This window comes from Pandoraea sp. LA3 (assembly GCF_022696215.1).
Lineage (GTDB): Bacteria > Pseudomonadota > Gammaproteobacteria > Burkholderiales > Burkholderiaceae > Pandoraea > Pandoraea capi.
Genome location: NZ_PTPY01000036.1, coordinates 230,687 through 461,372 on the forward strand (window position 1 = coordinate 230,687; position 230,686 = coordinate 461,372).

General features: G+C 63.9%; 187 protein-coding genes, 2 tRNA genes and 3 pseudogenes (2 of these 192 cut by a window edge). 117 read left to right on the plus strand and 75 right to left on the minus strand.

Annotation, left to right across the window (positions count from 1 at the left end; translation table 11 throughout):
- Nucleotides 1-1,646, minus strand: the 5' portion of a protein-coding gene (gene prpR / locus C5N93_RS19525) for a propionate catabolism operon regulatory protein PrpR (RefSeq protein WP_242560556.1). Its footprint begins 364 nt before the window's first position; 1,646 of the gene's 2,010 nt are visible here — the first part of the coding sequence; its start codon is at nt 1,644-1,646; the stop codon falls past the left edge of the window.
- Nucleotides 1,647-1,903: 257 nt separating this feature from the next.
- Here prpR and C5N93_RS19530 point away from each other — a divergent pair, with 257 nt between their 5' ends.
- The 3 genes from C5N93_RS19530 to C5N93_RS19540 all read left to right on the plus strand — a co-directional run bounded on the left by C5N93_RS19530 (nt 1,904) and on the right by C5N93_RS19540 (nt 5,067).
- Nucleotides 1,904-2,785 carry an oxaloacetate decarboxylase gene (locus C5N93_RS19530; RefSeq protein ID WP_242560557.1) on the plus strand — a complete coding sequence of 294 codons (882 nt, stop codon included), beginning with the start codon at nt 1,904-1,906 and terminating at the stop codon, nt 2,783-2,785.
- A gap of 233 nt (nt 2,786-3,018) precedes the next feature.
- A complete protein-coding gene (locus tag C5N93_RS19535) occupies nt 3,019-4,302 on the plus strand; it encodes an MFS transporter (RefSeq protein WP_242560921.1) in 1,284 nt (427 codons plus the stop codon).
- 210 nt (nt 4,303-4,512) lie between these two features.
- Nucleotides 4,513-5,067 carry a hypothetical protein gene (locus C5N93_RS19540; protein WP_242560558.1) on the plus strand — a complete coding sequence of 185 codons (555 nt, stop codon included), beginning with the start codon at nt 4,513-4,515 and terminating at the stop codon, nt 5,065-5,067.
- A 127-nt stretch (nt 5,068-5,194) separates the two neighbouring features.
- Here C5N93_RS19540 and C5N93_RS19545 read toward each other — a convergent pair.
- From C5N93_RS19545 to C5N93_RS19555, 3 genes are all read right to left on the minus strand, one after another.
- Nucleotides 5,195-5,279: transfer RNA gene (locus C5N93_RS19545), tRNA-Leu, on the minus strand.
- 140 nt (nt 5,280-5,419) lie between these two features.
- Nucleotides 5,420-7,300 carry a methyl-accepting chemotaxis protein gene (locus C5N93_RS19550; protein ID WP_242560559.1) on the minus strand — a complete coding sequence of 627 codons (1,881 nt, stop codon included), beginning with the start codon at nt 7,298-7,300 and terminating at the stop codon, nt 5,420-5,422.
- A gap of 206 nt (nt 7,301-7,506) precedes the next feature.
- Nucleotides 7,507-8,010 carry a low affinity iron permease family protein gene (locus C5N93_RS19555; protein WP_242560560.1) on the minus strand — a complete coding sequence of 168 codons (504 nt, stop codon included), beginning with the start codon at nt 8,008-8,010 and terminating at the stop codon, nt 7,507-7,509.
- Nucleotides 8,011-8,232: 222 nt separating this feature from the next.
- Between C5N93_RS19555 and C5N93_RS19560 the strand changes: the two genes are divergently transcribed.
- The 3 genes from C5N93_RS19560 to C5N93_RS19570 all read left to right on the plus strand — a co-directional run bounded on the left by C5N93_RS19560 (nt 8,233) and on the right by C5N93_RS19570 (nt 10,625).
- Complete coding sequence (locus tag C5N93_RS19560) at nt 8,233-9,144, plus strand: hypothetical protein (protein ID WP_242560561.1); 912 nt, start codon at nt 8,233-8,235, stop codon at nt 9,142-9,144.
- Between the two features lie 26 nt (nt 9,145-9,170).
- Nucleotides 9,171-9,647, plus strand: coding sequence for a hypothetical protein (locus C5N93_RS19565; protein ID WP_242560562.1), 477 nt, complete (start codon nt 9,171-9,173; stop codon nt 9,645-9,647).
- A 276-nt stretch (nt 9,648-9,923) separates the two neighbouring features.
- Complete coding sequence (locus tag C5N93_RS19570) at nt 9,924-10,625, plus strand: hypothetical protein (RefSeq protein WP_242560563.1); 702 nt, start codon at nt 9,924-9,926, stop codon at nt 10,623-10,625.
- A 231-nt stretch (nt 10,626-10,856) separates the two neighbouring features.
- Here C5N93_RS19570 and C5N93_RS19575 read toward each other — a convergent pair whose 3' ends face one another.
- Both C5N93_RS19575 and C5N93_RS19580 read right to left on the minus strand, forming a co-directional pair.
- Nucleotides 10,857-11,522, minus strand: coding sequence for an ATP-binding cassette domain-containing protein (locus C5N93_RS19575; RefSeq protein WP_347403316.1), 666 nt, complete (start codon nt 11,520-11,522; stop codon nt 10,857-10,859).
- On the minus strand, nt 11,519-11,788 hold the full coding sequence (locus C5N93_RS19580) for a metal/formaldehyde-sensitive transcriptional repressor (RefSeq protein ID WP_069344710.1): 270 nt from the start codon (nt 11,786-11,788) through the stop codon (nt 11,519-11,521). Before C5N93_RS19580 ends, C5N93_RS19575 begins: the two co-directional genes overlap by 4 nt.
- Before the next feature lie 109 nt (nt 11,789-11,897).
- Here C5N93_RS19580 and C5N93_RS19585 point away from each other — a divergent pair, with 109 nt between their 5' ends.
- The 3 genes and pseudogenes from C5N93_RS19585 (at nt 11,898) to C5N93_RS19595 (ending at nt 13,701) form a co-directional block, all read left to right on the plus strand.
- A complete protein-coding gene (locus C5N93_RS19585) occupies nt 11,898-12,836 on the plus strand; it encodes a nickel/cobalt efflux protein RcnA (RefSeq protein WP_242560564.1) in 939 nt (312 codons plus the stop codon).
- A 59-nt stretch (nt 12,837-12,895) separates the two neighbouring features.
- A pseudogene (locus tag C5N93_RS19590) lies at nt 12,896-13,000 on the plus strand (cysteine hydrolase); the annotation flags it as partial.
- A 128-nt stretch (nt 13,001-13,128) separates the two neighbouring features.
- Nucleotides 13,129-13,701 (plus strand): DUF1993 domain-containing protein, encoded by a 573-nt coding sequence (locus C5N93_RS19595; RefSeq protein WP_242560565.1) that lies wholly within the window; start codon nt 13,129-13,131, stop codon nt 13,699-13,701.
- 118 nt (nt 13,702-13,819) lie between these two features.
- Here C5N93_RS19595 and C5N93_RS19600 read toward each other — a convergent pair whose 3' ends face one another.
- Nucleotides 13,820-14,698 (minus strand): LysR substrate-binding domain-containing protein, encoded by an 879-nt coding sequence (locus C5N93_RS19600; protein ID WP_242560566.1) that lies wholly within the window; start codon nt 14,696-14,698, stop codon nt 13,820-13,822.
- A gap of 219 nt (nt 14,699-14,917) precedes the next feature.
- Between C5N93_RS19600 and C5N93_RS19605 the strand changes: the two genes are divergently transcribed.
- From C5N93_RS19605 to metC, 7 genes are all read left to right on the plus strand, one after another.
- On the plus strand, nt 14,918-15,742 hold the full coding sequence (locus C5N93_RS19605) for a transporter substrate-binding domain-containing protein (protein WP_150720658.1): 825 nt from the start codon (nt 14,918-14,920) through the stop codon (nt 15,740-15,742).
- Between the two features lie 15 nt (nt 15,743-15,757).
- Nucleotides 15,758-16,450, plus strand: coding sequence for an amino acid ABC transporter permease (locus tag C5N93_RS19610; RefSeq protein ID WP_069340487.1), 693 nt, complete (start codon nt 15,758-15,760; stop codon nt 16,448-16,450).
- Between the two features lie 2 nt (nt 16,451-16,452).
- Nucleotides 16,453-17,145: an amino acid ABC transporter permease gene (locus C5N93_RS19615; RefSeq protein WP_242560567.1), complete on the plus strand. Its 693-nt coding sequence runs from the start codon at nt 16,453-16,455 to the stop codon at nt 17,143-17,145.
- 97 nt (nt 17,146-17,242) lie between these two features.
- Entirely contained in the window at nt 17,243-18,013 is a 771-nt protein-coding gene (locus tag C5N93_RS19620; protein ID WP_069340592.1) for an amino acid ABC transporter ATP-binding protein, read from the plus strand.
- A gap of 117 nt (nt 18,014-18,130) precedes the next feature.
- The gene (locus C5N93_RS19625; protein WP_242560568.1) at nt 18,131-18,727 is read left to right on the plus strand and encodes a cysteine dioxygenase family protein; all 597 of its coding nucleotides are present in this window, start codon (nt 18,131-18,133) and stop codon (nt 18,725-18,727) included.
- Nucleotides 18,728-18,943: 216 nt separating this feature from the next.
- Nucleotides 18,944-20,545 (plus strand): rhodanese-like domain-containing protein, encoded by a 1,602-nt coding sequence (locus tag C5N93_RS19630; RefSeq protein ID WP_242560569.1) that lies wholly within the window; start codon nt 18,944-18,946, stop codon nt 20,543-20,545.
- 109 nt (nt 20,546-20,654) lie between these two features.
- Nucleotides 20,655-21,854 (plus strand): cystathionine beta-lyase, encoded by a 1,200-nt coding sequence (gene metC, locus C5N93_RS19635; protein ID WP_242560570.1) that lies wholly within the window; start codon nt 20,655-20,657, stop codon nt 21,852-21,854.
- 113 nt (nt 21,855-21,967) lie between these two features.
- Here the strand turns inward: metC and blaPNC are convergent, their stop codons facing one another.
- From blaPNC to C5N93_RS19680, 9 genes are all read right to left on the minus strand, one after another.
- Nucleotides 21,968-23,191, minus strand: a complete 1,224-nt coding sequence (blaPNC, locus tag C5N93_RS19640; protein ID WP_242560571.1) for a PNC family class C beta-lactamase — start codon at nt 23,189-23,191, stop codon at nt 21,968-21,970.
- 357 nt (nt 23,192-23,548) lie between these two features.
- A complete protein-coding gene (locus C5N93_RS19645; RefSeq protein WP_242560572.1) occupies nt 23,549-24,403 on the minus strand; it encodes a hypothetical protein in 855 nt (284 codons plus the stop codon).
- A gap of 506 nt (nt 24,404-24,909) precedes the next feature.
- Nucleotides 24,910-25,368, minus strand: coding sequence for a hypothetical protein (locus C5N93_RS19650; protein ID WP_242560573.1), 459 nt, complete (start codon nt 25,366-25,368; stop codon nt 24,910-24,912).
- Nucleotides 25,365-26,348 (minus strand): hypothetical protein, encoded by a 984-nt coding sequence (locus C5N93_RS19655; protein WP_242560574.1) that lies wholly within the window; start codon nt 26,346-26,348, stop codon nt 25,365-25,367. Before C5N93_RS19655 ends, C5N93_RS19650 begins: the two co-directional genes overlap by 4 nt.
- Before the next feature lie 208 nt (nt 26,349-26,556).
- Nucleotides 26,557-26,823 carry a hypothetical protein gene (locus C5N93_RS19660; RefSeq protein ID WP_242560575.1) on the minus strand — a complete coding sequence of 89 codons (267 nt, stop codon included), beginning with the start codon at nt 26,821-26,823 and terminating at the stop codon, nt 26,557-26,559.
- Nucleotides 26,820-36,017 (minus strand): hemagglutinin repeat-containing protein, encoded by a 9,198-nt coding sequence (locus C5N93_RS19665; RefSeq protein ID WP_242560576.1) that lies wholly within the window; start codon nt 36,015-36,017, stop codon nt 26,820-26,822. The genes C5N93_RS19660 and C5N93_RS19665 overlap by 4 nt, the downstream gene beginning before the upstream one ends.
- Nucleotides 36,017-37,819, minus strand: coding sequence for a ShlB/FhaC/HecB family hemolysin secretion/activation protein (locus C5N93_RS19670; RefSeq protein WP_242560577.1), 1,803 nt, complete (start codon nt 37,817-37,819; stop codon nt 36,017-36,019). Before C5N93_RS19670 ends, C5N93_RS19665 begins: the two co-directional genes overlap by 1 nt.
- Before the next feature lie 280 nt (nt 37,820-38,099).
- Nucleotides 38,100-38,432, minus strand: a complete 333-nt coding sequence (locus C5N93_RS19675; protein WP_174980884.1) for a DUF3331 domain-containing protein — start codon at nt 38,430-38,432, stop codon at nt 38,100-38,102.
- A gap of 182 nt (nt 38,433-38,614) precedes the next feature.
- Entirely contained in the window at nt 38,615-39,907 is a 1,293-nt protein-coding gene (locus tag C5N93_RS19680; RefSeq protein WP_242560578.1) for an NAD(P)/FAD-dependent oxidoreductase, read from the minus strand.
- A gap of 169 nt (nt 39,908-40,076) precedes the next feature.
- Between C5N93_RS19680 and C5N93_RS19685 the strand changes: the two genes are divergently transcribed.
- The 3 genes from C5N93_RS19685 to C5N93_RS19695 all read left to right on the plus strand — a co-directional run bounded on the left by C5N93_RS19685 (nt 40,077) and on the right by C5N93_RS19695 (nt 42,620).
- A complete protein-coding gene (locus tag C5N93_RS19685) occupies nt 40,077-40,736 on the plus strand; it encodes a TetR/AcrR family transcriptional regulator (protein WP_069340495.1) in 660 nt (219 codons plus the stop codon).
- A gap of 160 nt (nt 40,737-40,896) precedes the next feature.
- Nucleotides 40,897-41,250 (plus strand): RidA family protein, encoded by a 354-nt coding sequence (locus C5N93_RS19690; RefSeq protein WP_242560579.1) that lies wholly within the window; start codon nt 40,897-40,899, stop codon nt 41,248-41,250.
- 137 nt (nt 41,251-41,387) lie between these two features.
- Nucleotides 41,388-42,620, plus strand: a complete 1,233-nt coding sequence (locus tag C5N93_RS19695; RefSeq protein WP_242560923.1) for an FAD-binding oxidoreductase — start codon at nt 41,388-41,390, stop codon at nt 42,618-42,620.
- Nucleotides 42,621-42,734: 114 nt separating this feature from the next.
- On the opposite strand, the gene C5N93_RS19700 is transcribed toward C5N93_RS19695, so the two are convergent.
- The 4 genes from C5N93_RS19700 to C5N93_RS19715 all read right to left on the minus strand — a co-directional run bounded on the left by C5N93_RS19700 (nt 42,735) and on the right by C5N93_RS19715 (nt 48,955).
- Nucleotides 42,735-44,504: an SH3 domain-containing C40 family peptidase gene (locus tag C5N93_RS19700; RefSeq protein WP_242560580.1), complete on the minus strand. Its 1,770-nt coding sequence runs from the start codon at nt 44,502-44,504 to the stop codon at nt 42,735-42,737.
- Nucleotides 44,505-44,646: 142 nt separating this feature from the next.
- Entirely contained in the window at nt 44,647-47,178 is a 2,532-nt protein-coding gene (locus C5N93_RS19705) for a TonB-dependent siderophore receptor (protein ID WP_242560581.1), read from the minus strand.
- Nucleotides 47,179-47,330: 152 nt separating this feature from the next.
- Nucleotides 47,331-48,422, minus strand: a complete 1,092-nt coding sequence (locus tag C5N93_RS19710; protein ID WP_242560582.1) for a FecR domain-containing protein — start codon at nt 48,420-48,422, stop codon at nt 47,331-47,333.
- Nucleotides 48,419-48,955, minus strand: coding sequence for a sigma-70 family RNA polymerase sigma factor (locus C5N93_RS19715; RefSeq protein ID WP_242560583.1), 537 nt, complete (start codon nt 48,953-48,955; stop codon nt 48,419-48,421). Before C5N93_RS19715 ends, C5N93_RS19710 begins: the two co-directional genes overlap by 4 nt.
- 316 nt (nt 48,956-49,271) lie before the next feature.
- Between C5N93_RS19715 and uvrA the strand changes: the two genes are divergently transcribed.
- Both uvrA and C5N93_RS19725 read left to right on the plus strand, forming a co-directional pair.
- Nucleotides 49,272-55,226: an excinuclease ABC subunit UvrA gene (uvrA, locus tag C5N93_RS19720; protein ID WP_242560584.1), complete on the plus strand. Its 5,955-nt coding sequence runs from the start codon at nt 49,272-49,274 to the stop codon at nt 55,224-55,226.
- Between the two features lie 337 nt (nt 55,227-55,563).
- Nucleotides 55,564-55,869 carry a DUF4148 domain-containing protein gene (locus C5N93_RS19725; protein ID WP_083253565.1) on the plus strand — a complete coding sequence of 102 codons (306 nt, stop codon included), beginning with the start codon at nt 55,564-55,566 and terminating at the stop codon, nt 55,867-55,869.
- A 569-nt stretch (nt 55,870-56,438) separates the two neighbouring features.
- Here the strand turns inward: C5N93_RS19725 and C5N93_RS19730 are convergent.
- Nucleotides 56,439-57,395: a dienelactone hydrolase family protein gene (locus tag C5N93_RS19730; RefSeq protein WP_242560585.1), complete on the minus strand. Its 957-nt coding sequence runs from the start codon at nt 57,393-57,395 to the stop codon at nt 56,439-56,441.
- A gap of 233 nt (nt 57,396-57,628) precedes the next feature.
- On the opposite strand from C5N93_RS19730, the gene C5N93_RS19735 reads away from it, so the two are divergent.
- Both C5N93_RS19735 and C5N93_RS19740 read left to right on the plus strand, forming a co-directional pair.
- Nucleotides 57,629-58,954, plus strand: coding sequence for an aminotransferase class I/II-fold pyridoxal phosphate-dependent enzyme (locus tag C5N93_RS19735; RefSeq protein WP_242560586.1), 1,326 nt, complete (start codon nt 57,629-57,631; stop codon nt 58,952-58,954).
- Nucleotides 58,955-59,280: 326 nt separating this feature from the next.
- Entirely contained in the window at nt 59,281-60,132 is an 852-nt protein-coding gene (locus C5N93_RS19740) for an undecaprenyl-diphosphate phosphatase (protein ID WP_242560587.1), read from the plus strand.
- Nucleotides 60,133-60,238: 106 nt separating this feature from the next.
- Here the strand turns inward: C5N93_RS19740 and C5N93_RS19745 are convergent, their stop codons facing one another.
- Entirely contained in the window at nt 60,239-61,102 is an 864-nt protein-coding gene (locus tag C5N93_RS19745) for a LysR substrate-binding domain-containing protein (RefSeq protein WP_242560588.1), read from the minus strand.
- A 167-nt stretch (nt 61,103-61,269) separates the two neighbouring features.
- Here C5N93_RS19745 and psrA point away from each other — a divergent pair, with 167 nt between their 5' ends.
- Nucleotides 61,270-62,367 carry an iron-containing alcohol dehydrogenase PsrA gene (psrA, locus tag C5N93_RS19750; RefSeq protein ID WP_242560589.1) on the plus strand — a complete coding sequence of 366 codons (1,098 nt, stop codon included), beginning with the start codon at nt 61,270-61,272 and terminating at the stop codon, nt 62,365-62,367.
- Between the two features lie 267 nt (nt 62,368-62,634).
- Nucleotides 62,635-63,942 (plus strand): MFS transporter, encoded by a 1,308-nt coding sequence (locus C5N93_RS19755; RefSeq protein ID WP_242560590.1) that lies wholly within the window; start codon nt 62,635-62,637, stop codon nt 63,940-63,942.
- Nucleotides 63,943-64,125: 183 nt separating this feature from the next.
- Here the strand turns inward: C5N93_RS19755 and C5N93_RS19760 are convergent, their stop codons facing one another.
- Both C5N93_RS19760 and C5N93_RS28370 read right to left on the minus strand, forming a co-directional pair.
- Entirely contained in the window at nt 64,126-64,377 is a 252-nt protein-coding gene (locus C5N93_RS19760; RefSeq protein ID WP_242560591.1) for a hypothetical protein, read from the minus strand.
- Nucleotides 64,378-64,602: 225 nt separating this feature from the next.
- The gene (locus tag C5N93_RS28370; RefSeq protein ID WP_277990378.1) at nt 64,603-64,728 is read right to left on the minus strand and encodes a hypothetical protein; all 126 of its coding nucleotides are present in this window, start codon (nt 64,726-64,728) and stop codon (nt 64,603-64,605) included.
- 437 nt (nt 64,729-65,165) lie between these two features.
- Here C5N93_RS28370 and C5N93_RS19765 point away from each other — a divergent pair, with 437 nt between their 5' ends.
- Nucleotides 65,166-65,486 carry a DUF4148 domain-containing protein gene (locus tag C5N93_RS19765; RefSeq protein WP_242560592.1) on the plus strand — a complete coding sequence of 107 codons (321 nt, stop codon included), beginning with the start codon at nt 65,166-65,168 and terminating at the stop codon, nt 65,484-65,486.
- Between the two features lie 663 nt (nt 65,487-66,149).
- Nucleotides 66,150-67,112 (plus strand): hypothetical protein, encoded by a 963-nt coding sequence (locus C5N93_RS19770; RefSeq protein WP_242560593.1) that lies wholly within the window; start codon nt 66,150-66,152, stop codon nt 67,110-67,112.
- A 60-nt stretch (nt 67,113-67,172) separates the two neighbouring features.
- Here C5N93_RS19770 and C5N93_RS19775 read toward each other — a convergent pair whose 3' ends face one another.
- The 4 genes from C5N93_RS19775 to C5N93_RS19790 all read right to left on the minus strand — a co-directional run bounded on the left by C5N93_RS19775 (nt 67,173) and on the right by C5N93_RS19790 (nt 71,891).
- Nucleotides 67,173-68,588: a hypothetical protein gene (locus C5N93_RS19775; protein WP_242560594.1), complete on the minus strand. Its 1,416-nt coding sequence runs from the start codon at nt 68,586-68,588 to the stop codon at nt 67,173-67,175.
- 3 nt (nt 68,589-68,591) lie between these two features.
- Nucleotides 68,592-69,077, minus strand: a complete 486-nt coding sequence (locus C5N93_RS19780) for a hypothetical protein (RefSeq protein ID WP_242560595.1) — start codon at nt 69,075-69,077, stop codon at nt 68,592-68,594.
- 211 nt (nt 69,078-69,288) lie between these two features.
- Nucleotides 69,289-70,398, minus strand: a complete 1,110-nt coding sequence (locus tag C5N93_RS19785; protein WP_242560596.1) for an adenosine deaminase — start codon at nt 70,396-70,398, stop codon at nt 69,289-69,291.
- A gap of 113 nt (nt 70,399-70,511) precedes the next feature.
- Nucleotides 70,512-71,891, minus strand: coding sequence for an NCS2 family permease (locus C5N93_RS19790; RefSeq protein ID WP_242560597.1), 1,380 nt, complete (start codon nt 71,889-71,891; stop codon nt 70,512-70,514).
- A gap of 237 nt (nt 71,892-72,128) precedes the next feature.
- Here C5N93_RS19790 and C5N93_RS19795 point away from each other — a divergent pair, with 237 nt between their 5' ends.
- Complete coding sequence (locus C5N93_RS19795) at nt 72,129-73,172, plus strand: LysR family transcriptional regulator (protein WP_242560598.1); 1,044 nt, start codon at nt 72,129-72,131, stop codon at nt 73,170-73,172.
- A 148-nt stretch (nt 73,173-73,320) separates the two neighbouring features.
- Here the strand turns inward: C5N93_RS19795 and C5N93_RS19800 are convergent, their stop codons facing one another.
- Both C5N93_RS19800 and C5N93_RS19805 read right to left on the minus strand, forming a co-directional pair.
- Entirely contained in the window at nt 73,321-74,310 is a 990-nt protein-coding gene (locus tag C5N93_RS19800; RefSeq protein ID WP_150721087.1) for a nucleoside hydrolase, read from the minus strand.
- 258 nt (nt 74,311-74,568) lie between these two features.
- On the minus strand, nt 74,569-75,699 hold the full coding sequence (locus tag C5N93_RS19805; RefSeq protein ID WP_242560599.1) for a porin: 1,131 nt from the start codon (nt 75,697-75,699) through the stop codon (nt 74,569-74,571).
- Nucleotides 75,700-76,153: 454 nt separating this feature from the next.
- On the opposite strand from C5N93_RS19805, the gene C5N93_RS19810 reads away from it, so the two are divergent.
- Nucleotides 76,154-76,957, plus strand: a complete 804-nt coding sequence (locus C5N93_RS19810) for a hypothetical protein (protein WP_242560600.1) — start codon at nt 76,154-76,156, stop codon at nt 76,955-76,957.
- A gap of 64 nt (nt 76,958-77,021) precedes the next feature.
- Here the strand turns inward: C5N93_RS19810 and C5N93_RS19815 are convergent, their stop codons facing one another.
- Nucleotides 77,022-78,308, minus strand: coding sequence for a DUF445 family protein (locus C5N93_RS19815; protein ID WP_277990379.1), 1,287 nt, complete (start codon nt 78,306-78,308; stop codon nt 77,022-77,024).
- A 316-nt stretch (nt 78,309-78,624) separates the two neighbouring features.
- On the opposite strand from C5N93_RS19815, the gene C5N93_RS19820 reads away from it, so the two are divergent.
- Nucleotides 78,625-79,302, plus strand: coding sequence for a hypothetical protein (locus tag C5N93_RS19820; RefSeq protein ID WP_242560601.1), 678 nt, complete (start codon nt 78,625-78,627; stop codon nt 79,300-79,302).
- Between the two features lie 85 nt (nt 79,303-79,387).
- Here C5N93_RS19820 and C5N93_RS19825 read toward each other — a convergent pair whose 3' ends face one another.
- On the minus strand, nt 79,388-81,568 hold the full coding sequence (locus C5N93_RS19825) for a malate synthase G (RefSeq protein ID WP_242560602.1): 2,181 nt from the start codon (nt 81,566-81,568) through the stop codon (nt 79,388-79,390).
- Between the two features lie 442 nt (nt 81,569-82,010).
- On the opposite strand from C5N93_RS19825, the gene pepE reads away from it, so the two are divergent.
- The gene (gene pepE, locus C5N93_RS19830; protein WP_242560603.1) at nt 82,011-82,724 is read left to right on the plus strand and encodes a dipeptidase PepE; all 714 of its coding nucleotides are present in this window, start codon (nt 82,011-82,013) and stop codon (nt 82,722-82,724) included.
- 236 nt (nt 82,725-82,960) lie between these two features.
- On the plus strand, nt 82,961-83,878 hold the full coding sequence (locus tag C5N93_RS19835) for a DMT family transporter (protein ID WP_242560604.1): 918 nt from the start codon (nt 82,961-82,963) through the stop codon (nt 83,876-83,878).
- A 115-nt stretch (nt 83,879-83,993) separates the two neighbouring features.
- On the opposite strand, the gene C5N93_RS19840 is transcribed toward C5N93_RS19835, so the two are convergent.
- Nucleotides 83,994-84,416 (minus strand): hypothetical protein, encoded by a 423-nt coding sequence (locus C5N93_RS19840; RefSeq protein WP_069340517.1) that lies wholly within the window; start codon nt 84,414-84,416, stop codon nt 83,994-83,996.
- 182 nt (nt 84,417-84,598) lie between these two features.
- Here C5N93_RS19840 and C5N93_RS19845 point away from each other — a divergent pair, with 182 nt between their 5' ends.
- Nucleotides 84,599-84,925, plus strand: coding sequence for a DUF2288 domain-containing protein (locus C5N93_RS19845; protein ID WP_242560924.1), 327 nt, complete (start codon nt 84,599-84,601; stop codon nt 84,923-84,925).
- Between the two features lie 114 nt (nt 84,926-85,039).
- Here C5N93_RS19845 and C5N93_RS19850 read toward each other — a convergent pair whose 3' ends face one another.
- Both C5N93_RS19850 and C5N93_RS19855 read right to left on the minus strand, forming a co-directional pair.
- Complete coding sequence (locus tag C5N93_RS19850) at nt 85,040-85,423, minus strand: hypothetical protein (protein ID WP_039394469.1); 384 nt, start codon at nt 85,421-85,423, stop codon at nt 85,040-85,042.
- Nucleotides 85,424-85,491: 68 nt separating this feature from the next.
- Complete coding sequence (locus C5N93_RS19855) at nt 85,492-86,397, minus strand: LysR family transcriptional regulator (RefSeq protein WP_242560605.1); 906 nt, start codon at nt 86,395-86,397, stop codon at nt 85,492-85,494.
- A 325-nt stretch (nt 86,398-86,722) separates the two neighbouring features.
- Between C5N93_RS19855 and C5N93_RS19860 the strand changes: the two genes are divergently transcribed.
- Nucleotides 86,723-88,102, plus strand: a complete 1,380-nt coding sequence (locus tag C5N93_RS19860; RefSeq protein ID WP_242560606.1) for an MFS transporter — start codon at nt 86,723-86,725, stop codon at nt 88,100-88,102.
- 42 nt (nt 88,103-88,144) lie between these two features.
- On the opposite strand, the gene C5N93_RS19865 is transcribed toward C5N93_RS19860, so the two are convergent.
- Entirely contained in the window at nt 88,145-89,056 is a 912-nt protein-coding gene (locus C5N93_RS19865) for a LysR family transcriptional regulator (protein WP_242560607.1), read from the minus strand.
- A 213-nt stretch (nt 89,057-89,269) separates the two neighbouring features.
- Here C5N93_RS19865 and C5N93_RS19870 point away from each other — a divergent pair, with 213 nt between their 5' ends.
- The gene (locus C5N93_RS19870) at nt 89,270-90,463 is read left to right on the plus strand and encodes an MFS transporter (protein WP_242560608.1); all 1,194 of its coding nucleotides are present in this window, start codon (nt 89,270-89,272) and stop codon (nt 90,461-90,463) included.
- Nucleotides 90,464-90,514: 51 nt separating this feature from the next.
- Here the strand turns inward: C5N93_RS19870 and C5N93_RS19875 are convergent, their stop codons facing one another.
- Entirely contained in the window at nt 90,515-91,366 is an 852-nt protein-coding gene (locus tag C5N93_RS19875; RefSeq protein WP_242560609.1) for a TOBE domain-containing protein, read from the minus strand.
- Nucleotides 91,367-91,596: 230 nt separating this feature from the next.
- Here C5N93_RS19875 and C5N93_RS19880 point away from each other — a divergent pair, with 230 nt between their 5' ends.
- The gene (locus C5N93_RS19880; protein ID WP_069340523.1) at nt 91,597-91,896 is read left to right on the plus strand and encodes a hypothetical protein; all 300 of its coding nucleotides are present in this window, start codon (nt 91,597-91,599) and stop codon (nt 91,894-91,896) included.
- Between the two features lie 96 nt (nt 91,897-91,992).
- Here the strand turns inward: C5N93_RS19880 and C5N93_RS19885 are convergent, their stop codons facing one another.
- A complete protein-coding gene (locus C5N93_RS19885; protein ID WP_242560610.1) occupies nt 91,993-93,612 on the minus strand; it encodes an EAL domain-containing protein in 1,620 nt (539 codons plus the stop codon).
- A 453-nt stretch (nt 93,613-94,065) separates the two neighbouring features.
- Here C5N93_RS19885 and C5N93_RS19890 point away from each other — a divergent pair, with 453 nt between their 5' ends.
- Nucleotides 94,066-95,301 carry an MFS transporter gene (locus C5N93_RS19890; RefSeq protein WP_242560611.1) on the plus strand — a complete coding sequence of 412 codons (1,236 nt, stop codon included), beginning with the start codon at nt 94,066-94,068 and terminating at the stop codon, nt 95,299-95,301.
- Between the two features lie 131 nt (nt 95,302-95,432).
- Here C5N93_RS19890 and C5N93_RS19895 read toward each other — a convergent pair whose 3' ends face one another.
- Nucleotides 95,433-95,846, minus strand: coding sequence for a hypothetical protein (locus tag C5N93_RS19895; protein ID WP_174980892.1), 414 nt, complete (start codon nt 95,844-95,846; stop codon nt 95,433-95,435).
- Nucleotides 95,847-96,059: 213 nt separating this feature from the next.
- Nucleotides 96,060-97,424: a PLP-dependent aminotransferase family protein gene (locus tag C5N93_RS19900; protein ID WP_242560612.1), complete on the minus strand. Its 1,365-nt coding sequence runs from the start codon at nt 97,422-97,424 to the stop codon at nt 96,060-96,062.
- 239 nt (nt 97,425-97,663) lie between these two features.
- On the opposite strand from C5N93_RS19900, the gene C5N93_RS19905 reads away from it, so the two are divergent.
- Complete coding sequence (locus tag C5N93_RS19905; protein WP_242560613.1) at nt 97,664-98,887, plus strand: MFS transporter; 1,224 nt, start codon at nt 97,664-97,666, stop codon at nt 98,885-98,887.
- Here C5N93_RS19905 and C5N93_RS19910 read toward each other — a convergent pair.
- Nucleotides 98,871-99,803: a MurR/RpiR family transcriptional regulator gene (locus C5N93_RS19910; protein ID WP_242560614.1), complete on the minus strand. Its 933-nt coding sequence runs from the start codon at nt 99,801-99,803 to the stop codon at nt 98,871-98,873. The two genes, C5N93_RS19905 and C5N93_RS19910, sit on opposite strands and share 17 nt — an antisense overlap.
- 299 nt (nt 99,804-100,102) lie before the next feature.
- On the opposite strand from C5N93_RS19910, the gene C5N93_RS19915 reads away from it, so the two are divergent.
- The 10 genes from C5N93_RS19915 (at nt 100,103) to C5N93_RS19960 (ending at nt 112,240) form a co-directional block, all read left to right on the plus strand.
- Nucleotides 100,103-101,446 carry an aspartate aminotransferase family protein gene (locus C5N93_RS19915; RefSeq protein ID WP_242560615.1) on the plus strand — a complete coding sequence of 448 codons (1,344 nt, stop codon included), beginning with the start codon at nt 100,103-100,105 and terminating at the stop codon, nt 101,444-101,446.
- The gene (locus C5N93_RS19920) at nt 101,443-102,285 is read left to right on the plus strand and encodes a 3-keto-5-aminohexanoate cleavage protein (protein ID WP_242560616.1); all 843 of its coding nucleotides are present in this window, start codon (nt 101,443-101,445) and stop codon (nt 102,283-102,285) included. The genes C5N93_RS19915 and C5N93_RS19920 overlap by 4 nt, the downstream gene beginning before the upstream one ends.
- A 238-nt stretch (nt 102,286-102,523) precedes the next feature.
- Nucleotides 102,524-104,173 carry a methyl-accepting chemotaxis protein gene (locus tag C5N93_RS19925; protein ID WP_242560617.1) on the plus strand — a complete coding sequence of 550 codons (1,650 nt, stop codon included), beginning with the start codon at nt 102,524-102,526 and terminating at the stop codon, nt 104,171-104,173.
- Between the two features lie 45 nt (nt 104,174-104,218).
- The gene (locus C5N93_RS19930) at nt 104,219-104,767 is read left to right on the plus strand and encodes a chemotaxis protein CheW (RefSeq protein WP_242560618.1); all 549 of its coding nucleotides are present in this window, start codon (nt 104,219-104,221) and stop codon (nt 104,765-104,767) included.
- Entirely contained in the window at nt 104,764-106,242 is a 1,479-nt protein-coding gene (locus C5N93_RS19935; RefSeq protein ID WP_242560619.1) for a CheR family methyltransferase, read from the plus strand. The genes C5N93_RS19930 and C5N93_RS19935 overlap by 4 nt, the downstream gene beginning before the upstream one ends.
- Entirely contained in the window at nt 106,239-106,907 is a 669-nt protein-coding gene (locus C5N93_RS19940; protein WP_242560620.1) for a chemotaxis protein CheW, read from the plus strand. The genes C5N93_RS19935 and C5N93_RS19940 overlap by 4 nt, the downstream gene beginning before the upstream one ends.
- Complete coding sequence (locus C5N93_RS19945; RefSeq protein WP_242560621.1) at nt 106,904-109,387, plus strand: hybrid sensor histidine kinase/response regulator; 2,484 nt, start codon at nt 106,904-106,906, stop codon at nt 109,385-109,387. The genes C5N93_RS19940 and C5N93_RS19945 overlap by 4 nt, the downstream gene beginning before the upstream one ends.
- On the plus strand, nt 109,384-110,391 hold the full coding sequence (locus tag C5N93_RS19950) for a chemotaxis response regulator protein-glutamate methylesterase (RefSeq protein WP_242560622.1): 1,008 nt from the start codon (nt 109,384-109,386) through the stop codon (nt 110,389-110,391). The genes C5N93_RS19945 and C5N93_RS19950 overlap by 4 nt, the downstream gene beginning before the upstream one ends.
- 118 nt (nt 110,392-110,509) lie before the next feature.
- Entirely contained in the window at nt 110,510-111,475 is a 966-nt protein-coding gene (locus tag C5N93_RS19955) for a diguanylate cyclase (protein WP_242560925.1), read from the plus strand.
- Between the two features lie 15 nt (nt 111,476-111,490).
- Nucleotides 111,491-112,240, plus strand: coding sequence for a glutathione S-transferase (locus tag C5N93_RS19960; protein WP_242560623.1), 750 nt, complete (start codon nt 111,491-111,493; stop codon nt 112,238-112,240).
- A 15-nt stretch (nt 112,241-112,255) separates the two neighbouring features.
- Here C5N93_RS19960 and C5N93_RS19965 read toward each other — a convergent pair whose 3' ends face one another.
- From C5N93_RS19965 to C5N93_RS19975, 3 genes are all read right to left on the minus strand, one after another.
- Nucleotides 112,256-112,888 carry a GNAT family N-acetyltransferase gene (locus C5N93_RS19965; RefSeq protein ID WP_242560624.1) on the minus strand — a complete coding sequence of 211 codons (633 nt, stop codon included), beginning with the start codon at nt 112,886-112,888 and terminating at the stop codon, nt 112,256-112,258.
- Nucleotides 112,889-113,024: 136 nt separating this feature from the next.
- Nucleotides 113,025-114,482, minus strand: coding sequence for a TAXI family TRAP transporter solute-binding subunit (locus C5N93_RS19970; protein ID WP_242560625.1), 1,458 nt, complete (start codon nt 114,480-114,482; stop codon nt 113,025-113,027).
- A 99-nt stretch (nt 114,483-114,581) separates the two neighbouring features.
- A complete protein-coding gene (locus C5N93_RS19975; RefSeq protein WP_242560626.1) occupies nt 114,582-115,514 on the minus strand; it encodes a LysR family transcriptional regulator in 933 nt (310 codons plus the stop codon).
- 213 nt (nt 115,515-115,727) lie between these two features.
- On the opposite strand from C5N93_RS19975, the gene C5N93_RS19980 reads away from it, so the two are divergent.
- Complete coding sequence (locus tag C5N93_RS19980) at nt 115,728-116,918, plus strand: M20 aminoacylase family protein (protein ID WP_242560627.1); 1,191 nt, start codon at nt 115,728-115,730, stop codon at nt 116,916-116,918.
- Nucleotides 116,915-118,246, plus strand: coding sequence for an MFS transporter (locus C5N93_RS19985; protein WP_242560628.1), 1,332 nt, complete (start codon nt 116,915-116,917; stop codon nt 118,244-118,246). Before C5N93_RS19980 ends, C5N93_RS19985 begins: the two co-directional genes overlap by 4 nt.
- A gap of 94 nt (nt 118,247-118,340) precedes the next feature.
- Here C5N93_RS19985 and C5N93_RS19990 read toward each other — a convergent pair whose 3' ends face one another.
- From C5N93_RS19990 to C5N93_RS20025, 8 genes are all read right to left on the minus strand, one after another.
- Nucleotides 118,341-119,525 (minus strand): acetyl-CoA C-acyltransferase, encoded by a 1,185-nt coding sequence (locus tag C5N93_RS19990; protein WP_242560629.1) that lies wholly within the window; start codon nt 119,523-119,525, stop codon nt 118,341-118,343.
- 201 nt (nt 119,526-119,726) lie between these two features.
- A complete protein-coding gene (locus tag C5N93_RS19995; protein ID WP_242560630.1) occupies nt 119,727-121,226 on the minus strand; it encodes a M81 family metallopeptidase in 1,500 nt (499 codons plus the stop codon).
- The gene (locus C5N93_RS20000) at nt 121,223-122,485 is read right to left on the minus strand and encodes a Zn-dependent hydrolase (protein ID WP_242560631.1); all 1,263 of its coding nucleotides are present in this window, start codon (nt 122,483-122,485) and stop codon (nt 121,223-121,225) included. The genes C5N93_RS19995 and C5N93_RS20000 overlap by 4 nt, the downstream gene beginning before the upstream one ends.
- A gap of 34 nt (nt 122,486-122,519) precedes the next feature.
- On the minus strand, nt 122,520-123,221 hold the full coding sequence (locus tag C5N93_RS20005) for an ABC transporter ATP-binding protein (RefSeq protein WP_242560632.1): 702 nt from the start codon (nt 123,219-123,221) through the stop codon (nt 122,520-122,522).
- Complete coding sequence (locus C5N93_RS20010) at nt 123,218-123,985, minus strand: ABC transporter ATP-binding protein (RefSeq protein ID WP_150720721.1); 768 nt, start codon at nt 123,983-123,985, stop codon at nt 123,218-123,220. Before C5N93_RS20010 ends, C5N93_RS20005 begins: the two co-directional genes overlap by 4 nt.
- Complete coding sequence (locus C5N93_RS20015) at nt 123,982-124,980, minus strand: branched-chain amino acid ABC transporter permease (RefSeq protein WP_242560633.1); 999 nt, start codon at nt 124,978-124,980, stop codon at nt 123,982-123,984. The genes C5N93_RS20010 and C5N93_RS20015 overlap by 4 nt, the downstream gene beginning before the upstream one ends.
- The gene (locus tag C5N93_RS20020; RefSeq protein ID WP_150720723.1) at nt 124,980-125,837 is read right to left on the minus strand and encodes a branched-chain amino acid ABC transporter permease; all 858 of its coding nucleotides are present in this window, start codon (nt 125,835-125,837) and stop codon (nt 124,980-124,982) included. Before C5N93_RS20020 ends, C5N93_RS20015 begins: the two co-directional genes overlap by 1 nt.
- 253 nt (nt 125,838-126,090) lie before the next feature.
- Nucleotides 126,091-127,296, minus strand: coding sequence for an ABC transporter substrate-binding protein (locus tag C5N93_RS20025; protein WP_150720724.1), 1,206 nt, complete (start codon nt 127,294-127,296; stop codon nt 126,091-126,093).
- A 218-nt stretch (nt 127,297-127,514) separates the two neighbouring features.
- Here C5N93_RS20025 and C5N93_RS20030 point away from each other — a divergent pair.
- Nucleotides 127,515-128,297, plus strand: a pseudogene (locus tag C5N93_RS20030) (FadR/GntR family transcriptional regulator); the annotation flags it as partial.
- Between the two features lie 417 nt (nt 128,298-128,714).
- Here C5N93_RS20030 and C5N93_RS20035 read toward each other — a convergent pair.
- The 3 genes from C5N93_RS20035 to C5N93_RS20045 form a co-directional block, all read right to left on the minus strand.
- A complete protein-coding gene (locus C5N93_RS20035; protein ID WP_242560634.1) occupies nt 128,715-129,281 on the minus strand; it encodes a molybdopterin-dependent oxidoreductase in 567 nt (188 codons plus the stop codon).
- A gap of 170 nt (nt 129,282-129,451) precedes the next feature.
- Nucleotides 129,452-133,210 carry an AAA family ATPase gene (locus C5N93_RS20040; RefSeq protein ID WP_242560635.1) on the minus strand — a complete coding sequence of 1,253 codons (3,759 nt, stop codon included), beginning with the start codon at nt 133,208-133,210 and terminating at the stop codon, nt 129,452-129,454.
- 294 nt (nt 133,211-133,504) lie between these two features.
- Nucleotides 133,505-134,602 (minus strand): aliphatic sulfonate ABC transporter substrate-binding protein, encoded by a 1,098-nt coding sequence (locus C5N93_RS20045; RefSeq protein WP_242560636.1) that lies wholly within the window; start codon nt 134,600-134,602, stop codon nt 133,505-133,507.
- Between the two features lie 552 nt (nt 134,603-135,154).
- Here C5N93_RS20045 and C5N93_RS20050 point away from each other — a divergent pair.
- On the plus strand, nt 135,155-137,401 hold the full coding sequence (locus C5N93_RS20050) for a TonB-dependent siderophore receptor (RefSeq protein WP_242560637.1): 2,247 nt from the start codon (nt 135,155-135,157) through the stop codon (nt 137,399-137,401).
- 63 nt (nt 137,402-137,464) lie between these two features.
- Nucleotides 137,465-138,151, plus strand: a complete 687-nt coding sequence (locus tag C5N93_RS20055) for a Fe2+-dependent dioxygenase (RefSeq protein ID WP_242560638.1) — start codon at nt 137,465-137,467, stop codon at nt 138,149-138,151.
- A gap of 85 nt (nt 138,152-138,236) precedes the next feature.
- Here the strand turns inward: C5N93_RS20055 and C5N93_RS20060 are convergent, their stop codons facing one another.
- Together C5N93_RS20060 and C5N93_RS20065 are read right to left on the minus strand one after the other, a co-directional pair.
- Complete coding sequence (locus tag C5N93_RS20060) at nt 138,237-138,806, minus strand: periplasmic heavy metal sensor (RefSeq protein ID WP_150720730.1); 570 nt, start codon at nt 138,804-138,806, stop codon at nt 138,237-138,239.
- A gap of 268 nt (nt 138,807-139,074) precedes the next feature.
- Nucleotides 139,075-139,482, minus strand: a complete 408-nt coding sequence (locus C5N93_RS20065; RefSeq protein WP_069340553.1) for a DoxX family protein — start codon at nt 139,480-139,482, stop codon at nt 139,075-139,077.
- A gap of 366 nt (nt 139,483-139,848) precedes the next feature.
- On the opposite strand from C5N93_RS20065, the gene C5N93_RS20070 reads away from it, so the two are divergent.
- The 3 genes from C5N93_RS20070 to C5N93_RS20080 all read left to right on the plus strand — a co-directional run bounded on the left by C5N93_RS20070 (nt 139,849) and on the right by C5N93_RS20080 (nt 141,940).
- Nucleotides 139,849-140,436, plus strand: a complete 588-nt coding sequence (locus C5N93_RS20070) for a hypothetical protein (RefSeq protein ID WP_242560639.1) — start codon at nt 139,849-139,851, stop codon at nt 140,434-140,436.
- A 197-nt stretch (nt 140,437-140,633) separates the two neighbouring features.
- A complete protein-coding gene (locus C5N93_RS20075) occupies nt 140,634-141,035 on the plus strand; it encodes a PaaI family thioesterase (protein WP_069340555.1) in 402 nt (133 codons plus the stop codon).
- Nucleotides 141,036-141,091: 56 nt separating this feature from the next.
- Nucleotides 141,092-141,940 carry a patatin-like phospholipase family protein gene (locus C5N93_RS20080; RefSeq protein WP_150720732.1) on the plus strand — a complete coding sequence of 283 codons (849 nt, stop codon included), beginning with the start codon at nt 141,092-141,094 and terminating at the stop codon, nt 141,938-141,940.
- A gap of 162 nt (nt 141,941-142,102) precedes the next feature.
- Here the strand turns inward: C5N93_RS20080 and C5N93_RS20085 are convergent, their stop codons facing one another.
- The gene (locus C5N93_RS20085; protein WP_242560640.1) at nt 142,103-143,113 is read right to left on the minus strand and encodes a D-2-hydroxyacid dehydrogenase family protein; all 1,011 of its coding nucleotides are present in this window, start codon (nt 143,111-143,113) and stop codon (nt 142,103-142,105) included.
- Nucleotides 143,114-143,738: 625 nt separating this feature from the next.
- Between C5N93_RS20085 and C5N93_RS20090 the strand changes: the two genes are divergently transcribed.
- The 3 genes from C5N93_RS20090 (at nt 143,739) to C5N93_RS20100 (ending at nt 146,511) form a co-directional block, all read left to right on the plus strand.
- Nucleotides 143,739-145,625, plus strand: a complete 1,887-nt coding sequence (locus tag C5N93_RS20090; RefSeq protein WP_242560641.1) for a phosphoenolpyruvate carboxykinase (GTP) — start codon at nt 143,739-143,741, stop codon at nt 145,623-145,625.
- Nucleotides 145,626-145,865: 240 nt separating this feature from the next.
- Complete coding sequence (locus C5N93_RS20095) at nt 145,866-146,072, plus strand: hypothetical protein (protein WP_242560642.1); 207 nt, start codon at nt 145,866-145,868, stop codon at nt 146,070-146,072.
- A 19-nt stretch (nt 146,073-146,091) separates the two neighbouring features.
- Complete coding sequence (locus C5N93_RS20100; RefSeq protein ID WP_242560643.1) at nt 146,092-146,511, plus strand: type II toxin-antitoxin system VapC family toxin; 420 nt, start codon at nt 146,092-146,094, stop codon at nt 146,509-146,511.
- 17 nt (nt 146,512-146,528) lie between these two features.
- On the opposite strand, the gene C5N93_RS20105 is transcribed toward C5N93_RS20100, so the two are convergent.
- On the minus strand, nt 146,529-147,161 hold the full coding sequence (locus tag C5N93_RS20105; protein ID WP_150720735.1) for a response regulator transcription factor: 633 nt from the start codon (nt 147,159-147,161) through the stop codon (nt 146,529-146,531).
- Nucleotides 147,158-148,543, minus strand: coding sequence for a cache domain-containing protein (locus C5N93_RS20110; protein WP_242560644.1), 1,386 nt, complete (start codon nt 148,541-148,543; stop codon nt 147,158-147,160). The genes C5N93_RS20105 and C5N93_RS20110 overlap by 4 nt, the downstream gene beginning before the upstream one ends.
- Before the next feature lie 342 nt (nt 148,544-148,885).
- Here C5N93_RS20110 and C5N93_RS20115 point away from each other — a divergent pair, with 342 nt between their 5' ends.
- Nucleotides 148,886-150,952, plus strand: coding sequence for a carbon starvation CstA family protein (locus tag C5N93_RS20115; RefSeq protein WP_242560645.1), 2,067 nt, complete (start codon nt 148,886-148,888; stop codon nt 150,950-150,952).
- A gap of 27 nt (nt 150,953-150,979) precedes the next feature.
- Nucleotides 150,980-151,177, plus strand: a complete 198-nt coding sequence (locus tag C5N93_RS20120) for a YbdD/YjiX family protein (RefSeq protein ID WP_150720738.1) — start codon at nt 150,980-150,982, stop codon at nt 151,175-151,177.
- A gap of 227 nt (nt 151,178-151,404) precedes the next feature.
- Here C5N93_RS20120 and hemN read toward each other — a convergent pair whose 3' ends face one another.
- Entirely contained in the window at nt 151,405-152,931 is a 1,527-nt protein-coding gene (hemN, locus tag C5N93_RS20125) for an oxygen-independent coproporphyrinogen III oxidase (RefSeq protein WP_242560646.1), read from the minus strand.
- Nucleotides 152,932-153,376: 445 nt separating this feature from the next.
- Between hemN and C5N93_RS20130 the strand changes: the two genes are divergently transcribed.
- Nucleotides 153,377-154,351 (plus strand): LysR family transcriptional regulator, encoded by a 975-nt coding sequence (locus C5N93_RS20130; RefSeq protein WP_069340564.1) that lies wholly within the window; start codon nt 153,377-153,379, stop codon nt 154,349-154,351.
- A 127-nt stretch (nt 154,352-154,478) separates the two neighbouring features.
- Here the strand turns inward: C5N93_RS20130 and C5N93_RS20135 are convergent, their stop codons facing one another.
- The 3 genes from C5N93_RS20135 to dprA all read right to left on the minus strand — a co-directional run bounded on the left by C5N93_RS20135 (nt 154,479) and on the right by dprA (nt 159,226).
- Nucleotides 154,479-157,178 (minus strand): DNA topoisomerase III, encoded by a 2,700-nt coding sequence (locus C5N93_RS20135; RefSeq protein ID WP_242560647.1) that lies wholly within the window; start codon nt 157,176-157,178, stop codon nt 154,479-154,481.
- Between the two features lie 282 nt (nt 157,179-157,460).
- Nucleotides 157,461-157,898 carry a thioredoxin family protein gene (locus C5N93_RS20140; protein ID WP_242560648.1) on the minus strand — a complete coding sequence of 146 codons (438 nt, stop codon included), beginning with the start codon at nt 157,896-157,898 and terminating at the stop codon, nt 157,461-157,463.
- Complete coding sequence (dprA, locus tag C5N93_RS20145) at nt 157,895-159,226, minus strand: DNA-processing protein DprA (protein WP_242560649.1); 1,332 nt, start codon at nt 159,224-159,226, stop codon at nt 157,895-157,897. The genes C5N93_RS20140 and dprA overlap by 4 nt, the downstream gene beginning before the upstream one ends.
- Before the next feature lie 132 nt (nt 159,227-159,358).
- On the opposite strand from dprA, the gene def reads away from it, so the two are divergent.
- From def to C5N93_RS20340, 39 genes and pseudogenes are all read left to right on the plus strand, one after another.
- Nucleotides 159,359-159,862: a peptide deformylase gene (def, locus tag C5N93_RS20150; protein WP_242560650.1), complete on the plus strand. Its 504-nt coding sequence runs from the start codon at nt 159,359-159,361 to the stop codon at nt 159,860-159,862.
- A 175-nt stretch (nt 159,863-160,037) separates the two neighbouring features.
- On the plus strand, nt 160,038-161,765 hold the full coding sequence (locus tag C5N93_RS20155) for a glycosyltransferase family 39 protein (protein ID WP_242560651.1): 1,728 nt from the start codon (nt 160,038-160,040) through the stop codon (nt 161,763-161,765).
- A gap of 65 nt (nt 161,766-161,830) precedes the next feature.
- Entirely contained in the window at nt 161,831-162,808 is a 978-nt protein-coding gene (gene fmt / locus C5N93_RS20160) for a methionyl-tRNA formyltransferase (RefSeq protein ID WP_242560652.1), read from the plus strand.
- A gap of 214 nt (nt 162,809-163,022) precedes the next feature.
- Nucleotides 163,023-163,883: a zinc metalloprotease HtpX gene (gene htpX / locus C5N93_RS20165; RefSeq protein ID WP_242560653.1), complete on the plus strand. Its 861-nt coding sequence runs from the start codon at nt 163,023-163,025 to the stop codon at nt 163,881-163,883.
- A gap of 75 nt (nt 163,884-163,958) precedes the next feature.
- On the plus strand, nt 163,959-165,272 hold the full coding sequence (gene rsmB / locus C5N93_RS20170; protein ID WP_242560654.1) for a 16S rRNA (cytosine(967)-C(5))-methyltransferase RsmB: 1,314 nt from the start codon (nt 163,959-163,961) through the stop codon (nt 165,270-165,272).
- Nucleotides 165,273-165,364: 92 nt separating this feature from the next.
- A pseudogene (locus C5N93_RS20175) lies at nt 165,365-165,865 on the plus strand (DUF4390 domain-containing protein); the annotation flags it as partial.
- 289 nt (nt 165,866-166,154) lie between these two features.
- The gene (locus C5N93_RS20180; protein ID WP_277990398.1) at nt 166,155-168,446 is read left to right on the plus strand and encodes a PAS domain-containing sensor histidine kinase; all 2,292 of its coding nucleotides are present in this window, start codon (nt 166,155-166,157) and stop codon (nt 168,444-168,446) included.
- On the plus strand, nt 168,447-169,187 hold the full coding sequence (locus C5N93_RS20185) for a response regulator (RefSeq protein WP_242560655.1): 741 nt from the start codon (nt 168,447-168,449) through the stop codon (nt 169,185-169,187).
- 121 nt (nt 169,188-169,308) lie between these two features.
- Nucleotides 169,309-169,384: transfer RNA gene (locus C5N93_RS20190), tRNA-Phe, on the plus strand.
- 283 nt (nt 169,385-169,667) lie between these two features.
- Nucleotides 169,668-170,390, plus strand: a complete 723-nt coding sequence (queC, locus tag C5N93_RS20195; protein WP_150720749.1) for a 7-cyano-7-deazaguanine synthase QueC — start codon at nt 169,668-169,670, stop codon at nt 170,388-170,390.
- 51 nt (nt 170,391-170,441) lie between these two features.
- Nucleotides 170,442-171,077, plus strand: coding sequence for a 7-carboxy-7-deazaguanine synthase (queE, locus tag C5N93_RS20200; protein ID WP_069340573.1), 636 nt, complete (start codon nt 170,442-170,444; stop codon nt 171,075-171,077).
- A 9-nt stretch (nt 171,078-171,086) separates the two neighbouring features.
- Entirely contained in the window at nt 171,087-171,530 is a 444-nt protein-coding gene (gene queD / locus C5N93_RS20205; protein WP_039394613.1) for a 6-carboxytetrahydropterin synthase QueD, read from the plus strand.
- 190 nt (nt 171,531-171,720) lie between these two features.
- A complete protein-coding gene (locus C5N93_RS20210; RefSeq protein WP_242560656.1) occupies nt 171,721-172,248 on the plus strand; it encodes a hypothetical protein in 528 nt (175 codons plus the stop codon).
- 194 nt (nt 172,249-172,442) lie between these two features.
- On the plus strand, nt 172,443-172,865 hold the full coding sequence (locus C5N93_RS20215; RefSeq protein WP_069342998.1) for a DsrE family protein: 423 nt from the start codon (nt 172,443-172,445) through the stop codon (nt 172,863-172,865).
- 155 nt (nt 172,866-173,020) lie between these two features.
- On the plus strand, nt 173,021-173,758 hold the full coding sequence (locus C5N93_RS20220) for a tetratricopeptide repeat protein (RefSeq protein ID WP_242560657.1): 738 nt from the start codon (nt 173,021-173,023) through the stop codon (nt 173,756-173,758).
- 176 nt (nt 173,759-173,934) lie between these two features.
- Nucleotides 173,935-175,146: a PrgH/EprH family type III secretion apparatus protein gene (locus C5N93_RS20225; RefSeq protein WP_242560658.1), complete on the plus strand. Its 1,212-nt coding sequence runs from the start codon at nt 173,935-173,937 to the stop codon at nt 175,144-175,146.
- 18 nt (nt 175,147-175,164) lie between these two features.
- Complete coding sequence (gene sctF, locus C5N93_RS20230; protein WP_242560659.1) at nt 175,165-175,425, plus strand: type III secretion system needle filament subunit SctF; 261 nt, start codon at nt 175,165-175,167, stop codon at nt 175,423-175,425.
- Between the two features lie 57 nt (nt 175,426-175,482).
- Nucleotides 175,483-175,788, plus strand: a complete 306-nt coding sequence (gene sctI / locus C5N93_RS20235; protein ID WP_242560660.1) for a type III secretion system inner rod subunit SctI — start codon at nt 175,483-175,485, stop codon at nt 175,786-175,788.
- Nucleotides 175,785-176,552 carry an EscJ/YscJ/HrcJ family type III secretion inner membrane ring protein gene (locus C5N93_RS20240; RefSeq protein WP_301232395.1) on the plus strand — a complete coding sequence of 256 codons (768 nt, stop codon included), beginning with the start codon at nt 175,785-175,787 and terminating at the stop codon, nt 176,550-176,552. The genes sctI and C5N93_RS20240 overlap by 4 nt, the downstream gene beginning before the upstream one ends.
- A gap of 2 nt (nt 176,553-176,554) precedes the next feature.
- A complete protein-coding gene (locus tag C5N93_RS20245) occupies nt 176,555-177,166 on the plus strand; it encodes a type III secretion apparatus protein OrgA/MxiK (RefSeq protein WP_242560661.1) in 612 nt (203 codons plus the stop codon).
- 10 nt (nt 177,167-177,176) lie between these two features.
- Entirely contained in the window at nt 177,177-177,869 is a 693-nt protein-coding gene (locus C5N93_RS20250) for a hypothetical protein (RefSeq protein WP_242560662.1), read from the plus strand.
- Entirely contained in the window at nt 177,853-178,182 is a 330-nt protein-coding gene (locus C5N93_RS20255) for a hypothetical protein (RefSeq protein WP_242560663.1), read from the plus strand. The genes C5N93_RS20250 and C5N93_RS20255 overlap by 17 nt, the downstream gene beginning before the upstream one ends.
- A 100-nt stretch (nt 178,183-178,282) precedes the next feature.
- Nucleotides 178,283-179,083 (plus strand): helix-turn-helix domain-containing protein, encoded by an 801-nt coding sequence (locus C5N93_RS20260; protein ID WP_242560664.1) that lies wholly within the window; start codon nt 178,283-178,285, stop codon nt 179,081-179,083.
- Nucleotides 179,080-181,188, plus strand: a complete 2,109-nt coding sequence (gene sctC / locus C5N93_RS20265; protein WP_242560665.1) for a type III secretion system outer membrane ring subunit SctC — start codon at nt 179,080-179,082, stop codon at nt 181,186-181,188. The genes C5N93_RS20260 and sctC overlap by 4 nt, the downstream gene beginning before the upstream one ends.
- Entirely contained in the window at nt 181,175-182,320 is a 1,146-nt protein-coding gene (gene sctW / locus C5N93_RS20270) for a type III secretion system gatekeeper subunit SctW (RefSeq protein WP_242560666.1), read from the plus strand. Before sctC ends, sctW begins: the two co-directional genes overlap by 14 nt.
- Nucleotides 182,320-184,407, plus strand: a complete 2,088-nt coding sequence (locus C5N93_RS20275; protein ID WP_242560667.1) for an EscV/YscV/HrcV family type III secretion system export apparatus protein — start codon at nt 182,320-182,322, stop codon at nt 184,405-184,407. The genes sctW and C5N93_RS20275 overlap by 1 nt, the downstream gene beginning before the upstream one ends.
- A 33-nt stretch (nt 184,408-184,440) precedes the next feature.
- Entirely contained in the window at nt 184,441-185,769 is a 1,329-nt protein-coding gene (locus tag C5N93_RS20280) for an EscN/YscN/HrcN family type III secretion system ATPase (RefSeq protein WP_242560668.1), read from the plus strand.
- Nucleotides 185,753-186,208 carry a hypothetical protein gene (locus C5N93_RS20285; RefSeq protein ID WP_242560669.1) on the plus strand — a complete coding sequence of 152 codons (456 nt, stop codon included), beginning with the start codon at nt 185,753-185,755 and terminating at the stop codon, nt 186,206-186,208. Before C5N93_RS20280 ends, C5N93_RS20285 begins: the two co-directional genes overlap by 17 nt.
- On the plus strand, nt 186,196-187,311 hold the full coding sequence (locus tag C5N93_RS20290) for a hypothetical protein (protein WP_242560670.1): 1,116 nt from the start codon (nt 186,196-186,198) through the stop codon (nt 187,309-187,311). Before C5N93_RS20285 ends, C5N93_RS20290 begins: the two co-directional genes overlap by 13 nt.
- Nucleotides 187,305-188,321: a YscQ/HrcQ family type III secretion apparatus protein gene (locus C5N93_RS20295; RefSeq protein WP_242560671.1), complete on the plus strand. Its 1,017-nt coding sequence runs from the start codon at nt 187,305-187,307 to the stop codon at nt 188,319-188,321. The genes C5N93_RS20290 and C5N93_RS20295 overlap by 7 nt, the downstream gene beginning before the upstream one ends.
- The gene (locus tag C5N93_RS20300; protein WP_242560672.1) at nt 188,311-188,955 is read left to right on the plus strand and encodes an EscR/YscR/HrcR family type III secretion system export apparatus protein; all 645 of its coding nucleotides are present in this window, start codon (nt 188,311-188,313) and stop codon (nt 188,953-188,955) included. Before C5N93_RS20295 ends, C5N93_RS20300 begins: the two co-directional genes overlap by 11 nt.
- 12 nt (nt 188,956-188,967) lie before the next feature.
- Entirely contained in the window at nt 188,968-189,231 is a 264-nt protein-coding gene (locus C5N93_RS20305; RefSeq protein WP_150720767.1) for an EscS/YscS/HrcS family type III secretion system export apparatus protein, read from the plus strand.
- 1 nt (nt 189,232) lies between these two features.
- Nucleotides 189,233-190,009: a type III secretion system export apparatus subunit SctT gene (gene sctT, locus C5N93_RS20310; RefSeq protein ID WP_242560673.1), complete on the plus strand. Its 777-nt coding sequence runs from the start codon at nt 189,233-189,235 to the stop codon at nt 190,007-190,009.
- Between the two features lie 4 nt (nt 190,010-190,013).
- Entirely contained in the window at nt 190,014-191,216 is a 1,203-nt protein-coding gene (locus C5N93_RS20315) for an EscU/YscU/HrcU family type III secretion system export apparatus switch protein (protein WP_242560674.1), read from the plus strand.
- Between the two features lie 152 nt (nt 191,217-191,368).
- Nucleotides 191,369-192,751: a type III secretion system translocator chaperone SicA gene (gene sicA / locus C5N93_RS28375; protein WP_277990382.1), complete on the plus strand. Its 1,383-nt coding sequence runs from the start codon at nt 191,369-191,371 to the stop codon at nt 192,749-192,751.
- The gene (gene sctE, locus C5N93_RS20325) at nt 192,748-194,481 is read left to right on the plus strand and encodes a type III secretion system translocon subunit SctE (protein WP_242560675.1); all 1,734 of its coding nucleotides are present in this window, start codon (nt 192,748-192,750) and stop codon (nt 194,479-194,481) included. The genes sicA and sctE overlap by 4 nt, the downstream gene beginning before the upstream one ends.
- Nucleotides 194,482-194,497: 16 nt before the next feature.
- Nucleotides 194,498-195,547, plus strand: coding sequence for an IpaC/SipC family type III secretion system effector (locus tag C5N93_RS20330; protein WP_242560676.1), 1,050 nt, complete (start codon nt 194,498-194,500; stop codon nt 195,545-195,547).
- A gap of 28 nt (nt 195,548-195,575) precedes the next feature.
- Complete coding sequence (locus C5N93_RS20335) at nt 195,576-196,736, plus strand: IpaD/SipD/SspD family type III secretion system needle tip protein (protein ID WP_242560677.1); 1,161 nt, start codon at nt 195,576-195,578, stop codon at nt 196,734-196,736.
- Nucleotides 196,736-197,278 (plus strand): hypothetical protein, encoded by a 543-nt coding sequence (locus tag C5N93_RS20340; RefSeq protein WP_242560678.1) that lies wholly within the window; start codon nt 196,736-196,738, stop codon nt 197,276-197,278. The genes C5N93_RS20335 and C5N93_RS20340 overlap by 1 nt, the downstream gene beginning before the upstream one ends.
- Nucleotides 197,279-197,368: 90 nt before the next feature.
- Here the strand turns inward: C5N93_RS20340 and C5N93_RS20345 are convergent, their stop codons facing one another.
- Nucleotides 197,369-199,027 carry a winged helix-turn-helix domain-containing protein gene (locus C5N93_RS20345; RefSeq protein WP_242560679.1) on the minus strand — a complete coding sequence of 553 codons (1,659 nt, stop codon included), beginning with the start codon at nt 199,025-199,027 and terminating at the stop codon, nt 197,369-197,371.
- A 398-nt stretch (nt 199,028-199,425) separates the two neighbouring features.
- On the opposite strand from C5N93_RS20345, the gene C5N93_RS20350 reads away from it, so the two are divergent.
- From C5N93_RS20350 to C5N93_RS20360, 3 genes are all read left to right on the plus strand, one after another.
- Nucleotides 199,426-199,836, plus strand: coding sequence for a hypothetical protein (locus tag C5N93_RS20350; protein ID WP_242560680.1), 411 nt, complete (start codon nt 199,426-199,428; stop codon nt 199,834-199,836).
- A 7-nt stretch (nt 199,837-199,843) separates the two neighbouring features.
- Nucleotides 199,844-200,173, plus strand: coding sequence for a hypothetical protein (locus C5N93_RS20355; protein ID WP_242560681.1), 330 nt, complete (start codon nt 199,844-199,846; stop codon nt 200,171-200,173).
- Nucleotides 200,174-200,242: 69 nt separating this feature from the next.
- Complete coding sequence (locus tag C5N93_RS20360) at nt 200,243-202,627, plus strand: hypothetical protein (RefSeq protein ID WP_242560682.1); 2,385 nt, start codon at nt 200,243-200,245, stop codon at nt 202,625-202,627.
- Between the two features lie 48 nt (nt 202,628-202,675).
- Here C5N93_RS20360 and C5N93_RS20365 read toward each other — a convergent pair whose 3' ends face one another.
- The 10 genes from C5N93_RS20365 to C5N93_RS20410 form a co-directional block, all read right to left on the minus strand.
- The gene (locus C5N93_RS20365) at nt 202,676-203,449 is read right to left on the minus strand and encodes a hypothetical protein (RefSeq protein ID WP_242560683.1); all 774 of its coding nucleotides are present in this window, start codon (nt 203,447-203,449) and stop codon (nt 202,676-202,678) included.
- A 29-nt stretch (nt 203,450-203,478) separates the two neighbouring features.
- A complete protein-coding gene (locus C5N93_RS20370) occupies nt 203,479-203,862 on the minus strand; it encodes a type III secretion system chaperone (protein ID WP_174980907.1) in 384 nt (127 codons plus the stop codon).
- Complete coding sequence (locus tag C5N93_RS20375; protein WP_242560684.1) at nt 203,825-204,775, minus strand: hypothetical protein; 951 nt, start codon at nt 204,773-204,775, stop codon at nt 203,825-203,827. Before C5N93_RS20375 ends, C5N93_RS20370 begins: the two co-directional genes overlap by 38 nt.
- A 139-nt stretch (nt 204,776-204,914) precedes the next feature.
- On the minus strand, nt 204,915-206,171 hold the full coding sequence (locus tag C5N93_RS20380; RefSeq protein WP_242560685.1) for a hypothetical protein: 1,257 nt from the start codon (nt 206,169-206,171) through the stop codon (nt 204,915-204,917).
- A gap of 171 nt (nt 206,172-206,342) precedes the next feature.
- Entirely contained in the window at nt 206,343-207,341 is a 999-nt protein-coding gene (locus C5N93_RS20385) for a hypothetical protein (RefSeq protein ID WP_242560686.1), read from the minus strand.
- A gap of 324 nt (nt 207,342-207,665) precedes the next feature.
- Nucleotides 207,666-208,814, minus strand: a complete 1,149-nt coding sequence (rodA, locus tag C5N93_RS20390; protein ID WP_242560926.1) for a rod shape-determining protein RodA — start codon at nt 208,812-208,814, stop codon at nt 207,666-207,668.
- Nucleotides 208,814-211,099: a penicillin-binding protein 2 gene (gene mrdA, locus C5N93_RS20395; protein ID WP_242560687.1), complete on the minus strand. Its 2,286-nt coding sequence runs from the start codon at nt 211,097-211,099 to the stop codon at nt 208,814-208,816. Before mrdA ends, rodA begins: the two co-directional genes overlap by 1 nt.
- 45 nt (nt 211,100-211,144) lie before the next feature.
- Nucleotides 211,145-211,657 carry a rod shape-determining protein MreD gene (gene mreD, locus C5N93_RS20400; RefSeq protein WP_039394706.1) on the minus strand — a complete coding sequence of 171 codons (513 nt, stop codon included), beginning with the start codon at nt 211,655-211,657 and terminating at the stop codon, nt 211,145-211,147.
- A 9-nt stretch (nt 211,658-211,666) separates the two neighbouring features.
- A complete protein-coding gene (mreC, locus tag C5N93_RS20405) occupies nt 211,667-212,635 on the minus strand; it encodes a rod shape-determining protein MreC (protein WP_150720783.1) in 969 nt (322 codons plus the stop codon).
- Nucleotides 212,636-212,819: 184 nt separating this feature from the next.
- Nucleotides 212,820-213,863 (minus strand): rod shape-determining protein, encoded by a 1,044-nt coding sequence (locus C5N93_RS20410; protein WP_010805637.1) that lies wholly within the window; start codon nt 213,861-213,863, stop codon nt 212,820-212,822.
- Between the two features lie 551 nt (nt 213,864-214,414).
- On the opposite strand from C5N93_RS20410, the gene gatC reads away from it, so the two are divergent.
- The 13 genes from gatC to C5N93_RS20475 form a co-directional block, all read left to right on the plus strand.
- Nucleotides 214,415-214,714 carry an Asp-tRNA(Asn)/Glu-tRNA(Gln) amidotransferase subunit GatC gene (gene gatC / locus C5N93_RS20415; protein WP_069343008.1) on the plus strand — a complete coding sequence of 100 codons (300 nt, stop codon included), beginning with the start codon at nt 214,415-214,417 and terminating at the stop codon, nt 214,712-214,714.
- A 200-nt stretch (nt 214,715-214,914) separates the two neighbouring features.
- Nucleotides 214,915-216,405, plus strand: coding sequence for an Asp-tRNA(Asn)/Glu-tRNA(Gln) amidotransferase subunit GatA (gene gatA, locus C5N93_RS20420; protein WP_242560688.1), 1,491 nt, complete (start codon nt 214,915-214,917; stop codon nt 216,403-216,405).
- 119 nt (nt 216,406-216,524) lie between these two features.
- A complete protein-coding gene (locus C5N93_RS20425; RefSeq protein ID WP_242560927.1) occupies nt 216,525-216,953 on the plus strand; it encodes a hypothetical protein in 429 nt (142 codons plus the stop codon).
- Nucleotides 216,954-217,128: 175 nt separating this feature from the next.
- Entirely contained in the window at nt 217,129-218,601 is a 1,473-nt protein-coding gene (gatB, locus tag C5N93_RS20430) for an Asp-tRNA(Asn)/Glu-tRNA(Gln) amidotransferase subunit GatB (protein WP_242560928.1), read from the plus strand.
- 295 nt (nt 218,602-218,896) lie between these two features.
- The gene (locus tag C5N93_RS20435) at nt 218,897-219,703 is read left to right on the plus strand and encodes a polyphosphate kinase 2 family protein (protein ID WP_242560689.1); all 807 of its coding nucleotides are present in this window, start codon (nt 218,897-218,899) and stop codon (nt 219,701-219,703) included.
- 164 nt (nt 219,704-219,867) lie between these two features.
- Nucleotides 219,868-221,133 (plus strand): efflux RND transporter periplasmic adaptor subunit, encoded by a 1,266-nt coding sequence (locus C5N93_RS20440; RefSeq protein ID WP_242560690.1) that lies wholly within the window; start codon nt 219,868-219,870, stop codon nt 221,131-221,133.
- Nucleotides 221,130-224,297, plus strand: coding sequence for an efflux RND transporter permease subunit (locus C5N93_RS20445; protein WP_242560691.1), 3,168 nt, complete (start codon nt 221,130-221,132; stop codon nt 224,295-224,297). The genes C5N93_RS20440 and C5N93_RS20445 overlap by 4 nt, the downstream gene beginning before the upstream one ends.
- A gap of 476 nt (nt 224,298-224,773) precedes the next feature.
- On the plus strand, nt 224,774-225,394 hold the full coding sequence (locus C5N93_RS20450) for a type 4 pilus major pilin (RefSeq protein ID WP_150720789.1): 621 nt from the start codon (nt 224,774-224,776) through the stop codon (nt 225,392-225,394).
- A gap of 39 nt (nt 225,395-225,433) precedes the next feature.
- Nucleotides 225,434-226,024, plus strand: a complete 591-nt coding sequence (locus tag C5N93_RS20455; protein ID WP_242560692.1) for a toxin co-regulated pilus biosynthesis Q family protein — start codon at nt 225,434-225,436, stop codon at nt 226,022-226,024.
- 48 nt (nt 226,025-226,072) lie between these two features.
- Nucleotides 226,073-227,824: a secretin N-terminal domain-containing protein gene (locus C5N93_RS20460; protein ID WP_242560693.1), complete on the plus strand. Its 1,752-nt coding sequence runs from the start codon at nt 226,073-226,075 to the stop codon at nt 227,822-227,824.
- Between the two features lies 1 nt (nt 227,825).
- Nucleotides 227,826-229,181: a type 4b pilus protein PilO2 gene (gene pilO2, locus C5N93_RS20465; protein WP_242560694.1), complete on the plus strand. Its 1,356-nt coding sequence runs from the start codon at nt 227,826-227,828 to the stop codon at nt 229,179-229,181.
- Nucleotides 229,171-229,644, plus strand: a complete 474-nt coding sequence (locus C5N93_RS20470; protein ID WP_150720793.1) for a hypothetical protein — start codon at nt 229,171-229,173, stop codon at nt 229,642-229,644. The genes pilO2 and C5N93_RS20470 overlap by 11 nt, the downstream gene beginning before the upstream one ends.
- On the plus strand, nt 229,628-230,686 hold the 5' portion of the coding sequence (locus C5N93_RS20475) for an ATPase, T2SS/T4P/T4SS family (protein ID WP_242560695.1). Its footprint extends 666 nt past the window's final position; the window shows 1,059 of its 1,725 coding nt (coding positions 1-1,059); the start codon lies at nt 229,628-229,630; its stop codon lies beyond the right edge, outside the window. Before C5N93_RS20470 ends, C5N93_RS20475 begins: the two co-directional genes overlap by 17 nt.

Consider the following 230,686-nt stretch of genomic DNA (forward strand, 5'->3'; position numbering starts at 1 on the left):
GCATTCAACCCGTATTGCACGGCATTTCTTGCCAGCAGCGTTTGCGCCAGCAGACGAATATCGTCGCGCCGCTCGCGCAGCGCCGGCAACGTCACTTGCAACAGGTTCAGACGAAAATAGAGATCGGCACGGAAGCGTCCCTCTGCGACCAGTGCGTTCAGATCCCGGTGCGTTGCGGCGATCACACGAACGTCGACCGGCACCGGACGCCCCGACCCCAGCCGCATCACCTCACGCTCCTGCAACACGCGCAACAACCGGCTCTGCATCGCCGCCGGCATCTCGCCGATCTCGTCGAGAAAGATCGTCCCCGTGTGGGCGATCTCGAACAGGCCCGCCTTCCCGCCGCGTCGCGCCCCCGTGAACGCCCCCTCGTCATGCCCGAACAACTCGCTCTCGATCAGCCCTTCGGGCAACGCGGCACAGTTGAAGGCGACGAACGGATTGCCGCGGCGTGCACTCGCATTGTGAATGCCCTGCGCGACCAGTTCCTTGCCCGTGCCGCTCTCGCCCGTCAGTAGCACCGTCGCGTCGTGCGACGCGCCCGCTCGCGCAAGACGCCGCACTTTCTCGATCTGCGGCGAATCGCCGACCAGTTCCGCGAGTTCATGCTTCGCGACGAGATGCCGGGGACGCTGCGTCGTGCGCAAAGACCGGTCGATGCGCTGTGCCATCTGCGCGTCCTGCACCGTGACCACGGCACCGGAGCGCATGCCGTGCTCGTAGATCGGCACGCAACTCGTGATGAATGCCCGTCCGTCGATATGCTCCAGACGCTCCTCGATCGCGACACCGCTCTCCGACAGCTCCCGCAACATCGGCCCGAGCTTGCGTGTCAGTTCGAACTGACGTGCGCCGTGCGTGGCGATGCGCTCGCCCTCCACCTCCAGCAGCGTGAACATCGCGGGATTCACCGCTTCCAGTTGTCCGTTCTCGTCGAACGCCGCTACGCCATCGCGCATGTGCGCCACGATGGTATTCAGCCGCATGCGCTTCGACTCCTTCTCGCGACTCACGCGCGCGAGTTCGACGGAGCGCTCGAAGGCCTCCTCCACCGCGCCGAGGGAGTACAGGAAGACGTGTTCGAGCCCCGCCTCCTGCGCGAAGTCGCACGCCATGCCGGGACCGATAATGACCTTGCAGCCCTGCACAGCGAGCGTGTCGACGGCGTCCTGCACTTCGTCCACCGAGCGATACGCGCGCTGACGGATCTGGATCTTGAGCAACTGGCCGAGATCGTCCAGCTCGCGCGATACGGTCTCGTGCAGCACCAGTCCCAGCGGCTGGTCCGGCCAGGTGGTCGTCGCACGCGTGATCGCACTGAGTACGTCGAAGCCGTTGACCTTGACGGTCACGACCGGCACCGACAGGTTCTCGCGCAAGTACGCGCCGTTCGAACCGGCGGCCAGCACCACGTCGACCGCGCCCGACTCCACATACGACTGCAACGCCGCCACTGCCGCGCCGTAGCCCTCGCGCACGGAATAGAAGCGTGCGCGGTCGGTGTAGCGCGGGGCGACCGTCTCGCAAAGCGTCTGCAACCGGCTGATGCTCACGAGGGCGATGCCGGGGCGGCGGGCACGGGGATCGATGGGGGCGGGCGCAACGCGACGCGGCGGCTCCGCGCTGGTGTGGCTGGGGGGCATGACGGGTGTCTCCGAACGGCGCTGACGGCACGGCTTGAACGTTTCACGACACCGTTTCCGATGTGTTTCAACTGTGTTTCATGAAACGTTTCAAATGCCGTTTCGCGAATTCTGCCACATCTGTGGAAAACAGGCCGCCCAGCACAAGCCCATGATTCGGCGGCGATTTTCGCGGCATTCTCAAGTTGAAGGCCGTCTGGCACGCAGATTGCGAACCGTGTCTCCATTTACCGATAACTCACATGGAGACCGTCATCATGACTACCGCGACCGCACAACGCCGCGCCGAATTCCGCCGCAAGGTCGAGGCCCGCCAAGGCCTGCTCGTCCCCGGCGCCTTCAACGCCCTTTCGGCACGCGTCATCGAAGACGCTGGTTTCGAGGCGCTCTACCTCACGGGCGCCGGCGTCACCAACATGTCGCTCGGCCTGCCCGATCTGGCGTTCATCGGCCTGGCGGAGATCGCCGAGCACACCGCGCGCGTGCGCGACGCCGTCTCGCTGCCCATCGTCGTCGACGCCGACACGGGCTTCGGCAACGCGCTGAACGTGCGTCACACGGTGCGCGTACTTGAACGCAGCGGTGCCGACGCCATCCAGTTCGAAGATCAGGTGCTGCCCAAGAAGTGCGGCCACTTTAACGGCAAGGCGGTGATTGGCGCCGACGAAATGGTGGGCAAGATCCGCGCCGCCGTCGATGCGCGGGAAGACGGCAATCTGCAAATCATCGCGCGCACCGACGCGGCCGCCGTGGAAGGCATCGAAGCGGCCATCGAGCGCGGCCACCGCTTCATCGAAGCCGGTGCCGACATCCTCTTCATCGAAGCGACGGAGACGCTGGCCGACATCGAGCGTCTGCCGGCGCTCTTCGATCGTCCGCAACTGATCAACATCGTTATTGGCGGCAAGACGCCGATGCAATCGCAGCCGCGTCTGGCCGAGCTGGGCTACGGCATCGTGCTGTACGCGAACGCCGCGCTGCAAAGCGCCGTGCTCGGTATGCAAAAGGCGCTGGGCACGCTGCGCGATAACGGACGTCTGGACGAAGATCCGTCGCTGGTGGTGCCGTTCGCGGAGCGTCAGCGTCTCGTGAACAAGCCGTTCTACGACGCCCTCGACAAGCAATACGCCGCCGACTGAGCGTTCAGCGTCAACGCAATTTTCAGCAATTCCCTGCAAGCCCTATCCCGCATGACGGCAACGCGCGATGACAAGCGCGTTGCCGGCGTTACCGCCAGCACCGCTTCGCCGCAGTACAGCAACACTGCATTACGGCATCAAACAACAAGTATTGGAGACAGATTGTGACGCCCCCCTCGGATTCCCTAGCTGCACGTCAATCCCCCACCTGGACGGCACCGACCACCCCCAACATTTCGAGCACCGCTACCGCCACGCGCGCGCCCGTCAAGATCGGCTCCATCGTGGGCGGTCTCGCGGGCAACCTGATCGAGTGGTACGACTTTCTCGCGTACAGCATCTTCTCGATCTACTTCGCGAAGGCGTTTTTCCCGGGCGACAACCCGACCGTCCAGTTGATGAACACGGCTGCGATTGCGGCGGTCGGCTATGTGGCGCGTCCGCTGGGCAGCTGGCTGATCGGCCTGTACGCCGACCGTCGTGGCCGCAAGGCGGCGCTCACGGGGTCGGTGCTGGCGATGAGTGTCGGCTCGATGATGATCGCGCTCACGCCCGGCTACGCGACCATCGGTATCTTCGCGCCGATCGTGCTGATCGCGGCGCGTTTGCTGCAAGGCCTGTCGATGGGCGGCGAGTACGGCACGAGCGCGACCTATCTGAGCGAAGTCGCGCCCGAGAACCGCAAGGGCTTCTTCCTCGGCTTCCTGCAAGTGAGCGTGGTGGCGGGGCAACTCGTTGCGCTGGGCCTGATGCTCGTGATGCAGCGCTGGCTGCTCACGGCCGAACAGATCGAGCATTGGGGATGGCGTATCCCGTTCGTGCTCGGCGGCGTGCTGGCGCTGTTCGCGCTGTACATGCGTCGCAACGTGACGGAGAGCGAGGCGTTCGTCGACAGCGCGAAGAAGCGTGAGACGTCGATTGCGCGCGAAGTCTTCGCGCACTGGCGTCAGATCGTGCTGGCCATCGGCATCACCATCGGCGGCACCGTGGCGTTCTACACGTTCACCGTCTACATGCAGAAGTTTCTGGTGAATTCGGTCGGGCTGTCGAAGGAGTCGTCGACGTTCGTCTCCACGCTCGCGTTGTTGCTGTACATGCCGCTGCAACCGCTGTTCGGGCTGCTCTCGGACGTGATCGGCCGCCGCAAGGTGCTGATGATCTTCGGTGTGAGCACCACGCTCTTCTCCGTGCCGCTTTTCACCGCGCTCAGTCACACCAAGGATCCGCTGGTGGCATTCGCGCTGTCGTTCGCCGGTCTCGTGATGCTCTCGGGCTTCACGTCGGTGCACATGCTCGCCAAGACCGAGCTGTTCCCGCCGCGTATTCGCGCGCTGGCCGTGGGTTTCCCCTATGCCCTCACGACGGCGATCCTCGGCGGCACGACGGAATTCGTCGCGCTGCGCTTCAAGGCGAGCGGCCACGAGTCGTATTTCTACTGGTATGTGACGATCTGCGCGGCGATCTCGCTGGCCGTCTATCTGAAGATGCCGGAGACACGCGGGCGCAAGTTCGACTGATTTGTCGGGTTCAACGGGTCCGGCGCGCGCAACGCAACAGGCGCAGGTGGGGACGTTTTGCGTCCTTTCCTGCGCTTTTTTCTATGCCGATTCCCGACGTTCCCCGGAATGACGAAGCCGGCTTGCTGAAACGCAAAGCGCGGCACCCTTTGCGTGGCATCTTGGGCAATTCATTGGTCCTAGGCAGCTCACTGCTGCGGAGATGCGCTCATGTTGCCGTCGTCGATTCCGGATATCAGTCTTGTGCCGCCGTCCGATATGGAGGAGGCGTCGCGCGCGAGTGCGACGCCCGAGGTTGCGCAGGATATCGAGGGGGTCGTCAACATTCCCGAACCGCCGGCACAACTGCCGTTCCCGTGCGTGACACCGGACCCTGACACGGCATTCCGGTTTCAGTCGGAATTCCTGGGCGTCGCGGAGGAAGCGTCCGAGGACATCGTGGCGCATTGGCGTCAGGCGGTCCGGCGCGGCGGCGGCACACTGGAGTGGCGGGTATTCGTCGCGCGATGGCAGGCGAAGCTATCCGGCGCGCATCAGCCTCACCCGCTTCATCCCCGTTATGCGCTGTTCCATCTGCTGATCTTCTACTTCGGCCGTCTGGATGCGAGGCTGCGGCCGCTGGCGCTGGAGTGCCTGCTCACGGATGGGCCCGAGGGCCGCGCCGTCGTCAGGCGCAACTGGAAACGTATCGGGCTGGGCATGTTCGCGCGGGAGCAGTGGCCGGTGGTGCAGCGGCTGCTGCGTGAAGCCGACATGCTGCGATGAGATCGGTGTACGAGCGCGGGTCGGCATGCGCCGGAACGTTATTCGCCGGTACGCCGTTCGCCAAGAACGAGGCGCACCGTAAACGAAAAAGGCAGAAGACCTTTCGATCTTCTGCCTTCTGAAACCTTGGTGCCGACGGCGAGACTCGAACTCGCACAGCTTTCGCCACTACCCCCTCAAGATAGCGTGTCTACCAATTTCACCACGTCGGCTTTGTCCTGCAAGGGAGCGCGATTGTAACGGGAAATTTAGGTTTTGTGAATGCTTCGCTCACGAAACGACCCCGTCTTCATCGTATATATCGCGCGCGCTCGCCTGACGCGAGCCGACGTTTGTGGTGGTGGCGCTCAGCTCAGGCGGCGAGCCGTTGCGAACCGCCGACCAGCGACAGCGACGGCGCATGCATGCCGCCAAAGCCGTGGCTTTCCCCCGATTCCCGCAGACGGAAGCGCGCCACCGTCTCCGCCAGCATGCGGGCCTGTTCGCTGAGCATGGCCGACGCGGCTGCCGACTCCTCCACCAGCGCCGCGTTCTGCTGCGTTGCCTGATCCATCTCCGACACCGTCCGGTCGATCTGGCTGATGCCCGCGCTCTGTTCGGTCATCGCCCCGTGAATCTCGCTCACCAGACGCTGCACGCGCGTGATGCCGTCGACGATCTCGTTCATCGTCGTGCCCGCCGCCTGCACCCGCTCGGTACCGCTCTTCACGTTCTGCACCGACGTCTCGATCAGCGCCTTGATCTCCTGCGCCGCCGCTGCGCTGCGTTGCGCCAGCGTGCGCACCTCGCCGGCCACCACGGCGAAGCCACGACCCTGCTCGCCCGCGCGGGCGGCTTCCACCGCGGCATTGAGCGCCAGAATGTTGGTCTGGAAGGCAATGCCGTCGATCACGCTGATGATCTCGGTGATGCGCTCCGACGATTGCGTGATCGCGCCCATGGTGCCCACGGCGTCGGTCACGACCTGACCGCCGCGCGCGGCAGCCGCGCTCGCCTCGTTCGCCAGACGCGTCGCGTGCTCGGCAGTGTCGGCCGTCTGCTTGACGCTGGAGGTCAGCTCCGTAAGGGCCGACGACGTCTCCTGCAACGACCCGGCCGATGCCTCCGTGCGTTGCGACAGATCGCGATTGCCCATCTCGATCTCGCTGGTGGCCGAGGTCATCGACGAGACCCCGGTGCGCACGTCCAGCATCACGTTGCTGATCTTGTCGACGAAGGCGTTGAACGATTGCGAGATTTGCGCGACTTCGTCGTGACCCGAGACGTCCAGACGCTGCGTCATGTCGCCGTCGCCCGAACCGATAGTGTCCATGGCGTCGCGCACCATCGACAGGCGCTTGAAGGCTCGCGAGGTGAAGATCGACGCAATCAGCAGCGCAGCCAGCGTGAGCACCACCAGCGTGACGACGGTGGCCGTCAGCACATGTGTGAGCCCGGCGGTGGCTTCGGCCCGGTCGAGGGCGACCACCAGATACCAGTCGGTGCCCGGAATACGCTTGGCCCCCAGCAGCTTGGTGGCGCCGGAGAATTCCATCGAGACGGGCTTGGCGCCGTCGGCGGCGATGCTGGCCAGCGAATCGGCCGTGAGCGTGGCGGACACATCCGTGGACGGCTTGAGCGAGTACTTGCTGTCGGGGTGTGCGATCACCTGTCCGTCGCTCGACACCACGAGCGCGAGGCTCGACGGCGTGGGGTGCACGGCCTTGATGATGTCCTGCACGCCCGTGAGCGCCACGGCGCCGCTGATGGCGCCGGTGGTTTGTCCGTCGCGCACGAGCGGTGCGGTAAAGGCCACGTAAGGAATGCCCGTCGACGAATCGCCGTACGGCTTGGTGACGGTCAGCTTGCCGGCGGCCACCGCGCTCTTGTACCAGGGACGGGCGGTCGGATCGTAATCCGGCGGTGTGGGAGCGGTGGAGAAGAACGTCTTGTCCGACCAGCCGATGCTCGTGATCGGGAAGTCGTTGGTCTTTCCCATGAGCTTCACCAGACCGGCCGGATCGCCCTTCTCGACGACTTGCGACGTGGCGACGACGGCCTGCGCCTTGTCGGCGGACCAGCGCTCGATGGTGGCGGCGCTACCGTTGGCCACGGCGGAGAGGGTGTGCTCGATGCTGGACATCATGCTGTCGCGCACGACCACGTAAGTCGTAATGCCTGAGAGGATCAGCGCGCCGATCACCGTCAAAGAGGTGATGAGCAGAATCCGGGTTCGCAACGAAGTGACTTTCATGGGCTTTCATCGGTAGGCCCGCGAGCGGGCCGTTGACAGGGGGCGACTGCCCGGGCCGGACTGCCAGCGCCGTTGCAGCGAAACATGGATGCCATTGCGTCCTTACTCTCTGCGCTTACGGCTCAACGCAGCGGTAACTTTAGTGAGCGCAGATCAATGCGAGTGTGTTGCGCTTCAACGCAGGCCCCTGTCTGCCTCAACCGGACTCAATGGTCGCGAGGATCCGATTTCGGTGCGTGAAACTGGGACGATTGCGTGTCGTCCTTGCCATGGTCATGGCCATCGCCTTCGTCGTTGCCCTCGTCGATGAATGGCGAATCGGTATCGGGATTGCCCTGCCGCAGCGCGAGACGGGCCTGGCCCGCGAGCGCCTCATATCGTTTGCGAAAGCGGACGAGTTCCTTCTCGTCGAGCTCTTCCAGATCGAGCAACGCGTTGTGCGCGCCTTCCATGGCACGAATCAGCTCGTCGAGTTTGATGTGCATGGCCGCCGTGTCGCGGTTCTGCGTGTTCTGGATGAGGAAGACCATCAGGAAGGTGACGATGGTGGTCGAGGTGTTGATGACCAGTTGCCATGTGTCGCTGTAACCGAACAGCGGCCCGGTCAGCGCCCAGATCAGCACCAGTACGACTGCGAGCACGAACGACACCGGTCGTCCGGTCAGCGTGGAAAGGTAGCTCGAGAACTTCGAAAACCATTTGCCGTTCATGACCGTCTCCCGTTTTGAAACGATAGACGGATGATGGCACAGGCGTTGCCGGAGGAGATTCACGACCCATCGAGACCATTCCCCATGCGGCTGCGTTGCGAATGTCCCAAGTGCGATCCCGTTGATGCACGGTACCAAACCGGTGAGTAGAAAAGCGCAAGTGCGCCGCGCTATCGGTGCCAATCTGGAACTCCGATCAACGGAATTTGAAGGAGATGGGTTATGGAATCGGTTTCAAAAAACAACGTGACGACAAGTGCTCCGCCGCCTGCGGTTCAAGTCGAGTCGGAAGCGCGCAGGTTGAGTGCCTCCGAACTGACAACCGACCTGGATACCGTCGCTCAAGCGCATCCCGACTCAGCGCCGTTGGGGGATGGGCGTGCCCGTGCTGTATTGCTTAACAATGTCGCTGCGCACGCGGCAAGTGGTCCGGATTGGGCGGTGACGGTCGAAAAAGTGAAGCAAGAGGTATGGCAGGCCGTTCGCAATGGTGTGGCTGCCCAAGAGGACATGACCACGCCCGCTTCGTTTCTGGCGCTGGATGAAGAAGGGAAGAAGCAAGTTGTCCAGTTGACGGTCAACTGGGTGTTCACGCCTGTCGATGAGGAGGCGGAAAATCGGTTCAACCGTTTTACTGCGAACGCAGATGTAAGGCTATATCTCAAGAGAACAGTTTCAAAGGCGGATCATGACAAGATTCTTGCCGTGTTGGCGAAGATTCCCGGAAAGGCTCGTCATTATGTCGAACTGCGGATGAAGAACTACGGGATGGTCGCGAAAACCTACAGCAACATTGTCGATCAAGCCAAAGACGATATCTGGCAGGCTACGACTGATGGGATGACGTTTAATAGCGCAGCGAAAACGCCAGCTTCATTCTGGAAGCTGTCGGAGAGTCAAAAAAAGTCCGTTGTTCAGGACGCCGTCGGCAAGCTTCCGGGCATCAACAAAATACAAATTGAACCACGCCTCAAGTCCCTCGATGGCAACCCGGATTTTCCGAGCTATATGAAGGGAACGCTAACCACCTGGAACTACAACTACATAATGGATAAGTTGAAGTTTCATGAACACTACGATACCCGGACACGCATCAAGGAAATCGTCGATCGCCTGGACATGATTCACGGGTGACATCGTCCAATATAGGAGCCATCATCATGAACGTTTCTCCGACATCCGGAGCCTCTGCTCCGCTTCACATTAGCTCTCAGGATCCTGCGTCACCGCAGTCGGCGCACCCAATGACAGGTGATCTCGACAAGGCGAAAGTCGCCTCGACGGCGTCTTCGATTTCTACTTATGCGGCTGGTGAGCCATTGCCCGATTCCGCGTACACGGAATGGGCAGCACTTCATAAGAGCGAGGATGGACCAGGCTTCGATAAGCTGGTAGGCACGTATGCAAGCCAGCGAGGGTGTTTTCGAGAAAATATTGCATTTGAACTTTTGACGAATATCAATCGTCTTGAGATGTCAATTCGGTACGGGGCTTACATGGCGTTCCGAAATGCCACCGTGTCGGGCAACAAGGACGAATTCCGAGACATTCCCACCGTTGCGTGGTTGAGAAATTTTCCGGCGGATGTTCGAGGGCGGGTCAAGGAGATGTTTGACACGGTAGACAGCGACTGTTGACTGCGCGCTTACGCTGGTTTTCGCATGCCGCCAATAAACCTGGAAAGCCGAGGGCCATCGCCTGACAGCCCTCGGCGAGTTCGTCGCCGCGCGGCGAGACAAACACGCAGCGAACTTTACCCGTCGAGACCATTCCCCATGCGGTTGCGCTGCGAACGTCCCAAGTGCGATCCCGTTGATGCACGGTACCAAAGCGGCGGGTTGAAAAGCGCAAGTGCGCCGCGCCATCGGTGCCAATCTGGAACTCCGATCAACGGAATTTGAAGGAGATGGATTATGGAGAGCCAGATTTCTTCCAACACGAACGTGGCGAGTGCGGCGCAGACTGCTACCTTGCGAGGTGAGTCCGAAAGCACACGAACGGATTCGACGCAAATGGGCAATGACCTGCACTCGGTTGCGCACGGCGCCGCTGATTCCATGGTGAACCCACCTACGAGTAGCGGGCCTGTTGCTGCGACAACGCTGCGTTTCCAGATGACTTCCGGCAACGTAGACAAGGCCGCCAAAGACTTATGGGCGGCAGTCTGTATCGGATATAAACGAGAGCACGACGCAGAAACGCCAGCGTCTTTTCACACACTGTCGGCGTCTGAGAAACGGCTGATCGTCAAGCGTGCCGTTGACGAAGTATTCAAAATGGACAAGCTGAGGATCGACGGGTACTTTAATCGCCTCACTGCGAATGAAGACGTAAAACCATATCTGAAAGGGTCGATATCGCAGGCAACGCGTGCGGCGACCGAAAAATTGGATAAGGATGATGATCGGTTTTACGACAAACGTGTTTACCTCATAAAGCGAATAGACAAATACGGAATGGTTTTCACAGCAGAAACGTGGGAGATGGAAAACGCGAAGAGTGATTTGTGGGATGAAGTTCGCAACGCCGTTAGCGAAAAACAAAGCATTGCCGTGCCGGAATCGTTCTTGCTGCTGAATCACGAGGACCGGCGAAAGATCGAAAACTCACCGTGAATTGGATATTCAGTCCGGTGAATGACGAAACGGGAGTGTGGTTTGATCGATTTACCGAAAACACCACTGTGCAGCCGTATTTGAGGAAAACGGTGCCCCAAAAAACGTACGACGAGGTCGCGCGATTGAGCGCATTGCATCGCGTCATAGACGGTATCAAGGAACACGGCATGTTGGAGTCGTGAGCAGGCACCTGCTCAACAAGTGAGCGGCGAAGTTCCAACACGCCGGTCAGTCCGCACGAAAGTTCGTCAGATCGGGAAAGCCGAGGGTCGTCGCTTGACAGCCCTCGGCAAGTTCGTCGTCGTGCGTGGAGAAAAGCACGCACCGGTCTTTGCCAAACGTCTTGAATAGATCGATGAGTACGGCGCGTGACGGTCCGTCGAGGCCGCCGCTCGGTTCGTCGGCGAGAATCACGCGAGGCGAGCCAAACAGCGTGGCCGTCAGATAGAACTTGCGGCGCGTACCCGTCGACATCTGGTCGAAGCGCTTCTCCATGTGCGGCATCAGACTGAAGCGTTCCGCCAGGTCCAGCACTTCGGCGCTGACCGTCGTGCGACGCTGTTCCGCGCGCTGCTCAAGGAAACCCCGTCCCGTTTGCGACGGCTCAGTCAGGCAATCGAATGGCACGACCGCGAGGGCGGCCTTCGCCGCCTCGGGTGCACTCTGCATCGAATGGCCGTCGATCCACACCTTGCCGCCACCGGCTTCGACCGTACCCGCAAGCATGCCGAGCAGCGTGGTCTTGCCGCCGCCGCCTTCGTCGCGCAACGCGAAGCAACCGGTGCCGGCGCGCAGGCCGAGACGCTCGAAGAGCACGAAATCGTCGAAGCGCCGGGTGAGCCCTTCAAAGCAAAGCAGCGGTTCCTGATGCATGACGTCGCGCATTTCACTCATTTCAGGTAAGCCTTGATGACGTGAAGCAAGGGCGCCAGTTCGGCATCACGCTGCGCCTGGTCGGGCTCGTTGATGACGTGATCGACCAGATGGCCCTCGATGACCGCGCCCATCAGCCCGTTGATCGCGCCGCGAATGGCAGCGATCTGCTGAAGGATCTCGACGCAGTCGCCCTCCTCACTCAACTGACGCTCCAACGCCTGCGTCTGCCCCTGAATGCGACGCACGCGTGCGAGCAGTTTGTTCTTGTCCCGAATCGTGTGCACGGCCGGTCGCGCTCCTGTCTGTCACGAATTAGATGGAAAAAATGCTAACACGAATATACTGAGGGGGAGTATATTGCGCGAACGACGTTTCTTTATCGAGCGATGTGCCATGACCGAGTTCTCCACCCTTCTCCAGCAAGGCAATGCCTGGCTGTTCATTCCCAGCGCGATCCTGCTCGGTGCGTTGCACGGGCTTGAGCCGGGGCATTCCAAGACGATGATGGCGGCGTTCATCGTCGCCGTGCGGGGCACCATCGGGCAGGCGGTATTGCTCGGGCTGTCGGCCACGGTGTCGCACACGGCCGTGGTGTGGCTCGTCGCCATGGCGGGTTTGTACTTCGGGCGAAACTGGAATGCGGACGCGACGGAGGCGCACTTTCAGGCGGCGTCCGGCGTGATGATTCTCGTGATCGCCGGGTGGATGCTCTGGCGCACGTGGCGCGATAACGTGCGTGCAAAAGCACATGAGGCCGGACACACGGATCATCCTCACGACCACGACCACGACCATAGCCATAGCACCGGCACCGAACACCGTCGCGACGTCCATCGCGCGCAGGGTCAATCGACCGATCACGCTCACGATAGTCACCACGATCACGTTCGTCCGTCGCAAGGGACATCGAACGCTCCCGCGAGCACCATCGCATCGGCCAACGACTATCAGGACGCCCACGAACGGGCCCACGCGCGTGACATCGAGAGGCGCTTTACAGGTCGTCAGGTGAGCACCGGACAAATCGTGATGTTCGGCCTGACCGGTGGGTTGGTGCCCTGTCCCGCATCGATCACGGTGCTGCTGTTGTGTCTGCAACTCAAGCGCTTCGCGTTAGGCGCGGGGCTGGTGCTGTGCTTCAGCATTGGGCTGGCGATGACGATGGTGGCGTCCGGCGCGCTGGCGGCGCTCAGCGTGCGGCATGTGTCGCGTCGCTGGCGCGGTTTCGGCGAGTTCGCTCGCAAAGCGCCTTACGTTTCCGGTGCGCTGATCGTTCTCGTGGGGTTGTACGTTTCGTATCAGGGACTGTCGCACATCGCCTTCAACGCGTGATCGACTGAGGCCTCGCTCCGCCCGATTCGTGCGGCCGCCGCACAAATGATGTGTGCGGCGGCCGCATGCCGATTCCGGAGGGTGCGCAGGCACTCGCCAACACACGAAAGGTCCTCGCGTTCGCCGACCACGCGGGCATGCCCGTCTTCCAGATCCAGCACGTCGCGCCCGACTTCATGGTCGAGCACTATCGTTAGGCAATACTGTCGTGCGAAACGTGCGAGATCACGATAAGCTGCTCCGGCGGCGCGGCTTGCCGCTCATACCAAAAAAGTCCACCGGAGGGACCCCCATGACGCTGACCGAGCTTCTCATCCCCACGTTCCTGCAAATGCTTCGCGGCCATTCGGCGTGGCTCGACAAAGCGGCTGCCTACGAGAAAGCCCAGGGCAAGGACCCGGACGCCCTGATGACGTTGCGTCTCGCGCCCGACATGTATCCGCTCGCCGCGCAGGCGCGCTTTGCGAGTTATCTGTCGATGGAGCCGGTGTACCGGCTGCGCGGCGAAGCGATCCCGGAAGCCGCGCAGGCGATTCAGCGCGAAGGCTGGAACAGTGCACAGCGTCCGGGCACGTTCGACGAGGCGAAGGCGTGTCTCGCCCATGCGATCGCGTTTCTCGAAGCGCTGCCAGGCAACGCGCTCGATGCTGGTGAGTACATCGACATCGCCCTCACGCTGCCCAACGGCGTGATCTTCGACATGACGGGCGAGCAATACGCTCGCGACTGGGCGCTCGCGCAGTTCTACTTCCATACCAACATCGCTTACAGCATCCTGCGTCAGCATGGTGTCGAACTGGGCAAGGCCGAGTATGTCGCGCATGCCGTTGCGTACTTGCGGCCGGGTTCATTGCCGAAAGCGTAACGAAAGCGCGACGAAAGCCTCGGGCGACGACGTCCACCCGAGTCGTCACGTTACCGTCACGATACCGTCGCGTCGACGTTGTGCGCGACGGACGGCACGCGCTTCATGCGCGCGCGCCTCACTCCCCCATGAGGAACGGTGGTCCGAAGCGCGTAGCAATGTGTTCCGTCGACTCGAACAGCTCGCGCAGTACCTGACTCGTGCACGTGGGTTGCACGTAGAGATAGAACGCCACGTCGGGCAGACGCGGCAGGCCGTCCGCTTCGGAGAGCACGCGCATGTTCGCGTCGAGCAGTTCGGTCGTGCGTGCGGTCACGCCGAGACCGGCGCTGATGGCCGCCTTGATGCCGGTGAGCGTCGGCGAGATGAAGCTCGTGCGCCAGGCAATGCCCGCAGCGTTGAGCCGCTCGATGGACAGACGTCGGAACAGGCTCAGCTCGTCAGCCATCACGAGCGGCACGGGGGCTGCCGAGTTGAAAATGAAATCGTCCGCACAGATCCACACCATCGGCGATGTGCGCAGCTTGATGCCGGGAAACCCTTCGTCGTACCGCGTCGAGATCGCCAGATCGAGCTCGTTGTCGCGTAGCGCGTCCATCAAATGGGGACTGCGGCCCACGATGATTTCCAGCTGCAATTCCGCCGAGAGTTTCGAGAGCCGTCGCAGCATGCTCGGCAGGATCGACTCGGCGACGTCGTGCGGCGACCCGATGCGCAACTTCTCCGCCGGCCCGCGCGTCTGCATGACCTGCACGGCCTGATCGTTGAGCGCGAGGATCTTGTTCGCGTAGGCGACCAGACGCACGCCGTCGGCCGTCATGGTCTTCTGCCGCCCCTGCTTTTCAAATAGCGGGCACCCCATTTCCTGTTCGAGCCGCTGCATCTGCTGCGTGATGGCCGACTGCGTGCGACCCACGCGCGTGGCGGCCGCGGCAAAGGTCTCATGCTGCGCAATCGCCACGAAAGTGCGTAGCAGATCGATGTCGAGATTTCGCATGATCGTCCGAATCAATACTTCAGGAACGTTAATGTTTCTGAGATAAAAATTAAATTGTTCTGGACAATTTTGGTGGATAACCTGCCTGACACTCAAGCAATATTTATGTGACTGGGGGTGCAAGCCAGCGTTGACTGGTCCCCGCTAATCGATTTTCGTCATTAGCTTTCCCGTAAATCGATGCGCCCTTCGGTCGAACCCCCAAGGAGACTCAGCATCATGTGGCAACGACACCTTGCAGCCGCGCTGTTCGCGACACTCGCCATGACGGGGATCGCGCACGCCGATCAACTGGCTGACATCAAGGCACGCGGCACGCTCGTTTGCGGCACGCAAAACGCCAGCGAACCCTACGCCTTCCCCGATGCCGCCACGCGCAAGATCGTCGGCTTCGACGTCGATGTGTGCTCGGCGCTCGCCAAAGGGCTCGGCGTGAAGCTTGAGCATCGCGCGCTGTCGACCGACGCCCGCATTCCGGAACTCAAGACCCGTCGCGTGGACGTGCTCGCCGCCGCCGTTGCCTGGATGCCCGCGCGCGCCGCGCAGGTCGACTTCAGCGACCAGTACTTCGTCGCGCCGATCCGCGTGCTGGTGCGCGCCGATTCGCCGGTGCAGACCCTTGAACAACTCTCCGGCAAGAAGATCGCAGCGTCGGAAGGATCGAGTTCGGCGGCGGTGTCCGTCACCCGTCTGCCCGATTCGAACCTGCTCACCTTCCACGACATTTCGTCGGCGTTCCTCGCACTGCAACAAGGCAAGGTGGAAGGACTGGTCGCCGGTCAGCTGATTCTTGCGCGCTTCGCCAACGAAGCGGCAACGAAGGGCGGTCAGCAATACCGTCTGCTCACCAAGCCTGTGTTCGAGGAGCGCTGGGGTGTGGTGATGAACAAGGGCGAACCGGCCCTGCGCGACGCGGTGAACAAGATTCTCGTCGACTACGACAAGTCCAACGGCTTGCAGGACAGCTTCGAGAAGTGGCTCGGCAGCAAGTCGGTCTACAAGTTCACGCGCGACTACAAGGTCGAGCCGATCAAGGTGCAGTGAGCGAGACGTCGCACCATGTTCGATCTCTCGTTTCTGCTCGAAGACGGTTACCTGAAGCTGTTTCGCGACGGGGTACTGACCACGCTCAAGCTGTTCGTGGTCTCGGGGTTGCTGGCCATCGTGGTGGGCGTGGTGCTCACCACCTTGCGCGCCCTGCCGGTGAAGCTTTTCAAGGGCTTCGTGATCGTGGTGGTGGAGTATCACCGCAACGTGCCGGTGCTGGTGCAGATCCTCGTGTGGTACTTCGGCGTGCCGCAACTGCTGCCCGAAGGCATGCGCGACTGGATCAACGCGGGCAACACCGAGTTCTTCTTCGCGACGGTGGCGCTCGCGCTCAACGCCGGGGCGTTCATCTCGGAGGACCTGCGCTCGGGCCTGCGGGCGATTCCGCACACGCAGCAGGAAGCGGCATGGTCCATTGGCCTCACATACTTGCAGTCGTTCCGCTACGTGATCCTGCCGCAAGGCATTCGCGTCGCCCTGCCCGCGCTGCTCAACCAGTCGCTGCTGCTCTTCAAGAATAGTTCGCTGGCGATGGCGATCGGCGTGCATGAGTTGCTGTATCGCACACGTCAGATCGATAACCTGACGTTCCGCACGTTCGATGTGTTTCTCGTGGCCACGATTCTTTATCTGATCGGCACGCTGGCCTTGATGGCGCTCTCCGAGCACTTCGCCAAACGCCGCACGGCGCCCTCGGGAGTCTGACGATGTACGAGATTCTTCACGACTATCTCGCGCTGTTCCTCGTTGGTAGCTGGCCCAACGGCCCGCTCGGTGGCGTGGCCATCACGCTGATCCTGTCGGCGTTGGGGCTGGTAGTGTCATTTCCGATCTCGGTGATGATCGGTCTGGCGCAGGTTTCCCCCTGGCGCTGGATGGGACGCATCGCCGGTATCTGGACACGGCTCGTGCGTGGCATACCGCTGCTGATGATCATCTTCTGGGCGTACTTCGCGGTGCCGCTGCTCGTGGGCGCCGAGGTGTCGGCCTTCACGACCGCGGTGTGCGCGATCATCGTCTACGAAAGCGCGTTTCTGTCGCAGATCGTGCGCGCCGGTCTCGAAGGGCTGCCGCGCGGACAGATGGAAGCCGCCCGCTCGAACGGCCTGTCGTGGCTGCAAAGCATGCGCTACGTGCAGTTGCCGCAGGCGCTCGCGAACATGCTGCCGTCGATCGTCAATCAGTTCGTGTCGATCATCAAGGCGACCTCGCTCGCTTATGTGATCGGTGTGCCCGAACTGACGTATTCGGCGGCGCAGGTCAACACGATTACGCTGACCAAACCGTTACAGACGTTCCTCGTGCTCGCGGCGTTCTACTTCGTGTTGTGTTTTGCGATCTCGCGCTTCGCCGGTTGGCTGGAACGTCGAATCGCCCGGCAGCGCGCGGGGCTGGCATGACGACGATGATGACGCCAGGAATCGCGACAGGAACCACGAAGCCCGCAGTGGCAGCACTCAAGCATCAAGTGTCAGGAGGCAGCGCACGATCATGACCATGCTCGCATTCGAGAAAGTCGATAAGTTTTACGGCGAACACCATGTCCTCAAGGGCATCGACGCCACCATCAATCGCGGTGAAGTCGTTGTCGTGTGCGGACCGTCGGGCTCGGGAAAGTCGACGCTGATTCGCACCGTCACGCGGCTCGAAGCCATCCAGAAGGGACGCATTCTTTTCGAGGGCAAAGACGTCACCGCGCGCGATGTGAAGCTCAACCAGTTGCGCGCCCGCATCGGTTTCGTCTTCCAGAGCTTCAATCTGTTTCAGAACCTGTCGGTGCGTCAGAACCTGATTCTCGGGCCGACGAAAGTGCTCGGCATGTCGCGCGACGAAGCGGTCGCACAAGCCGAAACGCTGCTCGCCAAGGTCGGCCTCGCGCACAAGATCGACGCCATGCCCGCGAACCTCTCGGGCGGCCAGCAGCAGCGCGTGGCGATTGCCCGGGCGCTGGCGATGAAGCCGCCGTTGATGCTGTTCGACGAACCGACAAGCGCACTCGATCCGGAGATGGTGCAGGAAGTGCTGCAAGTGATGCGCTCGCTCGCCGACGACGGCCTGACGATGATGATCGTGACGCATGAGATGGGCTTCGCGCGCGACGTCTCGAGCCGCGTCTGGTTCATGGATCAGGGGCAGTTGCTCGAAGACGCGCCGCCGGCGGAGTTCTTCAGTCAGCCGAAGCACGCGCGTGCTCAACGATTCCTGCAAGACGTGTTGCGTCCGTCGCCGATGATCAGCGTGCCGCGCGGTGAAGCAGTGCCCGTCTGAGTCCGACATCGCACGCCGAACGACCGCAATGACCAGATAACCCAACACACGACAACGCCTGACCCGGGCGCCCCGCACAACAACGTCATACAAAGCACTACGGAGAAGACTTTCATCATGTCCACGTCCCCACTCCCCGAACAACGTCAGGCCGTCGTCGGCGAGGCGATTGCCGCCATGAAGGCCGCGCTGGCACCGGCGGGCGAAACGCGCCCTGCACTGGCCGCCGTGCTCGAACAGGTCAAATCGCTCGCCGCTCGTACGGCGCTGTGGAACGAAGCCGAGTTCCCGCCGCCGAACGACGGCGAACTGCAAGCGCGTTATCTGATTCATGAAGACGCCGACAAGACCTATGCGCTGTATCTGAACGTCATGCGTCCGGGCAAGAAGATCACGCCGCATAACCACACGACGTGGGCATGCATCGCGGCGGTCGACGGCGTGGAATACAACTACGTCTACCGTCGCACCGACGACGGCAAGACGCCCGGCGTCGGCACGCTCGAAGTGAGCGACACCGTCGTGGTCGATCCGGGCAACGGCATTGCGCTGGCGTCTGAAGACATCCATGCGGTCGAGATCAAGGGCGAGGCGCCGATCCGCCATCTGCACATGTACGGCCGCGCGCTCGAGACGCTCACCGAGCGCATCACCTTCGATCTGGCCAACGGCACGTATCAGGTGATGGACATCGGTGTGAAGACGCGCCGCTGACTTCAGATGCCTTCGATGCCTTCGATGAACTAATGCGCTGAAGGCTTCGCCGCCGCCCGACGTACAAGTCGCTGGTCACGCGCAGCCGCAACCGATTCCCGACGGCGCGTAAGCCCACGCGCCACCCGCAACACACCGCCTTCACCGGCGGTGCGGACCTGCTCATCCCTACGCTTTGGCTACGGCCGGGCGGAAACTGACAACCGACGCAACGCTATGACTTCGTTCACTCCTCATTTTGTGCCGCCAGCCCGACTCAAGGAATGGCTGCACGACGGCGCCGAGATCGCTGTGTTCGACGTGCGCGAACACGGCCAGTACGGCGAGGCCCACCTCTTCTACGGCGTGACGCTGCCCTACAGCCGCCTCGAAATCGACATCGTTCGCCTCGCACCGCGCCGTGATGCGCGCGTGGTCGTGTACGACACCGACCAGAGCGTGGCCGTGCTCGCAGCGCAGCGTCTGAGTGTGCTGGGTTACACGGATGTGTCCGTCCTCGAAGGCGGTACCGATGCCTGGCAGCAAGCGGGTTTTACGTTGTTCGCGGGCGTGAACGTGCCGTCGAAGACGTTCGGCGAACTGGTCGAGATGGCGTATCACACGCCGCGTGTGACGGCACGTGAGCTTGCCGCGATGCGTGAGCGTGGCGACAACGTGGTGATTCTCGACGGACGTCCCGTCAACGAATACCTGAAGATGACGATTCCTTCGTCGATCTGCTGCCCGAACGGCGAACTCGGCTATCGCATTCGCGAGCTGGTGCCGGATACGACCACGCCCATCGTCGTGAACTGCGCGGGGCGCACGCGCAGCATCATCGGTGCGCAGACGCTCATCAACCTTGGCATCCCCAATCCGGTGATGGCGCTGGAGAACGGCACGCAGGGCTGGTATCTGGAAGACCTGCCGCTGGAGCATGGCAGTACGCGCCGTTATCCCGATGCAGTGACGCCGTCCAGTCTCGCGCAGATGCGTGAAGCGAGCGGTGCGCTGGCCGAGCGGTTTGCCGTGCCTGAAGTGGAGGCGTCGACGTTCGCGCAGTGGGCGAAGGATACGTCGCGCACGCTGTTCCTTTGCGACGTGCGTACGCCCGAAGAGTTTGCCGCGGGCACGCTGCCGGGTGCGCAGCATACCCCGGGCGGACAGTTGATTCAGGCGACGGATCAGTACGTGGGCGTGCGTCACGCACGTGTGGTGCTGTTCGACAACGACGGCGTGCGTGCGCCGATCGTCGCGAGCTGGCTGCGTCAACTGGGCCACGATGCCTATGTGTTGCGCGACGGTCTTGCCAGCGGGGCGTCGTTGCCTGCACCGGTCGCCGGTGTCGCTACAACGCTTCCGGAAGTCGATGTCGCCGCGCTCGTCACCGCCCTGGCGAACGGCAGCGTGACGGTGGTCGACGTACGTCCGAGCATGAGCTTCCGTCGTGAGCATGTGCCGGGGTCGCTGTGGGCGATTCGTCCGCATCTGCCGACGCTGCCCGCCACGGGCGACGTCGTCATGATCGGCGATGAGCGTGGCGTTGCGGAGTTGTTCGTGGCCGACTGGCGACGCGAGCATGCACAGGATGCGCGCACGTTCTCGTGGCTCGCAGGCGGCTTCAAGGCGTGGACGGCGGCCGGGCAGCCGGTGCAGACCACGCCGGATTCGCCGCCCGATGCCCAGTGCATCGACTATCTCTTCTTCGTGCATGACCGTCACGATGGGAACAAGGCGGCGGCGCGTCAGTATCTGGCGTGGGAGACGGGCCTGCTCGCGCAGTTGGACGAGCAGGAGCGCGGTGCATTCCGTATTGGTGATGCCGCCGCTACGAAGTAAGCTGTGCGTCTGGCGTAGGTGCGTACCGTGCAGGTATGGCGCCCACGCTCAGGCCCACATCCTCACCGCATGACCTGAATCGCTCGAAACGTCTTTTCTACGCCAGACCATGTCCCGACAAATCCCCCCGCTACGTCATCCGCGCCTCGCCACCCGTCTCGTCAAGGGCGGCACCGATACTGCCGTCGTCGGCGGGCGCGCCGTCAATCCGCCGGTTGTGCGCGCGTCCACGGTGTTGTTCGACACGATGGACGACATGAACGACGCTCGCCGCCGTCGCGGCACCGAGCGCATGTTCACCTATGGCGCGCGCGGCAACCCCACGGGCTTTGCGCTGGAGGACGTGGTCGCCGGGCTGGAGGGCGGGTATCGCACGCGTCTGTTCCCGACGGGGCTCGCGGCGATCTCGATGGTGTTCCTGGCGTACGTGCGTCCCGGCGACCACGTGTTGATTGCCGATTGCGTTTATCAGCCGCTGCGTCATTTCGTCGAGACGTTCCTGAAACCGTGGGGCGTGCACGTCACGTTCTTCCGCGCGGACGGCAGCGATGCGGCTGAGCACATGACCGCGCGCACCAAGATGATCTACATCGAAGCGCCGGGATCGCTCGTCTACGAGATGTGCGACATTCCGGCGCTGGCCGATCTTGCGCATCGTCACGGTGCGTTGCTCGTGGCCGACAACACCTGGGGATCGGCTGTGCAATGCCGTCCGCTGATGTTGGGCGCCGACATCTCCGTGATGGCCGCGACGAAGTATCTCAGCGGTCACTCCGACGTGATGATGGGCACCGTCACCACGACGCAGGACGTCTGGCAAACGCTTTCGACGATGGCCGATGCGCAAGGCGTTGCGGTGAGTCCTGACGACGCGTATCTGGTGTTGCGCGGCACGCGTACGCTAAGCGCGCGATTGGAGATGCACGAGCGGCACGCGCTGGAGGTCGTGCATTGGCTGAATGGGTTGCCGCATGTGGCACGCGTGTTCTGCCTCGCGTTGCCGACGGACCCGGGGCACGAGCTGTGGCGACGCGATTGTCTCGGCACGAATGGACTGGTGTCGTTCGAGTTCGCGAACGCGACACCCCACCAAGCGGACCAATTCGTCGACTCACTGACGTTGTTCGGCATCGGGGCGTCGTGGGGCGGCTTCGAGAGTTTGGCGACGGTGTCGAACGTCGTCGGTACGCGCACGTGCGAAGACTGGTCGAACGCCGGTCCGATCGTGCGTCTGCATATCGGACTGGAAGATCCGCAAGACCTGATCGATGACCTTGCGGCGGCGTTCGAGAAAGTGTTCGGCGGCTGATTGCCGGACGATGGTTTGACGAGGCGAGGACGTTGGATACGGTGGGCGTATCCAACGCTGTCGCGACTCTTGTCGGGTGGCGACGTCAGACCGTGCCGGATTGCGGTTTGCCGTTATTTGGCCGGTTCTGCTTTCGGGCGGAGGCCGTCGAGCGTGGAGAGAATCCGGTGTGCGGCACGGATGCGCTCGACCATCGCATAGTTCTTGTTGGCGAGGATCACGATCCCCATCTGCTTCGACGGCACGAACGCCACATACGTCCCGAAGCCGTTCGTCGAACCGGTCTTGTTCACCCAGGCGACCGGTGACGGCGCCATGGGCGGTGCGAGTTCGCGCACCGATGTCGGCTCGTAAGCCATGCGCGACGAGTTGCCGTCGAGTAGCGTGTCGACACTGGCCGGGTACGGATACTGTTCCCAGATGACGTCCTGCGTCATCGGCGCATCGAAGAAATAGCTGGTGCGTGTGGCGTACAACGCGTGACGCAGACGACGGTCATGCACGGCTTCGCCGAGGTTGGCCTGCACGAAGCGCAGCAGATCGCTCGCGGTCGTTTTCACGCCGTACGCCTCTTGTTCGAAGACGCCCGGATTCACGCGCACGGGCTTCCCATCCTTATATCCCCAGGCGTAATTCGCTTGCTGATCCTCCGGCACGCGCAGGAAGGTGTGCGTGAGATTGAGTGGTCGCAGGACATGCTCGGACATGAGCGATGCAAAGTCGCCATGCATCGCACGAGCGGTGATCCATCCGAGCGCGCCGATGCTGACGTTGGAGTAGGTGCGCACGGTGCCCGTCGGCTTGGCGGGTTTCCATGCCTTGAGGTACTGCGTGATGGCTTCGGTATCGGTGACGTTGTCCGGCACTTGCAACGGCATGCCGCCCGTGGTGTGGGTGGCGAGGTTGAGCAGTTTTACGTCACCGAACGGGGTATTGGCGAATTCGGGGGCGAAGCGGCTGACCTTGTCGGTGAGCGACAGTACGCCGGCGGCTTGCGCGTAGGTGGCGAGCGTCGCGGTAAAGGTTTTGCTCACAGAGCCGATTTCGAAGAGCGTGTCGTGAGTGACCGGCTTGTTGGCGGCTTTGTCGGCGACACCGTAATCGAAGACATAGGACTGTCCGTCGACGACGATACCGACGGCCATGCCGGGAATGTCCTGGCGCGCCATGAGCGGCGTGATGGTCTCATCGACGAGCGATTTGATCTGTTCCTGACGAGGATTCGTCTGAACTTGCGCGCCGGACTCGGCGGCATAACTGCGCGCACTGAAGGCCATCCAGCTAATAGCGGCGGTGGCGGCGAGTGCCGCGAAGAGTGTGAGGTAGGGTTTGGTCATCGACGCTCGTCTCCGTATGAGGGCTCACGGGGACGTACATTCTGCATCGCCGTGAGCTATGGACGAAGCGTAAACCCAAAGGGAAGTGGGTTTAGGGTGGTTGCATGTAACTGTTGTAACGGTTGCAACTCAGATGGAATCTGTGTCTAGTTTTCATCCGCGCCCCCCCATTGGCTGAAGAAGTCATGCCGAGTGCGAGCATCGTTGCGAATCGAGCGATCCCATCCTCGGCAAATCTTATTGATGTGGGTGTGAAGGGCGCAAAGCGCATACGGATGTACCTCAAGGAATAGCTGGTGATGCCTTCAGGCACGACTTGAGTTTCAACGACCAGTCGATACGACTTCACGTCGACGTCTACAGCGCAACGGAGTGACTTCGAATGGCCTTAGTTCCCTGTGCCGCAAGATAACCGGTAATGGCTAGCAACGCTGAAAGGGGAAATGCAGCGAACCAGAGCTGCAGCGGCTGCTCATGAATAAGATGCAGCGGGGCTGCAATCAACCAAGCGAGTATTGCGGAAAAGCACACGTGCGCGAGACGATTCTTCGAGATACGGGCTGTGAGTATGCAATATGCCAATGGGGTCAAAAGTGTGTTGCACATGATCAACCCAACAATTAATAACGGACTTTCTCGGAGTAGGGTTCCGATCAGATTGCTGATGGCCGGCACCACTATCGCTACGATGATGAAGGGAAGTACCCATCGCTTAACTTCGAAATTCCAGAAATCGGGTTCAGCATCAAGTGTGCACAATTTTCTTCCCACAACTGCCGAGATGGCAGCCGAAAGCATCCCGACAATTGTGGCCATGATGAGCCCCGGGAAGTTGAGTCCGTTGGGGATATAGAATCTGTGGCTAAAGAATGCTTGAAATATCGAAATTCCGAACGCAAATCCGAATACTATGTAAATGAAAGATTTTTTCACAAAAAAATTTTTTGACATGCTTGGTTCCTGCGTTGTTGAAGATTTATTCCGGAAAAGCCAAGTCAGAGTGCCGGCAAAAATACTAAATTCGACAAAAATCATGGTCAGCCAGCCGAGGCGATTCCACGTGGGTAACTGGTATTGAATGTGTTTGAAATTCCAAACTAATGTTGTTCCGGCGAATAACTCATTAATCGAGGCGAGGAAGGTCGCGGAGGCAAGCCAGGCCAGGATGTTATGCATCCAACGAAACCACTCAGAGCTCGTCTTGGGGTTCATTTCTCGTTTTATTTCTTAACATTCGAAGCTCTTTTGTTAATTGAGTTGTGATATTTGCGAGCGTGATTGTGTACATCGGAATGCCAGCGTGTACGGGTTTTTAGTCCGTTCCTTGTGCGTAAAAAGCAAAAAGGGTGACGACCGGAATTTCCGTGAAAATCAAGTTAAGTGGCCAGTTTGGCCCTTCTCCAGATTTCCTGTCGTCGCGTCCGGGTTGGCATAAACCTTATTTGGTGTAAACATTAAATAGTACGGCAACCAAAATTATGAAAATTACGATTGTTGTGAAAGTCCAGTAGAATATTCTGTCGCCTTTTGAGTACTTCTTATACTCATCCTCCGTGGGGCCTCTAACCAAAGTTTTGTTCAAAATTATTTTGTTCCGTCGTTGAGTTGAAGTGAATAATTATATGGAACTGTGACAAATGCGATTCGATATTTTCTCGTGCAATCGAACCGGCGTTATTGTTATTAATTAAATTGTGAGATTTTTTGTCGATAAATGATTAATTTATTCTGCAGATCTTGATCGTTGATGCGTTGTACGTCATCGATATTAGGATTATCGGAATCTCTCCTTCGCTTCCCGGATTTTCTTGAATATCCATTAGCATTCCATTTTTGCAGAATGAGTTTAGGGAGGGTTTGCGGGGCTTCCAGCCAAGGTTAATAAAATTATCGATACTTGCTTGGCGTACTTGTGGTGTCCAATCTTTTTTGAAAATTCGAACATAAAGTAAAGCGCTGCCGTATTTTGAATTTTCATATTTATAAGAAATTATCCTGTCATCTTCGAGTGCTGTCGATGTATCTGATCTCATGATAGAAATCCGTACGTTGGACTCGTGAAGAGATGGGTTTTTAATTAATGCATAGAAGAAAATAAGAACCCAAAATACAAGCGCCATCGTGACAAGACAGCGTTTGTTCAGAATATGAAAAATCTGTCCGCTAGCCCGAGTCATTCACCGTTCTCCGCGCCATTGACGACGGGGGTCGAAATTCCGGTGCCGGCACTGCCGCCCATATTTATCTTTCTGGTCGGACCACCGGCACCTATTCCAATTTCGATTGCTGTTTCTCCACCAATGGCGTGTCCTCCGCCGACACACATGCCCCAGGCACAAACGGCGGCAGAGTGCGAGCCGCCCCCGAGGAATTGATCGGTCTTTTGCGCTTGTTCGGAGCGAGATAATCCGTAGTTTGTCGGGATCCAACCAAAGGTGATACCTCCACCCGGGGTGACGGGGACGGAAGCACCTGCGCAAGCGAAATTCGTACCGTTATGCAGGTTTAGCCCGACAGAAGCTTCTACACCGAAGGCCCCGATTTTCACGCTGACGTAGTCCGGCAGTTTGATGCCAGGTTGCTGAAGACCTAAAGAATTTTCCCCAGTATTCCATTTGGGGGAGAATGGAGTGAATGAACTGGTCAAGGTTTCTGTCGTATTCTTTCGCGAAACTTCAGGCGACGGCGTAATCCAGCTATATGGGGATTGATCTCCGCCGGAGTTTTGAATGATCAGGTTTCGTACCACGTCTGAAGGGCTAACAAGCATCGAGGGGTCTTGAACTAGGTAGCGATTGCCGGCCCCGTCGTCCGTGACTTTCATCCCTGTGGTGTCGTAAATCTGGTCCGCGGTTGTCTTCTCGTTAAGGGGAACGACCATGCCAGATGTGATCGTCTCGTCGCGTTGACTGTGGTTTGCTGAGCGCATGGCGTTCTCGATCTGCTCCTGAGAGATTGGCGACCCATCTGGGTTCACAGTTCCGTTCGCTTTGGCGATTTCAGCGATTTGTCTCGCGAGTGGCTTCTCCCTATCACCCAACTGCCGATTAAACCGATCCGTATTGAACCCGGTGAACGCACCCGAACTACCACCGGCCACCGCACCGACTGCAGTACCTAAGCCCGTTGCGACGATCTGACCGAGGGCTTCGTCCATGTCGGCGTTTCCTGTGGGGCGCTTCTTGCGGATGTCGTCACTGACGTCGTCGAGGACCCGGTCAAGCTTGGATGTCAGGCCGGCACCCAATGCGCCTCCTAAGGCATTTCCACCCCCGAGTCCCGCAACGAGCGCGCCGCCTGCTGCATGCATCGTCGCGCGATAGTCGCCGCCTTCAGACCATTGTCTTGCCTTTTAAATATTTAATTCATTTGAACCATGGGCCAAATCTACTCGGATCATCACTCAACATACCTGACCGCAAGAGAGTTTTAGGCAATTTTTTAAAATAAACAAAGAATAAAATTACAAATATAGGTAATCCGATAAACAGCATCGCGTCATCTTCGTCAATGCCAAACGCGATCCTACACCCCCCTGCAATCAAAAACCCCCAACACCCAGAAGCACCAAGCGCCATCGAAAAAATGGCACCAAACCTTTGGCAGGTCGCATACAGTCTTCGCCAGTTCATTCCTTTCTCTCCATGGCCTTATTGGCTTCTTTTGCAGCGGCCAAACCCTTTGATACAACCCCAAAAACCAACGCACCTTGCGTCGTTCCATATGGCCAAGGTTTCTTGATAAATGGCCACAAGTTTGGATTGTCTATCCGAGGAACCGTCACGCCAAAAATTGAGGAAGGTCTATTTAATCCGTCGGCAACGCCAATATTTAGAGGAACTTGAACTTTTAACGCGGCGATCGAAAGTGCAAGTCCAATACTATGGTAAGCAGAATCCCCCCAAGTGGGGCTTAATTGATTAAAACCCCGGCGCAATGGATTTTCGCCGACAGAATTCATGCCGTTATAGCGGTTGTATAATCCAACGCCTCCTTCAACCATTTCACTCAAGCCGAAGCTTGCCATCAAAGCCCCAACGGTGCAGCCAAATCCGGTACCACAAAGAGCCACACCAGTTTTTGTAGACACTCCGCCAACTACGATTTTCGCAGTGTCTTTTGCGACGCCTACGGGGTCACTTTTCAACGCGTCTCCAACTTTCTCTAGGGAAGAATAGCCAAAAAGCCCACCCACCTTCAGTTGTTCAACCCAATCCAATTGCGACTTCAACTGCGCTGCTTCGGCATCACTGACGTAGTTCTGATTACGTTCCTCGCTTCCTTCGGCATATTCCGCCCAGCATTTGACTGCATAACATGCAGCACGCGTAAGTCGTTGTTCCTCCTCGTTGTCACCGTTTGCTTTGTCTCGGATAGCCTTCTTCTCATCCGGATGCAACTGCCGATTAAACCGATCCGTATTAAACCCAGTGAACGCCCCGGAACTGCCACCAGCAACCGCACCGACCGCAGTACCTAAGCCCGTTGCGACGATCTGTCCGAGGGCTTCGTCCATGTCGGCGTTTCCTGTGGGGCGTTTCTTGCGGATGTCGTCACTGACGTCGTCGAGGACCCGGCCAAGCTTGGATGTCAGGCCGGCACCCAATGCGCCTCCTAAGGCGTTTCCACCCCCGAGTCCCGCAACGAGCGCGCCGCCTGCCGCATGCATCGTCGCGCGATAGTCGCCGCCTTCAGACCATTGTTTCGCTTCTTCCAAGTACTGCGCTTTCAGTGCGGGATCATCGGTTTTCTCGGCCAGCTTCTTCGCCTCGTCCGCCTTCTTGTTCGCGTACGTGCCGATGTCGCGTGCGACGGCTTCACCCGCCGCCGTCGCCGCTTGCATCAAGCGTGATTGATCGCTAAGAAGATTCTGCAAATCTGGCGTCCGTGTGACCGTTCCGTTCAGGTCTTCAGTATCTCTGTTGAGATTTGCCAAATCCTGCGTCTGGTTCGCTGTGTCGGTGATGACAATCGTCCCTTCGCTCACGCCGGTGCGTGTCGTCGCGCGCTCGCTGCCGCTCTCCATTTGCGGCAACATCGGAGAAATCCCACCCTTGTTCTTGCCCGACGTCTTGCCAGTGGTACGTTCGTTAGCGCCCCCGTTGCCGACGGTGAACCCGCCGCCTAAGCCGAAACTGTTGGCGCTATAGTCAGAGTGGTTTTCGATGTCGCTGAACGTCAGCGTGCCCGTCGTCAGGTGGTTCTTCGAGGCGTCCGCCGTACTCGCGATGTATGCGCCCTTCAGGTCCGTATTCCCGGCGACGGCGATGTCGAAGCCACCCCCGCCGGCCTGCAATCCCGATTGCTCTACCACGCCTGCGTAATTTCCACTCGCATTGCCGCGTGCATAGCTGGCGCTTCCAGAAGCCCCGGCCATGCTGAGGTTCACGCCGCCGCCCATGGTTTGCTGATGCGCGGATCCTTCGGTCGTGTCCTGCACGCTCGCCACATTGAGGTCTCCACCCACGCGCGCCACGACAGTCTTCGCATCGACAACCGCACCGACGATGTTCGTATCCCCACCGCTGACAATCACCGCAGTGTTGCTCGCGTTGATGTGCGTGTTGTTCTGGAATGTCGAGTCCGTATTGGCGTCGCCGTTCGCCTTCGACATGGATGCCGAAACGCCGAACCCGCTGGTCCCGTATGACACGCCGAAGCCGAGATTCTTCGATTGGTTATCGCTACGCATCGACTCGGTGTCGGTGCTGTTGCGCAAGTTGACTTGATGGGTCGCCTGAAGGAGAACGTCCCGGGCGTCGACATCCGAACCTGTGACGTTGACGTCGCCCTTGCCCGAGGCGGCATCGCCCGTGGCGATTAGCGCGACGGCGCCACCCGCTCTGATGTGGCTGGCATCGTTCTGCGTCATATCCATCGACGACGTCGATTTGCTGCTCGATGACCCCCAGCTCAACTCGATCTTGCCTTCAGGAACTCCGCCCTTCTTCAGCGCGTCGACCGCCGCCTTGCCTTCGCCATACGCGCTGTATGCGCCACTCCCCGCTGCGTAACCGCGCAGCGCCGACACCCGTGCGTCGCCACCGTTGTCTACCGCTGCGCGCGTTTGATTCGCGACGTTCTGCACAGCGTCGATGACCGGCGACTTGATCGCCAGCGTGAAGCCGGAGCGCTTCATCTCGTGCGTCTCGTCCTGCTGCTGACGATTGACGGACGATTCCACGGTCACGTTCTGGCCAATCCCCGTGACGTCACCGTTCGCGACGATATCGCTTCCGCGAATCAGCAACTCGTTGCCGGCAATCATGCTGACGTTGCCATCGAGTGCACCCACGAGACTCCTGGTTTGCGTCACGCGGCTCTCGTTCATCCGGTCGCGCTGCTCGCTTGCGCCGTAAGAGATACCCACCCCGCCGGAGGTACCGAATCCCGACCGCTTCTCCTCATAGAAGGAATGGCTCTCGCTCTGGTTCTCCGTCGATTGAATCGTGAGATCGCGCCCCGCCTGAAGCGCGACGCCCTCACCCCCGACAATCGTGCTGCCGCGTACGCTCAGATCGTTACCCGCAACGATGGCGACGGCATCGGCGGAGATCATGCTGCCGTTGGCTTGTACCGTCTTTGAATCCATCGTGCTCGTCGTGCGCTTGCTACTGACGAGGCCACTGCGACTGCCTTCATGACGGCTGCGATATTCATGTGTCTCGGTGACCTCGCCGACGATCACATCCCGCGCGGCCGCGAGCGTTGCCGTCCCGCTTTCCAGTGTGACGCCGCTGCCTCGCAAGTCGATGTCGTTGCCGGATGCGATCGTGAGACTGCTCCCCGCCCGCACGGTGGTACCCATGACGGTGTCATCTGACCGATACGACGACTCCGAGTAATCGCTGTCCGCGCTACTGCTTCGCACCGTGGACGTCGTCACCGCCGCCTGCAACGTGACGTCGCCACGGGCCGCTATCGCGCCCCCTCCCTTGAGGTTGATGTCCGCCCCGGTCGCGCTCAGATTGCCGCCCACGCCGATATTGGAAACACCACCGACAGTCACTGCGCTGCCCCTCGCGGCGTTGACGTTGGTATCGGATACGTCGTTCGCCCGGGAGACGACTTTCTGCTCACCCGTCTGCACGGTGTTCAGTTCCCAGTTGCCACCGATCGCCATGCCGAGATTTCCGCCGACGTGCAACGCTCCGGCGTTTTGCTCGAAGTTGCCACCCGTGGCGATCACCGCGTCGCCTGTCACGTTAAGCGTCGCGACGGGACCGAGCGTGGTCGAGGTGCGCGTCGCGCCCGTGTCGCTGACCTGATCGACACGGTTGACCGTGGTATCGAGTGTCAGATCTCCGCCCGCTTTCAGAGCGAGGCTACCGGCGTTGACCGTCGCTGAACTCAGATCGACGTCACCGACGGTGGACAACGTCATGTGTCCGCCGCTCTGCAATGCGCCGAAGGCGTTGTCGATGGCCTTGCCGTCGACGGCGAGTGTTCGCTCTGCGCTAAGCGTCCCGCTATTGGTGAACCGCTGCGTGTCTTTCAGATCGACGTCGCGCGCCGCAATCAGTGGGCCGTTCAGGGTTTGCCGCTTCGTCGGCGCGAGATAGACGACCGGCACCAGCACCGTCTGTCCGTCGACCACCTGCGTTTGCATCACGATCACATCGCTCGTTAGCGCGGCGACCTGTTCGGCCGACAGGCTCATGCCAAGCGACAAGTTCAGCGACCTGGAGAGCGCAGCGCCGGACGCCATCATCGCCTCGAACATGCGCTCCGTATCGCCGAAGGGACCCAGCACGGGGCGTCCGGTGAGCGCCGTGATCTGGTTTCGTACCAACTGCTGCTCGTACATGCCGTCGCCCAGACGTTTGATGACCGTTTGCGGATCGACGCCGATCTGCTTGAGGTAGTAGTCGCTGGAGATAAACGTCTTCGCGTTGGTGAAGGCCGGATTCGATTCGATGACGTAGGTGGCGCCCGGTGCGGTCGTCGGTCGGAACAGGCCGCCTTGCGGGATCGTCAGGTTCGCGATCACGTCGAGCGCGACGGCGCTGGCGATGACCGGATCGATGAGTAGGCCGTCGTGCTGGAACGAAGCGACGCCGGTGTTTGCGCCGCTTGCATTCCCGTCGAAAGTCCCGACGTTGACACCCGTCGCATTCTGTCCTGGCAGTAACCCAAGCGACGGCGTACCTGCGTTGCCTGCGGTGTTCTCAACGCTGACACCCGAGCCCGACAGCGTGCCATTGGCGACGAAGCTCGATTCATAGGCGGGAAGCGCATAAGTACGAACGTCCGCAGGCGCGACCTGCGAATACCCCCCCGGGCGGCGAGTCGTGAAGGTCGCGTCGCCGAAGGGAAGCTGCCAGTCATGCTTGCTGTTGTCGTAGTTGTTGTAGTGGTAGTGTCCTGAATATCTGACGCTGACCGCGGGGGCGGTCTGATCCCGCCAACTGTTCTGATCCAGCGTCGCGGGCATCGCAATGTCACCTGTCGCGGAAACCGCGCTCCAGTAGTTCTGGAACAGGCCTACCGCCGACGCGTTCAGGTTCGCGCCCGACATGATTTGCGCCTGCGGGCTGATCGACGTCACGGTGTTGGCCGTCGCCACGCCCCAATACGATGTGAAGATGTAATCGCTGTTCCATTCCCCGCCATGGGGTTGCTCGATATAGACGCCGCCAATCGCGTTCGGATTCCGGGTATTCACCTCTCCCGTGCGTCCGCTCAGGCTGATGCCGAGACGCGTAATCAGCTCGGGATCGACCGAGGTGCTGAATCCCGAGGTTTGCATCGAGCGTCGGGTGTTAGTCACCTGATCCGCGTGAAGCGCCATGTCCTTACCGGACTGAATGAGGGCCGAGTGGTTTTGAATCCGGCTCGCGTTCAGGTAGCGACCGCTTGCATCCTTGAGTCCGGCGATCACAACACGGCCCAAGCCGTAGATGGCCGTCGTCGCCTGTGAATCGGTACCGGTCGTGTCGTCGATGTTGTCGATGACCGGTGCGAGCAACGCCAGCGTTCCGTCGGCATTCGTCGCGCCAATCAGGGCGCTCGCCCCGATGTTCGACAACCGCGATGTGGCGGTGAACGAGACATCGCCACCCACGAGCGAGCCGACATTTCGCAACGTGCGCGAACGCGTTGCCAAGGTTCCGCCTGCCGTGATCGAGCCGTAGTTTGTGATGTCGCCTGCGGTCACCGTCAAATGACGGATCGCCGAGAATGCGCTGCCGTTGGTGAACGTGCCCGGCAGCGTGATCGACAGATGGCGGCCCGCGGCGAATTGAAACGTCGGCTGGAGGGTGAAATCTCCGCCGACGTTGATGACGACATCCTGAGTCGCACGATATCCGCCGCCACCAGCGAGCGAGGCAGCACTGACGTTGAGATCGCCAGTAGCACCGATCTCACCGCCGGCGTTGGTGAGGACGCCCGTTGTCGCAAGCGCGATATCCCCGGGCAAGCCAGCGATATTGCCGATGTTGCCGCCGGTGTTGTCGAGTATGTCGGCGCTGGCGCCGACGCTCGCACCGCTTAACTGCGCGCCGTCGGTATTGTCGATGGTGGCGGCTGTCACAGCCACACGACCGCTTCCGGTGACGACGCCGCCACGATTGACGATTCCGCCCAGGCTTCGCATCGCGGTGTCACCCTTCCCCAGATTGCCGACAAGGCCTTCAGCGTTGTCAATCGCCGCTGCGCGAACGGAGAGTGTGTGACTGCCGCCCTCGGTGCCGGACTGAATACGCCCCCCAGCGTTGCGCAAGTCGCCGTCGGCGCCGAGCGAGAGGGACCCCAGCGAGCGAATCAGGCCATGTGAATTGATGAGGTTGCCAAGAATGTTGGCCTGAAAATCACCGCGTGCGGACAGCGCACCTTGCGTGTTATCGAGATGGGCAGCGAGCACCGATAACGCACCGCCTGCCACAATCTCGCCGCCAACGTTCGTTAGCGTCCCCGTCCCCCCTCCCGGCGCGATGGTCAGCTTTCCCGTACCAGCGGACAGAATCTTCCCACCGTCATTGTTGAGCGACGATGGCGTCAACGTGAGGTCGGACGCATTGCTTTGCAGCACGCCGCCCGCAGCGTTGTCCAGCAAACCATCGACGTCGATCCGCATCGGACTTGTGCCGTAATGCGTGATCGTCCCGCCTCGGTTCAGAAGGTCGGTTGTCTTCAACGAGAGTTGGTTCGCCTTGAGCGTGCCGTGGTCGTTGTCAAGTGTGGTGCGGCTCGTCACCTCGAGTTCGGACGAGACGATGGTGCCACCGCGATTGGTCAGCGCGTCGACGTGTATTGTCGCTTTCGCGCCGCCGGTGATGACGCCGTCCGTGTTCGTCAGCGTCTTGCTGACAAGTGAGACATCGCCGTTCGTGAGCCACTTGCCGCCCGCGTTGGTCAATGCGCCCCGGAGCGTTGCGCTGAGTCCGCCTTTGCTACTGATCGAACCCGCCGAGTTGTCGAGATGGTCAGCGCGGATGATCGTGTCGCCATTGCTGCGCACGGTGCCGCCAACGTTGCGAATTTCGCCAGGTCCGCCATGGGCATCGAGCGTGAGCGTGCCGTTGCCTGCATGAGTGATGGTGCCGCCGTTGTTGTTGATTCGGACGGGCGATAACGCAAGGTCAGCGCTATTCGTTTGCAGCGTGCCGCCGGAAGCATTGTCGAACTCGCCGGAGATCTGGAGCGAAATTGACCCCGCGCCCGTCTGGGTGATCGTGCCGCCACGATTGGCGACGTCCACGACATGCAGCGATAGTTGTTCGGCTTGCACTGCGCCGTCGCTGTTGTTGAGGGTCTGTGCATCCAGCGCTACCGATTTTCCAGCAACGATGCGGCCGTCCCGATTGGTTAAATCCTCTGTGACGCGAACCGACGTGCGATTCGACGCGCGCAGCGTTCCTTCGCTATTGTCGAGCGCCCGGGCGGCGATTTCGAGATCCGATTGGCTGCTGAGAACGCCGCGATTTTCAATGTATCCGCCGCGAATGCTGACGGCACCATTGCCACCGATGGCACCGCCCTCCGTATTCGTCAGCGTCTCCGAAGCCTCGATCGTCAGCGCATCGGTGCCGAGCGCGACAATGCGCCCTGCCGTGTTGTCGAGGGACTTCGTCGTCATCGACAGACCCCCTCCGCTTTGCACTTGCCCGTGATCATTGGAGACGGATCCGCTTCGAATTTCCGTCGCGCCGTCCGAGACGAATATCCCGCGCCGATTCGTCAGCCCTTCCGCTATTCGGGCGACCAGCGCTGCCTGTGACGAGACCTTGCCGTTGACGTTGGACAGGCTGGCGGCGTCGAGCGTTACGTTCTGGCGTGCAGCCAATGCGCCCTGATCGTTGATCAGCGCGCCCTTCGCGTTAGCAACAAGCTGTCCTTGCGCGCTCGCGGAGGCGTTTGACAGATTCAGATCGCCACGTGTGGCGAGTAGCGTCAGATCACCTTGGGACGATGTCCTGCCGTCCCCGAGGTCCAGCGTGCCGCCTTCCAATCGGAGGTTGCCGCCGGAAGTACTCAGACCGCTTGCATGCAGGCGCGCGGAAGCGGTGACCGTCAGATCGCCGCCGGTATCGACGGCCCCGTCACGGTTGACGCCCGCACCGAGCGTGCCGGTCGATGTGACGTCTGCCGCCGTGGACGTCAGATGCCGTTGCGCGGCGAGTGCGCCGCTGTTGGCAAGTGCGTCGTCAGCGCGGACGAATGCGTCCCGTTGCGCGTAGATGGTCCCGCGGTTGGCGACACCCTGCGCATCGATCGCGATATCGCCCGAGGCATTGAGCTTGCCCGTCTGCACGAGTTGCCCGGCGCTGGTCAACGTCAGATCGCCCAGTTGCGCGGCAATCGTGCCGCCGTTCGTTACGCCGACGCCTTTTTCGGTGCCGACCAGCGTGATGCGGTTCGCGTACATGCCGCCGAGCGCACTCACGTCGATAGCGACCGTCGGGGCGGGCCCGTCCCCCGTCGTGACTGACGTTCGGAGTGTGTCGTGATCGATTCGATTCGCGCCGGTAATGACATTTAGCGTCTTGCCGTGAATGGCGGCATTGGCCTGCACGGCGCGCGCAAGAAGATCGACCTGATCGACGTTAGTGACGTTGAGTCCGGCGCCCTGAATGGCGATGCTGCCGCGCGTCACGTCGAAACCCTGAATGCCGCCATTCGCATCGAAGATGGGAGTCCCGGTCGTGAGAGTGCCGCGCGTGGTGTTGATGAAACCCCCGCCATCGACCACGATGCCCGCGCCGTTCGCCACGATGACTTCAGCCCGGCTCCCCGCAACTTCGAGGTGGCCTCGCAACTGGCTCGGCGCATTGCTATCCACCTGATTCAGGATGATGCGAGCCGATTGGTCTGGCGCAAGATGCGGATTCCCGTTGATCATGCCCGCCTGCTGCGTCTGCGTCATCGTCGATGCATTGTTCAGAATCACGCCGGCGTGCGGGACGTCGAACTGGGAATACGTATTTTGCGAAACACCGGCGGCGCTTGGCGTATTGATATCGACTTGCTGAAGGCCATTGGCTGTCTGCACCACGGACGGGGGCAGATTGCCCGCGGCGGTGACTTGCGCATGGGCTGACGTTGCGCCGAGGGCCATGACTGCCGCAAACGCTATCGGTCTCAGGGTGAGACGTGCGGTGCGCGGTGCGACGAAACCCGCACGCACACGACGCGTGCCCGCTTTACTGGCGGTGCCGACCGTCTCCGCAACGGCCATCAGCATGCCTCGTGCCGGGTTGTGCACTAATCGAAAGAGGTTCTTGTTCATTGACGTGATGACCAGAGGGTGGATGCCTTGGCGCGAGGCAGGAAAGGCGGGATCGGAAACGTGACGGGCGTACGCGCAGCGCGCGTGCTTCTGCATCAGAGGTGGGCGGTCAACTGAAATCCGACGGTCCACTTCGCTGTGGGAAATCCGGAGGGTTTGTGAAGCGGAGTGCCCGCGAACAGGTCATAGCCGTAGCTCCCGAATCGCGTTACGACACTTCCCTTGACGCCCATGACAGCCCCGGCGAGCCGCGTACCGTCGAGCGTCACGGGTTGTGGTCCCCACACCTGTCCGACATCGACGCCCGCATAAAGGGACTGGGCCGTCTGCCCGATAGGAATCTGAAGTTCGTTGCGCCAATAGAAGCCGCGTGCGGCGGCGAGCATGGTTTCGCCGTCGAAGCCACGTACGGTGTAGCGACTGCCGATCGAGAGGCTGTCGATGTAGTAAAGCTGGTTCGCGGTGTACTGACCGTGAAACGTGGTGACAAACCGGAACCGCTGCTGCGCGAGCGCGAAGGGCACGCTGACGTTGGCGTCGACCACGGCCATGCGAAAGCGATACGTCGGCCCGCCGCGACTGCCGAGACGATCTGCCTGAGCGCCGAATGCGCCGAGACCCTGCCGATAAGCGATGAGCCCGTCGAGCTGCGCGTTGCCCAGGTAGTGCCGTTGCGTCAGACCTAGCTCAAGGAGGGTGTTGTTGCGTCGCTGGTGCGTGATTTCGACGTCTTCGATGAAGCTTTGACCGAAACGCCGCGACAGACGGATTTGCGCGCCGGTGACGTGGCGCTGACTACGGGACAGCACACGATGGAGTTTGACGTCGACGGTTTGCGCGTTCCCGCTCGCGACGAACGTCTGATTCACACCTGCGATCTGTTGGTAGTAGGTGCTGGCGTACGCGGAAAGCGTCGCCGTCGTGTAGCCCCACGGTATCGAATAACTGCCATTCCAACCTCGGGAACCGAAGGTTTGGTCCTTCAGAAGCAGGTCGTGAGTGACGCCTGCGTTGAACATGTCGTTCAGGCCGAGCGGGTTGAAGATGCCGGCGGACAGGCTGCCCTGAAATTTTCCGGTGGCACGTGTGCCTGCATTGTCGATCGACGCGATCAACGTCCACGCTCGGGTGCGGGTGACGTCAAGCACGACGTCGCTTTGTCCGGGCGAGTCGGATTCCGAGGGGACGACTTGCATCGAGACGTCCTGATTCGGCACGCGTTTCATTTGCTCGAGACCTTGCTCCAGGTCTCGCAGGTCGAAGACGTCGCCGCTTCGCGCGGGAAATGCGTTTTTCCAGGTGCCGCGCAGCGTGGGATCGTCGAAGCGGATCTGACCGATGACGCCGGGAATCAGTGTGATGCGCAACGTGCCGCTTGAGAGGTCCTGTTCTGGCAGACGAACACGTGTGGTGATGTAGCCGCGACGCAATATCTCGCGTTGCAACCCTTTGACGATCGTCTCCAGTCCTTGCTGTCCTACGCACTTGCCTGCGTAGTGACTCGTCCACTCCCGGGCGAACGCGAATCTGTCCGACGCGGACGAAACGGCGCCATCTCCCTGTCCCGGCCCGGATAGCCCTTGCGGTGTGTCGAGCGCAAACGTGTCGATGCGCAAGCACGGGGTTTCGTCCGGCAGCGTGGGCCATCCTGACGCGTCTTCGTGCATCGACCGTACGTGTGGTGCGTTGACGTTCGCTTCACGCTCGCGCGCATCTTGCTGTTGCTGACGTTGCTGATCCTGCTCCGCGCGCAGGCGGGCGGCGGCGGCGTTGTCGGCTTGTGAGGGTGGCGCTAATGCGGGGCGGGCGGGTTGGGTGTGTTGAACTTGCTGAGCTTGTGTCCCCGAGACGTACAGCGAACAGGCCAGAAAAAGCGTTCTTGTTTTCGTTGTTGGCATTGCAGAAGTTGAATGAGCGACGACGCGCCAGGCGCAGAAACAGCCGAAAAATCTACGGTGTTTGTGCTAATTCAACTTCTTGATATGGCTCAACGCTTCGGAGTCCAGACGCATTGGATGCCGCGAAGTCTAGAGACAAAAAAAAGCCGCCCTCAAGGGGCGGCAACACGCTGAAACAAAACGGGGGGAGGGGGGGCAGCTTTTCAGCGCGTCGGTATGTCGTCGATGGATGTCGAGGGGTTCGAGACGCGACTTCGCGCGTCGTGATGTTGTTGGGCGATCAGGCCGGTTCGAGTTCGCGATTGTCCGATTCGCGCATCACGCGAATGGCTTCGGCCGAAATCATGGCGTCGGCATTGAGCGGCGGTACATCGCCAAACAGCGGACGGTAGACGAAATCACCCGCGTCGATGGTCTCGTTCGTCAACGCGCAAACACCCGGATGCGGCGCCTTGCGAATGCGCCAGATCTGCGCGCCGTAGTTGCCGCCGGTCGCGTCGTTCCACGACACCGTGATCGTCAGCTCACTCGATATTTCCAGCACGCGCACGATGGGCGCACGCCGGGTGTACGGAATCACCGGCCGGCACACGACGGGTTCGGCGTCGAGCATGGCAACGGTGTGCTGCCACGGGGAATAGGACCCGCCCTGCTCACGTGCCGCGCGCGACGAGCGCGACGCACGGGACGTCTTGGACGGAGAAGCGGACGCCGCAGACGACGCAACGGAGGGCGTTCCAGAGGCGCGGCTGCTGCCGCTTCGGTTCGGGCAATTGGTTCGGTCGCTTCGCATGATCAGGCCAGCCGGATGCGCGGCCCGCGAAGGCCGCCGAGTTTTTCCGCGCTCATCAACACCGTCGCACGAGCAAACCCATGCAACGCGTGCTGATGACGCCGGTACAACATGGCGTGGCTCCACTGCGCAAAGCGTCCGCGCACGATGCCACCTTTGAAAAAGCCGAATCGCCCGAGCGCCCCGAACGCATTGTAGTCAGACAGCGACAACGACGCGCCAGGATCGCGATAAGCGAACGGCGGAATTGCGCGGCCTTCGAGCCACGCGCCGAGATGACGGCCCAGATGCGCCGCCTGTTGTGTCGCCACCTGTGCCGTCGGTGGCAATGCACTTTCCCCCTGCCCCGCTGCCAGCGATGCACAGTCGCCAAGGGCAAAGATGCGTTCGTCCTGCGCCGTCTGCAAAGTGGCGCGAACGACAATCTGATTCGCTTCGTTGGTCGTCAATCCGCCAATGCCGCGCAGACAATCCGGTGCCTTCACACCCGCCGCCCACACCAGCAGATCGCCGGGAATCAACTGACCGTCGTCGCGGTAGAAACCGTCGCGATCCGCGCACACGATGCGCGTATCCGTCAGCACACGAAAGCCCAACTGTTCGAGCTGCGCCTGTGTCGATGCAGACACGTCCGGCGGGAATGCCCCGAGCACACGCGGCCCGCGCTCCACCAGCGTGAGCTTCAGTCGCTCGCAGATCTGCGGGTCGCCATAGCCGGCCGCCAACGCAAACGAACGGCTCAATTCGGCCGCGAGCGCTACGCCCGTCGTGCCGCCACCGGCGATCACGATGCGCAACGCGTCGTCGTTCACTGCGCTGCTTAGCGCTTCGCAATGCAACGCTGCGTTGAACGCTTCGGCCTGCGGTTGGCTATCGATGAAGTGACAGACGTCACGAACGCCCGGTACGCATGCGTCGTCGGCCTGTGAGCCAAGCGCGAGCACCAGCGCGTCGTAAGGCACGCGACGCTCGCTCAACAAGCGCTTGCCGTCATGGCCTTCCATCTCTTCGAGCACAATTTCCCGACGCGCCCGATCGAGCCCGCTCATGCGTCCCGCCTGATACGTGAACCCGTTGCCGCACGCATGCGCGAGGTACGCCACCTGGGTGTGAGCCACGTCGCACGTGCCTGCCGCCACGGTGTGCAGCATCGGCTTCCAGAGATGGGTGGGATGACTGTCGACAAGTGTCACGCGCGCAGCACCGGCACGGCCGAGCGTTCTGCCCAGACGAGTGGCCAGCATCAGGCCGGCGATACCGCCACCGACGATCACGATTCGGTTTGCGCGAGACATTTGGGGGGAAATGTCAAATTCAACAAGTGATGAATAAGCGCATAATAGCGAGCGTGTACCCGACGTGTCAAATAGGAAGTGTCTGGGCAGGCAGGTGCGTTCGGGTCGGGTAGACTTGTGGCACGGCTCGCGCAAACGACTCTCGCAAATTCCACTAACCCATCACTCAATGACTCCGACCAAAGCCATCTCGCAACCCGATTCGCCTCGCAAACGCACACGCGGGCGCCCGACGTGCGACTGCACGCATGGGGCCGACGCGCTGCTGCTCAACGCCCGTCGCATCTTCGCGCAGCGTGGGTTTTATGCGAGCAGCGTGCGGCAGATTGCCGAGGCGTCAGGGGTCGATGCTGCGCTGATTTCGCATCATTTCGGGTCGAAAGAGGCGTTGTGGGTCGCTGTGGTGGATCAAATTGCGGGACTCACGCATTCGATGGTCGAGCAGACGAATGCGCTGCGCGACGCGCCGATGGAGCCGTTCGAGCGCATCGAGCAGGCCGTGCGCCTTTTCGTGGAGGCCGTGTTCGAGAATCCGGACGTCGGCATGTTCTTCTCGACCGCCGCGACCGAGGAAGGCGAGCGGCTCGATATCCTCACTCAACGGCTGGTGCGGCCGTATCGCGACGCCATGGTGCCGCTCGTCGCCGACTGGCTCGAAGCGCAGAAGCGCCCCGTGTCGGACGCGGACGTGATGTTCTTCATGCTGACGTCGGCCATCAGCAAGACCGTGTCGTACCGCCACATGATGGGGCCGTTCCTGCCCCCCGAAGGCATGGCCGACCTCAAGCGCACCGTGCTCGATTGCGCGATGGCGCTGATCCGGCAGTAACGCGTCGAGCGTTCGCCGGGCTTTGTCCCAACGCAATCGCTGACGCTCGTTCCATTCGTCGATCTGGACTGGACGCGGCCCCGAAGACACCGCAAGCGTCGTATAAGATAGCGGCACTCGGGCCGACTCCCGGCCCGTCTCATTTTTTCGGTGCCCCCCTATGTCGAACGAAATCAAGCGTCTGCATACCAACGCTCGCATGAGCCAGATCGTGATCGCCAACGGCGTGGTGTATCTGGCCGGCCAGGTGCCCGACACGGCGAACGTGTCCGTCACGCAGCAAACCACCGAAATCCTCACCCGCATCGATTCGCTGCTCGCCGAGGCCGGCGTGAACAAGTCGCGTCTGCTCACCGCCAACATCTGGTTGTCGGATGCCAAGCACTTCGCCGAATTCAACGCCGTGTGGGACGCCTGGGTGACCGAAGGCCACGCCCCGACGCGTGCCTGCGTGCAGTCGCCGCTCATGCGCGCCGGGCTCGAAGTCGAAATCGCCGTGACCGCGCTGGCGTAACGTCGTCGCACTGGATTTCGCCGTACCCCGGCACATCCGACTACCTTCCGGGCTCACCCCTGCGATCTTCGCGAGTGAGCCCGAAGCTTTTCTCCGCTCCCTCTCAGATCGTCTGACGACGTGTCAGACGCATGCCCATGACGTTCGACGCCCTTGTGCTTGGTGCCGGTATCGTTGGTGTTTCCGTCGCGGTCCATTTGCAGCGACGCGGCATGTCGGTCGCGCTCGTCGACCGCAAGTCACCCGGCAACGAAACCTCGTTCGGCAACGCGGGACTGATTCAACGCGAAGGCGTGTATCCGTACGCGTTTCCGCGCGATCCCGGCACCCTGCTCCGCTTCGCTCGCAATCGCTCCACCGATGTGCGCTACCACCCGTCGGCGATGGGCACGGTCGCGCCGTTTCTCGCGCGCTACTGGTATCACTCCGAACCGTCGCGTCATGCGCAGATTGCACGTCACTACAGCACGTTGATCGCCCATTGCGTGACGGAGCATCGTGAACTGATTGCGGCGTCGGGGGCGGCGCATTTGCTGCGCGAAGGCGGTTGGGTCAAGGTGTTTCGCACCGGTGCCGCGATGGACGCCGCGCAACGCGACGCCGAACGCTGGCACACCGAGTACGGCGTGCCGTTCGAGCGGCTCGATGCGGCGCGTCTGCGTGACGACGAGCCGTCGCTCACGCACGCGCTGGTCGGCGGTCTGCGTTACACGGCATCGGATTCCGTCAGCGATCCGGGGGCGCTCGTCGAGGCCTATTCGCGTTACTTCGAGTCGCTTGGCGGACGCATCTTCGTCGGCGACGCGACGACGTTACAGCCGCACTGGTCGGTGCGCACGGAAGCCGGTCGCATCGAAGGCCGTCGTGCTGTCGTCGCCCTTGGTCCGTGGGCCGATACCGTGACGCGTGTATTGGGCTACCGCTTCCCGCTGGCCGTCAAACGCGGCTATCACATGCACTATCGCGCGCAGCCGGGCGCGCGTCTCAATCAACCGGTGCTCGACGCGGAGCACGGCTTCCTTATCACGCCGATGACGCGCGGCATTCGTCTGACGACGGGTGTCGAACTCGGGCGTCGCGACACGCCACCCACGCCGGTGCAACTGGCCGCCGTGGAACCGCTGGCACGCGACACGTTCCCGCTGGGCGAGCGCGTCGATCCGTCGCCCTGGCTCGGCCGTCGGCCCTGCACCCCCGACATGAAGCCGATCATCGGGCCCGCACCGCGTCATCGGGATCTGTGGTTCGCGTTCGGTCATGCCCATCACGGTCTGACGCTCGGGCCCGTGACCGGCCGTCTCGTGGCCGAGATGATGACCGGCGAGACGACGCTCGTCGACCCGTCGCCGTTCAGCGCCGAGCGTTTCTGAACGTCCGGGCATGGGCATTGCGGCGCTCTCCGCCGAATGTCGCTACATGTCAGTGATGCATGACGATGGCCCAGGACCCGGCGTCCGTGTGTGAAACCGCACGGTGTTCAGAGACTACTGCGGCATCTCTTCTTCGGATTCGACGTCGGGAGCGTGCGCACTGTCACCGCTGTCCGACGCGTCGCCGCCGATCACGCTGATCTCGAACAGCGGCTTGCCCGCGAGCGAGCGAACGTCGGGATCTTCAGGATAGGTCTTGAGCAACGGCAGGATGACCGAACCGCCGATCACGTTGCGGCGGCTGTTATCCGCCGGCGACAGTCCCCACACGTTCTGGTACGTCATCGGCACGCTCGCCGTGTCGTCGCCCCCGGCAGGTGTGGTTTGTGTGGCTCGGGTGGCATTACCGAGATACAACATGATGTGACCGTTGATGTGGATGAGCGTCATGAGCGGACGTCCCCGCTCGGCCAGCACGCGCAATCGCGTATCGATATCGGCATGGCGCAGATCGGTGCGTTTGCCCGCCCGCAGTTGATCGGACGAGTGACGCGGCAGCCATACGCCGAACGGCGCGAAGAGGCTGCGTGTCTCGGCGGAGCAATCGTTGTAGAACAGCGTGTTGCCCCAGCCATACGGATGCCCGATCTGTTGCTTCATCACCTGCGCCATGTGCCGGGGCGTCAGCGTCCATGGCATCGGCACGAGGGCCGATGCGTCGAGCGCGGTCATGCGGATCTGCGCGCGGCGCTGGGCGTCGGCCACGGGGATCATCGCGAACTGACGTCCGTCGCGAGACCGTGTCATGGGCAGCACGGTACCGATCGGGGCGAACGTCCGGTAGATGGCGTTCGTCGTGCCCGATACGGTGTCGGCCAGCGGCACGTCGCCCTGAACGATGGCGCCCAGCTCGCGCTGCGCGGCCGCGCGCCAGGTGGCGACGAAGCGCTCGTCGACAGATGCCACCGTGCGGGCTTCGACCCATCCGATCAGATCCGGGGAATAGACGAGCAGCCACGCGCCGTCGTTGCTGCGCGCCAGCGTGTAGACCGGCGTGCCGGGGCGCAGTGCGGAGTCTTGCAGGGCGTCGAACGGATAACCCTCGCCCGCTTCCCGGAAATCGTAGAACGCGGGGTCACGGGTCGGTAGCAGACGCACCAGCGCGTTATCGACGGTGATGCCGCGTCGTCGCGCGTCGTAAGCCCAGCTTGCGTGATCGGCGTCGAGTTGGGCGAGCGCCATGTTCGTTTCGATGGCACGGGCCCATGCCGAGGTATGCGGCTGGAAGTTCTCGCCGTACGTCTTGCGCACGCCCGGACGGCTATTGTCGAAGCGTCGCGCGCGGCGTGCCTGCGAGTCGGCGATCTGCGATGCACCAGCGGCGTTGAGCAGTGACGTCGACAGCCATGCACCGTTCCACGGTGACGGATCGCGTGGCGCGGTGCCGAAGTATCGCGCGCGGAAGGCCGCGAATCGCTTCGCCTGTTCCTGTGCGGAAAGCAGCGGCTGATCGTAGTTGGGCGCGTCGGGCCGGATCCAGCGATCGACGTCCTGATCGTAGTGCTCGATGGGGAAACGGCTGACGTTGTAGCGCGTGGCCGGCGCGGCCGTCGCCGGTGGATGCAACGTCGATGAAGACGTCGAAGTCGTCGATGACGATTCGGGGCTACTCGCACACGCCGTGAGGATGACGAGCGGCAGGAAGACGGCGAGGCGCGTCCCGCGTCGCGGCGTGGGTGAAGTCCGGCGGGTATGCGCCGAGCCCCGCGCGAGGGGGAGCGAGACGTCTGCCGGACGGGCTGACTGAGCGCAGATCGAAGCATTGACCGAAGCCAGAGCGGCGAGGTACTGCATCGCGTCGCGCACCGCGTGAATTGCGCCCATGTCGTGCAGGTGAGAGCTGGAATCCCGCCATGCTACTCCATCCGTTTGCGTCGACAAGGGCGCGATGCCGGGTCGATTCCCAATATTCCCAATACGACCCGGCGCTTCGCGTTACGGCTTCGTGCTACGGCTTCTGGCGCGCTTACCAGCGTGCCGTGACGCTGCCGATCACGGTGCGTCCCGTGCCGTAGTAGCACTGCACGGTGGTGTTGCAGCCTGCCACGTAGGTACGGTCGAACAGGTTGCTCGCGTTCAGTTGCAGACGCCAGCGCCAGCCGATGTCGGCGTGCAGCGAGGCATCGACGAGCGTCACGCTCGCCACCGAGAAGGAGTTTGCCGAGTCGCCGGCCGTCTGCCCCAGATAGCGGATGCCTGCGCCCGCGCCGAGCTTGGCATCGCCCACGCTGCCGAAGTTGTAGTCGGCCCACAGCGACGCCATGTTGCGCGGCACGCCATACGGACGCTTGCCCAGATCGGCGTTGTTGCTGCGCGTGACTTCCACGTCCTGATAGGTGTAGCTCGCCACCATGTTCAGACGCGACGTCAGGCTCATGCGGGCTTCGAGTTCCACGCCGCGCGAACGCACTTCACCCGTCTGGATGGTGTTACGCGTGTTGGCCGGATCGGCGGTCGAGACGTTTTGCTGCGTCAGGTTGAAGAGCGACGCCGTAAAGAGGGCGGCGGTATTCACGGGCTGATACTTCAGGCCGATCTCGTACTGCTGGCCGGTCGTGGGTTGCAGCGGCGTGCCCGCGAGGTTCGTCGACAGCGTGGGCAGGAACGACGTCGAATAGCTGAAGTACGGCGACAGGCCGATGGCCGATTCGTACAGCAGACCGGCGCGCCACGTGAACTTGTTCGGCGTTTGCTCGACCGACGTCTTGGCAATGTTGTTGTCCGTCGTCGACCAGGTGAAGTCCTCGCGTCCGCCAAGCGTGAGATACCAGCGATCCCAGCGCATCTGATCCTGCAAGTACAGGCCGAGCTGCGTCTGTGTCTGGTCGGTGCTGGTCGTCGGATTGGCGGGCAGTACGCCCTTCACACCGTAGACCGGCGCGTAGAGATCGAGCGACGGTGCGGTGCCCGTCCACACACGGTTGAGGAAGCGCTGCGTCTGGAAGTCCACACCACCGACCACCTTGTGCGCGACGGGGCCGGTCGCCGTGTCGTATTGCACGTTGTTGTCGAGCTGCCAGCCGTTCAGGATCGGCTCGGCCTGATAGGCGGTGCGTTGATACGTGCGTTGGTCGGCCAGCAGCGCGGTGCCGTAGATCGACTTGTAGTCGAGATCCATGTGCGTGAAGCGGGCCGTCGAGCGAATTTGCAGCGCGTCGTTCACGCGGTGTTCGAACCGGTAGCCGGTCGCGACCTGCGTCTTGCGGTAGCGGTCGAACGAAGGGTCGCCGGTCAGCAAATCGCGGTCGATGCGACCCCAGCGCGACGGATTCACCATGCCGAGCGCCGGGCCGTAACTGACTGACGACCCCATGTTGTCCTGCGTGTAGTTGACGAACCACGTGAAGCTGGTGCGCGCGTTCGGGCGCCAGGTAATCGACGGCTGAAGCATGATCCGATCGTCGCTGACGTTGTCCGTCTGCGCATTCGACATGCGGCCAAGACCGGTGATGCGGTACAGCAGCGTGCCGTCTTCGTTGGCCGGACCCGTCATGTCGACGCGAAGCTGCCGACGGTCGAACGTGCCGTAGTCGATGCCGATCTCGCGATACGGCTCGGCGCTCGGCGCCTTGCTCACGAGATTGACGAGGCCGCCCAGGTTGCCCGCGCCGTAGAGGATCGAGCTGGGGCCGCGCAGCACTTCCACGCGCTCCAGGGTGTACGGGTCGACGCGCACGGCGGCGTAGCTGCCGGGGCGGTTGGCAATCTGCGGCAGGCGCAGGCCGTCCCAATAGACGTCGGCGTTAAAGCCGCGAATGTAGAACCAGTCGGCGCGGGTGTCGCTGCCGTAGGGATCGGCGTTGATGCCGGCGGCGTACTTGAGGGCGTCGGTCACCGTCTGCACGGCTTGATCGTTCATCTGATCGCGCGGGATCACGCTGATCGACTGCGAGGTCTGCATGATCGACGTGTCCGACTTCGTTGCCGTGTCGCTGCGTGTCGCGACATAGCCGACGACCGGGCCGCGGGCGACGTCGCGCTCGGCGCGTGCGTTGACGTCCGTTTGCGGCAGCGCGACGGCCGGACCTGCGGCGGCGCCGGTGGCGTTCGGGCCGGGCGCGACGATGTAGCCGCCGTTGGGCTGGCCGGTCGCTTGCAGGCCGGTGCCTTCGATCAGCATCGCCAGGGCGAGCGTGGGTGTGTATGTCCCGGACACGCCTGCCGTGCGTTTGTCGGCGATCTGGGCGGCGTCGTACGAAATCATCAGGCCGGTTTGCTGCGCAAACGCGACCAGCCCTTGTTGCAGTGAGCCCGCAGGGATGTGCAGCGACTGTGCGGCGCGCGCGGTCGTTGCGGGGGATGCCGTCTGCGCGTGGGCATTCGACGCGGTGAGTGCACTGACGGCCGTGGCGGCAGCAATGGCGCTCAGAGCGAACAACGTACCGGTCGCCAGCGTGACGGCGCGCTGGGTGACGTGTCGGGCGAGGGCGGTTTCAGCACGGGCGAACGTGCGGACACGTGCGGCACGCAGGGGCGTGGGGCTGACGTGAGAAGACATGACGGCGGATTCCTTTCGTTGGAGCATCGAAACATCGAAATCGAAACGGGGCTTTTCCTGTCTATGCCCCGCGAGATTCGAAAACCCCTCATCCGACGTCAAAATATTTCTGGACGGTGTGCCGCAGGCGGCGCTGGCGACGCCGTGGTGCTTCAGGTATGCGTGCGGTCGCCGCCGACGGCGCGCAACGTGGGCGGGCTGTCCGACGACTTGCCGGAGCGTGTGCCGGAAGGGTTGCCGGGCTGCACACGCACGAACCAGCGGGTGAAGCGCTGGACCTCGACGGGTAACGCGCGCGAGAGCATGTCGAGCACGCGGTCGGTGTCGTCGACCGGGTAGATGCCCGAGACGCGCAGGTTCGCGATGTCGGGCGCGCAGCCGAGGTGGCCACGCCGGTAGCGGCCGAGTTCCGTGAGGAAGTCGCCGAGCGGCATCGCGTGGACGATGAGCATGCCTTGCGTCCATGCCGCCGCGGCGTTGGCGATGGCGACGTCGTCGAAGCGCGAGCGCACGGCGGTGGCGTCGAAGGTTGCGCCTTGCCCGGCGGTGAGGATCACCGCGCCGCTGGCCGTATTTCCAACGTTGGCGGGAACGACACGCACCGCACCTTCGAGCACCGCGACGGCGGCGCTGCCCTCGTGCTGGCGCACGGTGAAGCGCGTGCCGAGTGCCTGAAGACTGCCTTGCGCGGTGTCGACGAAGAACGGGCGATGGCCGTGGTCGGCATCGGCGCCGGTCGTGACGGCGATTTCCCCGCGCACGAGGCGCAGGCGTCGCACGTCCTGCGAGACATGCACGTCGACGGCGGAATCGGTGTTGAGCGCGAGCACGGTGCCGTCCGCCAGTTGCACGGTGCGGCGCTCGCCGACACCTGTGCTGAAGTCCGCACGCCATGCCCTTACGGCATTCGAGTCGCCGACGGACCAGACGGCTCCGGTCACCCCCGCGACGGCGAGCAGGCCGAGTACGCGCCGACGTCCCTGATTCGCTCGCGCACGCACGAGCGTGTTGTGCGCGACGAGCGGTGGAATGGTCCGCAAATGGGAGCCGAAGTCGACGAGGCGCTGCCAGGCGAGCGCGTGTCGCGCGTCGGCGTCGTGCCACTGTTGCCAGGCGGCTTGCGCGTTGGCGTCGGTCGTCGCTTGCAGGCGGACGAACCATTCCGTGGCTGCCAGCGTGATCGCCTCGGGCAGCGGGGATGCGTTCGGGGCGGCGCCCTGACCGGACGACGGGCGTGGGCTCATGCGTGCGTCCCTCCGAAGCAGCAGGCGTGGAGCGCTTTGACGATGTGACGTTGCACGGTGGCGATGGAGATGCCGAGGGTCTCGGCGATCTCGCGTTGGGCGAGGCCGTCGAGTTGCGACATGAGAAAGACGCGGCGTACGACCGGCGGCAGGCCGTCGAGGCGCCGGTCGATGTCGATGAGTGCCTGGAGCAGGATCGCGCGAGCTTCGGGGTCGGGGGCTACCGCCTCGGGCTGGGCGGCGAGCGCTTCGAGATAGGCCGCTTCGATCTTGCGATGCCGATGCAGATTGGCGACGAGCCCCTGCGCGACGACGGTGAGGAAGGCGCGGGGTTCACGCGGGCAGACGGGGGTGTCCTTGCTGAGCAGACGCACAAAGGTGTCGTGCGCGAGGTCGGCGGCGTCGCCGTGGTTGCCGAGCTTGCGATGCAGCCAGTTGCGCAACCAGCCGTAGTGATCGTGATAGAGCGCAGCCACGCCGGACGCGTCGGCGCGTGCGTGGTTCTGGCGTCCCCCGTTGTCGTCACGCATCATGGTTTTGGCTTGGCTGCATGTGCCTGCAACCGTCGTTGATCTAGCAGCTTTTGAGGTTAATGATAATCATTCGCATCATATCACGACCTGTTGCATGACTTGTCGCGCGGTGACGGATAGAAGGCAAAGCAGTGGTTTGGGGTGTTCTCCGAATTAAGACCACCGTCAACGCGGGAATCGCTTGGTGCTGTACAAATATACAGTACAATCCCAGCGTGCCGGGCGACGCATGGATGCTGCCAGCGACTGTCGTATCGGCCTGATAGAGTAGTTACCCCAAAGCGCGTATGCGCTCTCTCGTCTGCCCAGAGACCAAGTGGATAAGCCCTCCTCGAAACCCGTCCCGTCGGCCAGCCACGCCATCCGTATTCGTGGCGCCCGCCAGCACAACCTCAAGAACCTCGACGTCGATCTCCAGACCGGTGAGATGACCGTCGTGACCGGTCCGTCCGGTTCCGGCAAGTCGAGCCTGGTGTTCGACACGCTGTTCGCCGAAGGCCAGCGGCGCTATGTCGAGACCTTCAGTGCCTATGCCCGGCAGTTCCTGGACCGCATGGATCGTCCGCAGGTCGATCATGTAGAAGGCGTGCCGCCCGCTATCGCCATCGATCAGACCAACCCCGTGCGCAGCTCGCGCTCGACGGTCGGCACGATGACCGAACTCAACGACCACCTCAAGCTGCTCTTCGCCCGTGCGGCGGCGCTGTTCGATCGCGAAACCGCGCAGCCGGTGCGTCACGACACGCCCGAAACGATCTACGCCGATCTCATGGCGCGCACCGCGCAGAATGATCCGCGTCTGGTCGTCACGTTCCCGGTCGAATTGCCCGGCAGTGTCACACCCGACGAGGTCGAGCAATGGCTCTCGGCGTCCGGTTACACGCGCGTGCAGGCCGAGCGCGAAATCACCACCGCCGAGGGAACGCGCAAGGTGCTCGACGTCGTGGCCGATCGCTTCCGCCTGCAGAACACCGAGAAGGCGCGCGCGATGGAAGCCATCGAGTCGTCGCTCAAACGCGGTCGCGCTCGCGTGAACGTCTACGTGCTTGCCGAGGCCGGCGAGCCGGAAATCTGGCGCTACTCGCAAGACCTGCACTGCCCGGACAGCGATCTGCACTACGCCGATCCGCAACCGGCGCTCTTCTCGTTCAACTCGGCCTACGGCGCGTGCGAAGCGTGTCGTGGCTTCGGCCGCGTGATCGGCGTCGATCTCGGGCTGGTAATTCCGGACGAGCGTAAGACGCTGCGCGGTGGCGCCATCAAGACCATCCAGACGCCGGCGTGGAAGGAGATTCAGGAAGACCTGCTGGAGTACTCGGGCAAGGCCGGCATCCCCCGCGATACGCCTTGGTCGAAGCTGTCGCCAGAGCATCGCGAGTGGGTCATCGAAGGCGATCCCGACTGGCAGGGCGAGTGGAACAAGCAGTGGTACGGCATTCGCCGCTTCTTCGGCTATCTGGAGTCGAAAGCGTACAAGATGCACATCCGCGTGCTGCTCTCGAAGTACCGCAGCTACACCACGTGCGAAACCTGCGGCGGTGCGCGTCTGAAGACGGAAGGCCTGCTGTGGCGTCTCGGCTCGAAAGAAAACGCCGACGCCGTGCTGCCGCCCGCCCAGCGCTTCATGCCGCGTGGCGTGTCGTGGTCGCGCGAGCAGCTCGAAGCGCTGCCCGGCCTGACCATGCACGATCTGATGCTCATGCCGATCACGCGGGTGCGTCAGTTCTTCGATTCGCTCACGTTCCCCTCCAGCCTGCTCGACGACGCGCTCAAGCTCCTGCAGGAAGAGGTCGGTACGCGTCTGAAGTATCTGTGCGATGTCGGCATCGGTTACCTCACGCTCGATCGTCAGAGCCGCACGCTCTCGGGCGGTGAGGTGCAACGTATCAACCTGACGACGGCGCTCGGCACGTCGCTCGTCAACACGCTCTTCGTGCTCGATGAGCCGAGTATCGGTCTGCATCCGCGCGATATGGACCGCATCGTCGCGGCCATGCATCGTCTGCGCGACGCCGGTAACACGCTGGTCGTCGTGGAGCACGACCCGGCGGTGATGCTCGCCGCCGACCGCGTCATCGACATGGGGCCGGGACCGGGCGAGCGCGGCGGTCAGATCGTGTTCGACGGCACGCCGGAGGAAGTGCGGCGCGCCGACACGCTGACCGGCAGCTACCTCGGTGGACGCAAGCACGTGGCGAACGCGTCGAACTGGCGGGCGCGTCCGGTGGACGACGCCACGCCGCGCCTGACCCTGACCGGCGCGCGCGAGCACAACCTCAAGCATGTCAGCGTCGACATTCCGCTCGGACGCCTCGTGTGCGTGACCGGCGTATCCGGCTCCGGCAAATCGACGCTGGTGCAGGACATTCTGAGCCCGGCGCTGGCGCGTCACTTCGGTGATCCGACCGAGGCGCCCGGTGCACACGACGAGTTAATCGGCGCGGAACAATTGTCGGGCGTGGTGTTCGTCGATCAGTCACCTATTGGCAAGACGGCGCGTTCGAACCCGGCGAGCTACGTCGGGGCGTTCGACGAGATCCGCAAACTCTTCGCCGCCGAACCGGTGGCGCTGCAACGCGGCTACAACGCGAGCACGTTCAGCTTCAACTCCGGCAACGGCCGCTGCCCGACGTGCGGCGGTTCCGGCTTCGAACACGTGGAGATGCAGTTCCTGAGCGACGTGTATCTGCGTTGCCCGGATTGCGACGGCAAGCGTTACCGCGCCGAAGTGCTCGACGTGAAGATCCAGCGCGCGGTGCCGGGCGAAGCGATGCGCGAGCTGAGCGTGTCGGATGTGCTCGAACTCACCGTCAACGAAGCCGTCAAGCTGTTCTCGTCGGATCGCGACGTGCTGCGCGTGTTGCAGCCGATCGTAGATGTCGGTCTGGAATACGTGAAGCTCGGCCAGCCGGTGCCCACGCTCTCGGGCGGTGAGGCGCAACGTCTGAAGCTTGCGGGCTTCCTCGCGGAAGCGGCCCAGAAGAAGACAGCCAGCGGCCAGAAGGTCGCGCATCGCGGCCGTCTCTTCATCTTCGACGAGCCGACGACCGGCCTGCACTTCGACGATATCGCGAAGCTCATGCGTGCGTTCGGCAAGCTGCTCGACGGCGGCAACTCGCTGCTCGTCATCGAACACAACCTGGACGTGGTACGTGCCGCAGACTGGATCATCGACTTGGGGCCGGAAGGCGGCGAAGGCGGTGGCGAAGTGCTGTGCGCCGGCACGCTGGCGCACGTTGTCGCGTGCGAAGGCTCGCACACCGGCCGCGCCCTCGCCGACTACGAGCGCACGGTCGTCGCGCCGGGGCTGGCCGTGGCGGCTGGCAACACCACTGGCGATGCAGGGATGCCGCTGCAAACGGCGTTGCGTGCCGCGCGCGCGCATCGCAAGCCGGCGGGCGGCGACGACATTCGCATCGTCAACGCTCGCGAACACAACCTCAAGTCGCTCGACGTGGCGATTCCGCGCGGCAAGTTCAGCGTGATCACCGGGGTGTCCGGCTCGGGCAAATCGACGCTCGCGTTCGACATTCTGTTCAACGAGGGACAACGCCGGTATCTCGAATCGCTCAATGCCTACGCGCGTTCCATCGTGCAACCGGCGGGACGCCCCGAGGTCGACGCGGTGTACGGCATTCCGCCGACCGTCGCCATCGAGCAACGTCTGTCGCGCGGCGGGCGCAAGAGTACGGTGGCGACGACCACGGAAGTCTGGCACTTCCTGCGTCTGCTGTATGTAAAGCTCGGCATTCAGCATTGCATCCACGATGGCGCACCGGTCACGGCGCAAAGTCCCGACTCCATCGTCGCGCAATTGATGCGCGACCGTCGCGGTCAGCACGTGGGGCTGCTCGCGCCGCTGGTCGTCGGACGCAAGGGGATCTACACCGATCTGGCGAAGTGGGCCAAGGCGCGCGGGCATTCGCATCTGCGTGTCGACGGCGTGTTCCTGCCGGTCGATCCGTGGCCGAAGCTCGATCGTTTCCGCGAGCACACCATCGAATTGCCAGTCGGCGACGTGGTGATCGCGCCCGAGAACGAAGGTCTGCTGCGTACGCTGCTGGCGGCGGCGCTGGAACTCGGCAAGGGCGTGATGCATCTGCTCGCGCCGCTCGATGGTCTGGGCGACACGATGTCAGATGAGCAACCCGGCGAAGGCGTGGGCGAGATCGAGGTGTTCTCGGTCAAGCGTGCGTGCCCGGTGTGCGGCACGAGCTACCCGGATCTCGATCCGCGCATGTTCTCGTTCAACAGCAAACACGGTTGGTGCACCACGTGCGTGGGCACCGGGCTGGCGCTCACGCGCGAGCAGCGTGAAGCGTTCGACGATACCGTCCTCAATCAGGACAACCGGGGGCGCGAACACTCGTTGCCGTCTCAGGAGCAGGAGCCGGAAGACGTGGGCGATCAGCCGTGTCCGGATTGTCATGGTGCGCGTCTGAACGGCGTGGCACGTGCGGTGACGTTCGACGCGCATGCGATTTCCGACGTCGCGCAATGGACCGTGACGGACGTACGTCAGTGGATTCAGGGGCTGGAACTGACCGGCCGCGACGCGAGCATTGCGCGCGATCTGATCAGCGAAATTCAGGGGCGTCTGGAGTTTCTCGAAGAGGTCGGTCTGGGCTACCTCACGCTCGACCGGGCCGCGCCGACGCTCTCGGGCGGTGAGTCGCAACGGATTCGTCTCGCGGCGCAGCTCGGCAGCAACTTGCAGGGCGTGTGCTACGTGCTGGACGAGCCGACCATCGGGCTGCATCCGCGCGACAACGGCATTCTGCTCGGTGCGTTGCGCAAGCTCGGCGACCAGGGCAACACGCTGGTCGTAGTCGAGCACGACGAGGATACGATTCGTCGCGCCGATCACATCATCGATATCGGCCCGGGCGCCGGGAAGCGCGGCGGCACGCTCGTGGCGCAGGGCAACGTGGCGGATCTCGCGTCGCATCCCGATTCGCTGACGGGCAAATTCCTCGCGCATCCGTTGCAGCATCCGCTTCAGCCGCGCCGGGAGGTCGTTGCGCCGGTGAAGGCTGGCAAAGGGGCGGGCGCGAAGGAAATCGAAGCCGTACCGCCGAACTGGCTGACGGTACACGGCGCCACGCTGCACAACCTGAAGAACGTGACGGCATCGCTGCCGCTCTCGCGACTGACGGCGATCACCGGCGTTTCGGGCTCGGGCAAATCGACGCTCGCGCGCGATGTGCTCATGACGAATCTGCTCGATGCCGTGGGCCGCTCGGTGCTGTCTTCGCCGGCGGAGCGTCGTGCGCGCAAGGGCACGGTGCGTCATGTCGTGAAGGCGGACGGCAAACCGCGTGCGAAGTCGGACGCCCCGGCCGAGCCGAAGCGTCCGGTCGTGCATGCGTGGCATGGATGCGAGTCGGTGACCGGCTGGGAGACGATCGACCGCGTGCTCGAAGTCGACCAGACGCCGATCGGCAAGACCCCGCGTTCGTGCCCGGCGACGTACATCGGCTTCTGGGACACGATTCGACGGTTGTTCGCCGATACGCTCGAAGCGCGCGCACGCGGCTATTCGGCGTCGCGTTTCTCGTTCAATACCGGCGAGGGACGTTGCCCGGCTTGCGAAGGGCAAGGGGTGCGCACGATTGGCATGAGTTTCCTCGCCGACGTGAAGGTGCTGTGCGATGTCTGCCACGGGCAGCGCTTCAATGCCGAGACGCTGGCCGTGACGTGGCGCGGCAAGAGCATTGGCGACGTGCTGACGATGGAAGTGGACGAAGCCGTCGAATTCTTCGCGTCGATGCCGAGCATTGCGCATCCGCTGCAACTGATGCAGGACGTCGGCCTTGGCTATCTCACGCTGGGGCAGCCGTCGCCGACGTTGTCGGGCGGTGAAGCGCAGCGTATCAAGCTGGTGACGGAATTGACCAAGGTGCGAGACGACATCACGCGTCGCGGCCAGAAGTCGCCCCACACGCTATACGTGCTCGACGAGCCGACCGTCGGTCTTCACATGGCGGACGTGGCACGGTTGATCAATGTGCTGCACCGGCTGGTGAATGGCGGGCATACGGTGATCGTCATCGAGCACAACCTCGATGTCATTGCCGAGGCCGACTGGATCGTCGACATGGGGCCGGAGGGTGGTAAGGATGGCGGGACGGTCGTTGCCGCCACGTCGCCCGACGCATTGGGGAAGGTCAAGGCGAGCCACACCGGTATCGCGCTCAAACCCGTGCTGGCGCAGACGGCGGGTTCGGGGGTCGAGACGGCGACCGCGCAGGAGGCGGCCACGGCGAAGTAGGTGCCGTAGCTGGACCATTCGTGACCTACGACGGGACGCCCGAATACGGCGTCCCGTCTTTGTTTCTGCCGGAGACTCTTGGAATCAATAATATATTTTAAATATATGATAAATCTGCGCACTATAAGATCGTATATCAACGGTCATAACGAGAGTGTGCAATTACTTCTAAACGTATTGGCTCGATCATCGATACTGGGAAATGTTTCCAATTATTTCTAAACAAGCAATTAGAAATAGACAATTATCGACTTTATTGCGATTGATGACGGCAATAGACTGCAACTGTCGACGATGAATTGAACATCGCCTCTTTCAAACAGACAGGAGAATCATCATGAAGCGCACGCTTATTACCTCTGCCCTGGTTTCTGCAATGCTGGCTGTCTCAGCCGGTTCGGCTTTCGCGAGCGATGCTTTCGACGGCCCGTCGGAATTCTCGTGGGTGCCCCAGACCAGCGTGCTGACCCGCGCACAAGTTCGTGAAGAACTGGTGCAGGCGCAGAAGGCCGGTTTGCTGCAACAACACGACACGGTGTACCCGAAGGCCGTCTCGACGGTGAGTGGCGGCGCAGTGTCGGCGGTGACCCCGGGTTCGGTCGGCAACGCCCAGCGTGCTGGCAGCACCTACTTCGGTAACTAATCGCAATCGCGAATCGCTGTACTGGCTTCACCCCGTGAGCCTGCGTCAATCGGCGCATCGTGACTCCGGGTAGCAGTCTCCGATACTCAATCGGCCGCCTTCGTCGCGGCCGATTTTGTTTTCTGTGCTCGCGTCGAGGTGACCCTCGCCGTTCCCGCCCGCCTCGGGGCAGTCATGACGAATCCCGCAGTAAAAGCGCCCCTGCACGTTTCCGCCGAACCATCGCCTACGCCACCCTCGACTGTGGATAACACTGTCGATAACCCTGTGAGCAAGCTGTGTCAGGGCTGTGGGTAACGCTGTGGATTGCTGGGGGATAGACGGTGGAAATCGTGAGGAAAAGTGCCGGAAATGACGGGGATAACCAGTGAATATCCCGTGGATAGGTGGTGGATATGTCGTGCATAACCCGGGGATAAGCCGGTGGATTTCCTGTGGAAATCCTCGGCTTTTCAGTGATTAAGCTGTGGATAGCCGGTGCATAAATTTCTCGGCAATCGTCCATAAGCACCGTCCAGCCTGCGTTAACGGCCACACGCTCGTGGCCGCAATACGTTTTCACGGAAAAATCACTGGCCAATCGTCCTGGCCAAAAATGCCGTCACGCGTTCGATGGCATCTTCGCGGGCCTCGGGCTGGGTACCGGTAATCGGCACCACATGGGTCTTCGGATTCGTGAATTCGGGGCGTTCGCGCACCGGCAGATTCGGCGTATCGAAGTCGTGATACGCCCCCGGATAGATGTGGAACGTGATCGGGGCACCCTTGGCGGTGACGTCCTTGACGAAGGCGTCACAGGGGGCGGCCTTCGTCCAGACGTCGTCGGCGCCCGTGAGCAGGAGCAACGGGATCTTCGTGGACCAGTCCGCGCCCTGCGCCTTCGCGTTGCACCAGCCGGGGTAGAACGCGACAGCGGCCGCGAAGTCGGGGGCCGACGTGTCGCTTTGCGCTCGCGCCGGGCTCTTGGGGCCAATGGAGAACAGCGTCGTGCCGCCGCCGTGCGACCAGCCCATCAAGGCGATGCGATCCGGGCGGATGTCCGGCAGCGCTTGCAGGTAACGCAACGCCCCGTAGGCATCGCGCGGGCGCTCGGCCCACGGACGCACCGGCCCGCCCTTCGCGCACTCGCTGCTCTGCCCGCGTGTCGTGAAGCTATCGACCATCAGTACCGCATAGCCCTGTGCGTTGAAGCGGCGCGCCCAGTCGAGTTCTCGTCCGTCGATGGTGCCTCTGCGCGAGAACATGCCGTTGCAACCGTGCATGAAGACGACGGCGGGTGTCGGCGCGTTGGCGTTCACCGCGCGGAACAGATACGCATCGATCATGAGGGGCTTGCCGTCGCTGTCCCTATCCAGCGACGCGACCTTGACCTTCTCCTGCGCGATGGCGTTGCCCGTCCAGCCGAGCGAGAGCGTTGCAACACAGGTCAGGGCAGCGGCAAACCACCGGAGTGAAAGCCGAGGATGGCGACGGCCGTGTGCCGCCAAAGGGAACGAACGAAGTGGGCGGAACGCAGACAAGCGCATGGCGGGTCTCCTTTTCATGCGCTCACGATAGCGCGTGCCGCACCCGCCGTGTCGTTCGCCATATTACGAACGGTTGCGCGCTCTTCGGTTGCCGCCGCGCGTCGGGCACTAAGCATCTGCCAATCGAAGATAAGGCGTCCATGCGCCTGCGTTTAGAATGCCATCGGATAACTAATCAATTCGACAGATCCGTTCCGCCAGCGGAACGCAACGCCTATCCGGAGACATGCGACATGAGCGGCAACAACGATACGAACCAAGCGCAGAACGACACCGCGCAAGCCGCGCAATGGCGGCTGGAAACGCTGGCGGTGCACGGCGGCTACCGTCCCGACCCGACCACGCGCGCGGTGGCCGTGCCGATCTATCAGACGGTGGCGTATGCCTTCGACGACACGCAGCACGGCGCGGATCTGTTCGACCTGAAGGTGCCGGGCAACATTTACACCCGCATCATGAATCCGACGCAGGACGTGCTGGAACAACGCGTCGCGGCGCTCGAAGGCGGTGTGGCGGCGCTGGCGCTCGCCTCCGGTCAGGCGGCTGTCACGTATGCGATCCAGACGATTGCCGAAGCCGGCGACAACATCGTGGCGGCCAGCACGCTCTACGGCGGCACCTACAATCTGCTGGCCCACACGCTGCCGCTCTCGGGCATCACCACACGTTTCGCCGATCCGCGCGAACCGGAGTCGTTCGAGCCGCTGATCGACGAGAAGACCAAAGCGATTTTCGCCGAGTCGATCGGCAACCCGCTGGGCAACGTCACGGATATCGCGAAGCTCGCGGCGATTGCGCATCGCCATGGCATTCCGCTCATCATCGACAACACCGTGCCGTCGCCGTACCTGTTGCGTCCCTTCGAGCACGGCGCCGACATCGTGGTGCATTCGCTGACCAAGTATCTCGGCGGGCACGGCACGAGCCTGGGCGGCGCCATCGTCGACTCGGGCAAGTTCCCGTGGGCCGAGCACAAGGCACGCTTCAAGCGGCTGAACGAACCGGACGTGAGCTATCACGGTGTCGTCTACACGGAAGCCTTTGGGCCGGCCGCCTACATCGGCCGTGCGCGCGTGGTGCCGCTGCGTAACACCGGCGCGGCCATCTCGCCGTTCAACGCGTTCCAGATCCTTCAGGGGATCGAGACGCTTGCCCTGCGCCTCGACCGCATCACGGACAACGCGCTCAAAGTCGCGCAATTCCTGAAGACGCATCCGAAGGTGGAGTGGGTCAACTATGCCGGGTTGCCGGAGCATCCGGATCATGCGCTCGTGCAGAAGTATCTGTCGGGACGCGGGCCGGGCATCCTGACCTTCGGGGTGAAGGGCGGACGCGCGGCAGGCGCAGCGTTTCAGGACGCGCTGCAACTCTTCACGCGACTGGTCAACATCGGCGACGCCAAGTCGCTCGCCACGCACCCGGCGTCGACCACGCACCGCCAGCTCTCTCCGGACGAGTTGCGCAAGGCCGGCGTGAGCGAAGAGACCGTGCGTCTGTCCATCGGTATCGAGCATATCGACGACCTGCTCGCCGATCTGGATCAGGCGCTGCGCAAGTAAGTTGGCCTGCGCCCGGTCCATCGTCTCGCGATGGCGCCAGTCGGTGCGAGTGTCTCGCGTCGTCATGCGGAAATGCGGAAGTCAGGGTGTTTGCCAGCGTCGGATTCGCGATTGTTTTAACTGGCGCAACGACGGCCGGAGCCGGGCATTCCGGCCCCGGCCCCTGATGACCGGACGGATCCTCAACCTCATTTTCTGCCAAGTCTGTCGGAGTATCATGCGCGGCATTCGGTCGAGGGCAGGCGACCGGTGCCGCCGTCATGTGACTGTCACACAATCGTCACGGTGACGGCGTACTGTCCTTGCCCATTTCTCAAGGATTGCGCATGGATTATCTGCAAGTGCTCGTGCTCGCCATCGTTCAAGGCGTGGCAGAGCTGCTCCCGGTGTCGAGTTCGGCACACGTCATCATGGCCGAGAAGCTGATGGGGCTCGACCCGTCCACGCCCGCCATGACGTTGTTGCTCGTCATGCTGCATACCGGCACGATGCTCGCCGTCATCGTCTACTTCTGGAAGTCCTGGCGCGAGCGCTACTTCTCGTCGAAGTACGATTTCATCCATAACGCGAAGCAGGTGATCATTGCGACGGCCTTCACCGGCGTGATCGGTCTGGCGCTGATGTTCTTCATCGAGAAGGTGCTGATGCGCGGCTCCGAGCATGCGGAAATCGAGCATCTGTTCGGCAATCTCTACATCATCTCGGCAGGCCTCGCGATGGCCGGCATTCTGATCCTGATTTCGGGCAGCAAGCGTCCGCCGATGGGGGATCGTCCGATGCGCGGTGCGGATTCCGCCTGGATCGGCGCGGTGCAAGGCATCTGCCTGCCCTTCCGGGGCTTCTCGCGCTCGGGCTCGACCATCTCGACGGGCATGCTGCGCGGGCTCGACAAGGTGCGCGTCGAAGAATTCAGCTTCGCGCTGGCGGTCGTGCTCACGCCGCCGGTCATCGTCAAGGAAGCGTACCGTCTGTACAAGTCGGGCGGCGCACAGACCTTCTCCGGTCACTTCATGTCGGTGCTCACGCCGAGCCTCGTCGGCATGGTGTTCAGTTTCCTCGCCGGGCTCGTGGCGCTGCGCTGGCTGTCGCGCTGGCTCGAACATGGTCGCTGGTATCTGTTCGGCATCTACTGCCTCGTGGCGTCCGCCATCGTGCTCGCCGCCAGCCAGTACCTGTAAGCCGATGTCGTCCGGGGGCGGTCGTCGTGACTGCCCTCGTCTTCCGTTGTGTCCCGAGGTGTCGCTGCACGCATGACGTTGATGACGTCATCATCGCGGCGCTGCGTCACACCAGTCCCGCCACGACATCCATGAACGCCGCGATCGCGCGCGATTCGCGGCGTTCGGCGAGGCAGACGACGACTGTCGTGGTTTCCACCCGCGCGTCGCCGATCGCGACGGTGGCCAGCCGCTCGTCGGGGGTGTGTTCCCGCGCCGACACCGCCGCAATACCCAACCCCAGAATCACCGCTTCGCGGATCGCCTCGCGACTGCCGATCTCCATCGCCACCGTGGGCGACACGCCCGCGTCCTGCATCGCCGCTTCGAGCGCGTGACGTGTGGTCGACCCCGGCTCTCGCATGAGCATCGGTTCGTCGGCCAACTCGGCGAGCTTCACACTGCGACGTCGCGCGAACCGGTGCGTGCGCGGCACCAGCAGCACGACCGGATGCGTGCGATACGGCACGGCGTGCAGACGCGCATCCTCGTGATAACGCGCCAGCACGGCCACGTCGGTGCGATACGCCAGCAGACTCTCGATCATCTCCTCTGAATTGCCCGGCCGCATGGAAATGCGAATGCCCGGATAGCGTGGCTGGAACGCCGCGACGATCTCCATCGCGTGATGCGGCCCGACAGCCCCCAGACGCAATTCCCCCGTGCGCAGGCCGCCATGTTCCTTGAGCAGGCCGAGCGCTTCGGCCTCGTCCGAGAAGATGCGCAGGCTGACCGAGTACAGCGCCTTGCCCGTCGGCGTGAGCGTGAGTCCGCGTCCATGCCGGTAGAACAACTCCACGCCGTAGGTCTCTTCGAGCGCGCGAATCTGTGTCGTCATCGTCGGCTGACTCACATGCAATGCCTGTGCCGCACGCGTGACGCTGCCGTGGTGCGCGACGGCATGAAAGGACCGCAACTGGGTAATGCGCATGCGTGACGCTCCCGTGACGAGGTATAGGTTTTACCAATAGATTGCCGAAAAAATGTGAATTGGAAGTATAGGACGACGCTCACCATAATCCAGCTCAATCTTCCTCAATCGATCGCAGCGTCCTGAAACGTCAGAGACATCAGATACGCCGCGGCACGCTCCTCACCATGACTGCACGTTCACGCTTCCACAATCCGGTCGACGTCCGCTTCGGTGCGGGGGCGCTCGCCGATCTGCCCGATCTCGTCGGCCACCGCCGCGCGGTGCTCGTCACCATGCCCGAAGCGCGTGCGCTCGGTATGACCGGACAGATCGAGGCGCTGCTCGGCCAACGGCTTGCCGGGATCATCGATCAGGTCAGCCCGAATCCGGACGTTCGCGAGCTGGCACCGATGTACAGCGACTTCTGGCGGCGCTACGGGCAGTGCGAGGTGATCGTGGCGCTGGGCGGCGGCAGCGCGCTCGACACGGCCAAGCTGTTGATGGTCGCGGGCGCCGACGACCGGTTCGCCACGCTGGTCGATGCCCTCGATGCCGGCGGCACCTTCGAACCGACGCGGACCAAACGGCTCATCACGATTCCCACGACGGCGGGCACCGGCAGTGAAGTCACGCCGTGGGCCACGCTGTGGGACCGCCATGTGAAGCGCAAGAAATACTCGCTGCACCTGACGCAGACGTGGCCGGAAGCGGCCATCGTCGATCCGTGTCTGACCCGCTCGCTGCCGCGCGCCGTCACCTTGCAAAGTGGTCTCGACGCGCTCTCGCATGCGCTCGAAGCAATCTGGAACGTCAATGCGAATCCCGTCTCCGACACATTCGCCGTGACGGCAGCACGCGAAATGATGCGCGTGCTGCCACAACTGATGGCCTCGCTCGACGACATGACATTGCGCACACAGGCGGCGCTTGCCGCGCTTCAGGCGGGTATGGCGTTCTCGAATACGAAGACGGCGCTTGCGCACTCGATTTCATACGACATGACGATTCGCCACGGCTTGCCGCACGGCATTGCCTGCTCGTTCACGTTGCCAGCGGTGATGCGTCTGGCCATCGGCAGACGCGCCGATCGTGACGCCGTGCTTGCACAGGTCTTCGACGGTGATATCGACGGTGCCCCCGACGCGCTCACGGCGTTCCTGAACGGGCTGGGCGTCGCGACCGAATTTTCCGCCTATGGCGTGAGCGAGCCGGAGTCCGCGCAGATGATCGCCGCCGCACTCGACGGTCCGCGCGGCCGCAATTTCATCGGCGCGGCTGCCTGAAAGGGTCTGATCGACGTTGCGACGTTGCGACGTCGCGTTGGAGGTCGTTGTTGTCGCAGTCGTAGCGGTTGCCGTTGTCATGCCGTCGTGGCGGCATGAGTGTTTTCGCGTCTTACCCGCAGTCCCCGCAGCATCCATCATCAAAACGATAGCCGCGCACCGAACCCTCGGCATGCGCGGCACCAAGACATCCAGGAGACAGACGCCCGGCAAAGACCGGTGCGTCGCAGCGCGCCGCCGGGGCGCGGCGCATCAACAGGAGGCGCAATGGAACAGGTTCTCACCGGCGTTGGCGCGCGCGATGCCGTCAATGCCGAAAAAGCGGTGCGCACGGTCGCGCTGGCCAGCCTGATCGGCACGACCGTCGAGTGGTATGACTTCTTTCTGTACGGGACCATCACCGGACTCGTCTTCAACAAACTCTTCTTTCCGAGCGGCGATGCCTTCGTCGCAACGGCGCTCGCGTACACCGTCTACGCGGTGGGGTTCGCCACACGTCCGCTTGGCGGCATTCTCTTCGGCCATTTCGGCGACCGGCTCGGACGCAAGCCGCTGCTCATCGTCACGCTCACCATCATGGGCGTGTCCACGTTCCTCATCGGCCTCGTGCCGACCTACGACAGCATCGGCATTGCCGCGCCGTTGATCCTGCTGTTCCTGCGGCTGCTGCAAGGCATCGGGCTCGGCGGCGAATGGGGCGGCGCGGTGCTCATGGCGTTCGAGTACGCGCCGCGCGACAAGCGCGGACAGTTCGCGGCGTATCCGCAGATCGGGCTGGCTGTCGGCCTCTGTCTGTCGACGGGGGTCGTCGCCCTGCTCTCGTCCACGCTGACCGACGAGCAATTCATGTCGTGGGGATGGCGTCTGGCCTTCATGCTCAGTCTGGTGCTCGTGGCCGTCGGCATGTTCATCCGGCTGCGGGTGCTGGAGACGCCCGAGTTCGCCCGCATCAAGGACAGTCAGCACGTCGCGCATGTGCCGCTCTCGGAGATCGTGCGCGATTACCGTCGCAATGTTCTGCTCGGCTGGGGTGCGCGCTATATCGATGGCGTGGTGTTCAACGTCTATGCCGTGTTTGCGATCTCCTATCTCGTCGGCACGCTGCACTTTCCGAAAACGCCGATCCTGCTGGCCGTCACGCTCGCGGCACTCGTGCTGGTCGTGACGATCCCGTATGCGTCGAAGCTTTCGGATCGCGTCGGGCGACGCCGCGTGTTTGCGGCAGGGGCGCTGGCTTGCGGGGTGTCGTCGATCCCGGCGCTGGCGGTGATGCATTACTCGTCGAACGTCTGGTGGGTATCGCTCGCGGTGATCGTGCCTCTGGGGGGGGTGTATGCGTTCGTGTACGGCCCGGAGGCGTCGATGTTCTGTGAGCTGTTCGACACGCGGGTGCGCTATACCGGCATCTCGGTCGTCTATCAGGTCTCGGGGATCGTCTCGAGCTCGATCACACCGCTGGTGGCGGCAACACTGCTCGAATACGGTGGCCACAAACCCTGGTGGATCGCGGTGTACGTGCTGGTGGTGGGATGTCTGTCTGCCGCGTGCGCGAGGGCGATGAAGCGGACGTATTGAAGCGCGGGAAGGACGCGCAGGACGTGCCCGAAGCGACGAAAAGCCGCCGAAGGACAAGATCACGTTGGGGGTGAGATCCCGGGAACGGGAACACGGCAGGCCGGCGGATGGCTCCCCGGCTTGCCGTTTTTTTGTGCCGCACGCAGTGTCGCAGTGTCGCAGTTTGACAGGCGGCGTCAGGGCTTACTGGCCGAAGTAGATCGAACCGGCGCGATTCACGCGGCCCGGGACTTCGTACACGGGCGAGACGACCGAACCCTGCTGGGCGGCCACCGGACCCGGTTGTGCCTGAACCTGCACTTGCGTTTGTGCTTGCGTCTGCACTTGCTGTGCCTGGGCAGCCGGTTGCGTATTCTCGGCAGCGTTCGCGCCGGTCATGGCACCTGCACTCAGCAATGCGGCGGCAAAAGTCGAAGCGATCAGCGCGTGTTTCATTTTCATTTCTCCTGTCTGGCGAGACGTCCACGATGGGCGCCGTCATTGCCGCCAATCTACGCTCGCGAAACCAGGAGAAAAACGCGTTCCTTGATAAGGACGCATTGCTGAAAACGAAATAATCCAACGATGTTTTCGTCGATTCGTCGTGCTAGACGAGCGATTCGACCGAAACCGGCGATCCGCCGTGTCGTGACTTGCTGCCTTTGTGGCGTCTGACGACGCTCAGCGAGACTTCACGCGCACGCGAGCTTCCTGCTGACGGCGCGAACGAGCGGTGCGGCTGCGCAGATACGACGCGGTGAGCCACGATGCGCTCGCCAGTAAAAGGAAAGAACCGAGGGCAGCCATGGTAACGCTCCTGTGACTTACTACCGGCATCGTCCGCGGTGCGGCGCACCCTGCGAGCCACGATGTCGGTTGACTTCATCATGTTGTCACTCTACTGCTGACGCACTTCGCGATAAACCCCATTCGGTCAAAGACGCTGTTGCGCATGGCGTCATGCCCCGCCAAAACCGTCCAAAAATGCCCCGAATGCGCGCCGTACATTCGGTTTAACGGCACTAAATACCTGATTTTCAATAGATTTTTCGAATCGGACGATCGGTTGCATTTCGTAGACGTTCAGTTGCGAAAAAACCACGGGTTTTCCCTAAGATTCACTCATGCCAACGCGACGGACACCGCAACGCAGCAAAACGAAGTGCCCCCCGGCCTCGACGCTGATGATGCCCCGAACGCTAGCTCAACCCGAAGTTATCTATCTAATTGACAGGAGTCTCACCATGAACACCCGTATCCTTGCCGCCGTTGTCGCCGCCGCTTCGTTCGTTTCGGCTTCCGCTTTCGCCGATGCCCGTTACAACGACAACACCCCCGACATCCAGGCCGCCACGCAAAGCCAGGTCAGCCGCGCCGAAGTGCGTGCCGAGCTGGTGCAAGCCGCCGCCAGCGGTCAACTGAACCAGACCGAAACCGGCGCACCGCTGGTCACGGCAGCACAAGCCCAGGCGCAAGTCGAAACGCAAGCCGCGCCGCTGACTCGTGCCGACGTGCGCGCCCAACTGAGCGATCGCAACGTGTTCGCACAAGACAGCCGTTCGTAATCGACACGGTTTGCCGCACCCCCCGGTAGTACAGCAGTACCGCAGCACCCACGCATCGACCCCAAGCGATGCGAAGCCGCCAGCCTGAAAGGGTTGGCGGCTTTTTTCATGGATGTCCCCTGTCGTGCGCCCATGACTGGGACGCCGCGCCACAGTCGCACATCGAAATACAGAAGCGTTACCGGAAACGGGCTCATAGAATTCGCAGCCCCTTGAGCGTGCGACGCGCCGACTCGGGCGCAACACCGGCCATACCGCCTCTGCATACCGGCAATAAGCGGACGTCAGGGACGACAGCATTGGCCGCCCGACACCCCCCAATGCCTCGGCCCCCTGTCCCCAATGCCCAATATCCACTCGTGCATGTCGTTGCCACATGACGTTTGTCTTCTCTCCCGTTCCCGTCGCCATAGCGCTCCGGCAAAAAGCGAGCGCACCGCGCACGCCTTTGCGTTTGCACTGACTGGGGTCCGTTCACGTGCGGTGCAGGCGGCGCGAGCGCTTGAGATCGACGTCCCACGACACGTCGCGCGGCCCACCCCTGCGCCGTCCGCGGGGAGGTACTACTGCCTGACGCCCGAGGAAGCGTCCCGAATCCCGCGCCGACCCATCGCGCCTCCGCGCCCCAAGCGCTATCTCGGCTTCGACCGCGTCGCACAGTCGTTGCGACACATCGCCATCGCCGTGAACATGACGATGCGCGAACGCCTGCACGTCGACCCGCTGGAAGTTCAGGTGAGTGTCTTTGGCGGACGGTTGCACATCGCGTCGAATTTCCATGCGGACCGCATTTGCGACGCGCTGCATCTCGCGCTGACGGACGATGCGCTCATGTCAGGCGCGCCGCGCCGAGTTGCCCCGGGCGACGAGCGCAACTGGCTCGCGATGGTGATGTCCCGACGAGTGCGAGATATCGCCAAGCTCCGGCATCGGTATGTGCAGGGACGGGGTTTCGAGCACATGCGTATGGCGGCACGTGCTGAAGTGGAGAAGGGAGTCGGCTTGCCGGCGGATGGTGTGACTGGTACGCACAACGCGCTTCGTCAACTCGACGACGCATTCGAGACGTTGCGCAAAGTGCTGCGGGATGCCGCCAGCGAGTCCCCGCAATTCACCGATGTCGTGGTGCACACGCCCATGCGCGACACACCGAGGCTCGCGGCGTTACCGACCGGCGTGACGGAAACGATGCACGCCGAGCAGTGCATCGAGTCGGCCATTGCGGGGAACGCTGAGCGCTGGCATCGCGCAGCGGTGACGCGTCTGCATCTCTGTCCCGATGCGCTGATCGTGGTGCCGATGGCGGGCCGCTTCGTGCCGTGCGCGGCGTGCGCGGAAGTCGAAGCCGAGAGCCGCACCCATGGCGGTCTGTTCGATCCGGCCAACGCGCGATTCGTGCTTCACCGCAGCAGCCGGCGTATCGGGATGGCGTTTGCCAACGAAGTCCAGCACATTGCGCAGGCGACGCTGGCAGGGACACCCGCCGAAGCCGCACAGCGGGCGCAAACGATTGCCGAGCGTTTTGTGCACGCGCCGCATTTGCTGCGAGCGTATGGGACACCGGTCGTGCTGGATTATTCGCTCGATACCGAGAGCGAGAGTTCGGGCGACGAGTCTCAGGGATGAGCACGTGACCAACGGGCGACGCATGCATATGCATCGACGATGCGTCGCCCGAACCCTGACTCAGGCGGCGCTATTCGTCACGGAAGTCCGCCGCGCATCTTCCTTCAGGCGATCGAGCATCGCCGCGCCGAGCGGCGTGTCGTTCAGGTCTGCATAGGTGGCCCGATCGCGGTAATGCAGCATCTCGCTGCCGTCGGTCACACCAATCGAAGCGGCCATGATCTCGTGATACGAGTGGTGGTCCTTGGGCGGCATCAGGTTCGCCATCATCACCATGCGGGCTTCGGCAAGCGAAGGCCAGTCGGAGACATCGCCCGCGTAAGCCGCCATCTCGCGGCACTGCGCGTAGTGGTTCAGATAACGCAGCGTATGTCCGCTGGGTCCCGAGATGACCGGCTTGTCGTGCACGATGGCCCCGAGCGCGAATTTCGCGATCTGCGGATCGTTGCGATCCGAGGTCCTGACCATGTTCGAGCGATCCCCGGTGCGATGCTGACGCACGTCCGACCCGATCGGACTCAGATCGCGGCCGTTGGCTTCGTCTCCGGTGTATTTCGCCGTACTCCACGTGATGTCGAGCAGGTCATGCAGCAACCGGGAGCGTTCGTCGGGCGTGCACTGGAACATGTACGCGACGGCATCGCCGGTCGCAGCGAACCCGGCCTCACGATAAACACGCGCCACGCCTGCATCCTCGACGAGCGCGGCGAACGTGGACTCGCTGCCCGCTCCGCTGCGGAGGGTGTCCCAGCGCGTCTGCATGATTTGCCGGATGCGGTCCGGCATCTGCTTGGGTGACTTGATCTCGGCGATCGGCACGTCGAACTCGCGAAGATTCCACGGATGCATGGGATTTTCAGGATGCGGCGCCGCGTTGAACATGTTGCGGCGGCGCTTCGGATTGGGCGCGACCGGATCGTCGTAGTGTGGCGCCTCGGCCTTGATCAGCGTGGCCAGCACGTGGGCATCGAGCGTGTTCTCGGATCTCACGCATTCGTCTGCGCCACCGATGCCCACCCGCTCACTGAGAATCTTGGCCTGCGCGGTCTCACCGAAATCGTCGAAACGCATGGGCGTGCCGGTCAGCTCGCGAATGCGTCGCGCGATATCGCGGATCTGTGGTTCGTCGCACAACGTCTGACCCAGCTTGCGCTCGAACTCCACGCGCGCGGCAGCCTTGGGATAGTACGGCTCGCAATCGAACAGATTGCGGCCGGCCTCGGTGTTGCGATACCCCTCGAACGTCTTGCTGTCCGGCAACGATTCCAGCGAATCGGTACGGGCTCGCAGGCCTGCGTGCATGCGCAATGCCGGAATGGGCCGCTCCGGCGCCATCTGCACGTGCTGCTCCAGCGTACGGTTGTCGAATTCGCTCGCCACGCTTGCCCGGCTCAGGAAGCGGGCGCCCATCGCCAGTTCCAGCAGGTTGTCCGCCGAGCGGACGCGTGAAATGTCGGACTGCACTGTCAACAACATGAATCAATGAACCTCGTTTCTCAAAAAACCGATCAATGTGGTGTAGTCGGAGAAGCAGGCATCGAGCCGGCGCGCCGAGGCGTCAGGCATTGCGCCATATTCGATTTCCCTGCATCCGAACAACAGAATGCCCTCCGGCGCCTGAACGGAAAGCAGCGCAAGCGGCTCGTCTCCTGAAAAGCAGTGTCTCGTTATCGATGGAATCAGATCGGCACGACCCGACATCGACGGGGGAATGTCGATGCGGAAATAGAGATCGAACGTGTCGAGCGTGCCGTTGGATCGGAAGTAGGCCATGTCGCCGTTCTCCAGCGTCACGCCGGCACCGGGAACGTCGCGCGATTGCAGACCGGACAGACCGAAGCGCTGACCCAGCACGTCGAGAAAGTCGTTCAGCCGGCGTTGCGACAGTGTCGCCGTTAGTGATGGCGACGCCGACACGCTGGCAGGCGCCGCGTCATCTTGCGTCGTGTGAAAAGTGTGTGGCATGGCGCGCTCGTCGGCTCGTTTCGATAAGAGCGGCGCATGTTATCGGGTGACTGTCACCGCGAATAGACAAGCTCGGGGTTTTGGGGTGAATCATGCGCAAAGCCGCCGATATTTCCCGGCTGTGGAATTCACGCAAATCGTGTCGAAAAAAAAGCCGCCCGAAGGCGGCTGAAGGTCGGGTGAGACCAAGGAAAAGCGGTTGGCGGCGGTGTCAGGCCGCGAGCGAATCGTTGAGCACGTTGCGTGCCGCGTCGAAGTCCGCTGCGAAACGGCCACGCCAGTCCTGACGTGTGCTGTCGTCGATCCACGCGCCGTCGAGCCCGTTGTGCATGAAGCCGCGCAGGTCGTCGAGCGAGAAGCCGAAGTGGCTGTACATCAATTCCCACGCCTGCGCCGGATTGACCTTGTGCAGCGTCGGATCGTCGGTGTTCGGATGCACCTTCAGGCCAAGGCCGGGCATGCGCCGGATCGGGTGATCTTCGGCCCAGCGCTCCGGGGTCAGCGTGCGCAGGTAGTACGAATTCGTCGGCACGATCGTGAAGACGATGCCGCGCTCGGCACACTCGCGCGCGAAATCCGGCGCGTCGACGATGGTGTAGCCATGGTCGATACGATCGCACTTGAGCAGCTCCACGGCCGTCTCGACGTTCGTCCAGGGCGTGCCGAATTCGCCGGCATGCACCGTCGTCTTGAAGCCGGCGAGACGCGCGTTGCGATAGGCCTTCCAGAAGAGTTCCGGCGGCCGGTCGTTCTCGCGATAGTCGATGCCGATACCGATCACTTCGTCGGCGCGATGCGTACGCATCCACTCGACCATTTCGACGGCTTCGCGGGCATCGGCTTCGCGGTCGATGCTCGGGACAAGACGGCCGACGATGCCGTGATCGCGTTCGGCGTCGCGAATCGCCGCGACGATGCCGTCTTGCGCGCTCGCGTAGGGAATGCCGGACGTGCGCACGGTGCCGGTCGGGTTCCAGAAGAACTCGCTGTAGCGCACGTTATGCGCGGCGGCGTCCGCCAGATACTCGTAGGTGATGCGGTGCAGATCGTCCGGCGACGTCAGCAGATACTCGTCGAGCGCGCGCAACACGCGCAGCACGCCGATGGGCTTTTCGCCACGGGTGTAAAAGGCGTCGATCTCGGCGCGTTCGAGCGGCGCGTTCGACTTCTCGGCGAGTGCCACGAACGTGTCGTGACGCACCGCGCCCAGCAAATGGCAATGCAGTTCGACTTTCGGCATCGCATGGAAGAACGTGCGATGCGCCTCCTGAATCTGCACGCCGGTGCGTGCGGCGGGCACGTGGCCCGGTGTCTCTGTCATAACGTCTGATGTTGTTGATGGCATCGGTGAAGCGGGGACGTCGGTGCGGGATCGGGTCTTCGACGCTCGTGCGCGGTCCGTCGTCCCTTGATCCGGCAATGTCCGGCAGTCGGTCAGTGACGCCCCACGACCGTCCAGAAGTAATACGCCAGCGGCAGCGCCAGCACGTACAGGCCCCACGGCAGTTCCTTGAAACGGCCCATGAGCGCCTTGACCAGCACGTAACACAGCAGACCGCCCGCGATACCGGTGCCGAAGCTGTTCGAGAGCAACGTGAGCAGGACCATCGCGAGCACCGGGAAGGCATCGCTGAAGTCGTCGAACGGCACATGGCGGATCGTGCTGAACATCGACAGGCCGATCAGGATCAGCGCGGGGGCCGTGGCTTCCTTCGGAATGGCAAGCGCCACCGGCACGAAGAAGCACACCAGCGCGAACATCACGGCGGCGGCCACCGACGTCAGGCCGGTGCGGCCACCCGCTTCCACGCCCGCTGCCGACTCGACCAGCGCGGTCAGGGCGGGAATGCCCAGCAACGCGCCGCCCGTTGCCGCGATGGAATCGACGAGGAACGGACGGTTGATGTTCTCCATGTTGCCGTGCTCGTCGAGCAGACCGGCCTTGCCGCCGACGGCGAGCGTCGTGCCGAGCGTGGAGAAGAATTCCGCTGCGAAGAACGCGAACAGATACGGCAGCGCCGAGATCGTCAGGGCGCTCTTGAGATCGAGCTGGAACGCCACCGGTGCGATGCTGTGCGGCAGCGAGATGAACGATTCGGGCACCTTCGTGACACCGAGCGGCACGCCGGCGAGTGCGGCGATCAGGATCGACCAGAGGATCGCGCCCGGCACCTTGCGGCCTTGCAGCAGCACGGCGGCGCCCAGGCCGATCAGTGCGACGATCGTGCCCGGCTTGCTGAAGTCGCCCAGCGCGAAGGCATTCGTCTTGGCGTTGGCGATGACCATCCCGGCGTTGCGCACGCCGAGCACCGCGATGAACAGCCCGATGGAGGCGCCGAGGCCGAGCTTGATGGCCGTCGGAATCAGACGCGCCACCACACTGCGCGCACCGATCACGGTCAGCAGCAGGAACAGCACGCCCGAGAGGAACGCGATGGCGATGCCCGTCTGCCAGGCCACGTGTTCGGTCGCGGCGAGTGTGACGCCCACGATGACCGAGCCGCCGATGCCGGGGCCGACGACGAACGGCAGGTTCGCGTAGAAGCCCATGAGCAGGGAGAACAGCACGAACACCAGCATGACAGCCGTGGTGGCCGCGCCACGGTCCATGCCGCCCGTGGCGAGCAGCGACGGGATGACGACCATCAGGTAGGCGGCGGCGAGGAACGTGGTGATGCCGGCGAGCACTTCCGTGCGCACGCTGGAGCCGCGACGGCCGATGGCGAAGCGGCGTTCCAGCCAGCCACCCGAAGGCGCTGCCTGCGTTGCGGGGGCCGCGTGTGCCGTGTTGCGCTCAGGAGAAGAGGTCTGCATAAGCCAAGGATAGAAGGTCTTTGCGTGGCACTTTACGTGCGCCCGACTATAAATAAAAAATGAAATTACTTATGATTCGATAATTCGAATCTATTCTTCACGGCGTGCATGGATTTCCGGGCGATCCGGTCGCTTGCGGTGCCGCGATACTGTTGTCCTGCCGTCACGTTGCGCGCCCTGCACGCGCCGAAACGGCAGACGACGATACAACCCGAGACGCAACTTCAGGAGCGCGCCATGGCCACTTCGTCCCGTCGTACCGAGAACGCTGCGGCCAAGGCCGGTGCGACGTCTGCCGCCAAGGCTGCGGAGGCGCCCGTCGCTTCGGCCGCCGCCCCGGCGCAGCCAGTGCCGCCGCCGATCGCTCCCCTGCCCGCGCTGACGCTGCGTCAGGTCCAGTACTTCGTGGCGCTCGCCCACTCGCGCAGCTTCACGCAGGCGGCGCAGGCGCTCTCGGTCACGCAACCGGCACTCACCGCCGCCATTCGCCAGATCGAGTTCCTGCTGGGCGGACGCCTGTTCGAGCGCTCCGCGCACCGCCTGACGCTGACCGATGCCGGCACGACCATCCTGCCGCTCGCGGAACGTCTGCTCAACGCGGCACGCGGCACGTTCGACGACATGACGAGCACCTTCACGCTGCAAGCGCAGACGGTGCGCATCGGCTTCATTCCGTCCGTCGCCGCCCGGTTGCTGCCGGTGCTCGGCAGCCTGCGCGAGGCGCATCCGAACGTGCGGTTCGCACTCTCCGACTTGCCCAACAGCGAACTGGTCGCGGCGCTCGCCCGAGGCGAAATCGACCTCGGCGTCGGGATTCGCGACGAGGCCGACGAAGCCGGTCATGCCGCCAATACCGAAGGCTTTCGCTGCGACGATCTGTTCGACGACGAAATCGTGCTCGTCGCCCGGCATGACGATCCGCTCGCCTCGGCGGGGGCCGTCAACTGGGCCCAACTGACGGAGCGGGATCTCGCCGTGTTCGTGCGCGGCAACGTCAGCGATTCGCTGCAACGCACGGGCGGCTCGCAAAATCTGCGGCTCGAACCGAAGTACCGCATGGAGTACACCGAGCCGCTTTACGCACTGGTGCGCAGCGGCCTCGCGCTCGCGATCCTGCCCCGGCTCTACACGCTGCATCTGCACGATCCGGCGCTCGTCGCGCTCGACGTCATCGCCCCTCGCGTGACCCGCACCGTGGCGCTGATGTCGCTCGTCGGCAAGGAGCGCGGCCCGCAGGTGAGCGCTTGCCGGGACTGGATCGCGACGCATCTCGCGACGTGATGTCTTCTCCGGCGAGGTCAATCGTTCGCTGCCGCTCGCGGTTGCCCGCAGCGCTAACGTCCCTGCCCGTCATGCAAAACGCGGTGGCCGTTGCCGACCACCGCGTTGTCCGTCCTTGATACGCTGCCCCGCGTGTCGCTGCGCGTGATTACGGCAGACGTGCGATGCGTTCCAGCAGCATGTCGTAGAAGCGGTCGGCGTCGATGTCGGTGAGCCACATCGCGTTCGCTGCGCGCTTCGTGCGGCCGTTCCAGTCCACCACCGTCTCGCCCAGCGTGAGCTGGCCCGTCGTCTCCACGGCCACGTTCACACGGCGGCCGCCGTACATCGTCGGATCGAGCAGATACCCGATGGTGCACGGGTCGTACATCGGCGCTTCTTCCACACCACGGCGACGCTTCTGATACGCCACTTCCGCCGCGAGAATGTCGGCGACGATGGGGCCGCAGCGGTTCTTCAGCGCGCGGAACGGCACGATGCGCTCCGGCGTGATGAGCGCCTTCAGGCTGACGTCGCGCGGCACCACGGTCACGGGCACGCCCGCGCCGAGCACGATGCTCGCGGCTTCAGGGTCCACGAAGATGTTGAACTCGGCGGCCGGCGTGTAGTTGCCACGCTCGAACCAGGCGCCGCCCATCACCACGATCTCGCGAATGGCCTTGGCGCCCTCGGGGGCAGCCGTCAACGCGGTGGCGATGTTGGTGAGCGGACCGATGCCCACGAGCGTGATGCTGCCCGGCGCGGCGGCGCGCAGCGTGTCGATGAGATACGTCACGGCGTGCGGCTTTTCCAGCGGGCCGCGCGGCTCGTGCAGTTCCACGCCGTCCAGTCCCGAGCGTCCCATGACGTTCGCGGCCGTGACCAGATCGCGCATGAGGGGCTTCGGGCAGCCGGCGTAGACCGGCAGCGCACGGGTCTTGTCGGCCCAGTCGCGCACGATACGGGCGTTGCGCTCGGTGAGGGCGAGCGGCACGTTGCCGCCGACGACGGTGAGCGCCTTGAGGTCGATCTGCTCGCGTGCGCCGAGGGCGAAGAGGATGGCGATGGCGTCGTCCTGACCCGGGTCGCAGTCGATGATGACGGTACGGCGCGGCGAGCCTTCTGCGCTGAGCGGCGACGCGCCTTCGGTCGACGTCATCTTCGCCAGCGCCGTGCCGGCGCCGGTCGCGCCGAGTGTGGCGAAGGATGCCGCGAGCGACGTGCGCAGGAAGCTGCGACGGCTGCGATGGCGAGCGTCGTCGTGATCGAGCGTAGCGGCGAGGTCGGGCGTGAGGTTCGGTTCGTTCATTGTCGTCATGGGGTCGAACTGATCGTCTTGCGGGTGGAGACGTCGCAGGGCTTACCCGCGACGTGTCGTTGCGTATCGTTGGCTATCGTTGGTTGTCGTCTGCCGCTATCAGAACGTGTGACGCATGCCGAGCGTCACGGCCATCTGGCGCTTGGTGCTCGATGCGGCGTAGCCGAACAGTTGCGCATATTTTGCGTCACCGGCGGCTTGCTGGGCGTTCAGCGTGAGGGCGACGTCCGTGCGCTTGGACAGCCAGTAGTCGGCTTGCAGGTTGACCTGATGCCATTGCGGACGCGTGTTGATCACGTCGTACTTGCCTGCCGTGAAGCCGTACGCGGCCCCCAGCACGAGCGCCGGCGTGATGTTGTAGTTCAGCGTCAGGTTGTAGTTCTGGAGATGCAGGTGCGAGTTGTCGAGGTACGTGTAGTTCACGTCCGAGAACATGGCGCCGATAAGCGCCGGGCCCCAGCGGTAGAAGCCGCCCGTGGCGAAGATGCGTTGCTGGCTCGCGAAGACGTTGGCACGCGTGGCGCTCTTCGAGAAGATCAGCAGCGGGCTGGCGTAATCGTTGGCGATGGCGCCGTCGTTGTTGGTGCCGCTGAACGGGTTGTTGTATTGCGCGTAGGCGGCGTTCCAGTCGAAGTTGCCGTACTTGTAGCCGAGGCCGAAGCTGTAGGCGTTGTTGTTGCGGAAACCGGTGGCGGAGTTCGAGAAGCCGTACTGCGCCGTGCCGTGGAAGCCGCCGACGGTCGGGCTGACCCACTTCACCGAGTTCTGCATACGGATGTCGTTGTATCCGTTGTCGTTGTCGCCGATGTTCACGCCGTTGCTCGAAATGATGATCGGGCCGACGTAATCGTGAATGGTGTCGTACTGACGACCCAGCGTGAAGGTACCCCACGTCTTGTTCGTCAGGCCGACGAACGACTGGCGACCGAAGGCGCGGCCGTTCTGGGCGCCCGTGCCGTTCATGATGTTGAAGCCGGCTTCGAGCGTGAAGATGGCCTTGTTGCCGTTACCGAGGTCTTCCGAACCACGGAAACCCCAACGCGGATTCTGGTTGGTGCCCGAGAGTGCCTGCCACGTCTTGCTGCCGCCCTGATTACTCACGTAACCCACGCCGCCCGAGATCAGGCCGTAAATCGTGACGTTGCTCTGTGCGTGTGCGGCGCTCGCGCCGAGTCCCATTGCTGCGGCAAAGCCGGCAAGGCCCAGACGGGCCAGAATCGTGGTCTTCATGAGGTGTGGCTTTCTCTAAGGTCTGTCCGCGCGCTTGCGAGAGTTGGCGCGGTTCGGACCGAACTATAGGGAAGGGGCTTGTATAAATATAATTTTGATTTTTTATATATCGATAAATTGAATCGATATAAGCGCGCAGGCCGCATGGAGACTGGGGGGATGCCCCAATGCAGGGTGATGTCTTGAGCGTTGCGTGTGGCCGACAGTGGGCTGAGCCGGCCGGTGTGACATGAGCGAACACGGGGACACCGTCTTGCCCCGCTTGGCACTCACCTTTGCCAGCGAGCGTTGCATGAGCGAATTCTGCAAAGCGCCAGCCGAATCATTTCCTATGTTTGTACCGTCACGCACGATGAAACGCGTCGCCTATCTAGCGGGGGCGGCATGTCGATTCCTCATGTTGAAAGCGCTGGAATATCGCTTCCCTCCTCCCCATCCCGTCAGGAGAACTTCAATGGAAATTGGTCAAGTCAGCTACACCGCGAGCGTGAGGGCCGAGGCCGCTCCTTCGTCGGCGGATCTCGTCCGAACGGATAACGAATTGAATGATCGGTTGCTGAACGTTCTCTTGTTCGGACCTTCCGTGGCGGTCGTGGGTGAATGGCCGCAGGCCCATGGATACACCCGATGGAATCTGATCCATACCATGCGTGACGATTTTTTAAGACTCCGGGACCAGCGCGGGACTTTCACGATCGCGGCGAATCCGACCGGCGACGGCATCGGCCGCGAGGCGCTCAGGGTCGCAAGGGAGCTGGGCATCGGAACGCTAGCGGTCTATGAGAGTGCCGATCCTCGGCCGCAAACACCATGCTGGGATCAGGAGATTGTCATAGCGAGCGCGGAGGCTGGCGCGCCGACGCAAACGCCGGAAGGTAAGCGCGACGTATTTGGCACGATGCAGGCATTGCACCCCAGTTCGGGGGCGCTGCTGTCATACGGGGGTGGAGATGCCATGACTTCCGTTGCCGAGGCGTGGCATGGCGATCATTCCGTGTTCGTCGAGACGAAATTCATGGCGCCGGACAAACGAGACGCGTTGGTGGAGCAATTCTTGCAGTACACGCATATCCAGACGATGGCGCATGCGCATGTCAACGGATATCAGGGCGAGCACACCTCGACAGATCCGAAATGCTTCTACGACACGGCGCCTGACATCACGTCCCACTTTCCTCAGAACGACGCTCGCTGGTTGGGAAAGATCGGCGATTTTCTTGGGGACGGCGCCAGGAACAAATGGCGAAAGATGAGTTAAGGGAACGTGGCTGTACGGCGCCAGTGTGGCCATGGCGTGCAGAAGACAGCGGGCGCCGCTATTGCTAACCGGCGCGCGCAAGCAACACCGGCGCCTGCGCCACCAGATACAGCACGGCGCCGATCAATCCGCCCACGAGCGTGCCGTTGATGCGGATGTATTGCAGGTCCTGTCCCACGCTGAGTCGAATCTGCCGTGACAGATGTTCCGCGTTCCAGCCATGCACCGTTGCGCGGATATGTTCCGTCACGAAGTCGGCGAAACCCGGGGCCATGCGCTCGGCCGCATCTCGGAGTTGCGCGTCGAGCGCCTTTCGTAACGACTCGCTGCGTGCGAGTTCCTGCCCGATCCACGCCGCCGCGCCCGTGATCTTCGCGCCGATCACCGAGTCGTCGCGTGCCAGATCCCGCTTCACCCAACTGCGCCATTCGTTCCACAGGCCGCCCACGTAGGCGTTCAGCGCGGTGTCGCCTTTCAACTGCGTCTTGAAGCCGTCGAGCTTCGCCTGAAATTCGGCATCGTGCTTCAGTCGCTCGATCAGCCCCGCCACCGCGCGATCGAAGGCCTGACGCAACTGGTGCGACTCGTCCGCCTCCATCTGCGCGAGCAGGCGCGTGACTGCCGCCGAGATCATGTCGGAGCCCTTGTTGCCGATCCATTCCGAGGGCAACACCTTTTCCTTCTTCGGATGATCGGCCTTGAGCCATTCGACGATGCGCGCCGAGATGAACTCGCGCGTCTGTGGCTCGTTGAGCAACTCGACGAGATAGTCGAGCGTCTCGTCGAGCAGGGCCTGATGGCGTCCATCGCGCGTGAGCGTGTCAAGAATCGCTGCGGCGGACTGCGACAGATCGAGCCGGTCGATCATTGTGTCGAGTGCGCGGCGAATGAAGGCCTGCACGTTGCGCTCGTCCATCACGTCGAGCACACCGCTCGTGACCTTCACGAGCACGGCGCTCAACTGACGCGTGTTCTCGTACGACCCGAGCCAGCGCGTGAGGGCGTCCGCCGGATTCTGCTGTTCGATGAGACGCACCACCGACGGCGTATCGAGAAACTTCTCGCGCACGAAGCGGGCGAGGCCGTCGCCGAGGGCGTCTTTCTTGCGGATGAGGATGTTCGTGTGCCGCGAGAGGCCGGGGATCGGAATGCGCCGGAACAGCGCTTCGACGGCGAACCAGTCCGCGAGCCCGCCGACCATGGCCGCTTCGGCCGCCGCGCGAATCCATCCGGTGAGGAAGTGCACCGGCATGAAGAGCGTGGCGATGAAGATCGCCAGCGCGACGAGAAGCAACGAGAGTGCGCGCCGTTCGGCGCGTTGCAGGGCGATGGCGGGATCGATGGCATCCATGCGCAGCCGGCTCCTCACAAAAACGAAGACGCCTGACAGGTTACCCGGTCAGGCGAGCGGTGATAAGTCCCGACGAGACGCGTTCGGCTCGCCGACCATCGATCGCTTTCGTCCCCAGGCGTTGGGCGAATACGGGCACGGCGCGGAGCCATTATTGAAAGGCCTTGCAATGCGTACGCGCTCACACTGGGCCCGCGCGATGACCGTGATCGCTCTTGTCCAACGCCTTCGCGCACCGGGCGGTCTCGTCAACTGACACCTGTCGTGTCGGGCTGCCTTCTGGATGACCTTCGTAACTCTTGAAAGGAGTCGCCTTATGGATCCCATCGGTCAACAAACGGTATCGCCGCCTTTGACGTTGTCGTCACCGGCGCCAGCGGGTCGGAAAACCGACGCTGATTACGAACGCGAATTCATTCGCATGCTCTGCGGTACGCATCTCATTGTCGTTCAGGGCTTTCACTGGAACTCGTACGCAGATACTCAAGGATTGAAGCAGTCGATGCGACGGGAGTTGGAAGCGCAGCGCGATAGCCAGCATGGGCAGCAGATCGTCGTTGTCAGCCGGGGGACCACCGAGAATATCGGCGTGGTCTACGACATCGCCAGAGATCTCGGGATGAGCACGGGATGTATCGTTGCGGAAGACGATGAGTTCAACTCACCGTGTCATCACACCTTTGTGGTCGATACGAGGGACGGCGAATGGAGCCGCGACAAATACGCGCGCAAGCTGGTCATGCCGCAGTCGGGCAAAAACCTCTTTCTCTACGCGCTGGAGATCGCCAATCGCCCCGGTGGCTGCGGAGGCAGCCTGTTGTGTTTCGGTGCGGACTCGGGGGTCTCCCTTCTGGCGGGCGACGTCAAGAATGCCGGGTATGAGGTCAAAATCTTCAAAGATCACCCGCCGGCGGACGCCGACGAACGCAGATTCTACGAGCGCACGGTCGATACCATGCGGCAGCAGGGGTTCGAGGTGATTGACGGCCGATAAAAAACGCCCGGCGGTGGAGAGCCGCCGGGCGCCGTGTTCCATGCGCCGATCCTGCCGTGCTGCATGGCGGGATCGGCTTCGTCCATCAACCGCGTTGCTTCGCCTTCAGTTCCAGACGGTACTTATGCAGCAGCGGTTCGGTGTAGCCATTCGGTTGCGTCAGCCCTTCGAACACCAGTGCGCTGGCGGCCTTGAATGCCAGCGAGGTCTCGAAGTTCGGCGCCATCGGCACGTAATGCTTGTCACCGGCGTTCTGCTTGTCGACCACGGCGGCCATGCGCTTCATCGTCTCTTCGACCTGTTCGCGCGTGATCACGCCGTGGCGCAGCCAGTTCGCCAGATGCTGGCTCGAAATACGCAGCGTGGCGCGGTCTTCCATCAGGCCGATGTCGTTGATGTCCGGCACCTTCGAGCAGCCCACGCCCTGATCGATCCAGCGCACGACGTAACCCAGAATGCCCTGCGCGTTGTTTTCGATTTCCTTGCGGATATCGTCGGCGCTCCATTCGGCCTTCGCCACGACCGGCACCGTCAGCAGACCGGCGAGCAGCGCATCGCGCTCCTTCGCGTAATCGATCTTTTCGAGTTCCTGCTGAACGGCCTGCACGTCGACAACGTGATAGTGCAGCGCGTGCAGGGTGGCGGCGGTCGGCGACGGCACCCATGCGGTGTTCGCGCCAGCCTTCGGATGCGCGATCTTTTGTTCCAGCATCGCGTGCATCAGGTCCGGCATGGCCCACATGCCCTTGCCGATCTGCGCGCGGCCACGCAGGCCCGCGGCGAGACCCACGAGCACGTTGCTCTTCTCGTAAGCCGTGATCCAGGCGGAGGACTTCATGTCGCCCTTGCGCATCATCGGACCGGCTTCCATCGCGGTGTGCATTTCGTCGCCCGTGCGGTCGAGGAAGCCCGTGTTGATGAACGCCACGCGCGCGGCGGCCGCTGCGATACAGGCCGAGAGGTTGACGCTGGTGCGGCGTTCCTCGTCCATGATGCCCATCTTGAGCGTGTTACGCGGCAGGGCGTACAGGTCTTCGATACGGCCGAACAGTTCGTCGGCGAAGGCCACTTCGGCCGGGCCGTGCATCTTCGGCTTGACGATGTAGATCGAGCCCGTGCGCGAATTCAGACGATGCTTGCGGTCGTGCAGCGAGGCGAGCACCGTGACCACGCCATCGAGAATGCCTTCCGGAATCTCACGGCCTTCGCGGTCGGTGATCGCCGGGTTGGTCATCAGGTGACCGACGTTGCGAATGAACAGCAGCGAGCGGCCATGCAGCTTCACGGGCTTGCCGTCGGCGCCGGTGTATTCGCGATCGGCGTTCAGACGGCGCGTGAAGGTCTTGCCGCCCTTGGCGACTTCTTCCGTCAGCGTGCCTTGCATCAGGCCCAGCCAGTTGCGGTACAGCTCGACCTTGTCGTCGGCGTCGACGGCCGCGACCGAGTCTTCGCAGTCGATGATGGTCGTGACGGCGGCTTCGACGAGCACGTCCTTGATATGGGCGGCGTCGGTCTTGCCGATCGGATGGCTGGCGTCGAACTGAATTTCGAAATGCAGGCCGTTGTGCTTGAGCAGCACGGCTGTGGGCGCGGCGGCGTCGCCCTGGAAGCCGACGAACAGGGCCGGCGTGGCGAGACCCGTCTTGCCGTTGGTCGTCGTGACGACGAGCTTGCCGTTCTCGACGCTGTAGCCGGTGGCGTCCTTATGCGAGCCTTCTGCCAGCGGTGCGGCCTGATCGAGGAAACCGCGCGCGAAGGCGATCACGAGTTCGCCGCGCTTCGGGTTGTAGCCGGTGCCCTTCTCTGCACCGCCGGTCTCGGGGATCGCGTCGGTGCCGTAGAGGGCGTCGTACAGGCTGCCCCAGCGCGCGTTGGCGGCATTCAGGGCATAGCGGGCGTTCGACAGGGGCACGACCAGCTGCGGGCCGGCCTGCTCGGCGATTTCGTAATCGACGTCTGCCGTGGTGGCCTTCACGCTGGCCGGTGCGGGCAGGAGGTAGCCGACCTTTTCGAGGAAGGCGCGGTAGGCGGCAGCATCGGCAATCGGGCCCGGGTTGGCGCGGTGCCAGTTGTCGAGTTCGCCTTGCAGACGGTCACGCTCGGCGAGCAGGGCGCGGTTCTTCGGGGCGAGGTCGTGGACGATGGCGTCGAAGCCTTTCCAGAACGCGTCGACATCGACGCCGGTGCCCGGCAGGGCTTCCTTTTCGATGAACGCGATCAGATTGTCTGCGACCGTCAGGCCGCCACGCTGGGAAGTGGAAGTCATGATGCTGTACTCGAGTTTGAAAACCAGGTTGACGCGACTCCGTCTGCCTTCTTGCCGGGTGTCCGACGCATTTCGCGACGGACCGATCGTCAGGAGGACAGACGTTAAGGGGCAGTCTTATATAAGAGTCTGAGTGTAATCCTTCTCCGGTCACTCGGAAACCCGGTATTTCGAGTCCCGGCACCACCGCAGGTTATAGGTGGCATAAGGGTTTGCGTATGACATCGACGCGGCGAGGCTTTGCGCCCGGTCGTCATTTTTTCGTGTGCAGTTGCAGCATTCGGTATGACGTTTCACTTTATGAGAAATGCGGGCGGTCGAATGAGGACGTTTGGGGCTGGCGTGGGCGGGGGGATTTTGTCCGTTCCGGCGACGGGTACACTCGATGCTTTCGCCGAGTGCGCACTCCCCCCAAGACCATCCGCCCAAGGAGGCAAGCGTCGTGAAACAGATCTTGATGATGAGCAGTTCCCGCAAGGGTCAATCGGCCTATCTGGAACATGCCGAGGATCAGGTGAATGCGGTGCTCAAGGGCCGCGCGAAGCGCGTGCTGTTCGTGCCCTATGCGGGCGGCATCACCTTTAGCTTCGACGAGTATGAGTCGCGTGTGAAGCCGTCCTTCGAGCGATTCGGCTACGAGCTGGAGTCCATCCATCGCTACCGGGACGCGCGTGCGGCCGTCGAGCAGGCGGAAGCCGTGGTGATTGGCGGCGGCAATACGTTCGTGCTGCTCGATCGCATGTACAACGCGGGCATTGTGGGATTGCTGCGTGAGCGTCTGAACGCGGGCATGCCGTATGTGGGCTGGAGTGCCGGGGCGAACGTCGTGTGTCCGACCATCCGCACGACCAACGACATGCCGATCGTCGAGCCGCCGACGCTCAAGGCCTTGGGCGTGGTGCCGTTTCAGGTGAACCCGCACTTCATCAGCGGCAAGCCTGCGGGTCACAACGGCGAGTCGCGTGAGGAGCGTCTGGCGGAGTATCTGGCGATCAATCCGGACGAAGGTGTCGTCGCGATTCCCGAGGGCGTGGCGTTACACGTGCATGGCGATAGCGCCACGGTACTCGGCGAGTTCGACGCCCTGCACTTCAAGCGAGGCGGCGCCGTCGACAAGATCGCGACAGGTAGCACGTTCGCGTTGGCATCGATTTAAGTTGTCGTGACGTGACGTGACGTGACGTGGCGTTGTGTGTGACGGATGGCTCCGGGGGGCCGGAGCCTCCGTAAATTCTGAAATCTTCTCGTTCGTGAGGCCATTTCGACACGCGCCTCACCGTCTGCTGGCACAATCCCGACTCGATTTTTGAGCATCGCTTTCCCCCCGAGGCGTCATGCGTATCGACGACGTGACGAGCGATCGCGTCGATGACGATGCGCGTCGGAGGGATCATGGAGTCGCTTTACCCGCGCCGTTGGCTTAACGCAAACCGCTACGCATCGGAGGTTTTCGCGTTGACGGCCGCCGTTCTCAACGGGACGATCGGCGTACTCACGCGAACGGCGTTCGAACAGGGGGCGACGACGGCGTCGGTGGCCTTCTGGAAGTGCTTCGGCGCGCTCGTGCTGGTGTCGGCGTATTGCGCCTGCCGACCTGAACATCGCACCCGCACCGTCAGGCTCGCGTCGCGTTGGCCGCAGCTTGCATGCCTCGCGTTTCTCGGGATCTTTTGTCTTTATTTCTTCGAGACGAAAGCGTTCTCCCAAGCATCGATTCCGCTCGTCTCTTTCCTGACCTATGCCGCTGGCGGCGCAACCGTCGTGCTTGCCGGACGTTATCTCGGCGAGCGACTCACCCGTCGAAAGATCGTTGCGTTCGCAGCGATCGTTGCCGGTGTTGGCATCATGAGCTTTTCCGAGAGCGATGTCAGTGGCACGGCGTCCGGCATCGGACTGGCACTGGCCGGTGGCTGCGGCTACGCCCTGTTCATCTTCTTCTCGAAATGGTTTCGTACCGGTGCGGGCCTGCCGCAACTGGTGTGGCTATTCGGCTTTGGAAGCGTGTTCCTGCTTCTGCCGCTGATTCAGGAGGGCTTCACGGTGCCCGACGGCATGCAATGGGCGACACTCGGTGCGCTTGTCCTGCTGCCGACGATCGGCGGCTTCTACTTCACGACGCGTGCAGTCGAGCGCGGGCAAGCCAGCAAAGTGCAGATCATCGAGACAAGCGATCCGCTGTTCGCCACCGTGTTCGGCTTTTTTCTCTTGGGGGACGGACTTACCTACGCGGGCGCGATTGGTGCGGCATGCATCGCCATCGGACTCCTGACCGCTGTCCGGCAACAAACGAAAACCGCCGCCCGGGGGTGAACCTCGGGCGGCGGTTTTGGTTTGTCCGGGCACGCGTTCGTGACGCGAGGCGCGGCCATCATGCCGCCCTGCTTCATACGGACGACAGCGTGTGGACGTCACCGGTGCCGTGCGATCAGGCGTCGTCGTCGAGCCAGGGCACTTCGACGTCGGTCAGGAAGGCGACCATCGCGAGCGGACGCGCTTCGTGGCGGCCCATCTTGCCGTCGGCACGATGCCACACGACCTGGAACGTCTCGGGATGCTTGTCCGCGATCAGTTGCACGGTGCGCAACTCTTCTTCTTCCGCGTCTTCGATGGGGCCGTCGAACGACAGCACGAGCGCCTGCGGCCACACGCCGTCTTCCGGATCGTAGACCTTGTCGCCGTTCGGCACGTCTACCACCGCCTCGACGCCGATCGTCGCCGACGCCGCCACGATCATCTCGCCAAGGGCACGCAGCAGCGCTGTCGCTCGGGCGGAGTTGATCTGGCGCATGGCGAGATCGCCGCGCGTCAGGGCCTGTTCCAGCTTGGGGTCGGTTTTTTGTTTGGACATGCGGTTCCTCGGTAAAACGTTAGCCACCTCGCGGCGGCCGTGCCATGTCACTGCGACATCGGCCCACACGCGGGGTTCCGATGCTACCACCGTCGCGCTCGCCGGGGGCGCATTACAATGCGGGTTTTTGTTTCGTCCCGAAGCCCGCCGTCATGGATTCTTCCAAACCCTCCGATTCCGCCATGCCCGCCAACACCGATCAAACCGCACAGGCCAGCGACGTCTACCTGCGCCTGCTCGGCGAAACCGCCAAGATCGACTGGAAGGATCTGGAATCGTTCTTCGCGCGCGGTGTCTTGCTGTTCGTCTCGCCCGGCGTCGATCTGGTCTCGGTCGCCGAAGCCGTCGCTAATGACGACAAGACGACCGTCACGCAATGGTTGACGTCCGGCATGGTGCAGCGCATGCAAGCCGAACAAGCCGCCGATTTCGCCGCACGTACGCCGGAATTGTGGGCCGTCGTCGTGGCGCCGTGGGTGCTCGTGCAAGAGCGCGGCATCGTCGCCTGACCCTTCCAGACGAGGCAACCGCAGGCGACGCGCGTCGATTTTCAAGACGCGCGTGATGCCTCGGAGTGATGCCTCGGAGTGATGCGTCCGCGCGGCGCCTCCATCCGTGCCGTTTTACTCGGTGATGCCCGCCTCGACGAGGCGTCGCGTGCAATCCTCCAGCAGATCCTGCGCCACGACCGACGCGTAAGCGTAGTCCGCGTCGAGCGATTCCGTCATTTCATGTGCGGTGTACAGGCCGGCTTCACGAGAGAGCGTACCGGCCAGTTCGCGCGCGAAGTCGTCGCTCAGCGACGAAAGCAGACGCCGCTCGTCGAGCGGCAGTTGCAGCTTCGAGCGCGATAGCCACATCTGCGCCAGCGTCGCCCCCTGCTTGTCCGTCATCCATTGCCCATGCTCGTAGAACGCCGACAAGCGCTCGGCCGTCAGCGCGAACAGCAGCGCGCGGCGGGTGTTGAAATTCAGACGAATCGGTTGATTAGGTGTGGCTTCCGGCATGACGGCACCCGCAATTAGCGGACTTAAAAAGGGGGATGAAATGGGGGATGAGATCAGCGGCAAAGGTATCACGCGAAGAGCCGCAGCAGCGCGTTGCGCGCATGTCGGATCAGGTCGGTTTCGTCGGCGCGCCCCGGTAGCAGGTGGAATTCCGCGCGCGGCAACGGCGGCAGGCCGAGCGACGGCGGGCACACGATCAGATCCGGCGTGAGTGCCGATTCGTTCAGGCACGAGATGCCCAGACCCGCGCCGAGCGCCAACTGCATGCCGGCCACCCCCGCCGCCGAGTGCGAAACGCGATACGCCACCTTGTGCCGCTCCAGCACGTTGACGACGAGCGTTTGCAGCGCACAGGGGCGCGGCAGCGTCACCAGCGGAAGCGGCGCGTCGACCGGCTGGGCCAGTGTCGACGACATGGCCCACACGAGACGCTCGCGTCGCACCAACGTGGGCGATGTGCCCGACGTTGCCGCGTCGCCCATGACATCGTCACCCTGACTCACATCCTCATTGAGCAGACGCAACGCCAGCCCCACGTCGAAATGCTCCCCGGTCAGCGCGGTGCGCTCGATCTGCGAGCTTTGCATCGCGCTGACGTGGAGCCGCAAACGTGGGTAGAGATTCGTGAAGCGCTTGAGCACGCGGCCGACGTCGTGCGGACGGTAGTAGTCGGTGATGGCGATGCGCAACTCGCCGTCGAGCAACACGCCCTGAAGGTCTTCGAACGCCGCTTCGGACAGCGCCGCGATCTGACGCGCATAGCCGACCAGCCGCGTGCCCGCAGGGGTCGGACGCATGCCCTTGCGCGAACGTACCAGCAACGGTTGCCCGGCCCGCTCCTCAAGCTTCTTGAGTTGCTCGCTCACGGTCGACTGGGACAGGTAGACCTGCTCTGCCGCTGCTGAAATGCTGCCGGCATCGTGAATGGCGATAAACGTGCGTAACTGTGTCAGATCGAAGGCGCGGGCATTCATGGAGGCTCTCTGGAAATAGGGCATCGACGCTCAGGCGGGACGCCGGGACAACCGGTGCCGGACATGACATCGGGGACGACCGCGCGGGCGGTGTCATCCTCAACGGATCGTGCGCCGGCCGACGGGCGAAGCGCTGCGATCCATGCCATCCCGAGTTAATCCGGAAAACACGATATAAGTCATCGAATTTTCCCGCTTTTCCGATGGATTGTACCTCCGTACGATGCGGAGCATGGTGTCCCGATCCCATGCATAGGTGTGAAGGGGGATGCCGCTGACTTCCTCCTCCTGAGTCGCGACTTCACCGCCGCGCACCGTGTCACACATGAATGAACGTCTATGTACTGCGCCCGCCGCGTCGGCCAACGCAGCGGCGAACCGCCGTCCCGCGGCTGCGGCCCCGGAAGCTACCCCTCACCCTCCGCACGTCAGTCAGGGCCTCGGACGTAACCATCGCTGGAAGGTGCTCGGCGTGGGCGTCGCGGCCAATGGCAGCTTCGCGGCCGCCATGGGAGGCATTCCCGCTACCGCCGTGCAGATGCGAAGCGATTACGCGCTGGCGACCGGCGATCTCGGCCTCGTGCTGGGCATGATCGGCCTCGGGATCGCCGTCTCCGAACTGCCGTGGGGCATGCTGACCGACCGCTGGGGCGATCGGCGGGTATTGCTCGTCGGATTGCTGGTGACGGCGGCGGCGCTGCTGGGACTCGGGCTGTGGGGTGTGCCGACGGCGCATTTCATCCCGTCGATGCCGACGCTCGCGGCCGGCATGCTGGCCATCGGGGTGCTCGGCGGCAGCGTGAACGGGTCGAGCGGGCGCGCCGTCATGCGCTGGTTCCACGACAGCGAGCGCGGACTGGCGATGAGCGTGCGGCAGTGCGCCGTGCCCATGGGGAGCGGCATCGGCGCGTTGATCCTGCCGGGCACCGCGTTGCACTTTGGCTTCGGCGCGGTGTTCGTCGGACTGGCAGTTGCCTGCGTTGCGGCGGCGGGAATGGCATGGCTGTGGTTGCTCGAACCGCCGGAGGAGCCGCATGAGACGGTACGAGCCGTCGGCACGGCAGCGGGCACATCAGGCACACATCGCGCCGCCAACTACTCGCCCCTGCGCGACGCCCGTCTCCTGAGCACCGCGCTGGGCATGGCCGTGCTGTGCATGCCGCAGGTCGCCGTGGTGACGTTCGGGACGGTGTTTCTCCATGACTTTGCCCACGTGAACGTGCTGACCATCTCGCTCACGCTCGGGGCGGTGCAGACGGGGGCCGCGATCACTCGCGTATGGAGCGGACGCTTCACCGACAAGCGTCGCAATCGTCCCGCCTATCTGCGTGCGTGTACGGTGGCCGTGGGCGTCGTGTTCGCGATGCTGGGGTTGCTCGTGGCGCTGCTCTCGATGCGTCCGGACTGGCTGGCGCACGGCACGCCGTTGATGATCGCGCTGCTGATTGCGGGCGGCGTGGTGGCGTCGGCGTGGCATGGCGTGGCCTTCACGGAGCTGGCGACGCTGGCCGGCGCATCCCGTGCCGGGACGGCGCTGGGCATCGGCAACACCGGCGTCTTCATGACGATGTTCCTCACGCCGCTGTCGATTCCGGTGTTGCTCTCGATTGGCGGCTGGGGGCTCGTGTGGGCGGGTGGTCTGATTTGCGCCGCGCTGGCCTGGCCGCTCTTCGTCTGGTCGCATCGCGAGCGTAAGCCCGCCTGACGGACCTGCCGTTGGCTGCCATCGGCCAACGGCGGCGATGTCTCAACAGGGCAGGTGCACGTTGTCCACGAGGAAATCGAGAAACGCGCGAACGCGCGCGGGCAAGTGACCGCCCTGTCCGACATAGACCGCGTGTACCGGCTCGAGATCGCCGGGGTTGTAGTCTTCGAGCACGGTGACCAGGCGGCCGTCGCGCAGATCGGCGTCGACGTGATAACGCGAATGGCGCGCCACGCCAACGCCCTGAAGCGCGAGCTTGCGCATGGTTTCACCGTCGCTCACGAGCAGATTGCCGGCAGGCGGGTACAACGTGACACCGCCCGCGCCGTCGCGAAACGGCAACCCCTCGATGTGACGCTCGAAATTGAACGCCATGACGTTGTGACGAATCAGGTCCTCGGGGGTTCGCAGCGGTGCGCTACGGCTTAGATAACCGGGCGACGCCACGACGTGCACGCGGCTTTCACCGAGCTTGCGGGCGACGAGCCGTGAGTCGCGCAGCGGTCCGGCGCGCACGGCGACGTCGGCGCGTTGCGAGAGCAGGTCGACGACGGTGTCGGTGAGCGTCAGATCGAGCCGGATCTCAGGGTACTTCGCCAGAAATGCCGGAATGACCGGCAGCAGATAGAGCGTGCCGATGGGTACGCTCGAATTCACCCGCAACAGACCGCGCGGCACCGCCCCGGCAGCGGCTTCACGTTCGGCGGCGTCGATATCCGCCAGCACGCGCAACGCTCGCTCGTGAAACGCGGTGCCCTCCGGGGTGAGTTGCAGGCGTCGCGTGGACCGGTTGAACAGACGCGTGCCCAGACGCGCTTCGAGCCGTGCCACCAGCTTGCTGACCGCCGACGGGGTCATGTGCAACGCCCGCGCTGCGGCAGAAAAGCCGCCCAATTCCACCACACGCGCGAAGACTTCCATGTCGCCTGAGCGGTTGACGTCCTGTCGACCCATCGGAAGGTTCCTCGTCCTCTGTGCGTGAGCGCGTTTACGCCGGTGCTTGCCTCAATTTGTGCTGTGAAGTCACAAATGATTTTCCTTCGCGCAGTCTATTTCATCAATGCGAGGGCGTCTATATTCCGCACATCGGTTCGCTGCCGCCCGTGATGCGCGATGCTTCGCGCGCCGGCGGTGCGGCCATCCCTTATTTCAGACAGGAGTCTTTCCGTGCCCATTGCGCTATACGCTCTCACCGCCGGTGCCTTCGGCATTGGCGTGACGGAGTTCGTCATCATGGGGCTGTTGCTCAACGTCGGCGCCGATTTCGGGGTGTCGATCGCGGCCGCAGGCCTGCTTATTTCGGGCTACGCGCTGGGCGTTGTGGTCGGTGCGCCGGTCATGACGACCGCTACCGCCCGCTGGCCGCGCAAGACCGTGCTGCTCGTGCTGATGGCGATCTTCACCGTCGGTAACGCTGCGTGTGCGCTCGCGCCCAGCTACGGCGCGTTGATGGCGGCACGTGTGCTGACGTCGTTCGCCCACGGCACGTTCTTCGGCGTCGGGTCGGTCGTGGCTACGGGGCTGGTGTCGCGCGAGCGCCGTGCGTCGGCCATCGCCGTCATGTTCACCGGGCTGACCGTCGCCAACATTCTCGGCGTGCCGTTCGGCACATGGCTGGGCCAGCACTTCGGCTGGCGCGCCAGCTTCTGGGCCGTCACGGTCATTGGTGCACTCGCCTTCCTCGTGATCGCCGCGTTCGTGCCGAAGATCGCCGCGCCGAAAGACGCCGGCGACTGGCGTGCCGATTTGCGCGCGCTGGCACGTCGCCCAGTCTTGCTGGGCTTGCTGACCACGGTGCTGGGTTGGGTCGGCGTGTTCGGTGTGTTCACTTACATTGCGCCGCTGCTCACTGAAGTGACGGGCTTTTCCGAAGGCGCAGTCTCGCCGATTCTGCTGATCTTCGGCGGCGGTCTGGTCGTGGGCAATCTGTTGGGCGGGAAGCTGGCCGACCGTCGTGTGGTGCCGACGGTGCTGGGCAGCCTGCTCTCGCTTTCCGTCGTGCTCGGTCTGATGACGTTCGCGCTGCACTCGCACTGGCTGGCCATCGTGTTCGTGGCCCTGCTCGGCGCGACGGCCTTCGCAACAGTGGCGCCGCTGCAACTGTGGGTGATGGAAAAGGCGTCGGGCGCGGGCGAGAGTCTGGCGTCGAGCTTCAATATCGCTGCGTTCAACCTCGGCAATGCCATCGGCGCGTGGCTTGGCGGCTTCGTGATCGACCACGGACCGGGGCTGACGGCGGTGCCGTGGGTCGCGGCGCTGGTGCCGCTCGCCGGGGTGGGCGTGGCGCTGCTCAGTCTGCGTCTGGATCGCCGCGACGCCGCGCGTGCACCGGTGCCGGCCTGCGAGACGCCCGCGATGTAAGCCGTTCGATCGTCTGACGCGACACGGCGTCGGGCGATCTTCCGATGGGTTTCAGGCCATCACGCCGATGATGACGCTGACGGCGGCGAACGCGGCGGTTGCGCCGACACCGACCGTCAGGCCCCGCGCGGTGAGCGTCTCCTGCGGCATGACGGCGGCGAGCCGGGTGCCGCCGGGCAGCGCGAGTATCACTTCGGCCTGCCCCGCGTCGTCGGCAATGGCGTCTACCGTCCCGGACAGACGATTGGCCGTCGGCAGCCCGGCGAGGTCGGCCCCGCGTGCGACCTCGATCCAGGGCGCCTTGATGAGGGCGAACGCCTGTCCGCCCGTCGCCAGCCCGAGCGATTGGGCGCTGTGGTGCGTGAGCGATGCGGTAATCGCTTCGCCGCCGGGCAACGTCAGCGTGACTTCGTCGTTCACGCCGCAGCGCCGGATCCCGGTGATCGTTCCGTGCAATTGGTTGCGCGCACTGGTCTGAAGCCCGAGGCGTGCGATGACCGGCCACTGCTCGTCGAAATGCTCCAGATCGTTGGCCACTCGCGCGAGAAACTGCTGCTGGGCGGCTTCCACGGCCCGAAACGCGGCCACCAGCTTCGCGCCGCGCGCGGTGAGGCGCGTGCCGCCACCGCCGCGTCCGCCCGTGCTGCGTGCGACCAGCGGCTCGCCCGCGAGCTGGTTCATGGCGTCGACGGCATCCCATGCGGCCTTGTAACTCATGCCGGCGGCCTTTGCGGCAGCGGTGATCGACCCATGCGAGGCAATGTGTTCGAGCAACGCGATCCGGGCTTGTCCGCCGAGCGACGACGCACCGCGATGCAGCCACAGCGATCCGCTGACTTGCAGGGCGTCGGTCGTCTCGTTGCGCAAAAAATTATCCGGCGTTGAAGAAGGTTCGGAAACCATAATGATTTTTTCGATCAAACACAGCAGGTGGCCGCATTGTAGAGGGTGGGCGAACCAGTCGGAACGACGGCTGGCCGGGGAACTGTTGCGGCGCACCAACGAAGCGCGCTTCGAACGTCCGTTTGGGGGACGAATGGGGGACGTTTCTCCTCTACATTGAATTTGCCGCATGCCCCCCCAATGCCGGTTCGTATTGCTTCAGGTGCCGAAGTGTTCAGGCCTGACGCGGGATGACCGGGAATGCGACGTTTACCGAAGTGCCTACTCACCTGACACAACAGAAACGGGGTGAAATGATGCGCGTCAGGAATATCAAGGAAACGGTTGACGGGGCTCGATACTATCGTCTGGTTCGCACGCTGCCGAACGGCAAGCGACATCAGATGCAAATCTCTTTCTCCGCGGGTGAAATGCGCTTCAGAAGTTTCGTCGCGCAGCGATTGTGGCTGCTGCGCGCCGAAATGCGAGACAGCACGCGGGCGGCTGCTGCGCCCGCGCCACGCAGCAACATGCCGCAGTTAGTCTTCTGATCCGACTGTGGTATCGCCGGACAAAGCGCCGGGCCGGTGTTTTCACGGGTCTGGCGCTTTCGTCGTGTCTGCATTCCCGGCATCCCCGACATTCCCTTAGCCTGCCTTGCGTGGCGTAAGCGGTGTCACGGGCGATGTCGTCTTAGTCGCCGAGCCGTTCTTCACCGCCGTGAGTCCCGTGCCTGCGTGAGCGATCGCGTATTGCACCAGTTCGTCGAACGCAATCGGACGGGCGAACAGATACCCCTGTGCATAGGTGACGTTACGGGTACGCAGGTAACTCGCCTGCATCTCGTTCTCGACCCCTTCCGCCACGATCGTCATGTCCAGCCGCTCGGCCAGATGGATGATGGAATCGCAGATGTTGCGCGTGACCACGTCGTCTTCCGTCACGGGCAGGAATTCCTTGTCGATCTTCAGATAGTTGAAGTCGTAGCGCTTCAGATACCCGATGGAATTGTTCTCGGCGCCGAAGTCGTCCAGCGCGGTTTCGATGCCGCGTCGCTGAAGCTCGGCCATCACGTTGCGCGCGGCCGCCGTGTCGCGAATCACATACCGCTCGGTGATCTCGGCGACCATCGGATAGGTGTTGTTCAGCGAGCCGTAATAGCGCTCGATATCGTGAAGGATGGTGGTGTCGCGCAGGTGCCGCTCGGCGAGATTGATGCCGATGTGAAAGCCTTGCGGCAGCGCCCCCTTCGCGACGTCGTTGCGAATCTGGCGCAACAGCGAGCGCGTGAGCTCGACGATCAGGCCGTTGTCTTCGGCAATGGGGATGAAGGCGTCCGGGCGCACCAGTCCGGCCACCGGGTGATGCCAGCGCATGAGTGCCTCAGCGCCTGCGCACCGCCCGGAGGCCAGCTCCATGACCGGCTGGTAATACACCTTGAATTCGTTGCGCTTGATGCCGTGCGCGATCTGCCGCTTCATGAACTGCGCCGGGCCGAGGTGACGGAACGTCAGGATCCCCAGCAAGAACGCCACGATGCCGCCGAATGCCAGGAAGATGGGCACCTGCTGCGTCGCCAGCGATTGCATCAGCGACGGACTGCCCGCCAGCGACGTCGTAAAGTGTTCGGACGCCAGCGAGACCTGTGCCCCGCGCGTCGCAATCCCCGCCGATTCCAGGCGTGGTCCTTCCGAGGTGAGCGCGACGTTGCCCACGGTCATGGCCGTCCAGGCCAGATCGCTGCTCTTGACGCTATGCAGCGTCTCGGTGAGATAGATGCCGTCGACAAAGCCGAGCACGCCGTCGGTGGCGGACGTCGGCACATAGAGCGCCAGCGCAGGCGTGTCGCGCACGTAGGGCGTGCCGCTCACGAGCAGCGTGCGCGTACCGGTGAGCATCGGCACGAGATCCGCCGGCAGGGGCATGTTCAGGGCGGCGTCGGTACGAATGACGGACGAGCAATAGAGCTGCCCGCGCGAGACGAGCCAGATGGAGCGGAAGTAGGGACTGAGGGTGCCGGCGGCCTGAAGCGACGTGCTGACCTCGCTGCACGAGCGTCCCACCCAGGGCGTGGCGCCGCGCAACGTGTTTTCGGCTTGGGAGACGATGCGTTCGAGGGCGTCGCGCTGACGCTCCGCTTCCTCCTGAAGGATCGACTGCGACATGTGATAAATGCGCAGCCAGCCCAGAAACAGGACGACAGCCAGCGTGACCGCCACGACAAGTCCGGTCACCAGCCACTGCACGACTCTGGAGTGTTGAATCATGTTTGCTGCCAACCAAGGGAGGAGTGGGGCCCTACGTGTACTGCGGTGCATTGCGATGCACGGCGTGTTGCACGGCACAACTCGTCATTTGACTCTACACGAATCCCTGACGGTGTCCGACCCCCGATAAACCCGCACAACGCCCGGCAGACGTGCGTGAACGGTGCGCGCCAGGCATGCGTGAGATGGCCTTCCGGCGGCCATCCGCCGCCCTGCAACGTGGCGTTGATGCCGCATTTCGCGTGGCACTCGGATGGCGTAATCGCGACAAAACTTGGCGTAACGGCGATTTACGCATGCTCTACACTTCACTCATTAACTTTCCGGTAGAAATTGGGATCAATCCCAACTTTCCTGCATAGATTGGCCAGCGCCCGGAATGGTGCGGCGCAGACCGGCGTAGACCGGAAAGCACACGTTTTCCAAAGCCTTTGACGTCAATTCATCCATCCCATGTCGAGTCAACCTGCCACGTCCCTCCCCGGCGCCAGCGCGTCGGCCGTGCAGGGCACCGCGTTTCGCGTGCTGTCTGCCATCAGCTTCTCCCACTTGCTCAACGACATGATTCAGTCGTTGATCCTTGCCATCTACCCGCTGCTCAAGTCCGGCTTCCATCTGAGCTTCGGACAGGTGGGGTTGATTACGTTGACGTACCAGATCACGGCGTCGCTGCTGCAACCGCTCGTCGGTCTGTACACGGATAAGCACCCCAAGCCTTACTCGCTGCCGGTCGGCATGGGCTTCACGCTCGTGGGGCTATTGTTGCTGGCGGTGGCGCCGAACTTCGGCATGCTGCTCGTGGCGGCCGCGCTCGTGGGCATGGGCTCGTCGGTGTTCCATCCGGAGTCGTCGCGTGTGGCGCGTATGGCCTCGGGCGGACGTCACGGCATGGCGCAGTCGTTCTTCCAGGTCGGCGGTAACGTCGGCTCGTCGCTTGGCCCGTTACTGGCAGCGCTGATCATCGTGCCGAACGGCCGTGGCAGCGTGGCGTGGTTCTCGGTGGCGGCGCTCGTCGCGATCTTCGTGCTGTATCACGTGAGCCGCTGGTACGCGGTGCAACGCGCAGCGAGCAAGGGCAAGCCGGCGGCGCGCCGGGGCGGCACCGTGCATCTGTCGCAGGGCAAGGTGCTGTTCGCCATTGGCATTCTGCTGGTGCTGATCTTCTCCAAGTATTTCTACCTCGCGAGCATCAGCAGCTACTTCACGTTTTACCTGATCAGCAAGTTCCACGTGTCGGTGCAGAGCGCGCAGGTGCATCTGTTCGTCTTCCTGTTCGCCGTGGCGGCCGGCACGATGATCGGCGGTCCGCTGGGCGACAAGATCGGCCGCAAGTATGTGATCTGGGGCTCGATCCTCGGCGCGGCGCCGTTCACGCTGATGCTGCCGTACGCCAGTCTGTTCTGGACCGGCATTCTGACGGTGCTCATCGGCCTGATTCTCGCCTCGGCGTTCTCGGCGATTCTGGTCTACGCGCAGGAGCTGATGCCGGGCAAGGTCGGCACCGTGTCGGGGCTGTTCTTCGGCTTCGCGTTCGGGATGGGGGGCGTGGGCGCCGCCGTGCTCGGCCAGTTGGCCGACTCCACGAGCATCGACTTCGTCTATCACGTGTGCGCATTCCTGCCGCTGCTGGGTATCGTGACGGTGCTCCTGCCGGACGTCGAAGGACACAAGAAGACGGCTGCCGCTTAAGCGGCCGGCATGACCTGACTTCACGTCGGTCGTGTCAGAACACGGCAACGAAAAACGCCGGCCCGAAAACTCGGAGCCGGCGTTTTTTGTCTGGACAGACGTGTCGCCGTAGACCGGCGAGCCGTCCTGAATTACGGCGTGCCGCGCTTTTGCAGTTCCCAGCGGGCTTTCTCGTTCGCCTTGCACGCGGGCAGCTTGAGCGTGACTTCCTGACCCTTGGCCGTGAGCAGCACGACCAGATCGCGACACGTCCTGTCGCCGTCTTTCTGGGTGTTGGTCGGCGTGATTTGTGCGGCGATGGCAACCGGGTTGCGCGTGCCCTGGTTGGTCCACTCGGTGGTGTCGTTGTCCTGCTTTTCTTCGAGCACGACGCGGGCGGCCTTGGCGAACGACTCGTTGTCCGCCTTGCGCAGGTAGGCCAGCGGCGAGTTGCTCATGAAGGAGAGGTTCGACGCGGCGAACGCGGGCGCGGCCACGCCGGCGCCAATGGCGAGCGCGGTGCCGAGCACCAGCGAGCGGGCGCGAGAGGAGCGGATAAGCGACATTCGGAGTCCTTGGTATTGTCGACGGGGGACGAAGCCTGCGCGATGCCGTGCCGGATGATGCCTTGGATCGGTTCGTCGGGCGCGGCCGCAGGGAGCACGTCGATCATAAAAGAATCTGGCGACGGCGTCATCTCAGCAGGATGGCGCTACTGCCTGCCATCGGGTGGCATCGACGCCCCGCGGCAGGCATTTCACAGACGTCGCCCGGACCGATCAGGCGTGGTGGCGCCCCGAGACGACATCGGCCACCTGGATCAGCGCGGCTTGCAGTGTGGCGTCGGTGTCCGGCGAGCCCAGGGCAACGCGAATGGCCGACGGCGCGGTTTGCCCCGGCGCGGCGAAGGCATCGACGGGCGTCACCGCCACGCCTCGCGATTGAAGGGCCGCCACGACGTCGTCGCAGCGCATCGGTGCCGGCACCGGTAGCAGCCTGTGAAACGCCCCCGCGTAGCCCGTCGACCCCAATCCGGTGAGGCATTGCATGGCGAGGGCCTGACGTTGTGCGGCCAGCGCTCGTTTGCGTACGATCCAGTCGTCGAGCGTGCCGTCGTTCAGCCAGCGCGACGCCAACTGCGCCATGAACGGCGCGGCACTCCAGACGCTGGCCCGCATCGCGGCATGCACGCGGGCGCGCCACTCGGCCGGTGCGATGAGATAGGCGATGCGCAGCCCCGGCGCGGCGGGTTTGGAGAGACTGCATACCTCGAAGGTGCGCTCGGGCGCGAGCAGGCGCAGCGGCGGCGGGGCGTCCGCCACGAGAAAGCCATAGGCGCTGTCTTCGATCAGGAGCAGGTCGTGACGGCGTGCGACGTCCACCAATGCCATGCGTTGTGCGAGCGGCATCACGCCGCCGAGCGGGTTATGCAGCGTTGGCATCGTGTAGACGATGCGCAGGCGTCCCGCATGCGAGCGGCACAGCTTGTCCAGCGCGAGCGGGTCCAGACCGTCCGGTGTCATCGATACCGCAACGAGCGGCACGTCGCGCATGGCCGCCAGCGCTTTCCAGCCGGGGTACGTCAGGGCTTCGACGGCGACCGGTTCGCCCGCGCGGCACAACGCGAGCTGCAACACGTCGAGCGCGTGCTGGCCGCCCGCACAGACGACCAGCGCATCGGGGGAGACGGCGACGCCGTCGCGCCGCGAAAGCCACTGCGCGGCGGCGCGACGGTCGGACAGATGACCGTCGTGCGGCGTGTGGGCGAGCCATGCGCTCAGATCTCCGCCGGATGCCATCTCGCGCAGCGCCTGCCGGAGCGCCTCGGCCTGCTCGGGCAGCACGGGATAGTTGAACGCCAGATCGACACCTTTGAGCACGCCCGGCGACGGTGCCCATTGTGCGAAAGCGGCGGCGGCGCCCACCGCCGGCGAGCGCACGAACGTGCCCCGTCCGACCTCGCCCACCGCCAGACCGCGCCGCGCGAGTTCGGCATAAATGCGGGTGACGGTGGAGATGGCGAGGCCGTGCGTGTCGGCGTAATCGCGTTGCGGGGGCAGGCGCGTGCCCGAGGCGAGATCGCCGGTGGCGATGGCTTCGGTGAGACGCTCGACGTGATCGAGATAGCGGGCGGGCGCGGGCATGGCAAGGGTGTGTTGAAAGACGCGATGCGCGGGAGACGGAAATTGATCTCAGGACAATTCAATAATTGCACTGGATTGATGAGATCGCAATACTGGCTTCGGTGCGGCCCGGTTGGCCTCGTCTCCCCCGGCATCTCCCGCGTCTGTGCCGTTTGCGCTGTTTGCGCCGTCTGCAACTTCATTCGCACGCCCGGCTGACCGGATCGCACCCTCGCTTCGATTCCTCTTCGGTTGACCTCATGCCTCATCACGCTGCCTCCACGACTTCACCGGATCGCCGGTCGTCGAATCCGCCTCGCTGGCCCGTCGCGCTGCTAGCGCTGCAACTGTTTCTCGTGACGTTCGCCGTCAATCTGCAAGCGCCGCTGGTGCCGCATTACGCGGCGGCGAGCGGCCACGGTGCGGGTGTGCAGGCGTTGGCCTTCGCGTGTTACGTGGGCGCACTCGTGCCCACGTTGCTGTTTCTCGCGGGACTGTCGGATCGTGTGGGACGCCGGTTGCCGCTGGCGGTGGCGTTGCTGCTGGGCTTCGTGGGCACCTGGCTGACGTTGCGCTGGCCGACGCTCGTCGCCCTGGGCGGCGCCCGTGCCTGTTACGGACTGGCGACGGGGCTGGTCGCGGGCAGCGGCACGGCCTACATGACCGAGTTGTACGGCGAACGGGAAGATGCCGCCACGCGCGGCGCGGCGCTGGTGGCCGCAGCGACGTCGCTCGGCTTCGGCACGGGGGCGCTGGTGACGGGGGTATGCCTGATCGTTGCGCCGTCGATGTTGCCGCCCGCGAGTCTGTGGGCGTATCTGCCGTTCGCGTTCGTCGCGGCGCTCGCGGTGGCGGCGCTCCCCGCCCCTGCCCGTCACCCGAACGTGCCGTGGCTGCGCTGGCCGGTGCTCGCTCCCGGCACGGTGCCGTTGGGCGTGGCGATTCTGCTGGCGTGGGCGGCAGTGGGGGTCGTCATCGGGGTGGTGCCGTCGGCGCTGGCCGCGCATGGTCATGCCGCATGGGCCGGTTTTGCCACGTTCTTCGTCGTCTCGACGGGATTGCTGTTTCAGCCGGCCGCGCGCCGTATGGCGCCGGTGCGGGCGGTGCGCGTCGGTCTGATACTGGTGCCGCTCGGCTTCGTGGTGCTGGCGCTGGGCGTGGTGTACGTCAATCTGCCGGCACTACTCGTCGGCGCGATCATCGCGAGTTCGGCATGCTACGGATTCACGTATCTCGGCGGCCTGGCGGCGGTCAACGCAGCGGTCGCACCGGCATTGCGGGCGCGCGCGGCAGCGGGGTATTTCCTGTTCGCCTACTTCGGCTTCTCGGTGCCTGTCGTGACCAGCGGATGGCTCGCCGATCACTTCGGCATGCCCGTGGCGCTGGCCCTGTTCACTGCCGCGTTGATCGCGGGGAGTGTGGCGTTGGCGATATCGCTGCGCCGCGAGGGCGCCGCGTCCGCAACGCTCAGGCGTCCGGTTTGACGCGCGGCGTGCCGCCGCCCGCTGAGGGGCTTCCCGTCGGGCTGACGTAAGCCCCGGTGCCGTGCAACTGATCTTCGGCAAGCTCCAGTGCGCGCACCGCACCGCGCCCCTTGCGGGCGAGCAGCATTTCGACGAGCGTCTCCACCACGGCAATGCCCGCGGTGATCGACGGGAAGAACGACGGGCTTTCATGCGAGAACAGCACCGTGACGTCGGCGTCGAGCGCAAGCGGCGAGACGGTCGAGTCCGTGAGGGCGAGCACGCGCGCGCCCGCCGCATGCGCCGCCCGGGCGACGATCAGCGCCTCGTTCGAATATGGTGCGAAGCTGATGACGACCACCACATCGCGTGCCGATAGCGCCCGCAATTCCATCTCCAGCGTGCCCGCCTCGCCGCGAATCAGATGCACCGTCGGCCGGAACAGACGATAGACGTACTGGAACGTGAACGCGATGGGAAAGCACGCGCGAAAGCCCGCCACATGCACGGTGCCCGCGTTGGCGAGCAGATCGACCGCCGCCCCCAGCGACGCATTCGCCCCCGCTTCCGTCAGATCGAGGTTGTTGTGCTGCACGCGAAACATCTCCGGCACCATGCGCGCGGCGTCGCCCTCGCGGATCACTTGCCGCGCACGGCTCGCGTAAGGCTGCGGCCCGAGCCGGATCGATTCCAGAAACAATTCACGAAGCCCGTGCCAGCCGTCGAAGCCGAGATGCTGCGCAAGCCGCACGAACGTGGCCGGTTGCACGCCCGCTTCGGCAGCAATCGCGCGCATGGAACTGATCGGCACGCGTTGCGGATGATCGAGCAGGAAACGCGCGCCCGCCTGAAATTGCGGACTGAGTTGGGGGTAGCGCTCGCGCAACAGTGTGTTCAGTTGGTCGAGCGTCTGCGGCAGCGCTGTGGCTTGTGTCATTGGGGGATGGCAACACGGCGACGAAAGAATGTAACGATTGTTGCATGAAAAGCCGTCGGTGCGCACGGGCTTTCCCTCGCGACTGTGGCCTGTGATGAAACAGCGAGTGTGGTAATGGTGTTGCGTAAAGTGTTGCGACGTAAAAATGAATGAAACATATGTTGCAATGGGCGAGCGATACGCCTACACTGAGCGTCATCGTCCGGGGCGACGACGGCTGTCCGGCCGTCGTGCCCTGCGACATCGCCAAAGCGACATTCACCACCGTCTCGCAGCCAATTTTCGTCAGAGGTCCAGGCATGACTCATGTGTTTCACCGCAACCCGCGCCAGACGCTGCCCGTCGCGGTCGGCGGCAAGGGAATCGAGTTGATCGACAGCAATGGCAAGCACTATCTCGATGCTTGCGGCGGCGCGGCGGTCTCCTGTCTGGGTCATGGGCATCCCCGCGTGATCGAGGCGATGCAGCAGCAGGCGGCGCAACTGGCTTATGCCCACACGTCGTTCTTCACGACGGAAGTCGCCGAGCATCTGGCCGACTCGCTGGCGGCGAGCGCGCCCGGCGATCTGAATCACGTCTACTTCGTCAGTGGCGGCTCGGAGGGCGTGGAAGCGGCGCTCAAGCTCGCGCGTCAGTATTTCGTCGAGATCGGTCAGCCGCAGCGTCAGTACTTCATCGCGCGTCGTCAGAGCTATCACGGCAATACGCTTGGCGCGCTGGCCATCGGCGGCAACGCGTGGCGGCGCGAACCGTTCCTGCCGCTGCTGGTGCCGGCGCATCACGTCTCGCCGTGCTTTGCCTATCGCGAGCGTTTCGATGGCGAGAGCGATGCGGCCTATGTGCAGCGTCTGGCGGACGAACTCGAAGCGAAGATTCTGGAGCTCGGCGGCGACAAGGTGATCGCGTTCGTCGCGGAGACGGTGGTCGGCGCGACGGCCGGCGCGGTGCCGCCGGTCGGCGATTACTTCAAGCGTATCCGTGCCGTGTGCGACAAGTACGGCGTGCTGCTGCTGCTCGACGAAGTCATGTCGGGCATGGGCCGCACCGGCCATCTGTTCGCGTGCGAGGAAGACGGCGTGACGCCGGACATTCTGGTCATCGCCAAAGGTCTCGGCGCGGGGTATCAGCCGATCGGCGCGATGCTCTGCTCCGACAGGATTTTCGACGCCGTCGTCGGCGGCTCGGGCTTCTTCCAGCATGGACACACCTACCTCGGACACGCGATGGCCTGCGCGGCGGCGCTGGCCGTGCAGCGCACGATTGCCGAGGAGAACCTGCTGGAAAACGTGAAGGCACGCGGCGAGCAGTTGCGCGCGCGTTTGCGCGAGGTCTTCGCCGATCACCCGAACGTGGGCGATGTGCGCGGTCGCGGGCTGTTCGTCGGTGTCGAATTCGTCGCCGACCGGGCGACGAAGCAGACCCTGCCGACGGCGGACAAGACACACGCCCGTTTGAAGGCCGCTGCCAAGGCGCGCGGCCTGTTGATTTATCCGATGGGCGGCACGGTCGATGGCGTGCATGGCGACCATGCGCTGATCGCGCCCCCGTTCATCTGCCAGCCGGACGACATCGAGCGCATCGTGGAGCGCCTGGCGCTGTCGGTGGCCGACGTGACCGGTGTGAAGGTCGGAGGTCTGGCATGACGCGGGCCTACGCGCTGGCCGTCGCCCCCAACGGCGCCCGTCGAACGCACGTCGACCACGCGGCGCTGCCGATGACGCCGGACGAACTGGGCGTATGCGCCAAGGCATGTCTGGACGCGGGCGCTGCGATGATCCACTTGCACGTGCGCAAGCCGGACGGCACGCACAGCCTCGAAGTGCCGGACTACATGGCCGGGATCGCTGCCGTGCGTCGCGCCGTCGGCAACGCGCTTGTTTTGCAGGTCACGACCGAAGCCGTCGGCATTTACACGCCGGCGCAGCAGATCGCGACGGTGCAGGCGCTGCGTCCCGAGGCGATCTCGGTGGCGTTGCGCGAAGTGTTGCCCGATGCGGCGCACGCGCCGGCTGCCGAAGCGTTTTTCGCGTGGCTCTGGCAGGAAAATATCGTCACGCAATACATCCTGTACGACACCGAAGACGTTGCGCACTACTGGCGTCTGCGCGCGAGCGGGGCGATTGCCCCTGGGCGTCACTGGGTGTTGTTCGTGCTGGGCCGCTACAGCAAAGGCCAGTTGTCCTCGCCGTCCGACCTGCTCCCGTTTCTCGGCGCCTGGCAGACAGGGGCTCAAACGCTGGGCGAAGACGTGCACGCCACGCCGTGGGCGATGTGCGCTTTTGGTCCGCGCGAGGCCGAGTGCGCACTGGCCGCCGTGTTGCAGGGCGGCCACGCCCGGATCGGCTTCGAGAACAATCTCTACCTGCCGGACGGCAGCGTCTGCCCGGACAATGCGGCGTCGCTCGGCGCTCTGACGTCCGCGGCCACCCCGCTGGCGCTCGCCCCCATGACGGCGGACGCGCTGCGCGAACTGACCCGCTGACCCCCTGATCCCCTGATCCCCTGATCCCTCGACCGCCGGTGCCGTCGCCCGGCATCCGAATCGTGGTCCACCCGGGCGCATTCTGTGCCCGGGAATGCGCATCGAATCAGAAATAAACCCAAATACACGGCCTGACCGGCGTTGCCCGGCCGGGCCGCTGTAATAGAATCGGCGTAACCTCAAAAAGGCCCGCGTCGCCCCCTTCGGCACCGGGCATGAACCCGAACGGGAGCGCGGCGTGAAACACTGGTCGATCCGACATCGCATTCTGGCCAGTTTTGGCCTGATCCTTGCCTTGATGGCCCTGATGGCAGGCATTGCCTATACGCGGCTGTCCGCCATTGAAGCGGAGGCCCGCAGTGTGGAAGACGATTCCGCGCCCGGTCTCTACTACAGCACGATGCTTCGTGGCGCATGGTTCGAAAGCTACCAGTTGCTCCAGCAGGTCGTCGCCATCGACGACAACGATCGCACGCGTGCCGTCGACCTGGACGCCCTGCGCGCTGCCGACACCCGCATCGACGGCTGGCTCAAGGACTATGGCAAGACGGTCAATCGCCCGGTCGACAAGATGCAATACGACGAAGTGCGGGGCACGCGCAGCCAGTACGGGCGCATCAGCACGCAGGTGCTCAAGCTTGTCGCCGATGGTCAGATGCCTGCCGCACGCGCCATGCTCACGGAGCAGCTCTACCCGGAATGGGGACGCGGCCGCGCGGCGATCCAGCGTCTGGTCGATACCAACAAGACCTATGCGGACGACGCCACGCACAACATTGGTGAAGCCGTGACGGCGGCCAAGGCCACGATGCTCATCACGCTGGTGGTGGCGCTGGCGGTGGCCGTGCTGGCCGGCTGGTTGCTGTTCCGCGCGATCAGCGTGCCGCTTGCGAGCGTCATGCAGATTCTCGAAGTCATGCGCGCGGGCGATCTGACCAAGCGTCTCGATCTGGAGCGCCGTGACGAATTCGGCGCCCTGGAGTCGGGCTTCAACCGGATGACGGACGAATTGACGGGCCTCGTCGGACAGGCGCAGAAATCGGCGCTCCAAGTCACGACATCGGTGACCGAAATTGCCGCGACGTCGCGTCAGCAACAGGCGACGGCATCGGAGACGGCGGCGACCACGACGGAAATCGGCGCGACGTCGCGTGAGATTTTTGCAACGTCACGCGATCTGGCGCGCACCATGACCGAAGTGGCGGGCGTGGCCGAACATGCGGCATCCCTTGCGGGCACGGGCCACGTCGGCCTCACGCGCATGGAAGAGGCGATGCGTCACGTGGTGGAAGCCGCAGGCTCCGTGAACGGCAAGCTCGGCATCCTCAACGAGAAGGCCGGCAACATCAATCAGGTCGTGACGACGATCACGAAGGTGGCGGACCAGACCAACCTGCTCTCGCTCAACGCGGCGATCGAAGCCGAGAAGGCCGGCGAGTACGGGCGCGGCTTCGCGGTGGTGGCGACGGAGATCCGTCGTCTTGCCGACCAGACCGCCGTGGCGACCTACGACATCGAACAGATGATCAAGGAGATCCAGTCGGCCGTGTCGGCCGGGGTCATGGGCATGGACAAGTTCTCCGAGGAAGTGCGTCGCGGCATGGACGAAATGCGTCAGGTCGGCGATCAGCTCGCGCAGATCATTTCACAGGTGCAGACGCTGCCGCCGCGCTTCCAGGTCGTCAATGAAGGCATGCAGGCGCAGGCGACCGGTGCCGAGCAGATCAATCAGGCGCTGGTGCAACTCTCCGAAGCTGCGCAGCAGACGGCCGAGTCGTTGCAGCAATCGAGTCAGGCGATCGAAGAACTCAATCACGTCGCCAACGGGCTCAAGAGCGGGGTGTCGCGCTTCAAGGTGCAGGCGCTCCCGCCCTCGGGTCTGGTCTGACGTTACCGATACACCGTACCCTCGTCGTCACTCGCGGACACCGACATGCTGTTCCTGCGTTTTGCTATCGCGACCGATCATTACGTCATCGAAGCCAGTCATGTGGCCGAGGTGCTGCCGTGGCTGGCGCTCAAGCGCCTGCCTGCGGCGCCTGTCTGGGTCGCGGGGGCGTTCAGCTACCGGGGCGAATCCGTCCCGGTCATCGATCTGACGTGTCTGGCCACGGGGCACGGTGCGCCCGAGCGACGCTCGACGCGACTGGTGCTCGTGCACTACCCCGCGCCCGGCCCGCACGCGCGGCGGCTCGGCGTGCTCGTCGAGCGGGCGACCGACACCTTGCGCGCGGACGCCGCCGCCTTCAAGTCGAGCGGCATCGATCTGCCCGAGGGCCGCTATCTCGGCCCGGTGCTCGATACGGAAGACGGGCTCGTGCAGTGGGTGCACATCGACCAGTTGCTGAGCGACGACGCTCGTGCGCTGCTGTTCGACGCCGCGAAGGATGCGCTGGCGGATGAGGCGGCCGCTGCCGCCGACGGTGACACGAACGGGGCCGGCGAGGTGAACGAAGTCAACGCAGCGAGGGCGTCGTCATGAGCCACGTGCAGGACATCGAACGTTTGCTGCGCGACACGATGGGACTCGATGCCGAAACGCTCGGCGTCAATGCCATCGAACGCGCGGTGCGTGCACGTCTTGCCGCCCTCTCCGCCGAGATGCAGGACACGCCGCCCTACTCGCGTTACTGGCAGCGACTGCAACAATCGCCGCAGGAACTTCAGGCGCTGATCGAAGCGATCGTGGTGCCCGAAACATGGTTCTACCGGCATCGCGAAGCGTTCACAGCGCTGACCCAGATGGTGCAGGAGGCGCGCGCGTCGCGTCGCGGCACCCCGCGCGAAGCGCAGCCCATCCGCTTGCTGAGTCTGCCGTGCTCGACCGGCGAGGAACCCTACTCGATGGCGATGACGATGTTCGACGCGGGATTCGCGGCGAACGACTTCACCATCGATGCGCTCGACATCAGCGAGCGTGCGCTCGCCGTAGCGCGCGAAGGGCGTTACGGGCGCAACTCGTTTCGCGGCCCGCCGGGCACGATGCTGTTTCGCGACCGCTATTTCACTCCGGAAGACGAGAACTTCCGTGTCATCGGCGCCCTGCGTTCGCAGGTGCGCTGGCACGCGGGCAATCTCTTCGACGCGTCGCTCGTCGACCGGCTGGGCACGTTCGATTTCGTCTTCTTCCGTAACGTGCTGATCTATTTCGATCGCGACGGGCAGCGTCGTGCCATCGCGGCGCTCGAACAGCTCATGCGCATGGGCGCGACGCTCTTCGCCGGACCGGCCGAAGGGGGCACGCTCACCAGCAACGGGCTGGCGCCGACCGGGCACGTGCAGGCCTTTTCGTTCCGTGTCGCCGGGCCGGTGCGCGACGTGAAGGTGCCGCCTGCCGGGACGTCGCGTCCGACGGGCACGCTCGAGACCTTCCGTGCGAGCGCGCCGCACAGCCCCGTCGACGCTATCGCGCAACACCGGCCGACGCACGCGGTGCAAGTGGCTCATGTGGCGCATGCCGCCCCAGCCGCCGCAGCAGCGTCGAGCGTTCGATCTTTCGCGCCACCCAGCGCTGCGTCACCGGAGCCGGCGAGACCCGCTGCGTTCGAGAGCATCGATGCCGCCGCCCGCGCTGACCTTGCTGCCCAACTGGTGCAAGCGGGGGCCGCCGCCGATGCCGGCGACTTCGTGCAAGCCGTCGCGTTGTGTCGCGCCGTACTCGCTGCTGACCGCGCCAACGCACAGGCGGAATATCTGCTGGGGCTGGTCGAGGATGCTCGCGGCGACGCGCAGGGCGCGCTCATTCATTACCGTCGCGCGTTGTATCTCGATCCGGGACACTACGAAGCGCTCGTTCACTGCGCCGCGCTGCTCGATGCACGTGGCGATGCGGCGGGCGCGAAACGTTTGCTGGAGCGCGCCGACAGAGCCGAACGTGCCGAACGCAACGCGACGAACACTACGACGACTTCCGAATCGCATGACCAGAGGCATCGCCACGGGACACGACATCGATGACCGATCACGAAATTGCGCCTGACGCCGGTCCCGTGTCCGGCGAGCGCTCCCACACTGCCGGATCGCCCGGATCTCCCGGTACGCCGCCCGCCGGTTCGCTGCACCGCAAAGCCGCCGAACTGCTCGACCGTCTGCCGGTCGTGCCTGTCGACCCTACGCCGTGGCGCGCCAAGGCTGACGGACAGGAGATGATGCGCGGCACGTCGCTGCTGGTTTTCCGTCTCGCCGACGAATGGCTGGCGCTGCCTGCCGCTACGATCGAAGAAGTCGCGCCGATGCGTGGCTGGCATTCGGTGCCGGGGCATCGTCAGCGCGCGCTGCTCGGACTCGTCAACCTGCGTGGCGCGCTTGTGCCGTGCCTGTCGCTCGGCGAACTGCTTGGCGTGCAGCCCGCACCGCAAACGCAGACGTCCGCCACGAACACCCTGCGCGCGAGCACGGCGCGATTGCTGGCGTTGCGTCATGGGCATCACCTGAGCGCGTTTCCCGTCACGGAAGTGCACGGCACGGTCGCCCCCGCGAGTACGGCGTTGGGGCCGGTGCCCGCGACGGCGCTGGGTGCGTCGGATGGGTTTGCCGTGGCAGTGCTGCCGTGGCGCGACCATATCGTCGGCGTGCTCGACCCGTTGCGCGTGGGCGCGGCGTTCGACCGGAGCCTCGCATGAGCGACGATCTGCAAAACGCCACGCTGCTCGACCTGTTCCGCATGGAGACGGAAACGCAGGCGCAGGTGCTCGGCGACGGGCTGCTCGCGCTCGAACGCGCCCCGACCGATGCGTCCCGGCTCGAAGCCTGCATGCGGGCGGCACACTCGCTCAAAGGCGCTGCGCGAATCGTCGGCGTGGAAGCGGGAGTGTCGCTCGCTCACGTGCTTGAAGACGCCTTCGTTGCCGCACAACGCGGTGCGCTCGTGCTTGACGTGCCAATCATCGACCGGCTGTTGCAGGGCGTGGATCTGTTGATGCGTCTTGCGCATCCGCCGGGGCGTGATCCGAACTGGGCGCAAGGCGCCGGTCGCGCGGAGATCGACACCTTCGTGAGCGCGCTCACGCAAACGCTGGCGTCGCTTGCCGGCGATGGCGCGCAAGCCGCCGCATCGTCGGAAGCGCCGGATGCGTTCGACTACGCCAGCTATGGCCTGTCGACCCGTGACGCAGACGAGACACCTGCCCTCTCTGACGACACGACGTCGCCAATGTCGCCGACGGCACCGCAGCCGGTGTCTACGCCGATGCTGTCCACCTCGACACCTTCGTCACGGACGCAGTCGTCATCACCATCACCGTCGCTCTCCCCATCGCCCGACACTCCCGGCAAACGCGAGACGTTCGATGCACCGGGCGGTGCCGACACCGCGGGCAATGCCGATGCCTCGGACAACGCCACGCGTGCGCTGCGCGTCTCGGCGGACAACCTCGATCGTCTGTTGCGACTGTCGAGCGAGGCGCTGGTGGCGTCGCGCTGGTCGCAACCGTTCGCGCAATCGTTGCAGCGTCTCAAGCGTCATCAGCACGAGGCGGGCGATGCACTGGATCGTGTGAGTTCGGCGCTCGCGCAAGTGGCCGACCGTTCGGACGAAGACCGTCAGGCGATGCTCTCGGCGCTGGCGGATCTTCGCCGCGCGCTAGGCGGGGGCGCTCAGTTGCTGGCGCAGCAGATTCACGAACTCGACGACTTCGACCGACGCTCGACGCAACTCTCGCAGCGTCTGTACGACGAAGCGCTCGCGTGTCGTATGCGGCCTATCGACGATCGCCTGGGCGGCTTCGCCCGCATGGTGCGCGATCTTGGCCGCTCGCTCGGCAAGCCCGCGCGACTCGAAATTCGCGGTGCCGATACGCAGGTCGACCGCGACATTCTCGACCAGCTCGAAGCGCCGCTCGGACACTTGCTGCGCAATGCCGTCGACCACGGGCTGGAAAGTCCGGAGGGGCGTGCGGCGGCGGGCAAACCTTCCGAGGGCGTCATTACCCTGAGCGCGCGCCACAGTGCGGGGCTGCTGCTCGTGAGCGTGGCCGACGACGGCGCGGGCATCGACATCGCGCGTGTGCGCGACACCGTCGTCAAGCGGGGACTGGTCGCACCGGACACCGCGCAGCGTCTGGACGATGACGAACTGCTCGAATTCCTGATGCTGCCCGGCTTCACGCTGCGCGACACGGTCACGGATGTGTCGGGGCGCGGGGTCGGCCTCGATGCCGTGCGCGCGATGGTGGCGATGGTGCGTGGCACGGTGCGTATCGAACATTCGCCGGGGCGCGGCACGAAGTTCATTCTGCAATTGCCGCTGACGCTTTCGGTGGTGCGCAGCCTGCTCGTCGAGGTCGCCGGGGAGCCGTACGCGCTGCCGCTTGCGAACCTGTCGCGTACGCTGGCGTTGCCGCAGGAGCATATCGACATGCTCGAAGGCCGCCCGCATTTCACGCTGGACGGCAGACAGATCGGACTCGTGAGCGCGCAGCAGGTGTTGTGTGGCACCGAGCCCTCGGGCGTCGCCGGCGATCAGCCGGTCGTGGTCTTTGGCGAGGGCGAGGCGCGCTACGGTTTAGCCGTCGATAAATTCCTCGGCGAGCGTATGCTGGTCGTGCAGCCGCTCGATGCCCGGCTCGGCAAGGTGCCCAACATCGCGGCGGGCGCGCTGGCGGAAGACGGCTCGCCGTTGCTCATCATCGACACGGCCGATCTGGTGCGCTCGATTGCCAAGGCCGTGGAGATGGGATCGCTGGAACGGTTGCCGATGCGGGCGGCGCAGACGAGCGGGCGCTCACGCAAGCGCGTGCTCGTCGTCGATGATTCGCTGACCGTGCGCGAGCTGGAGCGCAAGCTGCTCGCGGCGCGCGGTTACGACGTGAGTGTGGCGGTAGACGGCATGGACGGCTGGAACGCGGTGCGCAGCGAGACGTTCGACATGGTGATCACCGACGTCGACATGCCGCGCATGGACGGCATCGAGCTGGTCACCCTGATCAAGCGCGATGCACGCACGGCGGAACTACCGGTCATGATCGTTTCATACAAGGATCGTGAGGAAGATCGACAGCGCGGACTCGATGCGGGTGCCGATTATTACCTCGCGAAGGGCAGCTTCCACGACGACGCGTTGTTGCGCGCTGTCGTGGATCTCATCGGGGAGTCGGGGTCATGAGAATCGGCATCGTCAACGATTCGGTCATCGCAGTAGAAGCCCTTCGCCGTACGCTCGCGCAGCGACCGGGTCTGGAGGTCGTCTGGGTCGCGCACGACGGTGAGCAGGCGGTACGCATGTGCTCACCCGTGCCGCCCGATCTCGTACTGATGGATCTCGTCATGCCGGTCATGGATGGCGTTGCCGCCACGCGCGAGATCATGCGCCGCACACCGTGCCCGATTCTGATCGTGACGTCCGATGTGGGTCATCACGCGAGCCTCGTGTACGACGCGATGGGCGCAGGCGCGGTCGACGCGGTCGACACGCCGGTGCTGGGGACGTCGGATCTCGCACGTCCTGCGTCGTCGCTGCTCGCCAAGATCGAAGCGATTGCCGCACAGCAAGCCGATGCGCGGGTGCCGCAGACGAGCGCACCGCCGCGCGTCTCGTCCGGCACTGACGCGCTGGTGGCCATCGGCGCCTCGGCGGGCGGCCCGGCCGCGCTGGCCACGTTGCTCGGGCGACTGCCGGCGAACTTCGGTGCGGGTGTGATCGTCGTACAGCATGTGGACGATGCCTTCGCGCCGGGCATGGCGGCGTGGCTCGATCAGCAGACGCCGCTCAAGGTCCGGTTGGTCGAGGCGGGAGAGCGTCCGGTCGCCGGGGCGGTGTTGCTGGCGGGCGGCAACCGGCATTTGCGAGTGGACGCGAGCGGGCGCTGCGTGTATACCGACGAACCCAGAGACGCGGTATATCGTCCGTCCATCGATGTGTTTCTGGGCAGCGTGGCCGAACACTGGCGCGCGCGGGCGGTCGGCGTGCTGCTGACCGGGATGGGGCGCGACGGCGCCGCAGGCCTCGGCGCCATGCGCACGCAGGGTTTCATTACGATCGCGCAGGACCGCGCAACGAGTGCGGTGTACGGCATGCCCAAAGCGGCAGCCGAAGCGGGTGCGGCCTCGCAGATTCTGCCGCTGCCGAGCATTGCGCCACAATTGGTGACGCTGTTCGGCACCGTGTGAGCAGAACAACGAGATGAAAGAATCAGAGGGACGAACAACGATGACGACAACCCCGCACCAACCCAAGCCGGACCCGCAGCCGATCGGCAGCGAAAGCAGCCTGAGCGAATCGTCGGCCATGGTGCTGCTGGTCGACGATCAGGCGATGGTCGGCGAAGCGATCCGCCGCGCGCTGGCCGGCGAGCCGAACATCGACTTCCACTATTGCTCGAATCCGGAAGACGCGTTGCGTGTGGCCGAACAGACCCGCCCGACGGTCATTCTTCAGGATCTCGTCATGCCGGGCACCGACGGTCTCTCGCTCGTGCGTCAGTACCGCGCCAGCCCGCTTACTCGCGACATTCCGATCATCGTGCTGTCCACGAAGGAAGAGTCGACGATCAAGCGCGAAGCCTTCTCGGCAGGGGCCAACGACTATCTGGTCAAGCTGCCCGATACCATCGAGCTGGTGGCCCGCATTCGTTACCACTCTCGCTCCTACATGAACCTGCTGCAACGCGACGAAGCCTACCGTGCGCTGCGCGAGAGTCAGCAGCAGTTGCTGGAGACGAATCTGGAACTGCAACGGCTCACGCATTCCGACGGCCTCACCGGACTCGCGAACCGTCGTTACTTCGACGAGTACTTCGGTGCGGAGTGGCGCCGTGCCTTGCGCGAGCAGCGCGAGATGGCGTTGCTGATGATCGACGTCGACAACTTCAAGATCTACAACGACACCTACGGGCACATTGCCGGTGACGACGTGCTGCGTCGCGTGGCACGTACGATCGCCGACGCGGCGTCTCGTCCGGCGGATCTGGCGGCGCGCTTCGGCGGCGAAGAGTTCGTGATGGTGTTGCCGAACACGTCGGCCAGCGGGGCGGCGGCGATTGCGGAGAAGGTGCGCGCGCTGATCGAAGCGATGGCAATTCCGCACGTGGGCTCGGCCAACGGCCGGCATGTCACGATCAGTCTCGGCGGCGCGGCGTTGGTGCCGCGTACGCACATGGCGTCGACCTCGTTGATCGAGTCGGCGGATCTGGCGCTGTACCGCGCCAAGCAACAGGGCAAGAATCGCGTGGAGATGCAGCCAGGCGCTTCCTGAGCCTGAGGAGGGTGCATGACCTTCGAGCTGTTCTATTGGCCGGGCCTGCAAGGGCGCGGCGAGTTTGTCCGCCTCGCCTTCGAGGCCAGCGGCACACCGTATGTGGAGATCGTTCAGGGTGACGAACCCGGGCAGGGCATCGACGGGCTTCTGCACACGATGGACGATCCCGGCTGCGTCGACCCGCCCTACGCCCCGCCCTTCCTGCGTGTGCGCCACGCCTCGGGCGACGAGCTGATCGGGCAGACCGCGAACATCCTCGCCTATCTCGGGCCGCTGCTGGGTCTGGTCGGCGAATCGCCGCGTGCGCGCCGCTGGGTCAATCAACTGCAACTGACGCTCGCCGACCTCGTCGCCGAGGTGCACGACGGCCACCATCCCATCGCCAGCCGGCTCTATTACAGCAATCAGCGTGCGGAAGCGCGCAAGCGCACGGCCGATCTGATCGACTACCGGCTGCCGAAATTCTTCGGCTATTTCGAACGTGTACTGGCGAACAACCCGAACGCGGGCGGATGGCTGTCGGAGGGCGCGATGTCGTATGCCGACCTGTCGCTGTTCCAGGTGATCGAGGGGCTGTATTACGCGTTTCCACGCGCCATGTCGGGCTTTGCCAGGGCGTTTCCTCGCTGTCAGGCGGTGCGCGACGCCGTCGCGGATGCGCCGCTGGTCGCGGCGTATCTGAAGTCGTCCCGGCGTGTCGCGTTCAACACCACCGGTATCTTCCGTCACTACAAGGAACTGGATCGCGCCTCGCCGTTTTGATGCGCGATCAGGCGATCACTCCGGCAGCGTCGTATCCCCGGCGTTCAGCGGACGTTGCATCAGCACGGTGTCGACCCAGCGTCCGAATTTGAAGCCGACGGACTTGAGCATGCCCGCATGTTCGAAACCGCACGCCGCGTGCAGCGCGAGCGACGCCTGATTGCCGCTGTCGCCCACATTCGCGATCAATTGCCGCCACGGGCCGCCTTCGCAACGCGCGATGAGGGTGAGCAACAATGCGCGGCCGACGCCTTGCCCGATAGCGTCGGGGGCGATGTACACCGAATCCTCCAGCGTGAACCGATACGCCGAGCGCGGACGATAGTGCGTGGCGTACGCGTATCCCAGCACCTTGCCGTCGCGTTCGGCGACGAGATACGGCAGACCGGCGTCGCGCACCTTCGCGCAGCGCGCGCGCATCTCCGCTTCGTCTGGCGGGACTTCTTCGAACGACGCCGAACCGGTGCGCACGTGGTGGGCGTAAATGGTCGTGATGGCGGGCAGATCGTCGTCGCGCACAGGCCGCACGGTGCAAGCGCTGCGCGCGAGTTCGGTGCCGATGCGACGCGAAGCCCCCGTGTCGGACGCTGCCGCCGACGAAGACGATGTCGGGGAATGAGACGAATGAGAGGTGTCAGGCGACGACATACGAGCGAACCGGAGCATGAGATGTCAAGACGGACCGGCGTTCCGGTCCGCGAATGTCAGCAGTGTGCGCCGACCCTTGTCATAAGAAAAGCTTGTGTCGATTATGAATCGCATAAGCCTTTCTTTGGGATGCGCGTCATGCGTCTTTCGACCGTTGCTCGCCCGTATTGCCGTCGCCGTCATTATCTTCAGCGGGCGCGGCGGGGACGCCGCCGGCACGCTGGACAGCGTCGCCTGTGGGGGCGGCGGGCTCAGCGTTCATGGCGTCGAGCCGTTGCCGCACGAAGCCGATGTGTTCACGCAGCACGTAGAACTGGTCGGCATAGGCGAGCGGAATTTTCAGCCGGTTGACGGCAGCCTCCACGGCGTCGAGCCGGTGCCGCAGGTTCTGATATTCCGTGTGGGCGTTGTCTGCCAGCGCCTCGCGTTCCAGCGCGATGAGCGCACCGTACCAGCGATACAACCGCGACTTCACACGCCAGCTATACAGCGACGGCACCAGCCGGAAGGCCGGGATCAGCACCACGATGATCGGCACGAGCAACACGACGATGCGATCGGCAAGGCTTGCAATCCAGAACGGCAGATGCCGGTACAGGAAACCCTTGCCCGACTTGTAATAACGCGCGGCGTCGTCCGAGATCGGGAATTCGTGTACCTGCGACGACGGAAACTCGTCCGCACGTTGCAGCAGATTTGCCTTGCCGTGCACTTCGCGCGCGGCCTCGATCAGCAGATCGGACAGCGCCGGGTGCAGACTTTCCCGGGCGACGAGTTCGACCGTCGGGCTGATGACGTGCACCGGCTGGGCGGGCAGGTTGCGTCCGAGGTCGAAGACCCCGCGCGGCAACGTCAACACGTTGAGATAGGTAAAGCGGCGCGTATAAGCGTCGGCCTGTGCGAAGTCCATCAGCCGGACGCCGGGCGTGCGGATGAGCTTGCCCATCGTCGGACCGGTGGCGGTGTCGCCGGTGAGCATGGCGGCGTCCACGCGACCGTCGATCAGCGCTTGCGCGGCCTCCTGTCCGTCGTAGGCCGTGAGCGTGGTCGTGCCGCCCGGCTCGATGCCGTTCGCCTTGAGTAACGTCAGCGACAGCGCGCGTGCACCACTGCCCTCTCGGCCGATGGCGATGCGCTTGCCGGCGAAGTCCGAGAGCTTGGTGACGCGCGGACCGCTATAGAACACTGAAATGGGCGCGTAGAACATGCTGCCGAGTGACACGAGGCCGTCGGTATCGAGGCCCTGCGACACGCCCCCCTGCACGAGACCGAGGTCGACGTTCTGGTGATCGTCGGCAAGACGCTCGACGTTCTGACGCGAGCCTTCGGATGGCAACACATTGAGGGTGATCCCGTCGCGCGCGAGGATGGTCTTGTAGCGCTGCGCCGCGTTCCAGAACGAGCTGCCTTCCGGACCGGCACTGATGGTGACGGTGCGTGGCGGCGCCGGTTGCACGAGCCACACGGCAAGCCAGATGGCCGCAATCGCGATCAGGACCACGGGGCCGAAGGAGACGGCGAGATCTCGCCAGGAAATCGCGACGAAGCGCGCGCGGAGTCGCCGGTGGGCGGGTTGGTTCGAGTCAGTCGTCATTACTTGATCAGGCGGGCTTGTCCAACACCTGGCCGATCATACGCCATCTACGGACACCCTTTTCAGTGCCGGACCAAAACGGCAGGGCGTCCGGAAGGGTCAGCGATTGGCGAGACTTTGTGCGAGCTGCTTCCAGAGGTGATCGGCCGCGGGCGAGAGACGGCGTCCGACGCGGGTCATCATCTGGCTGGAGAACCCCGCGGCAATCGGATGATCGATGGGCACCGCGACCAGTTCGCCGAGTTCGATGCCGCGTCGCGCCGTGATCGCCGACATGAACGCCACGCCGAGACCGGCGGCGGCGAGCGTCTGCGCCGTATTGAACAGGTCGACGCGATAGGCGGGCGTCACGTTAAGCCGGGCGGTATCGAGCACCGAGTGCACGAAATGCTGCACGCCGTGCGCTTCCGTCATGAAGATGAGCCGCTCATGCACCAGTTCCGATGGCGGCACGCTGGTCATCTTCGCGAATCGGTGCGTGGGGGCGACCACGGCGCACAGCGCCTTCGCGGCGAAGGGATGGATGCGCATGGCCGGGTCGTCCTCGGAGCGCGCGCACAGGCCGATGTCGACCACGTCGTCGCGCACGAGCGACAGCACCGCAGGCGTGGGGCCGGAGCGGATCTCGACGAGGATGTCGGGATAGCTCATCGAGAAGCGCTGCAACGCCTGCGCGATCAGCCGCCCGATGAAGCCCTCGCCCACGCCGATCGCCACCCGTCCGCGCTTCAGATGCCGGTATTCCTCAAGGCGCGCCGACAGATCGCGCTGGCGGCGCTGGCCGTCGCGGTAGTAATCGATGAGTACCTGACCGATTTCGGTGACGCTCACGTTGCGTCCGCGCCGCTCGATGAGCGGGAAGCGCAGACGCCGCTCCAGCGCCGCGATCTGACGGCTGACCACCGAGGGGTTCACGCCGAGCGATTCGGCGGCCATGCGCACGCCGCCGGTCGCGGCAATTTCGGCCAGGTATTTGAGCGGACGCTCGCCGATGTCGTCCATCCATGAATCGCCGGTCATCATTGGTTTCATCGTTGTTTCACCGCTACGCTCGGGCGAATGGGCTGATTGGTTTGCCAAGTCCTTGAATCGACGTTGGTTTTTTCTGTCGATACAGACATCGTGCCGATAGCCGGATACCCGCAACTGTTGCCTTGAAAGCAACATTCTGACGTGGTTTGCGTCATGGGTGCGAAATTTCGTCGGTGCAATACTCCGCGTTATTCAAAAAGAGAGGAGCCCCCGATGAGCGAGATTCGCTATTGCGAGGTGAGCGATCTGGCCGATGCGCGCGAGCAGTTGGCCGATATTCGTCACCACATCCATCAACACCCCGAACTGTCCTACGAGGAAGTCGACACGTCGCGTTACGTGGCCGAGAAGCTGGAGAGTTGGGGGTATCGGGTCACCCGTAACGTCGGCGGTCACGGCGTGGTGGCCTCGCTCACCGTGGGCACGAGCCCGCGTACGGTCGGCGTGCGTGCCGACATGGACGCGCTGCCGATCCTTGAACAGACGGGACTGGCGTATGCCAGCGTTCATGACGGCAAGATGCATGCGTGCGGCCACGACGGTCATACGACCGTGTTGCTCGGCGCCGCCCAACAACTCGCGAAGACGCGCAACTTCGACGGCACCGTCAATCTGATTTTCCAGCCGGCGGAAGAAGCCGGTTCGAACAGCGGCGCCGAGCAGATGATTGCCGATGGCCTGTTCGAGCGCTTCCCGTGCGAAGCGATCTTCGGGCTGCACAACCATCCGGGCATTGCCACGGGCACGTTCGGTTTCCGTGCCGGCCCGCTCATGGCGGCCTGCGATACCGTCAAGATTCGCATTCACGGCCGTGGCGGTCATGCTGCGCGTCCGCATCTGGCCATCGATCCGGTGATGATCGGCAGCAGCCTCGTGATGGCGCTGCAAACGGTCGTCGCGCGCAACATCGACCCGACCGAAGCCGCCGTGGTGACGGTCGGCACGTTCCACGCGGGTTTCGCGCCGAACGTGATTCCGGAAGAGGCGACGATGGAAATGAGCGTGCGCTCGTTCTCGGCGAAGGTGCGCGCCACGCTCGAAGAGCGCATCCGTGCGCTGGTGAAGTCGCATACCGAAGGGTATGGCGCGAGTGCCGATATCGAGTACATCCGCGGTTATCCGGTGCTCGTGAACAGCGAAGCCGAGACCGAGTTCGCGCACAGCGTGGCGAAAGAGCTGGTCGGTGACGAGCACATCATTGCGCCGTTCCCGCCGATCGCGGGCAGCGAAGACTTTGCGTACTACCTGCAAAAGGTGCCGGGCTGCTTCATCCGCCTCGGTAACGGCGAAGGCCGCCCGATGCTGCACAACGCCAAATACGATTTCAACGACGACAATCTGACCATCGGTGCCGCCTTCTGGACGCGTCTGGTCGAACGCTTTCTTGCCGAGGACCGCGCATGAGCATTGCATCGCAAACCCAATCGCCGTCGTTCGCCGCTGACGGTGCCACGTCGTCGCCAGCGTCGCAAATGTCCGCTGCGCAACAACGCAAGATCGTTTTCGCCGCCGTCATCGGCAACCTGCTGGAGTTCTTCGACTTCACGGTCTACAGCTATTTCGCGCTGACGATCGGCAAGCAGTTCTTCCCGGCGGACGATCCCATCACGTCGTCGCTGCTCGCCTTCGCGGTGTTCGCGGTGGGCTTCGTGATGCGCCCGCTCGGCGGCATCGTGCTGGGTCGCTACGCCGACCGCGCGGGCCGCAAGCCGGCACTCACGCTCACCATCTTGCTGATGGCGGTGGGATCGGCGGCCATTGGTCTGGCGCCGACGTATGCGCAGATCGGTCTCGCGGCGCCGCTGCTGATCGTGAGCGCGCGCCTGCTGCAAGGCTTTGCGCAGGGCGGCGAGTTCGGTGCGGCGACGGCGACGCTGCTGGAAGTGGGCGGCGCGAAGAGCCGTGGCTTCCGCGCGAGCTGGCAGTTGGCAAGCCAGGGCGCAGCCGCCCTGCTCGGTTCGGGTCTGGCGGCAAGCCTCGGCTTCCTGCTCTCGGACGACACCATGCACAGCTGGGGCTGGCGTATCCCGTTCCTGCTGGGCACGCTGATCGCGCCGGTCGGTATCTACCTGCGTCGTCACATTCAGGAAGAGCCGCCGAAGGCGAAGGCTGTCGCCGGTCGCGACGACCCGAAGCGTGGCGTGTACGTGCGTAACTGGTTCCTCACGATCTTCTCGATCGCGGGCATGTCCGTGTCGACGTACGTGATGATGTACTACATGCCGACGTACTGCATTCAGTACCTGGGTCTGCCGCCGAAGATGTCGATGCTCGCGGGCGTGGCTGCCAGCACGATCTCGCTGGTGATGTGCCCGATCTACGGCGCGTGGTCGGACAAGATGGGCAAGCGCAAGCCGCTCACGATGGCCGGACGCGTGGCGCTCATCGTCCTGCTCTACCCGGCGTTCTGGATCATGACGCACTACCCGTCCCTGCCGGTCGTGCTGGCGGCGCTGATCGTGCTGATGTTCTGCTACACGATGGGGTCGGCCCCGGCATATGCGCTGATGCCGGAGAACTTCCCGAAGCATCTGCGTGCCGGTTACATGTCGAGCGCGTATGCGATTTCGGTGTCGGTGTTCGGCGGCACGGCACAGCTCGTCGCGGGCTGGCTGATTCGCGTGACCGGCAACAAGATGGCCCCGGCGTGGTACATGATCGTCTGCGTGGTCGTCTCGCTCATCGCCGTGTCGATGTTCGAAGAAACGGGTAACAAGGTGTTGGACGAGTAACGCGTCGCTCCACCCGGCGGTGCAACGAGAAGGCGGCTCCCGTAAGGGGCCGCTTTTTTGTTTGCGTGAATGACAATGGCCGGGGGCGTTGCCGTCAGAGTCGCTCGAAGATGGCGGCAATTCCCTGCCCGCCACCGATGCACGTCGTGACCAGCGCATAGCGCGCGCCGGTGCGCTGCAACTCGTAGACGGCTTTCGTCACCATGATCGCGCCGGTCGCCCCGACCGGATGACCCAGCGCAATCGCGCCGCCGTTCGGATTGACGCGTGAAGCATCGAGCGCCATCTCCTTCAGAAACGCACCGACCACCGACGCGAAGGCTTCGTTGAGCTCGATCACGCCCATATGGCGAATGTGAAGGTCGGCGCGTTTGAGGACCTCTCGCGTTGCGACGACCGGCCCGATCCCCATTTCCTCCGGCAATACGCCGACGCGCGCATGTGCGATGAGGCGTGCCATCGGACGCAGCCGTCGCCCTTGCGCGTTGCGTGCAGTGGTCATCAGCACCGCGCTCGCTGCGTCGTTGATCCCTGACGCGTTGGCGGCGGTGATCGTGCCGTTCTCGCGTCGAAAGACGGGTTTGCTTTGCGCGAAATCGTCGGCCTCTGGCGTCGCACGCACGCGTTCGTCACGTGTGAACGTTGCCGGCTTGCGTGCGGAGCCGACGTCGACCGGCACGATCTGCGCGTCGAAGTAGCCGGCGCCGATCGCGTGTGCCGCGCGCTGGTGTGACGACAGGGCGATGGCATCCTGCTGCGCACGATCGATGTCGAAACGCGTGGCGATGCGCTCGCCCAGCTCGCCCATATGGACCCCTGTCATCGGGTCGGTAAGACCGCCCATGAGGGAATCGGTCGCGATCACGTCGCCGGGACGCGTGCCGAAGCGATTCGCCGGTAGCAGATAAGGCGCGAGGCTCATGGTTTCGGCGCCGCCGCCAATGGCGGTCTCGGCCTCGCCCGAGTCGATGAACTGGGCCGCGAGCAGCACCGCTTCGAGGCCGGAGCCGCAAAGCCGATTAACCGTCAGTGCACCGGCGCGTGGCGCTACACCGCCGCCGATGGCCGCGCGCCGGGCGAGATACATGTCGCTTGCCGAGGTCTGATGGACGTTGCCGAAGACGACCTGATCGATGGCGTCGCCGACCGTGCCGGTGCGATCCAGCAACGCCTGCACGACGACACTTCCCAGATGCGCGGGCGTCTTCTCGCGCAACGTTCCGCCGAATTCGCCGATAGCGGTGCGAACGGCGTCGATGATGACGATGTCGTGTTGCATACGGTCGCTCCCCCGGACACCGTCGTTCGGGCGCGCGCCGTGTGGCGTCACCCGGGACGGTCTAGGTAGCTTAGGACGCAACCTCCCGCGCATCACCTGACAACGTTGACAGGTCGTGCGCCATCTCAGTACTGATCGAACGTGCCGATCAGCGCTCGCCGACGCCGTGTGCCACGCCAACCCGCGCGTCGGCTCACACGGTCACTCGCCGAACTTCGCTCCCGCATCCAGCGGATACACCGGACGGTTCACGCGCGAGAACGGAAAGAGCGCGTAGTTCGAACTCGTCACGCCGTCGCTGTCGCATTCGACCAGCCCGGCCGAGATCGGGACGAACACGGGGCGGCAGTACATCCGTGACTTGAGCAGCAGGAACCGCTCGCGGTGCGGGTCGAGCCCCACGCACGTGAATACGCCGTGATCCCACGGCTCATGCGTGCGCTCCGTGACGACGATGCGTGCCGGTCCGATATCGAACAACACAGTCCGCCCCATGTAGCAGCGCTGGCCCGTGTAGGTCGGCCCGGAGACGATGTACTCGCCGTCGCTGATCTTGCGCACGATGCCGGTGAGCACCGGCGGTGTCTTCGTGATGCCGAGTTGCGTGAGCGGGCGCTTGTTGCCCACGGCCAGCGTGACCTCGGCCCCCTCGCCTGCGGCGATGAGCGTCGCCACCGCTTCCGGGTCGCACAGCGGGCCGACGCCGATGCCCGTCAGTCCGCCAGCCAGCGCGGCTTCCAGCACGTCCATCGTGTCGCACGTGCCGCCCGACATGCAATTGTCGCTGTGATCGAGCAGCAGCACCGGCTTGTCGGCGCCTTCGGCCAGTTGTCTTGCCTCGGCAATCGAGTCAGCGAGCGGCGCACTGCGGTAGACGAAATCGTCGCGGTCGTCCCAAATTTGTCCGGCGATGCGATCTGCCACCGCCTGTGCACGGGCGACGCCGCCCTCGCCCGCCTCCGCCGTCACCACCACGCTGATGCATGGCGCGGGAATATCGGCGAGCGAAAAGCCGGAGAACACCGAGACGGCAGTGATACCCTCCTCCGTTTCGGCACGCCGTGCGGCATCCAGTGCGCGTTTCATCGCACCGCCATGACTCGTGCTGCGCAACGTATGCACCATCAACGGCGGCTGTTGCCACACGACCGTCGGACGGCGCTTGCCTGCGAGTCGCTCGAACAGCAGACGTCCGGCATGCTCGCCTGTCTCGTACATGTCGATGTGCGGATACGTCTTGAAGCCCACGACGATGTCGGCGTTCGCCACGATCTTCGCGGTGACGTTCGCATGCAGATCGAGGGCGACGGCGATCGGCGTGTGCGGCGCGGCAGCGCGCACGCGTTCGAGCAGGTCGCCCTCGCCGTCGTTGCTGTTCTCCGCCACCATGGCGCCATGCAGGTCGAGCAGGATGGCGTCGACACCTGTGGCGGCTGCCACGATGCGATCACACAGTTCATCGTAGGCGCTCGCCGCCACAGGACCGCTGGGATTCGCCCCGGCCGACACGGGCGTCACCATCTGCGCGCCCGCCGCCTCTGCCAGATCGATGAACGCGGCCATCGCCGTGCGCATGCCCTTGTTGTCGCGATAGGCCTCGGCGTCGTAGGTCGGGCCGTGATTGCCGAAAGCGTCGAGCGGCGTGGGCACCGGCGAGAACGTGTTCGTCTCGTGGTTCATGCGCGCGATCATGACTTTCATGCCGCACCTCCGGCGCGTTGCAGCATGGCTTGCAGCAGCACGTTGCAACCGGCTTCGAGATGCGCCGGATCGGCGTCTTCGATCTCGTTGTGGCTGATGCCGTCCTTGCACGGCACGAAGATCATCGCGGTGGGCGCGACGCGCGCGAGATACACGGCGTCGTGTCCGGCGCCGCTGATGGCGTCCATCGACGAATAGCCGAGCGTCTGGGCACCGGAGCGGATCGCGTCGACGAGCGCCGGTGCGAACGGTTGCGGCGGGAAGTACACGACCTGCTCGATGGCGACATCGATGCCGTCGGCGCTCAACGCCGTGCACTCGGCGCGAAGCTTTGCGTTCAGGGCGTCGAGCGTGGCGTCGTCGGCCGCACGCAGATCGACGGAGAGCTTCACGCGCCCCGGAATGACGTTGCGCGAATTCGGATAGTTATCAAGCCAGCCGACGGTGCCACGGGCATGCGGTGCATGCTCGCACGCGATGCGGTTGACGGTCTGAATCAACTGCGCGGCGGCGAGCAGCGCATCGCGGCGCAGTTCCATCGGCGTGGGACCGGCGTGCGCTTCCATGCCGGTGATGGTCACGTCGTACCAGCGCTGGCCGAGGGCGCCCTGCACGACGCCGATGGTTTTGTCATGCGCTTCGAGCACCGGGCCCTGCTCGATGTGCGCTTCGAAGTACGCGCCTACCGCGCCGGGCTGACCCACGGCCGACGTCGGACCGGCATAACCGATGCTGCCGAGCGCTTCGGCCACGCTCACGCCGTCATGGTCCTTCTGGGCGAGGGCGTGATCCAATGTAAATGCGCCAGCGTAGACGCCGGAGCCCATCATCACCGGCACGAAGCGCGAGCCCTCCTCGTTCGTCCACACAGCGACTTCGAGCGGCGCTTCCGTCACGATGTGGTTGTCGTTGAGCGTGCGCAGCACTTCCAGCCCGGCGAGCACGCCGTAGTTGCCGTCGAACTTGCCGCCGGTCGGCTGCGTGTCGATGTGGCTGCCGGTCATTACGGGCGGCAGCGTATCGTTGTGTCCCGCGCGGCGCGCGAAGATGTTGCCGATGGCATCAATGCGCACCGTGCAGCCGATTTCCTTCGCCCACGCGACGAACAGATCGCGGCCCTGCCGGTCGAGATCCGTCAGCGCCAGACGGCATACGCCGCCCTTTTCCGTCGCACCGATTTGCGCGAGTTGCATGAGGCTGTCCCACAGGCGCGCACCGTCGATGCGCACTGCGGCAGCCGGTTGGTCGAGACGTTCCATGTTCCACTGATCCTTGAGAGTTGCGCCTTATGTCCTACGCCACGCCCACGCCGAGATAACGGTCCTTGACGACCTCGTCGGCGAGAAACGCGGCATTGTCCGCGCCGTACACGATCACGCCCTGCTCGACGATGTAATGCCGGTCGGCAAGCTGCGTGCAGACTTCCAGATTCTGTTCGACGAGCAGGATGGCCACACCCGCCTGCTTGATGAGCTTCAACTGCGCAACGATCTCCTCGACGATCACCGGCGCGAGACCCTCGACCGGTTCGTCGAGCATGAGCAGGCGCGGATGATTCATCAGCGCGCGTCCGATGGCGAGCATCTGCTGTTCGCCCCCGGACAATTGGGCGCCGCCGTTCTTGCGACGCTCCTGCAAGCGCGGAAAGATGCGATAGATGTCGGCCAGTTGCCACGGCGAGTCGCGTCGCGCACCGAGCTTCAGGTTCTCTTCCACGGTGAGCAGCTTGAAGATACCGCGATGCTCGGGCACGAAGCACACCCCGCGCGCCGCGATGCGATGCGCGGGCTGCCCGGCCACCGGCTTGCCCATGAACGTAATGCTGCCCGCCTTGGGCGACACCACGCCGGCGATGGTCTTGAGCGTGGTCGACTTGCCCGCGCCGTTGCGGCCCAGCAGCGTGACGAGTTCGCCGTCGCCGATGTTCAGCGACACGCCTTGCAGGATGTGGCTCTTGCCGTAATAGCTGTGAATGCCAGCGACGTCGAGAATCATGCGCGGCCTCCGGTGATCATGTTGCCGAGATAGGCGGCGCGCACCCGGTCGTCGGCGCGAATGGCGTCGGGCTTGCCTTCGACGAGCACGCGACCCATCTGCATGACGGTGATCGTGTCGGAGATGTCCATCACGATGTTCATGTTGTGCTCGATCAGCACCACGGTGTGATCGTCGCGCAGCCCCCGGATGAGCTGCTTCATGTCGTCGAGATCGTCGATGCCCATGCCGGACGTTGGCTCGTCCAGAAAGATCGCTTTGGGACGTGCGGCGAGCGCCATGCCGACTTCGAGGCGTCGCTGCTGACCGTGCGAGAGCGAGCCTGCGGCGGTGTCGGCATGACGCGTGAGGGCGAGTCGCGTGAGCACGTCGTCCACGACCGAGGCGCACGCGCGCGGCCCGTCGGCCTTGCGCCAGGTCGACAGGGCGTGACGCGGTGTGACGCCGAGCGCAGCGAGTCGCAGGTTCTCACGCACCGACAGGTTCTGGAACAGCGCCGTGACCTGAAACGAGCGGGCGATGCCGCGCTGCACGCGGCGGTAGTCGGCTTCGGTGGTGACGTCGTGTCCGTCGAACATAATGCGTCCGCCGGAGACCGGCACCGTGCCGGTAAGCATGTGAAACAGCGTGGTCTTGCCTGCGCCGTTCGGGCCGATGACGGAATGCACCGTGCGGGGCGCTACGCGCAGGTCGACGCCATGCAGCGCAGTGAACTTGCCGTAGCGTTTGACGATGCCCGAGGCTTCGATGAGAGCGTCGCTCATGTCGGGTCTCCCTGCGTACTCTGTGTGTCCAGTTTGCCGTCGGCCGCGCGGCGTTTGCCCGCGATACGGTGCCAGAGCGTTTCGCCCACGCCCCACAGGCCGCGATGCATGAACAGGCTCACGGCGATCAGCAACAGGCCGAGCAGCAGCAGCCAGCGCGGCCAGAGGGTCGAGAGCCAGTCGGCGGCAAGCACGTAGAACGCGGCACCCAGCACCGATGCGAACAGATTGCCCGTGCCGCCGATCACCGTCATCACGAGGATCATCTCGCTCGTGTGGTACTCGATGTTCGACAGCGGCGCGATGCCCGTCATCAGCGCATGCAGTGCGCCGGCAAGCGCCGTGACCGCGCCGGAGATAGCGAACGCCACGAGCTTGAACGTCTTCACGTGATAGCCGATGGCGGCGGCACGCGTTTCGTTGTCGCGAAGGGCAAGCAGCGTGCGCCCGAACACCGAGTCCGCCACGCGCAGCAACCAGGCGAAGACGATCAGGAAGACGACCGCCACGAAGGTGTAGTACTGCCAGGGCGTGTCGAGCGGGATCAGCGTCTTGCCGCCCAGCGTGAGCGACTTGCGCGGAATATCGAGCAGGCCGTTGTCGCCGCCCGTCCAGTCCGTTGCCGTGTACGCGAGGAAATAGAACATCTGCGCGCAGGCGAGCGTGAGCATCACGAAGTAGGTGCCCTTCTGGCGGATCGCGAAGCTGCCCACGATGGCGGCGATGGCCGCGCCGAGCACGATCGAGGCGACGATCGCGACCGGCATCGGCAGCGACCAGCGCGTGAGCAGAATGCCCAGCGTGTAGCTGCCCAGACCGAAGAAGATGCCTTGTCCGAACGACAGCAGACCCGTGTAGCCGAGCAGCAGGTTGCAGCCGAGCGCCGCGAGCGCGTAGATCAGCACTTCGGTGGCGAGCGTGCCCGACGAGAGCGTGACCGGCAGGATCAGCGTGACGGCAGCGGCAAGCAGCCAAAAACGGTAACGTACCAGCATCATCCCCTCCCGAGCAGGCCGTGCGGGCGCAGGAGAAGCACCGCCGCCATCGCCACGTAAATCATCAGTCGTGCGCCTTCCGGCCAGATCGTGCTCATCAGACTCTGTACGATGCCGATCACGAGACCGCCCACGAGCGCCCCGGCAAAGCTGCCCATGCCGCCGATGACGACCACGACGAACGCAATGCCCAGCGCCTCGATACCCATGAACGGTTCGACGCCGCGAACCGGCGCCGCCAGTACCCCGGCCAGTGCCGCCGTGCCTGCGCCCAGCGCGAAAGCGAAACTGAACACGCGAAACACGTTGATGCCGAGCAGCGAGACCATTTCCGACGACTCGCTGCCCGCGCGCACTGCGCTGCCCAGTCGCGTGCCTTCGAGCAGCCACCACAGCACCACTGCGAAGACAGCCGTGAAGCCGATGAGGAAAAGACGGTACTTCGGATAGATGAAGCTGCCCCACATGACCACGCCGTCGAGGATTTCCGGCACGGCGACGTTATCACCGAGCGGCCCCCACACGATGATCACCAGTTCCTGCACGACCAGCGCAAGGCCCACGGTGACGAGGATGTGGAACTCATGCGCCTTCTCGTAGATATGCGAGAGCAGCACTTTCTCTGCGATCCACGCGAGCGCGCCCACGACGATCGGGCACACGATGAGCGCAAGCCAGAACGACATGCCCCATTGCAGCGCCTGATAGCAGAAGTAAGCACCGAGAAGATAGAAGGCGCCGTGCGCGAAGTTCACGAAGCGCAGCAGGCCGAAGATGATCGACAGGCCGACGGCGAGCAGGAAGTACAACATCCCGATCCCGACGCCGTTGATGACTTGCAACAGATAGACGTTCATGCGCGTCCCGGAGAGCTTGGGTGCAGACGTGGAACACCTTGCGCCGTACGACTCACGTCGCACGGCACAGACGACACATGCGGGGACCACGCAACGTGTCCCCGCGAGCGACAAACGACCGAACCGCCGACACTTTGTCTTATTGCGTAGCGCGTACGGGTGAGCGTCGCGCTACGTGATCCGATGAGGTCTTGTATCGGCCTCGTAACAGTGCCGGTGCTTCAGTACTTCAGTACTTCAGTACTTCAGTACTTCAGGCCATCTTGCACTCGGTCTTGTCGAGCGGCAAGAACGACTTCCCGGCGTTGACGATGTCGGCGTAATCGTCGGCGTTCTTCATCTTCGACTTCGCCTTGCCCTTGAGCAGATAGTAGTTCTTGAGCACCTGATGGTCGCCCTTGCGGATCTCTTCCGGTCCGGTGAGCCCGTCGTACTTCATGCCTTCCATGGCGGCGATGACCGCCTTCGGATCGGCGCTGCCCGCCTTGATCATGCCGTCGAGCATGAGCTTGGTGCAGATGTACGACCCGGCAAGGCTGTAGTTCGGGTTCTGCTTGAATCGTTCCTGCGTGCGCTTGACCAGATCGAGGTTGAGCGGCGAGGCCACGGCATGCCAGTATTGCGCGCCGAAGTACACGCCGTCGCACAGGTCGGCGCCAAGCGTCTCGAACTGTTCCAGCCCGGACGCCCAGGCCATCAGGATCGTGCAGTTCTTCTTCATGCCGAAGCTCACCGCCTGACGCAGCGTGTCGGACGATTGCGAGCCGAAGTTCAGGATCAGCAGCACGTCCGGCTTCGCGGCAGCGGCGTTCGTGAGATAGCCTGAGAATTCCTTTTCCGTGAGCGAGTGGTAGCTGTTGCCCACGTGCTCGATGCCCTTTTCCTTGAAGATGTTCTTCGCGGCGGTGAGCAGCCCTTCGCCGAATACGTACTGCGGCGTGATGGTGTACCAGCGCTTGGCCTTGGGCATCGATTCGATGAGCGGACGCACCGTCTGTTCGATCGCACCAAAGGTCGGCACCGACCAGCGGAACGTAGACGGGTTGCAATCCTTGCCCGTGATTTCGTCGGCGCCTGCCGTGGTGATGAAGATGCCGCCGGCTTTCTCGGCTTCCTTGCCCATGGCAAGCGCCTCCGACGACAGAATGCCGCCGGCGAAGAAGCGAGCGCCCTTTTGCTGCGCGATTTCCTGCACGCGGCGGATCGCCGTGGCGGGCTTACCTTCGGTGTCCAGCGTGGTGTAGGCAAGCGGTCGGCCGAGTACCTTGCCGTACTGCTCGACGATGAGTTTCATGCCGAGGTCGGCAAACTTGCCGTTGGCGGCGAACGGCCCCGACATGGGCACCGGACACGCCAGTTGAATGGCTCCGGTGCTTTGCGCGAACACGTCGCGAGCGGAGAACAGGGAGCCAGGCAGAGACGCCGCGGCGGCGAGCTTCAACAGTTCACGACGATTCAATTGGATCTCCATGCGGGGGAGGAATCGGACCTTATCCCTATCCGTCATATTTATCATGATAAATAGGATGGATTTGATCGTAGGTATAATGGTTTTTCGTGTCAATCGGAAAAAATTCCGATCGGGCGTGTCCGTACCGCGCTGTTGTACTTCAAGTATTACGCGGGTTTACGCGGATTTCGCACGACACCCGTCCGAACCGACTTCTGAGGCGCCACATGGCATTGGATGCGCAAACGGTGCGAGAACCGTTGGAAATCAAACAACAAAAACGTGGCGATCTGGTTGCGGAAGCCATCAAGCGTCTGATCACGGAAGGCAACCTGTTGCCCGGCGATCGGCTGCCACGCGAAGTCGAGTTGCAGCAGATGTTCGGCGTGTCGAAGAGCACGATTCGCGAAGCGCTCAAGTCGCTCGAAGTGCAGGGGCTCATCAAGGTGAGCACCGGACCGTCTGGTGGCGGCATGGTCGTGGAGGTGCCGCTGGAGCGCACGTTCCAGCTCTTGCAGAACTATCTCTTCTTCAAGGAAGTCAGCATCGACGACATCTATACGGTGCGTCAGTTGCTGGAACCGGAGCTGGCCGCCGGTGCCGTGCCGCATCTGACCGAGGCGGACTTTGCGGCGTTGGAGAACAACATGTCGTGTTGCAGTCCGGCGTCGCACGATCGCCGCGAGTTGCTGCGCCAGCGTCAGGCGGACGTCGACTTTCACGACATTCTTGCCGCCGCCAATCCCAACAGTTTCCTGCGCTTCACCTGCGAACTCGTCAACGAGATGATTCGCCAACTGATCGTGTTCGGTAACGAGACACCGCGTCGCGAACACGAGAAGTTCGGCACGGCGAACGTCAACATTCATCGTCAGATTACCGATGCGGCGCGTGCCGGTGATGTCGCGCGCGTGCGTGAACTCATGCACTTCCACATGCAGGAAGCGCGCACCTATATCAAGCGCATGAACGGGAAACTGCGCGGGCGTCTGATTCTCGATTCGGATATCGCCGACATGCAGCAGCGCGTGCGTTCGCAACTCGGCGCGAATGCGTCGCCGGTGTCGCGTCGGAAGGCGCCCGCGAAGGTCGCGGCGCAGGACGACGCGGCGACGCCCAGGCGCGGCACGCGCAAGGCGACCGACGCGCATGAAACCTCGGGCGAAAGTCGCCGGAAACCGGCCGCGACGAAGACGTCCGCCGAAGGGAAGTCGAGTCGGGCGACCCCGGGGAAGGCGACCAAGGTAACGAAGGCGACGAAGGCAGCGGCAACGAAGACAGCGTCGGCCAGACGGGTTGAAACGTCGACGCCTTCGGCCACCCCGCGCAAGCGGCGTGCGCCGTCAGCCTGATCGGATTCGCACCGACGAAGTCACGACGACGGCTTAAGGCCGCCGTTCACCGACCCCTGGGTGAAGTCGGCGTCGTCAGAAGGCCGGGGGTTCTGCCAGATGGACGGTAAGCCGCTTGAGTGCACGCACCTGACGCAGCGCCACGCGCAGATCGCACGTCGAAATCAGGCCGATGCCGCCTTCGTCGTCGCCCAGCGGCTGTCCGTCACGCTCGTAGACGATTAGCGCACCGACGCCAATCGGTGTGTTGTACAACTCATGCCACGAGAACATGACGGTGTAGCCGTCAGCGCCTTGTGCCAGCACATAGGCTCGCGTGAAGTCGCGCGCCTGTGGCAGACGCCATTGCGCGACATCGAGCAACGCGGTCAGTCGTACGCCCTTGTAGTCGCTTGCGCTGCGCACTTTGCGGCCCGACAGGCAGACGACATCGAGCGGACCGGTCAGTTGCGTCGGCAAGCGCATGAGCGCACACAGATCGAAGGAGTGGCGACGTTTGACGGCGCCGGAGACGATGACTTCGCGTGATGTGAGCGGCGGTGTAACGAGCGAGGCGGATGACGTCGCAGGGCTCACGAGTGTGAGCGGCACGCCGTTGGCGGTGAGGCGGGCATCCGACGCGCGCAGAGGGTCGATGGACATGGTGGATTCGGTATGTCGGCCTGGGGGAGCCGGTCGCCTCAATATAGCGGCCGGACTTCGGGCGGACATACGAAGTGCCTGATAGCGGCTATTCACGCGGCCTGAGACGGCGTCGCATAGGCACTGGCTTGCCGATATTCCTGATTGGTCGGCAAGCCAGTGTGTCGCGTCTAGCTGCCGTAGCGCGCCGTGCGGGTGTTACGCGCGGCGACTTCGGCCAGCGTGGCGCGAGCTTCCTGAACGTCGGCGAGCGTCTCGCCGCCTTGCAGGGCGTCGAGGGCGTCGCGCAGCACGGACATGCATTCGGCGTCGCTCAGGCTGTCCGGTGAATTGACACCGCCCAGCCGCAGCAAGCTGTGCGCGGCACGCAGCGTGAGCATCGGCGACGCCTGCGCACGCGCGACCTGCAAGGCGTGTTCGAGCCACGGACGTACGGCATCGTCAGGATGATGGCCCGCGCGCAGGAAGTCGCCCTTCTGACGCAGGAACTCGGCTTGCCAGTGTCCATCGTTGCGCCGCGCCGACAAATGCGCGCCGCGCTCCGCAGCATGCAGGCCGAGGGCGATGTCGCCCGTGCCCGCACACGCTTCGACGAGCAGGCCGAAGAACATGCCTTCGACACCCCCCATGATTTCGCTCAGACGGCCAACGCTGTCGGTGATGCGCTCCAGTCCGTTCACGTCGCCACGCGAGGCGATCGCCCAGCCGCGAATCGTCTGGCCTGCGAGCGCCCACAGGGCAACACCGGTCTCAGAAGCCACTTCGGTCGCTTCGCTCGCCAGCGCTTCGGCCGGCGCGACTTCGCGACGCAGGCGTCGCAGCATCGCCGCGAACACCAGCGCGAAGGCGAAGGAATAGCGGCGGCCTTGCTGACGTCCCAGCGCCAGGGCGTCTTCGCTGGCGGCGAGCGACGCGTCGTGGCGTCCCGTGAACCAGTAAGCCCACGACAGGAACGACAGACCGGTGATGCGCGCGTCTTCGCCAAGGCCGGTGTCTGCCCGCTCGGGACGGTAGTGCGCGAGCCCGGTCTCCAGCGCGGCAATGGCGCCGCCGAAATCGCCGTGACAGCACAGACTGTTGCCCAGCGCGTAATAGGCGTGTGCGAGCAGCGGTGACGAGCCGGCCTGTTCCGCAATGAGGATGAGCTTGCGCGCGAGATCGATGCTGCGCTCGAAGTCGCTCCACGAACTGGAGCCGAGCCACAGCCCCCAGTAGACAGGGAAGAGCGTGATGTCGTCGCCCATCGGCTGCGCGAGCGCCAGCGCGGTCTCGAAGTTGTGACGCGCCGGTTCCGAACCATAGCCGTGCAGCGAGACGAGCGGCACGCCCATCGCCATGCGCAGTTGCAGTTCGCGCGGGGCGGTCTGGGCGCTGGTGCCGGTCTGACGCAACACATCGAGCGCGCTTTGATAATGCGCGCACGCTTCACGAAACGCCTGCCGTCCCGTCGCATACTCGCCTGCGAGACGATAGTGCTCGATGGCGGCGTCCGGTTCGTCGGCCTGACGGAAGTGCCACGCGAGCACTTCGGGTTCGGTCTGCACCGAGTCGTGGTCGCGCATCGCCAGCGCGATACGACGGTGCGCGTCCTGCCGGCGCTCTTGCGGCTGTGCGTCGTAAGCGGCCTTGTGCAGCAGCGCGTGACGGAAGACGTAACGTCCGAGATCCTGACGCTGCACGAGGGCGCAGGCGACGAGCGTGTCGAGCGAGCGCTCCACGAGCGCCATCGAACGACCGCTCGCGGCGGCCAGCAACTCGGCGTGGAACTCGTGACCTAGGCAGGACGCGAAGTGCGCGACCGGCTTGGCGCTGCCCGCAGCGTCGATGCGCGCCATCATCAGTTCCTGAAGGCTCGCGGGCATCGGCATGGCCGTCGCGGCACTGCGTCCGCCTTGCTGCGCCGCCGTGGCTCGCGCCAGCTCCTGAAGGAACAGCGGCACGCCTTCGGCCAGATGCACGATGCGCTCGCGCATGGCGGCGGGCAGGGCTACGCGAGGCGTTGCCGCGCGCACGATGGACGCGGCGGCGCCCGGGTCGAGCGGCGCGAGGTCGATGCGCCGCAAGCCTACGGTGTGCCGCCACGGCAACTCGAATTCGGGGCGCGCGCCCACGATCAGCAGACGTCCGCCCGGGGCGTTCTCGGCCATCGTCGCGAGCAATTCCTGCGTGGACGGATCGGCCCAGTGCGCGTCGTCGAGCGCGATGACACCGCCGTCCGGCAGCAACGATGCGAGCAATGTCGGCGCTTCGTTAAGTACCGCCTGCTTCCACGCGTGAGGCACGTTGCCGTCGGCATGCATGTCGAACAGGGCGCGCAGACGACGATGGGCGAGCAGGGCGGGTTGGGGAAGCTGCGAAGCCTCCGCGGTCGATTGCGAGCGCAGCCAGCGGGCAATCGGATGGAACGGGGTGCCGGCGCCGTCTTGCGCGCAGGCGAGATCGATGGAGCGCAACCCGCGCGCCTCGACGAAGTGACGCACCAGTGCCGTCTTCCCGATGCCGGCTTCGCCGATCACGAGGGCGAGCACACCGTGGCCGGTGCTCGCGTCGCGCATCGCCGCGTGGGCGGCGGCGAGTTCGGCGAGGGCGGCGTCGCGCCCGAAGAGCATGGCGGCGCGGCGGCGCGAACGACGCTCGGGCGTGGGATCGGGATTGACGCGGAACACAGGAATTTCGCGATTGCCGTGACGCTCGCGCACGCTGCCGTGCGCCGTCGTCGCGATGGCAACGCCGATGAGGCGCTGCGTGGCGTCGCAGATTACGACTTCGCCGGGCAAGGCCATATCGGCGAGTTGCGTGGCGGAGCGCGAGACCCGTCCGCCGGTGTCGGGACTATCGTCTGCCGCCGAGCTGATGACGAGTCCGGTGTGAACGCCCACACCGATGCCCACGCGTACGGTGTTCGCCTGCGCGCAACGCATGGCGGCTTCGACGGCGTGACGTCCCGCGCCTTCCAGTGCGGTCGGGTAGCCGAAGTAGCCGAGCAGGCCGCCGGTCGGCGTGCGCAGGGTGTAGCCCCACGACTGACGCAGGATCGTTTCGCACTGCACGAGGGGCGGGCGCATCATCGCCACGAGCTGATCGGGATCGTCGACGCCGGCCGGCGCGAACTCGATGGCCACGACCGTGATCTGGCGACGCTCGGGGCCCGTTGCGCGCTGTTCGATGCGTGCGGGCGGCGTTTCGAGCAATTGCGTGAGCGCTTCGCCGGGCAACTCGCCGAGTTCTTCATGGAGGATGTCGCACAGCCGCCGGTATTCGGTTTCGGCGTCGTCGCGACGCCCGGCGCGCAGCAACAGCGCGAGCAGGCAATGCCACCCGGTTTCGTCGAACGGCGCCAGTGCCACGAGTTGACGCGCATGCGCGAGCGCCTGATCGAGGTCGCCGAGTCGCGCGTAGCCGTCGGCCAGCAAGCGTTCGCCGAAGACACGGCGGCGCTGGTATTCGTCGCGCTGCAACTCGATCCACTGTTCGAGATCGGGCGTGTCGCGCACGGACAGACCATGCAGGAACGGCCCCTGATAGAGCGCGACGGCGTCGGCCAGATGTTGCAGATGCGCGGCGAGATCCAGACCGGTGACGCCGTCGAGCGTGCGATGGGCCTGCTCGATCATGCTGGCGAACACGTGGGCGTCGATCCAGAGCCCGGTCTCGGGGCGCAGACGCACGACCTGACGGTCGGATTCGAAGAGCTCGTCGCCGAGGGTGTCGCGCAGATGGAACAGCATGCGCTTGAGCTTGTCGCGTCCGCCCTGGCCGTCTTCGTCGGGCCAGAACAGGTCGGCCAGCGCGCCGCGCGTGTGATAGCCCGGTTGCAGGGCGAGATAGGCGAGCAGGCCGCGCGCTTTCGTGTACTTCACGGCGCAGGCCTGTTTGCCTTGTTCGACCCGCATCGGTCCGAGCAGGTAGAGCGATCTGTTGGCTTGCATTGTCCCTGGACGGCAAATAAGCAAAACCGGCGGGCCTCGCGGGCGTTCGCCGGTGTTGCGAATTTCATGATGTCATCGCGTCAGATCGACGCGCCCGAAGCGCCCGCGTGACAGTCGATGCTGCCGTCGGGAACCGGATCGCGACCCAGCTGGCGAGACGCCAAGGCCGTTCCGGGGGGGCTCCGGCCGAATGCTTTAGGTATTACATACGGAAGTATAAACAGGAGTATGAAATCCGTCGGAAATACCTTCAAAAATCATCCGTGATTACCCGCAGGAAAAATAGCGTGCCGATCAGGCCGGCGCTTGCCAGATCGCCGCATCGGCCGCGTCGACGCGTTTGGGCAACAGCCCCGCCTGCGTGAAGACGTCGGCGATGCGCTGCTGTTCGGTGATGGCGTCGCGCACTACCGGCTGCACGTCGTAGCTGCGTCGCTTGTTGGCGGCTTCGACGGTAGCGGCGTCCAAGCCCCACACCGGTGCGAGTTGTGCCGCCGCTTCGCGTGGGTTGGTGCGTACCCACTGACCCGTCTCGCGCAACACGCGATAGACCTCGCGCAGCACGGCGTCATGGTCGCGCGCGAAGGCCGGCGTGGCGAGGTAGTAACGCTGATAGCCCGCGAGGCCGCGTGCCGTGGTCAGCGTGCGCACCTTGTCCTGACGCTCCACGCTGGCCACGAACGGATCCCACGTCACCCAGGCGTCGACGTTGCCGCTCGCGAAGGCGGCGCGTCCGTCGGCCGGGGTGAGATAGGCGGGCTGCACGTCGTTGATTCGCAGACCAACGCTTTGCAAGGCCGCGATGAGCAGATAGTGCACGCCCGCGCCCTTCGTCACGGCGATGCGTTTGCCTTTGAGCTCCGAGAGCGTTTTGATGGGTGAATTCTGCGGCACCAGAATCGCCTCGGCGTCCGGCGACGGTGTTTCGCGCGCGACGTAGGCAATGCGCGCGCCGGCGGCCTGTGCGAACACCGGCACCGTGTCGGCGACGTCTGCCGAGAAGTCGATGCTGCCCACGTTGAGCGCTTCGAGCAGCGGCAGTCCGCTGGTGAATTCGTGCCACGTGAGCGTGACGCCCAACGGGGCGAGCGCCTGTGCCAGCGTGCCGCGTGTCTTGGCGAGCACGGTCAGCGTCGACGACTTCTGATAGCCGATGCGCAGGGTGAGCGGTGCGCCTGCCGCGCGGGCTTCGCGGCTGTGGGTCAGGGCGCCGGCAATGCCCAGCGCGCCGAGCGAGTGAAGTGCGCCTCCTGCGAGCACGGCTGTGCCTGTGCGCCGGAGAAAGCGTCGGCGGGAGACGTCTTGCGGATCGGCGCTATCGGCATCATCGGCGACGACGGAGGACGGTGACTGAGCAGGCGTGAAGGAGACGGAGTCGGGCTGGCGGGTCATGAGCGAGGCGAGGTGACGACGATGGCCGAAGGATTCGGAAGAACTCGCCTTGTATCGCGATGTCCCGCCCCGGCGCCAATAAGCGATCCGACTTTGCATAGCGAGACGGCCGTCATATGGATATTCGTTTTGCCGTGTCACGCAGCCAATCGGCCGGTCTCGGTCCATCTCGCGATTCACACTTCTCCCAACGCCCGCAACCCCTCGATATCGACAGTCGAAACCGGCGCGTGTCGCTAAAAATCGCCCGGATGGCCGAAAGTTCCCCGACCGTTGCGTTCGTGCCCTTGGGGAAAACCCGCATATCGATGTGCCGAATCCGGGTAATAGCGATTCGATGTCGACAAAACAATTCGAATGCTTTCATCGCCTTACCGCACGCACGCACCATTTAGGTGCTGATGTGTTACGACGTATTACAAAATGTCTTGAGAATTCATGAGGTTACCGTCGTGTGGGTATCTTGTAATGAAAATCATTCCTATTTATATTCGCGCCCCAGATTGTTCCCCATGCATTTCCGCTCATTCCGTTAGGACGCTCCTGAACATCATGATGCAACGCAAGCCGCTGGCTCTGGCGATGATGGCGCTCTTCGCCGCGCCGCTCGCCGTTACCTATGCCTCACCCGCGATGGCGCAGAGCACCGCGCCCAATGCTGCCGCAACGCCGGATGCCAAATCTGCGGGTTCCGCTGCTGCGCCTGCCGCACCGGCCGCAGCGTTGCCGCAGACCGACGTCTCGGGGGCCTCGATTCGCGAGGAGTATCAACGCGACATATCGAGCGTTGGCGGCAAGGTGCCCACGGCGATTCGCGACATTCCGCAATCGGTGACGGTCATCGACAAGGCGGTGATGCAGGCACAGGGCGCCACGTCGTTCTCCGACGCGTTGCGCAACTCGCCGGCCATCACGCTCGGCGGCGCGGAGGGCGGTCAGATCGGCAACAACATCAACCTGCGAGGCTTCTCGGCGCGTACCGACATCTATCTCGACGGCTTCCGCGATCGCGGTCAGTACTATCGCGATACGTTCTATCTCGACTCCATCGAAGTGCTCGAAGGCCCGTCGTCGATGCTCTTCGGTCGCGGCTCGACCGGCGGCGTGATCAATCAGGTGAGCAAGCAGGCCAACCTCAAGCCGCTCAACGAAGTCTCCGGCACCATCGGCACCAATGACCGCTATCGCGGTTCGTTCGACTTCAACCGTCCGCTCTCGGATACCGCCGCCTTCCGTATCAACGGCTTCGCGCAGGACATTCACACCACGCGCGACGTCATGTACAACCAGGACTGGGGCGTCGCGCCGACGCTCAAGCTCGGTATCGGTACCCCCACGGAAATCACGCTCTCCGCGCTCATCGAACATAACCGCGACATGCCGGACTACGGCATCGTCGGCTACAACGGCAACCCGCTGCCGGTCTCGAAGAACCAGTTCTACGGCCTGACGACCGACCGCACGGTGCAGGATGTGCTGAGTGTTTCGGCCAAGATCAAGCACAGGGTCGACGACAGCCTGACGATCACCAACCAGACGCAATACAGCCGCTATGTGATCGACGCCATCGAAACATCGTCGCACGCGGTCGGAATTTCCAACGGCAAGGGCGGCTTCACGGCGCTCCCGGTGGGGCCCACGGCAGGCATTCCGTCGTACTCGCTCGATCAGTTGTTCGTGCAGTTGCAAAGTCATGACCGTCAGATCACCGACACCGCGCTGTTCAACCAGACCGACATCGTGAAGAAGTTCGATACCGGGCCGTTCAAGCACACGCTGATCGCCGGGGCGGAACTCGGTCGGGACACATATGAGAACCAGACGTACCTGCGCACCGGCGCCGGTCAGGCGTCTGGCTTCCTCGGCTGGATTCCTGCCAACAGCACGGCGTACTTGTCGAGCCTGCCGAACGTGACGACGTCCACCGGCAACCTCGCGCAGGGGTCGGCGGAGACGGTCGCGTTCTACGCGAACGACACGCTTGAGCTCAACAAGCACTGGAAGGTCGTGGGCGGGCTGCGCTGGGATCGCTACAAGGCGCAGTTGTCGAACAGCATCAGCGCGCCGGGTTATTCGACGCAGACCGTCAGTTACACGAGCGTTCGTACCGGTCTGATCTATCAGCCGAGCGAGGCGCAGTCGTACTACTTCTCGTACGGCACGTCGTTCAACCCGTCGCTCGAAGCGCTGACCGTCACGAACAATACGCAGGCGTTGCCGCCGGAGACGAACGAGTCGTTCGAGGTCGGCAGCAAGTGGAATCTGTTCGACGACAACCTCTCGATCAACACCGCGCTGTTCCAGGTGACGAAGAACAACGCGCGCACGCAAACCGGTACCTCGGGTGAATTCACGAACGCGGGCAAGGTGCGCATTCGTGGCGCGGAAGTGAGCGCCACGGGCCACATCACGTCGAACTGGCAAGTGATGGGCGGCTACATGTTCCTGAATTCGCAGGTCGTGCAGGCGAACGACGGTACGCAGGGCAATGTGCTCGCCAACACCCCGCGTCACTCGCTGACGCTGTGGTCGACGTACACGCTGGGGCATTGGGAAGTGGGCGGCGGCATGAACTACATGTCGATGCGTTACGCGGCGAACACGAACCTGATTCGGGTCGGCGGCTACACCCGCTGGGACGCCACGGTGGCGTATCATCAGCCCAAGTACGACATTCGTTTCAACCTGCTCAACGTCTTCAACAAGACGTATTGGGACGGGCTGATTCAGTCGGACGGTGGCCGTGCCACGCCGGGGATCGGACGTACGGCGTTGCTCACGGGCACTTATCGTTTCTGATTGCTTCCGACCGTTTCTGACGTCGTTTCCGATACGGCTTCCGCTCTCGAAGGACACCCGCCGATGCTGCTGCGCATACCCAACGTTCTCTCCGTCGATCAGGTGCGATGGGTTCGCGCGAAACTCGACAACGCGGGCGACGCCTGGGTCGACGGGCTGGCCACGGCGGGCTATCAGGGCGCGCCCGTCAAACAGAACCAGCAGATCGATGAACGCTCGGCCGTCGCGCGCGAGTTGGGCGACGTGATTCTTGGCGCGCTGGAGCGTAATCCGTTGTTCATCAGCGCTGCGCTGCCGAACAAGGTCTACGCGCCGATGTTCAACCGCTACGGCGAAGGCATGCACTTCGGCAATCATGTGGATGGCGCGATTCGTCTGCAACCGGGCAGCGGCATGCGCATTCGCACGGACATCTCGGCGACGCTGTTTCTTGCGTCTGCCGAGGAGTACGACGGCGGCGAACTCGTCATCGAGGATCAGTACGGCGCGCATCAGGTCAAGCTGACGGCGGGCGACATGGTGCTGTATCCGGCGACGAGTCTGCATCGCGTCAATCCGATCACGCGTGGCGTGCGCGTCGGCTGTTTCTTCTGGGTGCAGAGTCTGGTGCGCGACGACACGCAGCGCACGCTGCTCTTCGACATGGACAATGCGATCCAGCGGTTGAATTCGACCGATGCGGACGAGATGGCGCGTCGCACGCTCGTCGGTTGTTATCACAACCTGCTGCGGGTCTGGAGCGAGACCTGAACGAAAAAAACGCCCGCCCCCGGTGAGGGGGACGGGCGTTCCACAACATGCCGGGCAGGCGTGCCCGGCGGCGCTGGCCTCGCGCTTATTGTGCCTGGCCGGCTGGTGCCGGTGCCGGGGTCGGCGCCGGTGCACCCTTGTGCATCTGGCCACGATGCTGCATCGCCTTGTCGTGCCACGCCTTCATCTTGGTCCAGCGCGCTTTGATGGCATTGCTGACGATCGTCTTCTGATCGTTGTTCAGGCCGTTATAGACATTCAGCCATGCATCTTCGGTCTGGCTGCGAAGCTGGCGGTTCTGATCGAATACCTTCTCGCGCGCGGCACGCATGCCGGCCAGATCCAGCACCTGCTGGTCCTTCGTCTGCGCGATCATCTGACGGAATTGCTCGCCGTTCTTGCGCATGGCGTCGCGATTCTGTTTCGAGGTCGCGACCGCCTGTTGCCAGGCTTGCTCCTGCTGGGCGTTGAGCTTCAGTTGATCGTGCAGTTTGCTGATGTTACCCAGCCCCCAGGGGCCGTGGTCGCCGCGCATGTGGTGCATGGCAGCGTGCGGTCCGGTGGCCGGCGCAGGGGCGTCTGCGGCATGGGCGACGCCGAACATCGCGGTGGCGGCAACGATGGCCGACGCGGCGGCGATCTTCAGTTTGCGCATGGTGTTCACTCCTTTCGATACTGCCGGAATTGGCAGTTTCAGAGTAAGTCACCAGCCAGCCTAACAAGTTGCAAAGTGCAACGGCTGTATTACCCCACGTTACCAGCGCCCGCGTTCGCAACATTCGGAAACGACTCGGTCCGCCTTGCGTCCATTTCCGACGCGTAGCGGGCCGCATGACAATCGCACGACACGGCGTACGACGATCAGTTCCCCCGGTTCCTCTCCGTACCTTTCATGGCAGAGAGATCGGGCAGGGCGGGGCGCATCAGTCCCACGCGCCGCGTCCGCCCGACACGCTGTAGCGACCCGCGCCGAACAGGATCACGCACAGGCCCATGAACAGATAGAAGCCCTGCAATTCCAGCGCCCAGCCGCCGGTCTTCGACAGATCGCCCAGTTGGCTCAGGTGAACCAGCGAGAAGGCGACGAGCATGTTGCCCACGACGAGCAGGCCGCCCAGGCGGGTGAGCACGCCGAGAATCAGCAGCACCGGTGCGAGCACTTCACCCAGATAGGCACCGTAGGCGAGAAACGACGGCAGACCGTGCGACGTGATCATGCCCTCGATAAAGCCCACACCGTTGATGACTTTGCTGACGCCGTGAAACAGCAGCAGGATACCGAGGGTAAGACGCAGGATCAGTTTGCCGAGATCGTCTCTGGTGCTCTGCATGGTGAAGGCTCCTTCTTGACTCGCGTGTTCGCGTAAGGGGGCTGACGGATTCTAAAGTGGCGCGCTTATCCGTCCAGACGGACAGGGCGTGCCGGCCAAATGGGCACCACTGTATCAAATCGTTACGGCGCTGTCTGCGGGTGCCCCAATGATTTCATGGACATAGCGTCGGAGGCCCATCCCAACGCGATTACAAGCCGTTACTTTTCGGACTGCCGCGTTACACGACGGCTGTCGGCGGGCGGCTCGCCGGCTTCGTTAATCCGCATAAGGACGCAGCAAATTCGCCGGCAATCCCGCCGGCAGGCTCGGTCCCCGTCGAATCTCCGACACCGCTTAATCGCCAAAAGACATAAGGATTCCATCATGAACGTCCGTAAAACCCTGATCCTGAGCGCTGTGACCCTGGCCTTCGGTGGTGTGTTCGCTTCGCAGGCGTTCGCACAGAGCCCCGCGACCGAAACGTCGCGCGACATCAATCAGCAGCAGCGCATCGAGAACGGTCTGAAGAGCGGCCAGTTGACCACCAAAGAGGCATCGAACCTGGAGAAGGGCGAAGCGAAGATCGACAAGATGCAGGCGCACGCCGACAAGACCGGCGACACCGCGGCGCAGAAGGCCCGTATCGCCAATGCGCAAAACAAGGAGAGCGCGAAGATCGAACAGCTCAAGCACAACGATCGCGTGGCGAACCCGACGTCGAAGTCGTCCGAGCGTTTGCAGTCCGATGTACAACGCAACGTGAATCAGGAAAAGCGTATCGCGCAAGGTCAGGCCGCGGGCACGTTGAACAACAAGCAGGTCGGCAGTCTCGAAAAAGGGCAGGCCCATGTCGACGCCGCCGAGGCCAACGCGGCGAAGAACGGACACGTGGGCGCGGGCGAGCAGGCCGGGGTTCAGCATCGTGAGAACAAGCAGAGCCAGCGCATTCATCAGGACAAGACCAACGGCTAAGCGTTCGGTATTGACCCTCCCTTCGTAGTTCCCAGCGCCACCCGCCGACCGGGTGGCGCTGTTGTTTTGCGGCTATCATCGGCGTCACGACGCAGCGCGTTTGAAGTACCGCTGACATGTTCACCAGACATGTGCCGGTGCTCGGCGTTTGCTGCAACGGGCAACGATAACGTCAGAACGGTGGAGGATGGATCAGGATGGAGCTGGTGCAAGCACAGAAGATGCTCGAAGAACTCGTCTCGCCATGGGTGCGGCAGTTGAATCTCCAGATCGAGGCGGTCGGGCCGGAGGAAAGTGAGTTGCGGCTGCCGTTCGACGCGGCATTCAAGCACGGCGGCGGCGTGATCTGCGGGCAGACGTTCATGGCCGTGGCCGATACCGCGATGGTGGTGGCGCTGTCCGCCGCGCTCGGCGGCTTCCAGCCGATGACGACCGTCACGCTCAACACGCAGTTCATGCGGCCTGTGACGGACGGCGATCTGCGCGTGATCGCGAGAATTCTGCGTCGCGGCAAGAATCTGGTATTCGGCGAGATCGAGATTTTCGATGCGCAGGGCAAGATGGCCGTGCACGCGACCACGACCTACGCGTTGCTCTGAGCACGCATTAGACATCCTTCGCCGGGTGACGCGGCAAGCCAGCATCGGGGGACCAGGTGTTCGATCAGATCGTATTTGCCGGCGGCGGGAATCGCTGCTGGTGGCAGGCAGGATTCTGGGAGCGGGTGGCGCGCGACGTGCCACTGCGTCCCCGCGTCATCACGGGCATTTCAGCCGGTGCGGCCACGGCCTGCATGCTGCACATGCGGGCCTCGGACTGGGTGATGGACTACTACCGGCAGGCGCTTGCGAACAATCGGAAGAACGCCTACTGGGGCAATCTGCTGCGGCGCGAGCGGGTGTTTCCGCATTACCGCATCTACCGGCAGGCGCTGCTCGACATCTACGACGGTCAACTGGACAAACTTGCCGCAGGTCCCGAGATTCGGGTGGGCGTGTCGCACATCCCGCGCTGGCTCGGACCTCGCACGGCGACGGCGGCCGGACTGGTCGCTTACAACATCGACAAACATTGGCGTCGCACGCTGCATCCGACGCTCGCACGCAGTCTCGGGTTTCGTCCCGAATTCGTGCGGGCGCAGGACTGCCGGACGACGACGGAGCTTGCCGATCTGATGCTGCAATCGTCCTGCACCCCGCCGTTCACGCCGATCTTGCGACGCGAGGGACGCGCGGTGCTCGACGGTGGCATGGTCGACAACGTGCCCGTCGATGCCCTGGATGCGACGCCGGGGCAGGTGTTGGTGCTGGTCACGCGGCGCTATCCGCGTCCGCAGATATTCACGCAGCACCACGGCGGGCAGGACCGGCTGTATGTGCAGCCGTCCGAGCCCGTGCCGATTTCCAGTTGGGATTACACGCGGCCCGAGATGATGGGGCCGGCGTTCGCGTTGGGACGCAAGGATGGCGAGACGTTCCTGCGGCATCTGGAGACGATGCGATAACTTCGTCGCGTCACCGCGTCACCGCGTCATCGCGTCATCGTCGGTCGCGTGCCGGGCATTGCACGCAGAGCGCCCGGACGCGGTGGCTGGAACCGGCTGGCCAGACTCAGTGAGCCAAACTCAGTGAGCCTGACTTAGTGTGCCAAATTCAGTGCGCCAGATTCAGCGCCCGAAGCCGAGCAGTGCGGCGGGGTTCGCCACGTGCGAGCGGTCGCCGTTCAGGAAGTTGACGATGTTCTCGAACGCCACGCGGAAGTACAGTTCGTAGCTTTCGCGCTCCACATACCCGATGTGCGGCGTGCAGACACAGTTCTCCAGACGAAGCAGCGGGTTGCCTTGCAGAATGGGTTCGCTTTCGAAGACGTCGATGGCCGCCATGCCCGGACGCGCCCGGTTCAGCGCGGTAATCAGCGCGTTTTCCTCCACCAGTTCCGCTCGGCTCGTGTTCACGAACAGCGCGGTCGGTTTCATCTGCAACAGGTCTTCGAGTTTGACGAGATGACGCGTCTCGTCATTCAGACGCAGGTGAAGCGAGAGCACGTCGCTTTGCGTGAAGAGTTCTTCCTTGCTGTTCGCCACGCGCAGGCCGTCGGCGGCAGCGGCCTCGCGCGAGCCTTCACGACCCCACACCATCACTTCCATGCCGAACGCCTTGCCATAACCGGCGACGAGCCGGCCGATCTTGCCGTAGCCCCAGAGGCCGAGCGTCTGAGCGCGCAACACCTGACCGAGACCGAAGTTCGGCGGCATGCTCGACGACTTCAGCCCCGACTGCTGCCAGGCGCCGTGCTTGAGGCTGGAGACATACTGCGGAATGCGACGCTGGGCGGCCATGATGAGCGCCCAGGTGAGTTCTGCCGGTGCGATGGGGGAGCCGACACCTTCTAGCACGGCCACGCCGCGTGCGGTGCAGGCGTCGATGTCGATGTGATTGCCGGCGCGTCCCGTCTGGCTGATGACACGCAGGCGGGGCAGCTTGTCGATGAGTTGTGCCGTGATGGCGGTGCGTTCACGGATCAAAACGAGCACTTCGGCTTCGCCGACCCGGGCGGCGAGTTGCCCGACGCCCTTCACCGTGTTGTTGAAGACCTTGACGTCATGACCGGCCAATAGAGAGAAGCAATCGAGCTTGCGAACGGCATCCTGATAGTCGTCGAGAATGGCAATTTTCATGGCAAAACGTAATCGATTCGGCGCAGAACGACGGCGTTCTGCGCAGACGGAACAATTGTCGGAGCCTGTCCCGCTGGACAGGCCTGCTTGTTCTTGAAGTGGGCGGCTCCAGCCGGGACGAGCCCAGCGCCAGCCTTGTTGCGACGCAGCACCGGCGCAATTTATGCGGTGGTATGCTGACGCCTCGTTTTGCATAGTATGGCAGGTGTCCTGGCAACCATGGCGAAACCGCCTAAACACAATGGCGAAAAATCGAACCCACCCCGCAAAAGCAAGTCGGAACCGGTGAGCGAGACGCCTGATGCGCACGTATCGTTGCGCGTGTTGCCCCCTGCCTCCTCGTATGTTTCGTGCGTGTCGCCGTGCGCGTCTTCCGATGTTCCGGACCTGTATGGCATGCACCACGTTCCGTATCTCTGGCGGCCCGAGCCGGCGTGCGCGCAAGCGCGATATGCCGACGATGTGTGCCGGGGCAGTAACGCCCGTCCGGTATCCCCAACCGGATCGGCTGCCCGGCAACGCGCGGTGCCCGCATGGTGCTCTCAAAAAAGGACGGCCGGTGTTCGCACCGACCGGCGCCTGAACGTCCACTTCGATTTCCCGACTTTGCATGGAGACAACCCCCATGACGCAAGCCAGTGTGAGCGCTAATGCGCTCAACGCCTCCTCCTCGTCCAATGTTGCTACGCGTGATCTGCCCGCCTGGGTGCGTCACCGCAAGCTGATCGACTGGGTCTCGCATATCGCGGCCATCACACAGCCGGAGCGCGTGGTCTGGTGCGATGGTTCCCAGGAGGAATACGACCGTCTGTGTGAGCAGATGGTGACCGCCGGCACGATGAAGCGGCTCAATCCCGCCAAGCGCCCCAATTCGTTCCTCGCGTTGTCCGACCCGTCGGACGTGGCGCGCGTGGAAGACCGTACGTTCATCTGTAGCGAGAAGCGTGAAGACGCCGGCCCGACCAATCACTGGATCGATCCGCGCGAGATGCGTACCACGCTCGACGGTCTGTTCCAGGGCTGCATGCAGGGCCGCACGATGTACGTCGTGCCGTTCTCGATGGGCCCGCTCGGCTCGCCGATCGCGCACATCGGCGTGGAGCTGTCCGACACGCCTTACGTCGCGGTGAACATGCGCATCATGACGCGCATGGGCCGCGCCGTGTACGACGTGCTGGGCGACGACGGCGAGTTCGTGCCGTGCGTGCATACCGTCGGCAAGCCGCTCGCGGCGGGCGAGAAAGATGTGGCCTGGCCGTGCAACAACACGAAGTACATCGTCCACTTCCCGGAGACGCGTGAGATCTGGAGTTACGGGTCGGGATACGGCGGTAACGCGCTGCTGGGCAAGAAGTGCTTCGCGCTGCGTATCGCATCGAAGATGGGCCGTGACGAAGGCTGGCTCGCCGAGCACATGCTGATCCTTGGCGTGACCTCGCCCGAGGGCAAGAAGTATCACGTGGCGGCAGCGTTCCCGTCGGCGTGCGGCAAGACCAATTTCGCGATGCTGATCCCGCCGAAGGGCTTCGAAGGCTGGAAGGTCGAGACCATCGGCGACGACATCGCGTGGATCAAGCCGGGCAAGGACGGGCGCCTGTACGCGATCAATCCGGAGGCCGGCTTCTTCGGCGTGGCCCCGGGCACGAGCCAGAAGACGAATCCGAACGCCCTGGCGACGCTTGGCGAGAACGTCATCTTCACGAACGTCGCACTGACGGACGACGGCGACGTCTGGTGGGAAGGCCTGACGGACACGCCGCCGGCGCACCTGATCGACTGGCAGGGCAAGGACTGGACGCCGGAGAGCGCAAAGGAGACCGGTCGCAAGGCGGCGCATCCGAACTCGCGCTTCACGGCGCCGGCATCGCAGTGTCCGTCGATCGACGCCGACTGGGAGAACCCGGCCGGCGTGGCGATCGACGCCTTCATCTTCGGCGGTCGCCGCTCGACGACGGTGCCGCTGGTGACCGAAGCGCGCGACTGGACCGAAGGCGTGTACATGGCGGCGACGATGGGCTCGGAGACGACGGCCGCTGCGGCCGGTCAGCAGGGCGTGGTGCGCCGCGATCCGTTCGCGATGTTGCCGTTCTGCGGCTACAACATGGCCGACTACTTCCAGCATTGGCTCGACACCGGCGTCCATCTCGACAAGACGGGCGCAAAGCTGCCGAAGATCTACTGCGTGAACTGGTTCCGCAAGGGCGCGGACGGCAAGTTCGTCTGGCCGGGCTTCGGCGAGAACATGCGCGTGCTCGCGTGGATGCTGGGCCGTATCGACGGCGCAGCGCAGGGTGTCGAGAACGCGTTCGGCATCACGCCGCGTTACGAAGATCTGAACTGGAACGGGTTGTCGTTTACCTCGGCACAGTTCGACGACGTGACGTCGATGGACGATGCGGCATGGCACGAGGAGCTGAAGCTTCACGCTGAACTGTTCGACACGCTCAAGCATCACTTGCCGCAAGCGTTGCTCGATACGAAGGCTGACATCGAGCGTCGACTGAAGTCGTGAGTCGTGAGTCGTGAGACGTTGCGTTGATGGCGCGCCACTCGCACGCCATTGACGACTCGCAACACGATCCCGCCGGGGGCAACATCGGCGGGATTTTTTTTGCCTTGTGAACCTTCCGAAAGGCGCGTCGGCAGCGGCGTCGACCGGTTTTCGATAGTCCTCCGGTGCTAGCATTTCTTTCGTCGTTCGAGTGTGTATTTCGGGCGACGATTATCGTTTATGCGCAGATGGAGGTGATGAATGCACACGATGTTGATCGAAGGGATTGACGAGCCATTGATGCGCTCGATCCGGTCGCGGGCGGCGAAGGCGGGCATGACGCCCGAGGAGGAAGTACTGAAAGTGCTGAGTGATTTCGCGAGAACGCCGAGGTTTATCGACATTGGAGACGCGATCCTGAATTTCCCGAATGTCGGGCTCGATAGCGATTTTGAACGCGTCAACTAATGTCGTGCCGGATAGCCACATGTACCTGTTGGATACAAACGTGATCAGTGAGTGCAGGAAGCAGGGTGGGTGCGACGATGGCGTGCAACGGTTCGTCCGGCATACGACGCGTCATGCCATTCCTCGTTTCCTGTCAGTGATTACTCTTGGAGAGCTACGGCGCGGCGCATTATTGCTGCGCCATCGGAACGATCCGCATCAGGCAACGCTCGTGGATAACTGGGTAGAGGCGGTGCGCTGTGATTATCTCGAACGGATACTTCCCGTCGATCTGAGCATCTGCAACGTTTGGGCGCGCATGCGCGTGCCTCACCAACAAGGCGCCATCGACAAACTGATCGCTGCGACTGCGCTTGTACACAAACTCATCGTCGTCACCCGCAACGTGAAAGATTTTTCCGGCACTGGCGTAGAGGTGTACAACCCTTTCGCGCGGTAGATCCACGCGCGAGAGGTTTACAGCCGGTTCTCCACGGCGAACTTGATCAATTCCGCTTGCCCTTCGATACCGAGCTTGCGTTTGATGTTGAGTCGATGGGTTTCGACCGTGCGCACGGACAAATCCATCTCCAGTGCGATTTGCTTGTTCGCGAGACCGTGCGCGATGCGCGTGAGGATCTCCCGCTCGCGCGGGGTGAGCGAATCGATGGGGGCGTGTGACGTCGATGCCTGTACGACGCGTGCGGCGATCGCCGCGCTGTAGTACGCCTCGCCACGGGCCACACGCTCGATGGCCGTCACGATTTCGTGAGCGGGGGCGTCCTTGAGCACGTAGCCACGTGCCCCGGCGCGTACGGCCTGGCGCACATACTCCGCGTTGTCGTGCATCGACAGAATCAGCACGGCGATGTGCGGAAACTGATCGCGAAACTGCGCCGTCAACTCGATGCCGTTCGTGCCGCGCATGCTGATGTCCATCAGCGCGAGATCGGGGGATGACGTCTTGGCGCGCGTGAGAGCTTCCTGCGCGTTGCCCGCTTCGCCGACGACCTGCAAGTTGGGCGAGGCGTCGAATCGGGCGCGCAGCCCGTCGCGCACGAGCGGATGGTCGTCGATCAGCAGGAGGCGGATGGGATGGGTTTGCGTCATTTGCGGGAGGTTGCGCGAAGTGCCGCTTTCATCGCGGCGGGCGTGAGCGGAACCCACGCGCTGATGGTAGTGAGGCCGGGCCACGACTGGATGCCGAGTGCACCGCCCACGGCGTCGAGACGTTCGCGCATATTGCGCAAACCGATGCCGTGACGCGGGTCGTGATGTACGTCGGTGACGTCGAAACCGCGTCCGTCGTCGGCGATCGATAAATGAATGCCGTCGGGCTTGAAGATGAGCAGAATCGAGACTCGTGAAGCGTGCGCATGGCGCTCGATATTGGTCAACGCTTCCTGCGCGATGCGATAGAGCATCGTCTTGATGTTGTCGTCGAGCGCAAGCGCTTCGCCCTCGACGTTCATGTCGACGGGCAGCCCTGCGTGCGAGCCGAACTCACGCGCGAGTTGATCGATGGCGGCGGCGAGACCCAGGTCGTCGAGCATCGCCGGACGCAGCGCCTGTGAGATGCGACGGACCTCGCCGAGCGTGCCGTTCAGCCGTTCGATGGCGACACCGAGGGTGGTGCTCGCCGCAGCGGGAGAGCCAGGCAATCGCATCGACGCGGATTCGAGCAGCAGCTTGACCGAGACGAGCAACTGGCTGATGCCGTCGTGCAGTTCTCGCGAGATGCGTGCGCGTTCGAGCTCCTGCGATTCGACCACCTGGCGCGCAAGCTGGCGCAGCTTCGCGTCGGCCGTCTTGAGTTCGGTGATGTTCACGACCAGTCCGCACAGGCCGACGATGGCGAGACACGACGATGCGATGAGCGTGATCCAGATCAGCGTGCGGTCGATATTCGCTTGCGCGCGGTCGTCCGATTCGCGCAGCGTGGCCTCCACGTCGTCAAGGTAAATCCCTGTGCCGATCATCCAGTTCCAGCGCGGCAGGGCGATGACGTAGCCGAGCTTGGGCGTCATTTGCTGACGGGAAGGCTTCTCCCAGGCGTATTGCACGTAGCCGCCCCCGGCGCGCGCGGCGGCGATCAGACGCTGAATCGTGGGGGCACCTGACTCGTCCTTGAGCGACCAGAGATTGTGGCCGACCAGTTCCGGCTGACGCGGATGCATGAGGCTGCGGCCTTCGAGGTCGTAGACGAAGAAGTAGCCGTCCTTGCCGAACTCCATGCGCGCGAGCGTGGCGAGCGCAGCTTCGCGCGCAGCGGGCGTGTCGGGGCCGTCGTAGAGCGGCTCGATGGCGTTGCGCGCAAGGCCGACGTAATGCAGCAGCTCGGCCCGCTTGTTGGCCAGCGATGTGGTCTGCACGGCGTCGTGCTGCGCGCGTGAGAGCTCGTTACCCTGGTGTCGCACGGCCAGCGCGATGGCGACCATGGCCAGCGCGACGGGTAGGAGCGACAGGACGAAAAATTTCTGTCGGAGATTCATGGCATTCGTTGAGCTTGCAATGCCGCATTACGCAGGTTTCAGCGGGCTGACGCGACGTGAGGTTACGTAATAGCACGTAGCGTTCCTGCGTAGTTTCGCGCTTGTGGCACGACGGGCAAACGCCAATACTACACGCCGAATCGTGGCCGAGGCTGGCTGCCGTCACACCCCGAAGAGGGAGATGCACAGCGAGCCGATGTAGCGCGCCGCGTTTCGGCATGGACTCACAACGGGTCCACGACGCCCACACGGCGTCACACCAAGAGGCGGAATCGTGCCAAAACGGCGCGGTCCCGGGATTGCTGCCCAGCACACCAATGCGGGCAGTTCCGAGGAGAGACAATGAATCGCATCTGGCAACAACTGCCCTGGGCAGCGGTGGCCGTCGTCGGCGCGTGCGCGCTCGGCACGGTGGCTCTATCGCGCGGCGAAACCGTCAGCGCACTCTGGATCGTGATCGCAGCCATCTGCGTGTATCTGATCGCGTATCGCTTCTACAGCAAGTTCATCGCCACCCGCGTGGCACAACTCGACGGCACGCGCATGACGCCGGCATGGCGTCATAACGACGGTCTGGACTACGTGCCGACCAACCGCTATGTGCTGTTCGGTCACCACTTCGCCGCGATTGCCGGCGCAGGGCCGCTCGTGGGGCCGGTGCTGGCCGCACAGATGGGGTATCTGCCCGGCATGCTGTGGATTCTCGCGGGCGTGGTGTTTGCCGGCGCCGTGCAGGACTTCATGGTGCTGTTCATCTCCACGCGTCGCGACGGCCGCTCGCTGGGCGACCTCGTGAAGGCCGAGCTCGGCATGATCCCCGGCGTGATCGCGCTGTTCGGCGCGTTCCTCATCATGATCATCATTCTCGCCGTGCTGGCGCTGATCGTGGTCAAGGCGCTGACCGGCTCGCCGTGGGGCACGTTCACCGTCGGGCTGACGATCCCCATCGCGCTGTTCATGGGCGTCTATACGCGCTTCATTCGTCCGGGCCGCATCGGCGAAGTGTCGATCATCGGCTTCGTGATGCTCATGGCCGCGATCTATTTCGGTCAGAGCGTGCACGACAGCGCCGCGCTCGCGCCGCTGTTCACGTTCGACGGCAAGCAACTCACGTGGATGCTGATCGGCTACGGCTTCGTGGCATCGGTGCTGCCGGTGTGGCTGCTGCTCGCCCCGCGCGACTATCTGTCGACGTTCCTGAAGATCGGCACGATTCTGGCGCTCGCGATCGGCATTCTGGTCGTCGCCCCTGAACTGAAGATGCCTGCGCTCACGCAGTTCGTCGATGGTAGCGGTCCGGTCTGGTCAGGCAAACTGTTCCCGTTCCTCTTCATCACGATCGCGTGCGGCGCCGTGTCCGGCTTCCATGCGCTGATCTCATCGGGCACTACGCCCAAGCTGCTCGACAACGAAGTCAACGCGCGCTTCATCGGTTACGGCGGCATGTTGATGGAATCGTTCGTGGCGATCATGGCGCTGGTGGCGGCATCGGTGATCGATCCGGGTGTCTACTTCGCGATGAACAGTCCGGCAGCCGTGATCGGCACGACGCCGGAAGCGGTGGCGCAAGTCGTCTCGGGCTGGGGATTCTCGATCACGCCGGACGTACTGACCGCAACCGCGCAAGCCGTCGGCGAGAACACGATCATTTCGCGCGCCGGTGGGGCACCGACGCTGGCCGTCGGCATGGCGCACATCCTCCATCAGGTGGTGGGCGGTGAAGCGATGATGGCCTTCTGGTATCACTTTGCGATCCTGTTCGAAGCGCTTTTCATCCTGACGGCAGTCGACGCAGGCACGCGTGCCGGCCGCTTCATGCTGCAAGACCTGCTCGGTACGTTCGTGCCGTCGCTCAAACGCACGGAGTCGCTGCCCGCCAACCTGATCGCCACCGCGCTGTGCGTGGCGGCGTGGGGCTACTTCCTGTATCAGGGCGTGGTCGACCCGCTGGGCGGCATCAACACGTTGTGGCCGCTGTTCGGTATCTCCAACCAGATGCTGGCCGCCATCGCGCTGATTCTGGCGACGTGCGTGCTATTCAAGCTCAAGCGCGAACGCTTCGCCTGGGTCACGGTCTTGCCGACGCTCTGGCTGCTCGCCTGTACGCTCACGGCGGGATGGCAAAAGATGTTCGACCCGGATCCGAAGGTCGGCTTCCTCGCCCACGCAGCGAAGTACCAGACGGCGCTGGCCGACGGCAAGCTGCTCGCACCGGCCAAGTCGGTGGCGCAGATGAAGCAGATCGTGTTCAACGACTACGTCGACGCTACGCTCGCCGGTGTGTTCATGTTTGTCGTGGTGGCCGTGGCGGTGTTCGGTTTGCGCACGATTCTGGTCGCACGCCGTGCCAACCATCCGACGGCCAGGGAAACGCCGTTCGAGCCGATGCCGGCAGGCCGTCAGGTCTGACGTCGACGTTCTTGTACAGGAGAGGTCATGCTCGATGAAGTCGGCAAGGTCGGACGGTATCTGGGGCAGGCCATGCGGTTGATGGTCGGTCTGCCTGACTACGAGACGTACGTGGCGCACATGGAGGCCACGCATCCGGATCAGCCGGTCATGAGCTATGAAGCGTTCTTTCGTGAACGGCAGGAAGCGCGCTACGGCGGCAAGAACGGTGGCCGCTGCTGTTGATCGCGAGGGTGGACTCGGTGGTGCCGGGTTCGCGCGGTTTGTCCGGATCGTCTGGATCGGACGAGTCGTCTGATTTGTCCGATGTCCCCGATTCGGCGGCATGATCGATCACCCGTCGATCACGTCGCTGATAAAAAAAACGCCTGATGGAGATCCCATCGGGCGTTTTGCTTTTTGCGACGTCATTTCAATGCGGCGCCTGTCGCATCAAGAGCCATCCGCTGGCATCACATCACTTTCGCGCATCGCGCGTTGGCGGCACTGCGACGGTAGCGGTCGAACACTTGCGCCACCACGCGTACCAGCAGGCGACCGGCCGGCAGCACGCGCAGCCCTTGTGCGTCGACGGCGACAAGACCATCGTATGCCAGATCCACCAACTCGCCGAGTTCGTCTGCGAAGTACGACACGAAATCGATGCCATGCGCTTGCCCGACGGCGCCGAAGTCGAGCGACATGTGACACATGAGTCGCGAGATGACATCGCGGCGGATGTGATCGTCTTCGTCGAGCTGCACGCCGCGCACAATCGCAAGCGCGCCCGCGTCGATCGCTTCGTAATACGCCTTCAAGGTCTTCGCGTTCTGCGCGTAGCTGTCGCCGATGCGGCCGATGGCCGACATGCCGACGCCGACGAGATCGCAATCGGCCCGCGTGCTGTACCCCTGGAAGTTGCGATGCAACGTACCGGCCGCCTGGGCGAGCGCAAGTTCGTCATCGGGGCGCGCGAAGTGATCCATGCCGATGTAGACGTAACCGGCATCGGTCAGCCGGGCGATGATCGTTTGCAGCAGCGCGAGTTTTTGCGGCCCGTCGGGCAACGAATTCGGCAGGCAGCGCTGCATCTTGAATTGCTGCGGCAGGTGGGCGTAACTGAACACCGACAACCGCTCCGGCGCCATCTCGATCACCGCGTCCAGCGTGTTCGAGAACGATACCGTCGTCTGATGCGGTAATCCGTAAATCAGATCGAAGTTGACGGATTTGAAGCCGCACTCACGGGCGGCCTCCAGTGTGGCTTCGACCAGTGCACGAGGCTGCACGCGGTGAATGGCTTCCTGAACGCGTGGATCGAAGTCCTGCACGCCGATGGACAACCGGTTGAACCCGAGCGCACGCAGCGCACGGATCGACGCGGGACCCGCGCTACGTGGATCGATCTCGATCGAGTACTCGGCGCTGTCGTCATGAACCATCACGAACTGACGGTCGATGGCGTCGATGAGCGATGCGATCTGTTCCAGCGACAGGAAAGTGGGTGTGCCGCCGCCCCAATGCATCTGGGCCAGCGTGCGGCCGGCGCCGAGCAGCGATGCCTGTCTGGCGATCTCCGTATGCAGACGCGCCACGTAGGCATCGGCATGGGCGCGATTGTTCGTAACGATTTTTGTGCACGCGCAGTAGAAGCACACCGTGTCGCAGAACGGCACGTGGAGATAGAGCGAAATCGGTTTGCCGGTGCGTTTGGACTGGGCGGCGGCGCGGGCGTAATCGCTGACGCCGAAGTCGTCGCGGAACTGGAGCGCGGTGGGGTAGGACGTGTAGCGGGGGCCGTTGACATCGTAACGGCCGAGCAGACGGGCATCGAACTGAATCGGCGCGGGCGAGGCGCCGCGTGACTGACAGGTCGACGTGCCGTGGGCGTGTTTCGTCTTGCCGGACCCGTGGGAGGTACACCCGGGACACAGTTTGCCGGCCTGCGGATCGTCGGGCGCGTTGGCGCAAGGCGTCGACAAAATGGGGATGGAATGCATGACGAGGCCTGTAACAGTCGGTGATATTCGACTCTATCTGTGCACCGAACGACGCGCCGTGACCTGCGTCAAATACCCGGCTGGCGGCTTGGCTTGCGCGCGACCAAGGTGCAATTCGACGCAACGGTGCGTAAAACGATGCATCGGAAGGGCGTTTGCGCGTTGTCGTGCGCGTGCGGCATGACTGTCATGCGTCGAAATCATTGCCGCGGCAGGCAATTTTTCGTTGCCTACGGTAAGCTACGCCCTAATTACACTTAGCCTACCGCTTCATCGAAGTCCCCCGCCGTGCCGATCGCTTTGGCGGCATGCGCGAGGCTCGCTCCGGACCGTCCGGGGCGGCGGTCCGACCGGTGCCTGCGGGTATGCGCAGCACCGGTATGTCGCCGGTCCGCCCCTACTCGTTGTTGCCGGAACGGCGCGGCAAATCACGACTGGAAACAACATGGACCGTCTGCAATCGATGCGCGTTTTCGTCAAAGTGGCCGATAACGGGAGTTTTGCCCGTACGGCCGCCCAGATGGATCTGTCTGCCGCTGTGGTCACGCGGCACGTCGCGGAACTCGAATCGCATCTCGGCGTTCGCCTGCTCAACCGCACCACCCGCAGCCTGTCGTTGACCGGCGCCGGTCAGGTGTACCTCGAACGCTGCCGGCAGATCATCGACGAAGTCGACGAAGCCGATGCCCTCATCTCCAGCGCCTCACGTGATCCGAAGGGGACGCTGAAGGTCGTTGCCCCTGTCTCGTTCGGCGTGCGCAACCTCGCGCCGCTGGTCAAGAAATATCAGGAATTGCACCCAAAAGTCGTGGTGGACCTCACGCTGACCGACCGCGCCGTCGATCTGGTCGAGGAGGGCTACGATTGCGGGATCCTGCTCACGCGCATGATCAACAGCGAAAGCCTGATCTCGCGGGTACTGGCGGAAACGCGCGTGATGCTATGCGCCTCGCCCGCGTACATCGCCGAACATGGCGAGCCGGTCACGCCGCAGGAATTGGGCGAGCACGGCGTGCTGGGCCTACCGAGCGAATTCTGGAGCGACGATCGTGTGTTCGCCGGGCCGGATGGTGAAGTCCGGGTACGCGTGCAGAACAAGCTCATCTGCAACAACACGGCGCTGCTGCGTCAGTCGGTGTTGCTGGGGCACGGGATTGCGTTCCTGCCGTCGTATCTCGTGGGGAACGACGTGCGCGACGGCGATCTCGTCGCCCTCATGCGTAATTATTCCCAAACGCCCATCGACGTCTCGCTCGTCTATCCGAGCCGCAAGTATCTGTCGGCGAAGACGCGCGGCTTCATCGACCTCACGGTCGAGTATTTCCGCCAGAACGAAGGCATTTCGGCCGCCGAGCGCTGGGTGCCTCCGAAGCTGTCGTCCGGCGCACCGGCCGCACCCACGAGCGAAATGCCGGTGTGAGGTGTCGCGTGAGGTATTGATCGCGCCAGATGGCAAAACGGCCACTCCCGTGAGGAAGTGGCCGTTTTTCATTGCCCCGGTGATCCGGGGCGCCATCGCAATGACGCTAGCGATGGCGGGGTGAGGCTTAGAACGGTGCGTCGTCCTCGTCGAAGGCCGCATCGTCGCCCTTGCCGGCAGTGGCCGACTTGGTCGCGGGTTTGGCCTTCGCGGTCGTCTTTTTGGCAGCGGCCTTCTTGGCCGGTGCCTTGGTCGCAGCGGTCTTGGCGGCAGTCTTGCGAGCCGGCGTGGCCTTCTCTGCGCCTTCTCCGTCCTGCTGGCCGTCGTCTGCCTTCGCAGCCGTCTTCTTCGGCGCCTTCGCCTCGAATTCGAAGCCGATCTTGCCGTCCTTCTGCTTGGCCAGATAGGCCTTGAACGTGCGACCGGTGCGCGACGACTTGAAGTTCGTCAGCAGGTCCGTCTTGCCCTCGGTGAGCAGCTTGTGAATCTGCTCGCGCGAGATTTCCTGCTGGAGAATCACCTTGCCCGACGTGAAATCGCAAGTCTTCGGGTTGGCCACGGCGTTCTCGCACACGTAGCGCATGCCGTGCTCGAACACGCGCCCATTGCACTTCGGGCAATGACCGACCGGCTCCTGGCCCGTGAAGTCCGGCGCTTCGCCGTCTTCGTCGCCGTTGTCCTGACCGAAGTCGAATTCGAGCTTGTAGCCCATTTCGTCATCGGGCGAGAGCTTGATGATGGCCGAGAACGGACGTCCCATCTTGCTGCGGAAACCCGACAGCGGACCGATGGTCTTGTTGCGCAGCAGTTCTTCGACTTCCGGAATTTCGAACTGACGTCCGCCCGGGATCTTCGAGATCGAGAAGTTGCAGTTCGTGCAGGCGAAGCGCCGGTAGTTCTCCTTGACCACGCCGCCGCAATGCGGGCACGGCGTGCTGAGCGTCGCGTAGTCGCCGGGGATGGTGTCGGAGTCGTATTCCTTCGCACGCTTGACGATGGTCTGCGTCATTTGGGCGATCTCATGCATGAACTCGTCACGCTTGAGGCCGCCGCGCTCGATCTGCGAGAGCTTGGCTTCCCATTCGCCCGTCAGTTCGGGCAGCGTGAGTTCGTCCACGCCGAGGCCGCGCAGCAGCGTCATCAACTGGAACGCCTTGGCCGTCGGATGCAACTCACGGCCTTCGCGCACGAGATACTTTTCCGTGAGCAGACCTTCGATGATCGCCGCACGCGTGGCTGGCGTGCCGAGGCCCTTGCCGGCCATCGCTTCGCGCAGTTCGCCGTCTTCGACGAGCTTGCCCGCGCCTTCCATGGCGGAGAGCAGCGTGGCTTCGCTGTAGCGTGCAGGCGGTTTGGTTTGCAAACCGACCGCCGCGACCTTGTCGACGCCGACCTTCTCGTTCTTGGCGACCGGCACGAGGTTCGGTTGCTCTTCCTTCGCGGCCTTGCCGTCGTCGGCGCCTTCCTTGCCGTAGATAGCCAGCCAGCCGGCCTGCACGAGCACCTTGCCTTCGGTCTTGAAGTGATGACCGACCACTTCCGTGATGCGGGTCGTCACCTGATACTCGGCCGCCGGGAAGAACACCGCCAGGAAGCGTTTGACCACGAGGTCGTACAGCTTCTGCTCCGGCTCGGAGAGGTTCTTCGGCGCCTGGAGCGTCGGGATGATGGCAAAGTGATCGCTGATCTTGCTGTTGTCGAAGATCCGCTTGTTCGGCTTGACCCAGTCCTTGTTCAGGACCTGGTTGGCGAACTGGTGATAGTTGTTGCTCTCCTTGAGCACCGCCATCGTCTCTTTGACGGTCTCAAGATAGTCTTCCGGCAGCGCACGGGCGTCGGTACGCGGGTACGTCAGCACCTTGTGCTTTTCATACAGCGCCTGCGCCAGACCGAGCGTGTTCTTGGCCGAGAAACCGAAGCGGCTGTTGGCCTCGCGTTGCAGGCTCGTCAGGTCGAACAGCAGCGGCGAGAGCTGGCTCGACGGCTTCGACTCTTCGGTGACGGTGCCATGCTTGCCGCGTACGGCGGCGACGACCGATTCGGCCGCAGCCAGACTCCACAGACGCGAATCGCGCTGCTCGGGGTCGAATTCGTTGCGCTTGAAATTCGGGTCGAACCAGCGGCCTTCATAGAAGCCGGCGGCGGCGACGAACTCGGCCTTCACTTCCCAATAGTCGCGCGACACGAACTTGCGAATCTTCTCTTCGCGTTCGACCACGATCGACAGCGTGGGCGTTTGCACACGACCCACGGTCGTCAGGAAAAAGCCGCCGCCCTTGCTGTTGAAGGCGGTCATGGCACGCGTGCCGTTGATCCCGACCAGCCAGTCGGCTTCGGCACGGCTGCGCGCAGCGTCGGCCAGCGGCAGCATGTCGCCGTCCGTGCGCAGGCGCGTGAAGCCATCGCGGATCGATTGCGGCGTCATCGACTGGAGCCACAGACGCTTGACAGGCTGCTTCGCCTTCGCGTGTTGCGCGATCAGACGGAAAATCAGTTCCCCTTCGCGCCCCGCGTCACAGGCGTTGATCAGGACATCCACGTCCTTGCGCTTGATGAGGCGGGTGAGCACCTTCAGACGCGACTCGCTCTTGGCGATCGGCTTGAGGTCGAAGTGCGGGGGAATCACGGGAAGGTTGGCGAAGCTCCACTTGCCGCGTTTGACTTCATAGTCTTCCGGCGCGCCGATTTCGACGAGGTGGCCAACCGCCGACGAGACGACGTAGTCGTCGTTCTCGAAGTACTCGTCATGCTTGGTAAAGCCGCCCAGCGCCCGCGCGATGTCATTCGCGACAGACGGTTTCTCGGCAATGATCAGAGCTTTTGACATGACGTTAAGTAATGTTGAGGGGGTGTCGCCAGGCGACATTCGTTGGCTTTATAACATATAGCCAATCCGGCGTTGCCGTCGGATCGGGCACAAGGCGTGCCTGAAAGCGGCACATCATAAGCGCGTCGCAGGCCGGCGGCAAGGGTGGGGCCGGCCCGGCCGCCGTGGCGCTGTGGCACGGCGTCGCAGCGTTTCCGAATGGGGCGCTGCCTCGTTCCGGCAGGTGCTATCGGGCGCCGGGACCGGTCGCCAGGACGCCTGCCGCCATCCATCACACCGCCGTCAATCGGCAAGCAGGTGCTCGCGCAACGCCGGTGCGACCACTGTGGCGTCGCCCAGTACGCCGGCGTCGAGCATTCGCTCCAGAATGCCGATGGCCGGCAGCACGGGGCCGAAGAAGCGGGCCTGCCCGGCGGGCTGGGGCGCGTCCTGAATCAGCAGCGTCGGAAAGTTCTCGATATCGTGGTCGTCCAGCCAGTCGGCGTGCGTTTCGATATCCACCCAGACGAAACACCAGTCGGGATGCTTCGCCGCCAGTTGCTCGAACGTCTGCGCGTATTCACGGCACGTGCCGCACCACGCCGCGCACAGGCACGCCACCAGACGCGGGTTGCCATCGGCCAGCGCAGCGGCAAGCGCGGGACGGTCGGCGACGGGATCGAAAACGGGCATGGTGTCGGGGTATCGGTTCCGGGATTGGGGGGCGGGCAGGGCGCTCATGCAGCCTCTCGCCGGACGAAGCGGCCACCGGGCAGACGGCCGATGCGGCCGTCCAGCTCAAGCACGCCGAGCTGCGACAGCACGGCCGCGACGCTCAGTCCGGTGCGCTCACACAGGGTGTCGGCGCTGACGGGATCATACCCCAGCGCTTCCAGAACTGCTGTCGTGGCCGGTGTCGTCGGCTCGGGGGACATGATGGGGTGGACTGGCGGCATGCCCTGCGACGCAATGTCCATGGCTTCCAGGACATCGTCGGGGGAGGTGGCCAGCGTCGCCCCGTCCCGGATGAGCACGTGGCAGCCCCGGCTCTGCGGCGCGTGGATGGAGCCCGGGACGGCGAGCACGTCGCGTCCCAGTTCGCCCGCCAGACGCGCCGTGATGAGCGATCCCGACTGCGTCGTGGCCTCAATGACCACCGTGCATCGCGCGAGCGCGGCGATGAGCCGGTTGCGCCGCGGGAAGTGCTCGGGCCGGGGCGGGGTGCCGACAGGAAACGCAGAGAGCACCAGCCCGCGCGCTGCAATCTGCTCGGTCAGTGCGCGGTGACGCGCCGGATAGACGACGTCCGCGCCGGTGCCGATGACCGCGCATGTGCCGCCTGCGGTGTCGAGCGCGCCTTCGTGCGCTGCCGCGTCGATCCCGGCAGCGAGCCCCGAGACGACCGTCACGCCAGCGTCGCCCAGCACGCGGGCGAAATGCCGGGCGTTGTCGCGGCCCTGCGGGGTGGCGCGGCGGCTGCCGACCAGCGCTGCCGCGCGCGCTCCGGCGGGACCGGCGCGATTCGCGAGTCCGGCGTCGCCCCGGCAGTACAACACCGGCGGTGGGTCGCCGAGCGTCAGTAGCGCACGGGGATACGCCGCCTCGGACAACGTGACGACGGCACATCCCGGACGTTCGGCCCATTCGAGGGTAAGGACGATCTGTGCGAGCAGTTCTGGCGATGTTCGCGCCAGCAGGCGTGCCGCGACGTCCGCCGGAACGACGTCCGTCAATGCGGCGCGCGAGGCGCCGAAGATCGCAGCGGGCGGGCCGAAGGCCGTCAACAAACGGCGCACCGCAGCGGGCGGCACGCCGGGCGTATGGCACAGCCGCAGCCAGTCCTTGATTTCCTCACGATCGGCACCGATCTGTGAGGCAGGCGGTGAGCGATCCGCTGTCGGTTCCCGTGCGGACGTCGATTCGACGTGCGTGACGTTTGTGAGGTTTGTGACGTTCGCGTCGGTGCCGGCGCAGGAATGGCCGGTGAGGCCGACAGGACGGGCATCGCCGACGGTTGGGGGCGTTTCGACCGCCAGCACCGGCGGAAGCGCTATGCTAAAATTTTTCATCATCCGGTAAGCATTGACCGGGGGGCCAGAGCAGGCGAAGCGCGCGACAGCGTTTCGCCACGCACCCAGCCATCGCAAGATTGTGCGTTGGCGGCGGCCCGTGAGGCAATGCGGCGAATTCCCGTTTTCATCATGGCATTACTACCCATTCTTCAGTATCCCGATCCGCGTCTGCACAAGGTGGCCAAGCCGGTCGCCGAGGTTGACGACCGGATCCGTCAGCTCGTCAAGGACATGGCCGAGACCATGTACGACGCCCCCGGCATCGGCCTCGCCGCCACGCAGGTCGACGTCCACGAACAAGTCATCGTGATGGACCTCTCGGAAACGCGCGACGAATTGCACGTGTTCATCAACCCGAAGATCGTCTGGCGCAGCGACGAACAGAAGGTCTACGAAGAGGGCTGCCTCTCCGTGCCGGGCATCTACGACGAAGTCGAACGTGCCGATCGTGTGCGCGTGGAAGCGCTCGACGAGAAGGGCGAGAAGTTCGTCATCGACGCCGACGACCTGCTCGCCGTGTGCATCCAGCATGAGATGGATCACCTCAAGGGGCGCGTGTTCGTCGAGTACCTCTCGCCGCTCAAGCGCAACCGAATCAAGTCAAAGATGAAGAAGCAGGCCGAGCGCGCCTGAGCGTCTTCCGACCTTCTTCCGCCGTCTTCCTGCCTGAAAGGGCCGCCCGCCGTGGGCGCGCCCGGTAAAGTCCTCTATACTTGCAGCGCTCGCGGGCCATGCGCCCGCCTTCTGCTGCTGCGACGGGGCGTCTCGAACGTCTGCCGTCGGGCCAAACTCCCGACTGTCTGCCGAGATGTCCATCGCTACCCATACGCCACCTGCGTCAGCTTCATCCGCCTCGTCGTCTGCGTCCCGAACCCGAACGATCTTCTGGCTGAGCGCAGCGCTCCTGTTTGCCTTTCTGCTCGCCGGTCTGTTCGACCGCGATCCGTGGAAAGCCGACGAGCCGTATTCGGTCGGCATGGTGCTGAACTTCTTCCGCGGGCACGACCTGATCGTGCCGCGCGTGGGCGCCGACCCCTTCGTGGAAAAGCCGCCGGTCATGTACTGGACGGGCGCGTTGTTCGCCCGGCTGACGTCCGGCGTGCTTCCGGTCTTCCAGGGCGCGCAGATCGCCGTGCTCGTGTGGCTCGTCATCGCCGTGCTCTGTGTGGGACGTCTGGCACAGCGACTGCACGGCACCGACCGGTTCAACTGGCTCGCGCCGATGCTCATGGTCGGCAGCTTCGGCGCCATCGAAAACATCCACAAACTGACGGCAGACGTGCCCCAACTGGCCGGGGCCGCACTCGCACTGGCCGCGCTGGCGCGTCTGGCGAGAGCCGAGAGCGCCATGCGCCCGTGGGGCCTGCTGTTCGGCACGGGCGCGGGTATCGCGTTCCTCAGCAAGGGGCTGCTGGTGCCGGGCGTGCTCGGGCTGACCGCGCTGGCCGTGCTCGTTCTGCCGGCCTATCGCACGCGCCGCTACGCGGCGGCGCTCGGCTGGGCGGTGCTCGCCTCGCTGCCGTGGCTGATCATCTGGCCGGTGCTGTTCTGGCATGCGTCTGAGCCGCTATTCATCGAGTGGTTCTGGGATAACAACTTCGGGCGCTTCTTCGGGTTCGTCCATCTCGGTGGTGAGCGCAAGTCGTACTGGAACGACGTGACGAGTCTGCTGGGGCTGACCTTCCCCGCGGGCTGGCTCGCCATCGGTGCGCTGGTGGCGCAGTTGCGACTGGGCGGCGTGCGGCGTTTCGTCGCCGAGCGCCCCGAACTCGCCATGCTGTGGCTGTATGTCGCGCTGTTCGTACTGACGCTGGTGGTGTCGTCGGCCATCCGCGATATTTATATGTTGTCGCTGTTCCCCGCGATCGCGGTGCTGGGCGCGGGCGTGCGTCTGCCGTCGTGGCTGGAGAAGACATGGTCCGGCGTGGCGCTTGTCCTCATGAGTGTGCTGGGCCTTTTCCTCTGGGCACGCTGGGGCTTGCAACTGACCGGCAACGGTCATGTCGCGGCCGGTCCGATCGGCAAATGGCTGCCGCTCGACTACGTGATGCCGTTCTCGCCGGGTCTGGTGCTTGCGGCACTCGTCATCGCCGGATTGTGGGTGACGGCCATCGTGCGTCGCCGTCAACTCGGCGCGCTGGTCTTCGGATTCGCTGGCCTGTTGTTCGTGTGGGGCACGCTCTCGACGTTGTTGCTGCCCTGGGTCAACGAGGCACGTAGCTATCGCACGCCGTTCGCGGCCCTCGGTGAGGTGCTGGCAAAGGCGCCGAAGACGGGGGCTTCCGAAGCGAGCACTTGCGTCGGATCGTTCAATGTCGGCGAATCGGAGCGCGGCATGCTCGACTATTTCATCGACGTGCGTCCGGTGCAGTTGACGAGTCTGGCGGAGGCGCCGCGCTGCGGCAGGTTGCTGGTGCTCGACAAGGCCAACGCCCGCATTTCGGTGCCCGGTGGCTGGCAGGAAATCTGGCAAGGCGGACGCGCAGGCGATACGAACGAGCGTTTCCGGGCCTTCGTCCGGTCGGCTGTCCAGTAAGCCGACGCCGACCGTTCGTTCGCGCCTATCCAAGTATTCAAGCTGTCCGCAGGAGGAAGTCCATCATGACGCTTCGCATCGTTTTCGCCGGTACGCCGGAATTTGCACAAACCGCGCTCGCCGCCATCGATGCTGCTGGCTTTCCTGTTGAGTTGGTGCTCACTCAGCCGGATCGTCCCGCTGGACGAGGAATGAAGCTGCAAGCCAGTCCGGTCAAACGTTATGCGCAGGAACACGGCATGCCGGTGGCGCAGCCGCCCTCGCTGCGACGCAACGGGAAGTATCCGGAAGACGCGTCGGCGGCCATCGACCAGTTGCGCGCGCTCGCGCCGGACGTCATGGTCGTGGCGGCCTACGGCCTGATCCTGCCGCAGGAAGTCCTCGACCTGCCGCGCTACGGCTGCCTGAACATTCACGGGTCGTTGCTGCCGCGCTGGCGCGGCGCGGCGCCGATCCATCGCGCCATCGAGGCGGGCGACGCCGAGACCGGCATCACCATCATGCAGATGGACGCCGGCCTCGATACGGGCGCGATGATCCTGCGCGAAGCCGAGCCCATCGGGCCGGAAGACACCACGGCCACGCTGCACGACCGCATGGCGGCGCTCGGCGGCAAGCTGATCGTTGACGCCCTGCAACAGCTCGCACGCGACGGCCATCTGCCGTCCGAGGCGCAGCCCGAAGCCGGGGTGACCTACGCCGAGAAGATCGCCAAGCAGGAAGCGGCGCTCGACTGGCACAAGTCGGCCGAGGTGCTGGCCCGTCAGGTGCGGGCGTTTGACCCGTTCCCCGGCGCGTTGGGCACGGTGCACGACACGCCGGTGAAGCTGTGGCGTGCCAGCCCGGTCGCAGGCAAGTCGGGGGTGACGCCGGGCACGGTGCTGGAAGTGAGCGCTGACGCCATCGTGATCGCCTGCGGTGAAGGCGCGCTGCGCGTGACCGAATGCCAGAAGCCGGGCGGCAAGCGCCTGCCGGTGCGCGAGTTCCTCGCCGGGTTTGCGTTGGCGGCGGGTGACGTCTTTACGTCGGGCGCATCGCGTTGAATTTATTGGGATGACGGCGTTCTGGACATCAAAACAGTACGAAAATGGCGTAAAACGTCGTTGAAGTCGCGTTGAATCGCATCGAACGTCTGAAAAAATGCCCGGCTGAACACGTCGGGCGTTGAATTTTCGGGATGCGCCGCCATCTAACGCCCGAGGACACGCAAAGTGCGTGACTTCCTGAGGTCATCAAGAATTTGCAGAGGAGAACACCATGTTCAATTGGATGAAGACCACCCTGCTGATGGCGGCCATCACCGCGTTGTTCATGGTGGTGGGCGGCATGATCGGCGGCAAGCAGGGCATGATGCTCGCGCTGGCGTTTGCGCTCGCGATGAATTTCTTTTCGTACTGGTTCTCGGACAAGATGGTGCTGCGCATGTACAACGCGCAGCAAGTTGACGAGACCAGCGCACCGCAGTTCTACAACATGGTGCGCGAACTGGCGCAGCGTGCCGGACTGCCGATGCCGAAGGTGTACCTGATCAACGAGGACGCCCCGAACGCATTCGCCACCGGCCGCAATCCGGAGAACGCTGCCGTGGCGGCGACGACCGGGATTCTGCGCGTGCTCTCCGAGCGTGAGCTGCGCGGGGTGATGGCGCACGAGCTGGCGCACGTGAAGCATCGCGACATTCTCATCTCGACGATTTCCGCGACGATGGCCGGTGCGATTTCCGCGCTTGCGAACTTCGCCATGTTCTTCGGCGGGCGCGATGAGAATGGTCGTCCGGCCAATCCGATCGCCAGCATTGCGGTGGCGATTCTCGCGCCGCTGGCCGCGTCGCTGATCCAGATGGCGATCTCGCGTGCCCGTGAGTTCGAGGCGGACCGGGGCGGCGCCGAGATCTCCGGCGACCCGCAGGCGCTAGCGATGGCGCTCGACAAGATTCATCGTTATGCGCAGGGCATTCCGTTCGATACGGCCGAGCAGCACCCGGCCACGGCGCAGATGATGATCATGAATCCGCTGTCCGGCGGCCGACTCGCCAATTTGTTCTCGACGCACCCGGCGACGGAAGAACGCGTTGCGCGTCTGATGGAGATGGCCCGCACCGGGCAATATCCCGTCTGATATCCTGTCGCCCGACAGCCGTCCGATAGTCCTCATGCCCGCCGTCGCGCGGGCATGTTCGTTTTCAGAATGCCCATGCCGCAACCGAGTCTGCCCACCGAATCCCTGGCCTACGCGCTGCAACGCGCCGCTCAGGCCGTCGAATCCGTCCAGAAGGGCACCGCTTTGCCGCAGGCGCTTGCACAGGCGACCGTCCAGTGCGCACCGACCGTGCGCGCCGCTGCGCAGGATCTCGCTTACCGTGCCGTACGGCGTCTGGGTAGCAGCCGGGCGCTGCTCGCGTCGCTCGTCAAACCGACGCTTCAGGCCCGTGTGCGCGACATCCTGCTGTGCGCCCTCGCATTGCTGCAAGACGAGCCGGACGGCGCGGCATACACCGAATTCACCGTCGTCGATCAGGCCGTCGAGGCCATTGCCGCACAACGTCGGACCGTGGCGGCCAAGGGGCTCGCCAATGCGGTACTGCGGCGCTTTCTGCGCGAACGTCGCGAACTGATGGCAGCCATCGCCTCGCAACCCGAAGCCCGCTGGAACTACCCGGCGTGGTGGATCGATACCGTGCGCGCAGCCTACCCGGATCAATGGGAGACGTTGCTGAGCGCGGGCGACAGCCGGGGTCCGATGACGCTGCGTGTGAATACGCGTCGCGTCAGCGTTGAGACGATGCGCGCGAATCTGGCCGCCGCGGGCATGGACGCGGAGGTGATCGGTCCGGTCGCGCTGCGTCTGGCGCAGGCCGTGCCGGTGGATCGCCTGCCGGGTTTCGCCGACGGCTGGGTGTCGGTGCAGGATGCGGGCGCGCAACTGGCGGCGCCCCTCGTGCTCGGCGAGCAGCCGCGCGCCGGCATGCGTGTGCTGGACGCCTGCGCGGCGCCGGGCGGCAAGACTGGTCACCTGCTGGAAATGGCGGACGTTCACGTCACGGCGCTCGAATCCGATCGCACGCGCGTGCCGCGCATCTACGAGAACCTCGAACGTCTGGGGCTGGAAGCCGACGTGCGTATCGGCGACGCGGGCACCCCGTCGAAGTGGTCGGGCGGCGGTTGGGACGGCGTGCCGTTCGACCGGATTCTGGCGGACGTGCCGTGCTCGGCCGCCGGTATCGTGCGTCGCCATCCTGACATTCGCTGGTTGCGTCGCGAGGCCGACATCGCCGCGCTGGTCGAGGAGCAACGTCGCATTCTGCTGGCCCTCTGGGAGACGCTGGCCGTAGGCGGCGAACTGATCTACGCGACGTGCTCCGTCTTTCCATCGGAAAACGAACAACAAGCGCAATGGTTTGAACGGGTTCGCGCAGATGCGGTACGATTGGACGCTCCCGGGCAACTGCTGATGACGCCCGGCGGTGCCCACGACGGCTTCTACTACGCTCGTTTCCAGAAACGGTGACATTCTCCCAACGGCTACTGGCCTGCCTGCTGCCGCTGCTGCTGAGCGTCTTCGCGCTCGGCTATGCGGCACCCGCGCGCGCCGAAAACGATATCCAGGTGCGCGAGGCCCGGCTAGAACCGTCCGACGGTGGCTGGACGCTCGACGCACGCTTTGCCTTCGAGCTCAACAGCAGTCTCGAAGACGCCGTCAATCGTGGCGTCTCTCTGTACTTCACGACAGACTTCGAACTCACGCGCTCGCGCTGGTACTGGTTCGACGAGAAGGTCGTGAATACGTCGCAAAGCGTACGGTTGTGGTTTCAGCCGCTCACGCGTCAGTACCGTGTCTCCAGCAATAACGGCAACAGCAACAGCGGCGGTCTGCAACTCGGCTTCGGCTCGTTGCGCGAAGCCCTCGCGCTGGTGCGCAACGTCAGCGGCTGGCGTGTGATCGACAAGGGCGTGGTCAAGCCGGGCACGCAGTATCAGGCGTCCGTGCGCATGCGTCTGGACAATGCCCTCATGCCCAAGCCGTTCCAGATCGACGCCGTGAACAACCGCGACTGGAACCTCAGTTCGGACTGGGCCCGCTTCCTGTTCTCTCCGGCACAACCGTCGTCGGCGGCGAGCCTCTCGTCACCGACGCCGCCGTTGGCTGGCACGGTGTCGATGCCCGTGTTGCCCTCCTCGCGTCTGTCGCTCGCGCCGCCCGGCACGTCGACCGGCGGCGGGTTGTCGGGACTGACGGCGACGCCGATGTCCGAGACGCCGAATGCCGCCTCCGGGCCGACGGGCAAGTTGCCGCTTGCCTTCAACGCGGCGGTGCCGCCCGGAGCGACCCGTGTCAAATAACGGCGGCGGCCTGCTCAAGCACATCGTCATTCGCACGCTGATCGTCACGATGGCGCTGGTCGCCATCGGTCTGTTCGGCCTGCTGGCGCTCGCGTCGGCCAATACCGAATTCTTCGACCGCTACTACTCGCTGCTCTACACGGCGAACATTGCGGTCGCGATCATCTTCGTCTTCATCGTCGGCGCGCTCGTCTGGATCATTCTGGTGCGCTTGCGTCAGCGGCGCTTCGGCACGCGACTGCTCGCCAAGCTGGCGATCTTCTTCGCGCTGGTCGGCGTGCTGCCCGGCGGCATCATTTATCTGGTGTCGTTGCAGTTCGTCTCGCGCAGTATCGAATCGTGGTTCGACGTGCGCGTGGAGACCGCGCTCGATTCCGGCCTCGAACTCGGCCGCGCGATTCTGAACAACGGGCTGTCGGATCTTGGCGCGAAGGCGCAACTGGTCGCGGACAATCTGGCGTCGAGCGGCGACAAGGGCGGCACGCTCACGCTGCTTCGCATGCGCGACCAGTTCGGTTTGCAGGACGCGACCATCGTCGACGGTAACGGGCGCGTGCTGGCGTCCGCCTCGGGTAACTTCAATGCGCTGGTGCCGGACCTGCCGACACCGCTCATGCTGCGTCAGGCGCGCACACAGTCGCGCGGTTACACGGCGATCGAGGGCGGCAGCGAAGGGTACGACAGACACGAAGGGCACGATCAGCTTCGCTGGCGCGTGGTGATACGGGTGCCGTCGAGCTACACCTCCTCGTTGCAGGACGACGAGCGGTTCCTGCAGGTCACGCAACTGGTGCCCACCAATCTCGCGCAGAACGCCGAGGCGGTGCAGAACGCCTACCGTGAATATCAGGAGAAGGCGCTCGGCCGCACCGGTCTGCGCAAGATGTACATCGGCACGCTCACGTTGTCGCTGTTCCTGGCCACGTTCGTCGCGATGATGCTCGCGCTGGCGCTGGGCAGTCAGTTGGCGCGTCCGCTGTTCCTGCTCGCGCGCGGCACGCAGGAAGTGGCGGCGGGCGACTTGTCGCCCAAGGGCGAAGTGCGCACCAACGACGAACTCGGCTTCCTCACGCAGGCGTTCAACGCGATGACGCGTCAGTTGTCCGATGCGCGCGCCACGGTCGAGCGCAACCGGCTTGCGCTCGAAAGCTCGAAGGCCCACCTGGAAAGTATTCTGTCGAGCCTGACGGCGGGCGTGTTCGTGTTCGATCGCGACTTTCGTCTGACGACGGCCAACGCCGGCGCCGAGCGCATCTTCAAGCAAAGTTTTCAGGGCGAACTGAACCGCTCGCCGGCACATATCCCGGCACTGGTAGAGTTCGGTGAAACGTTGCGGCGCGCGTTCGCCGATCGCGATGCCAACGCCGACCTCGGTCCGGGCGGGCACTGGCAGCAGCAAATCGGCCTGACGTTGCCGGGCGAGACCGATGGGGTGACGCTGCTGGTGCGCGGCTCGCATCTGCCGGAGCCGATGGTGGCCGTGGCCGGGGTGCCCACGCGCGCGGGCGGCGGGTATGTGGTGGTGTTCGACGACATCAGCGACGTGATCTCGGCACAGCGCTCGGTGGCGTGGGCCGAAGTGGCGCGGCGTCTGGCGCACGAGATCAAGAATCCGCTCACGCCGATCCAGTTGTCGGCCGAGCGCTTGCAGATGAAACTGTCGGACAAGCTGCCGCCGGCCGACGCCGAGGTGCTGCGCAAGGGCGCCACGACCATCGTCAATCAGGTGGCGGCGATGAAGCGCATGGTCGACGATTTCCGCGACTACGCGCGGCTGCCGCCGGCGATCATGCATCCGTTGCAGATCAACGAGCTGATCGGCGAGGTACTGACGTTATACGGCGTGGACGAAGGGCGCGGCACGATTCGGCCGTACCTCGATGCGGGGCTGCCGGAGATTCGCGGAGACTCGACGCAATTGCGGCAGGTTATCCATAATCTGCTGCAGAATGCTCAAGATGCCGTCGGCGGAACCGAAAACCCTCTTATCACGGTGGAAACGAAGACAGTAGAATACGCAGGAACGGATGTGCACCCAGGTGAACCGAAGCGCACGGCAGTGCGTCTGACGATCACGGACAACGGGCCGGGTTTCCCGGCGCGCATTCTGACCCGCGCCTTCGAACCCTACGTGACGACCAAGGCGAAGGGCACCGGCCTCGGGCTGGCGATGGTCAAGAAGATCATCGATGAGCATCAGGCGCGCATCGATATCCGTAACCGACCGTTGCCCGAGGGCGAAGGCAGTGCAGGTGCACAGATTTCGATCTTGTTTACTCAATTGGCTGACGACCAGGAACTGCCGCGCAACAAGCCGGCAGAACACACGAAGGTAGCGTAAATGGCAACCATTTTGGTGGTGGATGACGAAATGGGGATCCGGGAGCTGCTCTCGGAGATTCTGAGCGACGAGGGGCATGTCGTGGAGGTGGCGGAGAACGCGCATGAAGCGCGCGTGTTCCGCGCCGCACACACGCCCGACCTCGTGCTGCTCGATATCTGGATGCCCGATACCGACGGCGTGACCTTGCTCAAGGAATGGGCGGCACAGCAGTTGCTGACCATGCCCGTGATCATGATGTCGGGACACGCGACGATCGACACCGCCGTCGAGGCGACCAAGATCGGTGCGCTCAATTTCCTGGAGAAGCCCATCGCGCTGCAAAAGCTGTTGCAGGCGGTGGAGCAGGGACTGGCGCGCGGCAAGCGTGAAGCTTCCGGCGGCACGGCCGGCGCCTTCGACGCCGACGACGATGCGCTCGACACCGGCGTGTTCGGCGAGAGCGAGACGCGTCACGCGAGCACGGGACTGAACGGCACGGCGTCGCATCACGTGCCGCTCGGCGCGAACGATGTCGATGGCGTGAGCGGCGTTGCCGGGGTGGGCATGTCGGCCGACATCTCCTTCGACGTGCCGCTGCGCGAAGCCCGCGACGCCTTCGAGCGCGCCTACTTTGCCTACCATCTGGCCAAGGAACACGGCAGCATGACGCGCGTAGCCGAGAAAACCGGACTGGAACGCACGCATTTGTATCGCAAGCTCAAGCAACTGGGCGTCGAACTCTCCAAGAGCAAGACCTGATGAATACGGCGACACGACGCGCTACGGCGCGCCGTCATGCCGCTTTCGCGCAGATTTTTCAGTGAAATGAAGATAAGGGCTTGCACAAAGCGGATTCAGTCTCTATAATCGCTTTTCTCTTGGCCCGGTAGCTCAGTTGGTAGAGCAGCGGATTGAAAATCCGCGTGTCGTTGGTTCGATTCCGACCCAGGCCACCAAATTCGAAGGGCTTGCGCATATCGCAAGCCCTTTTTGCGTTTGAATCAAAACGCTGCCCGATGATGGGTATAACGGCCCGGCGATAGCGACGCGGGGCAACGCGGTTCAAAATCGCGTGACATATCCCGCACGCGGGTTGCCCCGGAGGGTCCGGCAGGGCCGTATCGCTTGGTATCCGATGGCAGCCGCAAGCGCGTGCCCCGGCCCTAATCGCCTACTGTCCCGACGTCACGAAATTCCGGCGTCCCGACAACCCGGCGGCGAGGGCGCTACTGCTAGCGCATGATCATGACGACAAGCACCGATTCCGCTCTGGTTCTGTTCTCCGGTGGACAGGATTCGACAACCTGCCTCGCGTGGGCGCTCTCGCGCTATGCGCGCGTCGAGACCCTGGGCTTCGATTACGGACAGCGCCACAGCGTGGAGCTGGAGTGCCGCACCGACGTGCTGGCCAAGCTGCGTGAGCGTTTTCCGCAGTGGGCGCCGCGTATGGGCGACGATCACATGATCGATCTGTCGATTCTCGGCCAGATCAGCGAGACGTCGCTCACGCGCGAGACCACGATTGCGATGGCGGCCAACAACTTGCCCAACACCTTCGTGCCGGGCCGGAATCTGCTGTTCCTGACGATTGGTGCGACCATAGCGTATCGACGCGGCCTGCGCGTGCTGGTCGGCGGCATGTGCGAGACGGACTTCTCGGGCTATCCCGACTGCCGCGACGACACCATGAAGGCGCTCCAGGTCGCGCTCAATCTGGGCATGGACCAGCGCTTCGTGGTCGAGACACCGCTCATGTGGATCGACAAGGCCGACACGTGGCAGATGGCGCAGGATCTGGGCGGCGACGTACTGGTAGAGACCGTGCGGGAAGACACGCACACGTGCTATCTGGGCGAGCGCAGTGTGCTGCATGCCTGGGGCTACGGGTGCGGCGAATGCCCGGCATGCCAGTTGCGCCAGCGTGGCTATGAGCAATGGCGCGCGCGCAGTCACGCACAATAGTCGAATAAACGAATAGTTACCCCCCATCGAGACAGTCGAATCGAGCGCATCATGACGTACGCGGTAAAGGAAATCTTCTACACATTGCAGGGCGAGGGCGCGAATGCCGGACGCCCGGCGGTGTTCTGCCGGTTTGCGGGTTGCAACCTGTGGACGGGACGCGAAGAAGACCGTGCCGAGGCCGTCTGCCAGTTCTGCGACACCGATTTCGTCGGCACCGATGGCGAGAACGGCGGCAAGTACCGCACGCCGGCCGAACTGGTCGCACAGATCGTGGCGTTGTGGCCGCAAGACGATCGTGCGCATCGATTCGTGGTGTGCACGGGCGGTGAGCCGCTGCTTCAACTCGATGCACCGCTGATCGACGCGCTGCACGCCGAAGGTTTTCGTATCGCGGTGGAAACCAATGGCACGCAGGTCGTGCCCGAAGGCATCGACTGGGTTTGCGTGAGCCCGAAGGCGGATGCCGAAATGGTCGTCACACGTGGCGACGAACTGAAAGTCGTGGTGCCGCAGGATCGTCAGCGTCTGGCCGATTACGAAGCCCTCGACTTCACGCATTTCTATCTTCAGCCGATGGACGGCCCGCTGCGCGACACCAACACGAAGCTGGCGATCGACTACTGCAAATCGCATCCGCGCTGGTCGCTGTCGATGCAGACGCACAAATACCTGAATATTCCCTGAGCCGTTGCTGTGATTACGATTACCCGGAAACTCGAATTCGATGCGGGCCACCGCATTCCCGATCACCGAAGCCAGTGCCGCAACCTGCACGGGCATCGCTATGTGCTCGAAATCACGCTGGCGGGCGAAGTGAGCCGCGAGAGCGGTGCGTCCGACAACGGCATGGTGATGGACTTCGCCGACGTGAAGGCGCTCGCCAACGAGCACCTCGTGTCCGTGTGGGACCACGCGTTCCTCGTCTATGAAGGCGATACCGCTGTGCGCACCTTCCTCGAGACGATGCCGGATCACAAGACCGTCGTGTTCGATCGTGTGCCGACCGTCGAGAATCTGGCCGCCGCCGCATTCGACAAGCTGAGTCACGTGTTCGACGCTCACTATGGTCGTGACCTGCGCCTCGTGCGCCTGCGTCTGTACGAGACACCGAACTGCTGGTCGGAAGTGACGGCCTGAGTTTGCCGGGGCCTCTTGCCTGATCTCGCCGGCGCCATCGTCGATGGCCCAGTCCGGCTTGGGACGACGCCCGACCTGAGACGGATCCGATACTTCGTCCGCGAAAGCGACGGCCGCCGGTGAATGCATGACCGAAAGTGCCAACCCGCCAGATCACATGTCTGGCGGGTTTTTCTTTTTCGGAGAAGTCATGACAAGAGTTTCAATGTCCGCCGTGATGGCACGGGAGGAGCGCACGAGCATCCGGTTGTTCGCCGTGCGTCGCATCGATTCGCAGGAGAACCTGTGCTCGCTGGAGGGCGTCGCCAATCGGCCGGACGTGCGCGGTGCCGAGACGCAGGCGCCACGTCGTGTGCAGCGACGGCATGACGCGTTGCGCGCAGATATCGTGAGTGTGCGGGCTCTGCGAGCGCCGGGAGGTGTGGGCGGCTCGGGCGGCGTGCCCGCCGTCGCACCGACGGCGCCCGAAGCGGTCGCCGACACGCGCTCGCGCGCCGGACGCCCTGGTCGTCCCAATCGCCCTTGTGGCGATCCGCCCCCGCCATACGCGCCTCCAGGCTGCGAGCCGGAGAAATTGCCGTCGTGTGCGCCCCCGCCGTATGTGGCGTCCGGTGCCGTTCAGACGAGCGGCTGGATGCTGCCGTTGCCACCGCCGCGCTATTCGCGACCATCGCTCGACTGGTATCTGCGCGAAGGGCATCCACGCTCGGATGTCTGACGCGATGCGTTTGCCCCGCATGGGGGCGCCGCAGACCGTGGGAGGTTGACCCGGGCTGGCGGCGCCTTCGGGGCAGTCGACGGCAACGCAGCACGCTCGGCCGGGCGACGCGCTATGATGCGGCTGGCATGACATCACCGCTCCATCCGTCGATCCGAGACGAGACACCCGATAACACGAAGGGGGACATACCTATGAAGACGCTGCTGCGCGGCCTGCTGACCGCGTTCCTGTTCACCGTTTTTGCCGTGCCGGCGACGTCGGCATTTGCGGAAGACAAGGTCGTGTATCACATCAACGACGCGGAGCATCAGGCGCTGGCCGGTCTGCGCAACATCCGCAACCAGCTCGATACCGTGCCGGACACCAAGATCGTGGTCGTGGCGCATTCGCAGGGTGTCGACTTCCTGATGGAGAGTTACAAGGACGCGGCGACGGTCGGGCCGCTCATCTCGGCGCTGCACGCGCGTGGCGTCAAGTTCGAGGTGTGCGAGATCACGCTCAAGCAGCGCAACCTGAAGAAGGACCAGTTCGTGCTCGACGCCGACTTCACGCCGTCGGGCGTGGTGGAACTCACGCGTCTGCAACAGAAGGGCTACGCCTACATCAAGCCGTAAGCCCGGCACTTGCTGTGCACCGAAACCCCGGCCCACGCCGGGGTTTTTGCATTTTGGGCGATGGGCGTGGCGTTCCGGGCATGGCCATGCCTGGTCCCGGCAAGGCCTTTTTGTTTGGCGCACAATAGGCGCAAGCCCGTTCCCGGAGATGTTCCATGCGACACGCCGTCCTACCGTCTTCCGTCCTGCGCCGGTGGCTCGCCGGTACTTCCCTCGTGCTCACCGGGGTGGCGTGCGCACCGATTCCTTACGCCGTGGCCGCCGCGCAGGCGCCGGCGCAGGCGCTGACCGATCAGGCTGTCCATCACTATGAAGCCGGGCAGCAGACGCAGGCGCTTGACGAGTTCCGCCGGGCGGCCGAACAGGGCAACCGGCTTGCGCAATTCGATTACGCCATGATGCTGCTCAACGGCGAAGGCGTGAATGCCGATCCGGACGGCGCGGTGCACTGGCTGGAACGGGCCGCCAGCGCGGGCATGACGCAAGCGCAGTACGTCTACGCCAAGATGTTCGACGACGGTTACGTCGTCGGCAAATCGATCCCGCAGGCGAACCTCTGGTACGAGAAGGCAGCGAAGCAGGGCCATGTACAGGCGCAGGCGGCCATCGCCAACGAGTACTTCATCGGACGCGGCGTTCCGAAGGACTACAAGACGGCCTTCAACTGGTACGAGAAAGCCGCGCGCGGCGGCGATCTGCCGTCGCAGTACATCGTGGCGAGCTACTACGAGCGCGGCTACGGCGTCGTCACGCCCGATCTCGAGCGCGCCCGCCTGTGGTACGGGAAAGCGGCCGCCCAGGGCGATGTCGCAGCACAGGGCAAGCTCGACGCCATGAACCGCGAGCGCGCCCAGCGCACCGCACCCGATAGCAGCCAGGCACCGGCGAAGTAGCCTAACGGCGGCTGCAAATCATGATCACCCACATTTCTATTGCGAAGAATCCCATCATGAATCGCCGATAGCCGGTCGGTATTCTCAACCTCAACGAATTCATTGTTGAGGAGCGCGAACGACGAACATTGCCATGGCCGATGGAAGCGCCGGCATTGCACGCTCGCGAAGAGATGATGGAAGCAGACACCCGCCCCGCAGAGACCGACAGCCACGCGAGCGGCGCCGTGTTGCGTCTGCTGACGGGGCCGATGCGTGGCTGCGAGTTCTCCCTCTCGCCTGGCATCACGCTCTTCATCGTCGGTCCGAGCGACCCCGCCTTCGATCGCGGTTGGCAAACGGAAATGCCGCCCAATGCCATCTACGTTCCCATGGATGGCGATGGCGGCGACAACTTCGAAGTGCTGGTCGACGATGCCGGGCGTGAAGGCCTGTTCATTCGTGTGCTCAACGAAGGGGCGGGTGCCGAAGTCGCCATCGACGCCACGCAGATCGCGCGTATGGGCGATGTGCGCGTCGGGGTGAAGCGCATCGACGAAGTCTGGTCCGATGACGTGCAGCGCAGCTTGTGCGCCGATGCGCGTCTGGACGACACCATCCATCCCGCCGCGCGACAACGCCGTCGCTGGACGCTCGCGCTCGTGTCGTGCGCCGCGCTCTTGCTTCTGATCGGCAGCGTCTACTACTACCGGCAGTCGGAGCCGCAGCGGCAGGCACAGGGCGTCTCGGAGTACCTCGAATCGCTGGGCGGACGTGCCACCGTCTTGCCCGGCAACGACGGCCGCATCTACGTGCTGACCGAAGATCGCGAAGAGCGCAATGCGCTGTCGCGCGCGCTGGGTGCCGATGTCGTCAAGCGCGAGCGGCTGGTGCTCATGGCGCTGGACGAAGAGAACGCGCGTATCACGCAGTGGATCGATGCGTCGCGCACCGACGTGCTGTATTTCAAGCTCTCGCTCGAAGATCCCGCGACGCCGGAGTTGTGGATCAACCGCAGGCAGAGCGGCATTTCCGAGACGGAGATGACCCGTTTCCGGGCGGCGCTGCTCGAGAAGATTCCCTATGCCCGGCGCGTGAGCATCACGCTGCACGACGAAAACGAGGCGAGCGGCGAAGCCGAAGACGCGCTTAAGCGCCAGATGGTGCCGTTCTTGCGCACCGATACGCCCGAAGGCGTGACGTTTCACATCAGCTCCGAACTCGACGACGTGCAGTTGCGCCGGCTCTACGGCTTCATGCAGACCTTCGAGAAGCGCTGGGGCAAGCGTCTCGTGCACTTCAACATCGATTTGAAAGACGACTGGACCGCGCAGCAATCGTATGCCTACGGCTCGGCGTCGTATGTGAAGGAAGGGCCACATCAGTGGCGATTCATCAACAGGCAATAACTCCGGAGACTTAGCGATATGGCCGACATCATTCCGAGCATCAGAAGCAGCGATCAGACCTACCTCGAGGAAATCTCCGCCGGCTTTAACGGGCCCGTGGACGCTCTGAAGCAGCGCATGGAAGACGCCCTGCAAAAGGTCAAGGACGATCCGACGGATTCGGCGTCAATGGCATCGTTTCAGGCGGCCATGGCCGCGTACACGTCGTTGCGTGCGGGCCAGTCGGGCACCATCAAGTCGCTCAAGGACGCCGTGCAAGGGGTCGTTTCCAAATTCTGACGACGCTGTCGTTGCCGCTGTCGTTGCCGTTATCGCCCGCCATTTCACGAGGTTGCCATGCTATTCGATCCATCGTTGTCGTCCATCCTGGCGTTGCAAAAGACGACGCCCCCCGTGCTCGCGGCCGACCCCGGCGCGGGCGAATCGCTGGAGTCGCGCTTCATGAACGCGCTGGCGAACACCTCGGCAGAGTTTGAGACCAAACGTGGCGACATCGTCAGTGCGGCAACGAACTTCGATCCCACCAACCCGGAGAGCGCGATCGAGTTGCAGATGCGGCTCGCGGACTACGGCGTCGGTGTGTCGATGGTGGCGACGGCAGCACGCAAGACGGTCGGCGCCGTGGAGGCGTTACTGCGGTGAAACTCCGGAGCGTCTTCCCTCTCGTCGTCGTGGTGCTTCTGACGGGCTGTCGCAAGTCCGAGACGCTGCTGAGCGCGCTCGACCAGCAGCAGGCCAACGAAGTGGCCGCGGTGCTGCTGCGCCACGATATCGAGACGCAGAAGATCGACTCAGGGAAGGCGGGATACACGATTACCGTCGACGCGGCAGATTTTCCGCAGGCGGTCGACTGGCTCAAGACCTACGATCTGCCACCGCGCCCGCGCATGGAGATCGCGCAGATGTTCCCGCCTGACTCGCTCGTGGCATCGCCCCGCGCGGAACGCGCGCGACTCTACTCCGCCATCGAGCAGCGTCTGGAGCAGTCCGTTCGGCTGATGCAGGGCGTGCTCGCCGCGCGCGTGCACGTGAGTTATGACGTGGACGGTCAGAACGGCGAGCCGACGAAGACCAGCCCGCACATCTCGGCCGTGGTCGTATACCAGAGCGGTGCGAACGGCACGGAACTGATCAACGACATCCGGCGATTTCTCAAGAACAGCGTGGACGATCTGCGCTACGAGAACATCTCCGTCGTGCTGTCGCAGCAACCGGCAACGCTCGGTGCGCGCGCGCCCATGCCGCTTGCGATGCCGCATGCCGACGAGCGTCCGGTCTGGCCCTATCTGGCGATAGGCGGCGCGGCGCTATTCCTCCTGGCGGTTGCCGCGCTGGGGGCTCGCATGCGGACGTCGCGCGCCGGGTGGCCGCGCCGGACCAACGCGCCCGAGACGAAGGAGGGCTGACCATGTCGCTCAAGCCTACGCCCGGCCTGCATGAATCGCAGAGCGCCATCGCCGTGTGCTGGCGCACGATGATGTTCGACCCGGTGTCGTACATCCATGCGGCACGCTTCGTGTATCCGGCGCAGTTTGCGTCGCCGCGCCAGCGCGCTGTCATCAACGAGATGCTCATCGCAGGCTTTCGGCTCGACAGTCATTGGCCGTTCGACCAGATCGGCATCGTGGAGCGGCCGTGGGTGCTGAACTGGCGACTGCTGCCCCAGGTGGCCTATCTGATGGGCTGTCAGGCACGCAAGGCGAGCCTGTGCCGGCGTGCGGCGCTGCTGCGGCTTCCCGAGTGGGCGTATGCGTATGCCAAGTTGCCCGTGCTCGACGCCATGCCCTCCGTGAACGCTGCGCCGCCGTCGCACGAGGAACTGACGGCCGAAGGTTTCGTGCGTCTCATGGCCCTTGGAGCGACGCTACGCGAACCGCTTCGTCAACGCTTGCCGCTGCTGTTTCCTCCTATCGATTCGTACGCCGCAGACGTGCCCGATGCGCTCGACGTCCGACTGTTCGTGACCGCTTTGCAATATGCCAAGAAGCATCCCCATTCCCCCCCGGACACCCGTCATTGATGGCGTGATCGTGCCGAAGGATCAACTGGTTCGCGGTGTGACGCGTACGCGTGTCGACGACGACATCCGTCACTGGGCCCGGCGACGGGTGACCGAATCGCAGCGAGAGATCGAGGCGCAACGTCGGCAGGCGATGTGCGAAGGGTATCGGGACGGGATCGCGGCCGCGCTGGAAGACGTGGTGGCGCACCTGATGCGCACCGAAGCGCAGTGCGAGCAGTGGCGCGCCGGGATGATCGCTCAGATGCGCGAGCTGCTCGGCGCGGCGACGCAGCATCCGGAGGCATGGCTCGCGGCGCTCGATGACGCGATACGCACGTTCGTCGACAAGGCGGCCGTGCCGTCGGACACGCCGCTCACCGTGGTGCTGCCGGTGCGGCTCAAAGCGCGGCGAGAGGATATCCGCGCGCGTATCGAAGCCGTCTGCCGTGCGCCCTTGACGCTCGAATTTCGTGTGAAGGGCGAAGGTATCTCGGTGCAGCGCGCAGGCATTGCCATCGAGTACGACCCGCAGCGCTACGCCGCGCGGGCGGAGGCGGCGCTGGGCGTCGATCCGCACGTGCCGCCTACGGATCTGCACCGCTTGCTCGCGTCGGCGCTTGCATCGCTGAACGGGCGTGTGAATGACCTGAATGCGCTGAACGCCGCAACGGACAACACGGCAGCCAGCGCGATGGAGGACGACGATGACGACCGCTATTGATGCACTGAAGACCCTGTCGCCGGCCCCTGCCGACGATGAGATCCGGCCGCTGACCCTGGCGCAACGCGTGCAGGAAATGCGGTCTTCCGACAGCCAGACCCATGGTATCGAGCCGCTCGCGCAACGTCCCGCACCAATGCATTCCCCGGGAACCGAGGGGGATGACGGCGACATCGGAAGCGGGGATGACGACGCGCTGGACCCGTCCACCGAGTGGCAGAAGCTCTTCAACAGGCTGATGGTGCTGGAGTGGTTCGACGGATGGCTGGATCGCATCGAGGAAACGGTCGACGGCGGGAACAGCGACAGCTGATACGACAGCCGACGCGACGCATGCCGAATGCACGCCGGATGCGCGTCAGGTCGGGCGAAACAGAAGAACCGTCGGGTGCCGACGGGAAGTGAGGTGGGCAATGAGAAGTTTGGAAATCATGGAAGACGCGCAGGCGCTGGGTGCGAACCAGCCGCTCGCACTGGCGTGCGACGGCGTGTGGTTCGTCTGCTCGCCGCCGTCCACGCGAAGCCTGTTGCTCGAACTGCAACCTGCCGGTAACGGTAGTGGCGCAGGGGCGACACGGCTCGAATTGCCGCCAGACTACTGCGGGCTTCTGATGCTCGGCAAAGGCGCGTTGCTGGTCAGAGGCGGCACGCTGCACTACCACCGCATGCATTGCGATGTGCTCGTCAAGCTGCTGGCGTTCATGGACGAAGCGCACGCCACGGGCACGGACACGCCGGACAACCACCGGCGTAATGCCGTGCCCGCGTTGCATCGGGTGCCGGTGCGCGCGCCGTGGGGGGATCGTCGTCAGTGCGAGCTGTGGTTCCTCAGCCAGATCGCGGCGCCGGGCGAAGGCTTTCGCACGATGCTCGACATGCTGCGCCGCTGCGAGTCCTACGACCTGATCCGTTTTCTGCTCACGCGCGCGCCCACGGGCGGCACCCTGCGCCATATGTGCACGAAGTACGGCGTGTCGTATTCCCACTTCCGGCGGCTATGCCGAGGTGCGCTCGGCGAGTCGGCCAAGATCGCATTGCGCGACTGGCGCATGGCGCGCTCGATGCTGGAGGTCGCGCAGGGCAACGACAGCTTCACGGAGATCGCGCTGCGTAACGGGTACGCGTCGTCGTCGCATTTCTCAACGGAAATCAAGGAACTGATCGGTATGTCGCCGACCAGTGCCGCTGGCGCCCTGCGAACGTTGGCTCGATGAAGAAAGCGTTTGACATCGCCTGCGCACTGATGGTCGCCACCCTGTCGAACGCCGCCGACGCGTCGTGGGCCATGGCGCTGTCCTCGGCCGGTTCGCTCGATGGTACGCCACCGACGCAGACGCAAGCGGGCGTCGGCACCGTCGCGCCACCGCAGGCACCGCCTCCGCAGGCATCTCCACAAGTGCCGCCACAAGTGCCACCTCCACAGGCGCCGCTGCCGGTCGCGCAATCGCCGTCGAAATTGCCGCCGCAGGGCCCGGCCGCGCGGGGCGGCTATGTGGCGCGCAACGATAATCTGCGCGAGTTCTTTGCGGCGCTGTCGCCCTCTCTCGGCCGCCCCGTGATCGTCAGCAATCTGGCGGCGAAAAAACAGGTCTCGGGAGACTTCGACCTGTCGAACGCCCGCTCGCTGCTCGAGACGATGGCGACGAAGCTTGGACTCATCTGGTATCACGACGGACAGTCGATCTTCGTGTACGACGCCTCCGAGATCCGCAACGCCACCATCTCGATGACCTACTCGTCGCTGGGCGATCTCGAATCGTATCTGCGCGACGCGGGGCTCTACGACCGTCGGTATCCGATTCGGGGCAAACCGGGCAACAAAGTGTTCTATGTCTCCGGCCCGCCGGTATTCGTCGATCTGGTGCTCGCCGCGACGCGCTCGATCGATCGCGCGATGGTCAGCGATATTCCGGCCGCCGGTCCCGATCAGATCGGCGTGGTGCGCATGGATAACGCGTTCGTGTCGGACCGCACGTATCAGATGCGCGACGAGAAGATCGTGATCCCGGGCATGGCGTCGGTGATCACGCAACTGGTGCAGCCACCGCGCAGTGCGGCGGGCGGCATCGTCCCCCCGTCCACGCAACTGCCGTTGTCGCCACAAGAGGCGCGTAGCGGCGCTTCGCCCTCGCCACTGCCGCCGCCCGTACCGGGGCTGGGTTCGCCTGCTGCGCTCAACCCGGCCTTACCGCCAGCGGCACTGAACGCCGAGAACGCGCCGACGCATGGCCGCGTCATCGTGCAGCCGTACCCGGCGGGCAACAGTCTGCTCGTGCGCGGCACCGCCGAGCAGGTCGAGCGCGTGGAGCGGCTCGTGTCGCGGCTCGACTCACCGCGCCGCCATATCGAGCTGTCGCTCTGGATCATCGACGTACGCAAGGAGGCGCTCGACTCGCTGGGTGTCGATTGGTCGGGCGGCGTGAACCTCGGTTCGCACCTCGGCGTGCTGCTCAACGCGACCACACCGGTCAGCACGCTGGACGGCGTGCGCTTCCTTGCGTCGATTCAGGCGATGGCGTCGAGCGGAGACGCGACGGTGGTATCGCGTCCGGTCATCCTCACGCAAGAGAACATTCCCGCCCTGTTCGACGGCAGCCAGACGTTCTATGTGCCACTCGAAGGCGAGCGCACCACGGATCTGCGCAGCGTCACCTACGGCACGATGATCAGCGTGTGGCCCCGCTTTGCCGGTCGCGACGAAATCGAAATGACGCTCAACATCGAAGACGGCACGAGCGCGCCCGGCAACCAGGGCGAGGACAAGAGCAAGTACACGGTGCTGCCCACGGTGTCGCGCACCCGCATCAGCACGGTGGCGCGCGTGCCGCAGGGCAAGAGCCTGCTCATTGGCGGATTCACGCGCGACAGCGGCGACACGGTCGAGAAGAAGGTGCCGCTGCTCGGCGACATTCCGTGGCTGGGCCGCGTGTTTCGCTACAACAGCACATCGCAGAACAACAACGTTCGCGTGTTCCTGATTCAGCCGCGCGAGATCGACGGGCCGATGACGCGCGACGCGAGCGATATTGCCGGTGACACCGTCGCGACCTTGCCCTATCCGATTCACAGCGACTCGATAGACCTCCGACGCGCGACCGGCCTCGACGCCCATGCGCCGACACCCGCCGCCAGCAAGAACACGGATGCTGTACCGGGCGCCGCGCCTGCGGGCAATGGCGTGCGGAAACTGCCAGCGCCACGCGTCGAGTCGTCGGCGCACACACCCGCCCCATCCCTTTCGTCGGGCACCCCCGAAGCGCCGGCGGCGCGCGACGATTCCACCCTTCCTCACACGGGAGTCGACCGTGGCCAGTCTTGATGTCATCCGGCCGTCGCCGTCATCATCGTTTTCGGAATCCGCTGCCAGGACGTCTTCGGGCCGGCAGCGCGCCACGAGAACGGCGGACGACGACGACGGCCCCCAGCGCCTGCTCTCTGGCGGGCCGGTCGCCGATATCCGCCGCGCGGCGGAGTCGAGCGACGAAATGTCCTCCGCGCTGGCGCAGTTCCGTCTGCGCGCGAACCGCAAGGAAGAGAACCGTGGCATGGCGCAGAGCTATGACTACATTCTCGAAGAAGACGCACCGAACAAGATTCGCGAGATTCTGGGCGCGTCGTGGGTGTCGGCCGAGGAGTTGACGCGTCTGTTACGTGAGGCGTTCGACGACATCAGCGACCGTTGGGTCGCCTTGCAGGCCCTGGCCACCCAGCACAAGACGCTGCGTGCGGAGCAGCAACTGGCGCTGGAAGTCGTTATCGCCGAGGCACAGGCCGCGCCGCCCGAAGAGATTCGCGCGCGCAAGGCAGGCGTACATTGTGCGATCAAGGCCCGGCTGGTCGGACACCAGATGGCGCTCGACTTCGCCCCGAACCTGCTGCGCGCCGCCTACCGGAGCTTCCTCACGACCGAGGCGCCGGACATCGAGCTTTACCAGACGTGGATCGCCGGCTTCGGCGTGGCGCGGCGCGAACAGGTGCTCATCTTCATGGAAGGCGCCATCGTCGACGACATGCGCGCGGAAGACCCCAGCAGTACGCCGCCGCAATTCGCTTCGTCGCTGGAGCGACTGGGGACGCTGCGCCGCCTGCGCACCTGCGAACACAGCTTCGTGCTCCACGTGAGCCGGAGTGCGCTGGCCGCACCGTTCAATGCGAGCGAGCGCGACTGGCTGCATTTCCTGCTGGTGGTCCTGACCGACGCCATGGGGCTCGACGAGTCGCTGCGATACACCATGGGTGTCAACGCGCTGCTGCGCGAGAACGGCGATCACGCGCGGCTCATCAATCTCCTGCTGCTCGCCTGTCAGCAGCTACCGGGTGAGCCGTTGCAGACACAGGACAACCGCGACACGCTCCTCGGCGGACTTCGAGATCTTGGTGGCGCGGCCTATGCCCGTGAAAGCAGCGCTCGTGCCGTCGATCCGACGTCGCGGCATCGCCGGAGTGTGTAATGCCCGCAGCGTTGCTCAACGACCTGCGGGGTCGTCCCGAGATCGTCATTCTGATTTTGATGTCGTGCGTGATCGCCATGCTGGTGATCCCGCTGCCGACGTATCTGGTCGACTTTCTCATCGGCACCAACATCACGATCTCCGTGCTGCTCTTTCTCGGAGCGTTCCACATCGAGAGGATTCTGAACTTCTCGTCGTTTCCCTCGATGTTGCTCATCACCACGCTGTTCCGGCTTGCGCTGTCGATCAGCACCACGCGTCTGATCCTGATCGATGCGGACGCGGGCAAGATCATCGATTCGTTCGGACAGTTCGTGATTGGCGACAGTCTGGCCGTGGGCTTCGTGGTGTTCGCCATCGTGACCATCGTGCAGTTCATCGTGATTGCGAAGGGCTCGGAGCGCGTGGCGGAAGTGGCGGCGCGCTTCTCGCTCGACGGCATGCCGGGCAAGCAGATGAGCATCGACGCCGACGTGAAGGCCGGCACGCTCGATAACGACGGCGCACGCGAGCGGCGCAGTGTGCTGGAGCGCGAGAGCCAGTTGTACGGCTCGTTCGACGGCGCGATGAAGTTCGTGAAGGGCGATGCCATCGCAGGCATCGTCATCATCTTCGTCAACCTGATCGGCGGCATCATCGTCGGCATGACCCAGCGGGGGATGGAACTGAGCGGCGCGCTCACGACATACACCTCGCTCACGATCGGCGACGGACTCGTCGCGCAGATTCCGGCACTGCTGATCTCGGTCGCCGCAGGCTTCGTCGTCACGCGCGTGAATGGCGAAGCCGACAACATGGGCCGCACGATCATCAGCCAGTTGATGGGCAACCGCTTCGTGCTCGGTGCCACGGCGTTGCTCACGCTGGTGATCGGTACGCTGCCGGGGTTTCCGTTCCTGACGTTCTCGCTGTTGTCCTGCCTGCTGGCGTTCGCATGCTATTTCGCCAAGCCGACGCCCCATGCGAAAGCCGGCGCCGGCAGTGCGGCGGGCGTGTCCGGCAAGGCGGGCGCCACCGACGCCTCGGGCAAAGCCCGGAAGACGGGAGCGAAGGCCGACAACTCGCTGGCATCGATCGACAACCTCGATAACGTCGCGCCGTCGACCGCGCCGCTGGCCATCGTGCTGCCGTCGGCGCAGGTCGCGGCGTTTGAAGCTGCGACGTTCGCGCAACGCGTGCGAAGTCAGTTCTTCACCGACTTCGGCGTGCATCTGCCGGAACTGCTGTTGCAGGGCTCTCCCACGCTGGACGACTCGCGCGCGGCGGTCTACATCAACGAAGTGCGCGCCGACGAGTTTGTCATTTTCTACGACCGGGTGCGCATCGACGCCTACACCAGCGAGATCGCCTCGCTCGATTTCCAGCCGGTCTTCTCGGGGCCGGAGCGTGGCCGGTGTGCATGGGTGACGCCCGAGCAGGGCGAGACCCTGAAGGCGATGCGGCATGTCACGCACCTGCCGGCCGACGAGCTGTATCAAAGTCTGGCGGTGCTGCTCACGCGCCACGTCAACGAGTTCTTCGGCATTCAGGAAACGAAGAAGATGCTCGATCTTGTCGAGCAGCACTATCCGGATCTTGTCAAGGAGGTGCTGCGACATGTGGCCTTGCAGCGCGTCTCGGAAATCCTTCAGCGTCTGGTGACGGAGCGCATCTCCGTGCGCAACATGAAACTCGTGATGGAGGTCCTCGCCATGTGGGCGCCGCGCGAGAAGGACGTACTCAATCTCGTCGAGCACGTGCGTGGGGCCCTCGGTCGCTACATCTGCAACAAGTTCCTGCGCAATGGCGAGTTACGCGTCGTCATGCTCTCGGCGGAAGTAGAGGAGAGCGTGCGGCGCTCGATTCGTCAGACAGCGGGTGGCGCCTTCGTGAACATGGACCCGAAGGATGCAGAGACGCTGCTCGACCGCGTGGCGCTGGCGCTGGACAGCTCCGGGCGCGCTCACAAGGACATCGTGCTGCTGGCGTCCGTGGATGTTCGACGGTTCGTGAAGAAGCTGGCGGAGACGCGCTTTCGCGATCTGGAAGTGCTGTCGTTCGGCGAGTTGGTCGACGGCGTATCCGTCAACGTCATCAGCACGATCTGAGGCGGGTGACGCATGCCTGAGGGGAAACCATCAATGGACCATCCGCCGCTCGTCAGACAACTGTCGCTGATCTCGCGCATTGCCGGGCATACGGCCGAGGCGTGCATTCCCGGTGTGGCGATCGGTGAGATCTGCGAGATTCGCCGTACGTGGCGCGAACCCGAAGTCGTGGGGCAGGCGCAGGTCATCGCGGTGCACGACGACCGGGCGATTCTCAGTCTGTTCGCCGCGACGCAGGGCTTGTCGTGCGACTCGGCGTTGTTGCCCACGGGACGGCAGGCGACCTGCCGTCCGAACGATGCATGGCGCGGTGCGGTGCTCGATGCCAGCGGCGGCATCGTCGACCGTATCGATGACGGCGACGTCACCACGCCGGGTCCGGCGAGTCTGACGGGTCAGACGAGTTCGACGGCAGTCGAGCGCACGCTGCTCGCCCCGGCATTGCCTTACGAACATCGTGTGGGGGTGGCCGAGGGGCTGCATACCGGTCTGCGCGCCATCGATGCGCTCATGCCGTGCGGTATCGGGCAGCGCGTGGGCATCTTCGCCCCGGCAGGTTGCGGCAAGACATCGTTCCTCAGTGCGTTGATGGCAGGGGTCGAGGTGGACACGACCGTCATTGCGCTGATTGGCGAGCGCGGGCGCGAAGTGGTCGAGATCGTCGACGAGTTGCGCGCGTCGCCCGGGGCAAATCGCTGCGTCGTGATCTTTGCGACGTCGGACGCCCCGGCGGTCACGCGTCGCAACGCGGCCTTGCTGGCCACGACCGTGTCCGAGCACTTCCGCGATCAGGGACATCGCGTGGCGTTGTTCGTCGACTCGCTCACGCGTTACGTGCGCGCCTGCCGCGATCTTGCGCTGGCGACCGGCGAGCTGCCGATGCGCGCGGGCGTGCCGGCGTCGGTGTACACCAGCCTGCCGCAACTGCTGGAGCGCGCGGGCGCGTCGAAGCGCGGCAGCATCACCGCGTTCTACACCGTGCTCATGGAAGACGAAGAGATGCCCGATCCGATGGTCGAGGAGATCCGCTCGATCCTCGACGGACACATCCATCTGAGTGCGCAACTGGCGCACCGCAGTCACTACCCGGCCATCGACGTGCTGCGTAGCGTGAGCCGGGTGGCGACACGCGTCGCGACAGCGGATCACATCCGTGCGGCCGGTCGGTTACGTGCGTGGCTGGCACGTCTGGAAGCGTTGCAGACGCTCGTCGATCTGGGGGAGTACCGCCCCGGTGTGAACGCGCAGGACGACGAGGCGATGGATGCCAGGCCGCGTATCGAAGCGTTCCTGCAACAGGGCAAAGGCGAGTGGTCGTCCGCCGACGAGACGCTGGGGAGGCTGCATGAAATCGTGGGCTGACGCGCGACGCTTCGGTCGGGGTGCACTGGAGATGAAGCAGTTGCAGGAGCGCGAGTTGCAGGACATCTCGATGCGGGACGCGGAACTCGCCCAAAAGCACGGCGAACTCGAAGGGCAGCGCAACGCCATCCTCACGTTGATCGCTTCTTCGAAGCCCTCGCAACTCGAATCCGATATGACGGGTATACGGGGCGGCATGCGCACGACGGCCATGCTGCGCCAGCAGGTGCGCGACATCGAAGTGAGGATGTCGACGCTCGCAGAGTCGCGCGAGCAGCTTGAGACCGATCGAGAACTTACCGAAGCCGAGTGGCGACGCTGGTGGCGAAAGGAAACCAAGTACGCGCGCCTGAGTAAAACGTTGCGCCGGGACGCTCACAAGCGTCAGGTGCATGCCGAGTACACAGAACTGGAGGAGCGTCAGTCATGGAGCCCATGATCGGAGCGTGGATGTACGCCAGACCGGTGAGCCCGACGGAGGACGATTCGCGCCCGTCGGACGAAAAATCGCTCCAGGACCGGATCGATAGCGAGCTTCGTCAACGCCGGTCGGATCGGCGCGAGCGCGACGCGTTTCCCGGCGGCATGCCCGTCTGGCTGATGCCGATCCCGCCGGTTCCACCGGAACCGATGCGTCCGGTGGCCGCGCACGGGGGAGTGTTGACGGAGGATGACGCGCGCAAGAACGCGAGAGCGCCCGGTGCCGACGATGCGCAACGCGCAGGGCGCCATCGTCGCGACAACTTCGACGGTGCCGTCAGGCAGGCCGTCGTTGCGACACAGATCGCGTTGCAGCGTCCGGTGAAGACGTTTGCCGATGCGCGTGAGCATCCTGCGTCCCAGGGCGTGCAGGACGGCGCCGGTCATGCGGCGGCCACCGCTGCTGCGGACACCCGGGACATCGCCGATGCCCCGAGTCGGAAGGACGCCCCGAGCGCGCGAGACGGCATCGCGCCGGCGGCCGTCCGGCCTCATGGGGCGAGGGCTCTGCCACAACCCCTTGCGGATCGTCCACGTGAGTCTGGATTGCCGTCGGCAGATGGGGTCTCAGGACCCGGAGAGACCGTTGCGACGTCGGGTGGCAGCGGCCGACGACCGGCGCGGCACGGACCTGACGATGGGGAGACGTCAGGCGCGCCGGGTCAGGCGTCGGGCTCGCATCGTCCGTTGCAGGCGAGCACCGGGACCTCACAGCAAGCCCCGCCGCCCAGGATGCCCAGACCGGGCGCCCATGCGCAGACAGCGACCGCCGCCGAGCGGGTACCGGTGCGCGGTGACGGCATGCGCTATGCGTTCGGTAGTTGGGGCAAAGGACATTTCGTCAACGTGCAGGTGGTGCAGGTGGACGGCCGAAGCGGGTTCGTCCTGGGGGCGTCCGACGCGATCGTGCAACGTCGTCTTGCCCTGGCGTTGCCTGCAAGCGGCGATGGTGGATCACCCGGCGCATCAGGCGAAACCGGCAGTCGCGGGGAGGTGGGCTTGCACATCGTCGAAGCCTTGCCGCATTCGGATGACAGGCGAGACGAGGAGTCCGGATGCTGAAGCTGCGGCGCATCGACGAAGATCAGGCGCGTCTCGACGCTGCCGCCGAGGCGTGGCGCGCCCGGGGTTGGCAGGCGTCTATCGAGCATCTGCCACGCATGGGTTCCTGGATGCGGGTGCAGGACACGGCGCGCACCTGGCAGGGATGGGTCGAGCCGGGGATGTGGCTCGAAGGCGTGGCTCACGAACTGGCTTCGCTCGCGTGCTGTGCCGATTCGGAGCAACTCGCGGCCCGCCTGTTCGCCGTCACGGCAACGCCACTGAATCTGCCCATGCCGGAGCTTCGCTACGACATTCTCGACGTGGGGGCGCCGGTCGACGGCACCGCGTTGCCCGACGCCCGGCTGCTGCGGGTGCGCGCGGCCGAGTGCCCCGTCTGGCTCGCACGCGTGCCAGACATTCATGCGGCGCTGCCGCTGGATCTGAGCGACGTGCGGTTCCCACTGGACGTGGAAGTCGGCCGCAGCCGCGCGCGCCTTTCGACGCTGCGTCAGGTCCGGCGCGGCGACGTGCTGATCGTGCGCGATGCACAGCGTCGGCTGAGTTGCGCGGGCCGGATCATCGGCGGTTATCAACAGGAAGAGGGAAGCGCGATGCTGGAAACCTATTTGCATGACGATATCGATGACATGGCGCCGGGCGACGGGCCGACCTATGACGACGCGGCCTACGGCGGTCATGACCAGCAAGTGCAACCTGCGCTCGCGCTGCCCTTCGAGCAACTGCCGGTCGAACTGGTGTTTGTGCTGCAACGGCAACGCATGACGCTCGCCGAACTCCAGCAACTTGGCCGCACCCGTACGTTCGCTTTGCCAGCCGGCGCGGAGCAGCGCGTGGAGGTGAGGGTGAACGATACGTTGCTCGCGCGTGGTGAACTCGTGCAGCTCGACGGGCGGCTCGGCGTCGAGATCTCCGAGTGGCTGATGGCGTCTAACGACCTGCGCCGCCTGGACGATACGAGTGCCGCCGATGGCGCGCGCGCCGCGATGGACCCCCGCCATGTGGAGTGACGTGCCGGCCATCGGCGTACTGAGCTTTTTCACACTATTGCCGTTTCTGATTGCCTCGGGGACCTGCTTCGTCAAGTTCTCCATCGTCTTCGTGATGGTGCGCAACGCGCTCGGTCTGCAACAGGTGCCGAGCAACATGACGCTGAACGGCGCGGCGCTGCTCATCTCCATTTTCGTGATGCTGCCGGTCGCCACGGCCGTGCTCGATGCGTATCAGGCGAACCCCGTCAACTTCTCCGATCCGAACTCGGTGCGTCGCTTTCTCGACGACGGCCTCAGCCCCTATCGCGATTACTTGCTCAAGTACGCCGACCCGCAACTCACGCAGTTCTTTGCACGTCAGGAAATGAGCCGCGACGGTACGGGGGTACCGGTCGATGCGTCGACGCCGTCGATCTTCGCCTTGTTGCCCGCCTATGCGCTCACCGAGATCAAGAGCGCTTTCACCATCGGCTTCTACCTTTATCTGCCATTCGTGGTGGTCGATCTGGTGGTCTCGAGCGTGCTGCTCTCGCTGGGCATGATGATGATGAGCCCCGTGACGATCTCGGTGCCCATCAAGCTGATTCTTTTCGTGGCGATGGACGGCTGGTCGCTGCTGTCGCAGGGGCTGGTTCGCCAGTATCTGCCGTGAGGACACTACGGCATGGATAACCTCATCTTCGCGGGCAATCGCGCCCTCTATCTCGTGCTGATCCTGTCGGCCGGACCGGTCGCCGTGGCGACGCTCGTCGGTGTGACCGTGGGTCTGCTTCAGACCGTGACACAGGTGCAGGAGCAGACGTTGCCGTTCGGCCTGAAGCTACTCGCCGTATCGATGAGTCTGTTCCTGCTCGCCGACTGGTATGGCGAGACGCTGGTGGCCTTCGGTGCGTCGATGATGCAACTCGCCATGACGGGCAAGTCCTGAGATGGATCTGACGCTCGTCTTCGAGCACCACGACGGAATTCTGGCCACGGCGATTGCCTACGCGCGTGTGGCGCCGACGGTGTTTCTGCTGCCGATCCTCAACGGGAACGTGCTGGCCGGTGTGGTGCGCACCGTGGTTTCGATGTGGATCGCCGTGGGAGTCTGGCCCTACCCCTACGGTGCACCGCTCGCGCTCGACGCGCCGGTGTGGGGGGTGCTGCTGCGCGAGGCGTGCGTCGGCCTGCTGATCGCCGTGGCCGTCGCCTTTCCGTTCTGGGTGTTCCACGCGCTGGGCGCGTATATCGACAATCAGCGCGGCGCCACGCTCAGCAGCGTGATCGACCCGGCGAACGGTATCGACACGTCGGAGCTGGCGGGGTTCTTTCAGTGGTTCGGCGCCGTGATCTACCTACACCTCGGGGGCATGCGGCTGTTGCTCGAAGTGCTCGCGAGCAGCTATCGGGTATGCGAGCCGTTCGGCGGATGCACATTGTCCGCGGCGCGCGTGCACGGGCTTCTGGATGCGCTGGTGGGCCACGCGATTGCGTTGTCCGCGCCGGTCGTCGCGGCGCTGTTCCTGTCGGAGCTCGTGCTGGGTCTGCTCTCGCGTTTCGCGCCACAGGTCAATGCGTTCGCGCTGTCGCTCACGATCAAGAGCCTGATCGGGTTCACGATCCTGCTGATCTATTTCTCGGCGACCTTGCCGCACGCGCTGGTGACACGCTTCATGCGCCCCGAAGACGTCGTGCGCTGGCTCTCGCCGGTGGTGGGGTCATAGCGGCATGGGTGAGAAGACAGAGAAGCCGACACAGAAGCGGCTTCGCGACGCAGCGAAGAAAGGGCAATCGTTCAAGAGCAAAGAGCTGACGATGGTCACGCTCGTGTTCGTCGGTCTGATCTACGTGTTCTCGACCGATCCGCTGATCTGGTTGATGCAGGAATACCGTCAGGTGCTCGCCGACGGTCAGTTCGCCAATCCGCAGGCCTTTGCCGTCAGGCTGTTCAGGCACGGACTCGAAGCGTTCCTGCCCGTGCTGCTCGTGTGCATCGTGGCAGCGGTACTGCCCACGTTGCTCCAGACCGGTTTCGTCTGGGCGGGGCAGGCGCTCAAGCTCAATCTGGGGGCGGTGAATCCGATGCAGGGCGCGAAGCGCATCTTCAGCATGCGAACGCTCAAGGACGCGATCAAATCGGTCCTCTACCTGCTCAGCTTCGGCGCGATCGCGGTGGCGTTATGGAGCAGCGCGAAAGGACTGCTGTTCGCACAGATTCACATGAGTCCGGCAGGCGTGGGGGCGGCGTGGGTGGAACTCGTGATGAAGCTGGTGTGGATCGCGCTGGTGTGTGTCGTGCCGATCGCCGTGCTCGATGCGATGGTGGAGTTCTGGCTGTTCATGCGCGAGCAGCGCATGGAGCGGCACGAAGTGAAGCGGGAGCAAAAGGACTCGGACGGCAACCCGGAGATCAAGCAGAAGCGTCGCACGCTGCACTCCGAGTTGCTTTCGGAGGCGGTGAAGTCCGACGTCCGGGATTCGCGGCTGATCATCGCCAACCCGACGCACATCGCCGTGGGCATCTACTTCCGGCCCGACATCGTCCCGCTGCCCTTCATCTCGGTGATGGAGACGAATGCGCGGGCGCTCGCCGTGCGTCGCTACGCCGAGTCGCAGGGCGTGCCGGTCATCGGCGACGTCGCCCTCGCGCGGCGCCTGTACCGCACACACCGGCGCTACACCTTCGCCTCCATCGAGGAGATCGACGCCATCATGCGACTGCTCGTCTGGCTGGAAGACGTCGAACGGGCAGGGATGCACGACGAGAGCGAAATTGAGGAAAAAGCTGAAGAAGCGGAAGACGCGAGCAAGGAATTGCCCCATTCCGCAGGGTCTTCGGCGCGCGACGCCGTGAGCGAGGATGAAGCCCCGGCTGGTGGGCCGCCCAGCCCTGTCGGCCCCCTCATGAATCACAGGGGCCGATGGCGATGAAATTCCATGATGGAGACGGCGTTCTATAGAACACTTTTTGGAAGTCTCCCAAAGAGTGCATTGCTTAAATGCTAGTTACGGGATGCCAGCGATGGCGACAAGCGACGCGAGGTAGCCCCGGCCTTCATGAACACAGACCACCAGGAGGAGCGATGGTACATCGGGACATGCGTGACCTCTGGCGGTCGCACGACGTGGGTGCATTGACGTATCGGAGCGAGACCCACGAGCACAGCGAGGTACCCGCAACGGCATGCCTGCGCACGATGGCGCGCGAAGCCTTCGTCGGCCTTCGCGAAAAGCTTCGGGCCGATGGCACGGTGTTGCCAGCCGAACATGAGCTGTTTCCCGACGCGGCGTTAGCGGGCGTCTCGACAGTCATACCGCCGGGCCGGCTCGCGCACGCATCGATATGTGCCGATGAGGTCTCGATCCGGGCAAGTCTGAGTGACGCTGCGCGCCGTGCGGTCGCAGCACATGGGCGCGCCCGGACAGCGTTCGGGCGCAGTCAGGAGCGGGCGATGCAGGCCGATCTGGTCGTCGCCGAGATTCAACTGGTGCTCGACATTCTCTCGCCGCGAGACCCGCAGTACGCGCGTGCCAGCCAGAAGCGCCACGTGGCACTCGCCGAAGCGCGCGAGGCCGCTGCGCAGGCCGACGACGACTATCGATGGATCCGGGCGACTGTGGTGGAGCCGTGGATTCTGTTTCTGGCAGCGCTGCCCGCCTGTACTCACGCCGCATCCGCTGTCGTTTCCCACGCACCCTCCGCCGTCTCCCAGGAGGCATCGACGGCTCGCCTGCCGAATGCCCGCAGTGGTCGTGCCGGTCATGGTGTTCACGGTGGCTATGTCGGTCACGGCAGCGAGAGCGGCCAGAGCGGACGTCGTGAACCCCGCGCATTCTGGGGTCGCTCGTCGGCGGGGCGCCGCCGGGGACCTGTGTCCCGGCTCGCATTTATTCCAGTCACTCGACTGGCAGACAGAAGATTGACCCGTTTTCGGGTATCGGAAGGAGGTAATTCGATGACACAAGCGGCAATGCAAACGGATACGGACGAGGGTCGCGTCACAAGCGCGATCTGGAATGCCGTCGTCGCCGGCGCCAGTCTGAAGGACATTCATGGGATTCCGAGCGAAACCATGGACGGCCTCTACGCACACGCCTACGACTTCTACAGCAACGGTCAGCTGACGCAGGCAGAAGCCTTCTTTCGCTTCCTCTGCATCTACGACTTCTACAACCCCGAATACATCGTCGGCCTCGCAGCCGTGTGCCAACTGAAGGAGGAGTATCAGAAGGCCGTCGATCTCTATGCGATGGCGTTCGCCGTCGGAAAGAACGACTACCGACCCGTGTTCTACGCGGGCCAATGTCAGATGATGATGCGCAACCGCGCACTCGCGCGCGAATGCTTCGGACTCGTGTGCGAGAGCAGTTGCGATGCCGATCTGCGCACCAAGGCCAAGGCGTATCTCGACGCGATCGGTGCAGAAGCCGAAGAGAAGACCCCCGGCGACAAGGAGGCCGCATGAGTATCGCGATTTCCCCAGCCAGCATCCCGTCGTCCATTCTGGGTCCCGATGTCGAGCCGGATGCCGGTGGTCCCGACGCCATGGACAAGACGCCGCCCGCCTTGCCGTTCGACATGAACACGGTCGTCAAGAAGATCATCGACGACATGACGTCAAAGCAGAATGCGCCCTCCGAGAACAACGCCGGTGCGCCCGACCTGAAGCCCCCGCCGAACGATTCACGTGCGAATCTGACCTATCTGCTCAGCCAGTTGACGCAGTTGTTCCGCGACGCGTCGCTGGGCGACCTTCAGACCCGGCTGAAGCAACTGGAGGTGGAAGCGGCGGCGCAGCAGGCGCTTGCCGAGCAAAGTCAGGCGGAGTTCGACAAGGCGGCGGCCGATGCGGCGGATGCCCTCGCCGCGTACGAGTCCGCACTCGAAGCCCTCACCAGCGCGAAGCAGGCGCTGGATCAGGCGAAGCGCAATCTCGAGGCTGCCAAAGCCGCACTCGATGCCGCCACCCCCGGCACGCCCGAATACGACGCCGCGAAGCGGGCCTTCGACGCAGCGAAGTCTGCATACGACGTTGCCGAGGGCAAGCTCGATAGCGCCAGACAAGACGCCATCAAGGCCAACGACGTCGCAAAAGACGCGGTGAAAAAGGCCGACGACCTGCTGGGCAAATTTCTCGGCAATCCGTCACTCGGCGGTATCAACAACAACGTCGCCAACGACAAGCAACAGGAGAACATGAACCAGCTTGTCTACCTGATGGCCCAACTCGCGAAATTGCTGGGCGACAGCGCGAACGACGCGATTCAGGAAGACATGAAGTTCTTCGAGACGCTGCGTCAGGCTCGTGAAGCCGACCTCGTCAAGAAGAACGAGGAATACGAGGCGCAGGTCAGGAAGGCCGAAAAGATGAACCGGATCTTCGGCATCTTCGGCAAGATCTTCGGTGCCGTACTGGCAGTCGTGGGCGTGGTCGGTGCGGTGTTCACCGGCGGGCTGAGCACCACGATGACGGTCATCGGCGTGGGGCTGATGGCCGATTCGATCATGGGCGCCACCACCGGCTTTTCGCTGGTCGGCGAAGCGCTCAAACCGTTGATGACCCACGTCGTACAACCGCTGGCCGAGCAGATCGGCAAGTTCGTCGGCTCGATGCTCGAAGAACTGGGTGTCGCGAAAGATACGGCGGAACTGGTCGGCAACATCATCGGTGTCGTGGTGGCCGCCGTGGCCGTGATTGCCGCCGTGGCAGTCGCCGTAGTGGCAGGCGGGGCGGCAGCGGCCACGCAGATGGGCAAGGCGCTCGGCACGCTCGTGGGCGATGTCGTGAAAAAGATGGTGCCTGAACTCCTGCGCGAGGCCGGCTCGGCAGGCGCGCGAATGCTATCCCAGGGGCTGGCCTCGGCAATGGCGCGCGTGGGCGTCAAGGAAGGCAACGCACAGATGCTGGCCAACACGCTGCGCCAGTTTCTGGCCGCAGGTGAGCTCGGACTGGCGGGAACGCAGGCCGCCGGCAGCGTGGTGACGGGGACCTACGAGAAGCGGGCGACCGACACGATCGCCGACATGATGGTCTCGCAGGACTCGCTCGACAAGCTCACGGACTCGGTGAAGCAGTCGTCCGACCGGTTCGCGGCCGCGCAGAACATCGTCTCGCAACTCATTTCCCAGATGTCCGATGCTGGCCGGGTCCAGCAGGAGACGCAACGCTTTGTGATGAACAACGTACGCGCTTGAATGTAAGGAGCCAATCATGAACATTCTCGAAGTCCGTCATCAGCCGGTCGCGGTGGCGCCGGAAACCCTGAACTCCCCGAAAGATCCGCAACGCTCGCCGGCCCTTCTCTATAACGTCTTCAGCCCGGATGCCGAGGTCGACGACGACGACGACGCGCAGCGGCCGTCGCTCATGAACCCGCCGCCGGATGCCAACCGCAAGGACGCGACTGACTGGCTCAAGGAGCAGGGCAGCGACATGCCGGGAACGAAGGACAAGCCCTCGCCTCGCGGGGGCAGTCTGATCTCCGAGGATGCGATGTTGCTGTCGCAGTTCTACGCGTTCTTCCAGAAGGCTTACGAGAACTCGCTGAAAATGCGCAACACCATCGCGCAGGTCAACACGCAGTCCGTCATCGCCACGGCCAATGCACTTAAGGAGCAGGGCATGGCGCAAATGATGGGCGGTATCTCCGCGGGTGTCTTGCAGGGGGCGATGGCGGGTGCGGGAGCGTTCCAGAGCATGAAGGGTATTTCCACCGAGCGGCAGGCATTGAAGATGCAGACGCCGAAGCCGGAGGCCCCGCCCACGCCGACCGTGGCCAATACCCCGGAAGGGCCGGCGCCGGATGCGCCGCGCAGTAACGTCAACGCTCAGGCTCCGGACGATGCGCCACCGCCGCCGCGTACGGATGCTGCCGACGACACGCCGGATGCGCCGCCGCCCCCGACGTCGCAAGAACCGACGCCGGACACCACGCCCGCCACGTCGGCGGACGGCCCGAGTGCTGAGGAAATGAACCTGTTGGGTCGACGCAAGAGTACTCAGGGCGCGGCGTTCACCATGCTCGCAGCCCCAACCGGCGGGCTAGTCAACGGCACGGCACAGTACGCGTCGGCGCTCGCTCAGCAGGATCAGAAGCTCTCCGACAGCGGCGCGCAACTGACCAAAGATGGCGTCAACAACCTTCAGGATCAGGCGAACAAGGACAACACCCTGATTGTCGAGATGCTGCGTGCGCTCGAGAACGTCAATCAGGCGAAGGTCAGTTCGGCCGCCGCCATTGCCGGAAACCTGCGCGGCTGATGCCCGCGACACTCCAAAGGACGAATCGATGACGAGAATCGGTGAAGAGAACCAGATCCCCTGGTATCTGCTTAACAACGTGAGCGACGTGGCGCCCGTATCCGAGGAGGTCGAAGAGAACGTCGGATCCGGCAAACAGCCGGGCGACGATCCGACGATCGACGCGCAACGGGTCGCCGGTGTCATACAGGCCGCTGGCAAGTTGCTGGAACTCAGAGGGAAGTTCGCGCAGGATCTGAGCGACGCGTCGCGTGACGACGTGGCGGTCGCGGAGCACGACCTCGTGAGCCGCGCCAACGCGTTGGCACGCAGCGACGTGCCGATGCCTCGGGAACTCCGGGAAGGGCTGCTGGGCAAGACGCCCGACAAACCCGGCGGCAAAGACGAACCCGACGCGATTGATGGCATCGATGGGATTGACGGTAAGGATCCGCAGAAGCCCAGTGTGAACAATGCGCCGCCGCCGGGCATCGACAACACGCCCGATGTGAACGGCACCGATGAAGAAGACAGCCCGGAAGACGGCAAGAAGCCGCTGACCGATGGTGAGATCTGGGAGATCATCGTCAAGCTGATCGCCGACGTGAAGGAGAACTTCCTCAACATCTTCGGCGACGCCGCGAAGAACTATCTCGATTTCGGCAAGGCGCTCACCGACATCGTGGCGAAGCTCTCGTCGTGGATCACGTCCAAAGACGATGGCAAGAACGTCGAGCTGGACGTGGGGGCGCTCAAGGACGAACTGCAAAAGCTTCTCGAGAAATACGCCTTGCCGAGCAAGGATGCAGTGCTTTGGCCGAAGCAGGATAAGGAAGGTAAGGGCGACATCGAAGGCGGCAGCAAGGAAGATGCCGAGAAATGGGCAAAGGACCTCGGCTTGCCCAAAAGCAGCGTGGTGGAGCAACCGCCAGGCAGCGGCAAATATGTGGTCGTGATCGATACGACGCCGATCACGAAGATGATCGAATCGTTGCCGAAGGGCGACAAGAACGGCAAGAGCAAGATGACCACGCAGCAACTTGAAATCTGGCGCACGGGCTTTACGGGTCACGAGAATCTCGTGAAGACGGCGACGCAGTCGATGTCGCAGCGCTTCACGACAGCCAATGCCACTAACGAGAGTCTCGTCAAACTGCTCAGTGGTTCCATCCTGTCGATGGCCGAGACCTTCAAGGGATTCAGTCGGTAATGCGCACGGATGGCTTTCTTCTCGACGCCGCGCGTTCGCGCGCGGCGCCGATTCTGACACCGGAGCTGTTGCCTTGCGCCCGGTTTCGACCCGGGCCATTGCGCAATCTGCCGTCGCAGGCGTATCTGTCCGGGTTGTTGAGCACCGGCGACGCCGGCGCGCTCGGTGTGGCATTGATGATGGCCGTGCGCGATGCCTTCGATCCGTCGCTACTCGAAGACATTGCGTTACGTCGACAGTGCAATGCCATGCGCGATGCTGTGTTACCGCAAGGCGCCATGCGGCAACGGGCGATTCTCGAGTGCTTTGCCAGAGGAGAAGCAAGATCGTTAAGCGATACCTTCGGCTTTCTGATCACGCTGCTCGTTGATCACCCGCAGCGCGAGGCATTGCGGGGGTTTGCGTCGCAACTCGTCTTGCGCGACTCGGAACCCGCCGAGGAGATTCGGCGCAACCCGCTCGTGGCGGCCATGCTGGCGGGACTCGGGCTATTCCCGGAAGCCCCCGCGTCTGCGGTATCCACGCCACACATGCTGCAATAGTTGACGTTACGCTGGCGCAAGACCCGTGAGCCACTTGATCCCGCCAACCCGCCAACCCCGCCGACTCAGGCGGGGTTTTTTCATGAGCGCTCAAAGGGAGAACAACGTTTCCAGACGCGGGTCGTGACGGTAGAGCCGTTGCCATGGATACCAGTCCGTGCGCATGCGTCGCCACGCTTCACGGGCAGGCGGCAGCCCATGCGTGTGCAGAATCAGCGGTAACAGCCCCGCACGCACCTGGCGCGGATCGATCTCGGCGAGCAATTGTTCTGCCTCCCGTCGCGCGGCGACGCCACCGCGTGCGAGTTCCACGTAATGGCGGTTGACCCGGAGCAGTCCGGCATCGTCGCCCGTCTCGCGCACCGAACGCACGAGCGCTTCGGCTTCGGCGTGACGCCCCTGGTACGAGAGCATGATCGCCATCGCGCTGGTCAGCACCGGGTGATGCTGGCCGAGCCGTTGCAGGTTCTGTCTGGCGACGGCAATGGCGTCGTCGGTGCGCCCGTCGTAAAACATCGCCCACGTCTTGAGAATGGCGGCGGCGATGAAGCTGGGGTCGTGTTCCAGCGCAATGTCGAGCGCCATCTCGGCCGCCTTCAGTTCCCCTTTGAGAATGCAATGCCACGCGTGGTGATAGCGCACGTAAGGATTCGACGGCGCCGACCACAGTGCCCTGTCGAAGAGAATGTTCGCCACGCTCGATTCGAACTTCATGCTGTGCAGAATCGCCAGCAGACTGACGGCGTGAGGATCTCTCGGCGCCAGCGCGAGCGCGGCCTCGACGGCGGCACGCGCGCCGTGCAGGGCGGCCTTCTGATCGAACAACCCGAGATGGGCGAGCGCGAGATAACACTCGGCTTGCCCGCAGTACGGTGCCGTTCGCGAGGCGCCGTGCCCGACGCACTGATGAAAAAGCTGCAACGACTGGCGCAGACTCGACGGCGTGTGAAGCTGGAGATTGAAGCGGGCGTGCAGGAACGTGGTTGCGCTGTCGAGCGAGTCGAAGGAGTGCGAGAGGTGGACGGAGGCGCATAGACCCGGCACGTGCTTCGTCACGATATCGGTGATGCGAATTTCGAGGGGAAGCGTGTTGGCCGTGTCGGTCAGTTCGAAATCTTCGCTGAACAGAAGCTGATGACCGTCCGAGGTGACCAGTTCGATGCGCAGCCGGTCGCCTTCGATACCGTGACCGATGATGTAGTAATCGGGCGTGAAACGTTCGACGAACTGGGCGATGTCGTGACAGCCGAGCACGCTGCGCGTGATCGACGCGGGTAACACGCGCAAGCCATACGCGGTGAACTCGAAGAATCGTGTCACGAGCCGATCGTGCAGCATGAGCGTCTGCGCCGAGTTCGGAAGCCGGAACGGCATGATCGCGAGCGTACATAGCGACGCCGCTCGCGTAGCCGACGATACGATGGCCACCGAGCGGCGAATCCGGTAGCCGGTGCCGTAGACCGTCTCCACGATGCGGTCCGATTTCTTCTCCCTCAGCACGCGCCGGATCGCATAGATGCAGCGCGTGAGCGACTCCTCGCTGACATCCTGATGGGGCCACACCAGCGAGAGCAACTTGTCCTTGCTGACGTTCTCGCCCGCCGCTTCGAGCAGCGTACGCAAGACTGCCACCTCCTTGGGCGGCAGGCTGATCTGACGGTCACCTTGCTTGAGAATGCCGTTCGCGTCCAACGAGAAATCGTCGAACAGGTAGATTTTTCCGTTCTGCGGCGCACTGATCTGGTTCACGTGCCGACTCTCCTGCCAGCAAGCCCCGCTCGACGCGAGCGACGACGACTGCCGACTTGACCCGTCACAAGCCGAAGACGTGTGAAACCTACGTGCGCTGAAACGTCGCCGAGGGGGGCACCGGCGAAATCATGTTCCTCAAAGCGAGGAGACTATTCGAGGAACCCGCTTTTTCAGGGGGGTAGGGCCATACAAATAGGCCGATTCCCGACGAATTTGCGTAAGTGCCTTCTCTGGATCTCTCCGCATTGGGCGAAAGATGAAATGCACTCGCAGGAGAAGACCGGGATCATGGCCGCAAGCAAGACATGTTCCTGAAAGTCCCCACCCTATAAGAAATCATGGACACAGCCTTTGGATCCGGCGGGTCGATTTCGGCGGCAGCACTTAGGAGACACGTGGCCACCCGTCTGCCCGTACCGGCGCAAGGGGAGGCAGCTACGGCATCGGGGCAGCTCTCGATTGGCCGTATCTGCGACACCATGCGCGAGCGATGGCACGTCGATGTGACGCTGCGCCGGGAGACGATTTTCTTCGAATCGCACGATCTCGATACCTGCGTGATCCGTCAGACGTCGGGCACACACATCGAGCGGCGCATGTCCCGCGCCGATGACGAGGCGGCTGCACGTGCGCTGTCGATGAATTTCGCGCTCTGCCGGCAGGGTTTCGCCTTCGGGGTGAGGCGCGGTGTGCTGGTACTGCATCGGTACGTCGCGCCGTGGGAGAGTTTCGAGACCTGCATGACGGCGGTTCGGGAGTTTCTGGTCGTCTCGGATCGCATCAAGCAATCGATTGACACGCCGTGAAGCCCTCATGAGCCACAGCATTCTCTCGATGATCGATGCGTCTCTCCCGGAGACGGTGGGGACGTTCGTACAGGTGCGCTCAGCGCCGGGCGTCGAGCCCTTCTGGTTGCTCGAATACGCTCACGGACATTTGCATCTGGTCGTCGCTGTCGATGGTGCACCGTTACCGGATGTGCGGTTCGGTGAACGAACGCCGGTGTGCGAATTCTGGATGTGCAGCCCGGCGTTGTTCGAGTCGCGGCGCGTGTTGTTGATGTACGGGCGTGAGGTGCGAGGCACGCGTCGCGATATCAAAGCCTGCGTCGACATGTTCTTGCGTGAGATGTTTTCGCACTGACGTCGGCGAGCGTTCGCAGCGCCCTGGCGGGAGTGCGGCGGTGCCGACACCTTAAGGAGACAAAATCCTATGGCAGAAACGATTCAATCGATTGCGGGCGCACACAATGCGCGCGCGACGTCGGCGAGCATGCCGGTCGAGACTTCACAAAATGAAGCCGACGCCCGGATCGGGAGTGACGATCGTCTTTTTCTCGCGAGCAACGATGGCGACGACCTCAAGGTCACCCGGACCCGGCGGCCCAAGGTGCCGGCGCCCCTGTCGCAGCAGGACACGCGCACGGCCGTTTCCGCGTTGTGGGACGTATATCAGGCGTCGCGCAAGGCGATGGGATTGCCCGACAAGGGGTTGGCCCACGACAAGCTCAAGGCGCGCGTCGAACAGTTCGTGAACCGGCCGGTCAGTACGAAGACCAAGCGCGACGACCTGCTCAAGACCTGTCAGCTTTTCGCCTCGCTGGAAGAGGCGTTGAAGCGTCACAAGGGCGGGCGCAATGTCGCCCAGTTCGACCGCGCGATGAATATCAGCCGCGGCCTGAAATGGCAGTTCAAGGCCAGTGCCGACGAGTGCGTGAAACGTCGCCTGGACAAGGGGCTGTGGCAGCGGCTGGACAACATGAAACCGGGCGCCACGACGGCCTTCAGTGTTAAGGTAGGGGCGGGTGTCGACGTGGCGCCGGGCGTGGGCGTCAATGCCAGCGTAACGCACGATTCGAGTCTGAGCATCACCCCGACGGAGTGGTTGGTGGATGCGTCGGGCAAGAAAATCACGCTGTCTGCCGATGCCGACGTGCTCGACTTCATCGAGACGGAACTGTCGCTGTCGGGCGCGTCGTCGCGTGCGGAAATCTATGCATCATTGTCCGATTACGTTTCCAGCGAGAGTCACAAGTTCAGCACCTGGATCAAGCAGGGACCGATCGCGCTGATCGGCAAGATTCGCGATCTCTTCCTGATCTCGTCCTCGTACGAGTCGACCCGGGCGCGCGCCGATTTCAGTTGCGACTGGCTGGAAGAAGACTTGATCGCGCTGTGCGGCAAAGGCGTGGACATCGTTCGACGCGGACCGGTCACGGGCGCCATCGAGCGCCACGACACGCTGGCGGGCGAAATCCGGGCGAGGGCGGGCGTCGATTTCGGTGTGACGGCAAGCCTTGCCGCGGCCGGACGTCGGCTGGTCACGATCAAGCGCGCACGGCACGACATTCTCTCGATTGCCGATGCGAAGCCGGAAATCGCCCGGCAGCTGCTCGCGAACCGGCAACTCGTGTACAACCCCGAGACATTGCTCGAGGCGATGCGTGGGCACGTCAAACAATCGAGCAACGAGATCACGACCGAGTTAATGGTCAGAAGGTCGGGTTTCGCCGTTCAGGATATGGAGGCGCGTGCGCGGTTCCTGCTCGAACAGTTCGCGCTGCTCAAACTCAGTGGCGATCTGGACCCGGAGGTCGAAGCGATTCTCATGGACCTGTTCCACGAACGCGAACGCATGTTCCGGCCGCCTGCGCTGGCAGTTCATGAACTGAGCTGTCGCCAGAGCAAATGGCAAGCCGAGATCGCTGGTGTGGCGGGCATTCCCTTTGTGTTTCCGAATGGTGTCAATGCGACCGTGACGTATGAGAAGGTGTCCGAAGACGAAGATCCTCACTACTGCGGGCATTTCCTGAACGTCAATGTGTCGGGGATCGTTGCCGTGGCGGGCGCGGTAGTGGGCTCGCTCGAGGCGGCTGGCATCGGGGCCAACACGGTGTGGGGCGTCTCCGAGATTCAGAAAGCACTGGCGGCGACCGATTTCGACTACAGCGCCGGGGTGATGACCTCGATGCGCTTCAAGCTCAAGGAAGACGGCGTTGCACTCATGCACTCTGTTCGAGGTATCACGAGCACGCTCGGGGGCAGCCGGAAGGTGCCGACGCCCGTTTCGTTCATCGCAGGGCTGGCATGGAACAGTAACACGGCCGATCACCTGACGATTGGCAGCAGTTGTCTCGATCTGCTCGCGCCGATGATGCGCATGCGTTACGCAAATCCGCGGTTCGGGGGCGAGCAATGGTGGCAGGATTTCTCGACGTTGCACCGCGCGGAACTCGATGCCATGTATTTCAAGATTGCCGACGCATCCGAAAAGACGCTGGAAACCGACCTTCAGCGAATCGTGCGTGAGGTGCCGTCCACCGGTCCCTTGCTCGATACCCTGCGCAACGCGGCGACGCAATTTTCTGACGAGGCGACGCCGCAGAACCGGTCACTTACCAATCAGGCGATGGCCGAGTTCATGCTCGCGTACGTGAAAGGCGGGTACGCAGAGAAGGTGTCGGGCAACTGGACATCGTCCGTGCGTGGCCAGCGCGCAGGTCGATCGGAAGGCGGTGCGGCATCGGCGCAACGAGACGTCCGGCCGACAGCGCCCCCGCCGACGCCTTCGCTGACGCGTGATGCGATCGCTGCATGAGGGGACGCGATGACGAAGGACGCGGAGTTTGCGCGTCCTTCATGAACGTCACGTCTTGTTCGTGCCGTCGCCGGGTTTCGGCTGGGGGCGCGGCGGGACCAGTTCCGGGTTTGGAATCCCGATATCGAGATCCGTCGGGGTCGTACGCTTTACGGCGGGCGTGAGCAGTGCCGGTCGAGATTGGGGGGGCGAGGTGTTGGCGGCGTCTCTCGCATGAAACATGGGGTTCGATGGTGAGGAGGTGCGCGCTGCCGGTGGTGCCACGGGCTCGGCCGCGGGCCGCTTGCCGATCGCTATTTGGGCCTGCCTCGCCCTGATGGCCTCACGGGCCCGGTCGTAGCGGTCGTCGATGGCTTTGTCGGAGTCGAATTGGCGCCAGTCCGACATGGCGCTCGGAACGAACGGACGATGATTGATAAAAAATGTCTGTTCGACGGGCGCGCCGGAGGGGGAAGTGGACGCGACCGGATTGTCGTGCTTTTGAAACGCCGGGCCGCGGCCCGCATACGAACTCCCGGGGATTGAAGCGATACCGGTATCGCGGTCCAATGTCCTGGGCAAAGATGGGGCCTTCACACCGGCGAGAACCGCGCGTATGCGTGCGACGAACTTGTTCCACGGCTTCGGCCCCGGCCCGGACGGCGGATTTTCGGAGCTAATGAAATCGCTGCGCCGGGCGGATTGGCTCGGACATAAGAACAGGCTGGCGCCGCCGTAACTGACGGTGCCCCCGGTCTGGGTTTGATCGATCTTCGTATTCGTCGGAAGTGGCATCGGCTGCGTGGTGGGGACGAACTGAGTGGCCGGAGACAGAACTTTCATTGGAAGCTCCCATACGTGAGAAGGCGATTTCAATTTGCCGAAGGAAGCGCCTGTGCGACATCCAGTAACTCACCGAACGCATCGGCGAGCGTCGCCCGGTCCTGACCGACCAGCGGCATCTTCATCCAGCAATTGAGCGTTCCGTTGTCGTTCAGCGAGAAGACCGGCTGACGGAAATCGGCGCGCAGATGATTGGCCGACAGTGCGGCCATCAGCGAGTCGGTCGACGGCATCTCATTGAACTCGGCCAGCATGAACCACGAGGCGTGATCGATGGCACCGAAATGCACCGACATTCGGTCCTCGACATCCAGACTTACGACTTCCTGATCCGGCGCCGGCTCGAAGGAAAAGAAGCCGATGTGGTGCAACAGTTCACCGACAACGTTGTGAAAAGAGTGCAGGTCTTGCATCGTGGAAGGTCCTTGAAAGAGGAGAAGGAGCGATCTCGCGATCGTGCGTGTCGGTGCCGGCTCCGATGTCGGCGTCGGATTCATTCGCCGATTTGACGGCAGTGCGACGATTGCGGGAGCGCGCGAGGCGGGCGAGCTCCTGATGTTGACGAAAGGTCGGATCGAACTTCGTCGAGCCGATACGGATGTCGCGAAGCACGTGCTCAAGCGACGCGCTGCTTCGCTCCAGCATGGCTGTCGCCGCAAGCCACATGCCCAGTCGCGCCGTACGATGTGTCGATTGCACGACGATCGGATGCGGCGCCGGGGACAGCATTTGGGTGTGATAGAAATCGTGCCGACGCATGTGTTGTGCGGGCGTCGACATCTTGAGCCGCTCTGCGGTCTGATGCAGGTACGACAGTGCTTCGGCGCGGATGATGGGCTCCCCGTCGTCGGCCCACGCCTGAATGGCGGGAAACGTGACGACGTCACATCCCTGTGTGATCGACACGATGCACGTGCGCAGATGCGTGCCGTGGTATCCGCAGTCGCCCTGCGCGAGCAGATAGGTCGCGTAGCCGATCTCGCCGAACCGGCAGCTCGTGGGCGAGAGCATCGGATAAGCGGCGTTGCGAGCGAGCAGCTCGTCATCGGAGGCGAGCGCAATCAGTACCGATGGCGGTGTCGTGAGCCAGCGACGCAGGTAGCGCTCGATATCCGGCGCGCGCGGGGGTTCGCGCCGCACGGCCAGCGTGCGCTTCGCGTGGGACAGCGTCTGTGAATCGCGAGGCGATTTTTCACCGGACCCGGCGGGTGCCGGTATCGTTGCAGCGTCATGCGCGGATGCCGCGCGAGACGTCCCTCCCGAGCAGCGGGATGCCATCGTCGCGGCGTGTCCGGCGGTGGGAGTAACGGTAACCGGAAACGACATGGCAAGTCTCCTTCATGTAATCGCGTCGTCTGTCGGCGGCGCGTGATGTGATGGGGGCGAGAAGGCGTGGCGAGACAGAGGCGCACCGCAGGCATGGTGTTTGACGAGAGGGCGCCCTGTCCGCCGTGCGTCGCGGACGCTATCGATGCATCAACAAGGGCTTTCGCAGGTCGTCGGCAAACGCGCCGATCACGTCCAGTTGATGATTGGTGCCAATGAGTTGCGGCGCGCCCGTGAGTCTGATGTCGGTGATGATCTCCTCTACGCTGAGATGTTCATGTGCGGTGCGCGACATGGCGAAAGCCGCCAGCAGTACCCCTGCGATGCCCTCCGGGTCGTCGAACACAATGACGGGACAGCCGGTCGGCAGAGCGCTGTTGTGCTTCGCGCCGGCATCGTCGGGCGGGGGCATGTGGCGCAACGCGTTTTCGATGAATTGCAGGGTCTGCGTGACGTACAGACGATCGGACGACACCTCCGACGCATGCCGGTAAGGCGCGTGCAGCACCGAGAATGTGACCTCGCTCTCGGACGAGCGAAGCGATGTGGAATACACGCTGAAATCGGTCACAAAGGTGGCCGCCGTACTGGTGGTGACGTGTCGCCGGCTCATGCGGATGGCCCCTTCGTGACGCTCGGCGCCGTGCGGCTCGCATTGCGCTGTGACATGCACGACAACCACCGGGCGCAGGCGCATCAGCAGCGCGAGGAAGCCTTCGACGGCACCGGACTGTGGCGTCTGGCACAGCACGGCGAGCGGTTGTCCGTCCACGTGGATGACGCTGGCCGGCAGCAGCGTGCCATCGGGGCCATGCAACGCCGTTTGTCGTGCGGCCCAGAGTTTGCGCTGCCGGCTCGTCGACAGCTCGCGGTGGTAGTGCTCGAGAAAAGGCGGGCTACGTTCCGTGATCAGCTTGTAGTGACCGGTTACGTTCTGCGCTGAGCCCATGCGCTGCTTGAGTTCGCACAGTGCGTCCTGCGTGCGTCCGCGCTCGAAGATGTCGACGGCGCACGTGTCGGGATTGCCGCGCCAGTCGAGCTGACGCTTGATACCTTGCAGCAGGCGGTTCTTGACACAGGTCGTGGCGTTGCGCAGCAGCCAGACGATCACGAAAGGCTGGTCGAGGCGCATGGAGCGCACGCCCGGACGCGAGGACTCGGGCCATTTCGCCGGTGCGTTCGGGTGCGAGGTGAGCGCCATATCGCGGGCACGACGCCACAAATGCGGATGCCGGTATGCGCTCCATCCGATGAGCAGAACGAGATAGCCGTCGCGGTTCACGCCGACCGTCGTGCGGGCGGGATCGACCGCATGCCGGCAGATCAGACGATGGAGCTGTTCGGCCTCCTGGTTGGTCATGGTGGCGGCGTTGATCTGGGTGTGGATCGATGCCATGCGTTGAAGTGCCTCCCGAGTCCAGAACGTTCGAAAGACAATGGTCATGTCCACTGCGTGAAGCCGCTTGCAGGTTTGGCTCATCGTATACGTGCGACCCCGGCGCGGCCGCGAGGCCGACACCGGGTGTTACCTGAAGTCCCTTGGCGGGGCACTCAGGTGGGGCACGGATCACCCCATTTTTCGCGTTCTGAGCATGGTCTGGATCAGGGTGTCTTTCGCCCGACCGGACGCGCGCAATTCTTCGAGGATGCTCGATGCGCCGGAGGACCGCGATGCGCTTTCCACACGTGCTTCGTCCGGCGTTTCCGGCAGGGGTTTCAACGTCAGCACGGTGTCCAGCGAATCCCGGCTTGAGGCAAAGGGCGGTGATTCCGACACCTTCGACACGTTCGAGTCTTCCGATACGGAGCGACTAAGGCTCGGTCCTGTCCTCGGCGTGAGATCGAAGGCAAAGGTGCGCGGTGGTTTTGGCGGTGAAGCCACGGGCGAGGTAATTCGAGGTTTTGGCACCGGCCGGGGGCTGGTGGCGCTGTCCGGGACAAAATCCTCATGCATCTCGCGCGACTTGTCGACGCTTGCGATAAACGTGTTGCGATCTTGCTTGGCCGGAAGGGGGGGCGGGGGATTGTCAGCCGCCATCATGGCGTCGAACTCGCGTCGCAACTGTGCGGCCTGATGTTGCACACGATGATAGTTTTCCGAGGCGTCGGTATCGTAACCGTCGTCCGAGCCCCTCCTGAGGCCGTCGCCGCTGGGTGTCGGGAGGTTACCGTTGAGCATCGCGCTCAGCAGATGAGGGGGCAACTGGCGTCTCGACTGCTCTGGCGTCACGAGGCGTGAGGCCTCCAAGGGATGAGTCCCCGGTGTTGCGGATGACGTGCCGTTCGTCGGCTGCTCCGGCTGTCTCGGCTGACCGGGCAACGCCAGCCTCGTCAGTAACGCCTGCACGGGCGCCCGATCCGTGCGCAGGTCCTTGAACTTGAACGCATCGATGATGGAGCGTGGCGGTTCTGTGGACAGGTCGTGATGCTTGAGCAGACTTTGGGCGCGCTTGCACTGATGCGGGTGCAGTAAGAACGTTCTGCCTTTGAAGGTCACGAGTTGACCGTCTTTGGTGATGCCGATGCGTTTGCCCTCGGCGCCGAACGCATTCGTGATCTGCTCCATGGGAAACGATGAGGTCACCGGTGATGAAGCCGCGGATTGCAGCGTGGGGGGCATGCTCATTGCGAAGTCCTCCTTCGATGGTGTGCATGACGCTTACCGGACTCCGTCCCCCGATGACTGCGGCGAACTCGGCGAACGCACATGCGTGTCGTTTGAGCCTCGTTTTTATCGGATTCGGCCTGAGCAGAATCCCACCTTTCGCTCATCGAAATAGGCAAAAGCCTCGACCGAACGAAAAAACGGCAGGGCGATTGCCCTGCCGCTTTCGTAATGCGGTGATGCGGTGATGCCGATGGCGCGCGCCGGCGTGCCCGCTGCGAGTCGCTAACTCTGCATGAGGCGTTTCTCGCGCGCCACGCTCATGAGAATACCGACCCCGAGGCCCAGCGTGACGAGCGCGGTGCCACCGTAGCTCATGAACGGCAGCGGCACGCCGACGACCGGCAGAATGCCGCTCACCATGCCCATGTTCACGAACGCGTACGTGAAGAAGATCATGGTGACAGCCCCCGCGAGCAGGCGGCCGAACAGGGTCGCGCCGCTGGCGGCGATCATCAGCCCGCGCGCGACCAGCAGCAGATACAGCACGATCAGCACGCCTTCGCCGATCAGGCCGAACTCTTCTGCGAACACCGCGAAGATGAAGTCGGTATGTTTTTCCGGGATGAATTCGAGGTGAGCCTGCGTCCCTTTGAGCCAGCCCTTGCCCGTGGTGCCGCCCGAACCGATGGCGATCACCGACTGAATCGTGTGGAACCCCTTGCCGAGCGGATCGGAGGTCGGGTCCAGCAGCGTGCACACGCGGTGCTTCTGGTAATCGTGCAGGATGTGCCATTCGACATCCGGCTGGCAAATCCTGTCTTCGAGCGCGAGGATCGTGCCGATGCCGATCACGCCGGCAATGAGCACCGGCAGAATCAGCTTCCACGACAGCCCGGCCAGATAGATGACGTAGAGGCCTGCGGCGGCCACCAGCAGACCGGTGCCGAGGTCGGGCTGCTTCGCAATCAGGCCCACGGGAATGCCCAGCAGGGCGATCGCGGCGAGATAGTCGAACCAGCGGATGTTGCCTTCGCGCTTCTGGAAGTACCAGGCCAGCATGAGCGGCATGGCGATCTTCATGATCTCGGACGGCTGAATGACCATGCCGACGTTCAGCCAGCGCTTCGCGCCCTTCTTCGTCAGACCGAACATCGCCACCGCAATGAGCAACGCAACGCCTGCCGTGTAGAGCGGCACGGCGAACTTCATCAGCGTCTGCGTCGGCAACATGGCCAGCACCCACATCAGAATGAACGTCAGCACGATGTTGCGGATCTGGTCTTCCACGCGGCCCGGCACGTCGATACTGGCGCTGTAGAGCGTGACCAGTCCCACGCACAGCAACAGGAAGACGATCAGTGCGAGCGGCTTGTCGAAGGCGGCGAACAGGCGTTTGACCTGCTCTTTCCACGTATGTTTGTCGAGCGCCATCATGGCGTTCCTCCTTGCGGGCTTCGTGCTCCCTGACCCTGAGCACGGATAGCGGCGCGATGGCGGGCTTCGTCGGCGACGGTCGGACTGACGGCCGGTTTGTTTGGCGGTGATGGGGCGGGAGACTGCGGCGAGGGTCTTGCCGGGTCGGCCGTCGCGGCAGAGGTTTTGCCCGGGACTGCCCGCGCCGTACCGACGGGCGCGGCCGACGTACCCGACGCCACGCGCGGCACCAGCGTGGTGGTGGACGCGGTGGCAGCGGTCGACGTAGCGACGTTGCGGTCAAGCTCGGCGGCGCTGGCGGGCGGCGCGTCCGGCGTTGCGGAAACGGCCGACGCCGCCCCGGCACCCGAGGCCGCCGCCTGCAACGCGGCCGCTTCCGCAGCGCGTTCCTTCGGTTCGGTAATGAGGTAGTAATCGAGCAGGCTGCGCGCGACCGGTGCGGCCTGCGTACCGCCCCAACCGGCGTTCTCGACGATCAGCGCAATCGCGATCTTCGGGTCGTCGGCCGGTGCGAAGGCGATGAACAGGGCGTGGTCGCGCTTGAATTCGGGAATCGCGTTGTGGTTGTACTTCTCGTTCTTGCCGAGCGAGTACACCTGCGCGGTCCCTGTCTTGCCACCGGCGTCGTACGGTGCACCGGCGAATGCCTGACGTCCCGTACCTTCCTTGATGACGCCGACCATCGCGCGTTTGACGAAGTCGATGTCCGCCTGCTTGTAAGGCAGACGTGCGCTCTCGTGCGGCACGGTGAGCTGACGCGAATGCGAGACCGGATCCTCGACCGCCTTCACCAGGTGAGGCTTCATCACCACGCCGTTGTTGGCGAGCGTGGCCGTGGCGTGGGCGAGTTGCAGAATCGTGAACGAGTTGTAGCCCTGACCGATACCCAGGCTGATCGTCTCGCCGTCGTACCACTTCTGCTGCGCGGGCTTCTTGTACGCCTTTCGCTTCCACTCGGTCGACGGCAGAATGCCGCGCGCCTCGCCTTCGATATCGATGCCCGTCAACTGGCCGAAGCCGAGCGGCGCCATGAAGTCGTGGATCGCGTTCACGCCGAGATCGTGCGCGAGCATGTAGTAATACGTGTCGTTCGAGACCACGATCGAGCGGTACATGTCGATCCAGCCCTGGCCGTTACGCACGTCGTTGCGGAACGTGTGGTTGCCCAGCGTGAACGAGCCCGTGTCCTGGAAGCCCCAGTTCGTCGTGCGCTTGCCGAGTTCGAGCCCTGCGAGCGCCATGAACGGCTTGTACGTCGAGCCGATCGGATAGGTGCCGCGCAGCGGTCGGTTGAGCAACGGACGGTCGGGCGAGTTGTTCAGGGCGTCCCAGTTCTGCTGGTCGATGCCTTCGACGAACAGGTTCGGGTCGAAGCTCGGCGCCGACACGAAGGCCAGCACGTCGCCCGTCTTCGGTTCGATGGCCACGACCGCGCCACGACGCCCCGCAAACGCCTGTTCGGCCACTTGCTGGAGCTTGATGTCGATGGACAGCACGAGGTTGTCGCCAGGGGTGGCCGGGGTGCGCGAGATCGTGCGCACCGGACGACCGCCGGCCGTCACTTCGATTTCCTCGAAACCGGTGATGCCGTGAAGCTGCGTTTCGTAGCTCTGCTCGACGCCGATCTTGCCGATGTAATCGGTGCCCTTGTAGTTGTTGGCGTCGCGCCGGATGTCGTACTTCGCGCTGTCGCTGTCGTTCTCTTCGCTCATCGCGTCGATACGCTGACGGTCGCGCTGCGAGATCCGGCCGATGTAGCCGATCACGTGCGCGGCCGTCTCGCCGAGCGGATATTGACGGAACAGGCGCGCGTGCACGTCGACCCCCGGAAACCGGAAGCGCTGGGCGGTGAAGCGCGCGACTTCTTCGTCCGTCAGTCGTGTGCGGATCGGCAGGCTCTCGAAGCTCTTGCTGTCGTCCATCAGCTTCTTGAAGCGGGCGCGATCGCGCGGCGTGATCTCGATCACGTCGGACAGATCGGTAACCAGATCTTCGAGCGGACGGCCGATCTTCGACGGCGTGATTTCGAGCGTGTAAGCGGAATAGTTGCGCGCCAGTACCACGCCGTTGCGATCCATGATCACGCCGCGATTGGGGACGATGGGGGCGAGCGAGACGCGGTTTTCGTCGGCTTGCAGGGCGTACTGGTTATGACGGAAGACTTGCAGATAGACGAAGCGCACTGCGAGCAGGCTGAAGCAGATCAGCACGAAAAGCGCGGCCGCCGTTACCCGCAGGTGAAACGTCTGTAGCTGTTGCTGGGGATTCTTGAACTCGGTCATGCTGGCATGGTGGGGCGCTTAGGTGCGATCCGACGGCAGTCGCCGTCAGATCGGACGCGTATCGTCGCGGTCGACGGCGCGTTTCTGGGGCGCCAGCAGCAAGATACTGATCACCGGCCAGAGCACGGCTTCCACGAAGCTGGCGGCGAGCGGCCACCAACCCGGAAACGCGGCGCCTGTGGCCAGGCGAATGATGAACGGCACGACGTGCGCGAGCAGCAGCAGCGGCAGCACCGTCAGTGCCTGACCGAGCAGCGTGAAGAACAGCACGCGGCGGTGAATCATGATCGCGCCGTACGACAGCAGCGTGTAGGCGAGGGCGTGTTCGCCGAGCAGACCGGCGTTGTGCACGTCCATGAGCAACCCGACGAGAAACGCGACGCCCATGCCGACCTTGCGCGGCTGGTGGATGTTCCAGAACATCAGCACCAGCGCGACGAAGTCGGGCATGGCCGGGGCGTGCCCCCACGGCATGAGGTTCACCAGAAACGCCACCACGAGACTGAGCGCGATGAAGTACGGATTGACCGGCAGCAGGATGTATTGCGGTCGTGGCATGTGAGTTCCTTAATGACCCTTGCGGGCGCCCGGCGCGAGTTTCGGATCGGCGCGCGTGCCGCCCTTCGGCGCGGGTTTGCTGCCGCTGGCCGACGGATCGGAGGCGCGCGCGAGATCGGCGGCGGCGTCCGGATGCAGGGCGAGCGGCGTGGTGTATTGCAGGACCAGCACCTGACGCTGGCTGCGCAGATTCGCGACCGGCTGGCACAGGATGCGGGCGAAGGCGGTGTCCGAGACACGGTCGACCTTGGTGATGCGCGCCACCGGCAAGCCGGCGGGGTAGACGCCGTCCAGACCACTGGTGGCAATCTCGTCGCCGACCTTCACGTCGGCCGAGAGCGGAATGAAGCGCAGGTCGAGCACGTCGCCGCGCAGCCCGCCGTAGATCACGCTGTGCACGCCGCTGCGGGTGACCTGCACCGGCACGGCCTGTTCCTTGTCGGTGAGCAGCGTGACTTCGCTTTGCATCAGGAAAACGCGCGAGACCTGACCGAGCAGGCCCTGTTCGGTGACGACGGGCGCACCGAGCTTGACGCCGTGCTTCGTGCCGCGATCGATGACCACGCGCTGCGTGAACGGATCGCGCGTGTCGTATTCGATTTCTGCGGGAATGCTGGGTACGGGCAGACGCTCGCGCAAGGCCAGCATCTGACGCAGATGTTCGTTCTCGGCCACGAGCTGGTTGTTGCGCTGAGCCTGAACGGAGAGTTCGAGATTGCGCTCGCGCAGCGTGCTGTTGTCGGACGAGAGCTGCGATTCGGTCGAGAAGAATCCCGCTACGCCGAGAATGGCGTCGCGCGGCAACAGCATCATGCGTTGCACGGGATAGAGCGCGGTGCCGACAACGGCGCGCACCCGTTCCAGCGTGTTGTAGTGCGAGTCGACCACGAGCAGGCCGATGGCGAGCGCGACGAAACAGATCAGCCGGGCCAACGCCGACGGTCCCTGTTTGAACAGTGGCGGCGGACTGTACTGCATGGTGGGCCCTTCAGGGAAGCACGCGCAGCGAGACGCCGCGGTGCGCGAGTAGTGTCAGTCGGGCGCGACGCAGGGGCGCGAGGCCCGACTCCGTGCGCGAGGTCGTGCGGCGTGGCTGGCCGTCCCGGGCGAGGGGTGGAAGGGAATATCCCACCGCGCCGGACGACGAACCACGCACGTTGGCTTACTCGTAGGAGAAGATGCTGCCGAGCTTGTCCATACGCTCGAGCGCCATGCCCGAACCGCGTACCACGCAGGTGAGCGGGTCTTCGGCGACGAGCACCGGCAGGCCGGTTTCTTCGGCAAGCAGACGGTCCAGATCGCGCAACAGCGCGCCACCGCCCGTGAGCATCATGCCGCGCTCGGCGATGTCTGCACCCAGTTCCGGCGGGGTCTGTTCGAGGGCGATCTTCACCGACGACACGATCTGGTTGAGCGGATCGGTCAGGGCTTCGAGGATTTCGTTGCTGGAGATGGTGAAGGCGCGCGGAATCCCTTCCGAGAGGTTGCGGCCCTTGACTTCCATTTCCTTGACTTCCGAACCCGGGAAGGCCGAGCCGATTTCCTTCTTGATCGCTTCAGCGGTCTGTTCGCCGATGAGCATGCCGTAGTTGCGGCGGATGTAGTTGACGATCGCTTCGTCGAACTTGTCGCCGCCCACACGCACCGAACCCTTGTAGACGATACCGCCCAGCGAGATCACGCCGACTTCGGTCGTGCCGCCGCCGATGTCGACGACCATCGAGCCCGTGGCTTCCGAGACCGGCAGGCCGGCACCGATGGCAGCGGCCATCGGCTCTTCGATCAGATACACCTGCGAGGCGCCGGCACCGTGTGCGGCTTCCTTGATGGCGCGACGCTCGACCTGGGTCGAACCGCACGGCACGCAGATGATGATGCGCGGCGACGGCGAGAACAGGCGCGACTCGTGGGCCATCTTGATGAACTGCTTGATCATCTGCTCGGTCACGGTGAAGTCGGCGATCACGCCGTCCTTCATCGGACGAATGGCTTCGATGTTGCCCGGGACCTTGCCGAGCATCTGCTTGGCTTCCTTACCGACGGCCTGAATCGTCTTCTTGCCGCTCGGGCCACCTTCCTGGCGGATGGCGACCACCGAGGGTTCGTCGAGAACGACGCCCTTGCCGCGCATGTAGATCAGGGTGTTGGCCGTGCCCAGGTCGATGGCCAGGTCGTTGGAGAAATAGCTGCGAAGAAAACCGAACATGCAAAATCCTGTGTTTGCGTGAGGCCGCCCAATGCGAATTTGACTGGGACGGCTGCCTGTCGTCTGGGTTCCGGCCTGTTCGCAAAAAAATCGCCAGGCGCCACGCGGCGGCTCGCGAAACGTGCGGACAAACCGAGGAATGCGGTACTGGGCAGGAGGCGGGGCTGCCGTCAAAAATTCGTCGCGTCAGGGTCTTCCAATGGACTGCGCGATCGTCTGTCGCGCCCCCCGGACTGGCCGTGGCCCACCTGCGCGACAGCGGCGGAGGGTGCAAAAACACGCTCCGACGCAAATTTAATGCGCAATGATACCTTATAATTTCGCAGGTTTTGCAGGAAAAACGAGCACGTTGACGCCACATTCGACCCCCGCGGCAGTTTTGCCCGGACCCTTGCGGCACGGCGTGTCGGCCCTCCTGCGCGGCGCGGTGCACGGAGTAAAACGACGGACGGGTTCGGTCTCGTGCGCATATTCTCCGCACTCTGTCCCTAATTTTGGCGACAGACATGCATCCGGCTGCTCTCCAATGCGCATTTTTTCGGGATTTCTTCATGGCTTTGAATCTCTCCGACGTCAAACGCATCGCTCATCTCGCACGTCTCGAGCTGGCCGATGACGAGGCGGCTCACATGGAAAAGGAGCTCAACGGCTTCTTCGCGCTCGTCGAACAGATGCAGTCGGTCGACACGAATGGCGTTGCCCCGCTCGCGCACCCGATCGAACAGATTCAGGAAGTCGCTCAGCGTCTGCGCACCGACGCGGTGACCGAGCAGGTCGACCGTGAGGCGAATCAGCGCCCGGCGCCGGCCGTGCAGGACGGTCTCTACCTGGTGCCGAAGGTTATCGAGTGAGTCCGGCGTTGCGTGCGTGACGCCCCGCCAAACCGGCGCCGCGCGACGCATCGCCCGCGATCCTTCGCTGCGGTTGTCGAGCCGCACGATCGAGACCGATGTGACCGCTTTCGTCATGACCGCCTGATCCGGTCGCCCTTCCGGTCGATTTTGCGATTTTTCATGCCGTTTTTCATGCGCTACCCAGTACAGCAGCCATCATGGAACAAGATCTGATTCACCTTCAGGATTTGCGCGCCGCGCTCGACGCCAAGCGCGTCTCGAGCGTCGAGCTGACGCAGCACTATCTGGACCGCATCGCCGGTGCCGCCGATCTGAACGCCTTCGTGCACGTCAATGCCGAGGCGAGCCTCGCGCAGGCCCGTGCCGCTGATGCGCGCATTGCCGCCGGCGACGGCGCCAACCAGCCGTTGCTCGGCATTCCCGTGGCGCACAAGGACGTGTTCGTCACGCGTGGCTGGCACAGCACCGCTGGCTCGCGCATGCTCAAGGGCTACGAGAGCCCGTTCGATGCGGCCGTCGTCGAGCGTCTGTCGAACGCCGGCATGGTCACGCTGGGCAAGACCAACATGGACGAGTTCGCCATGGGCTCGTCGAACGAAAATTCCTACTACGGTCCCGTGAAGAACCCGTGGGACAAGCTGGCTGTGCCGGGCGGATCGTCGGGTGGCTCGGCGGCGGCAGTGGCCGCACGTCTCGCGCCGGTCGCGACCGGTACCGACACCGGCGGCTCGATCCGTCAGCCAGCCGCCTTCTGCGGCGTGACCGGCATCAAGCCGACGTATGGCCGCGTGTCGCGTTACGGCATGATCGCGTTCGCTTCGTCGCTCGATCAGGGCGGCCCGTTCGGTCACAGCGCGGCGGATTGCGCATGGCTGCTTAACGGCATGGCCGGTTTCGACGCCCGCGATTCGACCAGCCTTGAGCGTGCGGACGAAGACTTCGCGCGCGGTCTGGGCAAGCCGCTCGACGGCGCCACGGCCGACAAGCCGCTGGCCGGCCTGCGCATCGGTCTGCCCGCCGAGTACTTCGGTGAAGGGCTCGACGCCGACGTGCGCGAATCCATCGACAACGCACTCGCCGAGTTCGAGAAACTCGGCGCGGTGCGCGTGCCGGTGTCGCTGCCGAAGACGGAACTGTCGATCCCCGTGTATTACGTGCTGGCTCCGGCGGAAGCCTCGTCGAACCTGTCGCGTTTCGACGGTGTGCGCTTCGGCCACCGCGCGGCCGAATATCGCGATCTGCTCGACATGTACAAGAAGTCGCGCGCCGAAGGCTTCGGCACCGAGGTCAAGCGCCGTATTCTCGTGGGCACGTATGTGCTCTCGCATGGTTACTACGACGCCTACTACTTGCAGGCGCAGAAGATTCGCCGTCTGATCGCGCAGGACTTCCAGAACGCGTTTGCCCAGTGCGACGTCATCATGGGGCCGGTGGCGCCGTCGGTGGCATGGAACCTTGGCGAGAAGAGCGCCGACCCGGTGCAGATGTATCTGGCCGACATCTACACGCTGTCGGTGAGCCTCGCCGGACTGCCGGGCATGAGCCTGCCGGTCGGCCCGGGGCGCAACGCGCGTCCGGTCGGGCTGCAAATGATCGGCAACTACTTCGACGAAGCCCGCCTGCTGCAAGTGGCCGACGCGTTCCAGCGCGCGACCGACTGGCACAAGCGCGCACCGGCGGGCGTCTGATCATGGACCGCCAGCGCGTTCAGCACGACACGCTCTCGCACGCCGCCGTCTCCACGGGCGGCTCGCGTGATTCGCGCGATACCGCGCCGACCTACCGTCGGCTGATGTCTCGCGCCTTGATGCTCGCCGGCATGGTGCTCACGCTCGCGTCGTGCTCCCTGCCGTTCTCGCGTCCCACGCCGATCGCTTACCGCGAAATCAATCTGTCGGGCTATTGCTCGCAGACAGATGAAGACGGCTTTCGCGAGCAGGCGACGCTCAAGGTGCAGGGCAATCAGGTGCAGTCGCTGGACTGGCGTCTGTGGGTGGGCAGCCGTGGCAGTTGCCACTTCAATCTGGCGGATTTTCACCAGACGAAGTGGCGTCCGAGCATCGAGCTGCAAGCGAACCGCGGTAGCTGCAAGCTGCTGATCTGGCAGGACCCGGGCAACGTCACCATCGGGCATGCCAATTGCGAGGCGTACTGCTCGGCGGGCATCTACGAAAACGCGTGGCCGGTGAGCTTCGATCCGCAGTCGGGCGTTTGCGCGCGAGATACGCGCCGGTAAACACACATCGACCGACGTCGGACGGATATCGGGCTGGCATCGACGAACAGGAACAGACCGGGACGTCGCCTACGTGGCACGACCGGCAGCGAAGGCAAGGCCAGAGGCCATGCCGACACGTTGAGAAGGCAGGGCCATCGCGCCGTGCCGACAAGTTGAGACAAGGGTGAACCTTATGCAATGGGAAGTCGTTATTGGTCTGGAGACGCACGCACAGCTCTCCACCGCTTCCAAGATTTTCTCGGGCGCATCGACGCAGTTCGGCGCGGCCCCCAACACGCAGGCCTGCCCGGTGGATCTGGCGCTGCCCGGCGTGCTGCCCGTGCTCAATCGCGGCGCCGTCGAGCGTGCGATCGAGTTCGGCCTGGCCATTGGCGCGACGATCGCACCGCGCAGCATCTTCGCGCGCAAGAATTACTTCTACCCGGATCTGCCCAAGGGCTACCAGATCAGCCAGTATGAGATCCCGGTGGTGCAGGGCGGCGCGCTGAAGATTCAGGTCGAAGCCGATGCACGCACCGGCCGTGAAGCCTACGAGAAGGTCGTGACGCTCACGCGCGCTCACCTCGAAGAAGACGCAGGCAAGTCGCTGCACGAAGACTTCGCCGGCATGACCGGCATCGACCTGAACCGCGCCGGTACGCCGCTGCTGGAGATCGTGACGGAGCCTGAAATGCGCAGCGCGGCCGAGGCCGTGGCCTATGCGAAGGCGCTGCACGGTCTGGTCGTCTGGCTCGGTATCTGCGACGGCAACATGCAGGAAGGCTCGTTCCGTTGCGACGCCAACGTGTCCGTGCGTCCGGTCGGTCAGAAGGCATTCGGCACGCGTGCCGAAATCAAGAACCTGAACTCGTTCCGCTTCCTCGAAGAGGCGATCCAGTACGAAGTGCGTCGTCAGATCGAACTGATCGAAGACGGCGGCACCGTGGTGCAGGAAACGCGTCTGTACGATCCGGACAAGAAGGAAACGCGTTCGATGCGCAGCAAGGAAGACGCGCACGACTACCGTTACTTCCCGGACCCGGATCTGATGCCGCTCGCGATCGACGCCGAATGGATCGAGCGCGTGCGTGCCGCCCTGCCGGAACTGCCGGCCGGCATGCAGGCCCGCTTCGTCGAGTCGTACGGTCTGTCGGATTACGACGCCGCCGTGCTCACGCAGTCGAAGGCGCAAGCCGCCTACTTCGAAGCCGTGGTCGCCAAGGCAGGCAAGGCCAGCGCCAAGCCCGCCGCAAACTGGATCATGGGCGAACTGTCGTCGCTGCTCAACCGCGAAGACATCGCCATCGACGCCAGCCCGGTCTCCAGCGCCCAGCTCGCCGGTCTGCTCGCGCGGATTGCCGACAACACGATCTCGAACAAGATCGCCAAGGAAGTCTTCCAACTGATGTGGGAAGAGCGCGCCAGCGACGATGGCGCGGCCGATCGCATCATCGAGGCGAAGGGTCTCAAGCAGATCACCGACACGGGCGCGATCGAGAAGATCATCGACGAAGTGCTGGCCGCCAACGCCAAGTCCGTCGAGGAGTTCCGTGCGGGCAAGGAGAAGGCGTTCAACGCGCTGGTCGGACAGGCGATGAAGGCCACGAAGGGCAAGGCCAACCCGGCGCAGGTCAACGAGCTGCTCAAGAAGAAGCTCGGTGCCTGATTCGGTGGCCGATGACGGGAGCCGGTCGCGGTAACGACCGGTCACCGCCAGACGCCAAAGGCGCGGTCGCCGACGTTCGGCGCCGCGCCTTTTGTTTTGCGCCGAAAATTTCTTGATGCCGCCCTTCGCATTTGCGCGTTTTCCCAGAACGTCGAGCATTTGCACGGATTCCGAAGCGCCCCTTGTCCGCACCCGCGCCGTTATCTCCCGGGTGATTCGCTGATACCGGGCGCTTTTTTTGCGCCGTACGCAAATTGCGCCATACTCCGAGTTGGTTTTCACGCAGGAGTCGGCGATGTTCGAGAAATACCGCGTCCCCCTTGGCAAGAAGCTGGACCTCTCGGCCTTCGATCCGGCCGACAAGCCGTTTTCCGGCGACAGTAAGGACGACGACAAGGCGCGTCTGGCGGAACTCGCGCTCAAGCTCGACGAGTTGCAGACGATCCTGCACGCCAACAGCCGCCACCGTGTGCTGCTCGTGCTCCAGGGCATGGACACCAGCGGCAAGGACGGCACCATTCGCGCCGTGTTCCAGAACGTCGATCCGCTCGGGATTCGCGTGGCCAATTTCAAGTCGCCCACGCCGATAGAACTGTCGCGCGACTTCCTCTGGCGGGTGCACATGGTGGTGCCCGCGGCGGGCGAACTGGCGATCTTCAATCGCAGCCATTACGAAGACGTGCTCATCACGCGCGTGCACGACTGGATCGACGCCGACGAGTGCAAGCGCCGCTACACGCACATCAATAACTTCGAACGGCTGCTCGCGGACAACAACACGCACATCATCAAGTGCTTCCTGCATATTTCGGCCGACGAGCAGCGCAAACGGCTTCAGGAACGCATCGACGATCCGAACAAACACTGGAAATTCGAGCTGGGCGACCTCAAGGAACGCAGCTTCTGGCCGCAATACACAAAGGCCTACGAGGCGGCCTTGTCGGCAACGTCGACGGAATATGCGCCGTGGTATATCGTGCCTTCCGACTCAAAACGTCACCGTAATCTGATGGTGGCAGAGTTGCTGGTGCAGGCGCTGACGGAACTGAATCTGTCCTACCCACCCGCCAGACCCGAGTTGACGGGCATGAAGGTGGAGTGAGGGACGGCATGAAGTGACGTGTCGCCTCGTGTAGTTAGTGATGTGCAATGACGTGAATGGCCGTGGCAACGATCCACGGTTGTTTTATCAGTAGAAACAGACGCGACCGGGCGAGCGGGGGCTTGGCCGGTGAGTTGGCGTCGCATGGGGAAACGGGGAAGAAGATGAGTGACGAGAACGCCCGCCGGCCGGTGCCGGGGGACGCGGCTGCCCATGGGCAGGAGAGTGCAGCCAGACCGCTCGGCCATACCGCGCCGGGGTCGGGGACAGGGCGGCGCCGCTGGGTGGTGGGTTTGCTGGCGATCGTCGTGATCGCAGGCGCGGTCGTGTGGCTGCGATCACGCGGTGCACAGGCGCCGGTCAAGACGGCCGCCGCGCCGTCGGTCACGGCCGCGACGGTCGAGGTGCGCGACGTGCCGGTGCGGCTCATCGCCAACGGCACGGTCACCGCCCGCCAGACCATCGACGTCCGCCCGCAGATCTCCAGCACGATCCGTCAGGTCCACATCAAGGAAGGGGACTTCGTCAAAGCCGGGCAATTGCTGTTCTCGCTCGACGCACGCATGGACGAGGCCAACCTCAAGAAGGTGCAGGCGCAGCTCGCCAAGGACGAAGCCGATCTCGCCAACGCCCGTCGTACGCTGGCGCGTACCAGGCAATTGATTGCCGAGCACTTCGTCTCGCAAAGCGCGCTCGATACGGCGCAAAGCGGCGTAGACAGCCTCACCGCGCAAGTCGCCGCCGACCGCGCCGCGATTGCCGCGAGTCAGGTGGCCGTCGACTACAACCAGATCCGTGCGGGCATCGATGGCCGCACCGGTGCGATCAACGTGCATCCGGGCAGCCTCGTGACGCCGGGCGGCGCGGCGCTCGTGAGCATCACCCAGCTCGATCCCATCGACATCAGCTTCACGTTGCCCGAAGGCGCACTGGCCGAATTGCAGGCCGCGCGTGCCGGCGGTCCCGTCGCGGTCACCGCGACGCTCGGCACGACGGGCGTGAACGTCACCGGTCAGCTCAGCTTCATCGACAACGCCGTCGATTCCCAGACGGGCACGATTCGTCTGAAGGCGGCCTACGACAATCGGGACGCGAAGCTCTGGCCCGGCATGTACCTCAATGTCGCCGTGATCGGTCGCGTGCTCAAGCAGGCCAGCGTGGTGCCGCCGCAAGCGGTGCAGACCGGCCCGGACGGCAAGTTCGTTTACGTGATCGGCAACGACGGCAAGGTCAGCGCGAAGCCGGTGAAGGTCGGCTACGTGGAAGCGAAGCTGGCGGTCGTCGAGGGCGTGGCCGCCGGGGCGAAGGTCGTGCAGGAAGGCGCGGAGAACCTGCGACCGGGCAACACGGTGACGGTCGTGGCGTCGCGTGAAAGCGGCGCTACGGTCGCGTCCGCAGGTGATAAGGGTGATAGCGGGAAGGCCCCATGAACCTCTCAGAACTCTGTATCCGCCGGCCGGTCATGACGATCCTGCTGTGCGTGGCGGCCGTGGTCGCCGGCCTGATCGCGTACGGCCAGATTCCGATCTCCGCCCTGCCCAGCTATAACTCGCCGGTCATTCAGGTCACGGCCACGTTGCCGGGCGCGAGCCCGGAGACGATGGCCGCGTCGGTGGCCGCACCGATGGAGAAGCAGTTCTCGACCATTGCCGGCGTGGCGGTCATCAGTTCGACCAATACCCAGGGCACCACGTCGATCATCATCGAATTCGACAGCGACCGCGATATCGACGCGGCGGCGGTCGACGTGCAGGCGGCGCTGTTCCGCGCGCAGCGCAAGCTGCCGGTGGAGATGACCACGCCGCCGTCGTACCGCAAGGTCAATCCGGCCGATGCGCCGATTCTGTTCCTCGCGATGAACTCGCCGTCGATGTCGCTCGCCGAACTCGACGATTACGCGGAAAACCTCGTCTCCCCCACGCTCTCCACGCTGCCCGGTGTGGCCCAAGTGCTGATCTTCGGGCAAAAGCGCTTCGCCGTGCGCGTGAAGGCGCGCCCCGACGCGCTCGCCGCGCGCAAGCTCACGCTCGACGACGTGGCGCGTGCGCTTGCGTCAGCCAACGCCAACAGCCCCGTGGGCACGCTCGACGGCAGCCGTCAGACGCTGACCATCGAAGCCAACCGGCAGATGACGAAGGCCGAGCAGTTCGCGAACCTCATCATCGCCAGCGTGAACGGCAACCCCGTGTATCTGCGCGATGTGGCCGACGTGCAGGACAGCGTCGAGTCGGTGAAGACGGGAAGCTGGGTCAACGGCGAGCGCTCGATCGTGCTCGCGGTGCTGCGTCAGCCCAATGCGAACACGGTGGCGACGGTCGATCAGGTGAAGGCGGCGCTGCCGCGTCTCGCGGAGCAAATGCCGCAGTCGATTCAGGTCAAGCTGCTCAACGACCGCTCGGTGTCGATCCGTGAGTCCATCGACGACGTGCAGTTCACGCTCGCGCTCACGGTGATTCTCGTCACGCTCGTGATCTTCCTGTTCCTGCGACGGCTGGCCGCCACGCTCATTCCGGTGATGTCGCTGCCGGTGTCGCTGATCGGCACCGTCGCGCTCATGAAGGGCATGGGCTACTCCATCGACAACATCTCGCTGCTGGGCATCACGCTCGCCGTCGGGCTGGTGGTCGACGACGCCATCGTGATGCTCGAGAACATCGTGCGTCACATCGAGAACGGCGTGCCGCCGCTGCGTGCCGCGCTCGTCGGCTCGCGCGAGATGGGCTTCACGATTCTTTCGATCTCGATCTCGCTGGTCGCCGTCTTCATCCCCATCTTCTTCATGCCGGGCGTGATCGGGCTGATGTTCCACGAGTTCGCCGTGGTGGTGTCGCTGGCGATTCTGGTGTCGGCGGCGGTGTCGCTCACGCTGATTCCGATGCTGTGCAGCCGCTATCTCAAGCACGAGCAGGACGAAGGCATGGGGCTGCGCGCCACGCAATGGTTCGAGGACGGCTTCGTGTGGGTGCAGAACGCCTACGTACGCAGTGTCGACTGGTGTCTGGCGCATCGCAAGTGGGTGATGGGGGCCGCAGGGGCGACGTTCCTCGCCACGGGCGTGCTGTTCGCCACGATTCCGAAGGGCTTCTTTCCGAGCGAAGACATCGGTCAGGTGCAGGTGACGGCCGAGGGCGCGCAGGATATCTCGTTCACGGCGATGTCGGCGTTGCTGCGTCAGGCGGGCGACATCATCCGTGCGAACCCGGCGGTCGAGACCGTGATCGTGTCGGCCAGCGACAGCAATCAGGGTCGCATGTTCATCAACCTGAAGCCGCACGGCCAGCGTGCGCACATGAGCGAGGTGTTGGAGGCGTTGCGACGCGAGGTGAAGCAGGTGCCGGGGCTGAACGTCTATTTCAATCCGGTGCAGAACCTGCAACTGGGCGGCAAGCAGAGCAAGAGCCGTTACCAGTATGTGATGCAGAGCGTGAAGCCGGGCGAGATGCAGTTGTGGTCCGATCGTCTCATGACGATGATGCGCGCCGATCCGATCTTCCGCGACGTGACGACCGACGCGCAGATGAAGGGCCTGCAAGCGCAACTCACCATCGACCGCGACAAGGCGAACACGCTGGGCGTGGCGATCGGCGACATTCGCAGTGCGCTCTACAGTGCGTTCGGGGAGCGTCAGGTCTCGACCATCTACACGCCGAGCGACAGCTATCAGGTGATCTTGCAGGCGGACGATAACGACCGCCGCGACGAAGGCGCGTTCGACAAGATCTATGTGCGTGGCAAGGGCGGGGCGCTGGTGCCGCTCTCGGCCGTGGCGACGGTCGAGCGCAAGATGGGGCCGGTGTCGGTGAACCATCAGGGCCAGTTGCAGGCCGTGACGCTGTCGTTCAACCTCGCGCCGGGTGCCGCGCTGGGCGATGCGTCGCAAAAGATCGTGGGCTTCCAGCATCAACTGGGCTTCCCGCCAAGCATCATCACGAGCTGGGGCGGCGACGCGGCCGCGTTCCAGAAGTCGCAGGCCAGTCAGGTCGTGCTGCTCGTCGGCGCATTGCTGGTGATCTACGTGCTGCTCGGCGTGCTGTACGAGAGCTACATCCATCCGATCACGATTCTCGCGGGGCTGCCGTCGGCGGCGGTCGGCGCGCTCATCACGCTGCGTCTGTTCGGCATGGACCTTTCGCTCATCGCGGTGATCGGCATTCTCATGCTGATCGGTATCGTGAAGAAGAACGCGATCATGATGATCGACTTCGCGCTCGACGCGCAGCGCAACGGCGGCATGACACCGACGCAGGCGATTCGTCAGGCGTGCGCGCTGCGCTTCCGTCCCATCATGATGACCACGCTGGCGGCGCTCATGGGGGCCCTGCCGATCGCGCTCGGACTCGGTGCGGGCGCTGAGCTGCGGCAGCCGCTCGGTCTCGCAGTGGTGGGCGGGTTGCTGTTCTCGCAGGTGATCACGCTCTACATCACGCCCGTCATCTATCTCTATCTCGACCGCTTCGCCGGTAAGGGCCCGCTCGTGCTGCCCGGCGACAAGGCGGCGAACGACGGCGGCGAGCGTCGCGATGACGCGGGTGGGGCTCACGGCATGGAGCGCACCGCAGGCGTCGACGGACTCAAAACCGGTCACGCTCACTAAGCGTTGATCGTCCCCACGCGCGGCATGTCCTTCGGCATGCCGCGCGTCTGAATGCCGCCCTCCATCACAAGCACACCTGCCTGTCATCCGGAAGCCATGTCCTGTGGCTTGTGAATTGGCTGATTCCTGACATTTGCGCGGGTCTTCAAGTGCCCTTGGATTGCGTTTAGTCGCATTCCTATTTTTGCGTTTAAGCACCCGTCGGTGTCCCGCCGTCGGGTTTCCAGACCCCGTCTTGCTCTGCCCAACATTTTGCGATGCATTTCGCGAGTGTCGACGCGCGTCCGTAGGTATCGGAAATGGCGCACCAATGGGCGATTTCTTGCTTGCGTCAAATGTCAATTTGCGAAAGACGCGCGCCGCACGCGACAACGCGAAGGCGCGCATTGGGGCATAAATCGCCCCTGTCGTCGCAAGCGAGGTCTCTCGCATCGCGGCGTCGTGATTTCCCATTCCTTCAAAAAACGGACTGACAAATGAACGTACGTACAGACGCGAGCGCAATCGCGCAACTCAAGAACAAGGTGGCTTTACGGATGAGCAAACGCCGTCAACGCGGGGTGACGCTAGTGGAGCTTTCGGTCGCTGTGGCGGTGATGGGGCTGATCATGGCCGGGGCGATGGTCGGTGTGCCGCGCCTGATGAACAACGTGAAGCTGTCGCAGGAGATGAAAGACTGGCAGATGTCGGCGCTGGCGGTGCAAAACGCCGTAGCGTCGGGTGCGCTGCCGGTGACGACCACGCCGCAGCAGATTCTGAATCTGGCCATCGCCGAGCCGTTCAATCGCTCGGCGCCCGACAAGCTGCTCAACCGGTTCGGCGGTGCGATCACGATCGAAGCGGTCGACGGCGCGAACTTTCCATCGAGCGGCGTCAAAGTGAAATCGACCGGCTATCCGAGCGCGCAGTGCCAGGAGTTCGCCAACAAGATGCAGGGGCTGTTCGCCACCCTCACGATCAACGGCACCACGATCAAGGACAAAGCCAAGGCATTGGACATGACCGAGATCCCGACGGCATGTACCAAAACGGCAGGCGCCGGCGGCAACCAGGTGGACGCGGCGCAGGCCGACATGGAATTCACCATTGCCGGATGAACAGCATTCACGGGGATCTGAATTGAAGGCGGACAAGACATGACCCATCCAGGAATGCGTGTGGCATCGGTCGCTTTGCTGTTCGTGGCAGCGCTGCCGTTGGCCCGTGCGTCGAGCGCGCCACAGACCGACGTCACGTGGATGTTCGCGAGCCACAAGCCGTTGATGCACTCGGTCGGCGTTCGTGAGCCGGGGGACCCGGGCCCCGTGCCCGGTGCGGCACCGCTCGCCGCCGTTGTCGACCTGCCGTCCGAAGCGCTGCGTCGGCAAGGTGTGGACGACGCGCGGCGGCACGTGCATGCGGCGTCAGTCCCGGTGCCGGCACCGCTCGCGCTCACGCAGGTTCCGCCGGATCAGCCATCCCCGTCGAGCGCAGCGTTCGAACTTGCGCTGCAACCGTCGGACGGCCGCGTCTCGCAGGCCGTCCGACGCTACGCCGAACGCCATGGCTGGCAGTTGGCGTGGGAGATCGATCGCGACTTCCCCATCGAATATCCCGCCACGTTTCGCGGCGATTTCCTCGGCGTCGTCGAGCAGATCGTGCGTTCGCTGCAAAACACGGATGCGCCGATACGCGTGAAGGTCTACGAGGCCAATCGCGTGTTGCGTGTCGTGCACGCCACACAATAACCGGCGCCATGCTTCGCGCATGGCCACCGACATCGGAATCAGTCATCCATGAGAATGCGACTCGGCGTGTTGTGCGCCATCACGTTACTGACAGCGTGCGGCACGCCGGGCATGCTGTCGAAAACCGACGAGAATGTCACGCAGACGCGCGAGACGGCGCGCATCGCGTCGGAGACCCATGCCGCGCCTCCTATCGGCGCCATCGAACACGTCGAAGGTGCGTGGCTTTCCCGCAAGTCCGTCGCCGTCAACGCGACGGTCGCCCTGCCGGATTTCTTCAAGCGCGAGGTGCGTTTCTCGACGGGCACGCCGTTGCCGATGTCGGTGCTCCTCACGCAAGTCGCCAGAGGTAACGGCCTCACGATTCGTCTGGCCTCGGACGTGGGATGCGACACCGGCACCCCCGGTGGGCGTGGCGGTCCCTCTTCTGCCCCCACCCGAACGTTTCAGCTCAACTGCACGGACACCGGCGAGCCCGCGGTACCGCTGCAATATCACGGCTCGCTTTCCGGTCTGCTCGATACCATCGCGCATCGCTCCGGCACCCACTGGACGTATCGCGACGGCGTGGTGCAGTTCGCGCGCTTCGTCACGCGCACCTTCCAGATCAAGATGATGCCCGGCAGTTCGACGTATACGGCGTCTGTGGGCAAGGCCTCGAAGATGAAGGCCGACCGGGGCGCGTCCGGGGGCAGCGGCGGGACGTCGGCGGGGGGCGTCGACCTGAACTTCAACGCCGACGCCAACGTCTCCGTCGAGTCGGAGCTCGACTACTGGACGGATCTCGTGAAGGCCGTCACCGACATGTTGTCGCCGGGCGGACGGGTGACGCCGTCGGTCGTCACCAGTTCGCTGGTCGTGACCGATACGGCCGACGTGATGTCGCGCGTCGCGCAATACATCGATTCGGAGAACGCCGTGCTCGGGCGTCAGGTCAAGCTGCGCGTGCAGGTGTATTCGGTCACGCTGGATGAGAACTCGGCGGCGGGCATCGACTGGGATCTCGTTTACCGCTCGGCGAGCGGTTTCGTCGCCGGACTGAGCGGCCCGGCGATGGGCGGCGCCCTCATGGCGCGCAAGGGCGGCCTGAGCGTCAGCAAGATTCCCAATGGACGGCTCGCGGGTTCTGCCGCGTTCATCAAGGCGCTCAGCAAGCAGGGGCGGGTGAGTACGGTGATCGATACCACGGTCGTCACGCTGAACAATCAGCCCGCACCGGTCGCCGTCACGCAGAATCGCGGCTTCATCGCGCAGACCAAGATGACGCCCGGCAACTACGGCGGGCAAACCGTGGTGACGGCGGAGCAGTCGGTGCTGACCACGGGTTTCGTGATGAATCTGCTGCCCACGCTGATGGACAACCGGAGCGTGATGTTGCAGGTACAGATCGACATGTCCGACCTCAAGAAGCTCGACAAGATCAACCTGCGCACCGGCAAGGAAGCGCCCAGCGGCGGCGACTCGGGCAGAGGTAACGGCGGGCCGGACTTCAAGGCGGACGTCGATGGCAAGGGGGCGAGTTTCGAGGTCGGCGGCAACGATGGAGAGCACGGTGGCGGTGGCGATGGCGGCTTCGGGGCGGGCACGTTCATGCAGTTGCCCATTACGGCATCGGTCCAGACGATGCAGCGCGCTTCGCTGAAGTCGGGCGACACGCTGGTGCTGAGCGGCTTTCGTCGCAAGGACGACAACACCGAGCGCGACGGCATCTTCAACTACGAAGGCGGTACGAAGGAGGCGAATCAGCACGTCAACGAAGTCGTGATCCTGATCTCGCCGGAACTGACCGAGGGCGTGTGACATGGCACGCGCACTGTCCAATCACCTCGTTGTCGGCGCGCAGTGGGAGACGCTGATCGGCCTCGAGAAGGAGATGGCCGAGATTCGCAGTCTTGCGCGCAGCCGCGACGCCTCTCACTTCGCGGTGACGGACGACGGCGCGGGCACGCGTACCGTCGGACTGATCGCGTTGTCCGAGGCCGACGCCGCAGACGCCACCGACGGGTACGCGCTGGCCGCCGTGCTCGGTTCGCTCGTCGACGCGCCGAACGTCGCGTTCATCCATCCCGATCCGGACGATCCCGCCAGAGCGCTGTTCGTGACATTGCGCGATCACCGTCCCGAACTCGATCTGGAACTGCCCGCGTCGGCGTTGAAGCATCGTCTGGAGCAATGGACGGCGGAGGTCGGCGGACCGGTGAAGGTGGCCGGGGTGATGCGTATGGACCTGCCGCACGCGGACGTCGTTCTCACGCTTGACGATATCGCCGCTGCGGCGCTGCGCGAGGAGGCGGCGCAGGCGCGGTTGAAGCCGGTGCGCAACGGATTGCCGGGCATGCCCGCGCGCCAGATGAAGATCGCCGCCGCGCTGATGGCGATGCTGGTCGTGGTTGGCGGCGCGGGGTATTGGGGATGGACGTGGTACGAAGACATGCAGCGCGAGAAGCTCGCCGCTGCCAATCGCGTCGATCCGGTCGATGCCTACAAGGCGGCGCTCAAGCGCGCGCTTGCGGCCGAATCGTTCTCGACGGGCGCGTCGTATGCGCGGCATCTGCAACGCACGATTACGCATCTGCCGGCGAATGCGGGCGGATGGCGCCCGGCGAGCATCGACTGCAAGGCGCGGCGTTGCGAGATCGAATGGCGGCGTCGCGAGGGCGGCACCTTCGATCTGCTGCTCTCCCAGCGTCCGGCGGCGCAGATCGTCGACCTCGATCACGCGAGGGAGGTCGCCACGCTACCCGACGATGACGCGACGTCGGCCCGCACGGTAGCCGCATCGGTCGGCGCTGCGTCCGCGAATGACGCGTCGGAGGCGATCGAAGACGACGGCGATGCTCGCGTGACCCCCATCCCACGCAATCAATTTCTGCGCACGGCCGGCGCCCGTCTGCAAGCGCTTGGCGACTACGGCATGGACATCGCGCTGACGATGCCCACGCCGCTGGTGCCCGTGCCGCCGGGCGTGGCCACGCGCCACGACGTACCGTTGCCGATCTCGAAAGGCGAATGGAAGATGGCGGGGCATCTGGCGTTCTACGACTCCGTCGCAGGCTTGATGATGCGCGCGGGCAACATGTCGCTGGGCGAGTTGAAGATCGTGGTGGACGACGGCAAGCCCGTCTTCTCTGCACAAGGAACCTACTATGTTCATTAAGTTTTTCCGCCGTGCCGTGTTGACGATGGCGGCGGTGATTCCGGCAACGGCACACGCGGAGGAGACGATCGACGCCTTTGCCCGCGCCCATCTCAAGGCCTCGCAGGAGGCGCAGGACGCAAAGCAGGCCGACGCCAGGGCCGCCGCGGCGGGCAACGCACACGGGCGTGCCGACACGAAGCCTCCGCCGACCGGCGAGCCGCCCGAGCTGCTGTTCATCTACGGCGTGGAAAACGCGACGGTGGCCTACCTGCGCGTCGACGGCCGCTTTGGACGCAACGTGACCCGGGGCGACAACGTCGGCGAGTGGAAGGTCGTCGACATCGGGGACGATTTCGTCGACCTCCAACACGGTGCGAAGCGCAAGCGCCTGTTGTTGCCCAATGCCTTCGGGATTGCACCATCGTCCGCTACGCAAGCGAGTCAGCGTATGCCGAGGGCATCTCATGGCGAACGTTTCTGAGCGGTTTCGCGCCGTTCTGGCGCGCTTCGGGCATCGCGCCAGAACGCGTGCCGTGGTGCATCCCATCGCCGATCTGCGCGAATCGGACATTCAGACCCTCGGCTGGCGCCAGGACCTGGGCATCACGCTGGCCGGTGCGGAGCACGGCTCGCTCGTGCTGGTCGCCATGAAGCCGCGTCTCTACCTGGTGCTGCTCGAACACAACACGTTCGTGCGCACGCAAGGCTCTGACTTGCTCGACCGCTTCGACCGCGCGGTGCGGGCCAGGCATCGACTCGATCTCGAAGGCATCTACGTGGGCACGACCGAGGAGATTCTGCTGATGCAGTCGCGTCTGCAACAGCAGGGCGACGACAGCGATCGGTCCGGCGAGCAACGCACCGGGGCGTATCGCAATTTCGATCTGATCATCGAGCGCGCGATCGAGGCGGGGGCGTCGGACATCCACTTCGAGTTTCGTGAAGGGCGTCAGGTGCAGGTGCGCATGCGCATTCACGGCAAGCTGCGCATGACGGCGGACGGCGATCGTCTCGCGCGCGACTATCACGCCATGCTCGATGCTGTGTCTGCGGCGTACAACTCGCGTGCCGATCCGAGCAGCCGCAGTCATAACCACTTCGACGAAGCACAGCATCAAAGCTGCTCGATCCCGCTCACGCTTCGTCAACGCAAGTATCAGTTGCGTTTCCAGAGCGTGAAGGAGAATCGCGGCGTGGACGTGGTGTTGCGTCTGCTGATCAACGAAGCGACGGATGGCGACGTGCTCACGCTCACGCAGCTCGGGTACTCCGACGATCAGGTCGAGATTCTCGAAGACGCGGTGCATCGCAGCCCGGGGCTCACGATCATTGCGGGCGAGACCGGCTCCGGCAAGTCGACGACGTTGCGCACGCTGATGACCTACGAGCGCGACTCGGGCAAGAAATTCTTCTCCATCGAGGATCCGGTCGAATACATCCAGCCCCACATGACGCAGATTCCGATTCAGCGCCGTGCGGAGGACGGTCCCGGCGACTCGCCGTTCGGCGCCGCCGCCAAGGTG

Excerpts from the sequence above, each read along its gene's own strand:
- C5N93_RS19745 (WP_242560588.1), bottom strand. The coding sequence starts at position 61,102 with ATGCGCATTACCCAGTTGCGGTCCTTTCATGCCGTCGCGCACCACGGC.
- C5N93_RS19875 (WP_242560609.1), bottom strand. The coding sequence starts at position 91,366 with ATGGTTTCCGAACCTTCTTCAACGCCGGATAATTTTTTGCGCAACGAG.
- C5N93_RS20440 (WP_242560690.1), top strand. The coding sequence starts at position 219,868 with ATGAGTGACGAGAACGCCCGCCGGCCGGTGCCGGGGGACGCGGCTGCC.
- hemN (WP_242560646.1), bottom strand. The coding sequence starts at position 152,931 with ATGCATTCCATCCCCATTTTGTCGACGCCTTGCGCCAACGCGCCCGAC.
- C5N93_RS19940 (WP_242560620.1), top strand. The coding sequence starts at position 106,239 with ATGACCGATCACGAAATTGCGCCTGACGCCGGTCCCGTGTCCGGCGAG.
- C5N93_RS19960 (WP_242560623.1), top strand. The coding sequence starts at position 111,491 with ATGACCTTCGAGCTGTTCTATTGGCCGGGCCTGCAAGGGCGCGGCGAG.
- C5N93_RS19550 (WP_242560559.1), bottom strand. The coding sequence starts at position 7,300 with ATGAAAGTCACTTCGTTGCGAACCCGGATTCTGCTCATCACCTCTTTG.
- C5N93_RS19945 (WP_242560621.1), top strand. The coding sequence starts at position 106,904 with ATGAGCGACGATCTGCAAAACGCCACGCTGCTCGACCTGTTCCGCATG.
- C5N93_RS19885 (WP_242560610.1), bottom strand. The coding sequence starts at position 93,612 with ATGATTCAACACTCCAGAGTCGTGCAGTGGCTGGTGACCGGACTTGTC.
- C5N93_RS19980 (WP_242560627.1), top strand. The coding sequence starts at position 115,728 with ATGAGCGAGATTCGCTATTGCGAGGTGAGCGATCTGGCCGATGCGCGC.
- C5N93_RS19880 (WP_069340523.1), top strand. The coding sequence starts at position 91,597 with ATGACCGGGAATGCGACGTTTACCGAAGTGCCTACTCACCTGACACAA.
- C5N93_RS20045 (WP_242560636.1), bottom strand. The coding sequence starts at position 134,602 with ATGACCCGCCAGCCCGACTCCGTCTCCTTCACGCCTGCTCAGTCACCG.
- C5N93_RS19950 (WP_242560622.1), top strand. The coding sequence starts at position 109,384 with ATGAGAATCGGCATCGTCAACGATTCGGTCATCGCAGTAGAAGCCCTT.
- C5N93_RS19710 (WP_242560582.1), bottom strand. The coding sequence starts at position 48,422 with ATGAGCCCACGCCCGTCGTCCGGTCAGGGCGCCGCCCCGAACGCATCC.
- C5N93_RS20280 (WP_242560668.1), top strand. The coding sequence starts at position 184,441 with ATGGACCATCCGCCGCTCGTCAGACAACTGTCGCTGATCTCGCGCATT.
- C5N93_RS20375 (WP_242560684.1), bottom strand. The coding sequence starts at position 204,775 with ATGTCGTTTCCGGTTACCGTTACTCCCACCGCCGGACACGCCGCGACG.
- C5N93_RS19690 (WP_242560579.1), top strand. The coding sequence starts at position 40,897 with ATGTCGAACGAAATCAAGCGTCTGCATACCAACGCTCGCATGAGCCAG.
- def (WP_242560650.1), top strand. The coding sequence starts at position 159,359 with ATGGCATTACTACCCATTCTTCAGTATCCCGATCCGCGTCTGCACAAG.
- C5N93_RS20380 (WP_242560685.1), bottom strand. The coding sequence starts at position 206,171 with ATGGCATCGATCCACACCCAGATCAACGCCGCCACCATGACCAACCAG.
- C5N93_RS19800 (WP_150721087.1), bottom strand. The coding sequence starts at position 74,310 with ATGACGTCGACCGAAGGCGCGTCGCCGCTCAGCGCAGAAGGCTCGCCG.
- C5N93_RS20305 (WP_150720767.1), top strand. The coding sequence starts at position 188,968 with ATGGATAACCTCATCTTCGCGGGCAATCGCGCCCTCTATCTCGTGCTG.
- C5N93_RS20020 (WP_150720723.1), bottom strand. The coding sequence starts at position 125,837 with ATGAACGTCTATCTGTTGCAAGTCATCAACGGCGTCGGGATCGGGATG.
- C5N93_RS20290 (WP_242560670.1), top strand. The coding sequence starts at position 186,196 with ATGGAGCCCATGATCGGAGCGTGGATGTACGCCAGACCGGTGAGCCCG.
- C5N93_RS20300 (WP_242560672.1), top strand. The coding sequence starts at position 188,311 with ATGTGGAGTGACGTGCCGGCCATCGGCGTACTGAGCTTTTTCACACTA.
- C5N93_RS19905 (WP_242560613.1), top strand. The coding sequence starts at position 97,664 with ATGCCTCATCACGCTGCCTCCACGACTTCACCGGATCGCCGGTCGTCG.
- C5N93_RS19780 (WP_242560595.1), bottom strand. The coding sequence starts at position 69,077 with ATGCCACACACTTTTCACACGACGCAAGATGACGCGGCGCCTGCCAGC.
- C5N93_RS19765 (WP_242560592.1), top strand. The coding sequence starts at position 65,166 with ATGAACACCCGTATCCTTGCCGCCGTTGTCGCCGCCGCTTCGTTCGTT.
- C5N93_RS19680 (WP_242560578.1), bottom strand. The coding sequence starts at position 39,907 with ATGTCTCGCGCAAACCGAATCGTGATCGTCGGTGGCGGTATCGCCGGC.
- rodA (WP_242560926.1), bottom strand. The coding sequence starts at position 208,814 with ATGGCGCTCGACAAACATACGTGGAAAGAGCAGGTCAAACGCCTGTTC.
- C5N93_RS19760 (WP_242560591.1), bottom strand. The coding sequence starts at position 64,377 with ATGAAACACGCGCTGATCGCTTCGACTTTTGCCGCCGCATTGCTGAGT.
- C5N93_RS20340 (WP_242560678.1), top strand. The coding sequence starts at position 196,736 with ATGCGCACGGATGGCTTTCTTCTCGACGCCGCGCGTTCGCGCGCGGCG.
- C5N93_RS20385 (WP_242560686.1), bottom strand. The coding sequence starts at position 207,341 with ATGGAGCAGATCACGAATGCGTTCGGCGCCGAGGGCAAACGCATCGGC.
- C5N93_RS19995 (WP_242560630.1), bottom strand. The coding sequence starts at position 121,226 with ATGAAAGTCATGATCGCGCGCATGAACCACGAGACGAACACGTTCTCG.
- C5N93_RS19570 (WP_242560563.1), top strand. The coding sequence starts at position 9,924 with ATGGAGAGCCAGATTTCTTCCAACACGAACGTGGCGAGTGCGGCGCAG.
- C5N93_RS19930 (WP_242560618.1), top strand. The coding sequence starts at position 104,219 with ATGCTGTTCCTGCGTTTTGCTATCGCGACCGATCATTACGTCATCGAA.
- fmt (WP_242560652.1), top strand. The coding sequence starts at position 161,831 with ATGACGCTTCGCATCGTTTTCGCCGGTACGCCGGAATTTGCACAAACC.
- C5N93_RS19645 (WP_242560572.1), bottom strand. The coding sequence starts at position 24,403 with ATGAACCCCAAGACGAGCTCTGAGTGGTTTCGTTGGATGCATAACATC.
- queE (WP_069340573.1), top strand. The coding sequence starts at position 170,442 with ATGACGTACGCGGTAAAGGAAATCTTCTACACATTGCAGGGCGAGGGC.
- C5N93_RS20120 (WP_150720738.1), top strand. The coding sequence starts at position 150,980 with ATGCTCGATGAAGTCGGCAAGGTCGGACGGTATCTGGGGCAGGCCATG.
- sctI (WP_242560660.1), top strand. The coding sequence starts at position 175,483 with ATGCTATTCGATCCATCGTTGTCGTCCATCCTGGCGTTGCAAAAGACG.
- C5N93_RS20135 (WP_242560647.1), bottom strand. The coding sequence starts at position 157,178 with ATGTCAAAAGCTCTGATCATTGCCGAGAAACCGTCTGTCGCGAATGAC.
- C5N93_RS19725 (WP_083253565.1), top strand. The coding sequence starts at position 55,564 with ATGAAGCGCACGCTTATTACCTCTGCCCTGGTTTCTGCAATGCTGGCT.
- C5N93_RS20260 (WP_242560664.1), top strand. The coding sequence starts at position 178,283 with ATGAGAAGTTTGGAAATCATGGAAGACGCGCAGGCGCTGGGTGCGAAC.
- C5N93_RS20155 (WP_242560651.1), top strand. The coding sequence starts at position 160,038 with ATGTCCATCGCTACCCATACGCCACCTGCGTCAGCTTCATCCGCCTCG.
- C5N93_RS19730 (WP_242560585.1), bottom strand. The coding sequence starts at position 57,395 with ATGCGCTTGTCTGCGTTCCGCCCACTTCGTTCGTTCCCTTTGGCGGCA.
- C5N93_RS19820 (WP_242560601.1), top strand. The coding sequence starts at position 78,625 with ATGGATCCCATCGGTCAACAAACGGTATCGCCGCCTTTGACGTTGTCG.
- C5N93_RS19775 (WP_242560594.1), bottom strand. The coding sequence starts at position 68,588 with ATGTTGTTGACAGTGCAGTCCGACATTTCACGCGTCCGCTCGGCGGAC.
- gatB (WP_242560928.1), top strand. The coding sequence starts at position 217,129 with ATGCAATGGGAAGTCGTTATTGGTCTGGAGACGCACGCACAGCTCTCC.
- C5N93_RS19630 (WP_242560569.1), top strand. The coding sequence starts at position 18,944 with ATGACTTCGTTCACTCCTCATTTTGTGCCGCCAGCCCGACTCAAGGAA.
- C5N93_RS20050 (WP_242560637.1), top strand. The coding sequence starts at position 135,155 with ATGATGCAACGCAAGCCGCTGGCTCTGGCGATGATGGCGCTCTTCGCC.
- C5N93_RS19595 (WP_242560565.1), top strand. The coding sequence starts at position 13,129 with ATGACGCTGACCGAGCTTCTCATCCCCACGTTCCTGCAAATGCTTCGC.
- C5N93_RS20000 (WP_242560631.1), bottom strand. The coding sequence starts at position 122,485 with ATGGAACGTCTCGACCAACCGGCTGCCGCAGTGCGCATCGACGGTGCG.
- C5N93_RS20330 (WP_242560676.1), top strand. The coding sequence starts at position 194,498 with ATGAACATTCTCGAAGTCCGTCATCAGCCGGTCGCGGTGGCGCCGGAA.
- C5N93_RS20460 (WP_242560693.1), top strand. The coding sequence starts at position 226,073 with ATGAGAATGCGACTCGGCGTGTTGTGCGCCATCACGTTACTGACAGCG.
- C5N93_RS19715 (WP_242560583.1), bottom strand. The coding sequence starts at position 48,955 with ATGATGCGTGACGACAACGGGGGACGCCAGAACCACGCACGCGCCGAC.
- C5N93_RS19700 (WP_242560580.1), bottom strand. The coding sequence starts at position 44,504 with ATGGGCGCAATTCACGCGGTGCGCGACGCGATGCAGTACCTCGCCGCT.
- C5N93_RS19625 (WP_242560568.1), top strand. The coding sequence starts at position 18,131 with ATGTCCACGTCCCCACTCCCCGAACAACGTCAGGCCGTCGTCGGCGAG.
- C5N93_RS19555 (WP_242560560.1), bottom strand. The coding sequence starts at position 8,010 with ATGAACGGCAAATGGTTTTCGAAGTTCTCGAGCTACCTTTCCACGCTG.
- mreD (WP_039394706.1), bottom strand. The coding sequence starts at position 211,657 with ATGCCACGACCGCAATACATCCTGCTGCCGGTCAATCCGTACTTCATC.
- C5N93_RS19605 (WP_150720658.1), top strand. The coding sequence starts at position 14,918 with ATGTGGCAACGACACCTTGCAGCCGCGCTGTTCGCGACACTCGCCATG.
- C5N93_RS20040 (WP_242560635.1), bottom strand. The coding sequence starts at position 133,210 with ATGCAAGCCAACAGATCGCTCTACCTGCTCGGACCGATGCGGGTCGAA.
- C5N93_RS20060 (WP_150720730.1), bottom strand. The coding sequence starts at position 138,806 with ATGCGCAAACTGAAGATCGCCGCCGCGTCGGCCATCGTTGCCGCCACC.
- C5N93_RS20225 (WP_242560658.1), top strand. The coding sequence starts at position 173,935 with ATGGAAGCAGACACCCGCCCCGCAGAGACCGACAGCCACGCGAGCGGC.
- C5N93_RS19685 (WP_069340495.1), top strand. The coding sequence starts at position 40,077 with ATGACTCCGACCAAAGCCATCTCGCAACCCGATTCGCCTCGCAAACGC.
- C5N93_RS19660 (WP_242560575.1), bottom strand. The coding sequence starts at position 26,823 with ATGAACTGGCGAAGACTGTATGCGACCTGCCAAAGGTTTGGTGCCATT.
- C5N93_RS19965 (WP_242560624.1), bottom strand. The coding sequence starts at position 112,888 with ATGTCGTCGCCTGACACCTCTCATTCGTCTCATTCCCCGACATCGTCT.
- C5N93_RS20110 (WP_242560644.1), bottom strand. The coding sequence starts at position 148,543 with ATGAATCTCCGACAGAAATTTTTCGTCCTGTCGCTCCTACCCGTCGCG.
- C5N93_RS20055 (WP_242560638.1), top strand. The coding sequence starts at position 137,465 with ATGCTGCTGCGCATACCCAACGTTCTCTCCGTCGATCAGGTGCGATGG.
- C5N93_RS19955 (WP_242560925.1), top strand. The coding sequence starts at position 110,510 with ATGGTGCTGCTGGTCGACGATCAGGCGATGGTCGGCGAAGCGATCCGC.
- dprA (WP_242560649.1), bottom strand. The coding sequence starts at position 159,226 with ATGAAAAATTTTAGCATAGCGCTTCCGCCGGTGCTGGCGGTCGAAACG.
- C5N93_RS20140 (WP_242560648.1), bottom strand. The coding sequence starts at position 157,898 with ATGAGCGCCCTGCCCGCCCCCCAATCCCGGAACCGATACCCCGACACC.
- C5N93_RS20095 (WP_242560642.1), top strand. The coding sequence starts at position 145,866 with ATGCACACGATGTTGATCGAAGGGATTGACGAGCCATTGATGCGCTCG.
- C5N93_RS19855 (WP_242560605.1), bottom strand. The coding sequence starts at position 86,397 with ATGAATGCCCGCGCCTTCGATCTGACACAGTTACGCACGTTTATCGCC.
- C5N93_RS20070 (WP_242560639.1), top strand. The coding sequence starts at position 139,849 with ATGAACGTCCGTAAAACCCTGATCCTGAGCGCTGTGACCCTGGCCTTC.
- C5N93_RS20295 (WP_242560671.1), top strand. The coding sequence starts at position 187,305 with ATGCTGAAGCTGCGGCGCATCGACGAAGATCAGGCGCGTCTCGACGCT.
- C5N93_RS19850 (WP_039394469.1), bottom strand. The coding sequence starts at position 85,423 with ATGCCGGAAGCCACACCTAATCAACCGATTCGTCTGAATTTCAACACC.
- C5N93_RS19845 (WP_242560924.1), top strand. The coding sequence starts at position 84,599 with ATGCCCGCCAACACCGATCAAACCGCACAGGCCAGCGACGTCTACCTG.
- C5N93_RS20105 (WP_150720735.1), bottom strand. The coding sequence starts at position 147,161 with ATGACGCAAACCCATCCCATCCGCCTCCTGCTGATCGACGACCATCCG.
- C5N93_RS20215 (WP_069342998.1), top strand. The coding sequence starts at position 172,443 with ATGAAGACGCTGCTGCGCGGCCTGCTGACCGCGTTCCTGTTCACCGTT.
- C5N93_RS20010 (WP_150720721.1), bottom strand. The coding sequence starts at position 123,985 with ATGAGCGACGCTCTCATCGAAGCCTCGGGCATCGTCAAACGCTACGGC.
- C5N93_RS19890 (WP_242560611.1), top strand. The coding sequence starts at position 94,066 with ATGTCGAGTCAACCTGCCACGTCCCTCCCCGGCGCCAGCGCGTCGGCC.
- C5N93_RS19810 (WP_242560600.1), top strand. The coding sequence starts at position 76,154 with ATGGAAATTGGTCAAGTCAGCTACACCGCGAGCGTGAGGGCCGAGGCC.
- C5N93_RS19755 (WP_242560590.1), top strand. The coding sequence starts at position 62,635 with ATGGAACAGGTTCTCACCGGCGTTGGCGCGCGCGATGCCGTCAATGCC.
- sicA (WP_277990382.1), top strand. The coding sequence starts at position 191,369 with ATGGTACATCGGGACATGCGTGACCTCTGGCGGTCGCACGACGTGGGT.
- C5N93_RS19655 (WP_242560574.1), bottom strand. The coding sequence starts at position 26,348 with ATGGACGAAGCCCTCGGTCAGATCGTCGCAACGGGCTTAGGTACTGCA.
- C5N93_RS20075 (WP_069340555.1), top strand. The coding sequence starts at position 140,634 with ATGGAGCTGGTGCAAGCACAGAAGATGCTCGAAGAACTCGTCTCGCCA.
- C5N93_RS20455 (WP_242560692.1), top strand. The coding sequence starts at position 225,434 with ATGACCCATCCAGGAATGCGTGTGGCATCGGTCGCTTTGCTGTTCGTG.
- C5N93_RS20425 (WP_242560927.1), top strand. The coding sequence starts at position 216,525 with ATGCTCGCCGGCATGGTGCTCACGCTCGCGTCGTGCTCCCTGCCGTTC.
- mrdA (WP_242560687.1), bottom strand. The coding sequence starts at position 211,099 with ATGACCGAGTTCAAGAATCCCCAGCAACAGCTACAGACGTTTCACCTG.
- gatA (WP_242560688.1), top strand. The coding sequence starts at position 214,915 with ATGGAACAAGATCTGATTCACCTTCAGGATTTGCGCGCCGCGCTCGAC.
- C5N93_RS20315 (WP_242560674.1), top strand. The coding sequence starts at position 190,014 with ATGGGTGAGAAGACAGAGAAGCCGACACAGAAGCGGCTTCGCGACGCA.
- C5N93_RS19575 (WP_347403316.1), bottom strand. The coding sequence starts at position 11,522 with ATGAGTGAAATGCGCGACGTCATGCATCAGGAACCGCTGCTTTGCTTT.
- rsmB (WP_242560654.1), top strand. The coding sequence starts at position 163,959 with ATGCCGCAACCGAGTCTGCCCACCGAATCCCTGGCCTACGCGCTGCAA.
- C5N93_RS20245 (WP_242560661.1), top strand. The coding sequence starts at position 176,555 with ATGTCGCTCAAGCCTACGCCCGGCCTGCATGAATCGCAGAGCGCCATC.
- C5N93_RS19735 (WP_242560586.1), top strand. The coding sequence starts at position 57,629 with ATGAGCGGCAACAACGATACGAACCAAGCGCAGAACGACACCGCGCAA.
- C5N93_RS20360 (WP_242560682.1), top strand. The coding sequence starts at position 200,243 with ATGGCAGAAACGATTCAATCGATTGCGGGCGCACACAATGCGCGCGCG.
- C5N93_RS19920 (WP_242560616.1), top strand. The coding sequence starts at position 101,443 with ATGACGCGGGCCTACGCGCTGGCCGTCGCCCCCAACGGCGCCCGTCGA.
- C5N93_RS20100 (WP_242560643.1), top strand. The coding sequence starts at position 146,092 with ATGTACCTGTTGGATACAAACGTGATCAGTGAGTGCAGGAAGCAGGGT.
- C5N93_RS20130 (WP_069340564.1), top strand. The coding sequence starts at position 153,377 with ATGGACCGTCTGCAATCGATGCGCGTTTTCGTCAAAGTGGCCGATAAC.
- C5N93_RS19970 (WP_242560625.1), bottom strand. The coding sequence starts at position 114,482 with ATGACGACTGACTCGAACCAACCCGCCCACCGGCGACTCCGCGCGCGC.
- C5N93_RS19665 (WP_242560576.1), bottom strand. The coding sequence starts at position 36,017 with ATGCAGAAGCACGCGCGCTGCGCGTACGCCCGTCACGTTTCCGATCCC.
- C5N93_RS20180 (WP_277990398.1), top strand. The coding sequence starts at position 166,155 with ATGGCGCTGGTCGCCATCGGTCTGTTCGGCCTGCTGGCGCTCGCGTCG.
- C5N93_RS19985 (WP_242560628.1), top strand. The coding sequence starts at position 116,915 with ATGAGCATTGCATCGCAAACCCAATCGCCGTCGTTCGCCGCTGACGGT.
- C5N93_RS19785 (WP_242560596.1), bottom strand. The coding sequence starts at position 70,398 with ATGACAGAGACACCGGGCCACGTGCCCGCCGCACGCACCGGCGTGCAG.
- metC (WP_242560570.1), top strand. The coding sequence starts at position 20,655 with ATGTCCCGACAAATCCCCCCGCTACGTCATCCGCGCCTCGCCACCCGT.
- C5N93_RS19935 (WP_242560619.1), top strand. The coding sequence starts at position 104,764 with ATGAGCCACGTGCAGGACATCGAACGTTTGCTGCGCGACACGATGGGA.
- C5N93_RS19900 (WP_242560612.1), bottom strand. The coding sequence starts at position 97,424 with ATGCCCGCGCCCGCCCGCTATCTCGATCACGTCGAGCGTCTCACCGAA.
- C5N93_RS20435 (WP_242560689.1), top strand. The coding sequence starts at position 218,897 with ATGTTCGAGAAATACCGCGTCCCCCTTGGCAAGAAGCTGGACCTCTCG.
- C5N93_RS19815 (WP_277990379.1), bottom strand. The coding sequence starts at position 78,308 with ATGGATGCCATCGATCCCGCCATCGCCCTGCAACGCGCCGAACGGCGC.
- C5N93_RS20450 (WP_150720789.1), top strand. The coding sequence starts at position 224,774 with ATGAACGTACGTACAGACGCGAGCGCAATCGCGCAACTCAAGAACAAG.
- C5N93_RS19805 (WP_242560599.1), bottom strand. The coding sequence starts at position 75,699 with ATGAAGACCACGATTCTGGCCCGTCTGGGCCTTGCCGGCTTTGCCGCA.
- sctC (WP_242560665.1), top strand. The coding sequence starts at position 179,080 with ATGAAGAAAGCGTTTGACATCGCCTGCGCACTGATGGTCGCCACCCTG.
- C5N93_RS20035 (WP_242560634.1), bottom strand. The coding sequence starts at position 129,281 with ATGTCCATCGACCCTCTGCGCGCGTCGGATGCCCGCCTCACCGCCAAC.
- C5N93_RS19860 (WP_242560606.1), top strand. The coding sequence starts at position 86,723 with ATGAATGAACGTCTATGTACTGCGCCCGCCGCGTCGGCCAACGCAGCG.
- C5N93_RS20285 (WP_242560669.1), top strand. The coding sequence starts at position 185,753 with ATGAAATCGTGGGCTGACGCGCGACGCTTCGGTCGGGGTGCACTGGAG.
- C5N93_RS19910 (WP_242560614.1), bottom strand. The coding sequence starts at position 99,803 with ATGACACAAGCCACAGCGCTGCCGCAGACGCTCGACCAACTGAACACA.
- sctF (WP_242560659.1), top strand. The coding sequence starts at position 175,165 with ATGGCCGACATCATTCCGAGCATCAGAAGCAGCGATCAGACCTACCTC.
- C5N93_RS20410 (WP_010805637.1), bottom strand. The coding sequence starts at position 213,863 with ATGTTCGGTTTTCTTCGCAGCTATTTCTCCAACGACCTGGCCATCGAC.
- psrA (WP_242560589.1), top strand. The coding sequence starts at position 61,270 with ATGACTGCACGTTCACGCTTCCACAATCCGGTCGACGTCCGCTTCGGT.
- C5N93_RS19675 (WP_174980884.1), bottom strand. The coding sequence starts at position 38,432 with ATGCTCGACGCCGAACCCGTCGTGTGCCGGCCGGTGATTCCGTACACC.
- C5N93_RS19695 (WP_242560923.1), top strand. The coding sequence starts at position 41,388 with ATGACGTTCGACGCCCTTGTGCTTGGTGCCGGTATCGTTGGTGTTTCC.
- C5N93_RS19650 (WP_242560573.1), bottom strand. The coding sequence starts at position 25,368 with ATGACTCGGGCTAGCGGACAGATTTTTCATATTCTGAACAAACGCTGT.
- C5N93_RS19895 (WP_174980892.1), bottom strand. The coding sequence starts at position 95,846 with ATGTCGCTTATCCGCTCCTCTCGCGCCCGCTCGCTGGTGCTCGGCACC.
- C5N93_RS20210 (WP_242560656.1), top strand. The coding sequence starts at position 171,721 with ATGACAAGAGTTTCAATGTCCGCCGTGATGGCACGGGAGGAGCGCACG.
- blaPNC (WP_242560571.1), bottom strand. The coding sequence starts at position 23,191 with ATGACCAAACCCTACCTCACACTCTTCGCGGCACTCGCCGCCACCGCC.
- C5N93_RS19560 (WP_242560561.1), top strand. The coding sequence starts at position 8,233 with ATGGAATCGGTTTCAAAAAACAACGTGACGACAAGTGCTCCGCCGCCT.
- C5N93_RS20370 (WP_174980907.1), bottom strand. The coding sequence starts at position 203,862 with ATGCAAGACCTGCACTCTTTTCACAACGTTGTCGGTGAACTGTTGCAC.
- C5N93_RS19865 (WP_242560607.1), bottom strand. The coding sequence starts at position 89,056 with ATGGGTCGACAGGACGTCAACCGCTCAGGCGACATGGAAGTCTTCGCG.
- sctT (WP_242560673.1), top strand. The coding sequence starts at position 189,233 with ATGGATCTGACGCTCGTCTTCGAGCACCACGACGGAATTCTGGCCACG.
- C5N93_RS20015 (WP_242560633.1), bottom strand. The coding sequence starts at position 124,980 with ATGCTGGTACGTTACCGTTTTTGGCTGCTTGCCGCTGCCGTCACGCTG.
- C5N93_RS19790 (WP_242560597.1), bottom strand. The coding sequence starts at position 71,891 with ATGCAGACCTCTTCTCCTGAGCGCAACACGGCACACGCGGCCCCCGCA.
- C5N93_RS20470 (WP_150720793.1), top strand. The coding sequence starts at position 229,171 with ATGTTCATTAAGTTTTTCCGCCGTGCCGTGTTGACGATGGCGGCGGTG.
- sctE (WP_242560675.1), top strand. The coding sequence starts at position 192,748 with ATGAGTATCGCGATTTCCCCAGCCAGCATCCCGTCGTCCATTCTGGGT.
- C5N93_RS20085 (WP_242560640.1), bottom strand. The coding sequence starts at position 143,113 with ATGAAAATTGCCATTCTCGACGACTATCAGGATGCCGTTCGCAAGCTC.
- C5N93_RS28370 (WP_277990378.1), bottom strand. The coding sequence starts at position 64,728 with ATGGCTGCCCTCGGTTCTTTCCTTTTACTGGCGAGCGCATCGTGGCTC.
- C5N93_RS20185 (WP_242560655.1), top strand. The coding sequence starts at position 168,447 with ATGGCAACCATTTTGGTGGTGGATGACGAAATGGGGATCCGGGAGCTG.
- C5N93_RS20355 (WP_242560681.1), top strand. The coding sequence starts at position 199,844 with ATGAGCCACAGCATTCTCTCGATGATCGATGCGTCTCTCCCGGAGACG.
- C5N93_RS20365 (WP_242560683.1), bottom strand. The coding sequence starts at position 203,449 with ATGAAAGTTCTGTCTCCGGCCACTCAGTTCGTCCCCACCACGCAGCCG.
- C5N93_RS19915 (WP_242560615.1), top strand. The coding sequence starts at position 100,103 with ATGACTCATGTGTTTCACCGCAACCCGCGCCAGACGCTGCCCGTCGCG.
- C5N93_RS19840 (WP_069340517.1), bottom strand. The coding sequence starts at position 84,416 with ATGTCCAAACAAAAAACCGACCCCAAGCTGGAACAGGCCCTGACGCGC.
- C5N93_RS20065 (WP_069340553.1), bottom strand. The coding sequence starts at position 139,482 with ATGCAGAGCACCAGAGACGATCTCGGCAAACTGATCCTGCGTCTTACC.
- C5N93_RS20090 (WP_242560641.1), top strand. The coding sequence starts at position 143,739 with ATGACGCAAGCCAGTGTGAGCGCTAATGCGCTCAACGCCTCCTCCTCG.
- C5N93_RS19610 (WP_069340487.1), top strand. The coding sequence starts at position 15,758 with ATGTTCGATCTCTCGTTTCTGCTCGAAGACGGTTACCTGAAGCTGTTT.
- C5N93_RS19990 (WP_242560629.1), bottom strand. The coding sequence starts at position 119,525 with ATGCAACACGACATCGTCATCATCGACGCCGTTCGCACCGCTATCGGC.
- C5N93_RS20115 (WP_242560645.1), top strand. The coding sequence starts at position 148,886 with ATGAATCGCATCTGGCAACAACTGCCCTGGGCAGCGGTGGCCGTCGTC.
- C5N93_RS20005 (WP_242560632.1), bottom strand. The coding sequence starts at position 123,221 with ATGATTCTCGACGTCGCTGGCATTCACAGCTATTACGGCAAGAGCCAC.
- C5N93_RS20275 (WP_242560667.1), top strand. The coding sequence starts at position 182,320 with ATGCCCGCAGCGTTGCTCAACGACCTGCGGGGTCGTCCCGAGATCGTC.
- C5N93_RS19670 (WP_242560577.1), bottom strand. The coding sequence starts at position 37,819 with ATGCCAACAACGAAAACAAGAACGCTTTTTCTGGCCTGTTCGCTGTAC.
- C5N93_RS19835 (WP_242560604.1), top strand. The coding sequence starts at position 82,961 with ATGGAGTCGCTTTACCCGCGCCGTTGGCTTAACGCAAACCGCTACGCA.
- C5N93_RS19740 (WP_242560587.1), top strand. The coding sequence starts at position 59,281 with ATGGATTATCTGCAAGTGCTCGTGCTCGCCATCGTTCAAGGCGTGGCA.
- queC (WP_150720749.1), top strand. The coding sequence starts at position 169,668 with ATGATCATGACGACAAGCACCGATTCCGCTCTGGTTCTGTTCTCCGGT.
- C5N93_RS19705 (WP_242560581.1), bottom strand. The coding sequence starts at position 47,178 with ATGTCTTCTCACGTCAGCCCCACGCCCCTGCGTGCCGCACGTGTCCGC.
- pilO2 (WP_242560694.1), top strand. The coding sequence starts at position 227,826 with ATGGCACGCGCACTGTCCAATCACCTCGTTGTCGGCGCGCAGTGGGAG.
- C5N93_RS19825 (WP_242560602.1), bottom strand. The coding sequence starts at position 81,568 with ATGACTTCCACTTCCCAGCGTGGCGGCCTGACGGTCGCAGACAATCTG.
- C5N93_RS19565 (WP_242560562.1), top strand. The coding sequence starts at position 9,171 with ATGAACGTTTCTCCGACATCCGGAGCCTCTGCTCCGCTTCACATTAGC.
- C5N93_RS20220 (WP_242560657.1), top strand. The coding sequence starts at position 173,021 with ATGCGACACGCCGTCCTACCGTCTTCCGTCCTGCGCCGGTGGCTCGCC.
- C5N93_RS19795 (WP_242560598.1), top strand. The coding sequence starts at position 72,129 with ATGGCCACTTCGTCCCGTCGTACCGAGAACGCTGCGGCCAAGGCCGGT.
- mreC (WP_150720783.1), bottom strand. The coding sequence starts at position 212,635 with ATGCAGTACAGTCCGCCGCCACTGTTCAAACAGGGACCGTCGGCGTTG.
- C5N93_RS20255 (WP_242560663.1), top strand. The coding sequence starts at position 177,853 with ATGACGACCGCTATTGATGCACTGAAGACCCTGTCGCCGGCCCCTGCC.
- C5N93_RS19530 (WP_242560557.1), top strand. The coding sequence starts at position 1,904 with ATGACTACCGCGACCGCACAACGCCGCGCCGAATTCCGCCGCAAGGTC.
- C5N93_RS19615 (WP_242560567.1), top strand. The coding sequence starts at position 16,453 with ATGTACGAGATTCTTCACGACTATCTCGCGCTGTTCCTCGTTGGTAGC.
- C5N93_RS19585 (WP_242560564.1), top strand. The coding sequence starts at position 11,898 with ATGACCGAGTTCTCCACCCTTCTCCAGCAAGGCAATGCCTGGCTGTTC.
- C5N93_RS19975 (WP_242560626.1), bottom strand. The coding sequence starts at position 115,514 with ATGAAACCAATGATGACCGGCGATTCATGGATGGACGACATCGGCGAG.
- htpX (WP_242560653.1), top strand. The coding sequence starts at position 163,023 with ATGTTCAATTGGATGAAGACCACCCTGCTGATGGCGGCCATCACCGCG.
- C5N93_RS19600 (WP_242560566.1), bottom strand. The coding sequence starts at position 14,698 with ATGCGAAATCTCGACATCGATCTGCTACGCACTTTCGTGGCGATTGCG.
- C5N93_RS19540 (WP_242560558.1), top strand. The coding sequence starts at position 4,513 with ATGTTGCCGTCGTCGATTCCGGATATCAGTCTTGTGCCGCCGTCCGAT.
- C5N93_RS19620 (WP_069340592.1), top strand. The coding sequence starts at position 17,243 with ATGCTCGCATTCGAGAAAGTCGATAAGTTTTACGGCGAACACCATGTC.
- C5N93_RS20335 (WP_242560677.1), top strand. The coding sequence starts at position 195,576 with ATGACGAGAATCGGTGAAGAGAACCAGATCCCCTGGTATCTGCTTAAC.
- C5N93_RS20445 (WP_242560691.1), top strand. The coding sequence starts at position 221,130 with ATGAACCTCTCAGAACTCTGTATCCGCCGGCCGGTCATGACGATCCTG.
- gatC (WP_069343008.1), top strand. The coding sequence starts at position 214,415 with ATGGCTTTGAATCTCTCCGACGTCAAACGCATCGCTCATCTCGCACGT.